The sequence below is a fragment of the Lysinibacillus sp. NPDC093190 genome (assembly GCF_050280425.1).
Classification (GTDB): Bacteria; Bacillota; Bacilli; order Bacillales_A; family Planococcaceae; genus Lysinibacillus.
Genome location: NZ_JBNNVG010000002.1, coordinates 1 through 230,686 on the forward strand (window position 1 = coordinate 1; position 230,686 = coordinate 230,686).

At 34.8% G+C, this 230,686-nt stretch carries 222 protein-coding genes, 10 pseudogenes, 1 riboswitch and 1 other annotated feature; of the genes and pseudogenes, 74 read left to right on the forward strand and 158 right to left on the reverse strand.

Annotated features, from left to right (window positions below):
* Window positions 1-321: 321 nt before the first annotated feature.
* On the reverse strand, window positions 322-750 hold the full coding sequence (locus ACQKOF_RS01945) for a helix-turn-helix domain-containing protein (RefSeq protein WP_427553165.1): 429 nt from the start codon (window positions 748-750) through the stop codon (window positions 322-324).
* A gap of 459 nt (window positions 751-1,209) precedes the next feature.
* Between ACQKOF_RS01945 and ACQKOF_RS01950 the strand changes: the two genes are divergently transcribed.
* From ACQKOF_RS01950 to ACQKOF_RS01960, 3 genes are read left to right on the forward strand one after another with little or no spacing between them, the layout of a single operon-like run.
* The gene (locus tag ACQKOF_RS01950; protein ID WP_427553167.1) at window positions 1,210-1,353 is read left to right on the forward strand and encodes a hypothetical protein; all 144 of its coding nucleotides are present in this window, start codon (window positions 1,210-1,212) and stop codon (window positions 1,351-1,353) included.
* A complete protein-coding gene (locus tag ACQKOF_RS01955; RefSeq protein WP_427553742.1) occupies window positions 1,323-1,754 on the forward strand; it encodes a sigma-70 family RNA polymerase sigma factor in 432 nt (143 codons plus the stop codon). The genes ACQKOF_RS01950 and ACQKOF_RS01955 overlap by 31 nt, the downstream gene beginning before the upstream one ends.
* Entirely contained in the window at window positions 1,751-2,320 is a 570-nt protein-coding gene (locus ACQKOF_RS01960; protein WP_427553169.1) for a hypothetical protein, read from the forward strand. Before ACQKOF_RS01955 ends, ACQKOF_RS01960 begins: the two co-directional genes overlap by 4 nt.
* Before the next feature lie 212 nt (window positions 2,321-2,532).
* On the opposite strand, the gene ACQKOF_RS01965 is transcribed toward ACQKOF_RS01960, so the two are convergent.
* The 4 genes from ACQKOF_RS01965 to ACQKOF_RS01980 form a co-directional block, all read right to left on the reverse strand.
* Complete coding sequence (locus ACQKOF_RS01965; RefSeq protein WP_427553171.1) at window positions 2,533-3,351, reverse strand: alpha/beta fold hydrolase; 819 nt, start codon at window positions 3,349-3,351, stop codon at window positions 2,533-2,535.
* Window positions 3,352-3,543: 192 nt separating this feature from the next.
* Entirely contained in the window at window positions 3,544-6,732 is a 3,189-nt protein-coding gene (locus ACQKOF_RS01970; protein WP_427553173.1) for a BTAD domain-containing putative transcriptional regulator, read from the reverse strand.
* Between the two features lie 207 nt (window positions 6,733-6,939).
* Window positions 6,940-7,443 (reverse strand): GrpB family protein, encoded by a 504-nt coding sequence (locus ACQKOF_RS01975; protein ID WP_427553175.1) that lies wholly within the window; start codon window positions 7,441-7,443, stop codon window positions 6,940-6,942.
* 432 nt (window positions 7,444-7,875) lie between these two features.
* Window positions 7,876-8,856, reverse strand: coding sequence for a diaminopimelate dehydrogenase (locus tag ACQKOF_RS01980; RefSeq protein ID WP_427553177.1), 981 nt, complete (start codon window positions 8,854-8,856; stop codon window positions 7,876-7,878).
* A 282-nt stretch (window positions 8,857-9,138) separates the two neighbouring features.
* On the opposite strand from ACQKOF_RS01980, the gene ACQKOF_RS01985 reads away from it, so the two are divergent.
* A complete protein-coding gene (locus tag ACQKOF_RS01985) occupies window positions 9,139-9,477 on the forward strand; it encodes a hypothetical protein (protein ID WP_427553179.1) in 339 nt (112 codons plus the stop codon).
* Here ACQKOF_RS01985 and yeiL read toward each other — a convergent pair.
* Entirely contained in the window at window positions 9,431-10,093 is a 663-nt protein-coding gene (yeiL, locus tag ACQKOF_RS01990; RefSeq protein WP_427553181.1) for a transcriptional regulator YeiL, read from the reverse strand. The genes ACQKOF_RS01985 and yeiL overlap by 47 nt on opposite strands.
* Window positions 10,094-10,194: 101 nt before the next feature.
* Here yeiL and ACQKOF_RS01995 point away from each other — a divergent pair, with 101 nt between their 5' ends.
* A complete protein-coding gene (locus tag ACQKOF_RS01995) occupies window positions 10,195-11,346 on the forward strand; it encodes an MFS transporter (RefSeq protein WP_427553183.1) in 1,152 nt (383 codons plus the stop codon).
* Window positions 11,347-11,387: 41 nt separating this feature from the next.
* On the opposite strand, the gene ACQKOF_RS02000 is transcribed toward ACQKOF_RS01995, so the two are convergent.
* Window positions 11,388-12,563, reverse strand: a complete 1,176-nt coding sequence (locus ACQKOF_RS02000) for an oxalate decarboxylase family bicupin (RefSeq protein WP_427553744.1) — start codon at window positions 12,561-12,563, stop codon at window positions 11,388-11,390.
* Between the two features lie 461 nt (window positions 12,564-13,024).
* Here ACQKOF_RS02000 and ACQKOF_RS02005 point away from each other — a divergent pair, with 461 nt between their 5' ends.
* From ACQKOF_RS02005 to ACQKOF_RS02020, 4 genes are all read left to right on the forward strand, one after another.
* On the forward strand, window positions 13,025-13,159 hold the full coding sequence (locus tag ACQKOF_RS02005; RefSeq protein ID WP_427553184.1) for a hypothetical protein: 135 nt from the start codon (window positions 13,025-13,027) through the stop codon (window positions 13,157-13,159).
* A 474-nt stretch (window positions 13,160-13,633) separates the two neighbouring features.
* Entirely contained in the window at window positions 13,634-13,804 is a 171-nt protein-coding gene (locus ACQKOF_RS02010) for a hypothetical protein (RefSeq protein ID WP_427553186.1), read from the forward strand.
* A gap of 560 nt (window positions 13,805-14,364) precedes the next feature.
* The gene (locus tag ACQKOF_RS02015) at window positions 14,365-14,538 is read left to right on the forward strand and encodes a CPBP family glutamic-type intramembrane protease (protein WP_427553746.1); all 174 of its coding nucleotides are present in this window, start codon (window positions 14,365-14,367) and stop codon (window positions 14,536-14,538) included.
* Window positions 14,516-14,635: a hypothetical protein gene (locus tag ACQKOF_RS02020; RefSeq protein ID WP_427553748.1), complete on the forward strand. Its 120-nt coding sequence runs from the start codon at window positions 14,516-14,518 to the stop codon at window positions 14,633-14,635. The genes ACQKOF_RS02015 and ACQKOF_RS02020 overlap by 23 nt, the downstream gene beginning before the upstream one ends.
* A gap of 37 nt (window positions 14,636-14,672) precedes the next feature.
* On the opposite strand, the gene ACQKOF_RS02025 is transcribed toward ACQKOF_RS02020, so the two are convergent.
* Complete coding sequence (locus tag ACQKOF_RS02025) at window positions 14,673-16,118, reverse strand: PLP-dependent aminotransferase family protein (protein ID WP_427553750.1); 1,446 nt, start codon at window positions 16,116-16,118, stop codon at window positions 14,673-14,675.
* 108 nt (window positions 16,119-16,226) lie between these two features.
* Here ACQKOF_RS02025 and ACQKOF_RS02030 point away from each other — a divergent pair, with 108 nt between their 5' ends.
* Window positions 16,227-16,829 carry a LysE/ArgO family amino acid transporter gene (locus tag ACQKOF_RS02030; RefSeq protein ID WP_427553188.1) on the forward strand — a complete coding sequence of 201 codons (603 nt, stop codon included), beginning with the start codon at window positions 16,227-16,229 and terminating at the stop codon, window positions 16,827-16,829.
* Between the two features lie 262 nt (window positions 16,830-17,091).
* Here the strand turns inward: ACQKOF_RS02030 and ACQKOF_RS02035 are convergent, their stop codons facing one another.
* Window positions 17,092-18,120: an alpha/beta hydrolase gene (locus ACQKOF_RS02035; RefSeq protein WP_427553190.1), complete on the reverse strand. Its 1,029-nt coding sequence runs from the start codon at window positions 18,118-18,120 to the stop codon at window positions 17,092-17,094.
* A gap of 173 nt (window positions 18,121-18,293) precedes the next feature.
* Here ACQKOF_RS02035 and ACQKOF_RS02040 point away from each other — a divergent pair.
* A pseudogene (locus ACQKOF_RS02040) lies at window positions 18,294-18,787 on the forward strand (IS110 family transposase); the annotation flags it as partial.
* A 24-nt stretch (window positions 18,788-18,811) separates the two neighbouring features.
* On the opposite strand, the gene ACQKOF_RS02045 reads toward ACQKOF_RS02040, so the two are convergent.
* From ACQKOF_RS02045 to ACQKOF_RS02075, 7 genes are all read right to left on the reverse strand, one after another.
* Window positions 18,812-19,156, reverse strand: coding sequence for a hypothetical protein (locus ACQKOF_RS02045; protein WP_427553192.1), 345 nt, complete (start codon window positions 19,154-19,156; stop codon window positions 18,812-18,814).
* A 163-nt stretch (window positions 19,157-19,319) separates the two neighbouring features.
* Window positions 19,320-19,829, reverse strand: a complete 510-nt coding sequence (locus ACQKOF_RS02050; protein ID WP_427553194.1) for a MepB family protein — start codon at window positions 19,827-19,829, stop codon at window positions 19,320-19,322.
* A gap of 451 nt (window positions 19,830-20,280) precedes the next feature.
* The gene (gene ileS / locus ACQKOF_RS02055; protein ID WP_427553196.1) at window positions 20,281-23,370 is read right to left on the reverse strand and encodes an isoleucine--tRNA ligase; all 3,090 of its coding nucleotides are present in this window, start codon (window positions 23,368-23,370) and stop codon (window positions 20,281-20,283) included.
* 59 nt (window positions 23,371-23,429) lie between these two features.
* Window positions 23,430-23,669 (reverse strand) — a binding site (T-box leader).
* A gap of 81 nt (window positions 23,670-23,750) precedes the next feature.
* Window positions 23,751-24,596: a DUF2785 domain-containing protein gene (locus ACQKOF_RS02060; RefSeq protein ID WP_427553198.1), complete on the reverse strand. Its 846-nt coding sequence runs from the start codon at window positions 24,594-24,596 to the stop codon at window positions 23,751-23,753.
* Window positions 24,597-24,756: 160 nt separating this feature from the next.
* Entirely contained in the window at window positions 24,757-25,701 is a 945-nt protein-coding gene (locus ACQKOF_RS02065) for a DUF3221 domain-containing protein (protein ID WP_427553200.1), read from the reverse strand.
* Window positions 25,694-26,212 (reverse strand): sigma-70 family RNA polymerase sigma factor, encoded by a 519-nt coding sequence (locus ACQKOF_RS02070; RefSeq protein WP_427553202.1) that lies wholly within the window; start codon window positions 26,210-26,212, stop codon window positions 25,694-25,696. Before ACQKOF_RS02070 ends, ACQKOF_RS02065 begins: the two co-directional genes overlap by 8 nt.
* A 150-nt stretch (window positions 26,213-26,362) precedes the next feature.
* On the reverse strand, window positions 26,363-26,800 hold the full coding sequence (locus ACQKOF_RS02075) for an Lrp/AsnC family transcriptional regulator (RefSeq protein ID WP_427553204.1): 438 nt from the start codon (window positions 26,798-26,800) through the stop codon (window positions 26,363-26,365).
* Between the two features lie 141 nt (window positions 26,801-26,941).
* Between ACQKOF_RS02075 and ACQKOF_RS02080 the strand changes: the two genes are divergently transcribed.
* The gene (locus ACQKOF_RS02080; RefSeq protein WP_427553207.1) at window positions 26,942-27,526 is read left to right on the forward strand and encodes a DJ-1/PfpI family protein; all 585 of its coding nucleotides are present in this window, start codon (window positions 26,942-26,944) and stop codon (window positions 27,524-27,526) included.
* 42 nt (window positions 27,527-27,568) lie between these two features.
* On the opposite strand, the gene ACQKOF_RS02085 is transcribed toward ACQKOF_RS02080, so the two are convergent.
* Window positions 27,569-28,420, reverse strand: coding sequence for a LysR family transcriptional regulator (locus ACQKOF_RS02085; RefSeq protein WP_427553209.1), 852 nt, complete (start codon window positions 28,418-28,420; stop codon window positions 27,569-27,571).
* Between the two features lie 168 nt (window positions 28,421-28,588).
* On the opposite strand from ACQKOF_RS02085, the gene ACQKOF_RS02090 reads away from it, so the two are divergent.
* Both ACQKOF_RS02090 and ACQKOF_RS02095 read left to right on the forward strand, forming a co-directional pair.
* Window positions 28,589-29,734 carry an MFS transporter gene (locus tag ACQKOF_RS02090; protein ID WP_427553211.1) on the forward strand — a complete coding sequence of 382 codons (1,146 nt, stop codon included), beginning with the start codon at window positions 28,589-28,591 and terminating at the stop codon, window positions 29,732-29,734.
* Between the two features lie 514 nt (window positions 29,735-30,248).
* Window positions 30,249-30,554 carry a hypothetical protein gene (locus ACQKOF_RS02095; RefSeq protein ID WP_427553213.1) on the forward strand — a complete coding sequence of 102 codons (306 nt, stop codon included), beginning with the start codon at window positions 30,249-30,251 and terminating at the stop codon, window positions 30,552-30,554.
* A 239-nt stretch (window positions 30,555-30,793) separates the two neighbouring features.
* On the opposite strand, the gene acnA is transcribed toward ACQKOF_RS02095, so the two are convergent.
* The 6 genes and pseudogenes from acnA to ACQKOF_RS02125 form a co-directional block, all read right to left on the reverse strand.
* A complete protein-coding gene (gene acnA / locus ACQKOF_RS02100) occupies window positions 30,794-33,499 on the reverse strand; it encodes an aconitate hydratase AcnA (protein WP_427553215.1) in 2,706 nt (901 codons plus the stop codon).
* 631 nt (window positions 33,500-34,130) lie between these two features.
* Window positions 34,131-36,212 (reverse strand): serine hydrolase domain-containing protein, encoded by a 2,082-nt coding sequence (locus tag ACQKOF_RS02105; RefSeq protein WP_427553217.1) that lies wholly within the window; start codon window positions 36,210-36,212, stop codon window positions 34,131-34,133.
* 1,402 nt (window positions 36,213-37,614) lie between these two features.
* Window positions 37,615-38,436, reverse strand: a complete 822-nt coding sequence (locus ACQKOF_RS02110; RefSeq protein WP_427553219.1) for a hypothetical protein — start codon at window positions 38,434-38,436, stop codon at window positions 37,615-37,617.
* 234 nt (window positions 38,437-38,670) lie between these two features.
* Window positions 38,671-39,051, reverse strand: a complete 381-nt coding sequence (locus ACQKOF_RS02115) for a VOC family protein (RefSeq protein WP_427553221.1) — start codon at window positions 39,049-39,051, stop codon at window positions 38,671-38,673.
* A gap of 60 nt (window positions 39,052-39,111) precedes the next feature.
* A complete protein-coding gene (locus ACQKOF_RS02120) occupies window positions 39,112-39,627 on the reverse strand; it encodes an SRPBCC family protein (protein ID WP_427553223.1) in 516 nt (171 codons plus the stop codon).
* 37 nt (window positions 39,628-39,664) lie between these two features.
* A pseudogene (locus ACQKOF_RS02125) lies at window positions 39,665-39,781 on the reverse strand (transcriptional regulator); the annotation flags it as partial.
* A gap of 494 nt (window positions 39,782-40,275) precedes the next feature.
* On the opposite strand from ACQKOF_RS02125, the gene ACQKOF_RS02130 reads away from it, so the two are divergent.
* On the forward strand, window positions 40,276-41,532 hold the full coding sequence (locus tag ACQKOF_RS02130; protein WP_427553225.1) for a nucleoside permease: 1,257 nt from the start codon (window positions 40,276-40,278) through the stop codon (window positions 41,530-41,532).
* A gap of 121 nt (window positions 41,533-41,653) precedes the next feature.
* Here ACQKOF_RS02130 and ACQKOF_RS02135 read toward each other — a convergent pair whose 3' ends face one another.
* A complete protein-coding gene (locus ACQKOF_RS02135; protein WP_427553227.1) occupies window positions 41,654-42,115 on the reverse strand; it encodes a VOC family protein in 462 nt (153 codons plus the stop codon).
* 173 nt (window positions 42,116-42,288) lie between these two features.
* Window positions 42,289-42,471, reverse strand: a complete 183-nt coding sequence (locus ACQKOF_RS02140) for a hypothetical protein (RefSeq protein WP_427553229.1) — start codon at window positions 42,469-42,471, stop codon at window positions 42,289-42,291.
* 140 nt (window positions 42,472-42,611) lie between these two features.
* Here ACQKOF_RS02140 and ACQKOF_RS02145 point away from each other — a divergent pair, with 140 nt between their 5' ends.
* Window positions 42,612-43,568, forward strand: coding sequence for an MBL fold metallo-hydrolase (locus ACQKOF_RS02145; protein ID WP_427553231.1), 957 nt, complete (start codon window positions 42,612-42,614; stop codon window positions 43,566-43,568).
* 63 nt (window positions 43,569-43,631) lie between these two features.
* Here the strand turns inward: ACQKOF_RS02145 and ACQKOF_RS02150 are convergent, their stop codons facing one another.
* A complete protein-coding gene (locus ACQKOF_RS02150) occupies window positions 43,632-44,129 on the reverse strand; it encodes an NUDIX hydrolase (protein ID WP_427553233.1) in 498 nt (165 codons plus the stop codon).
* Between the two features lie 349 nt (window positions 44,130-44,478).
* Here ACQKOF_RS02150 and ACQKOF_RS02155 point away from each other — a divergent pair, with 349 nt between their 5' ends.
* Window positions 44,479-45,399: an MBL fold metallo-hydrolase gene (locus tag ACQKOF_RS02155; RefSeq protein WP_427553235.1), complete on the forward strand. Its 921-nt coding sequence runs from the start codon at window positions 44,479-44,481 to the stop codon at window positions 45,397-45,399.
* A gap of 138 nt (window positions 45,400-45,537) precedes the next feature.
* On the opposite strand, the gene ACQKOF_RS02160 is transcribed toward ACQKOF_RS02155, so the two are convergent.
* Both ACQKOF_RS02160 and ACQKOF_RS02165 read right to left on the reverse strand, forming a co-directional pair.
* The gene (locus ACQKOF_RS02160) at window positions 45,538-45,981 is read right to left on the reverse strand and encodes a PH domain-containing protein (protein WP_427553237.1); all 444 of its coding nucleotides are present in this window, start codon (window positions 45,979-45,981) and stop codon (window positions 45,538-45,540) included.
* A 221-nt stretch (window positions 45,982-46,202) separates the two neighbouring features.
* Window positions 46,203-48,026 (reverse strand): DNA ligase D, encoded by a 1,824-nt coding sequence (locus tag ACQKOF_RS02165; RefSeq protein ID WP_427553239.1) that lies wholly within the window; start codon window positions 48,024-48,026, stop codon window positions 46,203-46,205.
* Window positions 48,027-48,130: 104 nt separating this feature from the next.
* On the opposite strand from ACQKOF_RS02165, the gene ACQKOF_RS02170 reads away from it, so the two are divergent.
* A complete protein-coding gene (locus tag ACQKOF_RS02170) occupies window positions 48,131-48,952 on the forward strand; it encodes a Ku protein (RefSeq protein WP_427553241.1) in 822 nt (273 codons plus the stop codon).
* A 50-nt stretch (window positions 48,953-49,002) separates the two neighbouring features.
* Here the strand turns inward: ACQKOF_RS02170 and ACQKOF_RS02175 are convergent, their stop codons facing one another.
* Both ACQKOF_RS02175 and ACQKOF_RS02180 read right to left on the reverse strand, forming a co-directional pair.
* Window positions 49,003-49,326, reverse strand: a complete 324-nt coding sequence (locus ACQKOF_RS02175; RefSeq protein ID WP_427553243.1) for a hypothetical protein — start codon at window positions 49,324-49,326, stop codon at window positions 49,003-49,005.
* Between the two features lie 205 nt (window positions 49,327-49,531).
* Window positions 49,532-49,639, reverse strand: coding sequence for a EutP/PduV family microcompartment system protein (locus ACQKOF_RS02180; protein WP_427553245.1), 108 nt, complete (start codon window positions 49,637-49,639; stop codon window positions 49,532-49,534).
* A gap of 301 nt (window positions 49,640-49,940) precedes the next feature.
* Between ACQKOF_RS02180 and ACQKOF_RS02185 the strand changes: the two genes are divergently transcribed.
* Window positions 49,941-50,567: a class I SAM-dependent methyltransferase gene (locus ACQKOF_RS02185; RefSeq protein ID WP_427553752.1), complete on the forward strand. Its 627-nt coding sequence runs from the start codon at window positions 49,941-49,943 to the stop codon at window positions 50,565-50,567.
* Window positions 50,568-50,781: 214 nt separating this feature from the next.
* On the opposite strand, the gene ACQKOF_RS02190 is transcribed toward ACQKOF_RS02185, so the two are convergent.
* Window positions 50,782-51,348, reverse strand: a complete 567-nt coding sequence (locus ACQKOF_RS02190; RefSeq protein ID WP_427553247.1) for a hypothetical protein — start codon at window positions 51,346-51,348, stop codon at window positions 50,782-50,784.
* Between the two features lie 203 nt (window positions 51,349-51,551).
* On the opposite strand from ACQKOF_RS02190, the gene ACQKOF_RS02195 reads away from it, so the two are divergent.
* Window positions 51,552-52,574: a serine hydrolase domain-containing protein gene (locus ACQKOF_RS02195; RefSeq protein WP_427553249.1), complete on the forward strand. Its 1,023-nt coding sequence runs from the start codon at window positions 51,552-51,554 to the stop codon at window positions 52,572-52,574.
* 23 nt (window positions 52,575-52,597) lie between these two features.
* Here the strand turns inward: ACQKOF_RS02195 and ACQKOF_RS02200 are convergent, their stop codons facing one another.
* Window positions 52,598-53,128: a dihydrofolate reductase family protein gene (locus ACQKOF_RS02200; RefSeq protein WP_427553251.1), complete on the reverse strand. Its 531-nt coding sequence runs from the start codon at window positions 53,126-53,128 to the stop codon at window positions 52,598-52,600.
* Between the two features lie 102 nt (window positions 53,129-53,230).
* Between ACQKOF_RS02200 and ACQKOF_RS02205 the strand changes: the two genes are divergently transcribed.
* Together ACQKOF_RS02205 and ACQKOF_RS02210 are read left to right on the forward strand one after the other, a co-directional pair.
* Window positions 53,231-54,175: a helix-turn-helix transcriptional regulator gene (locus ACQKOF_RS02205; RefSeq protein ID WP_427553253.1), complete on the forward strand. Its 945-nt coding sequence runs from the start codon at window positions 53,231-53,233 to the stop codon at window positions 54,173-54,175.
* Between the two features lie 93 nt (window positions 54,176-54,268).
* Window positions 54,269-55,321, forward strand: coding sequence for a DUF418 domain-containing protein (locus ACQKOF_RS02210; RefSeq protein ID WP_427553255.1), 1,053 nt, complete (start codon window positions 54,269-54,271; stop codon window positions 55,319-55,321).
* Between the two features lie 248 nt (window positions 55,322-55,569).
* Here the strand turns inward: ACQKOF_RS02210 and ACQKOF_RS02215 are convergent, their stop codons facing one another.
* From ACQKOF_RS02215 to ACQKOF_RS02235, 5 genes are all read right to left on the reverse strand, one after another.
* Window positions 55,570-55,962: a RidA family protein gene (locus ACQKOF_RS02215; protein ID WP_427553257.1), complete on the reverse strand. Its 393-nt coding sequence runs from the start codon at window positions 55,960-55,962 to the stop codon at window positions 55,570-55,572.
* 197 nt (window positions 55,963-56,159) lie between these two features.
* The gene (locus ACQKOF_RS02220) at window positions 56,160-57,668 is read right to left on the reverse strand and encodes a serine hydrolase domain-containing protein (protein WP_427553259.1); all 1,509 of its coding nucleotides are present in this window, start codon (window positions 57,666-57,668) and stop codon (window positions 56,160-56,162) included.
* Window positions 57,669-57,870: 202 nt separating this feature from the next.
* Window positions 57,871-58,482, reverse strand: a complete 612-nt coding sequence (locus ACQKOF_RS02225; protein ID WP_427553262.1) for a flavin reductase family protein — start codon at window positions 58,480-58,482, stop codon at window positions 57,871-57,873.
* A 182-nt stretch (window positions 58,483-58,664) separates the two neighbouring features.
* Window positions 58,665-59,357: an SDR family oxidoreductase gene (locus tag ACQKOF_RS02230; RefSeq protein ID WP_427553264.1), complete on the reverse strand. Its 693-nt coding sequence runs from the start codon at window positions 59,355-59,357 to the stop codon at window positions 58,665-58,667.
* A gap of 195 nt (window positions 59,358-59,552) precedes the next feature.
* Window positions 59,553-59,891: a hypothetical protein gene (locus ACQKOF_RS02235; RefSeq protein WP_427553266.1), complete on the reverse strand. Its 339-nt coding sequence runs from the start codon at window positions 59,889-59,891 to the stop codon at window positions 59,553-59,555.
* Window positions 59,892-60,126: 235 nt separating this feature from the next.
* Here ACQKOF_RS02235 and ACQKOF_RS02240 point away from each other — a divergent pair, with 235 nt between their 5' ends.
* The 5 genes and pseudogenes from ACQKOF_RS02240 to ACQKOF_RS02260 form a co-directional block, all read left to right on the forward strand.
* Window positions 60,127-60,468, forward strand: a complete 342-nt coding sequence (locus tag ACQKOF_RS02240; RefSeq protein ID WP_427553268.1) for an ATPase — start codon at window positions 60,127-60,129, stop codon at window positions 60,466-60,468.
* A gap of 478 nt (window positions 60,469-60,946) precedes the next feature.
* Window positions 60,947-62,035, forward strand: a complete 1,089-nt coding sequence (locus ACQKOF_RS02245) for a hypothetical protein (protein WP_427553270.1) — start codon at window positions 60,947-60,949, stop codon at window positions 62,033-62,035.
* Window positions 62,036-62,040: 5 nt separating this feature from the next.
* A complete protein-coding gene (locus ACQKOF_RS02250; RefSeq protein WP_427553272.1) occupies window positions 62,041-62,430 on the forward strand; it encodes a hypothetical protein in 390 nt (129 codons plus the stop codon).
* A gap of 125 nt (window positions 62,431-62,555) precedes the next feature.
* A complete protein-coding gene (locus tag ACQKOF_RS02255; protein ID WP_142510633.1) occupies window positions 62,556-62,888 on the forward strand; it encodes a hypothetical protein in 333 nt (110 codons plus the stop codon).
* 52 nt (window positions 62,889-62,940) lie between these two features.
* Window positions 62,941-63,117 (forward strand): annotated as a pseudogene (locus tag ACQKOF_RS02260) (IS5/IS1182 family transposase); the annotation flags it as partial.
* Between the two features lie 296 nt (window positions 63,118-63,413).
* Here the strand turns inward: ACQKOF_RS02260 and ACQKOF_RS02265 are convergent.
* From ACQKOF_RS02265 to ACQKOF_RS02285, 5 genes are all read right to left on the reverse strand, one after another.
* Window positions 63,414-64,610 carry an EAL-associated domain-containing protein gene (locus tag ACQKOF_RS02265; RefSeq protein ID WP_427553275.1) on the reverse strand — a complete coding sequence of 399 codons (1,197 nt, stop codon included), beginning with the start codon at window positions 64,608-64,610 and terminating at the stop codon, window positions 63,414-63,416.
* A 497-nt stretch (window positions 64,611-65,107) separates the two neighbouring features.
* A complete protein-coding gene (locus ACQKOF_RS02270; protein WP_427553754.1) occupies window positions 65,108-66,211 on the reverse strand; it encodes a hypothetical protein in 1,104 nt (367 codons plus the stop codon).
* 14 nt (window positions 66,212-66,225) lie between these two features.
* The gene (locus ACQKOF_RS02275; protein WP_427553277.1) at window positions 66,226-67,542 is read right to left on the reverse strand and encodes an SPFH domain-containing protein; all 1,317 of its coding nucleotides are present in this window, start codon (window positions 67,540-67,542) and stop codon (window positions 66,226-66,228) included.
* 297 nt (window positions 67,543-67,839) lie between these two features.
* Entirely contained in the window at window positions 67,840-68,214 is a 375-nt protein-coding gene (locus tag ACQKOF_RS02280; RefSeq protein WP_427553279.1) for a DUF423 domain-containing protein, read from the reverse strand.
* Window positions 68,215-68,225: 11 nt separating this feature from the next.
* Window positions 68,226-68,651 carry an acyl-CoA thioesterase gene (locus tag ACQKOF_RS02285; protein ID WP_370047061.1) on the reverse strand — a complete coding sequence of 142 codons (426 nt, stop codon included), beginning with the start codon at window positions 68,649-68,651 and terminating at the stop codon, window positions 68,226-68,228.
* Between the two features lie 987 nt (window positions 68,652-69,638).
* On the opposite strand from ACQKOF_RS02285, the gene ACQKOF_RS02290 reads away from it, so the two are divergent.
* Window positions 69,639-70,274, forward strand: coding sequence for a GDSL-type esterase/lipase family protein (locus tag ACQKOF_RS02290; protein ID WP_427553281.1), 636 nt, complete (start codon window positions 69,639-69,641; stop codon window positions 70,272-70,274).
* Window positions 70,275-71,060: 786 nt separating this feature from the next.
* Here the strand turns inward: ACQKOF_RS02290 and ACQKOF_RS02295 are convergent.
* On the reverse strand, window positions 71,061-71,312 hold the full coding sequence (locus ACQKOF_RS02295; RefSeq protein WP_427553283.1) for a hypothetical protein: 252 nt from the start codon (window positions 71,310-71,312) through the stop codon (window positions 71,061-71,063).
* A gap of 301 nt (window positions 71,313-71,613) precedes the next feature.
* Here ACQKOF_RS02295 and ACQKOF_RS02300 point away from each other — a divergent pair, with 301 nt between their 5' ends.
* The 3 genes from ACQKOF_RS02300 to ACQKOF_RS02310 all read left to right on the forward strand — a co-directional run bounded on the left by ACQKOF_RS02300 (window position 71,614) and on the right by ACQKOF_RS02310 (window position 73,578).
* Window positions 71,614-72,243, forward strand: coding sequence for a LysE family translocator (locus ACQKOF_RS02300; RefSeq protein ID WP_427553285.1), 630 nt, complete (start codon window positions 71,614-71,616; stop codon window positions 72,241-72,243).
* A 430-nt stretch (window positions 72,244-72,673) separates the two neighbouring features.
* A complete protein-coding gene (locus ACQKOF_RS02305) occupies window positions 72,674-72,820 on the forward strand; it encodes a YjcZ family sporulation protein (RefSeq protein WP_082172704.1) in 147 nt (48 codons plus the stop codon).
* Between the two features lie 236 nt (window positions 72,821-73,056).
* A complete protein-coding gene (locus ACQKOF_RS02310; RefSeq protein WP_427553288.1) occupies window positions 73,057-73,578 on the forward strand; it encodes a GNAT family N-acetyltransferase in 522 nt (173 codons plus the stop codon).
* Window positions 73,579-73,808: 230 nt separating this feature from the next.
* Here ACQKOF_RS02310 and ACQKOF_RS02315 read toward each other — a convergent pair whose 3' ends face one another.
* The 5 genes from ACQKOF_RS02315 to ACQKOF_RS02335 all read right to left on the reverse strand — a co-directional run bounded on the left by ACQKOF_RS02315 (window position 73,809) and on the right by ACQKOF_RS02335 (window position 78,873).
* Entirely contained in the window at window positions 73,809-74,639 is an 831-nt protein-coding gene (locus ACQKOF_RS02315) for a phosphoenolpyruvate hydrolase family protein (protein WP_427553290.1), read from the reverse strand.
* Entirely contained in the window at window positions 74,605-75,864 is a 1,260-nt protein-coding gene (locus tag ACQKOF_RS02320) for a Tm-1-like ATP-binding domain-containing protein (RefSeq protein WP_427553292.1), read from the reverse strand. The genes ACQKOF_RS02315 and ACQKOF_RS02320 overlap by 35 nt, the downstream gene beginning before the upstream one ends.
* Before the next feature lie 359 nt (window positions 75,865-76,223).
* Window positions 76,224-77,444 (reverse strand): phosphoenolpyruvate hydrolase family protein, encoded by a 1,221-nt coding sequence (locus ACQKOF_RS02325; RefSeq protein WP_427553294.1) that lies wholly within the window; start codon window positions 77,442-77,444, stop codon window positions 76,224-76,226.
* Window positions 77,445-77,736: 292 nt separating this feature from the next.
* The gene (locus ACQKOF_RS02330) at window positions 77,737-78,306 is read right to left on the reverse strand and encodes a histidine phosphatase family protein (RefSeq protein WP_427553296.1); all 570 of its coding nucleotides are present in this window, start codon (window positions 78,304-78,306) and stop codon (window positions 77,737-77,739) included.
* 81 nt (window positions 78,307-78,387) lie between these two features.
* Window positions 78,388-78,873: an Lrp/AsnC family transcriptional regulator gene (locus ACQKOF_RS02335; protein WP_427553298.1), complete on the reverse strand. Its 486-nt coding sequence runs from the start codon at window positions 78,871-78,873 to the stop codon at window positions 78,388-78,390.
* A 211-nt stretch (window positions 78,874-79,084) separates the two neighbouring features.
* On the opposite strand from ACQKOF_RS02335, the gene ACQKOF_RS02340 reads away from it, so the two are divergent.
* Window positions 79,085-79,966, forward strand: coding sequence for a DMT family transporter (locus ACQKOF_RS02340; protein WP_427553300.1), 882 nt, complete (start codon window positions 79,085-79,087; stop codon window positions 79,964-79,966).
* A 94-nt stretch (window positions 79,967-80,060) separates the two neighbouring features.
* Here ACQKOF_RS02340 and ACQKOF_RS02345 read toward each other — a convergent pair whose 3' ends face one another.
* Complete coding sequence (locus ACQKOF_RS02345; protein WP_427553302.1) at window positions 80,061-80,225, reverse strand: hypothetical protein; 165 nt, start codon at window positions 80,223-80,225, stop codon at window positions 80,061-80,063.
* Between the two features lie 391 nt (window positions 80,226-80,616).
* On the opposite strand from ACQKOF_RS02345, the gene ACQKOF_RS02350 reads away from it, so the two are divergent.
* Window positions 80,617-81,075 (forward strand): putative iron-sulfur cluster-binding metallochaperone, encoded by a 459-nt coding sequence (locus ACQKOF_RS02350; protein ID WP_427553756.1) that lies wholly within the window; start codon window positions 80,617-80,619, stop codon window positions 81,073-81,075.
* A gap of 105 nt (window positions 81,076-81,180) precedes the next feature.
* On the opposite strand, the gene ACQKOF_RS02355 is transcribed toward ACQKOF_RS02350, so the two are convergent.
* The 3 genes from ACQKOF_RS02355 to ACQKOF_RS02365 all read right to left on the reverse strand — a co-directional run bounded on the left by ACQKOF_RS02355 (window position 81,181) and on the right by ACQKOF_RS02365 (window position 83,657).
* A complete protein-coding gene (locus ACQKOF_RS02355) occupies window positions 81,181-81,552 on the reverse strand; it encodes a hypothetical protein (RefSeq protein WP_427553304.1) in 372 nt (123 codons plus the stop codon).
* Window positions 81,553-81,671: 119 nt separating this feature from the next.
* Complete coding sequence (locus ACQKOF_RS02360) at window positions 81,672-82,226, reverse strand: DUF3267 domain-containing protein (protein WP_427553306.1); 555 nt, start codon at window positions 82,224-82,226, stop codon at window positions 81,672-81,674.
* Between the two features lie 21 nt (window positions 82,227-82,247).
* Window positions 82,248-83,657: a PLP-dependent aminotransferase family protein gene (locus tag ACQKOF_RS02365; RefSeq protein ID WP_427553308.1), complete on the reverse strand. Its 1,410-nt coding sequence runs from the start codon at window positions 83,655-83,657 to the stop codon at window positions 82,248-82,250.
* A gap of 133 nt (window positions 83,658-83,790) precedes the next feature.
* Between ACQKOF_RS02365 and ACQKOF_RS02370 the strand changes: the two genes are divergently transcribed.
* Window positions 83,791-84,702, forward strand: a complete 912-nt coding sequence (locus tag ACQKOF_RS02370; protein ID WP_427553310.1) for a DMT family transporter — start codon at window positions 83,791-83,793, stop codon at window positions 84,700-84,702.
* A gap of 294 nt (window positions 84,703-84,996) precedes the next feature.
* Here the strand turns inward: ACQKOF_RS02370 and ACQKOF_RS02375 are convergent, their stop codons facing one another.
* The 7 genes and pseudogenes from ACQKOF_RS02375 to ACQKOF_RS02405 all read right to left on the reverse strand — a co-directional run bounded on the left by ACQKOF_RS02375 (window position 84,997) and on the right by ACQKOF_RS02405 (window position 90,615).
* The gene (locus ACQKOF_RS02375; protein WP_427553312.1) at window positions 84,997-85,404 is read right to left on the reverse strand and encodes a hypothetical protein; all 408 of its coding nucleotides are present in this window, start codon (window positions 85,402-85,404) and stop codon (window positions 84,997-84,999) included.
* A gap of 1,309 nt (window positions 85,405-86,713) precedes the next feature.
* Window positions 86,714-87,157 (reverse strand): hypothetical protein, encoded by a 444-nt coding sequence (locus ACQKOF_RS02380; protein WP_427553314.1) that lies wholly within the window; start codon window positions 87,155-87,157, stop codon window positions 86,714-86,716.
* Window positions 87,158-87,279: 122 nt separating this feature from the next.
* Window positions 87,280-87,723, reverse strand: coding sequence for a hypothetical protein (locus tag ACQKOF_RS02385; RefSeq protein WP_427553316.1), 444 nt, complete (start codon window positions 87,721-87,723; stop codon window positions 87,280-87,282).
* Window positions 87,724-88,048: 325 nt separating this feature from the next.
* Window positions 88,049-88,179: pseudogene (locus tag ACQKOF_RS02390) on the reverse strand (CPCC family cysteine-rich protein); the annotation flags it as partial.
* A gap of 428 nt (window positions 88,180-88,607) precedes the next feature.
* Window positions 88,608-88,883 (reverse strand): hypothetical protein, encoded by a 276-nt coding sequence (locus ACQKOF_RS02395; protein ID WP_427553318.1) that lies wholly within the window; start codon window positions 88,881-88,883, stop codon window positions 88,608-88,610.
* Window positions 88,884-89,160: 277 nt separating this feature from the next.
* Window positions 89,161-89,442 carry a hypothetical protein gene (locus ACQKOF_RS02400; protein ID WP_427553320.1) on the reverse strand — a complete coding sequence of 94 codons (282 nt, stop codon included), beginning with the start codon at window positions 89,440-89,442 and terminating at the stop codon, window positions 89,161-89,163.
* A gap of 258 nt (window positions 89,443-89,700) precedes the next feature.
* On the reverse strand, window positions 89,701-90,615 hold the full coding sequence (locus ACQKOF_RS02405; RefSeq protein WP_427553322.1) for a LysR family transcriptional regulator: 915 nt from the start codon (window positions 90,613-90,615) through the stop codon (window positions 89,701-89,703).
* Between the two features lie 308 nt (window positions 90,616-90,923).
* Between ACQKOF_RS02405 and ACQKOF_RS02410 the strand changes: the two genes are divergently transcribed.
* Both ACQKOF_RS02410 and ACQKOF_RS02415 read left to right on the forward strand, forming a co-directional pair.
* A complete protein-coding gene (locus ACQKOF_RS02410) occupies window positions 90,924-91,472 on the forward strand; it encodes a cupin domain-containing protein (RefSeq protein WP_427553324.1) in 549 nt (182 codons plus the stop codon).
* A 205-nt stretch (window positions 91,473-91,677) separates the two neighbouring features.
* Complete coding sequence (locus ACQKOF_RS02415) at window positions 91,678-92,475, forward strand: dihydrodipicolinate synthase family protein (protein ID WP_427553326.1); 798 nt, start codon at window positions 91,678-91,680, stop codon at window positions 92,473-92,475.
* A gap of 877 nt (window positions 92,476-93,352) precedes the next feature.
* On the opposite strand, the gene ACQKOF_RS02420 is transcribed toward ACQKOF_RS02415, so the two are convergent.
* Window positions 93,353-93,994: a TetR/AcrR family transcriptional regulator gene (locus tag ACQKOF_RS02420; protein WP_427553329.1), complete on the reverse strand. Its 642-nt coding sequence runs from the start codon at window positions 93,992-93,994 to the stop codon at window positions 93,353-93,355.
* 128 nt (window positions 93,995-94,122) lie between these two features.
* Here ACQKOF_RS02420 and ACQKOF_RS02425 point away from each other — a divergent pair, with 128 nt between their 5' ends.
* The 4 genes from ACQKOF_RS02425 (at window position 94,123) to ACQKOF_RS02440 (ending at window position 98,470) form a co-directional block, all read left to right on the forward strand.
* On the forward strand, window positions 94,123-95,136 hold the full coding sequence (locus ACQKOF_RS02425; RefSeq protein ID WP_427553331.1) for an ABC transporter substrate-binding protein: 1,014 nt from the start codon (window positions 94,123-94,125) through the stop codon (window positions 95,134-95,136).
* Window positions 95,126-96,187, forward strand: coding sequence for a FecCD family ABC transporter permease (locus tag ACQKOF_RS02430; protein WP_427553333.1), 1,062 nt, complete (start codon window positions 95,126-95,128; stop codon window positions 96,185-96,187). The genes ACQKOF_RS02425 and ACQKOF_RS02430 overlap by 11 nt, the downstream gene beginning before the upstream one ends.
* Window position 96,188: 1 nt before the next feature.
* On the forward strand, window positions 96,189-96,962 hold the full coding sequence (locus ACQKOF_RS02435; protein ID WP_427553335.1) for an ABC transporter ATP-binding protein: 774 nt from the start codon (window positions 96,189-96,191) through the stop codon (window positions 96,960-96,962).
* A gap of 71 nt (window positions 96,963-97,033) precedes the next feature.
* Window positions 97,034-98,470, forward strand: coding sequence for an MFS transporter (locus ACQKOF_RS02440; protein WP_427553337.1), 1,437 nt, complete (start codon window positions 97,034-97,036; stop codon window positions 98,468-98,470).
* Between the two features lie 802 nt (window positions 98,471-99,272).
* Here the strand turns inward: ACQKOF_RS02440 and ACQKOF_RS02445 are convergent.
* The 7 genes from ACQKOF_RS02445 to ACQKOF_RS02475 all read right to left on the reverse strand — a co-directional run bounded on the left by ACQKOF_RS02445 (window position 99,273) and on the right by ACQKOF_RS02475 (window position 104,163).
* Window positions 99,273-100,016, reverse strand: coding sequence for an amidohydrolase family protein (locus ACQKOF_RS02445; RefSeq protein WP_427553339.1), 744 nt, complete (start codon window positions 100,014-100,016; stop codon window positions 99,273-99,275).
* 152 nt (window positions 100,017-100,168) lie between these two features.
* Complete coding sequence (locus ACQKOF_RS02450; protein ID WP_427553341.1) at window positions 100,169-100,354, reverse strand: hypothetical protein; 186 nt, start codon at window positions 100,352-100,354, stop codon at window positions 100,169-100,171.
* An 86-nt stretch (window positions 100,355-100,440) separates the two neighbouring features.
* The gene (locus ACQKOF_RS02455; protein ID WP_427553343.1) at window positions 100,441-101,133 is read right to left on the reverse strand and encodes an ABC transporter permease; all 693 of its coding nucleotides are present in this window, start codon (window positions 101,131-101,133) and stop codon (window positions 100,441-100,443) included.
* A 25-nt stretch (window positions 101,134-101,158) separates the two neighbouring features.
* Window positions 101,159-101,464 (reverse strand): hypothetical protein, encoded by a 306-nt coding sequence (locus ACQKOF_RS02460; protein WP_427553345.1) that lies wholly within the window; start codon window positions 101,462-101,464, stop codon window positions 101,159-101,161.
* 486 nt (window positions 101,465-101,950) lie between these two features.
* A complete protein-coding gene (locus ACQKOF_RS02465) occupies window positions 101,951-102,511 on the reverse strand; it encodes a DUF1697 domain-containing protein (RefSeq protein WP_427553347.1) in 561 nt (186 codons plus the stop codon).
* A 97-nt stretch (window positions 102,512-102,608) separates the two neighbouring features.
* Window positions 102,609-103,166, reverse strand: coding sequence for a cysteine hydrolase family protein (locus ACQKOF_RS02470; RefSeq protein WP_427553348.1), 558 nt, complete (start codon window positions 103,164-103,166; stop codon window positions 102,609-102,611).
* A 190-nt stretch (window positions 103,167-103,356) separates the two neighbouring features.
* Window positions 103,357-104,163 carry a nucleotidyltransferase domain-containing protein gene (locus ACQKOF_RS02475; protein ID WP_427553350.1) on the reverse strand — a complete coding sequence of 269 codons (807 nt, stop codon included), beginning with the start codon at window positions 104,161-104,163 and terminating at the stop codon, window positions 103,357-103,359.
* 470 nt (window positions 104,164-104,633) lie between these two features.
* On the opposite strand from ACQKOF_RS02475, the gene ACQKOF_RS02480 reads away from it, so the two are divergent.
* From ACQKOF_RS02480 to ACQKOF_RS02490, 3 genes are all read left to right on the forward strand, one after another.
* Window positions 104,634-105,320 (forward strand): DUF421 domain-containing protein, encoded by a 687-nt coding sequence (locus tag ACQKOF_RS02480; protein WP_053594898.1) that lies wholly within the window; start codon window positions 104,634-104,636, stop codon window positions 105,318-105,320.
* Between the two features lie 147 nt (window positions 105,321-105,467).
* Window positions 105,468-106,382, forward strand: coding sequence for a class I SAM-dependent methyltransferase (locus ACQKOF_RS02485; protein ID WP_427553353.1), 915 nt, complete (start codon window positions 105,468-105,470; stop codon window positions 106,380-106,382).
* Between the two features lie 20 nt (window positions 106,383-106,402).
* Complete coding sequence (locus ACQKOF_RS02490; protein WP_427553355.1) at window positions 106,403-106,756, forward strand: cupin domain-containing protein; 354 nt, start codon at window positions 106,403-106,405, stop codon at window positions 106,754-106,756.
* A 289-nt stretch (window positions 106,757-107,045) separates the two neighbouring features.
* On the opposite strand, the gene ACQKOF_RS02495 is transcribed toward ACQKOF_RS02490, so the two are convergent.
* The 5 genes from ACQKOF_RS02495 to ACQKOF_RS02515 all read right to left on the reverse strand — a co-directional run bounded on the left by ACQKOF_RS02495 (window position 107,046) and on the right by ACQKOF_RS02515 (window position 110,810).
* Window positions 107,046-107,462, reverse strand: coding sequence for a VOC family protein (locus ACQKOF_RS02495; RefSeq protein ID WP_427553357.1), 417 nt, complete (start codon window positions 107,460-107,462; stop codon window positions 107,046-107,048).
* Between the two features lie 105 nt (window positions 107,463-107,567).
* Entirely contained in the window at window positions 107,568-108,278 is a 711-nt protein-coding gene (locus ACQKOF_RS02500; RefSeq protein ID WP_427553359.1) for an ABC transporter permease, read from the reverse strand.
* A gap of 11 nt (window positions 108,279-108,289) precedes the next feature.
* Complete coding sequence (locus ACQKOF_RS02505; protein ID WP_427553361.1) at window positions 108,290-108,985, reverse strand: ABC transporter ATP-binding protein; 696 nt, start codon at window positions 108,983-108,985, stop codon at window positions 108,290-108,292.
* Window positions 108,986-109,048: 63 nt separating this feature from the next.
* Complete coding sequence (locus ACQKOF_RS02510) at window positions 109,049-109,597, reverse strand: PadR family transcriptional regulator (protein ID WP_427553363.1); 549 nt, start codon at window positions 109,595-109,597, stop codon at window positions 109,049-109,051.
* Window positions 109,598-109,910: 313 nt separating this feature from the next.
* On the reverse strand, window positions 109,911-110,810 hold the full coding sequence (locus tag ACQKOF_RS02515) for a LysR family transcriptional regulator (protein ID WP_427553365.1): 900 nt from the start codon (window positions 110,808-110,810) through the stop codon (window positions 109,911-109,913).
* A gap of 248 nt (window positions 110,811-111,058) precedes the next feature.
* On the opposite strand from ACQKOF_RS02515, the gene ACQKOF_RS02520 reads away from it, so the two are divergent.
* The gene (locus tag ACQKOF_RS02520; protein WP_427553367.1) at window positions 111,059-112,375 is read left to right on the forward strand and encodes an aspartate aminotransferase family protein; all 1,317 of its coding nucleotides are present in this window, start codon (window positions 111,059-111,061) and stop codon (window positions 112,373-112,375) included.
* Window positions 112,376-113,779: a sodium:solute symporter gene (locus ACQKOF_RS02525; protein ID WP_427553369.1), complete on the forward strand. Its 1,404-nt coding sequence runs from the start codon at window positions 112,376-112,378 to the stop codon at window positions 113,777-113,779.
* A gap of 126 nt (window positions 113,780-113,905) precedes the next feature.
* On the opposite strand, the gene ACQKOF_RS02530 is transcribed toward ACQKOF_RS02525, so the two are convergent.
* Both ACQKOF_RS02530 and ACQKOF_RS02535 read right to left on the reverse strand, forming a co-directional pair.
* On the reverse strand, window positions 113,906-114,757 hold the full coding sequence (locus ACQKOF_RS02530) for an MBL fold metallo-hydrolase (RefSeq protein ID WP_427553371.1): 852 nt from the start codon (window positions 114,755-114,757) through the stop codon (window positions 113,906-113,908).
* A 114-nt stretch (window positions 114,758-114,871) separates the two neighbouring features.
* Complete coding sequence (locus ACQKOF_RS02535; protein ID WP_427553373.1) at window positions 114,872-115,630, reverse strand: class I SAM-dependent methyltransferase; 759 nt, start codon at window positions 115,628-115,630, stop codon at window positions 114,872-114,874.
* A gap of 253 nt (window positions 115,631-115,883) precedes the next feature.
* Between ACQKOF_RS02535 and ACQKOF_RS02540 the strand changes: the two genes are divergently transcribed.
* Window positions 115,884-116,318 (forward strand): DUF2809 domain-containing protein, encoded by a 435-nt coding sequence (locus ACQKOF_RS02540; protein WP_427553375.1) that lies wholly within the window; start codon window positions 115,884-115,886, stop codon window positions 116,316-116,318.
* Between the two features lie 129 nt (window positions 116,319-116,447).
* Here ACQKOF_RS02540 and ACQKOF_RS02545 read toward each other — a convergent pair whose 3' ends face one another.
* Window positions 116,448-117,293: an alpha/beta fold hydrolase gene (locus ACQKOF_RS02545; protein ID WP_427553378.1), complete on the reverse strand. Its 846-nt coding sequence runs from the start codon at window positions 117,291-117,293 to the stop codon at window positions 116,448-116,450.
* A 336-nt stretch (window positions 117,294-117,629) separates the two neighbouring features.
* On the opposite strand from ACQKOF_RS02545, the gene ACQKOF_RS02550 reads away from it, so the two are divergent.
* Window positions 117,630-118,115 carry a tetratricopeptide repeat protein gene (locus ACQKOF_RS02550; RefSeq protein ID WP_427553380.1) on the forward strand — a complete coding sequence of 162 codons (486 nt, stop codon included), beginning with the start codon at window positions 117,630-117,632 and terminating at the stop codon, window positions 118,113-118,115.
* A gap of 46 nt (window positions 118,116-118,161) precedes the next feature.
* Here ACQKOF_RS02550 and ACQKOF_RS02555 read toward each other — a convergent pair whose 3' ends face one another.
* From ACQKOF_RS02555 to ACQKOF_RS02575, 5 genes and pseudogenes are all read right to left on the reverse strand, one after another.
* Entirely contained in the window at window positions 118,162-118,383 is a 222-nt protein-coding gene (locus tag ACQKOF_RS02555; RefSeq protein WP_427553383.1) for a DUF3955 domain-containing protein, read from the reverse strand.
* Window positions 118,384-118,393: 10 nt separating this feature from the next.
* Window positions 118,394-118,612 carry a helix-turn-helix domain-containing protein gene (locus ACQKOF_RS02560; protein WP_427553385.1) on the reverse strand — a complete coding sequence of 73 codons (219 nt, stop codon included), beginning with the start codon at window positions 118,610-118,612 and terminating at the stop codon, window positions 118,394-118,396.
* A 12-nt stretch (window positions 118,613-118,624) separates the two neighbouring features.
* On the reverse strand, window positions 118,625-119,104 hold the full coding sequence (locus ACQKOF_RS02565; RefSeq protein WP_427553387.1) for a DUF2975 domain-containing protein: 480 nt from the start codon (window positions 119,102-119,104) through the stop codon (window positions 118,625-118,627).
* Between the two features lie 120 nt (window positions 119,105-119,224).
* Entirely contained in the window at window positions 119,225-119,416 is a 192-nt protein-coding gene (locus ACQKOF_RS02570) for a hypothetical protein (RefSeq protein ID WP_427553390.1), read from the reverse strand.
* A gap of 223 nt (window positions 119,417-119,639) precedes the next feature.
* Window positions 119,640-120,025: pseudogene (locus ACQKOF_RS02575) on the reverse strand (winged helix-turn-helix transcriptional regulator).
* Here ACQKOF_RS02575 and ACQKOF_RS02580 point away from each other — a divergent pair.
* Window positions 119,927-120,528, forward strand: a pseudogene (locus tag ACQKOF_RS02580) (SDR family NAD(P)-dependent oxidoreductase); the annotation flags it as partial. The pseudogenes ACQKOF_RS02575 and ACQKOF_RS02580 overlap by 99 nt on opposite strands.
* 530 nt (window positions 120,529-121,058) lie before the next feature.
* Here the strand turns inward: ACQKOF_RS02580 and ACQKOF_RS02585 are convergent.
* The 9 genes from ACQKOF_RS02585 to ACQKOF_RS02625 form a co-directional block, all read right to left on the reverse strand.
* Window positions 121,059-122,240 carry a hypothetical protein gene (locus ACQKOF_RS02585; protein ID WP_427553392.1) on the reverse strand — a complete coding sequence of 394 codons (1,182 nt, stop codon included), beginning with the start codon at window positions 122,238-122,240 and terminating at the stop codon, window positions 121,059-121,061.
* A 13-nt stretch (window positions 122,241-122,253) separates the two neighbouring features.
* Window positions 122,254-122,973 (reverse strand): hypothetical protein, encoded by a 720-nt coding sequence (locus ACQKOF_RS02590; RefSeq protein ID WP_427553395.1) that lies wholly within the window; start codon window positions 122,971-122,973, stop codon window positions 122,254-122,256.
* A gap of 104 nt (window positions 122,974-123,077) precedes the next feature.
* Window positions 123,078-123,767, reverse strand: a complete 690-nt coding sequence (locus ACQKOF_RS02595) for an ABC transporter ATP-binding protein (RefSeq protein ID WP_427553398.1) — start codon at window positions 123,765-123,767, stop codon at window positions 123,078-123,080.
* Window positions 123,764-124,153 carry a GntR family transcriptional regulator gene (locus ACQKOF_RS02600; protein WP_374966927.1) on the reverse strand — a complete coding sequence of 130 codons (390 nt, stop codon included), beginning with the start codon at window positions 124,151-124,153 and terminating at the stop codon, window positions 123,764-123,766. Before ACQKOF_RS02600 ends, ACQKOF_RS02595 begins: the two co-directional genes overlap by 4 nt.
* A 513-nt stretch (window positions 124,154-124,666) precedes the next feature.
* Window positions 124,667-125,710 carry a phosphotransferase family protein gene (locus ACQKOF_RS02605; protein ID WP_427553401.1) on the reverse strand — a complete coding sequence of 348 codons (1,044 nt, stop codon included), beginning with the start codon at window positions 125,708-125,710 and terminating at the stop codon, window positions 124,667-124,669.
* A 12-nt stretch (window positions 125,711-125,722) separates the two neighbouring features.
* Window positions 125,723-126,499 carry an SDR family oxidoreductase gene (locus tag ACQKOF_RS02610; RefSeq protein ID WP_427553403.1) on the reverse strand — a complete coding sequence of 259 codons (777 nt, stop codon included), beginning with the start codon at window positions 126,497-126,499 and terminating at the stop codon, window positions 125,723-125,725.
* Complete coding sequence (locus ACQKOF_RS02615; RefSeq protein ID WP_427553405.1) at window positions 126,496-127,731, reverse strand: acyl-CoA dehydrogenase family protein; 1,236 nt, start codon at window positions 127,729-127,731, stop codon at window positions 126,496-126,498. The genes ACQKOF_RS02610 and ACQKOF_RS02615 overlap by 4 nt, the downstream gene beginning before the upstream one ends.
* Before the next feature lie 458 nt (window positions 127,732-128,189).
* Window positions 128,190-128,567, reverse strand: coding sequence for a hypothetical protein (locus ACQKOF_RS02620; RefSeq protein ID WP_427553407.1), 378 nt, complete (start codon window positions 128,565-128,567; stop codon window positions 128,190-128,192).
* A 151-nt stretch (window positions 128,568-128,718) separates the two neighbouring features.
* Window positions 128,719-129,636, reverse strand: coding sequence for a LysR family transcriptional regulator (locus tag ACQKOF_RS02625; protein WP_427553409.1), 918 nt, complete (start codon window positions 129,634-129,636; stop codon window positions 128,719-128,721).
* Window positions 129,637-129,776: 140 nt separating this feature from the next.
* Here ACQKOF_RS02625 and hutG point away from each other — a divergent pair, with 140 nt between their 5' ends.
* A complete protein-coding gene (gene hutG / locus ACQKOF_RS02630) occupies window positions 129,777-130,742 on the forward strand; it encodes a formimidoylglutamase (RefSeq protein WP_427553410.1) in 966 nt (321 codons plus the stop codon).
* Window positions 130,739-131,923 (forward strand): sodium/glutamate symporter, encoded by a 1,185-nt coding sequence (gene gltS / locus ACQKOF_RS02635; RefSeq protein ID WP_427553411.1) that lies wholly within the window; start codon window positions 130,739-130,741, stop codon window positions 131,921-131,923. Before hutG ends, gltS begins: the two co-directional genes overlap by 4 nt.
* Before the next feature lie 186 nt (window positions 131,924-132,109).
* Here the strand turns inward: gltS and ACQKOF_RS02640 are convergent, their stop codons facing one another.
* The 6 genes from ACQKOF_RS02640 to ACQKOF_RS02665 all read right to left on the reverse strand — a co-directional run bounded on the left by ACQKOF_RS02640 (window position 132,110) and on the right by ACQKOF_RS02665 (window position 138,845).
* The gene (locus ACQKOF_RS02640) at window positions 132,110-133,375 is read right to left on the reverse strand and encodes a polysaccharide deacetylase family protein (protein ID WP_427553413.1); all 1,266 of its coding nucleotides are present in this window, start codon (window positions 133,373-133,375) and stop codon (window positions 132,110-132,112) included.
* A 460-nt stretch (window positions 133,376-133,835) separates the two neighbouring features.
* Complete coding sequence (locus ACQKOF_RS02645; RefSeq protein ID WP_427553415.1) at window positions 133,836-134,675, reverse strand: D-alanyl-D-alanine carboxypeptidase family protein; 840 nt, start codon at window positions 134,673-134,675, stop codon at window positions 133,836-133,838.
* 90 nt (window positions 134,676-134,765) lie between these two features.
* On the reverse strand, window positions 134,766-135,377 hold the full coding sequence (locus ACQKOF_RS02650) for a histidine phosphatase family protein (RefSeq protein ID WP_427553417.1): 612 nt from the start codon (window positions 135,375-135,377) through the stop codon (window positions 134,766-134,768).
* A gap of 42 nt (window positions 135,378-135,419) precedes the next feature.
* Entirely contained in the window at window positions 135,420-135,842 is a 423-nt protein-coding gene (locus ACQKOF_RS02655; RefSeq protein ID WP_427553419.1) for a DUF3995 domain-containing protein, read from the reverse strand.
* A 251-nt stretch (window positions 135,843-136,093) separates the two neighbouring features.
* On the reverse strand, window positions 136,094-136,612 hold the full coding sequence (locus ACQKOF_RS02660; RefSeq protein ID WP_427553421.1) for a TetR/AcrR family transcriptional regulator: 519 nt from the start codon (window positions 136,610-136,612) through the stop codon (window positions 136,094-136,096).
* A 544-nt stretch (window positions 136,613-137,156) separates the two neighbouring features.
* Complete coding sequence (locus tag ACQKOF_RS02665; RefSeq protein WP_427553424.1) at window positions 137,157-138,845, reverse strand: AAA family ATPase; 1,689 nt, start codon at window positions 138,843-138,845, stop codon at window positions 137,157-137,159.
* Window positions 138,846-138,938: 93 nt separating this feature from the next.
* Between ACQKOF_RS02665 and ACQKOF_RS02670 the strand changes: the two genes are divergently transcribed.
* Window positions 138,939-139,367 (forward strand): hypothetical protein, encoded by a 429-nt coding sequence (locus ACQKOF_RS02670; RefSeq protein ID WP_427553426.1) that lies wholly within the window; start codon window positions 138,939-138,941, stop codon window positions 139,365-139,367.
* Window positions 139,368-139,442: 75 nt separating this feature from the next.
* On the opposite strand, the gene ACQKOF_RS02675 is transcribed toward ACQKOF_RS02670, so the two are convergent.
* The 4 genes from ACQKOF_RS02675 to ACQKOF_RS02690 all read right to left on the reverse strand — a co-directional run bounded on the left by ACQKOF_RS02675 (window position 139,443) and on the right by ACQKOF_RS02690 (window position 142,365).
* Window positions 139,443-140,420, reverse strand: coding sequence for a helix-turn-helix transcriptional regulator (locus ACQKOF_RS02675; protein ID WP_427553429.1), 978 nt, complete (start codon window positions 140,418-140,420; stop codon window positions 139,443-139,445).
* Window positions 140,421-141,110: 690 nt separating this feature from the next.
* A complete protein-coding gene (locus ACQKOF_RS02680) occupies window positions 141,111-141,428 on the reverse strand; it encodes a YbjQ family protein (RefSeq protein ID WP_427553431.1) in 318 nt (105 codons plus the stop codon).
* Window positions 141,429-141,440: 12 nt separating this feature from the next.
* Window positions 141,441-141,920, reverse strand: a complete 480-nt coding sequence (locus tag ACQKOF_RS02685; RefSeq protein WP_427553433.1) for a nucleoside 2-deoxyribosyltransferase — start codon at window positions 141,918-141,920, stop codon at window positions 141,441-141,443.
* Window positions 141,921-141,930: 10 nt separating this feature from the next.
* Window positions 141,931-142,365 carry a GNAT family N-acetyltransferase gene (locus tag ACQKOF_RS02690; RefSeq protein ID WP_427553435.1) on the reverse strand — a complete coding sequence of 145 codons (435 nt, stop codon included), beginning with the start codon at window positions 142,363-142,365 and terminating at the stop codon, window positions 141,931-141,933.
* A 300-nt stretch (window positions 142,366-142,665) separates the two neighbouring features.
* Between ACQKOF_RS02690 and ACQKOF_RS02695 the strand changes: the two genes are divergently transcribed.
* Complete coding sequence (locus ACQKOF_RS02695) at window positions 142,666-143,817, forward strand: immunity 26/phosphotriesterase HocA family protein (protein WP_427553438.1); 1,152 nt, start codon at window positions 142,666-142,668, stop codon at window positions 143,815-143,817.
* 50 nt (window positions 143,818-143,867) lie between these two features.
* Here the strand turns inward: ACQKOF_RS02695 and ACQKOF_RS02700 are convergent, their stop codons facing one another.
* The 4 genes from ACQKOF_RS02700 to ACQKOF_RS02715 form a co-directional block, all read right to left on the reverse strand.
* A complete protein-coding gene (locus ACQKOF_RS02700) occupies window positions 143,868-144,344 on the reverse strand; it encodes a hypothetical protein (RefSeq protein WP_427553440.1) in 477 nt (158 codons plus the stop codon).
* Window positions 144,345-144,607: 263 nt separating this feature from the next.
* On the reverse strand, window positions 144,608-145,456 hold the full coding sequence (locus ACQKOF_RS02705) for a metallophosphoesterase family protein (RefSeq protein WP_427553442.1): 849 nt from the start codon (window positions 145,454-145,456) through the stop codon (window positions 144,608-144,610).
* Between the two features lie 69 nt (window positions 145,457-145,525).
* Entirely contained in the window at window positions 145,526-146,587 is a 1,062-nt protein-coding gene (locus ACQKOF_RS02710; RefSeq protein ID WP_427553444.1) for a suppressor of fused domain protein, read from the reverse strand.
* A 447-nt stretch (window positions 146,588-147,034) separates the two neighbouring features.
* Complete coding sequence (locus tag ACQKOF_RS02715) at window positions 147,035-147,583, reverse strand: hypothetical protein (protein WP_370046729.1); 549 nt, start codon at window positions 147,581-147,583, stop codon at window positions 147,035-147,037.
* 307 nt (window positions 147,584-147,890) lie between these two features.
* On the opposite strand from ACQKOF_RS02715, the pseudogene ACQKOF_RS02720 reads away from it, so the two are divergent.
* A pseudogene (locus tag ACQKOF_RS02720) lies at window positions 147,891-148,158 on the forward strand (transposase); the annotation flags it as partial.
* 303 nt (window positions 148,159-148,461) lie between these two features.
* Here ACQKOF_RS02720 and ACQKOF_RS02725 read toward each other — a convergent pair.
* The 4 genes and pseudogenes from ACQKOF_RS02725 to ACQKOF_RS02740 form a co-directional block, all read right to left on the reverse strand.
* Window positions 148,462-148,806, reverse strand: coding sequence for a hypothetical protein (locus tag ACQKOF_RS02725; protein WP_427553446.1), 345 nt, complete (start codon window positions 148,804-148,806; stop codon window positions 148,462-148,464).
* Between the two features lie 255 nt (window positions 148,807-149,061).
* A pseudogene (locus ACQKOF_RS02730) lies at window positions 149,062-149,489 on the reverse strand (GNAT family N-acetyltransferase).
* A 120-nt stretch (window positions 149,490-149,609) separates the two neighbouring features.
* Window positions 149,610-149,927, reverse strand: a complete 318-nt coding sequence (locus ACQKOF_RS02735; protein WP_427553448.1) for a hypothetical protein — start codon at window positions 149,925-149,927, stop codon at window positions 149,610-149,612.
* 39 nt (window positions 149,928-149,966) lie between these two features.
* Window positions 149,967-150,116, reverse strand: a complete 150-nt coding sequence (locus ACQKOF_RS02740; RefSeq protein WP_427553449.1) for a hypothetical protein — start codon at window positions 150,114-150,116, stop codon at window positions 149,967-149,969.
* 293 nt (window positions 150,117-150,409) lie between these two features.
* Between ACQKOF_RS02740 and ACQKOF_RS02745 the strand changes: the two genes are divergently transcribed.
* Window positions 150,410-150,886: a GNAT family N-acetyltransferase gene (locus tag ACQKOF_RS02745; protein ID WP_427553451.1), complete on the forward strand. Its 477-nt coding sequence runs from the start codon at window positions 150,410-150,412 to the stop codon at window positions 150,884-150,886.
* 1,015 nt (window positions 150,887-151,901) lie between these two features.
* Complete coding sequence (locus ACQKOF_RS02750) at window positions 151,902-153,716, forward strand: terpene cyclase/mutase family protein (protein WP_427553453.1); 1,815 nt, start codon at window positions 151,902-151,904, stop codon at window positions 153,714-153,716.
* Between the two features lie 938 nt (window positions 153,717-154,654).
* On the opposite strand, the gene ACQKOF_RS02755 is transcribed toward ACQKOF_RS02750, so the two are convergent.
* The 4 genes from ACQKOF_RS02755 to ACQKOF_RS02770 all read right to left on the reverse strand — a co-directional run bounded on the left by ACQKOF_RS02755 (window position 154,655) and on the right by ACQKOF_RS02770 (window position 158,789).
* Window positions 154,655-155,509, reverse strand: a complete 855-nt coding sequence (locus ACQKOF_RS02755; protein WP_427553455.1) for a malate synthase — start codon at window positions 155,507-155,509, stop codon at window positions 154,655-154,657.
* A gap of 659 nt (window positions 155,510-156,168) precedes the next feature.
* Complete coding sequence (locus ACQKOF_RS02760) at window positions 156,169-156,465, reverse strand: hypothetical protein (RefSeq protein ID WP_427553457.1); 297 nt, start codon at window positions 156,463-156,465, stop codon at window positions 156,169-156,171.
* A gap of 281 nt (window positions 156,466-156,746) precedes the next feature.
* Window positions 156,747-157,835: a hypothetical protein gene (locus ACQKOF_RS02765; protein WP_427553459.1), complete on the reverse strand. Its 1,089-nt coding sequence runs from the start codon at window positions 157,833-157,835 to the stop codon at window positions 156,747-156,749.
* Complete coding sequence (locus tag ACQKOF_RS02770; protein ID WP_427553461.1) at window positions 157,836-158,789, reverse strand: hypothetical protein; 954 nt, start codon at window positions 158,787-158,789, stop codon at window positions 157,836-157,838. It lies immediately after the preceding gene.
* Between the two features lie 247 nt (window positions 158,790-159,036).
* Here ACQKOF_RS02770 and ACQKOF_RS02775 point away from each other — a divergent pair, with 247 nt between their 5' ends.
* Window positions 159,037-159,174, forward strand: coding sequence for a hypothetical protein (locus ACQKOF_RS02775; protein ID WP_427553463.1), 138 nt, complete (start codon window positions 159,037-159,039; stop codon window positions 159,172-159,174).
* A gap of 4 nt (window positions 159,175-159,178) precedes the next feature.
* Window positions 159,179-159,772 (forward strand): recombinase family protein, encoded by a 594-nt coding sequence (locus ACQKOF_RS02780; protein ID WP_427553466.1) that lies wholly within the window; start codon window positions 159,179-159,181, stop codon window positions 159,770-159,772.
* A 1,632-nt stretch (window positions 159,773-161,404) separates the two neighbouring features.
* On the opposite strand, the gene ACQKOF_RS02785 is transcribed toward ACQKOF_RS02780, so the two are convergent.
* Window positions 161,405-161,566, reverse strand: a complete 162-nt coding sequence (locus ACQKOF_RS02785; protein WP_427553468.1) for a hypothetical protein — start codon at window positions 161,564-161,566, stop codon at window positions 161,405-161,407.
* A 516-nt stretch (window positions 161,567-162,082) separates the two neighbouring features.
* A complete protein-coding gene (gene speD / locus ACQKOF_RS02790; protein ID WP_427553470.1) occupies window positions 162,083-163,591 on the reverse strand; it encodes an adenosylmethionine decarboxylase in 1,509 nt (502 codons plus the stop codon).
* Window positions 163,592-164,027: 436 nt separating this feature from the next.
* Here speD and ACQKOF_RS02795 point away from each other — a divergent pair, with 436 nt between their 5' ends.
* Window positions 164,028-164,924: a PhzF family phenazine biosynthesis protein gene (locus ACQKOF_RS02795; protein ID WP_427553472.1), complete on the forward strand. Its 897-nt coding sequence runs from the start codon at window positions 164,028-164,030 to the stop codon at window positions 164,922-164,924.
* 115 nt (window positions 164,925-165,039) lie between these two features.
* On the opposite strand, the gene ACQKOF_RS02800 is transcribed toward ACQKOF_RS02795, so the two are convergent.
* From ACQKOF_RS02800 to ACQKOF_RS02860, 13 genes are all read right to left on the reverse strand, one after another.
* A complete protein-coding gene (locus tag ACQKOF_RS02800; RefSeq protein ID WP_427553474.1) occupies window positions 165,040-165,210 on the reverse strand; it encodes a hypothetical protein in 171 nt (56 codons plus the stop codon).
* Window positions 165,211-165,318: 108 nt separating this feature from the next.
* Entirely contained in the window at window positions 165,319-166,317 is a 999-nt protein-coding gene (locus ACQKOF_RS02805) for a LacI family DNA-binding transcriptional regulator (RefSeq protein WP_427553476.1), read from the reverse strand.
* 75 nt (window positions 166,318-166,392) lie between these two features.
* Entirely contained in the window at window positions 166,393-167,391 is a 999-nt protein-coding gene (gene allD / locus ACQKOF_RS02810; protein WP_427553479.1) for an ureidoglycolate dehydrogenase, read from the reverse strand.
* A gap of 14 nt (window positions 167,392-167,405) precedes the next feature.
* Window positions 167,406-168,413: a zinc-binding alcohol dehydrogenase family protein gene (locus ACQKOF_RS02815; protein ID WP_427553481.1), complete on the reverse strand. Its 1,008-nt coding sequence runs from the start codon at window positions 168,411-168,413 to the stop codon at window positions 167,406-167,408.
* The gene (locus ACQKOF_RS02820; protein WP_427553483.1) at window positions 168,401-169,666 is read right to left on the reverse strand and encodes a hypothetical protein; all 1,266 of its coding nucleotides are present in this window, start codon (window positions 169,664-169,666) and stop codon (window positions 168,401-168,403) included. Before ACQKOF_RS02820 ends, ACQKOF_RS02815 begins: the two co-directional genes overlap by 13 nt.
* A gap of 12 nt (window positions 169,667-169,678) precedes the next feature.
* Window positions 169,679-171,178: a UxaA family hydrolase gene (locus tag ACQKOF_RS02825; RefSeq protein WP_427553485.1), complete on the reverse strand. Its 1,500-nt coding sequence runs from the start codon at window positions 171,176-171,178 to the stop codon at window positions 169,679-169,681.
* 21 nt (window positions 171,179-171,199) lie between these two features.
* On the reverse strand, window positions 171,200-172,465 hold the full coding sequence (locus ACQKOF_RS02830; protein WP_427553487.1) for an MFS transporter: 1,266 nt from the start codon (window positions 172,463-172,465) through the stop codon (window positions 171,200-171,202).
* Window positions 172,466-172,502: 37 nt separating this feature from the next.
* On the reverse strand, window positions 172,503-173,336 hold the full coding sequence (locus ACQKOF_RS02835; protein WP_427553489.1) for an SDR family oxidoreductase: 834 nt from the start codon (window positions 173,334-173,336) through the stop codon (window positions 172,503-172,505).
* A complete protein-coding gene (locus tag ACQKOF_RS02840) occupies window positions 173,329-174,351 on the reverse strand; it encodes a zinc-binding alcohol dehydrogenase family protein (RefSeq protein WP_427553492.1) in 1,023 nt (340 codons plus the stop codon). Before ACQKOF_RS02840 ends, ACQKOF_RS02835 begins: the two co-directional genes overlap by 8 nt.
* Before the next feature lie 9 nt (window positions 174,352-174,360).
* Entirely contained in the window at window positions 174,361-175,425 is a 1,065-nt protein-coding gene (gene uxuA, locus ACQKOF_RS02845) for a mannonate dehydratase (protein ID WP_427553495.1), read from the reverse strand.
* 12 nt (window positions 175,426-175,437) lie between these two features.
* The gene (locus ACQKOF_RS02850; protein WP_427553497.1) at window positions 175,438-176,058 is read right to left on the reverse strand and encodes a bifunctional 2-keto-4-hydroxyglutarate aldolase/2-keto-3-deoxy-6-phosphogluconate aldolase; all 621 of its coding nucleotides are present in this window, start codon (window positions 176,056-176,058) and stop codon (window positions 175,438-175,440) included.
* A gap of 12 nt (window positions 176,059-176,070) precedes the next feature.
* Complete coding sequence (locus ACQKOF_RS02855) at window positions 176,071-177,015, reverse strand: sugar kinase (RefSeq protein WP_427553500.1); 945 nt, start codon at window positions 177,013-177,015, stop codon at window positions 176,071-176,073.
* 969 nt (window positions 177,016-177,984) lie between these two features.
* Window positions 177,985-178,869, reverse strand: coding sequence for a GNAT family N-acetyltransferase (locus ACQKOF_RS02860; RefSeq protein WP_427553503.1), 885 nt, complete (start codon window positions 178,867-178,869; stop codon window positions 177,985-177,987).
* Between the two features lie 1,156 nt (window positions 178,870-180,025).
* Here ACQKOF_RS02860 and ACQKOF_RS02865 point away from each other — a divergent pair.
* Window positions 180,026-180,217: a hypothetical protein gene (locus ACQKOF_RS02865; protein ID WP_427553506.1), complete on the forward strand. Its 192-nt coding sequence runs from the start codon at window positions 180,026-180,028 to the stop codon at window positions 180,215-180,217.
* 232 nt (window positions 180,218-180,449) lie between these two features.
* Here ACQKOF_RS02865 and ACQKOF_RS02870 read toward each other — a convergent pair whose 3' ends face one another.
* The 4 genes from ACQKOF_RS02870 to ACQKOF_RS02885 are packed head-to-tail and all read right to left on the reverse strand — an operon-like array spanning window position 180,450 to window position 182,616.
* Window positions 180,450-180,800 (reverse strand): hypothetical protein, encoded by a 351-nt coding sequence (locus tag ACQKOF_RS02870; RefSeq protein WP_053597260.1) that lies wholly within the window; start codon window positions 180,798-180,800, stop codon window positions 180,450-180,452.
* Entirely contained in the window at window positions 180,793-181,125 is a 333-nt protein-coding gene (locus ACQKOF_RS02875) for a YolD-like family protein (protein ID WP_427553509.1), read from the reverse strand. The genes ACQKOF_RS02870 and ACQKOF_RS02875 overlap by 8 nt, the downstream gene beginning before the upstream one ends.
* A 13-nt stretch (window positions 181,126-181,138) precedes the next feature.
* Window positions 181,139-182,398 (reverse strand): DNA polymerase thumb domain-containing protein, encoded by a 1,260-nt coding sequence (locus ACQKOF_RS02880; protein ID WP_427553512.1) that lies wholly within the window; start codon window positions 182,396-182,398, stop codon window positions 181,139-181,141.
* On the reverse strand, window positions 182,395-182,616 hold the full coding sequence (locus ACQKOF_RS02885; protein WP_427553515.1) for a transcriptional regulator: 222 nt from the start codon (window positions 182,614-182,616) through the stop codon (window positions 182,395-182,397). Before ACQKOF_RS02885 ends, ACQKOF_RS02880 begins: the two co-directional genes overlap by 4 nt.
* Before the next feature lie 460 nt (window positions 182,617-183,076).
* Between ACQKOF_RS02885 and ACQKOF_RS02890 the strand changes: the two genes are divergently transcribed.
* Complete coding sequence (locus ACQKOF_RS02890) at window positions 183,077-183,364, forward strand: transposase (RefSeq protein ID WP_427553517.1); 288 nt, start codon at window positions 183,077-183,079, stop codon at window positions 183,362-183,364.
* On the opposite strand, the gene ACQKOF_RS02895 is transcribed toward ACQKOF_RS02890, so the two are convergent.
* The gene (locus tag ACQKOF_RS02895; RefSeq protein WP_427553519.1) at window positions 183,290-183,940 is read right to left on the reverse strand and encodes a helix-turn-helix domain-containing protein; all 651 of its coding nucleotides are present in this window, start codon (window positions 183,938-183,940) and stop codon (window positions 183,290-183,292) included. The genes ACQKOF_RS02890 and ACQKOF_RS02895 overlap by 75 nt on opposite strands.
* Window positions 183,941-184,091: 151 nt before the next feature.
* Here ACQKOF_RS02895 and ACQKOF_RS02900 point away from each other — a divergent pair.
* Window positions 184,092-185,066 (forward strand): annotated as a pseudogene (locus ACQKOF_RS02900) (helix-turn-helix domain-containing protein).
* Between the two features lie 295 nt (window positions 185,067-185,361).
* Here the strand turns inward: ACQKOF_RS02900 and ACQKOF_RS02905 are convergent.
* From ACQKOF_RS02905 to ACQKOF_RS02945, 9 genes are all read right to left on the reverse strand, one after another.
* Window positions 185,362-186,582 carry an ATP-grasp domain-containing protein gene (locus tag ACQKOF_RS02905; protein ID WP_427553522.1) on the reverse strand — a complete coding sequence of 407 codons (1,221 nt, stop codon included), beginning with the start codon at window positions 186,580-186,582 and terminating at the stop codon, window positions 185,362-185,364.
* An 18-nt stretch (window positions 186,583-186,600) separates the two neighbouring features.
* Window positions 186,601-187,845: a M20 family metallopeptidase gene (locus tag ACQKOF_RS02910; RefSeq protein WP_427553524.1), complete on the reverse strand. Its 1,245-nt coding sequence runs from the start codon at window positions 187,843-187,845 to the stop codon at window positions 186,601-186,603.
* Window positions 187,838-189,094: an ATP-grasp domain-containing protein gene (locus tag ACQKOF_RS02915; RefSeq protein WP_427553526.1), complete on the reverse strand. Its 1,257-nt coding sequence runs from the start codon at window positions 189,092-189,094 to the stop codon at window positions 187,838-187,840. Before ACQKOF_RS02915 ends, ACQKOF_RS02910 begins: the two co-directional genes overlap by 8 nt.
* Before the next feature lie 100 nt (window positions 189,095-189,194).
* A complete protein-coding gene (locus ACQKOF_RS02920; protein WP_427553529.1) occupies window positions 189,195-190,733 on the reverse strand; it encodes a phenylalanine aminomutase (D-beta-phenylalanine forming) in 1,539 nt (512 codons plus the stop codon).
* Window positions 190,733-191,611 (reverse strand): NAD(P)-dependent oxidoreductase, encoded by an 879-nt coding sequence (locus ACQKOF_RS02925; protein ID WP_427553532.1) that lies wholly within the window; start codon window positions 191,609-191,611, stop codon window positions 190,733-190,735. The genes ACQKOF_RS02920 and ACQKOF_RS02925 overlap by 1 nt, the downstream gene beginning before the upstream one ends.
* Window positions 191,611-192,666: a Gfo/Idh/MocA family oxidoreductase gene (locus ACQKOF_RS02930; protein WP_427553535.1), complete on the reverse strand. Its 1,056-nt coding sequence runs from the start codon at window positions 192,664-192,666 to the stop codon at window positions 191,611-191,613. Before ACQKOF_RS02930 ends, ACQKOF_RS02925 begins: the two co-directional genes overlap by 1 nt.
* 20 nt (window positions 192,667-192,686) lie before the next feature.
* Complete coding sequence (locus tag ACQKOF_RS02935) at window positions 192,687-194,867, reverse strand: hypothetical protein (RefSeq protein ID WP_427553537.1); 2,181 nt, start codon at window positions 194,865-194,867, stop codon at window positions 192,687-192,689.
* Entirely contained in the window at window positions 194,848-195,858 is a 1,011-nt protein-coding gene (locus tag ACQKOF_RS02940; RefSeq protein WP_427553540.1) for an SDR family oxidoreductase, read from the reverse strand. Before ACQKOF_RS02940 ends, ACQKOF_RS02935 begins: the two co-directional genes overlap by 20 nt.
* Before the next feature lies 1 nt (window position 195,859).
* Window positions 195,860-197,167 carry a nucleotide sugar dehydrogenase gene (locus ACQKOF_RS02945; RefSeq protein WP_427553543.1) on the reverse strand — a complete coding sequence of 436 codons (1,308 nt, stop codon included), beginning with the start codon at window positions 197,165-197,167 and terminating at the stop codon, window positions 195,860-195,862.
* A 420-nt stretch (window positions 197,168-197,587) separates the two neighbouring features.
* Here ACQKOF_RS02945 and ACQKOF_RS02950 point away from each other — a divergent pair, with 420 nt between their 5' ends.
* The 4 genes from ACQKOF_RS02950 (at window position 197,588) to ACQKOF_RS02965 (ending at window position 202,133) form a co-directional block, all read left to right on the forward strand.
* Entirely contained in the window at window positions 197,588-197,974 is a 387-nt protein-coding gene (locus tag ACQKOF_RS02950; protein ID WP_427553545.1) for a hypothetical protein, read from the forward strand.
* A gap of 420 nt (window positions 197,975-198,394) precedes the next feature.
* Complete coding sequence (locus tag ACQKOF_RS02955) at window positions 198,395-199,618, forward strand: MFS transporter (protein ID WP_427553548.1); 1,224 nt, start codon at window positions 198,395-198,397, stop codon at window positions 199,616-199,618.
* A 270-nt stretch (window positions 199,619-199,888) separates the two neighbouring features.
* Window positions 199,889-201,271: an amino acid permease gene (locus ACQKOF_RS02960; RefSeq protein WP_427553551.1), complete on the forward strand. Its 1,383-nt coding sequence runs from the start codon at window positions 199,889-199,891 to the stop codon at window positions 201,269-201,271.
* A 388-nt stretch (window positions 201,272-201,659) separates the two neighbouring features.
* Complete coding sequence (locus ACQKOF_RS02965) at window positions 201,660-202,133, forward strand: GNAT family N-acetyltransferase (RefSeq protein WP_427553554.1); 474 nt, start codon at window positions 201,660-201,662, stop codon at window positions 202,131-202,133.
* 871 nt (window positions 202,134-203,004) lie between these two features.
* Here ACQKOF_RS02965 and ACQKOF_RS02970 read toward each other — a convergent pair.
* From ACQKOF_RS02970 to ACQKOF_RS03000, 7 genes are all read right to left on the reverse strand, one after another.
* Window positions 203,005-203,997, reverse strand: a complete 993-nt coding sequence (locus ACQKOF_RS02970; protein WP_427553556.1) for an ABC transporter substrate-binding protein — start codon at window positions 203,995-203,997, stop codon at window positions 203,005-203,007.
* On the reverse strand, window positions 203,990-205,351 hold the full coding sequence (locus tag ACQKOF_RS02975) for an NtaA/DmoA family FMN-dependent monooxygenase (RefSeq protein WP_427553559.1): 1,362 nt from the start codon (window positions 205,349-205,351) through the stop codon (window positions 203,990-203,992). Before ACQKOF_RS02975 ends, ACQKOF_RS02970 begins: the two co-directional genes overlap by 8 nt.
* Before the next feature lie 306 nt (window positions 205,352-205,657).
* The gene (locus tag ACQKOF_RS02980) at window positions 205,658-206,488 is read right to left on the reverse strand and encodes a helix-turn-helix domain-containing protein (protein WP_427553561.1); all 831 of its coding nucleotides are present in this window, start codon (window positions 206,486-206,488) and stop codon (window positions 205,658-205,660) included.
* A 431-nt stretch (window positions 206,489-206,919) separates the two neighbouring features.
* Window positions 206,920-208,230, reverse strand: coding sequence for an opine metallophore biosynthesis dehydrogenase (locus ACQKOF_RS02985; protein ID WP_427553563.1), 1,311 nt, complete (start codon window positions 208,228-208,230; stop codon window positions 206,920-206,922).
* A 23-nt stretch (window positions 208,231-208,253) separates the two neighbouring features.
* Complete coding sequence (locus ACQKOF_RS02990) at window positions 208,254-209,045, reverse strand: nicotianamine synthase family protein (RefSeq protein WP_427553565.1); 792 nt, start codon at window positions 209,043-209,045, stop codon at window positions 208,254-208,256.
* Between the two features lie 232 nt (window positions 209,046-209,277).
* Window positions 209,278-209,466 (reverse strand): hypothetical protein, encoded by a 189-nt coding sequence (locus ACQKOF_RS02995; protein WP_427553568.1) that lies wholly within the window; start codon window positions 209,464-209,466, stop codon window positions 209,278-209,280.
* A 35-nt stretch (window positions 209,467-209,501) separates the two neighbouring features.
* Window positions 209,502-209,723 carry a transcriptional regulator gene (locus ACQKOF_RS03000; RefSeq protein ID WP_427553571.1) on the reverse strand — a complete coding sequence of 74 codons (222 nt, stop codon included), beginning with the start codon at window positions 209,721-209,723 and terminating at the stop codon, window positions 209,502-209,504.
* A gap of 275 nt (window positions 209,724-209,998) precedes the next feature.
* Between ACQKOF_RS03000 and ACQKOF_RS03005 the strand changes: the two genes are divergently transcribed.
* The 3 genes from ACQKOF_RS03005 to ACQKOF_RS03015 all read left to right on the forward strand — a co-directional run bounded on the left by ACQKOF_RS03005 (window position 209,999) and on the right by ACQKOF_RS03015 (window position 212,158).
* A complete protein-coding gene (locus ACQKOF_RS03005; RefSeq protein WP_427553758.1) occupies window positions 209,999-210,694 on the forward strand; it encodes a cupin domain-containing protein in 696 nt (231 codons plus the stop codon).
* Between the two features lie 146 nt (window positions 210,695-210,840).
* Entirely contained in the window at window positions 210,841-211,128 is a 288-nt protein-coding gene (locus ACQKOF_RS03010) for a hypothetical protein (protein WP_427553573.1), read from the forward strand.
* A gap of 544 nt (window positions 211,129-211,672) precedes the next feature.
* Window positions 211,673-212,158, forward strand: a complete 486-nt coding sequence (locus tag ACQKOF_RS03015) for a DUF3231 family protein (protein WP_427553576.1) — start codon at window positions 211,673-211,675, stop codon at window positions 212,156-212,158.
* 52 nt (window positions 212,159-212,210) lie between these two features.
* Here ACQKOF_RS03015 and ACQKOF_RS03020 read toward each other — a convergent pair whose 3' ends face one another.
* The 3 genes from ACQKOF_RS03020 to ACQKOF_RS03030 all read right to left on the reverse strand — a co-directional run bounded on the left by ACQKOF_RS03020 (window position 212,211) and on the right by ACQKOF_RS03030 (window position 216,898).
* A complete protein-coding gene (locus ACQKOF_RS03020) occupies window positions 212,211-214,817 on the reverse strand; it encodes a cation-translocating P-type ATPase (protein WP_427553578.1) in 2,607 nt (868 codons plus the stop codon).
* Between the two features lie 502 nt (window positions 214,818-215,319).
* A complete protein-coding gene (locus tag ACQKOF_RS03025; protein WP_427553580.1) occupies window positions 215,320-215,604 on the reverse strand; it encodes a hypothetical protein in 285 nt (94 codons plus the stop codon).
* Between the two features lie 103 nt (window positions 215,605-215,707).
* Window positions 215,708-216,898 (reverse strand): MFS transporter, encoded by a 1,191-nt coding sequence (locus ACQKOF_RS03030; RefSeq protein ID WP_427553582.1) that lies wholly within the window; start codon window positions 216,896-216,898, stop codon window positions 215,708-215,710.
* 258 nt (window positions 216,899-217,156) lie between these two features.
* Window positions 217,157-217,256, reverse strand: a riboswitch (purine riboswitch).
* A gap of 92 nt (window positions 217,257-217,348) precedes the next feature.
* Here ACQKOF_RS03030 and ACQKOF_RS03035 point away from each other — a divergent pair.
* The gene (locus tag ACQKOF_RS03035) at window positions 217,349-217,678 is read left to right on the forward strand and encodes a hypothetical protein (protein WP_427553584.1); all 330 of its coding nucleotides are present in this window, start codon (window positions 217,349-217,351) and stop codon (window positions 217,676-217,678) included.
* Between the two features lie 66 nt (window positions 217,679-217,744).
* Here ACQKOF_RS03035 and lepB read toward each other — a convergent pair whose 3' ends face one another.
* The 5 genes from lepB to dacB form a co-directional block, all read right to left on the reverse strand.
* Entirely contained in the window at window positions 217,745-218,302 is a 558-nt protein-coding gene (gene lepB, locus ACQKOF_RS03040; protein ID WP_427553586.1) for a signal peptidase I, read from the reverse strand.
* 464 nt (window positions 218,303-218,766) lie between these two features.
* Window positions 218,767-218,877, reverse strand: coding sequence for a transcriptional regulator (locus ACQKOF_RS03045; RefSeq protein ID WP_427553588.1), 111 nt, complete (start codon window positions 218,875-218,877; stop codon window positions 218,767-218,769).
* Window positions 218,878-219,210: 333 nt separating this feature from the next.
* Entirely contained in the window at window positions 219,211-220,143 is a 933-nt protein-coding gene (locus ACQKOF_RS03050) for an LCP family protein (protein ID WP_427553590.1), read from the reverse strand.
* Between the two features lie 540 nt (window positions 220,144-220,683).
* On the reverse strand, window positions 220,684-221,457 hold the full coding sequence (locus ACQKOF_RS03055; protein ID WP_427553592.1) for an IclR family transcriptional regulator: 774 nt from the start codon (window positions 221,455-221,457) through the stop codon (window positions 220,684-220,686).
* 320 nt (window positions 221,458-221,777) lie between these two features.
* Entirely contained in the window at window positions 221,778-223,211 is a 1,434-nt protein-coding gene (gene dacB / locus ACQKOF_RS03060; protein ID WP_427553594.1) for a D-alanyl-D-alanine carboxypeptidase/D-alanyl-D-alanine endopeptidase, read from the reverse strand.
* A 173-nt stretch (window positions 223,212-223,384) separates the two neighbouring features.
* Here dacB and ACQKOF_RS03065 point away from each other — a divergent pair, with 173 nt between their 5' ends.
* Window positions 223,385-223,756: a hypothetical protein gene (locus tag ACQKOF_RS03065; RefSeq protein WP_370045733.1), complete on the forward strand. Its 372-nt coding sequence runs from the start codon at window positions 223,385-223,387 to the stop codon at window positions 223,754-223,756.
* A gap of 191 nt (window positions 223,757-223,947) precedes the next feature.
* On the opposite strand, the gene ACQKOF_RS03070 is transcribed toward ACQKOF_RS03065, so the two are convergent.
* Window positions 223,948-225,684: an ABC transporter ATP-binding protein gene (locus tag ACQKOF_RS03070; RefSeq protein WP_427553597.1), complete on the reverse strand. Its 1,737-nt coding sequence runs from the start codon at window positions 225,682-225,684 to the stop codon at window positions 223,948-223,950.
* Window positions 225,681-227,423 carry an ABC transporter ATP-binding protein gene (locus ACQKOF_RS03075; protein ID WP_427553599.1) on the reverse strand — a complete coding sequence of 581 codons (1,743 nt, stop codon included), beginning with the start codon at window positions 227,421-227,423 and terminating at the stop codon, window positions 225,681-225,683. The genes ACQKOF_RS03070 and ACQKOF_RS03075 overlap by 4 nt, the downstream gene beginning before the upstream one ends.
* A 711-nt stretch (window positions 227,424-228,134) precedes the next feature.
* Here ACQKOF_RS03075 and ACQKOF_RS03080 point away from each other — a divergent pair.
* Window positions 228,135-228,425, forward strand: a complete 291-nt coding sequence (locus ACQKOF_RS03080) for a hypothetical protein (protein ID WP_427553601.1) — start codon at window positions 228,135-228,137, stop codon at window positions 228,423-228,425.
* A gap of 252 nt (window positions 228,426-228,677) precedes the next feature.
* Here the strand turns inward: ACQKOF_RS03080 and ACQKOF_RS03085 are convergent.
* Window positions 228,678-228,880 (reverse strand): annotated as a pseudogene (locus tag ACQKOF_RS03085) (hypothetical protein); the annotation flags it as partial.
* Between the two features lie 573 nt (window positions 228,881-229,453).
* Here ACQKOF_RS03085 and crcB (ACQKOF_RS03090) point away from each other — a divergent pair.
* From crcB (ACQKOF_RS03090) to ACQKOF_RS03100, 3 genes are read left to right on the forward strand one after another with little or no spacing between them, the layout of a single operon-like run.
* The gene (gene crcB / locus ACQKOF_RS03090) at window positions 229,454-229,819 is read left to right on the forward strand and encodes a fluoride efflux transporter CrcB (protein ID WP_427553603.1); all 366 of its coding nucleotides are present in this window, start codon (window positions 229,454-229,456) and stop codon (window positions 229,817-229,819) included.
* Complete coding sequence (crcB, locus tag ACQKOF_RS03095; protein WP_427553605.1) at window positions 229,813-230,142, forward strand: fluoride efflux transporter CrcB; 330 nt, start codon at window positions 229,813-229,815, stop codon at window positions 230,140-230,142. The genes crcB (ACQKOF_RS03090) and crcB (ACQKOF_RS03095) overlap by 7 nt, the downstream gene beginning before the upstream one ends.
* 29 nt (window positions 230,143-230,171) lie before the next feature.
* Complete coding sequence (locus tag ACQKOF_RS03100) at window positions 230,172-230,519, forward strand: hypothetical protein (RefSeq protein ID WP_427553607.1); 348 nt, start codon at window positions 230,172-230,174, stop codon at window positions 230,517-230,519.
* Window positions 230,520-230,686: the final 167 nt, after the last annotated feature.

Below are 230,686 nucleotides of genomic sequence, written 5' to 3' on the forward strand. Positions count from 1 at the left end.
AAGCGAAGCGTAGGAGGAGGCTCGGCGCTCGCCCGCGGAAAGCGAGCGGAATGCTTCGGAAAACAACAGTAGAGTCACAGTGCCAAATGAAAAAAGCGAGGTATTCAACGATTTACTCGTTAAATACCTCGCGATGTGAGAAGGTATAGACTTTTTCAGTGCCCTCCCTTTAGGGGAGCTCATTTTTCTGCGATGAAAGTGGAGCAAAGCGTAACGGCAGTCGCAAGAATCCATCTCTGCACGACGCAACATCATAGAATGACTTCTAAATACAAAAAAACAGCAATCAGATAGTGTTGAGCTACCCGAATGCTGTCGCCTTTAATTAAAAAATTTTTTCTTGTTATTTTTGATGTAATTACCGACAATTACAAAGTAAATAACAGCTATGAGATTAATTATGCTTAATGTTAGACCTGATAGATTGGACCATGGGAGTACAAAAAGCCAAAATACTACTAAAATTGAACTCAATACATATAGCCCTTTGAATCGATCTGTCATTTGTAATTCCCCCATTTTTCCTTCTTTGATAATTTTATCTTTCAAGAAATTATCTCCTTTAATTAATTCATCAATGCTAATGTTGAAAAGATCACTTAATGTAATAAGTGTTTCAATATTCGGATAGCCTTTTTCAAGCTCCCATTTAGAAACCGATTGTCTACTTATGTTTAATTTAATGGCTAATTCTTCTTGTGATAAATTATGTTTTAAGCGTTCTTCTTTTAGCTTTTTATAGAACTCCATGATTTCAACTCCTTAATTTTTTTTACTATAGCTTACTATAAATTACTATAACTTATAAAAATTTGTAAGAATCGCAAGGTAGAATGATGTAACCTCAGAGTAGAAAATGCTTGCTACAGGTGGTTGCTCTCCCGCAATGGGGCGTGGTTGCGGAAGAACATAGGATGAAAATGATCAAACTTTTTTTATAACAATGTATACTAATTCATAAGAAAAGAATCCATTTTGATCAATCTTTTTTCAAAATGGATTCTTTTTATTTGCCCCAAATTGGGGTTTTGCGGAATATTTTTAAATCCTGCCATAATTGCATCCGAAAAGCATAACCAGCTACATTACCACGTTAGATGCTTTTTATAAAAATCTTTTCAACCAAAATCAGAAAAAATTTCCATTTATATGCGAGTGTTCCACGAGAATTTCGTTATAGAATGTATAACGATCATAAGGAGTGACAAAATGAATGATTTTATTGAACGTCTTCAACGACATGATGAAAAGGCACTTAAATATGTAGTTGATCATTATTTAGGATTTGTGAAGGCGATTGCTTTAAAAATTTTAAACAAGCCATCAGATTACATGCTAGTAGGGAATGTGTAAATGATGTATTCCTACTAATATGGCAAAAAAGTAATTATTTCACCGGGGAAGAAGCGGATTTAAAAAAAGGGATGATTACTAAATATAAAACAATCGACATTTACCGAAAACAACAAAAACAACTTGCCACACTGCCTATGGATATTATTCCGCCTCTTATCGCTTCAGATAACATTGAACAGCAACTGGATAAATTATATGCGAGAGAGCAATTACTTCTTGAAATAATGCATCTACCTGATTTAGATAGAGAATTATTTTTAATGAGGTACTATCTAGAATATTCAAATAGTGAAATAGCAGAAATTTTACATATTTCAAAATCTGCAGTGGAGAATCGTTTATATCGAGGAAAGAAAAGGCTTGCTAATAACCATAAATTAAAGGAGTGCTGGACATGAATGAGGAAAAAAATTTCTTACAGTTGGAATTAGAAGATATAACACCAGTAATGGTTTCAAAAAATGAAAAGCAAAAGGTAATGAACACTGTTTTACAAAAGCAACAAAAGACAAAGCAAATCCGTAAATGGGCCATTGCTTCAATTTTTGTAATCGGCGTTAGCTCAGCTTGCCTAGTTACTTTCCCCTCTATGGCTTCTATATTACCAATAAAAGATTTAATTTTATCTGAAAAGCTTTTATCAAAACAGCATGAATTTATTTTTAATCGTTTTTCGGTTTCAGGAAATACAGCGTACATTTACTTTAGCTGTGATATGGACTTTGCTACTGAATTCATAACTTTAGAGATTGTTGATAATTTAGAAAACCATTATGAATACACAACGGGAACGACGACAACAAAAGTAACCGATGATTACTCAAATGGTCAAGCAATTATAAGTGACTTTAATGCTAATGCATCATCAATATTCATCACGCCAATAGTTCGTACAATGGATAATGAAGGGAAAATCACTAAAGAAAGACTTGAGACTATAAAAATTGATATAGATTCCAATTAGAAAATAAGTAGCCCATCGCCATAACGTATGGTTACTTTACATTCCTACTTATATAAATGGCATACGTTTTAACAAATGTCATCTACAACTTTTGATGATAGGAAAAATAAGCGACGATATATTAGACAGAAAGAATCCTTTGAATTTATTGAGTAAGTGAACTCTAAATAGATTCAAAGGATTTCATTCTGCCTTTTACTCAAAAAAGCATTTCATTTGTTAAACTCCTCTACCCGCTCCAACCATTCATGCATAAGGCTATTAAACAAATTCGCTTGTTCAATTTGCAAGTTATGCCCGGCCTTATCTAAAATTGTGAAGGCTGCTCTTGGGAATTTATCTAAAATATCAAAAGCGTCCTTATAGCCAACCATAGAATCCTGTTTGCCTAGCAAAAACAAGCAAGGTTTATCAAATGAAATCTCATCTACCTGAAAAGAAAAACTATAGCTTTTTTGGATTTTTTCTAAAAATTCCACATCCGCATTTTCTTGACCCGCTAACACTTCATTTGTGTAACGCTGACTATTATATTCATCTAAAACAACTAGATGTGAGCTAAAATCTTCTAGTTCGTATTTCGTTAATGTCGATAAAAATTCTTTATCCACCGAGACAATACTTTGTACTGGTACTGTTCGACTTTGTTTATCAGGAATAATCAATGGACAAATAAACGCTGCACCTAAAATTTGTTCATGATACTCTCTCATGATTCCACGCACCAAATATCCACCATAAGATTCTCCTGCCAATAAATAACGTTCATTTGGTATTAATGAGTGAATTAGTTCTACTACGGCCTCTAGCATTTCATCTGAATTATTGATCTTTTCGTAGTCTGTCGTTTTGCCCATTCCTGGAAGGTCAATATAGATTCGTTTCCAGCCCTCCCTTTCTGCAAAAACGGGCTCCATACATCCCTTCATTAGTCTATGGTCTGGGGAATATCCATGGAGCATAACGATTGGTGTTCCAGTTCCAATTATTTCATAGTAAATATTCGCCTTACTTACATTACAAAATGACATAGTAGTTCCTCCAATATTGTTATAAAGTGGATTTCCGTTCCGACTGGGCGCTTTGTCGCTGACGCTTCGCTTTCGCGCAGAGCAAAGCTTCCTGGGGGCGTCCGATGAGCCGCTAATCCCCAAGGATCGCCCAGTCTCTACTACAATCCATGAGTCATTATTACAAAAAATGGTTGTTATACAAAATATACACTAACCCATTATTAAATCATAGACAACCATCGTCGATTCCATCGGTGTTGTATTTAGTTCTTTTTTTAATTGCTGCACACATTTTTCATACCATTTTAACGCAAGAGAACGGTTTTGTAATTGATAGTAACTATACATCAACAATCGATAGCCTTCTTCCCATAATGCATCCTCACGAATCATTTTTTCTGCATAAAAAATAGCTTGCTTATAATTTTGTTGCCGCGTCATATTTTGTGCTAATCTTTCCAGTACTTCAATATATAATGATTGCAGCTTTTCTCGATCCTGTATGAGCCAATCTAACTGCTTTTTTTCAGCATAAAGAACATCCGTATAGCTTGTTTCAGCAAGATACAACCATTCATTTGACAATTGTGGATCGAACTCTTCCATCCCTAATTCATAAAAATAGAGAAAGCGTTCGACATCGATTTGCAAAAATTGGATATGTTGCAATTGATACATATTATTTTTACGCTGAATGAAAAAGCTTTCCTGACGCGCATTTCTATTTGGCTCAAGAACTTTTAATAACGTATTCAATACAACTTTAAAATCCCGATCTAGCGAATCAACATTCCGCTCTGGCCATAACGCTTGTGCAATCTCTTCCTTTGGCGTAAAACGGTTGCGATGACCATACAAAAAGATGAAAAGCTCCTTTGATTTATCGCGCTGCCATTCTTTATCCTCAATCTTTCGATGCTTTCTTACTAAATCTAGACTTCCTAAAAAATTCACCTGTACTTCCTCATGCGGATAAACGATATTGTCTTCAACTTGAAAATAGCTACGCATCATCAAAATAGCGTTATTTTCCCCATCACACTTTCTACTAAATTGTAAAAGCTCATAAAAAATCATCCTATTCGGTGGACCGAGAATGGTTTTCCTTTGTAAAAAGTAATCATAGCCATTTGTGATGCATAACTGTGCAAACTGCTGAAAATAATGATTGAATTGTTGAGGACTATTTTCTTTGAAGGCAATGACAGATTGAAAGAAAAGTACATGCATCTCACCATTTTGATCGCCACAGTCTTGGAATAATCGCTGTGCCTTCATTAATAATTGTCGCGCTCGTTCATATTCATGTTGAGAAAGAATGATTTTCACTTCTGCGATTAATATAAGAGCGGTCATCCAAGCGTCTTGTACTTGCTCCGTTTCCCGTAATCCAAGGGCTACATATTTTTTAGCAGAGACAATATCTCCTTGCGCATGTTTGACAATTGCTAGTCCCATGTACGGCTCGGCCTTTACGCGAGAAATATTAATGGTATTCAATAATGTAAGGGCTTTTTCATAAGCATTACAGGCTCCTTGATAATCAGGAAAATCTATTAATAATAAAGCATGTGCTTTGCGAATATAGCCAACAGCCTCAATAAATACCGATTTTTCACGTAACCCCCTACGAATCCCATGCTGAGCGGCATACCAAGCATCCTTCTCTAGCCCTAATAACGCATAGACAAATGATGCCAACAGCTCGCTCTCTCTATGTGTCGCGACAAGCTGTGGTGGTAATTCCAATCTCTTCGTCAGCAATTCCTTTGCTTCTAGTAGCTGCCCTGTTCTTAACAATATTCGAACATCGACATTTGATCTTTGTAGAACTTCCTCCGTCAAAGCAACCTCATCCGTAAAAATTTGTGCTCCTTTCGCCTTCCCTAAATTCACTAAATTTTCCGCATACTGACGTTGCAATTCGAGAAGTTCCTCTTCGTTTAACGGTGTATGATTCGCTAACTCTAATGCCCTTTTTAAATGCGGCTCTGCCAATGCTGGCTGGATTGTATCGAGATAAATATGTGCTAAACCTGCTTGCGCTTTCGTCATAAAGAGATAATCATTCTTACTTTTTGCGATGTTTGCACAATTTTCATAGCACTGCTTCGCTCTTTCATAATAAGCACGATAGCGGTGGCACTCACCTTCAAAATAATAAAGTTTGTAATATTCCGACTTTTCATTAGCTGTAAATCGATTTATTTTTTCTAATAACCACTCAAATTGCCCAGCACGGACTAGACTCTCAGCATGATTTTGTAATAGTTCACCACAAAAATCCTGATCATTCGTTTTAAATGTATGATGAAGAACCGCTTGTATATTGTTTTGTTTTACATAATACAAAGCTGCTTGTTTATGCAATACAATATACTGTGAAGCATTTTGTTGCCATTTTAGCTCTAAAAAACGACTGAACAAGGCATGAAAACGATATAAACCATCCGTTGTGATCGGTTGAATAAATAAATGTCGCTGTACAAACAGTTTTAACGCCTCTGCTATTTCAGTACCATAAAATTGTGTGATAAACTCCTCGGAGAAAGTAGGGAAAATCGCCAGCTTTAATAATGCGTCTTGCTCGAATGCAGACATCTTAAAATAAACTTCCTCCGATAAATAGGTGAAAAGGTCATTTGTTGAGATATTTAGCCAATGCGCTAATGATTCATTGTTCCATTGTTCAGCTAATAAAGAAATACTAATTGCCCAGCCCTCTGTAATTTCCAAAACCTTGGATATTTCATCTTCTGTTAAATGCACTGCTATGTAATCCTCAAAAAAAACAGCAATCTCCTCTGAAGAAAATGCTAATTCTCCTTCTGCAATAACGAGTAATTTTTTTTGTATCTTTAATTTTCTCGTAATATCCCAATTCGGCAACGTTCTAGAGGCGATGATAAAATGAACATTAGGTGGTGAAAACTCAATTATTTTTTCCATCACATAATTAATATGAAATTCATGATCAACGAGATGGTAGTCGTCAATGACAATTAAAATCGCCCCTTCGATTTCACATAAACTATTGACAAATAGCTTAAACCAACGATTAAGTTCCTCTATTTTCGGAAAACGAGATAATTGATTCCATGCATCAAATTCTTGACCGAAGCTCGGAACAATTCGTGTGATACTAAAAAATAAATGCCTTAAAAATGGCAATATATTATCATCTTCCTCCGACACACTATACCAAGAAAATTTATTTGATTGAGCATGTAGAAATTGTGTAAGGATTGTTGTTTTGCCATACCCCGCCCCACTATGAATAAGTGTGCAAATATGGTCTAGGCTTTTTTTTAATGTTCTCATTAGAATAGCTCTACTAATACAATGATTGGACGGATTCGGTGGAATACATTTTGATTGGATAATAATGTCTGTAGTCATTTGTAGATAACCCCCATTCAACTGGTTATGTAAGGTTACAAGTCTTCAAAGCTTAAAATCTTTTGAGTAGTTAAATTACGGGCCCATCACCATAACGTTGAGCTAATCTTTTCAACCAAAACAATCGTTAGTACTTTAGCAAGTGATTGTTAAATTACGTTTCTATTAAATAACAAGAACTTTATATGGTGAAATTTAGAATAAAAATTACTTATCATATTTCTTAAACTCAGGAGTTTCCATTAGTCTTTGGAAAAAGACGTCTTTGGCTTCCCTATAGGCATCCATTGATTTGGCTTCGTATTCTTCCTTCAATTTATCATATGCATCTCGATATTTATTATTTGCCAATAAAACTTCTCTAAATTTCCAAAAGAAATCAAACTCAGAATCAATTACAGTTAATTGAACTCCTAAAGGTGGATTACTTGTATCATCTTTAAATGCCCTAAATGTAGCTGTTTTGACACTTTCTTCATTTCTTTCATATAAATTTGATAGTAGTTCTACTGCTATCAAAAATTGTTCAGCACTAACACGTACTTGGATGTCTAAATCACCTTTAGTAATACTATTAGGAATTGCTGAACTACCAACATGCTGGATATCAGCCTCCGGTATTAATTCTGTTATTTTATTTTTGTGTATCAAAAAAGTTTTCTCAGCATTTTTATGAAATAGTTCACTATTAAAAAAAATTACTTTTTCCATATAAAACTCTCCCCAATCTTTTACAAAGCAGCAACGTTACATTGTACAACTACTTTAGTTGATATTACTAAACTAATTCTATAGTAAGCGTAGTAATTCGAATTGGTACTTTATCCTTCATTTTACCATCATAGCCCAATTTTACCCTATCGCCAATATGAAATATTTCATCTGGATTCTTCGCAAAATTTACAATAATTATTCTTGAAACTGCACTACCTTCAGTTTTAGTTACATAAACTACTGCACTTCGGCCATTTATCTTTTTAGCATTGTGGTGGTCGTTAACTTCACCCTAGCTTTTGGTGATGAGCCAAATTATTGACAGTTTACCATATGCTGTATGTTGTTTTACAGAATTGACTTGCTAAAAATAAAAAATCCCGATTATCAAATAATATGATAATCGGGTAGTAATTAAATAGTTTAATATTATAAAAGTTCTTTACGTAATTCAGCAGCTGATTTTGGTGATAACAGACCGAATGGGATATCGAATACTGTTTTTGCACCTTTGTCTCCTGCTTGGTTTAAGCGATGAGCTGCACGTGCAAAAGCTACTAGAACGCTAGACGTGAAGTTTGGATTACTTTCAAGCTTTAATGAGAATTCAAGAATTTGTTTTTCGTTTGCACCGCTTTCTCCACTACGAATAACGAATCCACCGTGTGGCATGCCTGCGTGGTTTGCTTTAAATTCCTCTTCAGAAATAAAGTTTACTGTTGTGTCATACTCGTCAAAATAGTTTGGCATCGTCACAATTTCTTGCTCAACTTTTGCAGCATCCGCACCTTCCTCAAGAACAACCCAACATTCACGTGCATGTTTTTCACGCGTTGTCAGCTCAGGATTTTCACCGTTGCGAACACGGTCTACAGCTTCTTTAATTGGTAATGTGTATTGTACAGCATTATTAACACCTTCGATGCGACGTATAGCATCTGAGTGACCTTGACTTAAACCGTCTCCCCAGAAAGTATACGTTGTGCCTACTGGAAGAACTGACTCCCCAAGTATACGATTTAAAGAAAATAAACCTGGATCCCAGCCAACTGAAATGACTGATACTTTACCTGATTTTTGAGCTGCTACATCTACAGCCTCGAAAAACTCAGGGATTTTCGCATGTGTATCAAAGCTGTCAATTGTATTAAACCATTGTGCAAAGTGTGGGCCTTGCTCAGGTAAATCTGTTGCTGAGCCACCACATAAAATCATTACATCAATGTCATTTTGGAATTTTTCAGCATCATCCACTAAATATACGCTTGCATTACTTGCAATGTTTACAGTTGAAGGATCGCGACGTGTGAATACCGCTACTAATTCCATATCTAGATTTTGGGAAATAGCATACTCTACCCCGCGCCCTAAATTTCCATAACCTACAATACCTACTCGAATTGCACTCATTAAAAATTCCTCCTCACGATTACGTGACTATGTGAAGCCTTTCACGTTAAATCTAATTACAATAATACGTTTTGTCAGGAAAATTCACAATAGTTTGAGTACGTGTTTTTCTCTTGAAATTATACAAGTTTTCTATGATTTCTATTCATAAATGGTATGAATACGGTTACATTTTATTAAATTAATGACTAACCTTTAAGTTTTCGTTAAAGCGTTGTAAATGAAGACTATTCTGACCGTATGTCTTGTACAATAAAACTAACGACAAAGGGGGCATGTTGAATGAAATGTAATTGTTATTCACCAAGCACAACATTGGAACAAGGAGAATTACTTGCTTGTCCATTCCGAAATGCACAAAAATCTGCTAAAACTCACATTGAAACTGAGGTAAAGCACAAAAAGATTCCACCCAACACACACCAATGTTTAGGGATTATACCTTTTGGCGTTATAGAAGAAACCCTAACTATCTCCGTACAAAACCAAAGAGTTAATGAGGTTAATTTCTATCATAGCGGCAAGGAAATAGCGCGCTGGTTAGTTAAAAAAAGTGAATACAATAAGCGAGAGTTCACTGTATTTCCTGTGCCAATTCGGAAAGACGCTTTTCATTCATAATGTGGTAGCCATTCTTTTTCTTCTCTAAAATTTTTTCTTCGCAAAATTGTGCAAATACATATAATAAATGTCGGTAAGAAACCCCTAAATATTCACAGATTTCGGTATGCTTTTCTTTATAAATACCTTGATCTGACGATAATTGGATAAATGCTGCAAGTCGATTTTCAAGTGGATACGCTTGATTTTGTGTATATTTTGACGTCATTTTGGTCGCCTTTTCCCCTAAAAACACACAAAGTTTACGTAAAAATAGTACATCCGTGAGTAACTTTTCTTTGCAGGACTGTGTAATCGAAAAACAAATCGTCTCGGTTACTGTCTGAATCCCCTTCGTATATCTTGCCTCATTAAGCAACTCAATTTCCCCCATAAAACGCGGTGGCTCTGGGTATTCGATAAGCGAGACCTTGCCGTTTTTATGCGTCATATATATTTTCGCTTTCCCTTCAATCATGTAGTATAGCGTATCCGGAAATGATCCTTCTTTAAAAATCCATTCGCCTTTGTCAAACTTACATACCTCCAGAAATGGATTTATATCAAATGAGAAAAAATCATCAATTGGATATTTATCGAGATAGTATGAACGTTCCTCAGCTGTCAGTATATGCATTATTTTACTCTCTCCTCTTAAATAATGTGAGATATCTCACATTATTGTATCGATGAACGTGCTATTATTCAACATAGTTAAATTGGAGGTACGTAAAATTTATGAACAATCAACGATGGCTTTCTCAAAATTTCTTTGCATTTTTCATTACATGGGGTATTTTCTTACCTTATTGGACAGGTTGGCTTGTAGATGCCAAACATCTTACTGTCTCACAGGCTAGCGTCGTAATGGGCTGCGGTCTTTTAGCACGAGCAACTTCAAATCTATTTTTCTTCCCGACTCTTGCAAAATATGTGCACAAAAAACGACTCGTTAGTATTCTAGCAATAGGTGCCCTAATCACAACTTTATTTTACTTACTAAGCACGAGCTTTATCTCGCTTCTTATTGTTACCCTTTTATTTAGCGTTTTCTATCCAGCACTGCTACCAGCCGTTGAAAGTAGTGCGGCAACGCTCGTACAGCATGGAAATGTACACTATGGTAAAAGCCGCTCCTATGGTTCCCTTGGCTTTGTCATTGCAGTATTAATCATTAGTATGTTGACAGGTGCATTTGGCAATAACATTATCTTTTGGAGTATGGTGGTCGGCCTGATCGGTATGCTGTTGATGCAGCAAATGGCTACACCAAAAGAGTTACTCGTTGTACCGACAAAAGAACAACGTGCAAAATCATTGTCGATGAAAACATTATGGACTATTAAAGGCTTCCCTATTGTTTTATTAGTCGTTATTCTGTTGCAAGGCGCACATGCTTCTTATTACAGCTATGGCTATATATATTTAGTTGATTTACATGTCGATCCATTCTATATGGGGATGATTATTAACATCGCCGTTATTTGCGAAATCTTATACTTTATGAAGGCTGATACACTATTTAAAAAATGGCGCTCATCTTCCTTATTACTTATAGCAGCAAGTGGTTCATCATTACGTTGGCTTCTCATTTACCTATTCCCGAATGTCTGGGTTTTTATCGCTTCTCAAACATTACACGCATTATCTTTTGCTCTCGCGCATTACGCTTTTATCAGCTATTTAACAAAAACATTGCCGAAGGAGCAAATTCCAAATGCACAAGGCCTTTACTCTGCATTAGCAATGGGATTAAGTACAGCGATCCTTACATTTTTAGGCGGCTATTTATACGAGATTTCACCTGGACTATCATTTGCAGCAATGCTTGTTTGTACTGTTCCAGCAATCGGTATTCTGCTTGCTACAAGAAATAAATATCAATATTAAAATAAGCAGGTGAGATTTTTCTCACCTGCTTTTCTATGTGCTCACCTTGGATAATACGAAAATCCAGGATATTTTACAACCGGCCACTTTTCCTTTCTTAAAACATTGAGGAGTTCAGGACCAATATTTAAATTGCTTTGTACTAGCTCAGATGGAGTAAGGGCCATCCATTGATTTAACGAAACATCCTGAAATCTATCACTTTTAAACATTTCAAGGAACCATAATGTCTCAGTACCGGTATTTTCAATGTAATGACCATTTGCAAACGGCACGTATCCCACATCTCCTGCACGATAATCGAATGTTCTAGCCACACCATTTGCTGTAAACACTGTCATACGCCCTTGACCTTGAAGGTAATATTGCCATTCGTCATTATTCGGGTGCCAATGTAGCTCTCTCATTGCACCAGGCTTAATCTCGACAAGCGCTGCTGCGATATTTTTAGAAATAGGAAAGTTTGTCGAATCCACAATTCTGACACTGCCACCGGGAGTTTTAATAGGAGTTTGGGCAAGCAGGCTATGTTTGAAGGTTTGAGGGACTGTACCGTATGGTGATTGTACTTTTTGTGTGTCTAGAGGTCCTGGAACCTTATCTTGAAAAATATAGACCTGTTCTTTCGGGATATGTTGAAAAGCGCTCATAGGAACGCCAAAATTGGAGGACAGCACATCTTTAGGAGTATGAGCAAACCAATCAGATATTGAAAATGTACTTAGATCTGAGAAATGCCCATCGTCAAACACCAGCAAAAATTCACAACCATCTTCAAGACCTTGTATGGAATGCGGAATTCCTGGAGGGAAATACCATAAATCCCCCGGTCCTACATCGGCAATAAAATTACGCCCATTTTGATCGACTGCTGTAATCCGTGCATGACCAAGAAGCATATACGACCATTCTGCTTGTTGATGCCAATGCAGCTCACGTACTCCCCCTGGTGTCAAACTCATATTGACACCTGCCAATGTAGTGGCAATTGGCAAATCACGAGCAGTAACTTCTCGAGACCAACCGCCATTTTTTAATACCATATGCGTATCAGAAAAAGAGAACTTTAAATTTGGTACAAGTCCAGCATCTGTTTTTGGAGGGACAAGCATATCAGGGTTTTCCAGATCTCTCATAATATCTCTCGGCCCTTTATCCACCCACCCCGCCCCATCTTTCCGAATAGGTTGCGGTACAAATGAATAGCCATCTGGCATGTTTTCCAATGATTCACCTCTTCTTAAAGAAATCGTTATTTAAATATGTATGGATTCTTTACTTGGATTATTCTTTTCTCGAAAGATTGCGCCTGAAAAGAACCGTTAAGTTGGAAAAATTTATTTTCTCTTTCATACCTATAGTAATCGCTAACGCTTTAACTTGGTGTCATTTTAAAAATCTCTTTTTCAACATATTTACAGTTGGAATGTTATTAAACTACTTTACATATATTTATTTCGGGATAGCTTACATTATGCATCGCCCCAAACGTCATTGCAGTTTGCTATCCCACCATTTTTTTAATTTTCCTCATATTAATCTAAAGCCGCAAAACCGTTCACATTCGTTTATGAAATCAACTAATGTAAGTTGATTCTCTTTTAAATCTGAGCTGTAGCGTATACAAACGCTGCGGCTTTTCATATTATAATAAAGATAAAAATGAGGAGTTGTGCCGATGAATGGAGTATCTATTCCTGCTTTACTAAAGTCTATCTTTATTTTTGTCATTGCATATTCAACAAATTTTAATTTTAAAAAAGTTAGTAGAAAAAAATTAAATAATAAATTATATTTTTTGAGCGATGTATAAATCGCTCTATTTTCGTTTAATACCCATATTGTTATTAATTTGCTGTAGCGTGTGACGACGCTGCGACTTTTTTTATGTTAAAATTTACATAAATCGGCATAACAAGGTGATAATATGAAAAACAATAAATTAGTTTGTAAGGCTTGTGGTAATGATTCCTTCGCACAAGGTGAATTAGGCGGATCTATGGCAAAAGTAAAACCCATTAAGCTCGATATGCTCCATTTTTCGAGTTCACCACTAATTTTGACTATTTGTACGAATTGCGGAGAAGTAGCCTCAATGAAAGTTAAGAAAGTTGATAAGTTTATATAGTCTCTTATAGTTAAACTTTTGGTCACTTCCAGCCTAGTGACCCTTTATTAGTTTCTTTCATCAGATTGTTCAATAAACGAATCCATTCATAGTTCTAAAAACTTTCTGACTATGTTAACCTTCCATAATCCACCAACCCAAATATCAGGAGGTATCACAATGACTCTAAAAATTGTTAAAACGCTTTTATCTATCTTTCTTGTGTTCATGTATTATTTGCGCTTTTGGTCAGCTAACTCTACTATAAAAATTACGCTTTTCTTTATTATGATCCTCTTTATTTATGAAGTTGGTGTTGAAACTGGTAAGAAGCAAAAGAACAGAATCTAACCGGTAAATTCTGTACATCATCTGAACAAGAATTTAAAAACCATTTTCTTTCGGTCAACATTTTGCTTCTCTTAACCAATTTTGGAATACATGAATTTGAATAATATTTAGTTAACATAAAAGTAACCACGATTAAACAAAATCAGCTCCATATCGAAAAAACCTCTTAAACAAAGGCTATACTTTCTACCACAAAATTATGGTAAAATATTGTTATTCTAAATCCTCCAGAAAGAAGGAATGATATGGAGCATATAAAAGACAAACCCCAAAAGACGCTATTTTTGTATTCTCTTCTTTTACATTTGTTTGTTTTGCTATCATTTTCGCTTTAATAGTTTATGATGTATTCACAATACAAAATTTCCTATCATTTGATCAGCCATTCACAATGATATTGAGTGTAGTCCTCGCTTCATTCGGTCTACTTTTGTTTGACGTAATTTTAACATTGTATATGCCCTCGAAATACATGGACGAAACTAACAAAAGCTATCAAGACTATTCGTTGTTAAGTATTGTTGCCTTTATGTTTTATAGGGGCGTTATTTGAAGAAATTTTGTTTAGGGGAATTATTCAAAATTTACTTCTGGTATTTCTAGAACACCAGTGGACTGCAATTATAATAACAACTTTACTGTTCTTAGGGATGCATACTCAATACTTCAAAAAACCTATAATGTTAAATAAATATAACTGTTTCAAGTTTAATTTTCGGATGGCTCTATTTTGAAACAAACAATATTTTAGTACCATTTCTTGTGCATTTTTTGATGAATATCGGAATGACCCTATTATTCAAATACAATTTAATAAGGGTTAAAAGGTAATTTACCAAAAACATCACACCCCAAGAGGTGCGATGTTTTATTCTTTATGTCGTTTTACTACCGTTTCAACAACGCACTCATATAATATTTGTAGTCCAATCTTCAACTCTTCATATGTTGCATAGGCATATGATAATCGAATATGCTGCGTATCTTGAGGATCGTAAATATAGCCAGGATTAATGAGAACTTGTCGATGCAAAAGCTTAGTAAATAACTCTTTATCAACGATTGGCTCATGAAACTTTAGCCAAATATAATAGCCACCTTTCGGCTTATCCCAACTAGCAATCTCCCTAAAACTTTCTTGTAATATCCCTTCTACAAAATTGGCTCTCCGCAATAATTCTTTCCGTAAACTCTTAATATGCATTTCATACTTCCCTGATTGCAGCCAATGCAGCACAATTTCCTGTGAGATGGCGCTTGAACCGTAATCTGTTTGCATTTTTATATCTGCTAACCGCTCAATCACGGTAGTTGGACCGATTAACCAGCCAATACGAAGTCCGGGGCTTAATGTTTTCGAGACACTCCCAATATAAAGGACTTGCCCGCTATCATCCATTGATTTAATTGGAGCCGTTGCCGCTTCAAAGAGCAATTCATGATAGACGTCATCCTCAATGATGGGGATGCGAGATGCTTTACACGCTTGATAAAGTTGCCTTTTTTCAAACGACTTCCATACCCCACCAGTCGGATTGTTTAACGTTGGAACAGCATAAAATACAGCCTGCCTTTTTCTTTTCTTTTGGGCTAAGGTTTGTGCAAGCTGTTCATCACGATCGATAGCTATCATTTGCATACCAACAGACTGAAAAGGATGGACTGAATTTAAATAAGACGTCTGTTCCTGGAATACGATAGAACCCTGTTCAAGTAGTCCAACAGCAATTAGCTGCAATGCTTGAAGTGCACCAGATACAATACAAACATTTTGCGGCTTTGCTTGGATCCCTCGTTTATTCACGTATTCGCAAATCGCTTCTCGAAGTTTATCGCTACCTTGTGGTGATGAATAGCCTAAATCTTTCGGCTGCAAAGAGAGCTCTTTCAATGACGCTTCAATTTCAGCAGTCGGCAATAAACTTGGTGCAAGCTCTCCAGTTCCCAATCGGACGACATCATCGCGCTGCTCGTATTCATTGATTAATTGAATGGTATGATAATTGGGCTTATGAAGACTTGTGTCTATGTACTTTTGCCAATTTGGCTGTGCTAGTGTAATTAATGAATCCCAGGAATTATCAGCTACATAAATACCGGATCCTACCTTCGATTCCAATATTCCAGTTGCCTTTAATTCTTCTAACGCTTGCTGAACAGTACTACGATTGACCCCAAGCTGCATTGCTAGCTGTCTTTGTGTCGGTAGCTTTGTTCCTGCCACCCAATCTCCTCGTTCTATATGCTCAGAAACCCATGTCACAATTTGCTGCTGTAATGTCATTTCACTTTGTCTATTTGGCTGCCAGTTCATTCGTTTCACCTCTACCACCTAAAATTGGGTGGCTAAAAAACCAGCCAATTGGTCGTTTTCTTTTAGTTATAACATATCTAAAATATTTAATGAAAGGAGAGAATTTCATTGGAAGCATTTCTTCATGGTATGATTTTAGCATTTGGACTTATTTTGCCCTTAGGCGTACAAAATGTCTTTGTCTTTTCTCAAGGTGCAACACAGCCACATCTAGTTCGTGCCTTACCCGCCAGCATCACTGCCTCAATTTGTGATACGCTCCTGATACTTCTTGCAGTATTTGGTTTATCAATAATTGTATTGCAATTTGAGTGGTTACGTATCGCCTTGATGAGTGTTGGTTTACTTTTCTTACTTTATATGGGCTATACAATTTGGCGCTCAAATCCAGCATCTGCCGATAATAACGAGCCACTTCCTGTAAAAAAACAAATTTTATTTGCGGTTTCTGTCTCTCTCTTAAACCCACATGCTATTTTAGATACGATAGGTGTTATCGGAACGAGTGCTTTAAAATATAGTGGGAGGGAACAAATGTTGTTCACTGCAGCATGTGTTTTAATTTCTTGGTTGTGGTTTTTCGGTCTTATAATTGCTGGAGCATCCTTGAAAAGACTTGATAGTTCCGGGAAGCTTATGAATATTTTTAATAAATGCTCAGCGATTTTTATTTGGGGAACCGCTCTCTACCTTCTTAGTGGTTTAGTGTAATCTATTTACATAAAAAACGCTCAGGATGCTGGTTTTTATTAAAAGACAAGAGTTAAAGTAATGCACTTAATATTTCAGGATCCTATATACAATGTGCAACGTAATAATATGCTATTTTTAAGCTGACCTAATTTTGATATTAGATCAGCTTTTAGTCAGTCTTTATTAACTAATCTGTCTCGTTAGTTCAATAAAAAAGAGCTGCACATGCAACTTAATGTTCTGCAAGTAAAGCACCTGGTTAGTTGAAGATTCATTAAAACTACCAAGTTAAATCATTTAAAAATGTAAGAATATCTTTGTTCACGTCGTCAATGTCCGTACCTAATGTCATTAAATGTTTAGAATTTGGATACCCTTTCATTGTTTTTTGATTCGTCGCAACGCTTTGAAAAATTACCTCTGCACTCTCTTTATACAATTGCTCATCTAATTCACCATATAATATACGAATTGGTGACGTTAATAGTGCTAATTTATCCATCGTTATATCAATTAGCTGTTGGAACTCAACTAGTGAATCGATAGACATATTTTGAAGACGTTTCATTTCTAAATTTATTTGTTCTTCATTTTTCCCTTGTTTGTATCCTTTTGCATAATGCAAGACACGCTTTTGTAGAAAAGTAGCTTCCCTGTGTATTGGCACTGACATTGTCACAACGCCATTTATCTCCAACTCTTGACCAACTTTTAATGCAAACACACCACCAAGAGAAAGACCAACCACAGCTATTTTTTCAAAACCTTCATCCTTCAACAATTGGTAACCGTTTAGTACATCTTGCCACCAATCTGACGGTCTATATGAGAAAAGTTTTTCTGCCGTTAAGCCATGTCCACTGTATAATGGTGCATAGCAAGAATAATTGTTCTTTTGTTTGCGGCACTTTAAGGAAAATTGAGAAGTATAATAATCATCGTCAGCTTCTTCAGCATCAAATACATACGGCAAAGTTTCTTGTCTTAAATGGAATTTTATATCTTTATTTTTTATATAGCGATCATAAACCTTTATTCGCTTTTTCTTAATTTCATCAGACCTGTGCTGATAAACATTTGTAACAAGAAAAATTTCATCTAAATCAGAAAAAAGGTCGTTGAAAATAGACAATGCTTGACTGTATACGCAGTCAAACATTTCGAGATTCAGACTACCATCATCTTTAAATTGATAAAATCCAGCCCCCAATTCAAAGTGAATACCTATATCCCATTGATGATAGAGACTAGGTGCCAAAGTAAGTCCTGGAAAAGCATTATGTAAATATTGACCTAAATCTATCGTCATTCACTCCATTCTTGCTATTGTTTTTTTATAGCAACCTGCGCCGTTAGTGAAACGTATTAATCAAGAACCACCTGTTACCAAGCAATGGTTATTAAGTCAGGTTCAACGAATTCTACTACAAATTTAGGTGATGGGCAAAATACATACTGTTGATAGGAATCTTCTGCTGCTAAATGAATGCCCAACATATCAAAGCGGTTCCTGGTCGTAAGACTGATGTTAAAGATGCGGAATGGATCGCCAAGTTACTTCGTCATGGATTACTCAAAGCTAGCTTCATTCCAGACCGCACCCAACGTGAATTGCGAGAATTAGTTCGGTATCGTCGGAGTATGATTGAAGAACGCGCAAGACAACATAAACGCATTCAAAAGGTACTCGAAGGTGCGAATATTAAACTTGGTTCTGTTGTATCAGATGTAAAACCTATCTAGGCGCATTATATAGACGGACTGCAGCTCGAAAGGGTAAAAAACGAGCTGGAATATCCGTTGCTCATGCCATCTTACGCATTGCTTATTACCTTTTAACACGGAAAGAAATGTATGTAGACTTGGGCGAAGACTACTTTGATAAACAAAAAGAACAATCCATTATTCGAAATTCTGTTCGGAGACTTGAAAGTTTGGGTTACAATGTGACCATTACTGAACTTGGTGCTTCCTAATATAATCTAAACCAGATCTCTATTTTAGGCGCTACCATTTTTTTGAATATAAAGGTCGCGTTTGTTTGTGCCAGAGATTTTATTTTCATGGGAGTGGAATAAGAAACTTAGGATAGGAGGTAATAACAATAATAATAGTGCGATTGAAATCAGCCGTTTTGACAATGTTTTTGAGAGTTTATCATTAACATCTCCTTTATACCATCCACTAAATTGCAAGTTATTCCGATATAAAACAGTAAATATAATTAAAATTGAGATTACCATCATAATTCCATAAGTAATTGAATCTTTAGTTCCTAACTTTTGGTAGATATAAGCAACAATATTGCCTGAAATCAAATAAAAAATTATGAGTAAAAAAACCATTCTTATGAACTCCAATAGTACCCTTGCAAAATCCCGTAGTACCCTCATTACATTCACTCTTCAGGCTTTTTTTAATATTCATAAAAAGTAGTCGATCCTTATTTATTAATTTCCTCAAAGTGTGCAGTAAATATTTGAATGACAAAATTTAAAGATATCAATTTTAGTTAGTGTACAATTTTAATAGTTCATGTATTGGTAAACTATTAATATCGTCCAAATTTATAAAATATGGTAATTGCCACTTTTGTGTTGCTATCGCTTGTTTGCTAGTGGGAGTATCCCAACTAGGATAAACTCTAATTGCCATTTTTCCCTTTGTATTAGCGGTTTTAAGAATGTTTTGTTTTAAAAGAATCTCTTTTGGAAAAACGAATTGGCCAAATTCACCATTATCATTAAAAGTATTTATTACCAATAAATCGGTGGCATTATCATATGAGAATGCTTGGTTTTTATTAGCTTCATTCTTTTCCCAAAAGGAAACAAACTGTCCTATCTTAGTAGGTGTTATTTTTGCAACTCTAAATCTAACCGATTTAGAATTCAACTGAAATATCCCAGCCCCATAATCTGAATTTTGAGTTTCTTCTTGGATATTTTTTATAGTTAATTGATTTGGTTCATAAAGTAATTCATTTACATATGCTAACGTCTTCTTAAATTTATTCATAGTTTTACTCCTTATCTGTTACTACAATATACCAGTATATCATCTGCGAATTGGTCACCGTAATTGATCTAAAAAAACTTTATTTCTCCATTTCGATTTTACTGCACATTTTCTTTCAGATATTCACTCAATATAGTGATGTAATTTAATATTACACTGTTAGTTGAATAACGGATAAAAAAATTTACAGATACTATACTTTTATTAAATATACTCAAACTATATCTTTAAACACAATAAAAGCTGAACTAATATCAAAATTAGTTCAGCTTAAAAATAGCATATTATAATGTTGCACATTGTTTTAAGTGCATTACTTTAACTCTTGACTTTTAAAAATACTGGTACCTGAGCGTTTCTTTTGGTTACCCCTAAGCAGTTACCGGGATTTACTTGATCACTTCTTCTGTTGACCAGAGTAGTTCCTGGGTTTACCTGAGCAATAAAGATTTTACATCTTAAAATAAACAGAAACTTTTTCATCAAACACTTCTGTCTCTATATATCGTTCACCATGATTGTCACTCACATAATGAATATCATTTAACAACACATTTGCCTTTAATAACGATTCATGCTGCTGGATGATAGTTATTGCTTTGGTACTTCCTTCAATTGAAATTGACACATATTGCTCAACAGGGAGTTTCCATTGTTTGCGTGTATCTTGAATTGTGCGAATTAGTTCTCTAATTTGCCCTTCCTCAAGTAAGCTAGCTGTCAGATGAACATTGATAAGGACCCGGCACGAAGCATCTTCTGCTAAGATGTACTGGTCCTTTACGATGGATTCTGTTAACACGTGCGCTTTTAACAATGATAACTGTTCCCCATCAATCGTTAACGCAACTGAACCTGTTCGCTGTAATATAATTTTCTCCTCGTCATTTAAATTTACTACGTAATCTTTTACTTTGTTGACTTTTGCTCCAAATACTGCACCAGCCGTTTTAAAATTAAGCTTATAATGAACGGTTTCATATGCTGAAAAATCATTTGTCCAAATGCATTCTTTCATATTTAGTTCATCTTTCACGAGCTCGCTATATGGTTGATAATCTGTTATCTCACCGTCAACAGAGACAATCATTTCACTTAACGGCTGCTTTACCTTGATTCCTTGACTATTACGGATGCTGCGGCCAAGCTCTACGACTGTTAAAATATTCGCCATTTCTTTTTCAAGCTTTGGATTCAATAGTTGTTCATTGTATGTTGGGTAGTTTTGTAAATGAACACTTTTTCCTGATAATTGTCGATATAAATCCTCCGCAATAAATGGTGTGAATGGTGCTAGTAATTGACAAATTGTCGTTAGCAGCTCATACAGTGTACTATAGGCACCCCGTTTATCCTCTGTCAGCCCATTTGCCCAAAATCTTGCTCGTGAGCGACGGATATACCAGTTACTTAGCTCTTCTACAAGCTTACCAATTTCACGTGTTGCTTGTGTAAATTGATAGTCGTCCATAGATTTTGTCACAAGCTGGATCGTATGATGTAATCGAGATAATATCCAATGATCTAGTTTTGTACGCGTGCCAGTCTTTTCTGCATCGTATTGGAAACCATCTATTTCTGCATATAGCTGATAAAATTTAAATGTATTATCGAGTGTATCGACTAGCTTTGATTTCGCATCCATCACAATCTTCTCAGAAAAGCGTTTAGGATTCCAAGGAGAACTGTCCACTAAGAACGCCCATCGTAAAGCATCCGCTCCATACTGTTCTATCAGTTCAACTGGTTCTAATGCATTTCCTTTGCTTTTCGACATTTTCTGCCCATGCTCATCTAAAACATGCCCTAAAGAAAGGACATTTTTATAAGGTGCCTTTCCTGTAAATAAAGCCGAAACCGCTAATAAACTATAGAAAAAGCCTCGTGTTTGGTCGATGCCTTCGATGACAACATCAGCAGGGAATTGATTGTTAAAAGTCGTAAGGTCTCCAAAAGGATAATGATGCTGCGCAAATGGCATAGATCCACTATCAAACCATACATCAATCACTTCAGGTGTACGTTCCATGTCACCACTACACTTTGGACAAGTACACACAACCTCGTCAATATACGGCTTATGAAGTTCGATGTCATGTAAAGTGCCCTTCGCTAATTCTTTTAAAGATGCAATACAATTTGGCGCCTCTTCATGACCACAATCCTGACAAACCCACACATTTAGCGGTGTACCCCAATAGCGATTACGGCTAATATTCCAGTCCACTAGATTTTCCAAAAAATTACCAAATCTACCGTGTTTAATGTGATCAGGATACCATGTAACTTGTTCATTTTTTTGTAAAAGTTTATCTTTCAATGTAGACATGTTGATAAACCAGCTGTCAGTTGCGTAATAAAGCAACGGTGAATCACAGCGCCAGCAATGAGGATAACTATGTTCATACTTTTCCTTATCAAACAATAGCTCATCTTTTGAGAGCATTTTAATAATGTCGACATCGCAATCTTTCACAAATTTACCGACAAGCTCTGGAACTTCTTCTGTATAACAGCCTTTCAAATCAACAACATTGACAAACGATAGCCCATTTTGCTGAACCGTTTTATAATCGTCCTCCCCATATGCAGGAGCGATATGGACGATACCAGTTCCACTATGCTCTGTGACATAATCGGCCAGCACAACGACATGACCTTTATTAACGGTTACGTATGAAAAAGGTGGAATGTACGATACACCTTCAAATTCATGACCATTATGCTCACTCAATATTTCAACGGGTTCAGTAAAAACCTTTTCCACTAATGATTTTGCCAAGATATATACTTTATCGTGCTGCTTCACTCGAACATACACGAGCTTAGGATTCATTGCCAAGGCAACATTGGCAGGTAATGTCCATGGAGTCGTTGTCCAGCCAAGAAAATATTCATCTTTATCCTTTAGCTTAAACATAGCCGTGACAGATAAATCCTTTACATCCTTATAGCCCTGTGCAACTTCATGAGAGCTTAATGATGTTTGACAGCTAGGGCAATATGGTGAAACACGGTGCCCCTTATATAAAAGCTTTTCCTTGTGCACATGACTTAAAATATTCCAAACGGACTCAATATAATCATTACTTAGCGTTAAATACGGGTCATCCATGTCAATCCAATAGCCTAGCTGCTCTGTAAAGGAGCGCCACTTCTTCTCATAGGTAAATACACTTCCCTTACACTCTTGAATAAATTGTTCAACACCATATTTCTCAATTTCTTGCTTGCCAGAGATGCCTAGCTTTTTTTCTACGCCCAACTCTACAGGCAAACCATGTGTATCCCAACCAGCTTTACGTTCAACCAAATAACCTTGCATCGTTTTATAACGAGCCACGACATCTTTAATCGTTCTGCCAAATGCGTGACCTACGTGTGGTAAACCATTCGCTGTTGGCGGTCCTTCGTAAAATACAAAAGGCTGCTGCCCAACACGATTTGTCACAGATGTTGCAAACGTGCCTTCTTGCTCCCACAATGCTCGAATCCGTATTTCTCGTTCAACCGTTGTTTCCTTCTTCTGTTCTGCTTGCATATTAGTTCCTCCTATACAATTAATTTTGTATAAAAGGCATACAAAAAACCCCGTCCCAAGTAAGGGACGGGGTTAACCGCGAATACCACCCTAATTCTATTGAATCAACGTTCAATAGCACTTAGCAACGTACAATCATACGTGTTCTTTTTAACGGTAGACACCCGGATTAGCTTACTATGTTCAGCCAATCTTCTCAGAGAGGATCTTCATGTAACACCTGCACACCGACTTCCACCAATATGTCGGCTCTCTGTAGAACAAAATGAAACACTACTTTTTCTCATCAACGAATTTGTATGCTTTTATTGTCACTCATCTTAACAAACTAATTTTTGTCTGTCAATAATTTCAAAGCACTAATATTGGTAGTGATTTCCTTATAATTCATTGAGACATGCTTCGATGCTTTTATGAAGAGCTGCGAACTTAGGCTTTCTATTTGTTTTAATATAAAAGCTTTTTACAAAGGTTTTACAGTTAAAAAGTAAAATTCTATGATGCTGAACATCGAGCTGTTCTTTTCTTACGTTTAAAGTAGCAGGTAATTCTTGCAGCAATTTAGTGATCTCTTGCTCCTCTAAACCATGCTCAAGCATTGTGAAAATAGGTACTAAAATCCGTTCATCTTCATTATGTATGAAAGCATAATTTTCTTGCAAAACGGTGTTCCATAATGCGCTTACAATTTCAATATAAGAAGTTTTATTTAATTTTGGATTTTTCACTAATTCATTCATTGCATCAGCCATATGTGCAACACTATGAGCCCAACCTTTCACCGGCACGTAGCCTCTTACATCCGTTTCAGCTGATAAATAAGCTAGTAATTGATCTTTACAATCATTTATTTTGTGCTCAGATAAAAAATCATCTTCATTTTCCCTAAATAAAATAAGTGCGATTAAAAGCGACGTAAATGTACGGGTAAAAACTAAATCTGATTCGCTTTCTGTAATACCCTTACATAATAAATTATTTAAACATTCCTCAAAAAGCTCCGTTAAAAGTGAATGCTCTAGAAAGTTTTTTTCACGGATCAATTCATAAAACGATCCATAAATTAAGTCATCTCTCAGTTCGCTATCTAATGAACCGATATGTAGCATCATTGATTGTATGAGATGAGTTTGGTCCTCTTGCTGCCACATTTTATTTCCACTATTTATGTCTGTTAGTATTTTTTTTAATTCATTTTCCTTAAGTAGGTTTTTATTTAGTATCATATCCAATCTTTCTCCCTTACCTTTTTGTGAATTTGCATAATCATCTTTTACCACGCCCTTGACTATACAAATACTTACAATAATTGTACACTAATCCAAATATAAAAACAGCTAAAAAAAAGCTAGACATTCTTGAAATTTTTGAATGTCTAGCCTTGATTTATTTATACTCTTCTAGTATTTTTACGCTGTCTATATCAGCAAATCTTACTATATTTACATCATGTTGGTTTCTATCCTCGTTATATTTAACTTCTACATAATCACCAAGTGATAATGTTTTGGGAGTATCAATTAATGGGAACCACATACCATTACCATATTTTTTTACGATTTCATCTACAGATAATTCACCAATATTCGATTCATCGACATGAGAAACTACTAAAAATTCATGTTCCTTAATGGCTACGACTACCCCATCTTTTGAACGACTTCCCTTCTCCTTAACTGGAATATCATATTTTTCACGTAGGTATGTTATTTCTTGACTATAATGTTCCTCAAAATAGTTCAAAGCGTCTCTTTCCACTAGGAAAAGTAGCATCATTCTTTCTACGTCTTTGTATCGATTTTTTTCCTGCTCTAGTAATGTACTGATAGTAACAAATTTATAAATCATTGGTTTAGTAAATTGTTCAATATATTCTTCTTTTGTAAGATTCATCTTTTTCAATTGTTCAGCTTTTATACTTGATTCTAGCATGACTTCAAGCTCTTTATCGATGTTTTCTTGAGTAGGCACTACCCCCTTTGATTGTGCGTAAGCATATAAAGATTCCCACTGTAAATAGGATTCAAATCGCTCCTTTCCATCAGCTGTCAATTTCTGACCCTTTGCATTAGGATCTATTTCCAAATAGAAGTATAAATACTTTTCATCAAATAGAGTCGGTATACTTGCTGATTGCTCCTGATTTCCGCTGTATTGAGTATATAGAAAGATGCCAATACAAACTGTGAATATAATAGATAATACACTATATTGCCAACGCCAAGATTTTTTCTTCATCTCACGCTGTTCTAAATGCTGTACAACATTAGTCATAACACGCTTTTTACTTTCGCTTAAATCCTTTAATACCTTTACATCGACTTTACTCATGCAGCAGTACCTCCCATTCAATATGCTGTAGCTTTGGCTTTAATAGCTCTCGTCCACGACGTAGCCTTGTTTTCACCGTACTCTCCGGAATACTTAAAAGCTCGGCAATTTCAATGACAGGCATTTCCTCAAAATAATAATAAATAAGGACCTCACGCTGTTTTAATGGTAGTGCTAAGATGGCGTTTTCAATTAAGGTTTGTTCATCCTGCTGCACTAGCATGTCCCTTTTCGTGACAGCCTGCTTGGCAAAGATCTTCTGTTGAACTTGTATTTTACGGTATGTCCAGCTGCGTAAATAGTCTTTACTTTTGTTAATGACGAGCCTCGATAAATATGCCCGTAACTCTCCTCTTTCTTCATAGTTTTGCTGATTATCGTAAAATTTAATAAATACATCTTGAACGATATCTTCAGCACTTTGTAAATCTTTGACGTAATAAAAGGCAAGTCGGATGAGCCTTTCTGTATGCTGCTGCATTATTTCTTCGAGTTCTTTAATTTCAAGCAACATCTCTCCCCCTCTCTGCCCTATAAACGGTGCTCACGGTATAGAGGTTTGCTTTTTTTGTATTTTTTTAAATAAAGATCTTGATTTTGGTTTAATTGGAATATATTTTATGTTCCTCTCATTATTCGAGCAACTCCGAATTCACTTATTCTAATTTTTATCAGAAAAAGGCGCAATGACCGCTTTTTCATTTGAAGAAAGTACAATATTTGTTGATGGGGTTCCATAAGGCATTGCCTCATCAATAAACTGCTCCAATGTTTGCACTGAATTGGTTGCAATTTTTACAATATAACTTATTTCACCCGCTACACGATAGCATTCAAGGACATCGGGATGTGCGTTACAAAAATCCGATAGACTTTTACAATCAATTGATTTAAATAAAATAATGGCTTGAATGTCGCGATTCAACTTTTTTAAATTTACCTTTGCACTATAAGCTTCAATAATCCCTTGCTCTTCTAATTTTTTAACACGCTCAATTACTGCTGGAGATGATAAATGAACCATCGCCGCTAATTCCTTCATCGACATTTTTGCGTTTCGCTGCAATTGCTGTAAAATTTCAGTATCTATTTGATCCATATGTATCCACCTTTTTTAATAAATTAGATTTAATAAAATTCCTTTTATTATAAAGCAAATCATCTAAATTACATTATACAGATTCTGTCATTGAATAGCCTTATTCATTACAATTAAACATATAAAGGAGGCATTAATAACGTGAAAAAAATATTATTACTATTAGCAAATGGTTTTGAGGCTGTAGAGGCGAGTGTTTTTACAGATGTACTTGGTTGGAATAAATGGGAGGGCGACGGTACAACAGAGGTCGTGACCGTTGGATTGCATCCGCAATTGCAATGTACATGGAATTTTAACGTAGCTCCCGAAAAATTGCTGCATGAAATTTCATTAGAAGATTTTGATGCACTTGCGATTCCTGGAGGCTTTGAGGAAGCTGGATTTTATGATGATGCCTTTAGCGAGGAATTCCAGGCGGTCGTTCGTCATTTCGATGAACACAAAAAACCGATTGCAACGATTTGTGTAGCTTCCCTAATTTTAGGTCAAAGCGGAGTACTACATAATCGCAAAGCTACTACTTATAATCATCCAACTAGTAAACGATTATCACAGTTACAATCCTATGGTGCAAACATCGTCAACGAACGAATTGTTCGAACTGAACATATTATTACATCCTCAAATCCTGGCACTGCATTCGACGTTTCCTTTAGCTTACTAGAAATGCTGACATCTGAGGAAAATACAAAAAAGGTAAAGGATTTAATGGGGTTTAAGTAATTTAATGAAGCTGCCTCAATGCGTTAAGGCAGCTTCATTCCATTAATTTGATAATAAATGATATAACTTCGATCCAAATTCTTTGCTTTTTGCAACCAATGAAATTGTTCTTGTTCTTCCAAAATTATTAATTGGTAAGGCAAAAAGCTGAAGATGACCGATATTTTTAGCCATTAACTCTGGTACAATCGTTATTCCCATACCAGAAGTTACAGCTCCAAAGATAAAATCCCCAAAGCTCACTTCGCTTATGATATTAGGCTTATAGCCAAGCGCTTGTATTTGTTCTATTATCTCCTTCCTTGAATCACAAGGAGCTTGATGAACAATAAGTGGCTCCTCACACAATTCTGCAAGGTCAACTGCTGTTCTTGAATTAAAACGATGATACAACGGAAACACAGCATAGTAAGGCTCCGTAAACAATTCCCAACTCCACAAAGATTCCCCCGCATATTTTGCATCCACAAATACTGCATCAAGTCTACCTTTTTGTAAAGATTGCAACAGTTCATTTGAAGTATTTTGAATCATTAACGTTATAGGTCGATCTAGTAGCTTAAGTTCATTCATTTTGTTTGGCAAATAATAGGTGGCTAAGCTGGGCAGACCACCGATGGCAATTGGATTGCTCTGGTTAAATTGCTGCAATTCTTCACGAATAGCTGTTAATTCAGTCAAAACTGGTGTAATTCGAGTGTAAAAACGTTCGCCAGCTTCTGTTAATTCAATACCAATGGATGCCCTATGAAATAGCTCGATGCCAAGATTATTCTCTAAATTTTTTATATGTTTACTTAGTGCAGGTTGGGAAAGATTCGTGATTTGAGCAGCTTTAGAAAAACTTTTTTGATTGGCAGCAGCAATAAAACTATGTAACCATTCTACATTCATTATATCCCTCCATACCCTATAACGATTTGTTATATCCTTATAAAATAGTGATTGTTCCATATTCTTGGTTTTTTTAGTAACCTATTAAATATACAAGGTGCTTCGATTATAACATAACGTTATAGGTCATCTATACATTGCATCTTTAATTTTATGGAGGTTCAATAAATGAAAAATGTTTTATTATTATCCTTTGGCATGTTTGCCTTGGGCTTTGATGCCTATGTAATCGCAGGGCTTCTCCCAGGAATTAGCGATACGTATCAAAAAAGTACATCACAAGTCGGCCAAGCTGTGAGTATTTTCACTTTATTTTACGCTATCTCAGCGCCATTATTTTCTTCTTTACTTGCAGGAAAACCAATTAAAAAAATCTTAATAGGATCAATGCTTATCTTCACAATAGCGAATAGCATTACAGCTTTAGCGCCGACCTTTTCTATTCTTCTACTATCGAGAGCAATTGCAGGGACCGGAGCTGGTTTATTTTCACCATTAGCAGTATCGGCCTCTTCAAAGTTCGTTTCTAGTGGGAGGAGAGGGCGAGCTCTAGGATTGACTATTGGAGGAATGAGTATGGGAACAGTGCTTGGGGTACCTTTGGGTATTTATATATCCAGCTTATTTGATTGGAAATTAACACTTTGGCTATTAGTTATGATTGGTGTAATTTCTGTATTATGTATGTATATATTTCTTCCCAATTTTCCTACAACACCTCCCCCTGCACTAAACGAACGATTAAAAATGTTCCTAGATAAAAGAGTAACAATAACTGTATGTATAACATTTTTTTCCAGTGTTGCTAGCCTAGGATTATACACATATCTATCTCCCCTATTAGAAGAAATGGCAAGCTCCAGCAATTTAACGATGTATCTTTGGGCATGGGGACTCGGTGGCTTGTTTGGAAGTTTAATGATCGGTTACTTGATCGACTATTTCGGGAAACCAAAAGCTTTAGTTACAATCATTTTAATCACTTTAACTTTATCCATTATCTGTATACCATTAATGCTTAACTTACCGATATTAAAGTACTTACCGTTCTTTGTCTGGGGAGCAATGGGTTGGGCATGTCAAGCACCTCAACAACATATTTTACTATCATATCAGCCGAATAATGGGAGTTCGGTAGTTGCAATAAACAGTTCTGTTAATTATTTAGGCAGTGCAATAGGTGCAAGCTTAGGTGGGATTGTACTGTCCTTGCAGATGGGATCAGTAATATTGATTTATTTTGCGATAATCTCTATGTTATTCGCAATTTGTTTACAGTTCTATAGTTTGAAGAACAAATTTAGCGTTATTTAATAATTGCGATTCTAACTGTTGATTCGATGATCCTATTCGTCATTTTGATGGTTAGAATCGCAATTTTGTGTTTCTATCCTATCATTTAAGGGTGGGGCTTTCAGTCGCTTTAGCGTTTCTTTCCGTCGCTCTGGCGATTCTTTCCGTCACTTCGGCGGGACCTTCCGTCGTTGGAGATTCTTTCCGTCGTTTAGGCAGTTCTTTCCGTCACTTCGATGGTTCCATCCGTCGCTCTGGCGATTCTATCCGTCACTTCAGCCGGGTTATCCATCACTAAGAGTTATATGATGTATTTGTATTACAACCATTGGCAATGGCATTGGAAAAGCTACCACCTGCAAAGTACATACAGCAGCTTTAACAAGTTTCCTAAATATCCTTTGCAAAGGTACATTTTAAAGTTGCCGTTGATTGAAAAACACAATATATTAAATAGAAACTCCTACAATCTGTAACAATTTGTAATTTAGTTCGTCTAATTGGCAATAGAATGAAATTTTTTGGAAGCAGTCTAATGAAAAAAATTTTGTTTCTAATTTTGTTGGTAAGTCTGTTTTTGGTTTCTGCTTGTACAAATGGAAAAACGCAATCATTAGAAGCCTTTTATAAGGATGCAAAAATTGAAAGTATATCTAAAGTGATCATCCAAGATGGTTCAACTGGTGCTTCAAAAACGATAACTAAGCAAAAACAAATCAATGAATTCGTTTCTCTGATTAAAGATATAAAGTTTACTCCGCAAGACAATCAAGAAAACGTGTTGGATGGAGATATGATATTACTCTTTTTGATAGTAAAAGAGAATTTAAATTCACACTAAGTGAAATTGACAACATCTACTGTGATTCAAACCCAGATATTTATCCTATTGTAGAGAACTATTACAAACAGTTGGAAATTGTAGAAGAGTAAAGATTTTAAAACTAAAGACCTCTTTATATTGAAGTCTTTTTTATGCATTTGGTGGGGCTATCCATCACATTGACGGTTCGGAGCTTCTATCCATCATTTTACAGAAAAAAACCGATCTCCTAAGAGATCGGTTTTTTATTTAAATGATTACTGAGCAGCTTTCGCGCGAAGAACCATTTGTAGGATACCACCGTGACGGTAGTAGTCTACTTCTACTTCTGAGTCGAAACGAGCTAAAGCTTGGAAAGTTTTAACTGAACCGTCTTCAGATTTAGCAGTAACTGTTAAGATTTCACGTGGTTTTACGTTATCAGTAATGTTAACAGAGATTTCTTCTTTACCAGTTAAGCCTAAAGTATCAGCAGATTCACCTGGCATGAATTGAAGTGGAAGAACACCCATCATTACTAAGTTAGAACGGTGGATACGCTCGTAAGATTGTGCGATAACTGTTTTGATACCAAGTAAGTTTGTACCTTTAGCAGCCCAGTCGCGAGAAGAACCCATACCGTAGTCGTTACCAGCAAGTACTACTAAGCCAGTACCTTGCTCTTGGTATTTCATACATGCGTCATAGATGTACTCTACTTCACCAGTTGGCCAGTAAGTAGTGAAACCACCTTCTGTACCAGGAGCAACTTGGTTACGGATACGGATGTTTGCAAATGTACCACGCATCATAACTTCGTGGTTACCACGACGAGAACCGTATGAGTTGAAGTCACGGATTGCAACACCGTTTTCGATTAAATATTTACCTGCAGGTGTATCTTTACCGATTGCACCAGCTGGAGAAATATGGTCAGTTGTAATTGAGTCACCGAACTTCGCCATAACGCGTAAGCCTTCTAAGCCTTTAATAGCTTCTGGCTCTTTCGCAAGACCTTGGAAGAATGGTGGGTTTTGGATGTAAGTTGATTTGTCATCAAATGTGTATAGAGACTCAGTTGATGTTTCAATTGCATTCCATTTTTCGTTCGCTGTGAATACAGTTTCGTATTCTTTTTGGAATAATTCACGGTTAACTACAGTGCCTAATACAGCGTTAACTTCTTCAGTTGAAGGCCAGATATCAGCGAAGAATACTTCGTTGCCATCTTTATCTTTACCGAATGAATCTTTTTGTAGGTCGATATCCACAGTACCAGCAAGTGCATAAGCAACAACAAGTGGTGGAGAAGCTAAGTAGTTAGCTTTTACAAGTGGGTGTACGCGACCTTCGAAGTTACGGTTACCAGAAAGAACTGATGTTACGAATAAGTCGTTATCTTTGATAGCGTCTTCGATTTCAGGAAGTAATGGACCTGAGTTACCGATACATGTTGTACAGCCGTAACCTACAGTGTTGAAACCAATTTCGTCAAGGTAAGTTTGTAAACCTGAATCTTCAAGGTAACCAGTTACTACTTTAGAACCTGGTGCTAAAGAAGTTTTTACCCATTTAGGCACAGTTAGACCTTTTTCTACAGCTTTTTTCGCCACTAAGCCCGCAGCAATTAATACGTATGGGTTAGATGTATTTGTACAAGAAGTGATCGCAGCGATTGCTACAGCACCTGTTGGGATTTCAACATCACCTTCAGCAAATTTAGCTACAGAAGTTTTTGCGAATTCATCTTCAGTTAAACCGAAACCTTGTGTACCTTGTGGTGCCACTACTGCTTCTTTGTAACGAGTACGCATTTGAGATAGTGGAATTAAGTCTTGTGGACGTTTTGGACCAGAAAGGTTTGGTTCGATTTCATCTAAGTTTACTTCTAATACGTCAGTGTAAACTGGCTCTAATGTTGGATCGAAGAACATGTGGTTAGCTTTTAAGTAAGATTCTACAACCGCGATGTGCTCTTCGTCACGACCAGTTAAACGCATGTAGTTTAATGATTCTTCGTCAATTGCGAAGTAACCACATGTAGCACCATATTCAGGAGCCATGTTAGAGATTGTCGCACGGTCAGCTAGTGGTAATTTAGTTACGCCAGGTCCGAAGAACTCAACGAATTTACCAACTACGCCACGTTGACGTAATACTTGTGTTACTTTTAATGCTAAGTCAGTAGCAGTAGTTCCGTTTGGAAGATCGCCAACTAATTTAACACCGATAACTTCTGGAATTGGGAAGTATGAAGGTTGACCAAGCATACCTGCTTCAGCTTCGATACCACCAACGCCCCATCCAAGAACGCCGATACCGTTGATCATTGTTGTATGTGAGTCAGTACCTACTACTGAATCTGGGAAAGTTTCGAATGTACCGTCAGCATTTTCGTTTACGTGTACAACTGGAGCTAAATACTCTAAGTTTACTTGGTGAACGATACCAGTTGCTGGTGGTACAGCACGGAAGTTATTGTAAGCAGTTTGAGCCCATTTTAAGAAGTTATAACGCTCAGCGTTACGTTCGAATTCAAGGTCCATGTTTGCTTGTAATGCAGATGCATTACCGTATTTGTCTACTTGTACTGAGTGGTCAATTACAAGGTCAACTGGAATAGCAGGGTTGATTTTGCTTGGGTCGCCGCCCATTTCTTTCATAGCAGAACGTAGAGAAGCAAGGTCAACTACTACTGGTACACCAGTAAAGTCTTGTAATACTACGCGAGAAGGTTTGAATGGTACTTCAGCTTCTGGATCTGCACCGTTACCCCATTTTGCTAATTCGTTTACGTGCTCTTCTTTGATAACATATGCATCATATTGACGTAAAACTGATTCTAATAATACTTTGATTGAGTAAGGAAGGTTTGAAACTTTTGCAACGCCAGCTTTTTCAATCGCAGCTAAGTCATAGTAATTATAAGTTTTACCATTAACTTCGAATGATGCGCGGCTGTTGTGTAAATTACCTTGTGCCATTTGCGGATCCCCCTAAATATCTTTTTGAAAAGGCCTATATAAATTTTTAAAGCATCTTTTCTCCAATACCCATGATAGCGCATTTATATTCATAAGTAAATTACATTAATATTATCTTTTTCGATAAGTAATCCTTATGACCTTGGTTTGTAGCCTAATGTATTTAATTTTTTGATGTGCATAATATGAAGGTTTCGCTAAAAAGAAGTTTTTATACCTTTTTATGAAGTGTATATAAATGTTTTTAACTGGGGCACTTTTTGGGGCACTCGTTGTTTTTTTAAATGGTGCAATGGTGCCCCAACAAAAAAATTATATATTTATAAAAATCATTTTGGACAGGTACTTTATATAGTAGAAATTTTATCAAAGAAAATAATTTACAACAACTAGGTTTTGTAACCTTTATTTCCATTTTATTTTTATATAAGCTCTAAAATAAAAAAGCCACTATGGTAGTGATCCCTTAAAGTTAGATTTTTGGTCTAACTTTTGGGGTATAGTTCATTTTTAGTGGCTTTTGTTTATTATTTATTATCTTCTACATATTTCCGAGTTAAGAATGCAGTCAAATGAGCTCGAGTCATTTCTGTGTCGTACTGTTTTTGTTGAAGCCGTTCTTGAATGATAGTTAATTCAACGTGATTGCAAATTCCGAGTTCGGCGCGCCAGCAAATACAACCGTTCCGCTATACGGCAGTTTAACTTTGTTATTGCCGCTCACAACGGTAAAATTGACGCATACTCCCTGCTCATCATACACCGCGAATGAACTCTTCGATGGCAACGTCACGGTCATCGTTTTCCCCGCTGCCGCTTGCGGGATCGTAAACCATCTCGCATGCCCATTTGCTTGTAGCGTAACTTTGGATGATTGGTTTGCATCAAGTGGTTTCACGTTGGTTCCACTTACGTATAACAATCCGGACATCTCCATATATTCATTACCGCCTTCTGTATAGAAACGAGATTCCGTCGCATCACGGCCTGTCATCACGGGGATCTGAAGCTGATGCGCAGCCGTGTTTGGGCCTGTAATTTTTCTGCCGTCCCAATAGCCCTCTAGACCTTCACTGCGATTAATTTGTGTTGTAAGCATCATTGGTAAGAGATATTGAGCAGAACTATATTTCTCGTTTACGAGATAGAACTTAACGCCTTCCCGCTTCGCCCATGCGGCAGTGGTTTCCTTCGATAGCACATTGTCTTCTAGTTTCTCGGCTAAATATTGAGTAGCCGCTGCTTGCCCTAAACCTGGCAACGATATAAATGTGCTCTCTCTCAAATATGTTCGTCTATTCTTCTCTGTGACGAAGTTGAGCTTGGAGGTACCTGTCTCATTAATAAAGCTTCCATCCGCAGTATATACATATTTTTCTGCTGGATTAGATGGTAAGATCAGTTCTCCATTCTTCGTAATTTCTATTTTGAAATGACTGAAACTATTGCCGTAAAAACCCGCTTTCTTTGCTACGTCTTGAGGCATCTTGGCCTTGACCGGCTTGCCAAAGGATTTGTTCGGCTTGATATCCTTAATTGTGCCCTTCTCTTTAAGCGCAGCTAGCAATAATTCAGTCGCCATCAGTTGATTTGTAGTGCTGCTACCGCCGGATGACAACACAGCCACTGCCATCTTCTGTTCAGGAAGTACGACCAGTGAAGCATGTTGCAGTCCCGTGTCGCCGCCTTTAGCCAAGCCCTTTATCCCATATTCATTGAATGGATATAGTTTCACACTATCCCAGCCAAGACCATAGTTGATAATATTATCTCCATCCCCTGGCCACATTCCTTTTTTATATTCCTCTTGCTCCATCGCCTTGACTGCCTTATCAGAGAGGATTCCTTTTCCCTGTCCCATAAATAGTTGTGAGAATCGCACCATATCTTCTGCTGTGGAAGAGATCCCTCCCGTACCAATCACATTCACCGATTCAGTAGGAAGCTGCCCTTGGTACGTTGGAAAATAAAGTCCAGCCCGCTTATCGTCTTCCCATTTATCCTGCGGCGTTTTTGTATGATTTAGCTTTAAGGGTTCTGTAAACCATTGATGTATAAATTCGGTAAAGTTTATACCACTGACTCTTTCCACCATAATCTCGGCCAGCGTAAAGCCATCGTTGCAGTATACCGAGAACGCGCCAGGGTCCGCCTTCAAGCTCTGGTCGGACAATTGCTGCAACAAGTTATCATGGGCATAGGTATCATTATCTTTAAATAAAAATGTATTACTATACATAGTACCTTGCAAGCCGGAGGAGTGGTTCAACAGCATACGTGGCGTAATGCGTTTGTAACGCTCATCTTTCATCTTGAAATCAGGAACATAGTGGACGACAGGAGCATCCAAATCGACTTTTCCTTCGTCAACCAATTTCATCACAGCCGCCGCCGCATACATTTTACTGACTGAACCAATCCCGTATAGTGTATCTTTGGTCAGCGGCTGTTTCCCTTTCATATCATTCTTGCCTGTCTGACCCGACAAAATAAGTTTGCCATTATCAATTAGCGCATACTGCACGCTAGTCGTCTCATAGGACTTCGTGAGTAGGGTAGCCTTCTCTGCCGCAATCTTTTTCAGTTCTTGACTAGCTACTTCTTGGCTAGCTACAACCGTAGTCTGACTGCTAGAAAACGCCACCGCCCCTGTTGGTAGGCTCATCGTTAACGCTAATGTAGCAGCTAGCACCGCAAATAGTTTATTTTTCATAAAAGAAATGCCTCCTTGATTTCTAGATATACACTTCCTAAAACAATAATTAATGTCCTCACAAATAAAATTTTTTTGTTCACTTTAACACCTTGATCACTCCCTTCCGAAAGAAATATTTTCCATAAATAGAATATCAAAGTTTTATTTACTCGTAAATACAGTGATAGACTGATACCATATCAGGCTAAAGACTTATGGTTGATTAGGACAAAGTAAATTAAAAAGACCAGCTCGGCTAAATTAGCTTTGCTGGTCATCTTCTATTATGCAGCTACAACATTTGCAACTTGCGCAAGTTTAGCTGTTTTTATTTTATTAGACCCTTCTTTGGCTGCTTCAGCTCCAGTAAATGTACCGGTTTTAACTCACCATAGTTTACCGTCTGGCTCGAATGATCGAGCGGATTTAGAACGTCTATTCCGCAGATGATTTGAACTTGGTTGATTGGAGTTATGACATGGTAACAAAATAAATAGTAGAGGCGGCGAATTTGGCGAATTTGAATTCGGCCGTCTTTTTCGTTTAACAAAAGGTTTAGATATGAGTGGTCTAGTTGCGAAGTGATAGGAATAGCCCTGTATCAGGGTTATAGTAACGTACCATTAAATAATACAGTTATGTGTCCTCGTCATAGCGATAACCTGCCATTGTTATGATGTTAAGAAAAAGCACGCTTAGACAATTAAATAGAGCCAAATCTTCCTTGTTCTCTATTAAAATCATCTACTTAAGAGCAAAGTTTTCTATACATAATTGGGATTTATGCTTACTGCTATTAGACTTTCAATAACTTAAATCACCATCCGTTTACTGCAATTAAAACAATAACAATGGCACCGATTATACAAAAATATTCCATGCTTTCATTAGGGTAACTAAACAGCCTTTGCTATTTCTGTAAATATATAATCCTCCGATATTCATTGTTAATAAAAGTATTACACTCATTATTAATTTTATATTCAATTTCTATCTTCTTTTAATTACCACTATGCCCATGACATACCATATATTTTATATACCTTACTTGCAAAATTATAATAATTCAAATTCTTGTACTTATCGTAATGGTTCCATCCTTTAGTAACACCAGTAGCATATATTGCACTCTGAGTAGCGTAGCTAACTGGCAGAAGAGTCTTAATTCCAAACCTGTAAGCAGTCTTCATTGCTTGTTTTTTAATATCCTTTAAATACGTTGGATTTCGAACGGCAATTTTCATTGCTTCACTCAATTTCTGGACAGGAATATTTAATAGTAGGAACGTAAGCAAATAAATCAAATTACATTATACAATGATAATAACAATTATATGTAAAAAAGCCACGTTATTGCGGCTTTTTCAAAACTCTTTTCTAAATTTGTTTCCTCTAAAGGTTTCATCGGGTAAAAATTCCCTTAAGGTGAATGATATCGAATAGTTGCTAATACACCGTTTGCAAAAGATCCACCAGAAGTTGTTATTTCTACAGACAGAAGAGTACAACTATTTACTGAGAAATTTGACGTTGTAGTTGTACAACAATTTGGTGAAGTAGATGAACTAGGTCCTGTAATAGTTGCTATGATACCAGTTGCTATCGGGGCAGTAAAACCACAATTTGTACTTAAATATATTTGTGCAGATGCAGTATCTCCAGCAGTTAAATTATGATCTCGTATATTAAGAGTTAAACTTGTTATAACTGCATTTTGAGGAACTACAAATGTATTTTTAATGAAAGAAGCTGAGGCACTCCCAATCCCAAGAAAATCATTGTTTGCAACTGATTGATTTGTACTTAAGTAAACTTCCATTAGTCCTGGACCATTCGAACCTGTTGGACCAGTAGAGCCAGTTACTCCTGATACACCAGTAATTCCTTGAAGTCCAGTTGCTCCTGTCGTCCCTGTTATTCCTTGAACCCCAGTTGCTCCTGTCGTCCCTGTTATTCCTTGAACCCCAATTGCTCCTATCGCCCCTGTTATTCCTTGAACCCCAGTTGCTCCTGTCGTCCCTGTTATTCCTTGAACCCCAGTTGCTCCTATCGCCCCTGTTATTCCTTGAACCCCAGTTGCTCCTGTTGACCCTGTTATTCCTTGAACCCCAGTTGCTCCTGTTGACCCTGTTATTCCTTGAACCCCAGTTGCTCCTGTTGCTCCAATTCTCCCCTCTATTATTTGCAGTCTAGTTGCACCTGTTTCTCCGTTTAACCCACTTTGAAAGTTATTAAATTTCATTGGATCACCTCCTCCCCTATTTCATAATATTTTTTTTAGAAATAATGAAATAGACGTAACACTAGGTTATACGACCTGAAAAATAGATAAATGTGATCCTATAAATAATTAATTTTGTTATACGTTTTCTAACTTCTTTGGAGGAGAGGGTTTCATGCATCACCAACAACATAATCAAGCATGTAAAATGCGATGCTTTTATTCAAGCATCGCACTCATAAATTGATTAATAATTTATTTTGTTTCCATTACTGCATAGTAATTATTTTCATTATCTGCAAAATTAAATACCCTACCTGAAGGCATATTTACAATTTCTCCGACGATAACGTTTTTGTTTAATAAGTCATTATATAATTTGTCGATATCTTCCGAGAAAAACATCAAAGAAGGTGTACCAAGATTCATTTCAGGTTGCATTTTAGCAATTAATTCCTTATTATGGAGAATAATTTTTGTTTCCGCTTCTTTAGTTGGAGCAATTTCAATCCATTTCATTCCTTGACCATTATCTTCCTCTGAAATTACACTAAATCCTACTTTTTCTGTCCAAAACTCTTTTGCTTCATCCTGGTTATTAACATACAACATGATTTGGCCGACTTTATTAATCATTGATTTTTACACTCCCTTAAAGATGTTCTTAAACTTTACTTATCTAAAAAAGCTTTACTATTACTTTAGCGACTGCACATGCTCATTCAAACGGTCCCAAGTTTCTGTGATGCCTTGTAGCATGCCCATATCCATTACGGTCTTAAGTGCCTCTGCAGACACATATTCTGCACGGTTTATCAACTTAGTCGTTCCACCCAAATCGATGAATTCCAATGTAATCTCGGTCGACGGCATGGAGTCATTCGAAATACCTTCAGCATCCGAAAAGTAATCGGTATAGCTGATCTTCTCAGGCTCGATAATCTCCTTATAAATCCCTTTTCCCCACGATTCCATACCATAAAATTCACCTAGGTTTTCATCGACGCACTTCATACAGTAGTGCCATACGCCTCCCGGACGGAAATCAACGATGCAGACTGGAATTTCCCATCCTCTCGGCCCCCACCAACGTTTCAGATGCTCTGGTTCTTTAAACATCTTGAATAATAAATCTCGTGGTGCATCGAAAACGCGCTCCAGTATAAGTACGCGATCGTTGTCTACTCTCGATACCATTGAATTGTTTGACATTGTAATTCCTCCTTGATGATGAAATGGTTTTATGGTTTTATGATTTTTCTTTTTTCTGCAATTCCTTCAAATACTCATCTAAATTATCGAATCTTTCTTGCATTACACTCTGGAAGGATTGTATCCAAGAATCCAGCGCTTGGAATGGCTCGGGTAAATGAAGCAGCCTTTCGACTACTTCAACATTTGAACCAAAATATTGTTCTTCACTTTAATATAGTTGTATTATAAAGCTTCATGTGCTTACCAATAGCTCACATACTATTGCGATTTAGCACCTAAAAGTATCTCAATTTCTCTGTTTCCATGTACTCATACAGAATAGTTAACTTCAAAAGATGTTACTCCACCATTTTTTCACTCAATATTTCCTCCTATGTTGCCAAAACCCAAATTTCACCATGACGACAATCCGATTAAAATTCGTATGAATCTGACATTAGGAGCAAATGCTTTAGTTATGTCAACAGTTTTAGAGTCCAATGTAGCGATTATGGTTCTTATTTTCTCAAATAAGACAAAAAATTTTAATTGAACAATTAATGCATAATGTATTCATTAAAACAGACATTATAGGATAACATCCTTGTTAATTTATTTTTACTGAAAAAATAAAAATAATTCCATCACCTTCTCTAGGAGGAAAAAATGAATATAAAATTACGTCTTAAAATAATGATTTTTCTACAGTTTTTTATTTGGGGATCTTGGCTTGTTACATTTGGTTCTTATATGATCAATACGTTGAACTTTACTGGCGCGCAAGTTGGAATCGTATATAGTTCTAACGGTCTTGCAGCCATTATTATGCCAAGTCTTATAGGCATTATTGCAGATCGGTGGGTAAAAGCAAATGTGTTATACGGAATTTTACATTTCCTCGGTGCAATTACCCTATTTACTGCTGCTCAAATTTCAGATCCTACAATGATGTTCTGGGTAATGCTCTTTAACTCAATCGTTTATATGCCAACACTTGCTTTATCGAATACAATTTCTTATTTTTACCTGGAACACAAAGGCTTTGATGTTGTAAAGGACTTCCCACCTATTCGTGTCTATGGGACAATTGGTTTTATTCTTGCGATGTGGATTATTAGTCTTGCCAAAATTGAATTAAGCAATATTCAGCTATTTATAGCTAGCGGCTCTTCGTTGCTACTTGCACTATACACAATTTCTCTTCCTGCCTGCCCAACTTCTAATGTAATTAAGGACAAGTCGTTGATCAGCCTTTTGGGACTAGACGCTTTTGTTCTTTTTAAAGATAAAAAAATGGCGTTGTTTTTAATTTTTGCAATGCTATTAGGTGTTGCGCTTCAAATTACCAATACATTTGGTGATCCATTTTTACACGACTTCGCGTTGAACCCCGATTATAAAAATAGCTTTACTGTTAAATATCCAGCTATTTTATTATCAGTGTCACAAATTTCAGAGGTATTCTTTATTCTGACCATTCCATTTTTCTTACGTAAGTATGGCATTAAAAAAGTAATACTGATCAGTATGGTAGGTTGGACATTACGTTTTGTTTTCTTTGGGTATGGAAGCCCAATCGGCGGAGGATTTTTACTATTGTTGTTATCAATGATTGTTTATGGTTGTGCCTTCGATTTCTTTAATATTTCGGGAGCCATTTTTGTGGAAAAAGAAGTCGATCATCGAATTCGCGGTAGTGCTCAAGGATTATTTAGTACAATGGTCAATGGCATTGGCGCCTATTTAGGAGCTGTCATTAGTGGCAAAGTAGTTGATTATTTCACAGTTGACGGAGTGAGAAATTGGCAATATATTTGGTTGGTTTTCGGGGCGTATACGCTCATTTTGGCAATCATTTTTGCAATAACTTTTAAATATAAGCATGATAGTAATGAAATAAAAAATGCAACTATGAAACAGTGATTTACTTGAAATTATACTTGTAAAAGGAAGAGCCTTACCTTTCAAGGTATAAGGCTCTTTTGCTGTAATAAAAATATTTACTAATGAATGTCCAAAGAATTACCCAAAATCCGTTATAAGGTTAAACGGAATAACGTTTTCTCCACGCTTCAAGAGACATCTCATTAAAACTCTCAACATCATCTAGTCTCAATGGTGTAATTAATTCTAATGAATTACCATCAGGGTCTGAAAAGTAAATTGCAGCATGTGCATGAGGATAATTTGATAGTACTAAAGGTTGATGTTCAGAAGTAAGGCCAAATTCTGTTCGAACTTCAATGCCAATGGAAGACAACCACTCTTTTACATACTCAAGATCTTCTTCTTCAATTTTAAACGCCAAATGTCGGATAGATGGATGGTAGTTTACATGAACACTATCACTTTCCCATAAACCTAACCAGCTTTCTCCTTTAACGATCCAAAAGAAAGCAACTTTTCCTTTTTTATAGGCGAGTTCTAACTCTAATTTTTTATAAAATACAATCGAGTTTTCTAAATTACTAACTGGTAAATGTGCTTCATATAAACCTTTTATCATGTCAATATTCTCCTATTCCATCATTATTTATGAAATAGTATATTAAAACCACAACCCTCTTACATCATTCTTTCGTCTGAAATATTAATAATTTCTAAATCAATTTATTTTCATCATAGCTCCTTCTCAAATTCGATATTACAATTCACTAGAATGATTTCTTAGTAACCAAATTAACTATCAGGTGTAAGTACATCAATTACGACAACAACAATCATAGCTACTATATTACCGATTAAAGAACATATTGCCCTTGAAAATATCAACGGTCCACAAATTAGCACTGCCAAAATTGAAATGATAGCTAAATTAACACGATGTACTTTTCCTGTGTCGTAGCGAATCTTTTTCTCCATTAATATTCCCCTCTAAAAAAACGAATGGACATTCAGTATATTTTTCTATTATCATTAAGTACAAACATTACATTTTGTAGATAAAATATGAATATTAGAGAATGTTTCGCGCACATCAGAAACCGAGGGGGATTAATTTAATGGGGAGAGTCCAACAACTTGCACCAAACTTTTATTGTATTGATACACACGATTTAAATCGGGAACAGCGTACAAGCTCTTATTTACTTATCGATGAAAAAATTACATTAATCGAGACTTCTGCTAGTCCTTCTATGCCATATATAGTAGAAGGTTTAGATGAGTTACATATTGATCTAGAGGATATTCAATATGTAATTGTTACTCATATCCATTTAGACCACGCTGGAGGTGCAGGCTTGTTTTTACAAAGCTGTCCAAATGCAACATTCGTTGTACATCCACGAGGTGTATCTCATATGGTGGATCCTAGTCGTCTAATTGCAAGTGCCAAGAGTGTTTATGGGGCGGAGTTCGATCGTCTATTTGATCCGATATTACCTATCAATGCTGAACGCATTATAGAAATTGGACATGAGGAGGTACTATCTTTAGGTCAACATCAGCTAACGTTTTATCATACAGAAGGTCATGCAAAGCATCATGTATCCATGCTTTATTCGGCTACGAATGGATTGTTTGTAGGAGATACAACTGGTGTACGTTATCCAGAAATGGAGAACGAATCAATTGATTTAATTATTCCCTCCACTTCACCGAATCAGTATGATCCAGATACAATGGAGCAATCTATCCAGCTTTACGAAAAATTAAATGCTACAGAATTGTATTTTGGTCATTTCGGTGCTTATAAAAATCCTGTTGAAGCTTATAGACAAGTGCGCTACTGGACTCCGCTATTTCTAGCTGAAGGGAAAAAGGCGTTAACTTTATCTAATGATTTTAAAGAACAAGTACAATTTTTAGATAGTCGCTTAAAGGAGCTTTTGTATAACTACTTACAGGAAAATGGCATCGCAGAAAATCATCCGATTTATCAAACAATCCCATTCGATACAATTGTTTCGGCAATGGGGATTCTGGATTACTTAGAGAAAAAGAATGCCAATAATTAAAGTATCAGTACTGATGTGATGTGCTTAGACTTTACGGAGAGGAGAAATCCTCTCTGTTTTCTTTTATGTTCTTTTTTCTTCAACTGTTACGATATGTTTGATTTCAGCAGGCAAGCAAGTGAGTTCTGATTTAAAGAACTCTGGGAATAGAAAGGTTTCCTGAAGATTCGAAATAGATAACCGTTCTAACCTTTCTTCAATACCATCACTGGTGTAGCTTTCACACATAACTTCGACTTCATTTGATTTCATTAAATAAAAGAATGATATTTCATGAAATTGCGTTTCTCCATATGTACCACTTTGAACAGGAAAAAAGTTTTCATGAATAAATACTAAACGATCAACTTCAAAATGCACTTTGGTTTCTTCAAAGCCTTCGCGGATGATGGCTTCTTCTAAAGTTTCCTGTAATTTCACTCTTCCCCCAACGGAGTAGTAGTAAGAGTCACGATTATTTTTAACCATCAGCACTTTATCATCTCGGAGAATGATTGCGCCTACCCTCATATTGAACACACCATATTTAGTTGGGAATGTGATGTCATGCTTTTCTTCCATCTGAATCTCCTGCCTTTCAAATATAAACTCTATCACTCTATGTAGCCATCTTCTCGAAATTGCACTGTACTATTTTGCGTTTATTCTTGGTTTGCTTACCACAATCTTTAAAGATTCAATCTAGAGCAAGCTTTCTGCCCTCCTCTGATAAATAAGCATAGACTATACTCAATTTAAAAGGTTCATATATTTGCAATACGAAGTAGGTTATAAATCTTTTTATTAAGATACAGACTGCTTTGTTAATATCTAGAGGTATTGTTTTAATCAATATCGAATATAGAAAATATAGGAAGTAATTAAATAAGAGGTGAGGTGAGGTGAGGTGAGGTGAGATGAGGTGAGATGAATGAACGATGTGTTTAATAGTAAACATTTTAAGCTAGAACAAATTAGTAATAGTAGCTTTGCAGCAATAGCCAAAGAAGGTGGCGGAGCTGTGGCAAATGCAGGTTTTGTCGATTTAGGTGATAAAGTTATTGTTTTTGATACATTTAACACACAACAAGCATCTGAGGACTTAAGGCTCATTGCTGAAAAAATAACAAACCGTACTGTTGCATGGGTTGTTAACAGTCATTTTCATGGCGACCATATTCGAGGCAACCAAACATTTAAAGACACAATTATTATTTCCAGCCAAATTACATACTCAAAAATAAGAGACGTTCATCCCTCAAGATTCAGTAAACAGAAAAATGATATTCAAGGTTTAAAAGACTATATTCAATTCTTAAAAGACCAGATAAATCTAACCCACGACCCCACTATACAATACCAAATAAATTCTCTAAATGAATTAAAAGAATCATTACCAACTTTGGAATTAGTATTACCGAACCAAACGTTTAACAATGAAATAACCTTACAAGGAACGAAACGCATTGCAAAGCTTTTCACGCTAGGAGGAGGCCATTCCTTTTGTGATGCCATGCTTTATATTCCTGATGAGAAAGTAATATTTATGGGTGATTTATTATTTGTGAATTGTCACCCAACGTTTTTTGAAGAGTCTGATCCTGTGAAATGGAGCAATATTTTAAAAAATGTTGCACGACTAGAAATTGCCGTTGCAGTACCCGGACACGGTCCAACAGGTACAAAAGAAGATATCTCCAAAATAATCAATTATATATCTGAACTAATTACTATTGCAGAAGAGAGCAAGCAAAATGAGGAGATAGCAATTCCTGAAATCTTTAAAGATTGGAGTTCACCGGAGATTTACCAACAAAATATAAAACGACTAAGAGAATTGACAAATCCTTAATTTAAGCAGTTGCTTATATAAATTAAAGAGAGGGCGTAGTAATTTGGTCCTCTCTTTCAATCATTTAAATAATCCAAGACAAATTGAAAATCCTGCTCCTTCCCTATCAATAAGGGATTACTGATAAAACAAATTTAACTAATTACTCAAATTTTTGATTTTGCGGAATTGTGCATTAGGACATCGTTTTTTTAACTCTAAAATAAACTTCATTTTATCTTCTGGTAAAATTTTTATACTACCGTGAGCTGCTGTTTTATAAAATATTTCAAGACCCTTATCAGATGATGAAATTAGATAACCAGTATACTTATCTGTCGTTGGAGAAACCCTAGTTATGCTTTGATACGTAATCTTACTTTTGAATGGACCACCTTTAACTAAAAGATAATTTTCACAGAAAACAAACTTAATAGAATTTACATACCACCAAATAAAAACTACTGAAACAATAAAGGCCGTTGACATAATAATAACAGTTGATAAAGATGTGAACGAAAGCAGTGATATAGCCCCAAATAGCCAAAACAATAAGAATATAATTATTGTTAAAATAATATCTGTTTTTGCATGATAAACCATAAGAGTTATCCCACCTTTCTTATTAATTTTCGCTAAAAAATCACCAATTTAACGAACAGAAATAATAAGTGAATCAAGTCAACCTTATAAGTAATTTAACATTAACATAAATTACAAAAAGAAATAATAAATTTGTTAAAAAGCATCGACACTAAAGCCGATGCTTTTTGCTTTTATTCGAAGTTTTGCTCCTATCAGCCTGTTCATACTTAGTAAGCACATCATTGCTCTTTTATACGCTCTAAAGCTGATTGAAAATCCTGACTCTCCCCTACTTGACGGAAATCTTTAAATGGGTTGCTCACTTTTTTCATTCTCTCCAGTACAGCAGGAATAGTAAAGAGGTCTGGTGTTAAATGCTCATTTACCTCTTCCCAATGTAATGGCGTTGCCACTAAGCCCTTTTCGTTGCCACGAGTTGAATATGGAGCAATAATCGTCTTGCCTTCTGCATGCTGCACATAATCTAAATATAATTTTTGATGTCTATTCTTCTTTAAACGCTCGATCGTATACAATTCTGGTTTTTGCTCACTTAAAAAACGACAGACAAATTCAGTAAATACTCGCACTTCTTCATAAGTAAAGGCATTTTCAGGTAGCGGTATATATAGCTGTATTCCCTTACCTCCCGACGTTTTAGCAAAAGATTGTAGCTTAAAATAATCGATAATTTCCTTTAAATCCAGGGCTCCAGTAACAGCAAGTGAAAATTGCTCAACGGAAGGAGGATCTAGATCGAAAACAATCTCTGTCGGATACTCTGTTTGCAATGTTTGGAATGGAATATGCAGTTCTAGTGCAAGTTGATTGCCTAGCCACAATAATGCTTCAAGATTGTTACATACAAGATAATGAATATCGTCCATCCATCCAGTTGAAATAAACTCAGGTATTTTCTCTGGGCTACTTTTTTGATAAAAGCTATCACCAGGTACCCCATGCGGAAAACGAATTAATGTAAGTGGGCGATTACGTAGAAAAGGTAATAAATACGGAGAAATCATTTGCAAATAGTGCAAATAACCATCCTTCGTAATACCAATTTCTGGCCAAACAGACTTATCGGGATGCGTAACCTGAACTGTATCTGGAATAGGGAAAAGTTGACGCTGCATGTGCTGCCAATGACAGTCCTCTGGCAACATTTCCAGTCGAAATGCATGGAATCGTGGTTCACGACATTTGCTTCCATCGAAATCAATACAGGCTATATCAAGACAAATAGATGGCTCTAGCTCCCATGTTTCATTATTCATCTGTCCATTTGCTTGGAAAAAAGCAATGAGTGTTTTCCGCTCTTCCTCTGACATTCCATGTTTAAAAATAACTACTTCAGCTAGCTCCCCCTGTTGATAAATACTGCCATGAAAATAACCATTTCCATGATCATATTTCGTGACTATGACCGTTACATATCTCCAATTCTTTATTTTTAACCAATGTGTCGAGCGTGTATCTCCTATCCATTTGCTTGTTTTCTTCTTTGCAACCATTCCCTCTCCATTGTAAACCTTAATAGCCTGCCAAAGAGGCTCACTATGTCCCACACAACTAATCACTTGCAAAGGACATTGATCCTCATAGTCTACAGTCACAGGGAGCTTTAAAGTCGTAAAAAGCTTAGAAAGTTGCTCCTTGCGTGTTTTTAAATATTTATTTGTCAACGACTCCCCTTTATAGCTCAGTAAATCAAACGCAATATAATGACAAGGAAAAGCTTTTGCGTGAGTAGCAATAACTTCTTTATTTTGCATGCGCCCTCTTTTTTGGACAAGCGAAAAATCACAATTGAAGTTATTCGTTAAATAAACTAATTCACCATCAAACGTTAATGGTAAAAACTTTTTAATTTTAGTAAATAAGCTCTTACAAAAATCAAGTATCTCTGGAAACAAGTGATTTAAGTTATTGCCATTTCTGCTTATTAACATCGGCTGTTCGTCCCAGACTAACATACACCTAAATCCATCATATTTTGTTTCGTACATCCAATCCTCACCAATAGGCGTTTCAAGCACTTCAGTTAATAGCATTGGTTTCATTTGAATACCTACTTTGCTTTTTACATTCAGTTTTTGACGATTTCACTTTAAGATACATAAAAATAAGCAAAATATATCATAGTAAGAAAAACGAGGTGATACAGATGCATACAGTTTGGAAAGGCAGTATCTCATTTGGTCTTGTCAATATACCGGTAAAACTTCATGCCGCAACAGAAAATAAAGACATTAAATTGCGACAGCTTCATAAAGAATGTCATACACCCATTAGCTATAAAAAAGTTTGTGAAGGCTGTAACCAAGAAGTAAAAGATGAAGATATTGTGAAGGCTTATGAATATGCAAAAAATAAGTTTGTCGTATTAGATCAAGAAGAATTAGAGAACTTGCGTAAGGAAAATGAAGATAAGGCCGTTGAAATCATTGATTTTGTAAAATTAACTGAAATTGATCCTATTTATTTTGAACGCACTTATTTTTTATCTCCTGATACGACTGGCGGAAAGGCTTATTCCCTCTTACGTCAAACATTAGAGCAATCCGGAAAAATAGGTGTGGCCAAAATTATTATCCGTTCAAAAGAGCAATTGGCGATTGTCCGTGTTTATCAAAATGCTTTAGTGATGGAAACGATTCATTACCCTGATGAAGTAAGAAGTGTTGGTGATGTTCCAAATGTTCCAAGCGAACAAAACATTGTTCCAAAAGAGCTAGAAACCGCACTGATGCTAGTCGATCAATTAACAACAGAATTTAATCCAGAAAAATATACAGACGATTATCGCAATGCTTTAATGGAGCTTATCGAGGAGAAAAAAGCTACGAATACAATCTCGACTAGCGATAAACGGCCAGTACCTGATAATGTTACGGACTTAATGACAGCACTTCAAGCTTCCTTAGAAAAAACGAAAAAGCCAACAACGAGAAAAAAACGAGCAACGAAAACGAAGAAAAATGCTTAAAATGCCTACCTACCTAAGAAGCGTATCCATTGTTTGTGGATATGCTTTTTTTAAAGAAGTTCCCTTTTACTTGTTACGACCAATAACTTGTCACTATATATGCCATATTTCTGATAAAAGTTAGGTTTTCCAATCTCCTCAAAATAACGATTCCATCTAAACATTTTTATAAATATTGAAAAGGTCGGTTTGTAATTGGATTTTTCCATACCTAGTTTTTGTAACGTAAATCTCTTTATTATTCGAAAGATTCGTATGAAATAATTTGTATCTAAAAAAATAATTAAGTCGGCATTCGAAAAGCTTTGCGCTACCCAGTCCTCATTATGAACACCCTCAATAATCCACGCTTTCGTCAGAATAATATCATTCAAATAATCCACTTTTTGTTGATCGGTTCTTCTAATATCACCAGAATTTTGTCTGATCCAAACAACATTATCTAATTCATAATAAGGAATATTTAACTTCTTACAGCGGGTGTCCTAACACCCACTGTAAGAAGTTAAAGCCTCCGGCGGATGTCACGGAATCGGAAAGGAGTTCTTTGTGCAAGCACAAAGCCGATTCCGGACACAATTATGCCAGGGCATAATTGATTTGTGCGGATAATTCTTTCGCTAAAGTAGTTTTACCACTCCCAACAGAGCCAATGATATGTATTTTGCGTGGGAATTTTTTGTTCAAACGACCCCTCCTATTCTTTATAGTTTATTAATTTTACGACTCATCGGACGCCTCCAGGAAAGCGTTCAGCCGGAACGGAAATCAACCACATAATTATGGTGCGATCCTAATTTGTGCAAATATTGGATTTATTATACAATATCTCTAAGATAAAGTTAAAGGAGCAAATTGTATGTATCAAAATGAGTTTAGTGGAAATTTAGAGAAATATAAAAACCCTATTGAATATGATGTACTTCATGAAAATTATAACGTGGATTTATATTTTATTGAAAATCATCTCTAGAAGAATAGCGGTACGATAATTGAATTAGCCTGTGGCACAGGTCGATTAGCTATTCCGCTAGCCAAGCAAGGATTCAATGTTTATGCAGTAGATATCCATGAAGGGATGCTTCAATTGGCAGTTGAAAAAGCGAAAAAACAGAATGTACACGTACATTTTACTGCGCAAGATTGCACGCGGCTTCAACTACCTATTTCATCAAATTTCATCTATATGACAGGAAATGCATTTCAACATTTTCTAAGTAATGATAGTCAAAATGCTTTATTCCAATCCGTCAAAAAGCACTTACATCCAGGTGGAGAATTTTTATTCGATACGAGAAATGCTCTTCTAAGCGAACTGGCTATCGTGGATGAATACGAAGAAAGTTCAGTCAATAGCAAAAGTGAAAAACTAACTATTCAGCATCGTGAAGAATATGACCCTATCACACAAATCTTAACTTGCCGTTCTATAAATAAACTAGAACACGCTATTTTCGAAGATTCAATTCGACTTCGCTATACATATCCAATGGAAATGAAGAGGCTATTAGAACAAAATGGGTTCGAAATGTTACACATATACGGTTCTTGGAAAAAAAGTGAATTCACAAAAGATAGTCCGGCTATGATTGTACACGCACGGTTATTAAAATAGGCTGTTTTCGTATAGATTGTTGCTGTTAAAACATAAAGAGCAAGTTGATTCTACACATTTTGTAGGTTAACTTGCTCTTTGTCTTTTGAGTTTCAGTAAATCCTCCCTCAATTAAAACCCCTTTATAAATACTAAACTGAATTTATGTTAAATCGTTTATATAGAGACATAGACCTTGAATATAACACACCCTTTGAAGTGACCTCAAAACTCGTTAATTTACATAGAGGTACGATTCCAATTCTTTAACCTTGTTCCCGTCTAATTGGTGTGTGAGCCCGAATGTTTCGCTCTTTCCATCGTAATTTATTACAATGTCGAGATCATGTAGTAATTCAGTGAAATACTTAAAAGACTTTTTTAAGTCGTCATTGAACTTTGCCCTATCAGGCTCTAGCGTGTCCTGTCTCGATAAAACATAAACAAGATGTCCCATCCAAATTTGAAGCACATTCAGATTTTCAAAGTCCTTTTGAAGGTCGTCGCCTTGAACCCGAAAATATTTCATTTCCGAAGTGAGTCGATCTGCATTCGGATAATATTCGTTCACGTCGGTTGTTTTGGTAATATCTTCGGCGTGATAGGCAATCCAAGCTTCTAACGTTGGTTCGATTCCATAATCGTTGAAGCCTTCAGGAGTTGAAACGTCCTTCCACACCTTCGCGTTGTTGACTTTAGTTTCTTCCGGTTTTACTTCTTCAATTTTAGTTTCTTCCTTTGCACATCCCGTTAATAAAGCACTTACAAATAATCCTGTAAATGCTATTTTCATTAACTTCATAATTCGGCTCCTCCTACAGTTGAAAAATCCTATACAAAATTTATCTATATTTTACCTAAAAAACCATTTAATTTCCTGCACTAAACTACCTAGTTAGTTCGATAACAACAATCTTTGAGAAAACAGCCTTAAAATAAAATCAAAAACACAAACATACGTTTCACCAATCTGTTATAATTAAGAAAAAATTAGGAGATAAGTAGATGATAAACATTCGTGAACGCATGGAGCATTACCGTATAGCTGGCCTAAGTCTAGTAGCTATAGAAAAGGGAAAAATCAGTAAGACGGATCATTTTGGTGTACTAGAAGCAGCTACTAATAAAAAAATTAACGAGAATTCCATTTTCAACGCTTGCTCAATAAGTAAATTTCTAACAAGCGTTTTAGTGATGAAATTGGTGGACCAAGGGATCGTAGACTTAGATGAAGATGTCAATGAAAAACTAGTTTCATGGAAGGTTCCTGACAGTCCATTTACAAAGCATAAAAAGGTTACATTACGCAACTTACTATGTCATCAATCTGGGATTGTGGACCCTGAAGGCAGCTTTATGCCCGTAGAATCATTCAAGGAAATGCCATCCATAGTAGAAATATTGGATGGTAAAACTCCTTATTGCGATACTTCAATTAAAGTGACTGTTGAGCCTGAAAGTGAATTTCACTATTCTGATGCAGGCTTTTGTCTTATTCAATTATTAATAGAAGATACAACTCAAAAACCTTTTACTCATCTCATGGACACATTTATTTTTAAGCCACTGAGTATGACAAACAGTACATTTTCAACCTCTCTTTCAACATCAAATTTGGATAATTTCGCATGTGGCCATGATCAAAATGGAGCGTTAATTCCAGGGAACTATTCTATTTATCCTTATCTTGCAGCTTGTGGTTTATGGACTACCCCAAGCGATTTAACAAAATTATTACTGGATATTATGAATGCTGTCAATGGGCAAAGTAAAATCGGCATTACTTCAATACAAGTAAATGAACTGTTTTGCCCACAGGGATGTAAAGAATGGACAGGTCTAGGAGTATTTCTAGATGGAACGGACGACAAGCTCGAATTTTCCTCTCTTGGCTGGGGTGTTGGGTTTCAATGTATGCTAGTAGCCTCTCCATACCTCGAAAAAGGGATAGTTATGATGACTAATACTGATACAGGTATGCATCAAATGAAGGGAATCATGGGTGAAATCTATCATGCACTTTACTAATAACAGAAAAAGAGGCTGGAACATTAAGCCTCTTTCTTCACCTTATAATGCATTTGCACCATTTGCCCATAGCATTGGGTATTTACTAACTTCAAATCCTGATATGGATTACTATCCTTAAACAATGGAATTCCTGAGCCTAAAAGATGCGGCGTAACCGTAATAATTAATTCATCTATTAACTGCTCTTTCATAAAGGCATCGAGAATTCTCGCTCCGCCAACCATCCAAATTTTAGTTCCTTCCTGTTCCCTTATTTTTTTCGTAAACGCTACTACATCTTCATTCACAAACTCAACATGTTCGTTTTTACCACTTCGTGACGTTGAGAATACATAACATTTCTTATCGGGATATGGAAAAGATTCAATATGATCTACAACGTAATCATACGTTTTCTTACCCATAATAATAGTATCGATTGATTGATACATGTCAGAATAGCCAGCATCCCCTTCCCCCTCTGCTTCTTCTAGCCATTGTAAATCATCATTCTCTTTCGCAATAAATCCATCCAAACTAGTCGCAATATATAAAATGATTTCCCTTGACATAACGTCATCTCCTTTTCTTTTTTGTAAAACTCATGAACAATATTTATACTAATCATAAAACATGACAACTACTGGCATGATTAAATGAAAAAAGGTGAGAAAATGTCAAAAGCAAAACGTTTATTAGATATCCTTTTGTTTGTTAGTGCTAAAAAGAAGTTTACTGCACAGGAAGTTGCTGATGAATTCAATATATCGATTCGCACGGTTCATCGATATATTTTAGATTTAAGTGATATGGGCTTGCCTATTTACGCTGAACAAGGACGAAACGGTGGCTATTCTGTCCTAACGAACCGACTTCTTCCCCCTATTTTATTTACAGAAGATGAGGCCGTTTCGATTTTCTTTGCGTTTCAATCACTGCATTATTATCGTGATTTACCTTTTAATACGGAAATTAAATCCGCTTCTCATAAGCTTTATAGCTCGCTTCAGGAGGAGGCAAAGCGGAAAGTGGAGAAACTTCAATCATACATTGCGTTTTGGAATCCTAAACGAGCGATTGAAACACCTTTATTGAAAGCAGTTTTAGAGGCAGCCATTGAAAACAAAAGTCTACATATTCAATATGAATCCAAATCAGGCACAACAACGAAACATATTCATCCTATTGGTGTTTATGCACATGATGGGTTGTGGTATATGCCTGCCTTTGATTTCACTAAACAAAAAATATTACTGTTTCGTGTAGATCGTATTATTTCCATCATAGAAAGTGAAGAAAACAAAGAGAAATTTTTAAATTTAGCGGAGTGGTTTGGTAGCACATATGAAAATAAACAACCCATTCGTTTACATGTTCTATTATCCAGAGAAGGTGTGCGCCAATGCAAAAGCGATCCAAACCTTGAAGATTTTGTTGTTATAAAAGAAGATGGCACAGGTTATATTGATTCTATTATAGACAAAGGTGAGCTTAATTTTATTAGCCCCCTCTTCTATCGACTTGGCATGCATGCTCAAATTGAAGAACCAAAAGAATTAATCAATATTTTACGACAGCAGGCAAAAAACATCTTATCTATGTATCCAGAAAACGATTAATGCTATATGACGATTTTGTAAGATTGGCGTAACATTCATCGTTACTACTTTATGGACAATTTCCTTATACTTTGTGAGTAAGGAGGAGAAAACATGCAACCAATTGAATTAAACAAACGAATTGATACATTAGATTATTTAAGAGGATTTGCTTTATTAGGAATTATTTTAGTAAATATTCCGGCGTTATTATGGATTAATACACCGGACACATCTATAGATATTGCATATAATAGATTTTTAATATTATTTGTGGAAGGTAAGTTTTTCTCGATTTTTTCATTTTTATTTGGTGTAGGCTTTTATATTTTTATTTCCCGTGCAATGGCTAAAAATGAAAATGCCTATATATTATTTATTAGAAGAATTATTATATTATTGTTAATCGGTCTTGTACATTTTTATTTCCAACCTGGAGAAGCATTAACCGTCTATGCAATATTTGGACTATTTGCGTTACCATTTTACAAAGTTCGTAAAGAAATAAACGTAACTATAGGACTTATACTATTAGCGGTAACAGCTTATTATGGCATCAAAATTGTTATGCCGTTTCCACTTATTTTACTAGGATTAGCTGCTGGGCAGCATCGAATCTTTGAAAAGATCAATGACAAGCGTAAAAGCATATTTATCTTTACAGTTATAATGTTCTTTATTAGCATAGGGGGCTTGTTGTATCAATGGCATTATGTCCCAGAGGCAATGGTAAACGTTGACAATATGAGCAAGGATGAATTTACAGAACATGTGACAAACATTGAAAAGTTTTCATTAATCGGGCTTCAATTTAGCCCATTTGTATCTGCATTTTATGTAGGATTATTAATACTTTTACTGCAACATCCTTTAAGCCAGAAATTGTTTTCACCGTTAAATGCCTATGGCCGAATGGCATTAACAAATTATTTAGGACAAACAGCGCTAATCTTACTAATTGGCAATGCCTTTCACCTTATTGGCAACATTCGTTTTATCCAATCTCTTTGGATTTGCATAGGCATTTACATTTTCCAATTATTATTTAGTAAGGTTTGGATGAAATTCTTTAAATTAGGTCCATTAGAATGGTTGTGGCGCATGGGTACTTATTGGACAGTACCTTCATTGTTAAAAACTTCTACAAATTCTAAGGAACATCACTAAGTAGAAACTGTATAATTTTAGTAAATGGCGAACGCCTAACAGAAAGCTTTTATTCTTCATAATATAGTAATGTACCTAATTCGCTTCCAACTTGCTCATACAATGGGCAAGAAACACACCCCCATCATTATTTTTATTTTTTGGTCACTTTTCTTAGGAAAGTGACCTTTTTTCTTTTCAAATACTCTCAAAAATTTACTTTATCTAAAAAGCCGACAAAATCATTAAGATTTTGTCGGTTACTCTGCTTATTTAGCAGCCCAAATATCAATTTCTAATTTAATGTCAGGGAGTCCTAAAGCAGTAATATAAGCTATCGTCATAGAAGGATAAGGATTTCCAAACATCGTTTCCCATTGTTGATCGAAGTCATCCCAATCTATTTCTTCAGTTGCCCAAATATTGGCTTTCACCACATTGTCTGCGTTAAGTCTCTCTGCCTCCAATATTAATTGAATATTTTTTAATGTATTCTTAACCTGTTCTGTTAGTGATGATGGCAATTCACCGTTTACCCCAACTCCAATTTGTCCAGATAATGCGTATATTGTTGCATCTTTAGGAATTATTGTAAGATGGCTGTAATTGCCAACAGGGCTAGGTACTTGGATTGGATTTTTACGTGTTATTTTATTATTCATAGTTAATCTCCTCTAGGTTTTTATTTTTCTAAAAAAGGGCAGACTCGTCCCTATAAACTTAATTTTAGAAAAAAACAGCAGTTGAGAACCCAATACCCATACTTAAAAAACGTAATGATCTTTTTTTCATTTGGATTCTCCCCTTTCACCTAAAGTTATTTTCATATTACCATGTTTTTCATAAAACAATCAAATCTCTACATTTTTATTTCTTTTTCCTTTTTGGTGAAAATCTTCACTAATCCCAATAAACAATAAATCACACCCGATACTATAACACTATAAAATAACACAGTGATTGAAGTCGGACCCCATACTTTAATAAACTCCCAATTTGATCCCTCGGGTAATAGTTTCGGGAACATAATGATAAGTGCAAAAATTATTGCAACACTTAAAGAATGAAAGATTAATAAATAAGTTCTTTTTATATTTAAAGATACTCTAATTCGTTGTTTTTTAACAATTTCCCTTAAGGTTGTAAGCAATAGAATACTTAAAAACATTCCCAAGCCTACAACAATAACACATATAAGTGAAATAATTTTATCCAAATTCTGAAAGATGTCAGAATGAATAGTATTTACCGTTTTCCCTTCCCACAAATCTATCACACCTTGCCCTATCGCAGTTGTATAGCTCGAGTTCATATTGGATAATACGGCTACTCCTAATTGTTCATCGGGCTGCATGATGAAATAAGATGAGAATGTTGGATTTTCACCAGCATGGGATATATATTGTTCTTCTTTTCCCATAACTCCCCATCCACTTGCATAGTATGTGTCCTTATCGAAAGGCTCTACAGATTGATCTGGGATATGCGATTCTTGAATAATTTTATAATCAATCGAATCAATTTGGCTATTTCCTAACTGTAGCTTTAACCATTTTGCTATATCGCTTGCGTTACTTATTACATAACCTGCAGGTACATTTCCACGGTAGATCGGTGGTGTATATTCCTGCTCTCTCATCAGTCCTATTTTATAACCCGTGGCCATCTCATTAGATTTAACTTGATGAATGCCAACAAAAGTATCATTCATAGAGATCGGCTTTAATATTTGCTGTTTAATATACGTATCAAAGGGTTGTTTTGAAACCTTTTCAATAACGAGTCCCAAAACATCATAATTGACTGTTGCGTATTCAAATGAGCTACTTGGTTGTCTATCTAATGGCTGATCAAGCAATTTTTTCACCGTCAACTCAAGTGCATTCGGTTCGTTACTTTTTGGGATATTAGATATAGTGTTAGTAGCTATTCCACTTGTATGATACAGTAATTGATTAATAGTAATTGACTGAGGTTTTCCATTATATTTTAACTTTAACCATGGGATATACTTTTGGACATCATCAGAACGTTTTAGTAAGCCTTCCCTTTCCAATTGTAGAATTGCTAATCCTGTAAATGCTTTCGATGTAGATCCTAGTTCAAATAATGTATTAGAGGTAACGGGTGTTTTTGACTGAACATCGACATATCCAAAGCCTTTTTCATAAACCGTTTTCCCCTTTTCTACAATTACTAACGATATTCCTGGAATTTTACTAATTTCTTTTTGCTCTTTAACAAATTGATCAATCTTTTGAATTTTTTCATTTGAATCTGCATTTACGATTATTGGCGTTAAATTATATAAGGTTACAATCATAGCTAATATAAACGTATAGATTTTTAATGATGGCTTCATTTTCATTTCTCCTTTAAGCTAGGTACAAGGTTATTAAATTCCTTAATTTAACTATAACAAGGAATTAATACTACAACCATCGTTTTACATGACTAATAACATCACAATATGACAGTTTTGTAACTTAGAATCTTAAATAAACACAAAAAGACCAGATTCCCATTCTAAAAAATGAGAACTGATCTTTGTTAATGATAGCAATTAGGATTTAAATTTCAGCTCTAAAAGCTTTACCCAGCTGGTGTCCAAGTCCAAAATAATGACGGAAATTATAAATAAGTGGGCTCCATTTATTTGGATCAATATAATTTTCATCAACTATAATTTCCTTATGAGCATGTACATGTATTACTTGTGTCTCAACAATGGCAAAAAAAGGAGCATATTCAGGGATTTGAATATGTTTTACTCTTGCCTCAAGTTGAATTGGACACTCTGCAATTCTTGTAGGTTTTACTGATTTAGACTCGGTTGGCGTTAAATTACTAATTTCATATTTTTCTTTTTCAAATGTAAATCCATTCGCTCTCTTATATTCAGGAACGGGGGTTTTTCCTGTAAAAGGAGCTAATTTTTCTACATTCTCCCATAATGAAGGATCTGGGATATTAATGACACATTCAGGATGTCGTTCTAAATTTTCAATAGCCTTTCCCCCAAGCCCAATTCCTAATATAATATAATCTCCTAACGCCCATGATGATGAAAGTGGGCTAATATTTACTGTGCCATCTTCATTTTGCGTAGTTAATAAAATCACAGGTGTCCCGTAGTATAAAATTTTTGGATTAATCATTTCTGTGCAAGCAATTTGAGTCATTTTATCTCCTCCTATCCGTACTTTCAATTTTCATAGTACAAGATAAATATTTCAATTTTCATCGAAATATGGATTGCGTTTTAAGACATTTACTGTATCTTAGTAATTTTATAGAACTATTAAATGAAATAGAAAATGACCAGGCTCAACATTAATTGCAGTGCCTGGTCATACCCTTTTCGTTATCGTTTATTTTTAATAACAACCTCAGTTACAGCTAACGCTTTTCTTGGTTTAATATTTTCCATAATAATATCCGCGATGTCATTAGGATCCATTAATGTCTTAGTTTTTTCCTCAGAAAACACTCCGTCCCAAAATTCTGTTCTCATACCACCCATATATACAGCACATACATGAATAGAAGTTTCGTTTAATTCTAGTGCTAGACTCTCTGTAAATCCTCGTACACCAAATTTACTAGCACAATAAACAGACTCCGTTACTTTTCCTTCTAGACCAGCTGTAGAAACGATATTGACGATTGTTCCTTCATTTCGTTCTTTCATACCGTTTAGCACTTCTTGTGTGCAAAAAATGGTTCCTTTTAGGTTAATATCAATCATTTGATGGACTGATTCCTCATTCAAGTTTTCAGCAATATCAAAATAGCCAACACCAGCATTATTAATTAATAACTGAATTGATCCAAAATCCTCTTGTATAGAATGAATTATTTGAGCGACCATTTGTTTCGAAGTAACATCAACCTCATAAATAGAATAGCTATCGGTTAAAGTTTTAGCCGTATTCTCAAGCTTTGATTTCGTTCGACCGAGTAAACAAATGTGATTGTCTAAAGACGAATATTTTTTAGCAAGTGCTGCACCTAAACCACTGCCAGCCCCTGTTATAACAACGATATTTTTGCTCATACTGATCATCCTCTCTCTCAGTTAATTATACCAGAATAGGAACTCCTATCAATATGAGGATCGTTGAATTGTATCATTATCCCTGCCCTATTTAATAAAGCATCGGGAAGTGTTGCACGTATTGTTATCGATTTCAGTCACTCTTATAACTCGCAATAACTTAGAACTAAACTAAGAGGTCTATTGCAAGTGAAATTAACATATTGAGGTTTCACCATTTATTATTTTGCCGTTTTCGTCATTAATATAGTCCGTTCCGTTCTCACAGTTTTCTTTATTTTCCCATTTAACAATATACTCGTTTCCTTTATGACTAACTGACTTAATTTCAACTTTACCAATGTTTTTTGCGTGGCTTTTTAACACAATTGATTTTGCCTGTTCTTCTGAAATTTTTGGTATCGAATTATGATTACATCCGCTCAATATCAAAATCAAGGATATACACAATATTGTAACTATCTTCCTCAAAATATTTTCACCTCCATATTTCCTTAGACGTGAAGTTGTTCTTGAAGATTCAAATATATCCATAATACACCATCATTAAAATAGTAGAGAGAATATAAGAGATACTTCTGAAAGGTTGAAAGTAGCTCAATCACTTGCTAAAGCAGAAAGATTTAAATAGTTCTATTAATCAATTTCAATATTTTTATAGAAACTTGATTAATACGTTTAGAGCATTTCAATAGATGCTGAATACTATGAGTATGTAATCTGCAGATTATAAATATTATAAATCTTTTATTTTGAAGGAGGTGAATAATTGCCTTTAACTACTGGTCCAATTGAAAATACAGGGAATCAACCAGCTAATGCAGCTAGCGTTCGTATCAAAATTCTCAATCTAACTGGAGGTTTACTAACTGGAGTAGTAAGAGTTTTTAGACTTAACGGCTCAAGACAATTACTATCAACAACTGCATTTAGCGCAAATGCCAATGCTTCTACTTTTGTAACTCCAAGTGTAGGAAATTCGGCTCAATATGAAGTTGAAATCGTTCCTAATCAAACTGGCGGATTATATAGTGTATACGGAAGAACAGCTTCAGGCGTTCTAATTACTGCCCAAAGGTTTGTGAATTCAGAATTAACGGAGATTCTTTAATAGTAGGAACAAATCTTTACTACCATTCTTCGTTTAAAGTATATAAAGGAAAATCAAGTGGGTACATTTGAGATTAAACTTCTCCTTTGTACCCCCATTTACACAATGCTGAATACTTAAGTAACAAGTTGAGAATCTTAATCCAATTACTTTGTTCTCCCCTGATCAAGACACTTCTCAATTTAATAATTCCCCCGCTCTATTCACTTTTCACAAAAAGAATTGAAGATGACACCCAAAAGCTCACTCCCCCAATAAGTAGTAGTTATTTCTTTCAAAAACCTTAGACACAAAATAAGAATAAAGAACTACACTGATTTTATTCGTTTTGACGCATATAAGTTCCAATTCATTCATACTTCCATGTCAATCAACACTTTTATGTCATTTTTTGGGTATTCCAAACATATACTATTATATTTATTAATAAAACGACATATTTTCATCGAATACAGAATATAATTCTGGAGGGTGTTAAATGAATACAATTAAATCTTTAATTTTCCCCCAAGACTTGAATAGATTAAACAAAACTCAACTCAAAGAGATTTGTAATAAAATGACTTTAGAATCAACTGGCAATGTAGATGAATTATCAAGTAGAGTGTGGGACGCTTTTGAGCATTTAGATGGAGACGTACTTAAAATGATCAGCAATAATATTTTCTCTGGAGCAGTTTCTTTAGCTTGGTACCAGGCGACAAATAATACTGGTTTAATAGGATTTAAACAAAGTATTATTGATAAAATGCCATTTAACCCTTTCAAAACAGTAGTTACACCAAACAGCGAAAATATTCCTATTGATCCTACAATTATTGCCGCTGCTGAAATTGAAGGTTCTCAAGCATATTATTTAAGATTTATTCATAGAACTGGTGTTAATGTTGATTACTTTTTAGCTAACCGAAGAGAATACATTAAGCACGAAATTACAACAGTTTATATTGATGAAGACATGGGAATAATTGAAGTACGAGCAAGTTCAGCTGTTGCCAAAAAAATTATGGCTTGGTTAAATAAAATTGTCGATGAAGAATATGAATTCAAACAGTATGATTTGTTAGAGAAATATGGTGGTACACTTGAGTCTTTAGCTGATACCCTTCAAGGAAAGCTTATTGATGCTACAGGTAGACCAGCAGGATCAGTCAATACATTTGAAGAAACACAGGGTCAATCAATTGTGAGTATACTTTCTGCAATTGACGAATACTATACTAATGGTGAATTATCAATTCTAGAGCAAAATTTAAATAGTGAAGATATTACCGGCATTTTAGAAACAACACCTTTTACTTTGTTACTTTTAAGTGGTCTTGAAACAATAGGATTGGGTAGTATTAGAGAACTACGAGGTTTACCGTTATACAATTATTTAGAACCTTATCTATCCAAACAAAAAGGGTCCATACTGTTTGAACATAGTGTTGATGGCGTGAAACAAGAATATTCTATTCGAATCGGCGTAAATACAAAGACATTTAAGTTCAATGTATTTGCGTCTGAACCTGTATTGGATTATATTAGAGAAAAATTGATTTACCAAATTTATTCTGCGAGGTAAAAGTATTGAGCAATTTAAAGCCATGGGAAATTTCTCAAAAAATAGATAATGCACTTGAGGCAATTGCTATTAGTAAAATAGAAAAATTTTACCATAGTTATATTGCAAAAATAACTAACTTACCTCTTGGAGTAGTTATCGATACATTATCTGAATTAGAAAAAAAAGAAGCGCTCGTTATACAATTAGAATTTCACTGCGAGGAATGTAATAAAAGTATTTTAACTGCTAATAAATCTGAACTTGAAAATATTGATTCCATTCCATGCAAGTATTGTGGTACAGAAAATTGTTTTGATCCTTTAAACGCTATTCCAATCATCGAATTAAGTGATGATTTCAGACAAAGTTTTTCAAAAAAAAAATTAATAACAAAAAGGAAAATGTCGGGTTAAGGTATCAAAATAAACCTGAGAGTTTAAGAGAAATTATCGATATTTTAGCCAAAGAAAATTCTGATCAATTATTAGATAAAGTATCAAAGCTTGGGAAAGTTACTATTATCTTAGGAGATGGTTATATGGGTGATTCTAGTAAATATGGTGGTTTAACTTTTGGAGAAAACAAAGGTAATATAACTATTGAAAACAATGGTACACTCAATCAAGGGATAGCTAGTTTGCCTAATGACATTATCAATGCTTTACAACAGCTTCACGAAGAAATTCAACACCTAGCAGAGGAACAACGAGAGATTGCAGAAGCTAATTTTGAACTCCTTCAAACTCATATAGAAAATGGAGATAAAGAGAAAGCTAAAAAACCATTAGAGAAATTAACTAGTATACTAGGTGTTATTAGCTCTATTGTATCCATAGCTTCTGCCTTAGGACTTGGAATTCCTTTAAAATAATAGATAGAGAACAAATCGGGGTACAAATTATTTTTGTACCCCTGAAATATTATATGTAAGAACAAAGCTTTCAGAAGAAAAACGGGTGCCATCTATCGACAACGAAAAATGGATGTAGAACCAGTTTTTCGATTCCTGAAGGCTAATTTGCATTTCACTCGATTTTCTGTCCGAAGAAAATTGATCGAAGGTAGAAAACGAATTGGGCTTTGCGTTTACAATGGCTGTCACACCGGTGCAAAATCTGCTAATTCAAACATCTTTCCGTCTCTTGAATGACAGATACTTTTTGTTCTACTGTCTAAAGTAGCGATAATCACGTACTTTTCAACATCTAATTCACACTAAATACTTCCTGTTGTGCAAACGCACTAAAAAACGCTGATTCGGTTATTACTAGCCGACCAGCGTTGGAACGGGATGTATTCATTTTTTAGCTATAGAACTAATCATTTCTACACAATTTTTGGGTACAAGTTATTTCTCTTGTACCCATTAAACCTTGATGTATAAGCATTTGTAGGACTATCTAAATATATTGTGCTCATATAGGTAATCATACGAAAGATCAACGAACAAATACTCATGCTTGTTAATAGCAATTGAAAATGTTCTTGTAATTTCCCCTGTCTCGATATCTCGATAAAGCTCTGAGATTTCTCCGCTTTGATCGTTGCGCATTTTTATAATTGTTTGTAGGAAGTACGGACGCCAACTCCAGTTTTTATTGATGGCTCTTGGCTGCAACTCCCACTGTCCATCTATACGCATTACGTTTGGAGATAGTTGGAAACCATCTTCATTACAAATATATACTCGGAACGAATAACAATCCAATAGCTGCGCTAAATGTGTGATGTTGTCACTAGAAGGTTTAACACGATGGACAATCGCTTCTAGCTCCTCCCTCAACTTCTTTAACTCAAAATATTGCGCCTCTAATATCTTCTTTTCAGAGGTAATAAACTGCTGGCACTCCTCTTTAAAACGCTCCTTTAAAATATCCTTCTCTACGAATATCAATGCAGGGTTTGCCAAGTATCGGCCCTGATAAAATCGGCCTCCATTCTTCCAAGCAAACTGTAGTTGATAAACTGTTTCGATTCCTTCAAATAAGAGATTTGCGCCGATTTTATAAGCGAGGCTACCTATTGCCGAAATCATATCTGACTGTGCAGACCAAGAATCATAATTTAAGTCTCGAATATTGACCTTTAATATTTGTGGTGATAATAGAGCAATGTGCTCTAAATGACTCTCCGCTCCTACTTCCTGAACGGCAATTTTGACACCAAAAGTCGTAAAGTATCGTACTGCATGGTGCAACTTTTGAATGTCACCTAAAAAACGATGCTCAGAAACAACTAATACAATACGATGTAAATCCTCTTCACTTATATATTGTTGAATAATATTAAAATGACTTTCACCGAAATCCTGCATCAGTAAGTTCGGGTTACTTGGAATATAAATATCAATATCCTGTCCGATTTCTTCTACTTTGGCTAATGCAGCGTGTAAAATTTTATGTTCCATGTCAATACGATATTCTTCTGGAATATCTTCGTTATTCACAAAATCTTTTAAATTAATTTGTTGACCCTCGATTTGTAACTGTCCGGAAATTTCGTAGGCAATAACAGTATGCGCATCTGCGCTAAATATAGGTTGAAAATACCCATGTATTTGATCTAAATTTGTTAAAACTTCAATTGCATCCATTGTCGAAACCTCCATACATGATGTTATCCAAGAATAACATTACATTCACAGCTCATTACATGAAAAAAACTCTCTGACTGTATAATAATTTGTTTAAAGTAAATTGGCAACTTCACATGGCGTTATTTTATGGAATAAATCTGTCCTGAAATTTAACAAACTTCCACCTAACTGATTTATTAATAAAACTTATGCTTGTGCTAAAGCGCATTTTTCTGACAATTCATCACTAATAACGACTTTCCCATAAAATAGGTTGCTTAAGTACGCATATTTATTTTTGAGTCACCCTATATGCATTCACTGAATTTTTCATGTATTGCTATAAAAAACTTTATCATTATAACTTATGCAACAATTCAAAGTGAATGCCATGATAACTAAAGGTTTTCATCCTATATCCTAAAATTATTCAGCCATTCACCCACCCCAAATTATTTAGTAAAAAAGCAGTATTCCAAAGTATGGATTATACCCTACAGGAATACTGCTCATGACTATTCTGACATAAAGAAATACCAAATAATTGAAATTGCAATTAATGATAAGATGACAGCAATTGTTACACGAAGTGGTGAAATTGGGGCATCCCCACCTACTCGACCTGTTTGTCCATTTACCATAAATCGATAAATTTTCTCTTTATAGCGGAATGAAGAAAGCCAAATCGGCAACATTAGATATTTGTATGTAATATCATCATGAGTTGTTGAGAAATGTACATTGGATACTACATCCGCATTATGTTCCCAACGTATTTTTGAGGTAATTTGTGCATTCAGATGATCTGAAATTTCCCTCTTCGCCTGACTCCACCCGTCCTGTAAACCAATACTGTAGCGTTCTGATAAAAAGCCTGTTACATATTCTGGTTTATAGGCTTTATTATTGAGTAAATTAAAGGGTTCTACTTTTCGCATCATATTTCTATCATAACGGGTTGTCGCACTTATTAAATGATCATCAATAAATTCCTGATAAAAACCACTTGTGGAATACCAATCCGTTTCAGTTCGGGTATTTCCCTCTTTATCTGTAACTGTACGATGTCTACCGTATCTTGCAGAATATCTTGAACTTGTTTTCGTGTCAAAAGTCCAATAAGGAAGATAAACCCCTTTAAATGAATCAGGCTTTGCACTATCTTTTGCTGCTCTCGGTGTAAACCATTTTCCCTTAATCCAACTTTGGAAGTTCTCTCCCGCCTGCTTATCTGTTATTTCAAATGCGCATACCCCATTCGGTGCTAGTGTATTTTCAGCACTAGCCTCCATAACCTGATTAGAACCACAGTATGGGCAACTATCAGCTACCTGTAATGCATCATAAATCGTTTCTGCCGCACAGGATTTACAAATGACTGTTTTTTTCTCAACACCCCAGTTAAAATTTCCACGTTCTTCAGCCATTGCAAAATCCATTTCCTGGGCAACTTTTTCCTCTTGCTTTTCTGGGGCTGCAATTTCAGTCTCATAACCACAATAAGGACATGTTAGCTTTCCAGTTGCTGGGTTAAATTCAATGGATGCACTACATGATGGACACTCAGCGTCAAAATCAAGCTTTACTTGTTTAGCATTTTCAGCATCTTGAGTTGGCATCATTAGTCATCTCCTTACTTAACATCATTCTCATCAAACACATCGCCACATTCTGGACAGAATTTTGGTGGGTTTGCAGGATCTTCTGGCAGCCAACCACATTTATCGCAAACGTATTGTAATGCTTCTGAAGGTTTTTTAGCACCACATTCGCTACAGAATTTGCCTTTGTTGACAGCACCACATGTACAAGTCCATCCTTCTTCTGCAGGTTTTGGTGTCCCACAATTTGAGCAGAATTTACCAGTGTTTTCGTTGCCACATGCACATTTCCATGCACCCGAGTTCGTCGCTGGTTGACCTTGCTGGGCTGCCTGTTTATTTTGCTCATTCATCTGGTAAAGCTGTCCTGCATTAACACCGCCTGCTTGTGTCGCCATGTTCATGCCCATAAATCCTGCCATTGCTCCACCATCATTATTAGCTGCTGCAATCATTGCTTCCGCCTGAGCACCTGTTAATTGAGCCGCAGCCATACCTGGATCACGCATCACTGCATTTCGTTGTAGTTGTTTAATCATTGCTTCATCTTCTTCAGATGCTTTTAAAGAACTAATGCCAAAGGACACAACTGCTAAACCACGAGTTGCTAGCCATTTCTCTGATAACACTTTGTTAAGGGCATCTGCAAGAGCAACCGTATGTGCAGGAATTTCGCTATAGCGTACTCCACTTGCTGAAATATGTGCGAAAGCCGGCTGTAACGCAGTCATCAGCTCCGTTTTTAATTGGCTATCGATTGCATCTCTTGTAAATTCACGCTCTACGTTTCCACATACATTTGTATAGAATAATAATGGATCGACAATTTTATATGAATATTCGCCATGACAACGAATAGCAATATCAATATCTAGGCCGATATTACGGTCGATAACACGGAAAGGAACCGGTGCTGGTGTCCCATATTTATTGCCTACGATTTCTTTTTTATTAAAATAGTACACACGCTGATCTTTTGCAGGTTCTCCTCCAAATGTGAAGCGTTTCCCAATCTGCTTGAATGTTTCCATAATGCCTTCAGACAAATCATTGCCATACATAATCGAAGGCTCTGTTGATGTATCATAAACATACTCTCCAGACTCCGCGGAGAACTCCACTACTTTCCCTTGCTCGACAATCATCATACATTGCCCTTCATTGATAGCAATAATAGAGCCGTTACTAATAATGTTGTCATTGCCTTTATTGGACCCTCGTTTTGAAGTACGTTTATGACCCTTCTCCACAAGAACATCCGCTGAGAGTGACTCACAATAGAAATATTCACGCCATTGATCTTCTAGAACACCTGCTAATGCCCCAACTCCTGCTTTTAATAAACCCATATTTATTCCCACCTTCAACTTTTATACTAAGACTTATTTTATCATATCAATTATGCCTCAGCATAATTACCGCCGTCGCTACGCTGTCGTGCAGATAAACATTGCGTCCGGATTTCAGTGGGTGTTTGGACACCCGGTGAAAGAAGTTAAAAATAATTTATTCAATATGTAGTACGCATAAAAAGAACAATTTGTTTCATTTTTTTTAACTTCTTTATAAAAAAGAGATAGCTCCATAGGAACTACCTCTCTCGTATTGTAAATGCTATATCGTTTTTTAGTGGATCTTAGCGTTTCTTAAGAACATGCGGAAATAGCCACAAGAACCCAGGCAACGATAAATAACATACCGCCGATTGGGGTAATCGCTCCAAGCTTTTTCACACCTGTAACGGCCAATACATATAAACTACCGGAGAAAAACACGATACCCGCCAACATTAAATATCCTGCCCAAGAAAGCATACTAGAGGCTCCTAAAAGGGCATCACTCGATAAAATGCCAAGCCCTAGTAAACCTAATGCATGATACATATGGTATTGCACTGCAGTTTCCCAAATGGTTGCATAGTGTGGTGACGCAAATTTTTCTTTTAGTGCATGTGCCCCAAAAGCGCCAAGCACGACACCTAGACAAGCCATAATTGCTCCTATCGCCAATAAAAGTTCCATGTATGATTCTCCTATTTCGTCTCGCGTGCGATTTCTTTGTATTTCGCATCCCATGCCGGATTGATTTTACTTAAAGATATCGGACGTAACGTATCTTTGTGCGCTAGAATATGTACGGACTGAGCAGTCGCTGCAATCGTGCCATCTTCATGTAAAATTTCATAGCCATATGTTGTACGTAGACGATCGTGTTTTTCCACCCATGTACGTACCGTTGCCACTTGGCCATACTGCATAGCTGCCTTGTACGAAATGGATAAATCCATCACCGGCGATACATAACCATCTTTTTCTAATGCTGCATACTCATAGCCTGCATCATTTACTAACTGCGAGCGACCTATTTCCATCCAAATGATATAGTTCGCATGATACACCACACCCATTTGGTCGGTCTCAGCATATCGAATTTCAACTTGTTTCTCACTAACAAACATTTTCTTCACCTCGTCCTACATTATAGCGTAAAAATATTAATTTAGCGGGGTTTTTACTCTATTGATTAAGAAAAAGTAAAAAATCTGTATTAACAAAAATCAAAAGTTTAATTTAGAAAAACATTTGGTAATAAATTTTGGTTTCCGTTTTTACCCGTTGTACCCCACTTAATTTGGGTACAACTAGGGGTTCACTACAAAATGAGTGGCTTTTTTATCAAGTAAAAATAGTCACTTTACTAATTAGTAACTTTCATTTGTTTATATAACTTAAAAGTAGTTCTTCACTTGTGCTTTAGTCATTTATCTAAAATTCAAAAGAAAAAACGATTCGGCATTCTGCAAACGTTGCGGCTTTTTTAATGTATAGGTATCCTCAATTTGCACAAATTAATATTGAGTGTATCGCACGCACTTATTAGGTTGTGGCGTTAGTTGACCGTCACGGCCTCCCCATTTGTTACTTAGGGTAATTCATTCATTTCAGTGACCTTTTTTTCTATTCTACAGCTACAAATTAAAATTTTAATTTACTATTATTACATATAGAGGTGCTTTAATTGACTACATTCGGAAAATGCCTATATATCGCATTCTTTGTAACACTGTTTTTATTTACTACTGTTTGGGATTATTTTAAAAATGGTAATTTGCCTTTGCTTGAAAATTTTCTCTTTTCCTTTTGGGTAGCAAGTTTTTTATTCATGGCATTACTACTTAGAAGTAAAAAAGATGAAACAGAAAAAAGCTAAAAACCAGAAGCTGATTTGAATATTCTAATCAGCTTTTTTACTGCACATTTTCCCTCAAATTGTTCAATAGTTATTCTGTATAAAGCTCACTGTACCAACCACCAAGACATTTATAATTCCAACAATTAATAATGACAATCCTGTCTAGGCATCGTTTCCCCCTTCTTTTTAATGCTTCCCCATTCATATTTCGCTGAATATTATAAGAATTATAACTAATTAGTAGAGGTGAAATATGGATTTCAATCATTTACGTTATCTTGCGATAGGCGATTCCCTTACTGTTGGTATCGGTGTTCCGTTTTTGGACCCTGGATTTGTTGAATATTACAGATGTCTAAGCCAGCAAATTTTAAAAAAGCGTATTTCTTATCAAAAACATGCAAGGTCAGGAGCAACGACAGAGAATGTTTTAACTATGCTTAATGCCCCGATTGTCACGGAAGCTGTAAAGTGTGCAAATATCATCACGATCACAGCTGGAGGAAATGATTTAATAAACGCTGCTAAAGGATTTCTAATCAATAAAAACGAAGAAAGTATAGCTCGTGCTAGTAAGCAATCAAGAAATAACATCTCAAAAATATTAGAAAGAATTCACCATCTAGACAAACAAGATAAATATATTTTACGGTTACAGAATTTATACAATCCATTTAGCGATATCCCTATAGCAGATGAGGCGATTAGAGCGTTTAATTCATCGATTAACAGTTTTGGTCGGGAATTGAATGTTAAAGTAGCTGATATCTATAGTGTATTTAAGGGAAATGAAAAAGCTTTAATATCATCAGGAGGAGTTCATCCTAATAGTAGGGGATACTATCAAATGGCATTAGCTCTTAGTAAGCTCGGATATTCCCCGTTATAGGGCTAAGGCTGTAAGTATAATCTATCCTTTTTGTATTAAAAGTTATTTCTTATTATTTTTCTAGCAAGAGGCTGAGCATAATTGTCAGCCTTTTGCTATTTAATTAAAAAATATTTTGTGTTTAGATGTGCCTCGCTGAACCATATCAAATTCAACTCTATTTGGTCTGCATACCAATAGCTTTGCTCAGTCACTTTTCGAATTCTTAAAGCTACCTTTGCTACGCATTCTTTCAAATATTCACTTACCCTTGGAAAGAACCAAATGAATTAGTGATAAAATACGCGTTTGATTACACGTCTCCACACAATTATAGACAGGAAGTTACTGTAAAATATAATTAGATATAGATTGATGAATAAAGATGATGAAGGGATTAAACTAAATCCTCATTTTAAACGGAAAACTCTCCTTCTCTTCAAAATTGTTCAGTAAAAAAATCAAACCACAGTTCTAAAAATCCCCTAATTTTGTTGTACTTTGACAAGCAACAATCCACATTTTAGGAGGTTCATATATTGAAGACTCATACTACAATTGGAAAATTCATTTATTGGATAGGCTTCTTTATGTTTATGAGTGGATTTGGAACGTCACTCGGTCCACTTAATTACAATTCATTTATTCCGAACAAATCTGTAGCATTTATATACTTTTTTATAGGAATGGCTTTTTTGTTAACTTCAAACTTTTTTAAAATAAGAACTAATCGATAACCAAATATTTTTTCTTTACTGCACAATTTCTTTCAATTTCACTCTCCCTATCTGTGCAAATAAGTTTATTTTATTTTCTTTTATTTTTCCCAAATTTCTCATTGCCACGTTTAAAATTACCCGTAATTTTAGCTAACAATAACTGTACTGCAGTTATATTATCTTCAACTTCATTGATTCTTTCGATAAGACGCTCGGCGTCCCTATCCTTTACAATTTTAATTTGTTTACCTTCGTAATATATTACTACCGTTCCCTTTTTCGTTATTTGATAAGCAAATGGTTCTTCATCTAATCTGTTTCGTTTATCTATTTCGCTCACAACACCGTCTCCCTTATTCTTTTAGTTTCAAACATTATATTCAAATAAATCTGTTGGTTCACTTGTTTTCTTTATAATTTATGTAACTGGTGAAATAAATAATGGTTTCTCTTTTTACTGCAAACCGTAAAAGGTTAACCAATTCTGAGCTGTAGTGTATGTAAACTCCGCAGCTTTTTGCAGTAGAACCACTTATATTTTCCTTAGTGTTAATCCACTTGTATAAAAAAAGCTTTTGTTTTTCATTCATTTACTTTAATATCGATAAGGGCACCCCCAAAAAAGAGATAGAGGTGCTAAAATGTACGGTATTATTAATTATGAAATGTTTTTATTAACAGGGATTTTATTAAATCTAATCCCTGGTGCGGACACCATGTATATTGTTGGTAGAAGTATTTCACAAGGTAGAAGAGCTGGTATTTATTCTGTGTTTGGTATTATTACTGGTTCCTTAGTTCATACGTTATTAGTTTCTTTTGGCTTATCGCTAATTCTTACAAAATCTATTGTATTATTTAATACCATTAAAATTATTGGTGTTATTTATCTCGTTTATCTAGGGATTAAAATGATACTGGATAAGTCAAACATAGGTTTCGAAGCGTCATCTAATATATTAAACTTAAGAAAAATTTATATACAGGGACTTTTAACAAGTCTAACGAATCCAAAAGTTTCTTTATTTTTTATTGCGTTTCTCCCACAGTTTATAGATGTTAAAGCATCCGGTCCTATTCCTTTTTTAATTTTAGGACTTACTTTTACAGCGACTGGACTACTATGGTGTTTATTTGTTGCTTATTTCTCTTCGTACGTTACTAAAAAATTAAGAGGAAACCAAAAAGTAGGGACAATCCTAAATAAGATAACTGGAATGATATTTATTGGTATGGGGATTAAGTTGCTTCAAACGAAAGCCCCTCATTAAATTTGTATAACAATGCCCCCTATTAACAATGTTATATGGAATTTAAAGTAGTTTACTTTTATTGAACAGTCCTTTCAAATTAGAAGGGGCTGTTTTCTTATTGATCCATTCTTTTTACTGCACATTTTCCTCAAATTATTCATTAGTTTAATGTAGCATGTGACAACGCTACGGCTTTTTTTATAAATCTATTTCACAGGCAATTCACTATACAAACATAGCTATCACATCATAATAATAGTAAGGTAAAGCTAATTTAGCCTTACACCTCCGAAACTTTTTTCTAAGGGTCACTCCTATCCCAAGTGACCCTTTTTTATTGTCTTATCCCACAAAAATATATTTTTTAATGCCTATAGCTGAATAGTTTAACACCCCACTCCTTTTCTACAGCTTACATATTATAGATTGTAGAAAGGAGGGATATTTTATGGGATACTACGGAAACGTTGGTGGTATAAATAATGGATGCTACTATGGTGGCGGAAATGGTAATGGTTCAACATTTGCCTTAATTGTTGTTCTATTTATACTTCTAATTATTATCGGCGCTACTTTCATGCATAGAGAGTATTAACATTTCCGATTTTAGGGTCGCCCCCAGTCTGGTGACCCTTTTTAGTTACTTTCCTCAAATTGTTCAGTATCATCTACCTTGTTTCATAATTTTGAACAGTTTTATCTATCATCATCGGCTCATCTATAGTACCCGATGGTTTTAAGATTTACTAAAATTCTTCAGTAATTGTCTGTACTATACATACAATTTTCGGTATATTATGATATACCAAAATTTTGAAAGGGGTACATATTTTGGATACAAACAATATATACATCAGGAATATGACTGATAATGATTATGATTTAATGGCCAAATGGTTAAGTACAAAAGAAGTTTTAGAATTTTATGGGGATATAAATTCACCATTTACAATAGAACAAGTAAGGAAAAAATATGAACCACGAGTTCATGGTGAAATCCCAGTTTTTCCTTTCATTGTTGAATTAGACGATTCCCCAATAGGATTTATGCAATACTATAAACTTCAAGAAGAAGAACAAAAAGAATTAGGATATTTAAATAATCAAGTGATTTTTGGAATTGACCAATTTATCGGTATCCCTAAACTGTATAATAAAGGCTATGGAACGATTATGGTTAGTAAATTTATTGAACTCATTATTAACATTACTGACGCTGATATCATAATATTAGACCCTGAAATTTCTAATGAAAGAGCTATTAGATGTTACGAAAAATGCGGGTTTTCAAAAGTAAAAAAAATTAATAATGAAAGTGCTTTGTTAATGGAATATAAAAATACTAAAATATAACTCTATTTTATTATTCGATGCACAATTTCTTCCAAATATCCACCCTACTTCAAGGCCCATAGCAATCAATGTCATGCTTTCCTTAATTAAAAAGCGCGAGAAATCAATTTTAGAAACGTTGATTTCTCGCGCTTTTATGATGTAAAATTGTTTAATTTTGCTTTAAAAATATACTTATGTTCCAGCCTCTCTCAGACTTTCGAGAAAGGAAATTGTCTTCGATATGAAAATTAATTACTATTGTTTATACCCTTAAAAGCTTCGGTTTGCTCCTTAATTCCTTTTTCTGCGGCAAATCTCTCAATACTAGATGCACCAAAGAATCCAACAATTCCATCTACTCTTTCAATAATATAGGCAGCATCTTCCGGTTCTGCAATTGGACCTCCATGGCAAATTGCTAATATATCAGGATTTACAGACTTACCAGCATGAATAATTTTTTGGATTCGCTCGACACAGTCATCTAAAGTTAATGCTGTTTGTGCACCAATCGTTCCACTTGTTGTTAATCCCATGTGGGCCACTAAAATATCTGCACCCGCTTCAGCCATTTTCTTTGCTTGCTCTTCATCGAAAACATATGGAGTCGTTAGCAAATCTAATTGATGTGCTTCTCTAATCATATCTACTTCTAAATCATAGCCCATCCCTGTTTCCTCTAAATTCTGACGAAAAACTCCGTCAATTAAACCAACTGTAGGAAAGTTTTGAACGCCACTAAACCCCTGATCCTTCAGCTGCTTTAGGAAAACACCCATCACTTTAAAAGGGTCTGTTCCATTAACACCAGCTAGTACTGGGGTGTCCTTTACAACGGGTAATACTTCATTACCCATTTCAACAACAATTTGGTTCGCATCACCATATGATAATAAACCTGCTAGAGAACCACGACCAGCCATTCTATAACGACCTGAATTATAGACAATCAACATATCGGCTCCACCAGCTTCACTACTTTTAGCTGTAATTCCTGTACCCGCGCCAACACCTAGAAGAATATTTCCTTTATTAATTTCTTCTTTAAAACGATTCAATATTTCTTGTCTCTGTAACATGATCGTTGTCCCTCGCTTTATTTTCTATTAATGCAATTAATTTTTCCGCTGCAGTTAGTGCAAACTCTTCACTATTTATATCCGCATTGATTTCAACCATTTCCACTTTACGTTGGTCAACCTTTTCTCTTAATGTATCAAATAACATTTTGTCTTCCTCTAAACCGTAGAAAGGCTGTCCTTCAACATCAAGACCTGATAGCCCTTTTAGCGGCAAAAATAATGCCGTGTACCCTTTAGCTAAAGATAATTTTTCTGCAATTACTTCACCTATTTGCTTGTTCTCTTCAACAGATGTGCGCATTAAAGTAACTGTTGGATTATGCTTATAAAATTTTCTTCCTTCAAATTTATGAGGGACAGAATCAAATGGACCAAAGTTAACCATATCTATTGCACCCACTGATACTACTTGAGGAATTTGTTTTTTGGAAGCTGCTTCTAAACGATGCGGTCCAGCTTTCAATACGCCACCAATTAACTCATCAGCCCATTCAGTAGTCGTGATGTCAAGGACTCCATCAATAAATCCATTGGCTATTAAATTCTCCATCGTACGACCACCAACACCTGTTGCATGGAAAATTAATACCTCATATCCTTTAGCCTCTAAGAAATCTTTAGCCTGATTTATACAAGGTGTTGTCAGTCCAAACATAGTTGCAGCAATAAGAGGCTTCTTTTTCACGATCTTTTTATTTTCAAAGTTAAGCATACCTGCTATCGCAAATACTGCATTTGTAAATATTTTTGTTGAAATTACATTTAAACCAGCAACGTCTACTACCGATGGAATCATAATGATGTCGCTAGTACCTACATATGGCTCCGTATTACCGGAAGCGACTGTTGAAACCATTACTTTAGGAACACCAATTGGTAATGCTCTCATGCCAGTTGTTACAATAGAAGACCCTCCAGTACCTCCAAAGGATAATACACCATCGAATTTACCTTCATCATACAATTTCGGCAAAAGCACTTCCATCCCTTTTGCAAGAACTGCGGTCGCATTTGCTCGATCTCTTATTGCTGCAATTTCCTGTATATCTTCTCCAGCTGCAACGGCTACATCAGCATTTGATACGTCAGGCTCAAAAACTGGGGTAAAAACACCTGTGTGAATCGTGAAAGTATTGAAACCTAACGATTCTATCAACTCTTTTACATATAAATATTCTTTTCCTTTTGAATCAAATGTTCCAGCCAAAGCAATTGTTTTCATATCAAATCTCTCCCTTCTTGATCTTTAAAATCATTTAAGAAAGCGGTTTCATTTATTACTCCATTCCATAATAACGTTTTCTTTTGGGAGAGTTAATGTGTTTTTGTTCTATAAAATTGTCTCTTTGTTATATTATCAATGATGCCTTGGCATAATTGCGTCTGGAATCGGCTTGTGCTTAGGCCTGCGTGATGCAGGTCAGTTAGCCGTTATCGCATGGATGCGATGATATTAGGCTAACATCATTTATTAACTCCTTTCCGATTCCATGACATCCGCCGGAGGCTTTAGGCCAACACGAAGTTGGTCACTCAGTCGTTGCCACAGGACGTGGCGTTCTTAGACTGAGTTCCTCTATTTCAGAGGGTGTCCAAACACCTGCTGAAAGAAGTTAAATAGTTTCTAGGTGACACACCTTTATATTTTTTAAATATTTTACTAAACTGAGTATAATCGGGATAACCTACCATTTCGGCAATATTATTTAGTGGTAGTTTTTCAAATTTTAAAATTTCAATTGCCCTATTAAGTCGAAAATTAATAAGATATTCTGTAAATGAAATCCCCACCTCTTTTTTGAATAATGTGCTTAAATAAGAACGAGACAAATTCAATATTTCTGCCACTTCATTTAATGATATTTCATCCATATAATGCAGACTAATGTATTTCTTGATAAAATTAATATAATCAGCTTGACTTCCTAGACCATCAGTAATTTTACTGATTAAATCATCCAATTGGAAATTGTTCGTTTGCTTAAATGATTTGGTTATATGTATGAGAGCTTGTTCATTTGGAATCCTTTCAAAAACAGAACCTCCGATGTAACCCATAATAGTAGTATCATCATACATATATTGAACATCTATTGGTTTATTAACCGGACCTCCGTAAATCATTTTAATAATGTTTGGATTCAGTTCATTACATTTATTAAATATATTTACCGCCATCTTTTTGGCGGCATGTAAAGATAAAATCTTTTTTGCCCCTAACGATCCACCATTCGTTAAACCTAAGTGAACACAAATAATATCTGCACCAGCTTCTACCATACATATAGCTTGCTCTTCATTAAATACAAAGGCTACAGTAAACAATCCCTTTTCACTAGCGAGACGAATAGCTTCTATCTCTTTTTCATAAGTAATCCCTTGTTCCTCTAAAGCTTCTCTAAAGAGCCCATCTACTAGACCTATACTTGGATAATTATTAATACCCGCAAATCCTTTTTTCTTAATTAAATCAATATAGCTATTTAATTCAATTGTTGGGTCTGTTGCACATAAACCAAAACAAACTGGAATTTTTTTGATCATAGGAATGATCTCTTTACATGCAAAATCCATGACAACATCATTACTATTTGCATACGGTAAGAAACCAGCTAATGAACTTACCCCCATTAATCTGAATCGTCCTGAATTTAGAGCTAAAATAAAATCTGCGCCACCTTGTTCTGCGTATTTAGCTGTCATTCCAGAACCAGCAGCGACACCTAAAATATAACTATTTTTATTAATTTGTTTTTTAATATAATTGTTTATTTCATTTTTCTTATTTAGCTTTTCCTCCATATAATTTTCACCTCTACTAAAGTTATGAATTATTTTGTTCTTTTAGTGTAATGTACATTATCTCTTATCCAAAAGCTATAAATGTTACTAGTCTTTACAGATTACCTAACTTTAAACTTGTTCGTTTTATTCAAAATTCTAGATAAGACATTTATAAAAAAAACACAGACCCTTTATTCGAATCCACTGAAAAAAGTCGATTTACACCAAAATTTTCAGTGCAAATCGACTTTTTATACTTAATAAGTTACTATATTTTTTTAGCAATTCATAAGTTTTTCAATGCCCTTCCTTAAATCTCCCATAATCTTTTTACATCAACCAACTCTTGCCCATCGAATTCCATTCTGTATATGTCTGGCTTTGTTGTATGTAATAAAAAGTTCAAATCGTATTTACTATCATAAAACCCCATCATTAAAGTCATAACTGCGCCATGTGTGCCGATTACTACTTTCTGTCCTTGATATGTCTTTATTATTTCTTTTAATACATTTATAGCACGTTTCTGGCAGGCAGCATTTGACTCACCTCCCTCTATAGCATAGGTTGGGTCAGAAAATGACTTATGTAATAAAGGGAATAATTCCTTGTCAGAGATTCGCTTATCTCCAGCAATAAATATTTGCTCTTTAAGGTCTTCAAATACAATTACTTCTTTTTCTATTTGTTCAGCTACTTTCTGAACAGTTAGGATTGAACGACTATACGGGCTTGAAATAACAGTATCAATGCCCTCTTTTTGTAGAATATCAGTTATTCGTTGAGCGTCTAATCGACCTTTTTCTGTTAATTCTCTCGTTCTCTCATTTCCGTCTTTTGGTGAATCACCGTGGCGTACCATATATATGAATGTTTTCATAATGCCTCCTATTGTGCTTGAGTTTTAGACCTAAAGTATTTATGTGACGAAGCTAAAAATCCATATTGCTCGGAAGAACTTCTACTGTTCATCTTCTGATATTGGTAAAACTGTTGAATATTTAACTTCTCGTAAAGATAAGTTCGTTTGAATGCGAGATATGCCCAGTCTATTTAATTTTCTTATAAAGCGATCTAATTCTTTTCGATCCCTAATAACAACCTTTAAAAGATAATCATACTCTCCTGTTAAACAATGACATTCTAATATTTCTGTCATTGTTTTTAAGGCATTTTCCAAAGCTTCTAACTCCTTAGCTTGATGAATATTTGTACTCATGAAAACGTAGCACAGTAAATCGAATCCCAGTTTCTCATGATTTAAAATGGCCACTTGTTTGTCAATATATCCTTCACTTTCTAAACGTTTTATTCTCGTATGGGTTGCCGGTGGGGACAAATTCACCCGTCTCGCTATCTCTGCATTACTTATTTGAACTTCTCTCTGCAAAATATCTAGTATTTGAGTATCAACGCTATCTAATAATTTTCTATCAACATCTCTCATGCTATTTTCTCTCCTTTTTTTATTCGAAAATTCAGCTACATTCGATGATTATAATTAATTTTATTCTGCAAAACTCTATTATTCTTACTGTTATTCCGATTTTTATTCATTGTACAAAATATTATACTGCGTAAAAAGCGAAAATGTTATGATTCTTTTATCAAATATAATGCTCGATTGCACTTACTAGAATCAAAGGAGAGATCGTGATTTGCCGAATGTTTATGTTTTATTAATGCTTTTAACCAGTTTACTTTGGGGAGGCAATTTTGTAGTTGCCAAATCTCTTGTTGATCATGCCTCTCCGTTAACATTGACGAGCTTAAGATGGATCATTGCTGTCTCTGTACTTCTTCCAATGGTCTGGTGGAAAGAAAAAAGATTGCTTCCCACTCGAAATGCCCTTCTTCCATTATTGTTAATGGGCATTACAGGTGTGGTATTATTCAATATCTTTCAATTTTTAGCATTAGAAAGAACTACGTCAACGAATGTTGGCCTCATTTCAACATTAAATACAATTTCAATTGCCATTTTTTCATTTATTTTTCTAAAAGAAAAGATTAATATACTCCAAGCACTTTCAATGCTACTTTCGTTGTTCGGTGTTCTTCTTGTACTTTCAAAGGGGAACATCAACCTATTATTGTCTTTTCATTTTAATTTGGGAGATTTATGGATGCTTGCAGCTGTATGTATATGGGGTATTTATTCCGTCTGTAATAAATGGGCAATGAAAACTACCTCGCCACTAATGGCTAATTTGTATTCAGGAATATTTGGACTTCTTGTACTATTACCGTTTAACCTTAAGGATTTTACCATTTCTAACGTTAATCATTCTTTTATATTATCACTTCTATATACAGGGTTTATCTCCACTGTCGTTTGTATGGTACTTTGGAGCATTGGTATTCAAAAATTAAGAGCTACCACATCCGGTGTTTTCCTTAATTTCAATCCGATTTTCACGGCACTTCTAGCGTTTTTATTTATAGGAGAGAGCATCTCTTGGACGCAAGGGATTGGGGGATTGATTGTTATTATTGGATGTTATTTGTTTTCGCATTTAAGACAAAAACAACATATTTGAATACGTCCCTTTCAAGTTAATAAATTGTATTTTTCTCTAAATCATTGAAAGTAGCTACAAAAAAATGTCAACAAAATTTGTTGACACTCGCAAATTACAGTGAATTGTATTTTTTCACTTTTAAAGGAATAGATAGTACATATAAATCTATAGCATATGTAGTAATCGTAATCCCTTTACCATCTTCAGTAAATTTTGCTTGATTAAAACGTTCAGAAACTTTTCTTTTCCCCCATTTTTTAGGGAACCATTCAAACATAATATGTATCACCTTTAAGTATTTTCTTTTATAAGACTAAGACAATAATTTGAACTGCATCCCAGTTGTTAGACCTGCTAACGATTGGGATGTAGTTCATTTTATAAACGCCTAGTTTATTTGTATGATAACTTTCTTCTTTTGTAAATAAAGTTTGATAATTTACAAAAATGAATTCCAATTTTCACTCGTGGCCTTTCTTTTTTTGCGTGTTCACTTTCTTGTTGATATTATGACTCTACTAATAAAGTAAATAAGTGTCCTTTTCCCCTTCACCTTCTTACATGGGTTATACTTTATGTATGGCGTACTATGAGTCCTAACCAAAGTACAAATGTCCTACTATTGATACTTCATCGACTGAAAATAAAATGTACGAGGTGAAATGAAGATGGAAAATTGTTGTGGCAACCTAAAAAAAAATACTAATGAAAACACTATTGTTTGTCCCTCTTGCAAAAATAAAGCTAAAAATGTACAACTAATAACAATTAAATCAATGATAAAACCATCTGTATTAGGATCAATAAATGCTATGGAAAATCACTATTTTTGTTCGACTAAAGATTGTCATGTCGTTTATTTTGATACGAGTAATAAGGAGTACTCACTATCTGATATAAAGGTAGGCGTGCATCAAAAGGATGACTCATTAAGTACACCGGTTTGTTATTGTTTTGATTGGACTAAAGAAAAAATTAAATACTATGTTGAAAATGAACTCACGCCTAATCCGTTAGAACACATTCGTGCAAATATTAAAGAAAACCGTTGTGGCTGCGAGGTAAACAATCCTCAAGGTAGTTGTTGTTTGGGGAATGTTACGAAATATATTAAAGGTCTAGCCTAAATAGGAATAAAAAGGGGTCCTAAAATCCTGGTAAACAGGGGTTTTAGGACCATTTTTTTGATCGTAAAATTGGTTAGCGCTAATTTATCCTCCCTTTGCATCAGTTTAATCTATTAATTGATTAAACTTTTCTGTAGGAAAATCAACTCCTAGTTCCTCTATTTGTATTTTTGCATTCTCAATTAATTTTGTAGCCTCTTTTTTAGTTTCATCATCTAAATTTGCGAATCTTCCGCCTTTTCCATTACGGGTTGGAAGTGATACTCCAAGTTCTTTTAGTCGTGTATTCGCTTCCTCTTGAGTTAGAGAACCATCTTTAAGTTGTTTCATTATTTCTTCTACCTGTGTTTTTGTTTCATCATCTAAATTCGCAAATTTATCGTCTTTTTCATTATGGGTTGGAAGTGATACTCCAAGGTCTTTTAGTTGTTTTTTCGCTTCCTCTTGAGTTAAAGAACCCTCTTTAACTTGTTTCATTATTTCTTGTACCTGTGTTTTTGTTTCATCATCTAAATTCGCGAATTTTTCGTCTTTTTCATTATGGATTGGAAGTGATACTCCAAGGTCTTTCAGTTGTTTATCTGCTTCCTCTTGAGTTAGGGAACCATCTTTATAAGAAGAAGATTTAGTAAATCAACTGACGATCCCATTGCGTTTAGTAGGACCAAGAACTTTAATGTCGTTGTTAAGAGTCCAAATACACTTAAAATTAGTGGGAAAATTATTGAAAGTATCATAAAAGGAGCAACCGTAATGACGATATATCTTGATTTTGAAATCTCTTCTTCCGTAATTACAAAAGCTCCGAACAGAGTAAACCCTACCGAAGTTTTTTCTGATTGAATAAAATTAGGAATGAACATCAAATGAAGTAATTCGTGAATTATTAATAGTAAGACTATCCCCAAAATAACGCTTAAGTTAATGGTTATTGATATTCCACCAGATGTAAATCCAAAATCTCTCAAAGAAATACTAGAAAAAATATTTATTACCCCAATAGAGATCATTGAAGCGACAATCATTAGTGGGATAGATAAAAATATAGCACTTGTTAAATTCTTAGGTTCTTTCATCGGAATCCAGCCATTTTTAATTAAGTCTACATGTAAATGTGGGTTACTTTTTGGCAATTTGTTTAGTATTTTCATTTAACCACTCCATTTTACGATCTATTGATTTTTAATAATTTCACTTAATTGGAATATGCCTTCTTTCATTTCATCAAGTGAAGCATACCCATAGGAGATTCGTATAAACAGTCCTGATTTTTCAGCATAAATACTACCAGGATTTAGAAGAATATTGTTAGATAATGCTTTTTCAAATAGTCTTTTTACTTTAAATTCTGGCTTAATATTAACCCATATGAACAATCCACCTTTTGGGATGTCCCACGTAGCGTAAGGACTCAAATATTTGTCCAGTGCATCTAAAGCAACTTTTCTACGAATGCTAAGTTGTTCTCTTACTTTATCAAGGTGATCATCATAGAAATTACTAGATAGCCACTCTGCAGCAACGAGTTGTGAAAGAGTACTTGATCCATAATCGGATTGCATTTTTAAATCTGCTAATCGATTTATGACTGATTCCGAGCCAACTATCCAACCAATTCGTAATCCTGGACTAAGGGTTTTCGATAAACTCCCAACATATAATACATTTCCGTAATGATCCATTGCTTTCAGTGGTTTAGGTGATGGATTGTCAATCCATAAATCACGGTACACATCATCTTCTATAACTGGCAGTTGCTCTCTTTCGCAGTATGTAATTAATTTCTTTCGTCTCTCTTCTTGCATTAAGGCGCCTGTTGGATTGTGGAAGGTTGGAATCGTATATAAAATATTCTTTCCTTTTTCATTTATCGGATAAATGGAATCTATTATAATCCCCTCATTGTCCATCGCTAATCCTTGCAACTCCATCCCCGCAGACTCAAAAACAGTCAACGAGTAAAGATAGGACGGCATTTCTAGCAATACCGTTGAACCTCTTTTTAGGAGTCCTATTGAAATAAGATGTAAGGCTTGGAGCGCACCAGAAACTACAAGGATGGACGACGGAGATGCTTCGATTCCTCTGACCTTTAAATAATCACTAATTGCTTGGCGTAATTTTATATTTCCTTTTGGCTCTTCATAGCCAAAAGTGGTCAATTGATTCGAAACCTTTTGAACAACGGATTTCATCTCTTCTAAAGGGAACATCTCTGGTGATAATTCCCCTTTACTCAATTGAATAAGATTCGCATTCGATTCCGCTTCGTTAATCTCCTGCACCATAGTAACGCTAGGTTTATGAATGCCTAAAGTGACATTTTCATTCCAGTTCGTCGAGGATTTTGCCCCCATCAAAGTCCAAGTATTATTGGTGACGACAGTTTCCTTCCCTGCTTTGCCTTCAATTAGGCCTTCCGCCATTAGTTCCTCTAATGCTGTTATGACTGTACTACGATTAACCTCAAACTGTTTTGCCAGATTACGTTGACTGGGTATGGGACTTCCGATCGCCCACTCTCCTTTAGCAATTTTTTCTTTTATAAAATCAATAATCAATTGATATTTTGGTTTTTTCATAAGTACCCCCTTTTCTGAACTGGTTGGTTTTTTTCATTATAACCTGTTGCAGAAATTTTACCAAAATCCTATTAATATTAAAAACATAAATTTAATTGGTTGGATTAGAAAGTAAAACGAACGAGGTGTATTCATGTTAAAAACATTAGATTTTAAGATTATTTCTGCTCATTTCATAACAATCATTTTATGGGCATCAGCTTTTCCAGGAATACGAGTGGCATTGACGGCATATTCACCTGAACATATATCACTTTTACGATTATTAGTCGGCTCATTCGTATTAATAATCATAGCAGTTATTATAAAAACTCCTTTACCTGCGTTAAAAGATATCCCCATTATTTTATTACTTGGCTTTTTAGGTTTCACCGTGTATCAAGTAGCACTAAATTACGGAGAGCAAACGATTAGTGCGGGGGTTGCAAGTTTACTTGTTTCCACAACCCCTATATTCACCGCTTTGTTAGCTGTATTCTTTTATCGTGAGAAGCTTGGATTATGGGGATGGGTAGGTTCACTTGTTGGTTTTTGTGGTGTAGCATTTATTTCTGTAGGAGGTTCAACTGAAGACTTTGCTTTTAATACTGGGATTATCCTAGTTTTAGTAGCATCCCTTTCAGAAAGTATTTACTTTGTTTTTCAACATCATTATCTAAAAAAATATGGGGCTATTCCCTTTACGATGTACGCCATTTGGTCAGGTACTATTTTTATGTTACTATTCTCGCCTGGCCTAGGTGAAGCAATTATAGATGCGCCGTTAAATGCAACATTAGTCACTTTGTATCTTGGAATTTTCCCAACAATCATTCCTTATTTTACGCTAGCTTATATTACCTCTCGTACTGGAGCAGCTGAAGCAACTAGTACACTTTATTTAACCTCTGTTTTTGCATTTCTTATCGCATGGATTTGGCTTGATGAGGTTCCGCATTTTTCTGCCATTACAGGTGGCTTGATTACTTTAATAGGTGTATTTATTGCAAACGTAAAGAAAGAAGATATTAGTAAAGAAAATAACAATGCTCAAAGTTTAAACTAACTGTCTCAATTGAATAATCAATTATGCCTCGGTATAATTGCGTCCGGAATCGTCTGAAAGAAGTTAAAGTCTATTTGCTTCGCTGATTATTACTGTTGCTTTGAAATAAAGTTTGAGCAAAAATACCTCGCAACCCCTTATTTTACGATAAATAAGAAGAATCCCTTTTGAAAAAAGTTGATCAAAAGGGATTCTTCTTTAGCAGTTTTAAGTTAGGTTATTATAAAAAAGTTTGATTATTTTCTACCTGTGTTGCTCAACAATCGCGCCCTTTTGCGGATATATGAAAATTGATTACCCCTCAACAAGCCCATAGTATTTATAAAGTTTACCTTCTGATTCTACGAGTAAAATTGGTCCTCCAATTTCTTCTTTTTCTTTAACCGAAAAGACTTTTGCACCAACAGGCAATTTGTTCGACATTTCGTCTTCAAAGTTTGTATCTGTATCGTTTTTTGTTTTTATTTCTCCTACCTGCTCGTCTTTTGTTAAGGTTAGTTCTTCAACCCAATCAATTCCAGTCTGATAAATCACTCCATTGAACTGAAATATATCGGCTTCAGGATCTAATTTTAAAATCTCTTCCGCATTAGGATTTTCAGTTGTATAAACTTCTACTTTACCTTTATCTGAATTAGAACATCCAACAGCAGTTAATAAAACGAAAATAACCAAACCCAAAAATAATCTTGACACTTTCACGTTATCCCTCCTTGGATTGTTAGACGGATAAAGGTTAATTAAGTTACCTATTTGTTCCGTTAAATGGCCCGTGTAGTTTTAGAATAAAGATTGATTAAAAAATCCCTTTCAACCTTTTTTTATCAGCTGAATGGAAAAACTTCATTTCGAAAAAAGATTGATCAAAATGGAGTTGATATTTCTAACTAAGTATGTGGTTTTTATAAAAGGTTTAATTTGTTGTTTCACTAATAGTTGATTATGCCCAGCTGAGCACGTGGCGTGATTGATATGATCACTTAAATTAATTTTAGCTGCAGTAACTGGTGTAACCGGTGGCCCGGAGAAAAGCACGTACCTGGTATTGTCCGATGGCCCATTGAGCCAATACCTAGGTTTATTTCATCGCAACTTTTTTACAATCGTCTCGACTTTATTTTAAACATCATATCTTTTTTATAAACATCGCAACTTTATTTCAAAGCTACATTTCACACCTGGTCCTTATGTGCGTTGACCTTGCTAGTATTATAGATAGAATACTGATAAAAAAGGTGTATAAACACCATATAATTAATGTTCATAAGAAAAGTCACAAACATTTAAAAACATTCGTGACTTTTTGGTGTATGTCCAAACTTTCATTTGGGAACGTTATTAGGTTTATTTATGTATACGTTATAAATCCTTGTTGCATTAAAACCTCCATAGGGTAAAGAGGAAAAATGAAGCGTATTAAACAATCGCCCCTTTAGTTTAATACCGTTTTCTAAATAAACGATTTCCGATAAGGGTCTTTAATATCCTCTTCATTTGGTTTTCTTGCATTTTCAACAAAGCATACTTCTGATGTTCCAAATTCAATAAAGTTTTTTGCGCTTGTCTTAAAGATACTTCGTTTGCTCCGTGTAGATTTAAAATAAAGTTGTACCGTTTATAAAAAAGATGTATCGTTTAAAATAAAGTTCTACTGTTTTTAAAAAAGTTGCACCATTTTGTCCCTTTTTGATGTAAGAATTCTAAGTGAGTTTTAATCAAACTTTTTTATAAAAAATAACTCCTTCACAAAATTAAATCCATCCATTTTGATTAATCTTTTTTCAAAATGGATGGGTTTCTTCTATTGTAAAATCAGCATTTGTAGCACGGTTTTAATTAAACTTTATTTTAAACCAACAACAACCTATAAAGTTGGTAAATCAGCCTTCTCGGATTACTTCTTATCAACTTTTTTTATAAAGCTACAATTACGAGGTATTTTAAACAAATTTCATTAAAAATCAATAAATAAGGCCCTTCTTTAACATACCGAAGGGCCTTACATTCGTATTTATTTGTTCTTTGTAAGATAAATTGTATCAGACACTACAAGCCCCGCATCATTTGTCCATGCAGAGTCTGTAAATAAATATAATCTAATATAAGTTTTCTCATTCTCGTAAACATCACCTATTTTTAATGATTTTGTTGGTGTATTCGATGAAAAAGATCCTGATGTAATATCATGCGACATAGAGTCTGATCCCATCCATGTTAATCGCATATCATAGTATAAAGTACCACATTTCCCATTTGATTCAGCCTTTGCATCAACAGTCGTTGCTTTGGCTGAATAGTTAGTAGCATCAGTGTATACTCTAACTTTACAACCACTTCCTGCTTTAGACACACTTTGCCAATCTGACCAAGCAGCTTGTGCTGGTACTGCTGGAAGAAGTAAAGCCCCCGATAAAGCCATTGTTCCTAACAGTGTTGCAATCTTTGATTTAAACATAATTTTTCTCCTTTTTGATTGTATTATTAAATTAGTAAATATAGTAATGCGTTGGAACCTTAATATACAAAATAACAAGTAAACGCAGTTCTCCGTTTTTCATACAAAAGGATTACATATACTTATTTATTTTTTGTTAATGTAATGTCAGAAGAGTAAGCTGTACCTACATACGTTTTGTACGAAGAATCTGAATATAAATCTAATATAATAAGAGTTGTCTCATTCTCGTAAACATCACCTATTTTTAATGATTTTGTTGGTGTATTCGATGAAAAAGATCCTGCTGTATAATCGTGTGATGAAAATTCTGCTTTTCCCACTGCTAATTTCATATCATAGTATAAAGTACCACACTTCCCATTTGATTCAGCCTTTGCACCAACGGTTGTTGTTTTTGCGGAATAGTTAGTAGCATCAGTGTAAACTCTAACTTTACAACCACTTCCTGCTTTAGACACACTTTGCCAATCTGACCAAGCAGCTTGTGCTGGTACTGCTGGAAGAAGTAAAGCCCCTGATAAAGCCATTGTTCCAAATAGTTTTGCAATCTTAGACTTAAACATAACCTCTCTCCTTTCTCTACTATTAAACTAGTAAATAATGTGTTTCAATCTAAATATATAAAATATTGGAGAATATGTCAAAAATTGTGTATCTATAGATTTAAAATAAAGTTCTACTGTTTGTAAAAAAGTTGCACCATTTTGTCCCTTTTTGATGTAAGAATTCTAAGTGAGTTTTAATCAAACTTTTTTATAAAAAATAACTCCTTCACAAAATTAAACCCATCCATTTTGATTAATCTTTTTTCAAAATGGATGGGTTTCTTCTATTGCAAAATCAGCATTTGTAGCACGGTTTTAATTAAACTTTATTTTAAACCAACACTCCGCCTTCGAAATCGGGGTTATTAAACTGAACCCATCATCTTCCCAAAAACAAATTTTACATATATAGAAAGTATCTGATGGCTCTTCTGGTAATGTTTTATAGCCACAACAAGGACAAGTATATTTCATGCAATCACCCACTTTGAATACTGCCGATGATTCCTTTCGTTACGGGGTATTGAATAACCTTTATGCTCCAGAGTGCTTGAATACTTCTTAAGAACTTCTCCACCTCTCGATAGATGTTTAGCTACCATACTTGGAGTCATTGCCTCAATCACTATCTTCATACCTAACACTCCCATCGTTATAGAATCGTTAAGACCATCATACCGCCAAATAGAAAAATTTGATTATACCAAAAATCTCTCAGTGAAATGAAAATTCACGCCACAGAAAACCAGAGCGTGAATTAAGATGAACTATTCTGTTGGACCTTCAGATGGATTTTGTTCTGTAGATATTTCTTCTTGTTCAAGTGCTGCTACACTTTTAAATCGATAGACGCGTTTTACAACTCTTCGACCATTTCCATTAATACCTAAATTTATGCCACTTTAAATTTTTTGAAACCCGACACCACCAGACCCCGTAGTATCGTAAAACTCTTCAATTTCAACCTCAGCAGCTGTTTCAATTCTTTTAGCGATTGCTAATTCTTGAGCAACTCTAGCTTGGTACTCTGAAATTCTATTTTCAATTTCTTGCAGACGAGCTTCATTCTCCAGTAAAGCAATATCTTCTTGTTCTGCAACTGTTTTTGATTTATTAACGGATCTAATTAACTCGGTAGCAATTGCTACTGTAGCGTCAATCGCTAGATTTCCTATCATCATTAAAAAACTCTTCCTGGTAAATAAAGTTACTTAAATCATATCATAGTAGATTGGTTTCCACTTTCAAATGTTCTGGATATACTCTCTAGCACCAAGCAAACTGGTGATGTACCGATGTTGTAACGAAGTATGCACCAGTATAACGGTATAGAAGGAGAGATCGCGCTTATTTAACTAAACTGCGTCGTTTGGTAATATTTCATAAAAGTTTGTTATTCAACAAGCTGGCCCTATTGCTTAAAAAGCACAAATTATCTTTAAGAATTGCGCCCGTTTATGGACACTCATGCTTTGGTTCATGAATTTTTATGGCTTGTCTAAGCCAATTTTGCTGCTTAGAATCAAGAATATCCTTAACAGATAAAAAATCCTTAAGGTCTTTTTCTCTTGTATTTCTCACCTTATATAATAAAACTATTTCTGGTGCTAAATAAGGTATTCCTGTGTCAGAATAACTCAACACCGATCTTAAAGGGTAAGAAATTTGTAAATCCCTTCTAAACCTCCAATTTTCAGCGTCAGATTCATTTAAGCTTATATTGAATAAGGGTTGCATAACCCCCCCTTTTTTATGCAGCTACCATGCTTCTGAAGAAGCTGACAATGTTGATAATCAACATTGTATAAAATCATATATAAACGATAAAAATGAACAATTCGGAACCCCTTAAGCACCAAGGGGTTTTTGATTTCGGAACTTCCGAAAAAAATTGGCCTTATGTTAACTAGGTTTGTATAGAGTATTCATTGTTGTTTTATCCATTGCATCACCGCCTCGTTAGGATCAGCTACTAATATAATGAACTGGTAACCTTTAATCAGTATCTTTATTGGTTCTATAATTCAAATTAATCGTGGTGGCCTTTAGCTGATCAATAAACATACGTGTAGCAGCACCCATATATTTATCTTTCCTATAGACGATTCCTACTTCTCGGGAAAGATTAGAATTTAGAATTGGAATGACTCTTATTTTATTATTGTTAAGGCACTCTAAATAAGGTTTAGGCAATATAGTCACTCCTACTCCTTTTTCAACCATGTCAATTAAAGATTCCATCGTTGTTATTTCAAAAGTCGGCTGAGGGAGAAATCCCAAGTCATTACAAGATTTATTGATAAGTTGTCTTAAAAAGTAGTTTTCAGGAAATAAAACGGAAGATGTTGTCCGCAATACATCCAAATGTACCATATCTTGTTCCTCTAATGGATGCCCGTTGGGTACCGCAAGGGCCAGTTCCTCCTTGTACAAAGAAATCGATTCTAATTCTCTATCTTTCATAGGTAAAAAAACAATACCTATATCCAATTTATTTTCTAACAAGCTTTTCCTAATGTCTTCCGTGCGTAGTCCAAACACAGAAATTTTAATAGCAGGGTATAAACGATGAAAATTAAGTAATGTCGGTGGAATTAGGTAGTTTTCAACTGTTAACAATGTTCCGATAGAAATATTTCCTCTTTGGAGTCCGTTTAATTCCTTTATAGCAGTTTGTGCTTGTTCTAATTCATGGAAAATATTCTGAGTATACTTCAAAAGTAGTCTTCCTGATTCTGTAAGTGCCGTCTTTTTACCAATTCGATCAAATAAAGGTGCTCCAATCTCATGCTCTAATAAACGAATTTGTTGGCTTAAAGAAGGTTGGGAAATTCCAATCTTTTCTGCGGCTCTTGTGAAGTGAAGTTCCTGGCATACTGAACGAAAATATTCAAGTTGTCTTAATTCCATTCTAGGGTCCCCCTCAAAAATCAATTTATGGCAATATGTATTATATCATAGCTTGAACCTATTATTACTATATAAATAATTGAATTGCACTATGGTTTAAGATACCCTAAACTGTTAATTAACAAGCCCAGTTTATAACAGTATTTAATAAAGTGGGTTTACCTTTCCATCGCTGTATTGCTAGGTATCAAATTGGAAATTTTAAAATCACTTAGTCCTGAAAGGGGGGTGCCTTTAAGATTTGATAGGGGCGATGTAAGCACAGGAAGGTTAACAAAGGTTCTCAAAAAATTTAGGAGGTTATTAGAATGAGCGATCAAAGAACAGATATTATTAGTTACAAAGATTTTTTACAAAAAAGTACCAAGCCGACTGTTCGTCCTTGTATTTGGAAAGGAACAGATATAAAGGCACAATTAGATGATTCATTGTCTAGTGATTTTATGGGTGATGGCAGAGGTGCAGTATCGCTGGTAAATAAAGATACTGGTGATAAATACGGTGTGACCCCTACTATAAACGCAGTGGTACAAGTATTGGCGCCAGGTGAACATAATAACCCACATAAGCACAGTAATTTGGCTATCTTCATTGTATTTGAAGGAGAAGGCTATAGTATAATTAATGACGAGAAAATTGAGTGGGAAAAAGGCGATGTATTTGTATCTCCTGCTTGGCTTTCACACGAACATTGCAATACGTCTGATCATGAAAATGCTGTTCTTTATACTATCCAGGATGTACCTACTGTCTCCGGTATGGGGACATGGTTTTTGGAAGAACCTGTTGGGTCAGGAGCAAAACATGTTGTTAAAGAAAATATAACTAATAAGAACGACATTTTACCAGAAAAGTAAAATAAAAGCTCCTGCCAGCAATGAATATTTACCCATACTTCGGACAATAAGTTTGTACGGATTCGTGTGCACGCGTGGAGAGATAGTTCCCCCTCTCATCCGTACAAAGTAAATACACCCGACAAGTATAAAATTGTATTCAAATTGCGGTATTACGTTGGTTCAATATTAATATTATTGGGTAAATAATTGGAGGATATAATTGATGAAAAATCTAAATGTTGCTATTCCAACTCCCTTTCATGATGATGAAAGCTTATATTTAGAAGGTTTCAACCCCATTGTTGAACATTTGAAGAATAACGGAATTGAGTCACTACTTGTATCTGGTTCTACCGGTGAGCAAAATTCAATGAGTATTGATGAACGATTGCAAATCATTGATTACTTTAATAAGCAAAACTTTCAAAATATTGAACTTATGTTTGGTGTTTCAGGTGCGAGAACGAGAGATGCGATAAAACTTATTCAAGCACTTGAGAAATCTGTTTTTGACGCAATTCTTGTCCAGTTTCCACTTTATATTCAACCATCACAAAAACAAGCCATTGCTTATGTTAATGAATTGCTAAACCATACAACCAAAAAAGTTGTGCTTTATAATAATCCTGCCCGAACTGGTTTTAACCTAAGTGCTGAATCCCTTAATGAACTTGTCTCTCAACAACACTCGAACCTTATCGGACTTAAAGAAGAGTACAATGTGAAGCGTCATAAAAATACACAGTTACCAGATGATTTCATTATGTTTGCTGGAGGAGATGTTGACCTCATAGAAAAAATACTCGGTGGCTGCAATGGACTTTCCAGTATGGTAGGAAATGTTTACCCTAAAGAAATCAAGCAAATTTTAAATGACCTATTAATGAAAAAACCAGTTGACGTTCATAAAATAAATCAACTAATTGACGAAGTGACACATTATCAAGCCGTTATAAACATAAAAGAACATTACAATTCCCTTGGTATAAAAGTAGGTCCTTGTCGATCGCCCATTAATTAGTAACTAGTGTCCAGCTACTATACACAGTTGATTCAAACAAACGACTTTTTTGAAACAGCCGCATTTTTCAACAGGAGAATGCGGCTTCATGCTGTTCAAAACAGAAATGGACTTCGAACGCTTAGTCACTCAAGAATCCCACTGACGTTAGTCAGCTTGCCCATTTATGGGTGGGAGTCTCAATTATTCATTAGGATCGATTACGCGGTTACGAATATCTAATTTTCCCTCGCCCTGTGCTCGTTTGTTTAACGTATTACGCCAGTTCGGAGCAAGGAGTTCACAAGCAGCAAGTCTAGCTGCTTGTTGTTGCTTTGAAATAAAGTTTGAGCAAAAATACCTCGCAACCCCTTATTTTACGATAAATAAGAAGAATCCCTTTTGAAAAAAGTTTGAGCAAAAGGGATTCTTCTTTAGCAGTTTTAAGTTAGATTATAAAAAAAGTTTGATTATTTTCTACCTGTGTTGCTCAACAATCGCGCCCGATTGTTGAATATAAACACAGATATTATTCAGATTGAGGTAACATTTTAACGAAATATTTTGGGGCTTCCGTAAACCCTTGTCTTATATAAAATCTATGAGCATCTGTTTTTCTTGAATGACAATGTACCAGATCAGCTTGACCTGATGCTGCTTTTGCACAAGTACGCACCATCCGAAACATCCGAAGTAAAGGTGGCCCTTCCAAAGCTAAAGAATGGAAACATTAGTTAATTTTAAACTATATGTTATATCTATGTTTATCTAATATGCTCATTTGTATTTTTTCTAGATGTAACCCTTCTATTTTTGTGTTGACAGGTTGTCAGTCAAAACATATAATTGAACCATCTAATTGATAATTAATATCACTTAGATGGTTGTTACTCAATTATTAAATTTTGCTCTTTACTGTTTTCCTTAAAAGTGATAAATCAAATTTGCCGCTAGGAACGCCAAATAAATGTTCAAATGTAGATTGAATTGCTTCAATTCTTGCAATGCGTTCTGCTTTATTCCATTTGAATAGTGATGAATCAACCCAATGATGGATTGTCGAAAGGAAAAATTCTGCTACAAGTGTCGGATTGTCAACGTGGAAGCTGCTTTCCTTATTACCTTGAATAATTAAATCCGTTACTATTGGTGTGAATTGACAAATCGTTTGTACATGTAATATTTGCCGAAGAATTGCATTACTATCGTGTTGTAAATACTTAAAGATTTCAACATGCCCTGTTGGATCATCAAGCTCATACACAAAAATCCAAGCAATTTTTTCAAATGCAGAAAATGTTTCGTCATAAATTACATCTATAAAATGCTTTTTGATCCCTTTTAGCTGTCGATCAATTAATGCATTTGCTAATTCTTCTTTCGATTTAAAGTAGTAGTATAGTGTTCCTTGTGCTACTCCCAGCGTTTTAGTAATGTCAGTCGTTGAGGTTTTTTCATAGCCTTTTTGGCTAAAAAGTGATTCTGCAGTATCTAATATTTCATTTCGGCGTTCCGTTGCACTTTTCGTTATTCTATTCATTGATTGCACTACCTCCTTTTTTTATTTAAGCATTCGACTGACTATTAGTCAAATGCTTAATTGGAGTGGAAAAAGTTCATTAAATTTATTTGAGTGACTATCAGTCAAAAGATACTAGGGGGATTCAAATGTTTAGAAAAACTATTTATCTATTATGTTTTATTCTTATTTTCGTTGCTTTAGGATGCTCACAAAAGGAGCATTCCTCTGAGGAAATAGCAAGCGTAAATACTAATAAAAAATATCCAATGTCAGTTGGTGTTCATACAAACAAAGGTGAGGAAATCACCCAAACAATTGACAAGGCTCCTGAGAAAGTTATGGTCATTGGTTCAGCTGTTGCAGAATTAATTGTGAAATTTGGACAACAAGAAAAAGTTGTTGGGTTCGCATATAGTGATCAGTCTAATTCAAATTTTGCTTGGGAAATTGAAAAATTACCTTTAGTAAGTAAAATGTGGCCAGCAAAAGAATCCATTATAGCATTACAACCTGACTTAATTTATTCTATTTCTTCAGCATTTAGAGAAGACTTACTTGGGAGTATCCCGTCTTGGAATGATCGCGGTATTCCTGTCGTTTCCTCAACAAATTTTACAATTGGACGTAGTATTGATATTTACTTTAATGAAATAAAAACATTCGGAAAGGTGTTTGATATCGAAAATCAAACAAATAAATTTTTAAATGAACAACAAGCTCATATTAAAGAAATCACATCAGAAGTAAAAAAAATTAAAGACCGTCCTAAAATTTTATTGGTAGGTGGAGCACGTGGAAAGTATTATTACTACTCACCAAAATGGGCAATTATTAGTGAGATGATTAAAGGTGTTGGTGCGGAATATATGGAGCTGTCGAAAGAAGACTATATTGAACTTTCGACGGAGACAATTATTTCAGCCAACCCAGATAAAATTATCATCACTGAATTTCAACAGCCTGATCTAGAGAAAACAAAAAATAATTTATTAAATGATGAGAAACTACAAAATGTGAAAGCAATTCAAAATAAAGATGTGATGGTTACTGAATATACAGGAGCTATTAGTGGTGGCATTGAACTTGCTGACCTATATGAACAGGTGGCTGAGTTCATTCATCCAGATGTTTTTGCAGCAGGAGAAAGAAATGGTAAATAATAAACGCACATTCTCTGCTATTCTTCTACTTTTAATAGGACTGCTTTTTATTTCGATGATTGTCTCAGTTTCTATCGGACAAGTAAATATTTCTTTTTTCGATTCTTGTAAAATCCTTTTGTATAAGTTCACAGGACTCAATATCGGCAATGTGGATACTGTCGTACCCAAGATGATTTCAGATGTTATTTGGCAAATTCGTATTCCAAGAATTTTATTGGCTGTAATTGTAGGCGCAGGCTTAGCACTTTGTGGTAGTGTAATGCAAGCATCGATTCAAAATCCGCTTGCAGACCCTTATATTCTAGGTATCTCATCAGGTGCATCACTGGGTGCAACATTTTCAATTATTTTAGGACATAAGATTAGCAGTTTCTTGGGTGAGTTTGATTTAATCATTTGTGCATTTTTAGGTGCTATATTGGCAACATTTCTAGTATTGGTACTTTCAAGTGTTGGAGAAAAAATGTCCGTCATTAAACTCATTTTAGCTGGAACTGTTGTTAACGCTCTATTTACAGCTCTTTCAAATTTATTCGTATATTTCGCAAAAGATGCTGAAGGCGTCCGTTCGGTTTCATTTTGGACGATGGGAAGTTTATCTTCTGCAGAGTGGAAAGACATTCCGCTAATTGCTGCAATAGTCATAATTATAGGCGTATTCTTCTTATCACAATGGCGCATTATGAACGCAATGCTTATGGGTGATGATGCTGCGATGACATTAGGAATTAACTTAAATGTATACCGAAAAATATATTTAGTCATTTCAGCAATTTTAACAGCTGTTATTGTATCAACATGTGGAATTATAGGTTTTGTCGGTCTTGTTATTCCACATATTGTTCGAATATTTACTGGCTCTAATCATCGTTATTTAGTACCCATCGTCATATTAGTTGGTGCTATCTTCTTAATTTGGACAGACTTACTGGCAAGAACGGTTATTTCAAATAGTGAATTACCGATTGGGATTGTGACATCCTTATTTGGAGCACCTGTATTTATGCACATGTTAATAAAAAAGAAATACGGCTTTGGAGGCAATTAATATGAAATTAACAGTTAATAATCTTTCCTTCTCTGTGTCTGATCTTGAAATCATTAAGAGTATTTCTCTAAAGGTGAATGAAGGACAATTTGTTGGTATTATTGGACCAAATGGTTGTGGAAAATCAACATTATTAAAAAACATCTATAAAGTGACAAAACCAACTAGTGGTATGATTTTTTTAGATGATTTAGATATCGTCAAATCTTCTCCTAAAGCAATCGCTAAAAAGATGGGCGTTGTTGGACAATTTAACAATACAAACTTTGATTTTACTATACGTGACATGGTTATGATGGGAAGAACCCCACATAAAAAAATGTTGGAATCTGACTCAAAAGAAGATGAAGACCTTGTAAATAGTGCCTTACGGAAGGTGAACCTAAAACAGCATGAATTGAAGCATTTTTCGTATCTTTCTGGTGGTGAAAAACAACGTGTTATTTTGGCACGTGCTTTAGCACAAGAACCTCAGTTTTTAATATTAGATGAACCGACGAATCATTTGGACATTAAATATCAAATTCAAATCTTATCGCTCGTACAATCATTAAAAATAGGCACACTTGCTGCATTACATGACTTATCTCTAGCTGCTATGTATTGCGAGTATTTATACGTAATAAAGGATGGTCAAGTCTTAACGCATGGTAAACCGGAGGAAATACTTACACCAGCTTTAGTAAAAGAAGTTTATGAAGTAGACTGTCAAATTTATCAAAATGAACATACAAAAAATTTGGTTATTGCGTATCATCCAAACATTGCTATTTAATCATGTTTTACTTTATTGACTGACACTCAATCAGTTATTTGATATTAAAGAGAGGAGCAATTGTCATCAACATGACTCAATCAACAAACGACAATTCATCTTATTCATATAAGTGGTTCGCGTTAGCAGTTATCCTACTTCCAACATTACTAATCTCTTTAAATAACTATATGGTTCAAATTGCAGTTCCAGTTATTCAAAATGAATTAGCAATTAGCTTTTCACAAGCCCAATTAATATTTATAGGATATTCCATTGGCCTCTCTATAGCCCTTATCTTAGGAGGTAAACTTGGTGATCTCTATGGAAGAAAGAAAATATTATGGTTTGGACTGCTTATATTCACAATCACAGCTGTCATTGGAGGAATTACTTCTAATCCAATGTTATTAATTAGTACTAGAATTGCACAAGGTTTAGGAGCTGCTCTCATTCAACCACAAATTTTAGCGACTATTCAGGTGATTTTTCCTCCAAAAGAGAGAAATTTAGCCTTTGGGTTATATGGTGCTGTTATGGGTATTGCCTTTACATTCGGATTGATATTAGGAGGCTTACTAATAAGTTGGAATTTGTTTGGCGGAGGTTGGAGAACCGTTTTCTTTTTTAATTTACCCTTTGGTATACTAGCTCTTTTATTACTGCCAATTATTCCTGAGTCAACAGGAGAAAAATCACAAAAAATTGATTGGCTTGGTGCCGCGCTTTTAATGTTGAGTATACTATTACTTGTCTATCCATTGTCAGAAGGACAAACATATGGGTGGCAGCCTTGGATTATTGGGTCCTTCATTTTATCACTCATCATACTTACTTTATTTATTTTCGTAGAACGTAGAAAACAGAAAAAACAGCAAGCAACACTTATTGATTTAACAGTTTTTAAGGACCGCTTATTTATTATAGGAATTTGCTCTGTACTATCGATCTATTTAAGTATGTTTGCGTTTTTCTTTATATTAAGCTATTTCCTACAATTTGGTTTGAAATACAATACAACAGAAACTAGTTTAGTATTTTTGCCGTTGGGTATTGGCTACTTCTTAACGTCCATTTTATCGTCTAAATTTGTACATCGCTTCGGTCTAGTTGTGTTAAGGTCCGGTGCACTAACAATGAGTATTTGTACATGTATTCTTATGATGCTACTTTTAGTTAGAGAAACTAATTTATTTGATATTTATGGGTTACTACTATTATTTATATACGGTCTTGGCTTGGGTTTGGCCACAACACCTTTAGTAAACGCGGTCTTAAGTAAAATTCCAAAGAACCATATTGGTGTCGCATCTGGTTTGTATAACACTTTTATGTATTTGGCAAATTCGTTAGCGGTTGCAGGTATTAGTCTTACATTCTCGAAGTTTTTAGGTAATACTTTAGAAAATGCCGTATATAGAGATTATGTAAGGGCATTTTCTGCCTGTTTACTTGTAATTGGATTACTTTCTATTCTTTCGTTTATTATCTTTTCTATTTATCAAAAAAATGAAAAGAAGGAAAGTTAATTCCATAACGTACTTTTAGCTTGTAGAGAAAATTGCTATTTTTTCTTTACAGGCTTTTTTGTTTGAAAGATCATTATGCTAATTAATAAGAAAAAGACTCCCTTACATTTCTCCAAACTTGGCAAAATCAATTTACTTTAATATATAGTATTTAGAGCTTACCTTCGTACTCCTTTCAGAAAAAAGGAATTAGAAATAAGTTCTACAAATAATAAATAATCCATTCCCTTGTTGAACTAACCTGCTTCGCTAGTTTAGGCGTAATCCTTTACAATCTCGATTGTATTATGTATAAATATGTGTTTACTTTCCTCAACAATCTGGCCCGATTGCTGAATAAGGAAAAATCCTGCTATAACAGGATTTTTAATCAAACTTTTATAAATTTTCATTCTAAGATAAAAAACAGTTCATCTTTTTTATAAACGGTATAACTTTTTTCAAAACGGTACAACTTTCTTACAAACGGTTAAACTTTGTTAAAGATACAATTACAGACTGTTGACAACCTTTTTAGAAGTATTTACTAAGTGCTCACATAACAAATAGTGCAGTTCAATCCACACAAATAGAAAACCGAGTACTCAAATTTTTATGAGTTAACTCGGTTTCGCTTTAGTTTAATTCACTTTTCACGTGCAAAGCAAACTGTTCAATAGCTTCTCTATCCTGATAGATTGTAATACCAATACCAGAACGAGTACATATATGTGAATAAAATTCGCCTGCATAGTAGTATCTTTTTCCATTTCATTCTTGCCATAGCATTTTTTCCTATAGTGATTACTACTTCTCAAAAAACTCACTTAAAATAAAAATTCATCGCGTTTTGATAAAGAATTTTCTCAGCTGACGTTGCATCAAATAATTCTTGAATCAGTTCAATATCTGCATAAGCAAATGGTCTTTTCGCTCGCGTGGACGGCAGGTCTGTACCGAACATTAACGCTTCAGGATTGATAGCATAAATAGATTTCAAAGCATGTTCTACATCGAGCTCCACACGACCGAAACCTGTCGCCTTTATTCGTACACCTTTTTCTACAAGGCGCAATAAATGAGGTAAACCTTCCTCGGATAACCCCAAATGATCAATTGAAATCGCTGGTAATTTTTCAATCGTTGGTGCGATTTCAGGCAAATCTTTTGCGTCGATATATAATTCACTATGCCAACCAGCTAAATCATAAACACGTCTTGCAAAGTAATCGAGCTTCGTTAAATCCTCGGAACCGCCACGCTTCACATTGAATCGTAGTGCTCGCACACCTTTTTTATGTAAATCCATAATCTTATCATCTGTCACCGCAAATGGTAGTTGTGTAACACCACAGTATGCAGATCCCATTTTCTCTAAAGCATTCACTAAATAAGCTTGGTCAAATCCTTGAAAAGAACCTGAAACAATTGCACCACCCACAATATTATAAGTCGCTGTTTCTTTTTGGTAATCTTCTACAATATAACTAGGTGGTACATATCCTTGATTTTCAATAATCGGAAAATCAAAATCAATAATGTGAAAGTGTGCATCAAAAATTCTCATCTTTCCCGCCTCCTTTCTTTTACATTATCAAAAACCGAACATAAAGGAAATTTATGATTTTTTATGCAAACCCATAATTTTTTCTGATCAAATAAAACGTCCGAGTCGTTAAAGTCTTGCAAAAATCCTGTCTTGAGCCAAAATATTATTCCTTACAAGAAATACCTTAAAGCATTGCTTCCTGATGTTATTAGCGCTATAAAACCTGCAACCAAAATCCATATTGCATAGCGACTCTCTTCTTGTTTTCTCTTGCTAATCCAAATTAATATTATGCTGATTAATAATAACATGACACCCAAAACTGCTCCTGTAATAATGCCTATAATCATTCCCATTTCTTGTTCCTTCTCTCTTTACATATTTATTGCTAAAACTCTTCCGTTTCACTTAGTCTTTTGATTTTGTTTTACCAAACTCCAAATTACATCACATCCACATTTTCAATATTACGAATACCTAGGTACGCAATTATTACACCAACTGCTGCAAGTCCTAATTGCAGTGGAATGAAGGTCACCAATGATATTTCTGGGTTATAAGAACATGCAATTACTACCACGAGTAGAGATGAACCAATAGTGGCAGGAACAGAATAATTACGCATCCCAAAATACAATGGAATTAAGCTTGTTCCTGTTGCGGCAATAGTAAAAGGTACTATGTTTATGGCTTCATCTATGAACTGGCTTGCAGTCAATGTAAATGGAACGATATGAAAATAATTATTAATGATCGAAAATAGACCAGCAACAACGATATTCGACAACATCGTAGTTATGAATGTTAATAAAGCGATCAAGGTCAATTTACTAGCAATCAGTTTCTTTCGACTAACAGGATAAGAGAACATAATCAAAATTGTTCTGTTTTTATATTCTTCAATAACTAGTTTCGCCATCAATACAGAGGCGAACACAATAAAGGTTCCCCTCACACTTGAACCAATCAGTACATAAACATCTTCATATGTTGAAATGGGTATATCCCCTTCTCTATGTGCTATATAAATTACGAAACACACTACTGCAGTTATAATGATGTTTGCAATAATCGCACCTTTTATATACCAACCTAAGTTAAATTTCTTCAATTCCAGCTTTATTAGATGTAGCATAGCACCATCTCTCCTCTTCAGTTTATTATTGCATGATAATATAAACAATACTCATTATGTTGAATAATGGTAGACCAAAACTATTCTTATATTCATCAATTATTAAACGTAATAAAATAATAGCTAAAATAATCGTCAATATTGTTTTAAAAAGAATATTCAATAATGGCATTTGTGCTATATACTCTGAAAACATCAGTCCACTTACAACTTTAAATCCAAACGGTACAAGATTAACCGGAAGATAGGTTGCCACAATAAACATGATTATTCCTGTAAAATATTTAGATAAATGATATTTTTTCCATCCTAGTTCCATCAGTTTAAACATGGATTCTCTCTCCGTTCGTATATTTAAGAAATACGCCTCTAAAGAGCTATGTTTTTTATTGATATTCTCAATTGAGAGTAGCTAGCATGAATTGATATCCGTTCAGCACTCTCAATCAAAAAAAGCAATAGCACTCCACCCTTCTTCACAAACATGTTTCCACCCGAAAAGGACCCCTTTCATGTACTTAATTGTACGAATCAATCATCTCTTTTTTCTTACTCACTCCTTACAAATTTATTAATTAAAAACTGCACCCCAATTATTAAGAATTAACTAATAATTGAGGTGCAGTTCAATTAGCTTTATTGATTTTTATTGTTACAAGTCATCAACAAAAAAAGCTAGGCTCACAAAAAAATTGTGAATACCTAGCTGTTTTTATGCGTGTTCATTTGTTAACTATGACACTACTAGTTTAGCATATCATTCTAACAAATTCCACACAAACCACAAAATGTATTTTCTATATTGTGATTAATGGTATCAATGTTTGAATTCTTCAACCAAACTTGAAAGCTTCATGAGCGTTTTCCAATTACGGACAGTTGCTGGAATCTCAAGCTTTTTTAGATTATTACCAAGTTTGGAATTTCGAATGCTGTCATAAAATAAAAGATACACATCTCTTCCATTTATGATACTAAGTTCTCTTTCATTAGTAAAAGATAAAAATTGGTTACTATTGACCTCAGAAGGAGCTGACGGTAACAAAGCAACATGTAAACATTCCCCTTTACATGAGTTGTCCGCTTCTGAAACCTCCTGATCTGAAAAAGGAGATTGACTAACAATTTGCTGTAATTCTTCGGCTGTCCTAATAACAACAACACTTGATATCCCATACTCTTCTTTAATTTTATCGTGAATTTTCGTTTGCAAATGCTCCTCAGTTTCCTCTGATTCAAAAAGAATGTTTCCACTTTGGATATATGTCTTCACATTTTGTAATCCAAGTTGCTCAAGAGAACTTCTTAATTCTGCCATGATGATTTTATTGTGCCCGCCTACATTAATTCCTCTAAGTAATGCAATATATATGGTCATACTATCCCGCCTTTCTATTTACATTTTATTTACTAAAAATAGCTACATTTACATTGCTGCAAAAGCCTCTAGAAATATGAGTGCCCTTATACATTTTTTATCTATACGTATCATGTGTAGGTTGGAACAAGTCTTCTTCAGAATTTCTAACAACAGAAAAGTGATCGACATTATAGTGACCATGAAGTGTATGATTATGATGCTTTATAATTTGTTCTGCACTTAAAATATCACTGTCTGCTGTTGAATGCCCATCACTAACTAATGTGACATCCAAACCACTAATAGTCGCAGTTCTTACGGCACTATCGATACAGTGCTCCGTCGAACAGCCCATCACAACAACATGTTTAATGTCTTGACTTTGTAAATGACTTAGAAGTTCAGTCCCATGGAAACAATTCGATGCTTTTTTATCGAAAATCTTAGCTTCATTAGGTACATTAATGCCATTATGAATATCGAACCCTTCCCCTTTACCTTCAGCAATATCGAGATCCCTTACAAACACGACTGGAATATTGGATTTCCTTGCTTTGCCAATGACTAAATTGATATTTTTAATAAGCTTTTCCTTATTAAAAACAGCACTTTCTTTCTCGCTGCCATCCATTAAGTCTTGCTGAGCATCAATAATAAGTAATGCTTGATTCAAATTATTTCCCCCTTCAATTTGAAGAAACGCTATATAATATTTTAGTTAGACGGTTTCCCCTTTTTGTTTATCACGCTAACATAATTTTTAATCATAATATCTACCCCCTAAATGAAATTGTCATTTAAGACTAATTAATTCTATCATATTTTCCCATAAACGGTAATAGCAGATGAAATGAAACATTTCACTAATTTTTAATACTATTACAATCTTTAAGTATATAATCCATACATTGAATAGTAGCATCTAAGCGTTGTTTTTTCGAATTACAATAACGTATATTGGAACCTTCTCGAATACTGATGGCTTCGTTAATAATATTGTGAAATTCTTCTGGTAAATGAAGTATTGCATATTTACAAGCATCTACTTTTGAAACAATATCGTGTTCTTGCAGTGTGTAAAATTGCCGTAAAACACCTGTTATTGACCACTCTACTTCTAAATCAACTAATTTATTTGGTATTAAAAATGCTTTATATTTTTTTATTTTTTGCAATCTATTCGACCAATAACTGTTCATATTTTCTAAAACATAATCACCAAGCACTCTATTATATACACTGAAGTTATATGTAGCTACATCAGGCCCTAAAACGGTAATCCCTTTATTTTTTAAAATCCACCAAGTAATTGGGTTAATATTATCATTACTCCAATTAGTTTTACCTTCGTTTACGTTTAAACAACCTTTTACCTCACTCTGTTTTTTGCCAATATCCTCAACAAGTAAATAACATCCGTCCATCCCAGTATCCATATATTTCTGATTTAATTCTTTGTGAAGATCGGATATTACTTTCACATCTTCTTCGGTTAAAGATCTGTTGACAACTGTAATAAAATCGATGTCACTAGACCCTTTTATGTAAGCGTTCAGAGCAATTGAACCATGTAAATAGAACCCCTCAAGTGTATTCGGTAGTTTACTTTGAAATAGGGTTATATAGTCATTTAAAATTTTTTGAACCGGAATAGGAACTCTAGAATTCATAAAAACTCTCCTTTTAATCAAATAATACTTATCTTACCAAAACTCCTACTATATTTTCCATTATTGATAATAATGTGTTCATTACCGAAAATAGTGGATACAATTTGTTAAAACGTATGCCATGTAAATAAGTTGATTGGAGTGGAGATTGGGCGACTCCTCGGGGATTAGCGATAGAGGAACGAAGGCTAAAACCATCACGTCCTGTGATAACGCCTTGATTAACATCTTGTCGCTGTCGCTACGTTAACACTACGCTTTCGCACAAAAAACACCTGTTAGCCCGACGCCCCAGGATAAGCGCCCAGTCAAACGGAAATCAACCCTTCGTTATAATGAAGAGGCAATAATGCACTGATTCTGTTAGATTTTTAAAGAATTGCAAATATGAATTCAGCTCTGTTGTTATATTGGAGTATCTTTTAAAAATTCATTGGGTATTCTAGGGATTAGATAAGGAGTGGGAGAATTTGTACACAAGTTATTTACAAGTAGTTGTTCAAACGATTATTAGTTTTTTTGTTCTTCTGACACTTACGAGGTTTTTAGGTAAAAAACAACTAAGTCACTTAACCTTCTTTAACTACGTAACTGGTATTACAATTGGTTCAATGGCAGCCAATATGGTAGTTTTAAAAACAATTGTATACACAAAATTTTTAGTAAGCTTAATTGTTTGGTGTGTGCTTACTACTTTAATTAGTTATATCGCTCTAAAATCTGGAAAGGCAAGAACATTACTTGATGGACAACCGACAATCGTTATTAAAAAAGGAAAAATAGATAGAAAAGCTTTAGCAAACACTAAAATTAATATTGATGATCTAACAATGATGATTAGACAATATCAAGTTTTTTCAATTACAGAAATTGACTATGCTATTTTAGAACCGAATGGCATGCTTAGTATTCTGAAAAAGCCTGAATTTCAAAGCACCCAAAAGATTGATTTAAATATCTATCCTTCATCTCCGGCTTTTATTCCTATTGAAATCATCACTGATGGGAAGCTAATGAAACGAAATTTATTGGAAGTTGGAAAAAGTAAAGAATGGTTAGATAACGAATTAAAAAAGGCAAATATACAATCAATCGAAGAAGTTTTCTATGCAGAAATTCAACCGAACGGTAAAATATTTATCCAAAAATTTGATTAAAGAGATTTCTTTATCTAGTTGCTTCTCGGTACTTATAACTTGACAAAAAAAGTTATTTATGCAATAATTTACTTTTACAGAATTTATTTGTACAATAGGATTCTCCTGGCCAGGGGAATCCTATTTTTTTTGAAGGAGTGTATTTGCATGAACAAAGGTGAATCCAGTTTAACTTCATTAATCACAGCTTTTAGTAGAGCATATCATAGTCAATTCGATACCCCTAAAATTTTTGATGACTATCTAGCAAAAGCGTTAATCACACAAAATGAGTTCCATGACATTCAAACAAATATGGTTCAAGGCATCCAGTTTTTTAACAAAGAAATCGCGGAAAAATTAAATGGACAAACTGAAGAGCTATTGAAATGGATTGTGCAAACTCAACTCTCTCCTACTCCCTTGGCACGTGCAGCCTATTGTGAAAAAGTTTTGTTAAATGAAGTCATGCTAGGGTTACAGCAATATGTCATACTCGGAGCAGGGTTAGATACGTTTAGCTTAAGACACCCGGAATTTGAAAACACTTTGGAAATCTTTGAAATTGATCACCCTGCAACACAAGAATTTAAAAAGAAAAGATTGGCTGAAGTTAATTTAAAGCTCCCGAGTAATGTACATTTCATTTCGATGGATTTCACAAAAAAGTTTTCATCTCAAAATTTATTGGATAGCGGCTTTGACAATAAAAAAACTTTCTTTAATCTATTAGGCGTTTCATATTATTTAACGAAAGAGGAAACTTCAAGCTTACTTGATCATTTGTTTGCCAATGTACCATCAGGAAGTTCCATCGTATTAGATTATGCAGATGAAAAACTATTTAAAGAAAAAGGAATTTCAAATCGAGTAGATAACATGGTGAAAATGGCTGCAGCAAGTGGTGAACCGATGAAATCATGTTTTACTTATGAAGAAATGGAAAAAATGTTAGAAAACTCAGGCCTACTTATTTATGAACATCTATCGCCAGATACAATAAATGAGCTTTATTTTGACAATCGAAAAGATTATTTAACAGCCTTTGAAACGATTCACTACGTTCATGCTGTGAAAAAATAAGTTAAGTTCGGAGGAATCTAATGAAATTTTATCAATTGTCTAAAGAGAATGGGAAAAACATAACACAGTTTAAATCAAATTTCATTATGTCTCTGATTATTAACACGGAAGTACCAGCTAGTATCGGGTGCATGTATTTAGAAGAAAACGGTGTTATTGGCTATCATCAAGCTGTGGTTCCCCAGCTACTCTTAATTTTAGAAGGCAAAGGATATGTAAGAAATGAACAGGAGCACTATTATCAAGTCCAGCCTGGAGATGCAGTTTTTTGGGAAAAGGATAAACGGCATGAAACAAAAACGGATAAAGGATTAACTGGCATCGTGATAGAATCTGAACAATTAAATCCCGCAGCTTTTATGCCTATAAAATGACGTATTAATATTTTAAAACTATTTCTCAGGCAATTAACTATGTAAGAATAACATCGTATCATATTTTAGTAATGTAAGATGTTTTAGTCTTACACCTCCGAGGCTTGTTACTAAGGGTCACTTATAATACTAAGTGACCCTCTATATATTTACTATTCAGAAAATATCGTTTCTATATAGTTTATTGGACAAACCCCTAATGTATTTCCATCTGGATCACACAAAATAAAAGAATTTCCCGACACCAAAATAATTGTCTGGGAAATTTAATGGAATCGAACTACTCCTTTCAAACCTTATTTTCTTTTTCTTTAAATTTAGGACTTAGCTCACTCCACACATCAAATTTATTTCCGTCTAAATCATAAAAAACAAAATTTCTTCCCGCATGTCCACGAATTTCAACTTCTCCAACTCTAATTCCTTTATCTTTAAAAATTTTATGAATAGTCTCTAATGCACTTAATCCATCAACCTCAAAGGTAATCGAAAAATGTTCTTTGCCGTAGCAATCAATGAAATTTGAGCTTTGATTGTTCATTGATCTAACAAGAAAAATACTTTGATTGGCAAAATTAAGAATAGCCTTATCGGTATCTACGTAACTGCACTCTGCTCCCAACTTACTTACATACCACTCACATGACAGTTCTACTTTGCTGACTGGAATATAAGTAGTTCCTATTCTAATTAACGTTTCACTCATCTCATCGCCCTCTCTAGTGTCTTTACTGAAATATTCCATTCTCAGCCTTTATATCCCTTCAAGGCAGCTCCATAATTTCAAGCCAAGATTAAATAACTTCAGTTTTTATTGGTCACTATACTTAAATGTTTTTAAGGAAATGATAAGCGTCAAAGCTAAGCAACCCAATAAAAGAAGTAAAGATTCTCCCCATGTACTAAAATTATTTAGAAATGCGGCTTTAATTCCATTTAAAAACCATTCAAATGGATTTACTAGACTAATGTATTGAATAAGGTTTGGTGCTTTTTCCATTGTGAAAAATGCATTACTACAAAGTAGCAGTGGTATCATCAGTACATTTGCAGTCATACTTAAATGTCCCTCGTTTTTCACGAGACTAGAAATAAAGAAGCTGAAAAAAACAAAACTTAATGAAGCTATTAGGATAATCGGTGTCATATATAAGAGGATATTAAAAGAAAAATTTAGTTGATTGATGACAATTGAGAATAAAAGCACGATATAAGATAAAATAATCGCTACTATCGACCATGCACTAGAAATACTGACGATATATTTCCATAATGGCAGTGGTGTAGCGTGGAGTAAATTATAAACCCCTCTTTTTCTTTGCGATAACGCTATAAAAGCAGTGGTCATAAATGAATAAAAAAACACACTAACGGCAATGATTCCTTCTACATAATTTTCTGCATAGCTCGGTAAAAATATCTTTAACGCAATGATTGCAGCAAATGGCATTAATATTGACCAAAAGAGTAAATACATATCCTTTATGCTAGATTTCAAATTCAATACGAATATAGCCTTCATTTTCTCACTCCTCACTTCGTTAATTCAAAAAATAATTCTTCTAAATTTTGCGTTTGATAGTGCTCCATTAAACCATCAGGTGAGCCATTTGCCATTATTTTTCCACGATGCATAATCAACACTCTGTCAGCTACATTCATTACCTCCAACATATCGTGGGAAGAAAATAAAACTGTAACGCCGGTATCTTTTAAACGTTTAATGATCTGTTGAATTTCTCTTTGGCCTCTAGGATCCAATCCAGCAGAAGGTTCATCCAAAATTACTAATTTAGGATGATGCAAAGTTGTCACGATAATGGCTAGCCGTTTTTGCTGTCCTAATGACAGTTTGATAGCAGGCGTTTTTTTGACCTGCAATAAATCAAAAGCAGCGAGTTTTTCATCAATACCATTTTTTGTTAGCGAAATTCCATAGAATGCCCCGAATAATTTCATATTATCCTCTACAGAATAACCTTCGAAAAAAGGGGTTGATTGAAGCTGCGTACCTATTTCCTTTTTGTAATCAGATGTCCAGTACTCAATCGTTCCACTGTCCTGCGGAATAATGCCAAGAAGCATACCGATAGTTGTTGTTTTTCCAGCACCGTTTGAGCCCACTAAAGCTACTATCTCACCTTCTTTAATGGCAACATTTATATGATCAACGACACACCTAGCTTTATAACTTTTCGTTAATTGACTAGCACTAATTAGCTTTTTCATATTTTTCCCCCTTACTTAATATTGTATATTCAACGTTGAATATTTAGCTATTTTTTAACTCCCTCATTCGAGAGAGTTACTTTTTTTCATAATTTCAATAGCTTGATGTACAAATTTCGATTGTACTTTTACAATTTCTAGCATATTATCAAATGCTAGCTTTGTTAATGCTGGCAGTTCTCCTTGCATAGCAATCAATTTCGCCTCATAGCCAGCATTGATAGCCTTTTCTTCTTGTTCCAAAATTATTTTCTGCTTTTCTAGTGCTTCCACAGCTTTAGCTTTTGGCAGTTTAAATGCAAAGGATACACCAGAATATAAAGTTGTAGGATACACTACAGAGGATTTTTCAAGCGCCTCGATAATTAATTCTTGCTCATGCACCCTGCCCTTTTCAGTAATTTGGTAAATTGCTTTTTGTCTATGACCCGTGGATTCAATACTAGCCACCTCTATATAGCCATCTTTTTCAAGCTTCTTTAAAGCATTGTAGATAGAGCCGATTAGCACCCCACCCCATCGTTCTGCGTCACTTAATTCAAGCATTACTTTAATATCATAGCCAGTCATTGGTTTTAGCCCTAACATAGCAAGAACTAATAGTCTTGTCATCGTAATCACCTTTTTATATTCAACGTTGAATAAGTTGAATATAACGATTCTGTATTTTTTTGTCAATAGGCTTTTTGATTATTATTGAAATGTTGTAAAAAAACAAAATATACTACAATAAAGTATTTTATGTTAAAATATATCATATTGCGCCATCAAAGGGGCATGAACCAATTTAGGCTGTAGCAAATTTTTTGCTACAGTTTTTTTCTTTTATATAATTATATATCCAACATTAGAAATAAAAAATGAGAATGCACTCTTGTACTCCCCATTTTCTAATTATCTTTTTTGCAATTTAATTTAATTTAATTTAATTTAATGATTCACTAAGATTATTACTAACTGGCCAGGCGTTTTGTATAAATTCATTAAACGTTAGTATATTTGGTTCATCTGCGCGAACTTTTAAATTAATGGCTGATGTAATGATAGCTTCTGAAACATGTTGGAGGATGGTGATCGAACCGTCCTGTATTTCATTCGCAATAGCATTTTGACCTAAAATCGCATAGCCTGTTCCGTTCAACACGGCACGCTTTATCATCTCATCGCTTCCCCCAACCATAATAGTGGACTGAGGTTGAAATTCAGCCTTTTTGAAGTATTGTTCTATGATATTACTGAAACTACAATGATAGTCATAGGAGATAAAGGTATCTTCTCTTAGAATTTCATGAAAACTTCTTTCTTTACTAATTCCAGAAGAAGCAACTAAAAATGCCTTTTCCTCTTCTAAAAAAGTTTTACTAATATCGATAGCATTACACTCATTCGCAATAATAGCAATATCCGCTACGTGGTCTCTCACACTTTTAATAGCATGTACACTATTTAGTGGTAGAAGACTTATTTTCACAGTCGGGTATATTTCCAAATAAGCTTTTACAATCGGTGAAAGATGTTGAGTACAATAATATTCTGAGGCAGCAATAGTTAGAATGCCAGACGGTCCATGTAGTTCTTCCATGTCTTTTTCTACCTTATCTATAAAGATAAATAAGCTATCGACATGGTTTTTTAGCTTTTTTCCAGCAGCTGTTAGAAGAGTCTTTTTACCAACTCTTGTTAATAGAGTGTGATTCAGTTCTTTTTCTAAAGACTGTATTTGCAGCGTAATAGTTGGCTGTGTATACCCTAATCTTTTGGCAGCCTTTGTGATATTTAATTCTTCTGCGACCACTTGAAAGGTTTTCAAATTCCTTAATTCCATTTAATCACCGTCTACTTTCCCCTAATTCCCACATAATAACCAAAGATATATTTCCATTATAAAGTAATAGTTATCCTACTTCCATGTAAGAAATTATGAGATTATGCAAGGTCGAATTAGATGTTTTTTATTTCTATCCTGCTTTATCAACTATTTTTTAACTATTAAAATTTCTTATGGTAGGCATTTGACGTTTTTTCTGAATTGAGAGAAAATTCTTTCAACATCAATGAAATGGGGATGATTTTATGATTGATTGGAAAAACATTAATGAAGAGGGCTTATTAGCACCCACAATGGCGAAGGATTTTCCGAATCTACAGGTAGTAAAATCGGAGGGCTTATTTTATATAGGAGTCGACGGTAGAAAGTATCTAGATTTTACTTCTGGTATTGCTACAGAAAATACAGGGCATAGACATCCAAAGGTCATTACAGCTATTAAAGATCAAGTTGATCATTTAGTGCATGGTCCAATCGGTATTATAAATTACGATTCAATTATTCTATTAGCTAAGAAATTGAGAAAGATTTTACCAGAGTCATTAAATTGTTTTTTCTTTGGAAATAGCGGAGCAGAAGCAATTGAAGGTGCAGTAAAATTAGCAAGACATGTAACTAGGAGACCTTACATTGTTTCTTTCCTTGGAGGATTCCATGGGAGAACGATGGGTGCGTTAAGTCTTACTACATCAAAAAGTAAATATAGAAGGAATTTACCGGTTGGAGCAAACATGACATATCAATTACCATATGCTCAATTAACGGAGACACCAAAAGGTTTAAACCATGATGAATATTGGTCAGAACATGTTGAAAAAGATTTTGAACGTTTATTTAATCATCAAGTATCTCCAGATGAAGTGGCAGCTGTTATTTTAGAACCTGTTCTAGGAGAAGGCGGTTATGTTATCCCTCCAACAGCATGGTTACAAAAAATAAGAGAAATCTGTGACCGATACGGAATTTTATTAATCTTTGATGAAGTTCAGACTGGTTTTGGTCGAACTGGTGGCTGGTTTGCGGCAAATCGATTTGGTGTGACACCAGATATTATGACAATTGCTAAGGGAATTGCCAGTGGTTTGCCCCTTAGCGCAACAGTAGCTTCACGGGAGTTAATGGAACAATGGACAATTGGTAGTCATAGTACTACATTCGGTGGAAATCCTGTTGCATGTGCAGCCGCATGCGCTACAATCGACGTATTAGAAGATGAAGGTTTAGTGGAAAATGCTAGAATATTAGGGGACTATGCATTAAAAAAATTAATACATTTAAAAGAAAAACATCACACGATCGGAAATGTTCGTGGAATTGGTTTGATGCTAGGAATTGAAATTATTCATCCTGAAACCCGAGAACCAAATGGTAAGGGCTTAATGAACATCCTGGAGAAGTGTCTGGACAAAGGGGTTATTTACTATTTAAGCGGTAATAAGGGCGAGGTAATTCGAATGATGCCTCCATTAAATATAGATAAAGAACATTTAGACTTAGGAATTTCCTTGCTTGACGAAGCGATTACCGAATACGAATTAGAATTAAGTTTCGGGGGTGTTTAAATGAATATACTGGATACTTTTGTTCTTCTTCTCTATTTCGGTGTCTTAATGATTATTGGAATAATAGGAGTTAAAAAAGCGAAATCTGAAAAAGATTTTGTCCTCGCAGGAAGTCGGCTAGGGTACTACAGTCATGTCGGTTGTTTAGCAGCTGTTATTATTGGTGGTGCGGCTACTATGGGTTCCACGACATTAGGTTATAATTTCGGGGTTTCTGGTCTTTGGTTTGTTTCGATGATGGGCTTTGGTATAGCTGCCTTGGGTCTTTTCGTCGTTAATAAAATTGGCGGTTATGAGGTTTTTACTATTAGTCAGTTACTCGGAAAGCGCTTTGGAGAAGGAACTCAACTTATCAGTGCTATTGTCACAGCCATCTATACCCTTATGGTCGTGGTAACACAAGTAATTGGTATGGGAAATGTTATTCACGTATTACTGGGCTGGTCCCTTATTCCTTCTATGATTATTGGCGGAGGAATCGTACTCTTTTATACAATCTTAGGTGGAATGTGGAGTATTACCTTAACCGATATTATACAATTTATAGTAATGACTATCGGTGTATTTTTTATTATGTTCCCGTTTAGCGTAAGCAGCGTCGGAGGTTTAACAGCCCTATTTAGTAGTGTGCCAGAAACGCATCTTAGCCTTACAAATATCGGCTGGGGTCGTATCTTCCAATACTTTTTATTGTACTTCTTTGGTTTAATGGTTTCTCAAGACATCTGGCAGCGTGTATTTACAGCAAGAAATCAAAAAGTAGCGAAAAGCAGTGCCATATCGGCCGGTCTATACAGTGTTTTTTATGGCTTAGTACTAAGTATTGTGGGGATGTGCGCCCTTGTACTACTGCCAAATCTAGGAGACTCTCAATCAGCATTTACTAGTCTTGCATTAGAAATTCTCCCACCAGGCTTTTTGGGGCTTGTTCTTGCTAGTGTTTGTTCTGCACTTATGTCAAATGCTTCAGGAGCCATCTTTGCCTCTGCGACCCTAGTCACTAACGATATTATTAAGGTATACGTAAAAAAAGATATGACTGATAAAGATATCATTAATACATCGCGAATTGTTATTCTTGGTTTAGGTGTATTAGCAATCATTTTCTCAGTATGGATTCAAAACATACTAGTGGCATTAGATATGGCCTATGCAATTTTATCAGGTGCTATCTTCGTACCTCTCATTATCGGTCTTTATTGGAAGCGTGTAACAAGTAAAGCTGCTTTCTATTCTATTATTGCTAGTTCACTAGTTATCTTTATTTCATTTATCATTTTTGGAATTACTTCTACACTACCGATTATTTATGGTTTAATTACTGGACTCGTCGTTATTGTTGGTTTCACACTTATTATTCCCGAAAATAACATTGAGGTAAACAAGGAAAATACGACAATTTAATCAGTAATTTAGTATAAGCTGCACTCCAATTGTTAGGCACAACTAACAATTGGAGTGCAGTTTTTATCTTATCTAGAACGAATATCTTCATTTTGTTTCTTCGTCCTACAGAGACCTTTTAATATGTTAATTCATGAATTTGCCGTGATTAGGTAAAGCAATCTGCTCAAATTCAGTCGCTAATTTATGCAAATTTCTTGTAAGCTCTTCCCCCTTCATTGGTAATCCATGGCCTGTAATAGCAACTGAAGGTTTTAATGCCTCTAATTTTTTTACGGAATCCCAAGCAGCCTGCCAATCCGTCGTGAAATATCGTGGCGGTCCACTAATTTCCTTTTTTTGTAGCAACACTTTGTAGAGCGACTCTTGTTGAACCGTACCAAATGCATCTCCAACAATTAACGCTCGATCCTCTTCGCGAAATAAAGATATATGCCCTGGCGTATGACCCGGAGTATGAATCCAACGAAAACCTTGCATAAATGGAATACTGCCATCGGACGGGAGCGCCTCAACGTTGTTTCCTAAGTTAATAGCTTCGTTCGGGAAAATGGATGACACTTTTGCTATTAAGCCACCATTTACAACAGGATCAGGTTCAGGATAATTTTTTTTACCAGTTAAATAAGGTAATTCTAAAGGATGGGCATAAACCGGCATTCCCCAGTGTTCAATTAAATCAATTATCGCCCCAACATGATCAAAGTGACCGTTCGTCAAAATTAATGCTTTAGGTCGACTATTTGATCCAAACCTCTCCTCTGCTATTGAAATAATGTTATGTGCACTTTTTGGCATACCAGCATCCACTAATACAAATTCACTTTTATGAGGTTCACCGTAAAGCACAATATTTACAATTTGAAGCGTATGTTGGTATAAATCAGCTAATACTTCAATACCATCTCCGCTCCATATTGAAGTTGCTGGAATATATTTAAATTTAAAGTCGCTACCATAATTCATATCTTTATGCATGGCAAACCCTTCTTCCTTCATTGAAATATAGACAATCATATTTTTCCTTTATACAGTGAAAATAAAGCAAGAAAAAAATGGGTTTTAATAAAAACTAAAAAACCTGCTAGATATTTATTTACGAACAGCTTCAAATGTAATTAGTGAATGCTCTTTTAAAGGCTCCTTGTTATATACATATTCAGCCGAGCAAGTAATATCAGAAAAACCTATGTTTGTTAATATAAGCTTGAATTCTTCAATTCCATACCATTTTAACGGAAATCTTTGTAACTCTGTATCAATTAATTTACCATTTCGCCATTTTTCATATTTTAAAACGGTTAACGTATATTGATCGATCCAGTTCATTTCAACGGCTTTTCTTTCTATTGCAATTCCTTCCTCTTGCGAAATTTCATAGTAGGATGAAGTAATTTCCCCTGTTCGCCAGTCTGTAGGTAAAAGCATGTCTACAATTAGGCGGCCTTCAGGTATCAAATGATTGTACATACATGTTAATGCATCCATCGCATCTTTTGAATTCTCGATTAAACAGAACGAACCTGTCGGCATAACAATCGCTTCATATTTTGAGTCTAATGAAAAATTGCTTAAGTTACCTTCATATAGATTTGGCTTGAATCCTCTTCCTTTGCAGTGTTTTCGGCATGAATCTAACATTTCAGGTGAGTAGTCGATCCCCTCAACATCATATCCATTTTCAAGTAAAGGGATTAAGAAGCGTCCAGAGCCCACTCCTGCTTCTAGTATTCTTCCCTTAGTTCCTTTTAATCGTTCAAGATAATATTCAATATCCCCACCAATAGAATATCCTACTGGTTTTGTCAAATCATAAAGTTCTGTACATAAAGGTCCATAATTACTATACATTTCAATTCCTCCGATTTCGTGCAGAAGAATCTATTATTCTTATTTCTTCCACACCTTATATTTGTTTGTTGGAAAAATAGAGCTGACTTTCATCTTAAATCACACGCTTTCTGTATAATATAGTAAAATTATACATAATAAAGTAATGTTGCACAATATGTCTATTTTATTTCTTATCATCAAAGGTGCATACACACCTAATTCTTCCGGACATCATTTATGAGATAATGAATTAATATTTATAATCGAAAGAGTGATTCTATTGACTAATGAGCATAAATCTATCAATTTACAATACCGCAACATGCGAATAGCTTATTTGATAGCTATTGTGTTCACCATTTTATTTGGCCTAGCCTCTAGAAAATGGAGTCTTCTACTTCCTTCATTTGTAGCGCAGAACGCAGGGGACATGCTATGGGCTATGATGGTCTATTTCGGATTTCGATTGTTGCTAGTGCGTAAGACCACCCTATCAGCCATTTGGCTCAGTTTTTTGTTTAGCTTCGGCATAGAATTTAGCCAGTTGTATCAGGAAGACTGGCTTAATCAGATTCGTGGAACAACGCTTGGGGCTTTGATACTTGGCAAAGGTTTTCTTGTAGAGGATTTGGTTCGATATACAGTAGGTATCATAATCGCTACTATTTTAGATATGGTGGCACTTAAGTTCACTTTTCGAAGTTAAAGAAAAATCGCTAGGGAATTAATAAAATTCTCTAGCGATTTTGTATTTAGGATTATAAATTAATGAACCTTATTTTAAATGATCAATCTTTATTACAAAGCCATATGAGTAACTGGTCATCGTTCTTTTCTATTCATTAATCCAATTGATTAATTCTCTATCAAAAGTATCCGGTTCTTCAAACATTGGGTTATGGCCGCTTTTTTCAAAAATTACCTTCTGAACATTTTTAGATGAATAATCAATTACATCCCAGAGCGAAACAGGAGCGACTAAATAATCATACCTTCCTAACCCTACAAATATAGGTTTATCTACGTGAGCCAATGATTGGATTAAATTTCGTTCAGCAAAAGCTACACCCCAAAGGTAATCAATGACTTCCATATTTGTATATACGCCATCCCACGTATAAGCTGCATCGAACGTATAATCATAAAAGCTATGCGCTCCCATGCGAATACACATATGCACAAATCGTCTTTCTGGATCATTGTGAATATCATTCTCTAACAATGCAATATCATGCTCAAATTGCTTTGTTCGCTCAGCACTGGCTGTCTCATTAAAAAATGAAAAACTTTGCTGCTGTCTCTCTTGACTGTTTGTCGGTGCGGAATTTAATAAAATTACCTTCTGAACATACTGAGGATATTTTTCGGCATATGCCACAGCCATAAATGCATGTCCAGAATGTCCTAAAATGATGAAATCCTCAAGCTTTAGCCATTGTCTTGCTGTTTCAATATCCTCTACAATTTTATCCAAAGTATAATCTTCTTTCTTTAAAGAACGAGGAGGCTTCACAAAACCTCTATGATCTAAGAAGATAAATTGAAAATGTTTATATAAATTTTCCGAGAACAAGCGTGGATAATAAACACTGCTACCCACTACCAATATCGGCTTACCTTGTCCCTTCACACAATATTTTAAATCAAATCCTTCACTAAAGATGCTTTGATAATTGTTCATTATAATCGTCCTCTTTTCTTTTTATATAGAAGAGCTATCAACATTGTGCTCTTCTTTCTATCACTCCCTTTCTTTTTTACATTCCCGTGTTTTCTCCATAGAACGCTCAAGCATTCTGATTCACCTCTATTATTATTTTATTAATTGAAAAACGAGCGTTGAGCCCTTCGTTGTTGTCGATTTCGTACAGATAATAATTCTATATTTTTCTATTTAATATGCCTGATAATATAGAAAAGTTAAATTTTTAAAACTTGAATCAAGTATACAATATAAGTTCAAAAGTTTAAAATTATTAAATATTAGGAAAAATAGAAAGATAGAGGATACAAGACAATGGATAAGCGATTACAACACATCATTACATTAAGAGAGAATGGTCGATTGGAAGAAGCGAATCAATTAATGGTAGCTCTAGTTAATGAAGAGCCTGAAAATGGATACTACCAATTTCAATGTGCATGGACATATGATTCATTAGGAAAAGAACAAGAGGCTGTCCCCCACTATGAAAAAGCGATTCAATTGGGGCTTAAACCCGAATTTTTAGTAGATGCTTATTTAGGATTAGGTAGCACCTATCGTACACTAGGGCAATATGAACAGTCGAAACGTATTCTAGAACAAGCTCTAAGTGAGTTTCCAGAAGCCGAACATATAAAGTTTTTTTATGCGATGACACTTTATAATCTTAGAGAACATTCTAAGGCTATGGAAACTTTATTAAATACAGTAATTCACACTACTCATCATGAAGGAATAAAAGATTATAGCAAAGCCATTAAGTTCTACAGTGATAAGCTAGATCAAACTTGGGAATAACATAATAAAAGATCAGGCTCCTATTTGTGAACCTGATCTTTTCATATTACTTAACTATGTTTACCTTTTTAACGGTAGAAAAAATTGTAGCAAATAATAATGAAATTATACCGCTAAAGAAAAATAAATAACTTAAAGGAATTAAAAAGAAGTTTCTTTCTACGAGTGTTCCATCAGGCAATAATTCATCACCAATAATTCCCTTCATAAATAAACATAAAACTCCTATTACAATCGGTGAAGTTGCAAATATATATTTTTTCATCATTCTATCCCCATTATTCATTATTTTCATTTTTTCTGTATTCCAAAATGTCACCTGGTTGGCAGTCTAAAACTTCGCATATTTTTTCTAACGTAGAAAATTTAACGGCCTTTGCCTTTCCGTTTTTCAAGATAGAAACATTCTCCATTGTAATGCCTAGTTTTTCCGATAATTCTGTAACACTCATTTTTCTCTTTGCCATCATGACATCTAGATTTACAATGATAACCATCGTTTACACACCTCAAATCGTTAAATCATTATCCTGCTTTATCTCACTTGCTTTTCTTACTAAATAAGAAAGCATTGAAGTAAAGACCGAGATCACTATTGCAAAGAATAAAATAAGTAACATAATTACTAGGACATCTGTGTGGTAGCTACCAATCGCAAAAATATAAAGTAACGCAGCTACATATAAAACACCTTCGATCATGGCTAACACACTTATTATTTTCAATCTATCTGCATTCTCGACCGTAAAATCTTGATTGGAGCCAATATCCGTACATATTTTCCAGCCTAAAGCTAATGCTATAAAAAACGGAATCCCTGTTATCCAAATAAATGCAATAAATGGTTTATATAACGCTAGTAGTTCTTCTGAATCCAGTAAGACTTCCTTCCCTGTTTGGGTTCCAACATAAACACAGAACAATAAACCAAATAAAGTACAAAATATAATTATCAATTTTAACCATTTTGATAATTCTTTTTGTTTCATAAAGCACCTCTTTCATAACTTGCTATTGACATATTTCTTGTCATTCATTCCAAGTCAATAATTATTTATCGTAAAACAATAAATAATTATTGTTATTAAAGATATCACTCAAAATACTTGTCAAATATGAGCAATATGATAAAATAAGAACATATATTCGCTATCTCTTGATTTTCCTAACGGGAATATTTTGTTATGATAATAAATTAGGTGCGAGAACATATCTTCAAATATAACATTTAATGTCGGATAATCTGTAGTTTTAATCAGTTCGACTTTGTTTTTAACCGATAAATTGTAATTGTATTTCATTGAATCACCTATCTCCTTAAAACCTTTTTACACTATCTATCGTTAAAATTGCTCTTACCATTGTAAATATCCAACAAGAAAAAAGATGTTGCCGATGCAATACCTTTTTTAACTCTTGCCCCTGTTAGTTCAATAAGAAAATAATTCTATATGAGAGTGTTCATTTTTTAAATTTAAACTCGATGCATTTTAGCTGTTTGTTATAAGAAGTGAATACTGATTATTAATCTTCAAGTTTTTCATACATCTTTATTTTTTATTTAGTATATCTTTACCCCAAACTTGCATTGCTTCTAATACAGGTAAAAACTTTTGCCCCTGCTCTGTTAATGAATATTCTACTTTTGGTGGAACAACTTTATAAACTTCTCTGAGTACTAGCCCGTCCTCTTCAAGCTCTCTTAATTGTCTAGTTAAAATTCCTTTCGAGATACCAGATAGTAGCCTTAATAATTCATTAAACCTAACAATTTCATTTTGGCTTAAATGCCACAAAATTACGATTTTCCATCTGCCTGCAATTCTGCCAAAGCAACAGGGGTAAAACAAATTATTTATCCAAGTGTTACGAGGGCACAAGGAAATGACTTCTTCCTTGCAGGTCTGCATAGAGCACGTGAAATAGCAATTATTGAATCAGGTATTCCTTATGTGATTCTACGCAACAATTGGTATGTAGAAAATGAACTTGGCACAATTCGAGGTTGTATGGCTGGTGCCCCTTGGGTAACTTCTGCTGGTGAAGGAAAATCGGTTGGGTATATCGCCCAGATTTAGCTGAGGCAGCAGCGAATGTTTTGGTAGCTGATGGTCACGAAAATAAAATTTATGAACTTTCTGGTAAAAATTTAACACAACAGCAATTTGTTGATACTTTAAATGAAGTATTAGGCAAAGAAGTTCCTTTATTAGCAGTAGACGAAGCTTCATATGAAGAAATGTTAAAAGGTGCCGGAGTACCTGAAACTTATCTTCCGATGTTAGTAATGACTCAAAAAGGTATTCGTGAAGGAGGATTAGAATCAACACATACTGATTTAGCTTTCTTATTAGATCGTCAGGCTACTTCACTAAAACAAGCACTGACATATTTATTATTAAATACAAATTAGATAAAGCAGATTTCTCAGCTAGAATCACATAATGAATATTGTATCTTACAAAGTGTCAGCCAACATTAGGATTGGTACTTCGCTATTTCTTCCGATAAACCGTTTTTACATTTGATACGGTTTGCATGGTAATTGTTTACCATATAAATGTGTGTCATCTTTATTCTCCTTATTCAGAAAACTCTACCTCTTTACGAGGGTTAATGCCAAGTGAATTAAGAGGTCTTTAATCTCTTATGGGAACCTGTCACAAGCTAAAACATAATTTGCGCAAAAATCACAGTTACACCCTTCTGTGATTAAATGATATTTATCATAAAATTTCTTTGTTCGATTAACAACTATTTCAATAACCCAGGATCCAACTTTTATTTGGTCCATAATATCACCTTCACATACATATTTACCTTATTTTATAATCTTTTCCTATTGATATAAATTGCAAAGTTAGTCCAATAAAAAAAGAGCTGCCTAAGCAACTCAATGTTCTTCAGTACAGCATCCCAAAAGTATTCTAAATTTTATGTTCTTTAATTAATGTTATATAATTGCTCGATAAATAGTGAGTAATCTGCATCTAGATTTTCTTTGTTTTCGATGATGATTTTACCTTCATATAATGACTCACCTGTACGTAAATCACCGATAAAGAACACATGACCGTCAGAAACACGATCGACTAAATATAGTTTACCATCTGTAATCTGTAAAAAAGGTTCTTCTTCATCATTTTCAATGCTTGGATATTTAAAGCTTAAAGGCTTTTCCCACTGTTTTTTTTCTATATTATAACGGTTCAGCTCTAATCCATTGGCTGAATGAACAGGAATGAATATATCTGTTCCATTTAGAAAAATTGACTTCATATATGGTTTTAATTCGGCTGGAATTGTCCATTCCTTCACTTCATTATTAAGATAGTTATAAAGATACATTTTGCCAGAAATCGTTTCACGCTTATCATCATCTAGGTATTTGTATTTTTCAACCATATATAAGAGATAATTTTCATTTTGTACTTTATTATTGTCATTAAATATATTGATGCTGGCCTGGACTCTCTCTTCTGACGCTAATTTTGCAAGTATTGAGTCCTTTTCTAAATCCTTTTTGTTTTTATCAACCGTATATATATGTAACTCTTCCTCACCATTGAGATAGCTAATTGCTAATATCTTTATTTTTCCATTTTCTACATAGACATCTCTCTCATTGATCCAGTCATATCTCACTTGGTCTGGCATATTGATTTCAAATGAAGAACTGTCATTTGTATGTTTATCAAGTGTATCGATTTGAAGAGTGAACAAATTTCCTCGGCCCTCTTTTCGACCATTACTTTGAAAAGTGGTGTAAATCAAACGGTCTTCGTCTTCAAAATACTGACCAGGATTTAATTCTTTTCCACGCATAAAACTACGGTGTTCTTCAATATATTTTTGAAACATCAAAGGGTTATTTCGTCCTATCAACTCTCCAATGAAAGACCTGCTCTGATTAGTCGAACCATCCTTTGATATATGCAACCCGCGAATAATATCACCGCTCTTATAACTCGCTTGAAGAATAAGATTTTCGATTTCTCCCTTATTTCCGCTCGTTGTTTCTATTTTAAAGGATACACCCTTTGCCATTGCCTGTTGAATATAGTAAGTACCGATTGTCGTCACGATGATTAAACTAATCAATATCGTTTTCCAATATTTTTTCATTGTCATTCCCCCCTTAGACCCTAATTTTATATTTTAGCAAATGATTCGCGATCCAAATAGCACTGCCTAATACGATGATGCTCATTACCAGTTCCATTAGAAAGACTTCAAGTGCGTAAAAATAGCCATTATCAAATTCATTCACTAGTATTGATACAAAAAGGACTCCGAACGAAAGCATTCCATAAACGATTGCGAAAAAAATGCCTTTTAAACCGTAACTTCGTTCAATTAAAATGGCAGTGAATAGAACTGCTACAAAGATTAGCCCGACTCCATAAATCAGGATAAATTCTGTAAAGGTTTTCGGATACAGCCAGCGCCACATTTTTAAACTATAAATATCATAAAATGAAAAATGCGATTGTAAATCTGTTGGTATAATACTATTAAAAATTTGTATTTCGATTGGGAATAACAATATTTGCAAAGTAACCAAACCAAGTACCAACAGCATAATAGTCGTCAATTTTGCGAGATAAATAGTAATTCTTTCAGTTGGCAACATTAATAATCTGTAAATAAACGTATTTTTTCCAAACCAATCTCGATACCAAATAAAGAAAACATAAATCATCAACATGGCGATGCTAAAAAAGATTGGCATCAGAAACCAACCAGACTCAATGAAACGATAAAAAGGAGAAACCTCGTATTCCTTAATATATTGGCTCATTGATAGTTGATTTTTATACATCACTTGATCTGCGTCATTCATATATTCTTTTGACACAACAATCGCCCCAATGAACTGAATGACGATTATCAATCCTATTAAGGTTAGGTACAATTTAAAAAATCGATTTACTTCGAAATTAAGAAGTTTGAAAAAGTTTTTCATCCACGATACACCTCTCTCATGACATCAACGACTGATTTCCCTTCCTTTTCACGTACTTCCTCTACGCTAAACTCCTTTAATACTTCACCGTTATCAATAAGCACTGCTCTATCAATCAAGTGTTCAATATCACTAATTTCATGGGTTGTGATAATTACACCACGATCTTCAATTAAGTGGCTTGTAAACACTTCGGAAATCTGTTCACGGGAGAAAATATCAATCCCAGAAAATGGTTCATCCATCAGTAAGTAATCCACATTCAGTGCCAAACCTAATATCATATTGGCTTTAGCCATATTCCCCTTTGATAAATTGGCAATACGTTCAGTAGGGTCTAGTTTAAAAAATTGAAGTAACTCTTCTGCCCTTTGTGGATCCCAGTTTTTATAAAAATCAGCCATGAACGCAAAGGCATCACAAATTTTCATTTGCGGCAACATCGTAATCGTATCTGGAATAAAGGTAACTTTTTCATAGCTTTCTTTCCGGATTTTTTCTCCATCAATCAAAATTTCACCGCTATTTATAGGAGTGAGTGCCATAATAGCTTTCATGATTGTCGTCTTACCTACTCCGTTTATACCGATTAAACAAGTAATTTCACCTTTTTCAGCAGTAAAAGAAAGTCCCTTTAATACCTGTTTCCTTCCGTATTTTTTCATGACATTTTTTACTTCGATCATTTCGATTCCTCCGCTTCTCCGCTTTCGGCATCATGCTTTTTCTTCACTAGTTCCAACACTTCAGATAACGGCACATCGATGGATTTAATAGAACCTAAAAATAAGTCAACCGCTTCGATAATCAATTCCTCGCGGACACTTTTAAGGACCGCTTCATCTTTAGTAATGCAGCTCGGCATATTCCCTTCCGTAAAAATCAATCCTTGTTCCCCCATTTCCTTATAAGCTCGTTGTGCGGTATTTGGGTTAATCTTCAGCTGGTTGGCTAGTTCTCTTCTTGATGGAATCTCCTGACCAGGTTCAAAATACCCCTTGGCGATTTGCTCTTTAAAATGCCGGATAACCTGGACATAAACTGGATCCCGATTATTAAACTTTACAGTCAATTAAGTCAACTCCCAGAAAATCATATTTTCGTGTATTAAGCACTTAATACAGATTGAACATAATGGTGGATTAAGTACTTTTAAAGAACCACCCGATTTATTATTTAACCATTCCCCCGCTAATCGGCCTTGGCGTATTAACAACTTAATACACCATTCTCAAAAAATACAAAAGTGTATTAAGCATATAATACACTCTTCGTAATGTATTATATGCTTAATACACTTTTCATGTCAATCAAAATCCATGGAAATAAATCTCAATATTTAAAAAGGCAACCAGTTGTTAAAGTAACTTTCCACGAAAGTTTAAGTAGAAAAAGACTCTATTCCTTATTGAAGTAAAGCACCCTATTCATTTAAGTACAATCTTTCACAAACTCTTTCATATGGTTTTTTGTTGAGGAAAAGGCCTACCTTATATAATATGACACCTTAATTTCATTGACAGAAAAGTTTTCACCAACATGAAATAACGGCTGCTTTAAAAGCAACCGTCATTTATACCATAATCTATAGTGCCTTGGAAGCCTGATGGATTAGTGCAGCTACCATTTTATCCATTTGTGCAAAACGATCATCTTTTGTTTGACCATTCACGTATCGATAATAGATTTGCTGACATATTACTGCTAATTTAAAGTAGGCAAATGTAATATAATAATCGATGGCTGAAACATCACGCCCGCTTTTCTCAGCATATCGATGAATGAATTCCTGACGTGTATAAAACCCTGGTAAAGTCGTTATTGGCGGTTCTCCAAATGCGTATAACAGCATTTTTGGGTCATCTGCATGCATCCAGTAGCTCATAGCCACGCCTAAATCTGCTAATGGGTCCCCTACAGTTGTCATCTCCAAATCAAAAAGACCAATCATCTCAGAATAATCGCTTGAAAACATAGCGTTATTAAGCTTGTAGTCATAATGAATAATGGTTGCTTCTTGATTAGAAGGGACTTGATCCTTTAACCACTTTGTCAATGCCACTACTTCAACATGCTCTGCCGTTTTCGCTTTGTCATAGCGTTCAATCCAACCATGTACTTGTCGTTCCATAAACCCTTCTGGCTTCACCATATCCTTTAGCTTCGTTTCTTTATATGGTATTGCATGAAGCGCAACAAGTGAATCAACCATCTTTTCTGATATGAGCCGTCCTAAATCCTCTGTATTTTCAGTACCAGCTGGAAAATGAGTATCAAGGACGATACCCTTTTTGCGTTCCATTAGAAAGAAATCACTGCCGATAATATCTCGATCTTCAACGTACACATAAGGTTTTGGCACAGCAGCTAAAAATGGATGTAATGCAGATAAAATCGTATACTCACGCTGCATGTCATGCGCTTTTTTGGCGACTGGTCCATGTGGAGGTCGACGAAGAACAACTTCAAATTCGCCTACTTTTAGGCAATAGGTCAAGTTTGAATGTCCGGCACTAAACTGTGAAATTTCTAGCTTCCCCTCTGGTAACTCCGGAAATTGACTCTTTAAAAATGAATGTAATTTCACTTCATCAATACGTTCACTTGCCCTTACTTGTATCGTATCCATTGTACCCCTCCCTTAAATGATTGAGCTCATACCGCCATCTACAACTATGACATCTCCCGTAATATAATCAGAGGCAGCCGCGGCTAAAAATAATGCAACGCCTTTTAGGTCATTTTCTGTTCCTAAACGCTTTAACGGCGTCACTCCCATTAAATAATCTTGTCCACGCTCAATTAAGACTTTTGACATTTTTGTTGGGAAAAATCCTGGGGCAATCGCATTCACATTGACGCCATATGGCCCCCATTTTACGGCTAAATCTTTTGTTAGAGTGATGACTGCACCTTTACTTGCGTTATAGCCAATTGTATCCATGAAATCAGGTAATGTACCACCAAGCCCTGCAACCGAAGCGATATTGATAATTTTTCCACTCTTTTGTTCTAGCATGATTTTACCAACAGCTTGGCTCATTAAAAATGTACCATTGACGTTAACATCGAAGACTTTTTGCCAAGCCTCATATGGCATTTCAACAGCAGGAGTACCCCAAGACGCCCCACTGTTGTTTACTAAAATATCAATTTGGCCGAATGATTCAAGCGTTTTTGACACTACGTTCGCTATATCCTCTTGCTTTGTAACGTCACAGGCAAGAGCTAATGTTTGTACACCTAGTTTAGCTAATTCTGCAGCTACCTCTTCGCATGCCTCGACCTTTCTTGAGCACAGTACAATGTTAGCACCTGCTTCAGCAAAGCCTTGTGCAATTTGAGCTCCAAGACCGCGTCCTCCACCTGTTACGATGGCGATTTTCCCTTTTAAGCTAAATAAATCTAGTACCGTCATTTCACCAGCTCCTCTTGTTTTTTAGCATGCTTTTTCAGCTCTAGCTTGGCAACCGTGTTACGATGCACTTCATCCGGTCCATCAGCTAATCGTAATGTTCGAGAATTTGCCCATTGTGCCGCAAGCGTTGTATCAGGTCCTACCCCAGTAGCACCGAATGCTTGAATTGCTCGGTCAATAACTCTTAATGCCATATTCGGCGCAACTACTTTAATCATCGCAATTTCTGCCTTCGCTTCTTTATTCCCTACTGTGTCCATCATATACGCTGCCTTTAGCGTTAATAGTCTTGCCTGCTCAATATCTATACGGGACTCCGCAATACGCTCACGCATTACACCTTGGTCTGCGAGTGGTCGATGGAATGCGTGTCGCTCCTGAACACGCACACACATTTCCTCTAATGCACGTTCAGCGGCTCCAATAAGACGCATACAATGATGGATACGACCTGGTCCTAAACGACCTTGCGCAATCGCGAAGCCTTTTCCTTCTCCCCACAAAATATTTTCAACTGGTACTCGAACATTAGTAAACGTCACTTCACCGTGTCCTTCCGGTGCGTGATCATAGCCAAATGCAGTAAGCATACGCTCTATTTTCACTCCAGGTGTATCCATCGGCACTAAAATCATCGACTGTTGCTCATGGATAGGTACTGTAGAATCTTTATGTTTCCCCATAAAAATAGCGATTTTACAGCGAGGATCACCAGCTCCTGTCGTCCACCACTTATGTCCATTTAAAATATAATAATCGCCATCACGTTCAATACTTGCCTCGATATTTGTTGCATCACTAGACGCGACTGCAGGCTCAGTCATTGCAAAGCAGGAACGTATCTCTCCACGTAATAACGGCTCTAGCCACTGTTTCTTCTGCTGTTCTGAGCCGTAACGCACAAGCACCTCCATATTTCCCGTATCTGGCGCATTGCAATTAAACACTTCAGGAGCAAGTAAAGAGCGTCCCATAATTTCACATAAAGGTGCATATTCTAAATTCGTCAAACCTGCGCCATATTCGCTCCCTGGCAAAAATAAATTCCATAAGCCCGCTTCTTTTGCCTTGTGCTTTAATTCCTCCATAATTGGCGGGATCGCTCCCCAACGATCTTCCATTGCCTCTACCTGTGCAGCAAACACTGCCTCATTTGGATAAATGTATTGCTCCATAAAATTTGTCAGCTTCTCTTGTAGTTCGACTACTTTTTCACTATAAGAAAAATTCATAAAAAAGCCCCCTTTGTTTGAACATCAAAATGCTAAATGAATGAATATTCATTTTTATTCTTACATTAAATGTTACCGCTATATTTCTTGTAAATCAATGTCTATTAAACAAAAATTTGAATTATAGAGAAAATTCATACTTAAGACAGTGTTTTGAGCGGATAGAAAATGTAATTACGATAAAAAAATACAAGTCAAAACACTATTTTGCCATAATATGTATCTTCAAATCAGAATAGCGTCTTTTACATAACGTGTAGTTGATTTCCGTTCCGACTGGGCGCTTTCCTAGGGACGCCCAGTCGCAACGGAAATCGACTTATATTGAATCGGATATGTTTTAACAAACGTCATCCATAATTTTTGGTGATGAACCACTTCTTTTTAAAATGAGTAAATTGATTAACAGGATAAAAAAAATAACTTCTCATTCAAAGAAGTTACTTTTTTCAATTAAATTATTCTTTAACGTTGTTTTTGTATCTATTAGCTAACTTCATAGCGAAAAACTGAGGAATTAAATTTAAGACACTCACAATTACTAATAGTTGAGAAGGTGAAAAGGGTTTAAAATATCCACCATCCCACCCTATCTCTAGTGTATCTTCCATCTTACCGATAAAGTAAAAGGAAATAACTGCTGATACAATATTACCGATAATAAAAGGAATTGAGTTACATAGAAATTTCCCAAGAAAAGCAAAAAGTGAAGTCATTACAATCATCATTAAGTAACCGAGCATTGATCGGTTAGCAAAATCTTGGTACATCGAAAAATAAACAAAAGGAAAACAGTATAAACAGACTATTAAAATACCAATTACTATTTTTCTCATATTGTCACCTCTCGTGTATATTGATAATTTAGTTAGAAAACTTGGATAATCGAAGACTATGTTATTTTGAGTTTATTGGTAACAAGCAACTTTCTTCAATCATTTTTCTTATTGTTCGATTTTTAACATAATCCCAGAATACGTGCTTTTTTCAAGCGTTGTCGTTTAAGTTTTCCCTATTCTTAAGCATTTTGCCTATCTTCATAATATCAGTAAGCAATTCACGAATAGCCAAAGGTAAATGACGATTTTTCAAGTACACCAAATAAACATTTCGCCGTAAATTGGGGCAGTCTACTTCTTTTTGTACAATAGTTTTAGCTGTAGGGCCTTTTAAATAATTTTCAGGTAGAATGGTAACCCCTAAATTTTCACGAACGAGAGAAACAGCCGTCTCAAAGCGTTCAATTTCAAATTGGATATTAATGTTTTTTCCAGCCTTTTCAAATGCATCTAAAATGTCATGTCTCGTTTGAAAGCCCTCTGTACTAATAATAAATGGCTCTTCACTTAAATCGGCGATCGTCAACTTCTCCTTCTCCGCTAACGGATGATTTAATGGTAAAACGGCTACAAGTCGCTCTTCATATAAGCAGTGAACTTCGAGATCTTCATCATCCATTATCTGATTTGTAATAATTAAATGTGTTTTATAGCCTTTGAGCGATTTTTCGACACGCTTACTTCCTAAAATATCTACTAGATGAATCATCATTTGTGGATATTCTTTTTTATACTCTGTAATCACTTTTGGGAGCCAATGCTTAATCGATTCCATAACGCCTATCGTTATTTCGCTTGTGCCACGTACAATTACCTCATCCATTTCTATTTTTAAAACTTCCATGTTTTTCAATATAACTTTTGCTCGTTCATATAAAAGCTCGCCTGCTTCTGTTAATTGAAGATTTCTTGTATTCCTTTCAAGTAAAGGTGAGCCAATTTCTTGCTCTAATTTTTTAATAGCATTGCTTAGAGAAGGCTGAGAAATATGCATTTTTTCAGCTGCCTTCGAGAAATTCATTTGCTCCACAACTGCTAAAAAATATTGTAATTGTTTAAAATCCACAGCAACATCCCTCCACATTTATAGTTTTAAGCTATAGATTAATATTAATTATATATTAGCAATAATAATTATGTGAATATATAATTTATTCATAACAATATTTTCACTAGAATAATATTGGAAATGGGGTTGATGAAGATATGTATACAATGACAGATCAAAAACAATGGAAAGGTCGTATAGATTCAACTACTAATACGAGTAGTTTCCGTTTACATCAAAAAGTGCAAAGAATTCCTATTAATGATGTAAGCGCTTCAGATAATCAGCATGCCGGAATTGTGGGCTTTATATGTGATGAAGGTGTACGTCGTAATCAGGGGCGTGTAGGGGCAGCAAGTGCACCTAATGCTCTGCGTGAATCATTATCTAGCTTACCTTGGACATTTAATGATGAACAGCAAATTATAGATGTTGGTAACGTTCTTTGTCTTAACCACGCTTTAGAAGAAGCACAGCGTGAGCTCGGTGAAATTGTCAAAACATTGCTAAATAAAAAAATACAATGTGTCGTTCTTGGCGGTGGACATGAAACACTATACGGACATTATTTAGGCGTTCGTGCAGCGTTACCTAAAGATGCAAAAATCGGGATCGTCAATATCGACGCTCATTTCGATTTACGACCATACGATGAGCAACCATCGTCTGGCACAATGTTCCGTCAAATTTTAGAACAGGATCCACATGCCGATTACTTTGTTCTAGGCATACAACGTTATGGCAATACAAAAGAACTTTTTGATAAAGCCGATGAGTTACATGTGAATTATGTGTTAGAAGAAAATATGACGTCAGAAAATAAAGCACAAATTATGCATGATCTTCAGCAATTTATGGATAATCATGATTATATTCTCTTAACGCTCTGTATGGATGTACTAAATGCTGCATGTGCACCGGGTGTTAGTGCTCCATCACCGTTTGGACTAGATCCAAAAACTGTACGCATGATACTTCAACAAGTCACTTCACATCCAAATACACATTCTTTTGATATTTGTGAGGTAAATCCTTCACTGGATGAGAATGGGCGCACAGTTAAACTAGGTGCTTATTTTGTTTATGAAGCACTAAATCACTTACTTAGGAGACAAGGTACATGATCGAAATTAATCAGATTACAACAGTATTTCTAGCAGTTGCACTATTCGCATTGGGCGGCTGGCTCATCAATAAAATCGGTTTTTTAAAGCGTTTTTGTATACCAGCACCTGTTGTTGGTGGCTTACTATTCGCCGCATTGGCAACTATTTTAAAAACAACTGGCGTATTAGAAATTTCGCTTGATACGTCATTACAAAGCTTATTTATGATTACTTTCTTCACAACAATTGGTTTAGGGGCAAGCTTTAAACTTGTGAAGCTTGGTGGAAAATTATTAATCATTTATTGGTTGGCTTGTGGCTTCCTAGCATTAATGCAAAATGCTATAGGTGTATCTCTTGCATCGCTAATGGGGATTCATCCATTAATCGGTATGATGGCTGGCGCTGTTTCTATGGAAGGTGGCCATGGTGCCGCTGCAGCATTTGGACAAACTTTAGAAGACTTAGGTATTTCATCAGCCATGACAATCGGTGCTGCTGCGGCTACATGCGGTTTAGTGGCTGGTGGCTTAATCGGTGGTCCGATTGTAAAATACTTAGTTGGTAAATATAATTTAACGCCAGATAAACAAGAAACGGAAGAAGTAGATTTTGAAAATAAACATGAACAAATTACATCCGATTCCTTCTTTACACAAGTATTATTAATTACGTTCTGTATGGCTGTAGGTACATATGTTGGAACATTATTCTCAGAAGCTACTGGTTTCGTACTACCTGGTTATGTTGGTTCAATGTTTGTAGCTGTACTAGTGCGTAATATTATGGATAAAGTAAAACCTGAAGCGATTAACATGAAAAGCATTTCTTTAATCGGCGATGTGACATTAGGTGTCTTCCTTTCAATGGCGCTCATGAGTATTAAATTATGGGAAATTGCTGATTTAGCACTTCCACTATTCATCATCGTTTTCGTACAAGTATTCTTTATTGTTGTGTTTTGTATTTTTGTATTGTTTAAGTTACTTGGGAAAAATTACGATGCTGCGGTTATGGTTGCCGGTTTTGCCGGACATGGTTTAGGGGCAACGCCAAATGCGATGGCTAATATGTCAGCAGTTGTGCAACGCTTCGGTCCATCTCAAAAAGCATTTCTTGTCGTACCCATTGTAGGAGCGTTTTTAATCGACGTCTTCGGTATTCCAATTATTATTACGACGATCAATTTATTTAAATAATCAATTTCGCCTTGGCGTAATTGCGTCCGGAGGCTTTATCTTCATTTAGTAGATGTTCGGAAAAGGATCTATATCCGCATTCATCTCCTCATCTCCAGAGGTGGGAGTCTTCTCTGAATGAAGATAAAGAAGCCGAGCAATTGTCTTAATGAAACAGTTGCTCGGCTTATTTTTTTGGATTATAGATTATTGTAATATTTCACTAACAGTTACAAATTCGTAGCCTTGCTTTTGCAAGTAAAGAATTACGTTTTCCAAACCATTTGCTGTCGTTTGATGAATATCATGCATTAAAATAATGCTGCCATCTTTCACTGAAGCTTTCACATATGTTAATATTTTATCAGCATTGCGGTGCTTCCAATCTAGCGTATCGATTGACCATAGAATTGAAGGCATCGTCATGACAGAACGAACTTTATCATTCGTTGCACCATATGGTGGACGGAAAACCGTTGGATATTGACCGATTGCTGCATAAATAGCATTGCTAGTTCGATCAACCTCTTGTTTAACATTTGCTGTCGATAAGGCTGTTAACTTTGCATGGTCCCATGTATGATTGCCTATTTCATGGCCAGCATCATAAATTTGCTTTACGACTGCTGAATTTTTAGAGACATTTTGCCCAACCATAAAAAATGTAGCCTTTGCATCATATTTCTTTAAAATCGCTAAAACTTGTGGGGTAACTTTTGCATCTGGCCCATCATCAAATGTTAAAGCCACACGTTTCTTTTTCCCTTTCGCTACTGGTACACCTTGATTGTATACTTTGTTATCTGTTATTTGGATATTTGCCAGCTCTGAAGCTTTCACATAGCCCTTTTGCTCACCTGCTTCTACATAGGCCCAGCCTGCTAGCGTTGTATATTGTTGAACCTCTGTTTTATTGGCAAGCGTACCAAGAACCTCGCCACTTGGGCTAGCAGTTAAACGAAGCACAGCGCCATTAGCAGCATTTACTCTTTTCTTTGTCGCAACAGGTTTCTTTAAAGAATTCGTTGCAACGTAACCTGTTTGGTGACCATATTGGACAAATGACCAACCTCCAGGTGCTGATCCATATACAAAGATCATACTATTTTCGTAAATCTGTCCCGCTTTTTGTGCACTTGGACTTGGATATGTAAATAAAGTTGTTCCATCTTTTTTCGTCACTACATATTTTTCGGATGTAAGGCTTACTAATGCTGCCGTTTCTACATATCCCTCTAGCTGTTGCACTTTAATTCGAGTCCATTCCTCACTTACTGATGTAGCTGTTACATAACTACCCTTCGCTATTTGACCGATTACGGAACTTTCTACGGAAGGTTCTACATAAACTGTTGTGTCATTAGCAACTGATTGAATAACTGGTGTTCCCTCAGCATTTGCAGAAGTATTACCTACAAACACAAAACTGATTAAAAAAGTCAAAATAATAGCATAGGGTAAAAGTTTTTTCATTGTTCTACACCGCCCTTTTCATCACAGATGTCTTTTCTCATATGTTTTTTCCATAAAAGTATAGGATTCGACTCTAATTATAGAATAATAAATTATTCCAGGAAATAGTAGGAATCAACTAGTTTTTGTGAATAAAAATTTCTCAATTTACGTTTTTTAGTAGCTAAGATGAACGGCATATTGTTAAATTGCTCTAAAAAGACTTTCACCTTTTTCTTCATTTAAATTTGCCTATGACAGCGTTAGCAAAAGATGATGAAAACCATTTATTTAATGGACAGTAACACCTCCCCTATTAAATTTGAATATTCCCATTATGAATACCGTGTTAGCTATTTTGCCAACTTTCATTTGTCCAAAGGCCCCAAGAAGCCTTTCTTCGGATGATTGTGCCGTGCACCCTATTTATAAGACGATTAAAACGATTGAAAAGTTATTATTTTTTTCATATTTTTTCCTCCTATAGCGCATCGTACGCTGTAAGAGCATCGTCAATATGGAATGGTGGTGTCCAAGCCTGCCCATTCGCATTCGTCGTCACGAAAATATATTGTTTACCATCTTTTTCGATTATAGAGGCTAAGCAAAGACCAGCTTCAGGTGTGTAGCCCGTTTTACCTCCCAATATTGCGCCTTCCTCACCTGGTATTTTCGCTAAAAGTGAGCTTGTTATCGTTAATTCATTTGGGACATGAGTCATATAACTTTTCGAAGTTAAAATTTGATAAAAGGTAGGATTTTTAATGGCATAACGAAATAGCTTACTTATATCACGGACACTGGATACATGAGCGGGATCATGTAATCCGCTGGCATTGACAAAATGGGTATCGTTTAACCCTAATTCATGCGCTTTATTATTCATTAATGTCACAAATGCTTCTTCACTACCTTCTATTGTATCGGCAAGTGTTCCTGTAGCATCCGCCCCAGAAGCAAGCAGTGTGCCATATAATAAATCCTCTATCGTTACAAAATCTCCTGCCTTAAAGCCCGCCATGGAAGCATTTTGAGCAGTAAATTTAGAAATCGTTTGTGGTGTAACGATTGTTTGCTTCTGCAGATTCGTAGTCATTTCAATGGCAACAATCGCTGTCATAATTTTCGTTAATGATGCAGGATAAATAATGTCATCTGCATTTTTTTCGAATAATACATCTCCTTTTTCATTCAGCAACAAAGCATTTTTACTATGCAACGAAGGTAGCTCTACTGGCGTTTGTTCCGTTGTTGTGTTGTTCATATAATAAAAAAAGAATGCAGCCGCACATATAAAACAAAATAAGACAAATTTTTTCATAAAAAAACGCCCCCCACACATTATAATAGGAGGCATTTCTGAATATTCCTATAGGAAATTTATGACTAAATTCTTAAGGCTGATTTTTTATTAATAAAAATCATCGAAATCCGAACAAATTCTCGTTATGTCTTTATTCGCTAATTTAAAAAATACATCCTGAGATACTTCTAACTTCAGTGCCTCTTCCTTTTTTAATTCCGCATATATTCCTCGTAAAATACGACCTGTTAGACCATGTGACATAGCAATCACTTTCGGCATATGTTGAATGTCTTCTAGCCAAGCACTCAGTCTGTTCACTACCGAGTCATACGCTTCTCCATTAGGCGCATTAAAATACCAGTTATACACGTCTGTATTATGAAAAAGATTTGGCCAAGAACTTTCAATTTCTTTCGTTGTTAACCCAGCCCATTGTCCCACAGCAACCTCAGTTAATCGTTCATCTTTTTCAACATCCTTCAAATTATATCCAATTGTTTCACAAATTATTTCAGTGCTTTGCATGGCTCTTCCTAATGGACTCGACACAATTTTCCATTCATTAGGATTTCCAATTAAACTTTTTAGCATTTGGGCGTTTTGTTGTACTTGACGTACACCCACTTCTGTTAATGGCGAATCGAGCTCTCCTTGGTATCGTCCTTGTGTATTGTATTCCGTTTCCCCATGACGAAGTAAGTAAATTGTTTGATCCATTTATTGTTTCCCCCTATAAATTCTCCCTAGCTGTCTCCCATTTTAAAATAATAGTAAGATATAGACAAATCCAAAGAACAAACATAATGGACTGTAGATCCAAGTATCATATTTAGCAAACTGTGAATGTTTTATTTTTTTAAAGAACCCAACATAATTAAAATCACCAATCGCCCGAATAGAAAAAACAATAGCACAAACAATACTTCCGATTTTAGAAAAGCTATTTGCTTGGAAGCTCTGCAAATAATCACCTTGCACAATGATCATAATACTAGCAAATAGAATAAGAATCGCTACGAATAATGTGCCCCATTTCTTCGGAGTAAATGCAGGTTTATGCTCTCCCTCTCTTACTGGGATTACAGCAGCAGAACCCCATCGCCCCCCAAAAGCCCAATACATATGTAAAAAACTGATAATCCACAAAAAAACCACAGCTACTAGTGGTAAAATTGATTTCATTTAGTTACCCCCCAATATCGTTATCCTATAACATACGACACCGTATGTTATAGGATTAAATTTGTCCCTTCAGGTTCTATAACCATATTAGGGACATTCATAATCGTGTAATCAATTATGTTTCGGCAGCATAATTGCGTCCGTATTTGGCTTTAGGCGTTTCACGAGATGTGAAGTTCCTAGCCTGATTTCCTCTATTTCAGCGGTTGTTTTGGTGCGAAAGCGCAGCGACAGCAACAACAGATGTTTGGTCAACCGCCGAAAGAAGTTAAAAGCTCAACCATTTTATCAATATCGAAATTTGGATTTTCCTCAAACCTTGTCATCCATCCTACATAAGTTAAATAGGCAAGTCTCGCTCTATCAAACGATTCAGCATTGTCTATGCCCTTTTTTTGATACAATTTCGCAACACAAGAAATTCTTTGTTCTTCGATATCCACTATGCGTGCTGCAACAACAGGATCATACTTAGCCCAAGTATAAATACCAATTTCCATTTTTTTATCTCGATTAAAACTAATTTGTAATAGCTGTTCTAACGAGGCATCCTGTTGCTCCATACTTTGAACAATGAGCTTTGTTGCATGTACTTCCCAATAGTCGAGCATAGAATCTAACAGCTCTTGATGGTCACGAAAATAGTGATAAAAGCTCCCTTTACTTATTTTTAGTAATCGTGCAAGTGCTTCGATGCGAACTTTATGTATTCCTTCATCAGCTAATTGTTGTAAGCCTGCTTTTATCCAATCTTCCCTCGTTAATTGCATGTCATCTCTCCACTTAGATACGGTAGCGTATGTTTTTGTGTTAGATTACTACTACTTTCATTTTTTGTCAATTATTCAATCTGTTATTTTTAGGAACTTTAATGTTATTGCTGATCGTTACATTTATAGTCATTACCCTTGGTAAAATACATGCGCATACTACTATAATAGCTAAAAGTTTTTTCATCTTTCTCCCCTTTTTTCATTTTATATTGAAAAGATCACTTATAGGCAGTAGCGAGGAATGGTTGATATTAGCGGACAATGGTGACGAAGAGTGAAAATCACCTTTGTCTATTGTACATATTTATTCTACAACTGAGGCCAAGTTTTATTAATCTCTTGACCTCAATGACAACTTATCAATTATGCCTCGGCATAATTGTTGCTGTCGCTTCGCTTTCGCACAGATAAACAATGCGTTCGGAATCGGCTTTTGTTTGCACACACAGGACGTAGCGTTCTTAGACTGAGTTCCTCTGTCTCAGCGGACATTTGTAGCTGACGCTTTGCTTTCGCTACTAAAGACATTTGCTGAAAGAAGTTAAAATGTATTATCAAATAGACTTTCTGCTATGCCTAGTAAAATATCTTTCTCTGTAAACTCCATTAATTCTTCTCTCGTAATGTCTTGCTGTTGAATTAGACGATTTGATTGAATGGTCACGAGCTTTTCAAATAAGTTTCGGATATAACGACCGTTCGAAAAGTTTGGAATTGATTCGACTGGAATTTGATGCAATTGCTCCTTCATATGGTGTGCAAATATGTCACCATACTGGTAATCATTATTTTTACATAGCATGGCAAAAATATCATAAAGCTCATCCGTGCTAAAATTATCAAACTGCACAAAATGATTGAAGCGGGATTTAAAACCTGGATTGGCAAGCAAAAATTCCTCCATTAGCTCTGTATAGCCTGCAACGATAACAACTAAATCATCGCGTAAATCTTCCATCGCTTTTAAGAGGCTATCAATCGCTTCTTTACCAAATGCGTCCTGTTTATCATTGATTAATGAATAGGCTTCATCTATAAAAAGTACGCCACCGTTTGCTTTATTCACAACTTCCTGAACCTTCAAAGCAGTCTGGCCAACATATCCTGCTACTAAGCCTGCACGATCTGTTTCCACAAAATGCCCGCTTGAAAGTACACCAAGATGCTTATATATTTGGCCGATGATACGCGCTACTGTTGTTTTTCCTGTACCTGGATTTCCAGAGAATACTAGATGATATGTTATTGGGAAGCTTGTTAAACCATGATCGACACGCAAACTTTGAATTTTTATGAAGTTAATTAGATTATGTAATTCCTTTTTGGCATTTGGAAGTCCTACAAGTCCATCCAGCTGCTTCTGTAATTTGCCAATCTCTCGCTCTATTTCTGGTGTTATTCGTAAACGTTCACCGTTAATAAATTCACCGCTATAAATAATTTTTCCTTCTTCATTAAAATAATCTCCTCGACCATGCTTTTCTCCATTTACAAGTTCCCCGATATAGGAAGCCTGTCCATTAGTATAATAAAGAGTACCATGTCCTGTCATAGCATCCTCTTTAAATTGACCTTCCGATACTAGCACACCTTGACTAGAATAGTTCTTACCTTTTCCATGCTTCATATCCTCAAAGAAATAGCCCTCATACTGAAGGGATGTTACACCGTTTGCGAGCTCCTCAGTACTTGGCGATTCTGGTGCATAGTAAAGCTTTCCAGCACCTTGCATATGATTCCATATAAAATCGCCTTCATATTGTAAAAAACCACTTGGATAGTATTGTTTTCCCTTGCCTTTCTTCATACCATGGACAAAATCACCCTCATATTGTGGCTGATTTAAATGCGGATACTGTGTACGAATCTCTTTAAATGGAGCCATAACATCTTCCTCATAATACAAAATCCCGTATCCTTCCATTAAATCGTTACGAAAATGTCCCTCGTAATATACCTGACCATCCTTATATAAAATACCATTACCTTGTTTTTTATTTTGAATAAATTCGCCCTGATAAATCATTTGTCCTTTTAAATACATAATGCCGTTACCTTGCTTCATATGATTGACGAATTCTCCTTCGAATAACAGCTCACCTTCTTGGTCAAATAGCGTACCCTTTCCATCATAAACGTCATGACCAAAGTCATTTTTTTTCACACCGCCACGATACATTAATGTACCATCTGGATACAATATATCTTTTTCTTCATAATTATGTGTCATTTTATTGCCATCCTTTATCCATTCAGTATATGCTCAATTATAGCGTGGAAAAGAATACCTATGTGAGAATTTTTAGAATTTAAGGAGTATAACATGAAAAAAAGATATAAAATATTAATCGGCATCCTATTACCTCTTGTCATTTTATATGCATCAACAATTTTTTTAACCCGCGATTCTACTTTTGATAAGGAGGTAATTGAACGACTTGATATTGAACAAATTAATGAAATTGAATTGCTTCGTTCCTCTGATAACAAAACAATCACAATTACAGATGCAGCTAAAATCAATCAAATAATGCAGCAATTTGAAGATCAGACGCTTCGAAAAGTCTATTTTTCCAATTCAGATTATGACGAGGCTTATTGGTTAACGTTACGTACTAATGATAAACGTGAAATTGGCATACGATTAGATGACTCAAAACATTTCTTTGTTTATTTATACAAAGAAAGCTATATGAAAGATTACAAGCTTTTAGATAATTTTAATATGGCCTTTTTTGAGGATCTTTTTTGAAAAATAATTCATTCTTAAACGGTAAAAATCCGCTTCGATTTGATTTTACGCGGATTTTTACCTTCTATTTTGTTTTTATATGTAGCGATAATTTTGCTGCATCGATTGAATCGTTTCAATCATCTCTTCTCTAAGCTCAATGGGCTCTAGCACTTCAATGTTTGCTCCTTGGCTCAGCAGCCACATTTTAATACCATGTCCAAAAACTTCTGCTTCAAATAAATATTGCCCATCTTTTTTGGATACTATTTTTGCCGTTGGTAAACGATCTAATACAGCTTGCGGAGATGTTCCTTTAAAGGTAAATTTCATTCGCATCAGCTCGCCAGCGTGCATAAACTGAATACGTTTGCGAAATTCCCCTTCTTGAAAACGTTCGGCATATGATATTTGAAATTTTTTATCAAGCTCAAGAAAATGTTGTATTCGGTCGACTCTATAGACAATGGGCAAATCCTTTTCGTGCTTATTTTCATAAGCAATTAAATAAAAGTAGTATTCTGCGAAAATGACGGCGAGTGGTTTTAAAATCTTTTCTGTAGGAATTGTTTCGCCTTCACGTAAATAATCAATTTTAATGATTTTCTTTTTTTGAACCGTCTCTGAAAGAACCCAAATTAAATGCAATAGAGACTTTTTATGATTTAAATCTACGTACAAATGCTTTTCGTTTAAAATAATATTATGAATAAACTCCTGCTTATCGGCCGCAACAATTGAAATAAGCTTATCTATTATATCGCTCATTTCTGATTTTAGTAGTGCTCTTGATTCGATTAGAATTTTAACGATTGCTAAAACTTGCTCCTTCGATAAAATACTTTCCCCATTATTTGTTAGCCTGTACACATTTTCTGTCCGCACATATTCTAAATGGCAATCCAATTTAGCTTTTTCTAGATACGCTCGAATTTCATTCAAATCCCGTTGTATGGTTTTTTCACCAACATTATGTTTAAATGCTTCTTGTTTTTTGTTAATTCCTTGACCATCCATCAGTCTGTCAAACATCGAAATGACGCGATAGCCTTTGTTTTGTTGTGAATCTACCATATATCCCACTCTCTCTTCAAAATTACTTCTCTATTATACAAAAAGAGTTGGACACTATTAGTCCTTTTAACTACGAAATTTCTATTTTATTGGTATAATTGGCACGACATACTATACTTTTGTTATAATTCACTTTATTTTTACAGTTAATTCCGTATTAGCAGATAAAAAGGACTTCAATCTAGGTGATTGAAGTCCTTCATTATGTTAATAAAGTTGCCCTTAAAATGAGATTAATTTCCGTTCCAGGCTACTCACTTTCGCACAGATATAATGTTGAAATTTCGTTTTATCACAATTAATTCTATGTGAAGTGGTTGATTGGAGTGGAGGCTGGGCGACTCCTTGGGGATCAGCGTCACAGATGAGACCCTGGAGCGAGACAATAGAGAAACGAAGGCTAAGAGCATCACGTCCTGTGATAACGCCTTCGTGACCAACTTCGTTTGGCCCAAGCGGCTCATCGGACGCCCCCAGGAAGCTCTGCTCTGCGCGAAAGCGAAGCGGCAGCGGCAAATGTTTTCTGTGCGAAAGCGAAGCGGCAGCAACAAAGCGCCCAGCCGGAACGGAAATCAACCTCTAGCTTTGCCTAAGGGTCATACTTTATTTAAGTGACACCTTAATGAATTTCATTGACTACTTTATTTTTCAATACAAGTTAAAATCTTGTTGATCGAAGTCTTTAGCGGATTATTCCTTTACTCTTACTGCAGTTCCATATGCTAATACTTCTGATGTACCGTCCATGACCGATGATGTTGAAAATCTAATCGCAACAATTGCATTTGCTCCTAGTTGTCTTGCTTCTTCTTCCATAGCTTGTGTGGCAATTTCTCGAGAGCGAGTGAGCATTTCTGCATACTCCTTCATCTCTCCTCCGACAATATTGCGTAGTCCAGCCATCATATCGCGACCAATATTTCTTGATTGTACCGAATTGCCTTTTACTAAACTTATAGTTTCTACAATTTCTTTCCCCGCTACAATATCTGTTGTTGATAGTAACATACAAAACTCCTCCTATTTTTTATATTTTTCAACGGCTTTAACAGCTTCAGCAATGGAAGTTGTAATCACTCCCGTACGCTTAATCAAGCCAATAACAAATAAATTACGATACACAAACTGATTTTCAATTCCGTCGCGTACAAGTGCCTCTATTTTCATCATATTGTCCCGGCCTTGTTGACGAACATCTGTAAATACGCCTACGATTGGTCGATTCAGCATCGCAAATGCACCAATCTCTGCTGCTACACCTGAATCAATTTCAACACCATCTAAAACGGCTACTAATACATCACTATTTTGCAGCATCTCTAAATCTGCTTGTGCAATCGCCAAACTATCTGCATAAGATGTTTTATCATTTATCGCATCATTCTCCTGTGGCACATATAATTCAATGCCTGGTACTGCCTCTCTAATTGCTGCAGCGAGTTGCTCGTTAACTAAACGATCTCCTAAAGAAAATAATCCATTTGCTAAGTATGCCTTCATAATATAACTCCTATTCCAATGTTTTTTCAAATACTATTTTATGTCGATCTTTTTTATCTACAAAAGTTGAAACAATATCAAATCCGTGTTTAAGATTTGTAATGAGCATTGCTTTTCGCTCATTTCTACCATATGTACGAACTTTTTTAAAGCCAAGTGCCTGTAAATATTCATGCTGTCGCCTCATTAATTGACTGGCAATTCCTTGACCACGTTGCTTTTTATGGACACCTCCTAACCAGCTATAAAAAACGCCATCAGGATGTGTATAGCCTAGTTTAAAGCCTATGATTTCTTCGTTCTCTACCGCTAATAAACAAATGAGTCCTTCTTTACGTTCTAATTTTTCTAGTGGGAGATTTGCTCCATCAAATACATGTGCATGAATTTCCTGTAATTGTTTCAGCCAATCATATGGCACGCCTTCAATTGTAACGAACTCCATCTTTATCACCCCTATCTCAACTGTTATTAATTATAGCAGAAAAAGGTTTTGCGATAAGATTGAACATTGCAGTATAGTTAGTTTTCTGGAAAAGTTTCAAAGTTGAAGAAAACTCATGGTGGCCCTCATACAAGTCCTAAGAGTTTATGCTTACCTTCTTCTTAAGTGCGATCATTTTAAATAATCAAAATTAACTATTTCATGGATATTTTTATATAAAATATTTTCGTAGCTAGAAGCATTCTGTATACTTGACATAATCCATTGATCAATTTTATCACATGAATAGGAGGTAATTTCATGGCACATATCAACAGTTGGCTAACAAATACGCTCCGTCCTTATTTTGGACTACATCTAATAGAAGAGCATTGGGATACGATTGAAATACGAAATGGTTATTTCATCTGCATGGATGGTGATGTCATTCGAAAACGTATATCAGTTAACGAGCAAGCATATCAAGAATCCGATGTAGAGATTCAGACACGAAATCGTGAAGTAATTCTTCCTCAAACTGCCCGTGGTAAAGAGAAAAAAATGAATTATACCCATATTTCCAGCGTTAAAGCGAACGGGGTTGTTTTCTCTGCTGGCGTACGTACCGGGGATCAGCCATCCGGCTACATTATCGCTCGCAATGCGAAGACCTTTTTCGAACTGCCACTGACAAACACGAAGAATTTAACAAGTAAGGAGGAAATCCTTGAGTGGCTACATCAGTTTCCATCATATTTACCTCCAGACTATGATGAGAAGTTGGAAAAACTCTCAAGGAAAAAAAGCTTGCGTTATAAAGCTGTTCCAGGAGATATTTTCCGAGTTGAAATTGATTTATTCACAGATGGCTATGTGCTTGTCATTGGAAATTTACGCCAAATGCAAAAAGATGGTTTGTTCTCAGAAGATTGTCTATGGAATGATGTAATGACGATGCCGCTTTTTATTCGACCTTATCTGTTCAAAACAACAAATCGCTTACCAAGGATAGAGCATATTACATCAGCTCCTTTATCTGAACAAACCTTGATTGTTATGGACGATCATTTTATGCGTGGTGGCTACGAAAAAGTTGGACACAAAACGCTAACCGAAACAGATATTCTATTACCACTTGGTTATGGTATAAACATCGATTATGAAAAAGAAAAATGCTACCGCCTTTCCTGGGGAACAGGAACAATTAGTAAGTCAGAAAAAGAAACTTCTTTTAAGACAGCAAGTCGTTTTTCTAATTATGGCGTACGTGCAGGAATCAACGTCGAATGGTTTGATACTACCAGAGAACAAGCAATGTTACATTCACTGGAGCATCCGTTATATGCTAAGGAGCGCAAGCAGGCACTTGCCGAATTTGGCTTACCAGAGGATATTACATATGATGAATTCAATCGTCAAACAGGTGGGCTCACTAGGTTAGAGTATTTGGATTACTTATCTTCCCGTAAATAAAGAAATGGGTATACACATGTAGTGTGGTTTGAGATAACAGAACAGTTATCTCAAACTATGTACCTTTTGATTTGCTGTTTAAATACCTTTTTATCATAAATTTTACGTGGATAGTTTTCTTCTTTCAGTACCTCATAGAGAACAGACTGGCCTTCCTTGTAAAATACGGTGACATCTTCGCATTCATCATAAAGTTGCCGTGATAATTGTTGTTGTACTGATTCAATAGTTTCTTTTCCACTGATTCTCCATCCGAATCTAATCATATCGCTTTTATCCGTTATGTCTCGATAAGTGTCAAAAACAATACACGTACCTGGCTTCTGTTGATTAGAAAACACTAGTACATGACCGGTATGTACAGGCTGTTTATAGTAGCATTCGTAAATAGCCTCGATTGGTACACTGATACCACTTGCATCCATAATCGCTTGGAAGTTTGGGTGAGGAATATATTCATCTTTCCATTCATCTGGATAATAAACTAATTCTCCAATAGATGCCATTATCCAAAATTCATACTCCAAATGCAATCTCACCATTTATAATTAATATTAATAAGCTATTGCACAATTCTGTTCCCATTTCCTAAAAGTAAAGAGCTTTCCTCCCTTCATCACTACAAGATTTCAAGAGGAAATAGACTCCTTACATGAAGGCGAAATGCCAATTCCAATATCACTTTAAAGAATTGATTAGAAACGCTAAGTTGGATTTCCACCTTTTAGGATTTATCGTATCTATTTTTTTTAGAATATCTCAACCTTTTAAGTGAAATACTCCGTTATTTCTAATCTAGTGTTGCTGCTGTAAAGATAAAAGCACGACCATCCGCATTTAAAATCTGTAGCCCATCATTCGTTTCAACTAGTGGTGTATCCCAATGAACATGACCGCAGCAGACCAAAAGCTCAGCAGCATCCTGTAGTTCATTCCAAATATTTGGATTACCAGGTAGACCTTGTGAGCTAATCTTCGGACTTTCATGAAGTAGCAGGATGTCGGGAACATGTCTTATAATGTCTCTGAGTTTTGTCAAATAATCGGCTTCTCCCATCCGATTCGGTTTATCTGCCCTACCGATGATTCCTCCGAGTCCTGCAACTGCAAGTTTTGCATACATTATCGTACCCCCATCCGAGAAGTAATGGATACCTGAGGTAGAATCCAATTCAACGTGTTCCTTATTCGTCAAAAGGTCGTGATTTCCTGCAATGCCTGTGACAAATCCAAATTGACTCTGAAAAGCTCTCCATACAGGCAAAGGATTACCGCTAGCACCTCTTTTGATTAGATCAGTGTATAAATCTCCACATAAGCAAACCATCACCTTGGCAGGGTCCAAATCTGGTAAATGGATTTGAAACAAAAGGGAAAGCACTTCCGCAAGTTCCTCACCCAGTAACTTTTGGGCTTCTTCTACCTGCTCTTGCTTATGACCTACAATTCCTTGTAAATCAGAAGCAATAATTAGTGCATCCAACTCCTCCGGCATTCCAAGTATCTCTCCCCAATAAATAGGAAGATATTCACAAGAAATATCCGCTCCCTTTGATGCAGCGATCATGTATGGTAATTTCTCTAAAGGCTCTTTGGCAATATCAACGATTTTCAATGCTCTTTTTGTCTGTTTCTTCATTTAAGACATTCCCCTTACAGATAGGAGTCAAAGTAGTACTTCATCGTTTTAGCGGGAAACTATATTTTATCATCCGATTGTTTCCACAACGTTTCCTTGCTGATCTTTAATATACGTTTTTGCAATTTGAATGGAAAGCCCCGGTATAGAGGATACTTCAAACTCTTGTTCTTGCGGCATCAAGCTTTGATTGAGTTCCTTAACAGCATTTTCATTTAAAATTATGGTAACATCCGCTTCATACACGTTATACCCACATTTTTCACCTGGCTCAAATACAACTCGGATTTCTCGACCAACTAAGGTTAGCCTTTTCCCTTTTAAAATCCGCCCGCGTAATAGTTTACCAATTATTCTTGCTTGCTTTGCCCCCAGCGTTAACTTATTAGGCTGTTTGCTGAACAATCCCTTTTTCCCCTGCTCCCAAGCTAGTTGGTCCACAAATAAATAGCCGGTATTAGAGCCTTCTTCCTCCATTCCTTTTTCTACCGCTTCGGCAATGGATGAAATCTGTAAAAGAGATGCACGAGATAAGTCAGTAACATAGCTCGGGATATATTCTAAACCTGCATTTAGTACACCAATAGTATTCCAAGTTTGCATCGCCTCAAGCTCATCACCTGTAATCCCTACCATTTGAATAAACTCCACTTGTCCATTTGGTGTCTCAATAGCAGGCAACTCGGGATCTAACGTATATGCAAGCGCCGTTAAAAGCGTGTCAGCTCCTTTGCATATTGGACCATTAGCATCCAAATAGTCGCCTGATCTGAAAACATTGCCACTGTCAAAAACATATCTTCCCATGTTTTGTAGCAAATTTAACGCCCACGCTGGTGGCTCCTCCTCATCTTCATCTCGGGCAAGACGAAATGTTAACTCAAACCCATATCCGCTGTATTCAGCATCTTCTGATTCTTTTTCATATAATTCGGAAAATCCATAAGTTACAAAATGCCAGTGTAGAACTGGTGTCTCACTTTTATAGGCACTGATTCCTTCAAGCGGATCTTCGCCCCCTAATAAATATGGAATAACAGTGCCATAATGCTTCGGCTCCTGTTCTCCATATACTTTTAATAATTCCTGATCAATCGCATCCCAACCAAATGCATTTAATTCTTCGCTCATCAATAACCCCTCCTATGTATTTTTCGATTTTCGAACGTTTAAGGTAATCTACGGACTCGTTTCTTGGTCCTTCAGACCGCCAGGCTACCAAGATGCTCGTCCTTCACCTCCGTACCCAGCATTTCTACAAAACTATTTATTTTTCATTATGATTGTTTTTACTTTATAATCCTTTAGAATTCTACTTTAAAGTATATAATATACTCCAAAGAGAATAATACCCAACTTGACTACCTTTAATTTCATAACAGCATAGATATATTTTCATTAATCGGTGTTGGACTTCGAGTAAATTTGTGGGACTTAAGCTACTACCTCCTTTGACAATCTGTAGCGACAGCGTCCTTAGAGCGACCATAAAGTATGGAGCCTCGGTGGATATCTAGATACGCCGAGGCGTTATGATAGCGTGGGTAAAAAATAATTAGAATGATTCGAGGTTTCGCCTTAACCGTATAACATTGCTGGTGAACGTACACTTTGTAAATAGTCTGCAAGCTTCCCAGCATATACTTTTTCTAAATAAGGTAATTGTGCGACACAGTGGGGTGTCATTAATGCTGGATTTTGATAAACTTTCAGCCCACCAACCTTTAAAAGAGTTGCTACAAATTGTGAGCAAAAATAAGCACGCTCTCTTCGTACCTCCTTTTGCATCATAACGCCAAAGAGCCCAATAAAATTATATTTATAGCGATCACGATTCCAATACATATAACGTACGATTTTCATCATTTCTAAGTATTGATAGTGTGATATTCTACAACGATAAATTACACAATCAGCTGTTTCAAATAGCCCTCTTTCTGCATCTTCTTGCAAAAACCCCCCACTTAAAGGATTGTTTAATTGTCTACGTCCAAAGCTATACATTTCAAAGAGCTCCTCATCAAAAGCAATGGACGCATGATTCATCTCTTTTCCAGTATACATGCCTATAGCTTTAGATAATAATGTACCTGTTTTTGTTAATACTATGTAAATGGTGTATGCCATTCCCTCACCTACTTCAATATTCTTTCCTACTACCAATACGTTTTAAATATTCAAATAGTTTCATTAATTCCCTTTTTTATAAGTATATATAAAAAAGTTAATCTTTTTCTTAGAAAAAACTGAAGATTTTCTTGAAATTTATAAATCCATTAATTGTAGGAATCTATTTTTTCGCTACCTTTATTTATATGAAGCTATTTCTATTCTTATGTGGAGGAATTTGCAGTCCAGACGATTTTATCGCCTGGTATTTTTAGAAATAAGCTGTCGTATACCGACAAAATGGTGCTCACAAATGCAGTTAAACAATGAGCTGCATTTATTGACCAATCGGTTCGAATTGGATGCAAGCACAAATCACGATGGGCGATTGAACTATTGTTCAAATGGATGACGCAGCATTTGAACATCAAAAAATTATAAGCAATGTAAGCAGGCTGTGCACAACCAAGTATACATAGCCATGATTGTGTACTGCTTGAACGTGTTGGCGCAGCTCACTCAACAGGTCACAAACGTACTTACAAATTTGTCGTTTCCTAAAAGCGTCCTTGTGGAAATCCGCACATATTTAGCTATGTTCTACTGCACTAGTTAAAAGTTTATGGGGAAAATATGGATATATTCATGCGCGGTAGTGATGGGAGAAAGATAAAAAAATTATTAAAAGTTACAGTGAGGATTTTTTAGAATATATTAGTGAATTACTTTTTGATGAAAATTTAAAAGGTTTGTTTTCGTATTCTATCTTCTAAGCCTAATAAGATGTATTGCTCAACAAAGAAAAGAGTAACTTCTTCCACTCTCCCTTTTGTATATAAACACATACAAATAACACATCAACTTTAACGTAAATAGTACGTAATGAAGATGATATGTTATTCTAATCCATATTTCCCTTCGCGTTTCGCAATGCGGTAGCTATCCCCTTCTTGAATAGCAATCGCTTCCGAAGTACTTACTTCCTTAATTTCGTAATATTTTGTTCCTTCTCTATAATGATTTGAAAAGTTTTCATCATATATTGCTTCTTGATCAGAATATTTAGTTACTTCACCTAACATATCTCCAACATTTTCAGTATATTCGTCACTGACTACATACATATAGTCGTCCCAAACAACAAAATTGTATACCCAATCTGGCGACGAATAAGTCGAACAGCCAATCAGAATTAATACAGAAGTCGAAAGAATCCCCATTAAGCTATTTACTTTAGGCATGGATAATTCCCTCCTTTTAGGTATATGGAGATATATTAACAACTATAGTTCTAAGTTATCAAATCCATTAATTATTTCTAACTCTCCGGCACTGTTTGGAGGTGTGATTTTTTTGTTTAAATACTTCATCAAATCTGCTGTTGTTATTTTTAGTTTTCCCTATTGTATGATATAATCGCTTTACTGACTAACCTAAGCAAGACAAATTGAGCTGTAGCGATGCCGTACGCTACAGCTTTTTTTGTATTCTCCTCCTCAAGAATTGTTACTTTCCAAATACTCCTTGGCTAGTTGCGGATTTTTATATACGGCCATACCAGTTTTCAATTTTTTAAAGCCAATATTTTCATAAAAAGGTTCATTTCCTGTCGTTGCAATTAATTGAATACAAGAAACATCTTCTAATTGGTGAATGATGTCCTCTAAAAGAGTTCTAGCAATCCCTCCTCCTTGGTAATCTTTATGTACTACAACATCATAAATAGCAGCATTAAAGATACCGTCTGAAAGAGCTCTCGCAAAACCTATAATTTTATGATCTTTTACTGCGAAAACTTGGTGTGTACTTGCATTGAAAACTTTTTTATTATGCGTTCGTCATGTTTCATCCAACCTACTGATTGATAAACTTCTTTTAACATTGTTAGCTCGTTTTTCTCTACCTCATATTTAAGTAAAACCATTTTTCATTCCCCCTATTTGGCTTTTCTTTAAGGCTTTGTTAAATAGTATTATTGTTTTTCAGGTATAAAATATGGGAACGTCCGATTTGGACGTTCCCATTCTTATTCCATTAAAGCCCCCTATAATGGAATCACTGTAAAGCTGCGTTTCCCTGGCCAAGCTCCTTGCATTTTACTTAGTAATACAATTTGCCCAATATGATATGCGTCGTGCATTGCTATACTCTTCAGTTCAAGCACTAATGATCTTTCTCCACGGATCTGTCTATTCAAATCTTCTTGTTCCGATTTTGTTAGTATTTTTTCAAGTTCACGATGAACATAAAAGTACTCTTGTTTTATTTCCTTCCAATTTTGAAACGTCACAGTTGGTAATCGAAATGTAGATTCATTATCTTCTGCCTGTGGTGCATTCGCTTTTTCACCAAGAAATAGCATCAGCAGTCTCTTTTTATAGAAAAGCAAATGACAAACTAATTACCAAATGGAATTCATTGCCCCCTCAACTGGTTTCCAAATTGCCTGTTCAAAAGTAATATCCACAAGCAATTTTTCAAGTGGTGGAAACCAGTCTTCTTCATCTAAGCAGCTTGCCCATTGTTGTAACAAAAGTGTCTTTACATCCATTTTCTATTCCCTCCAATTTAATCCCTTTAATAGATATTCCCTTTGGTCAAAATTCATTTTCGGCGTGTTGTAGATAGCTATTAAACTGACCCTTTAACGGGACACTGAGCGTTCTTTATTCAGAAAATTCCGGTAGTCTCAGTTTATCATAAGTTGTGTTAACCGAGAAAGAACAACTGTCTAAAACCATTTTGGTTATCGTAAAGTTCAGTGAATACATATCATTTATAAACCAAACCTCTTGACGAACATTTGTTCTGGTATTAAAATATAAAAAAAGGAGGCTATTTTTTATGCAAAAAACAAACACCATTGAATTAGTACATTTCTCAGAAGAGTATGTGGATATATTGAATGACTTTGAGCTTCCGGAAGAACAAAGTCAATTTACTGCGCTTCCAAAAGAGATTTCTATAGAAATGGTTGGACAATATCCGATTGTTATTTTGAGTGACAGTGTGCCTGTAGGATTTTTTGTCCTGCACGCAACAGAAAGAGTAAAAGAGTACTCTAATAATCCAAATGCTATGCTGCTTACTGCACTATCTATTGACCATAAACAACAAGGAAATGGGTATGCCAAAAAAGGGATGCTGGCACTGCCTGAATTTATTAAAAGAGAATTTAAAGATTGTAATGAAGTTGTTTTAGTCGTTAATCATAAAAATATTCCGGCTCAAAATTTGTATTCAAAAGTTGGCTTTGTCGATAACGGGGAAAGAAGAATGGGACGTATTGGCGAGCAAATTGTTATGAACCTAACCATCTAATAGATTTTCAAAAATCACTCGTCATGACATGGGTGATTTTTTTCTGTTCATAGGGATCATCTTGCGGTAAATAATCGGTGTCTTGTGATGACAATGCCAGTGGTTAAAGCTAAGTTCAACCCCTGTTACTGCACATTTTCCATATTGCGCAATAAATCGACTAATTCGATTATTCACTATTCACTCGAATGATCCTAACCCATCTAAATAGTAACGCTACTACCAATATAGGTATAAACGGAAACAACAATCCGACCATAGCTACCGTATCTCCAGAAAAATCCACTCAATCTCTACTTCTCCCAATCTTACCACCAAAGCAACATGTTTCCTGTTTAACAATTCAACAATATGACCTGAAAATAAAGGAGAGCGCAATTTCATCTCTGGAAATGCCACCGATTGAGGAATATTGTAAACAAGAAAGCTGCAAAATTAAGTAGTTGTAGCATTAAAAGGCCGCCCCGTTATTCCAAGAATGAGTGTTTAGGGAGTTAACTTTTATTCCATTTCAATTAATTTTATTTGATAATCTTCGCTTAACTTAACATTTATCCATTCGTTAGCATTAGAAATATCTATTTTATTGGTTGTATTTGATTCTGTAGTATTTATATATTCGCTATATGATAACGCTAATTCAGCAGTTGAATTCGTTTCAAAAGGTGAAACAACAAACCAGATGACATCTCCTTTGCCAAAAGTACTATTAACTCATAATAACATTTTCGCTAAATACTTCTTTACCATCTACATACGTAATTAAGGTTATATGTTTAATATTTAAAAAGTCACTCATTTCAACTGAAATGCCACCCCCGTTTTGGATAAGATAGATTATTAGTTTATATGAGCTAATTTCATTAAATATATAATTTTGGGTAATTTATATAATTTCAACTCTCCCTCTCCGCAATTCTCCGCACTTGTCTATTTATCTTTATAACTCTCATCATAAGATATCTTAATTGCAATTCATTTTTCAAATACAAAAGGAAAGGTTGTAAAAACTTAAATGAATCTAATAAATGAGATTAACCAAAAAATACAACAAATTATTAAAAATCTGAAACAAGACCAATATAATGATGGTTCGTGGAGATACTGTTTTGAAAGTGGACCAATGACCGATGCAAATATGATTATCCTATTAAGAGTATTAGATTATGATGATGAGAATCTTATAAAGAAACTTGTTGCACGTCTACTTCAGCAACAACAAAATAACGGTACTTGGAAGCTTTATGATGATGAAAAAGGAAATTTATCTGCAACAATTGAAGCATATACAGCTCTTTTATTTTCCGGACATTTGAATAAAGATGATCCTTTGATGAAATTAAGTGAACAATTTATTGTGGAGAATGGAGGACTTGAAAAAAGTCATATTTCTACGAAGTGTTTACTAGCTATTACCAACTTATACCCTTGGCCAAGACTATTTCCTATCCCACTTAGTATCATGAATATACCAAAGTTTCTAACATTTAATTTTTTTCATTTTAGCTCATACGTACAAGCACACTTTCTTCCTATTTTAATATTAGGACACGATAAATTTGTAGTTACTAATAAATGGACGCCTGATTTACAGCATTTATTTTTATCTCAAAAGAAATATAAAGCACTTAAAAAGAAAAAAAGATGGTTTAATTTATTTAAAAAGATATTGCCTACTTATAAAGAATCTACGAGGCTAAAGGCTGAACAACATATATATAATTGCATTGAAAAGGATGGGACATTATATAGTTACTCAAGTTCTACATTTTTTATGATTTATGCACTACTTTCTCTAGGTTATAAAAAATCTTCTCCTATTATTCAAAATGCTATTGGAGGTATTAGATCTTTTTTATACGAAAAAGGAGATGTTCTTCATATTCAAAACTCTCCTTCTACCGTTTGGGACACTGCGCTAATTTCTTATTCCTTACAAGAATCGGGTCTTACCAATAAGGATCCAGCTATCCAATTAGCTTCGAACTTCTTAATGAAATTACAACACAAACACTCTAAAAAAGGATGGGGTTTTTCAGAAAGCAACTCCATTAATCCTGATGTTGATGATACACAAGCGGCTTTAAGGGCACTATCTAATTTTACAGATAGTCATTCTGGATTTCGTATGGCCTGGAATTCGGGAGTTGATTGGTTATTAACTATGCAAAACAATGACGGAGGCTGGGGAGCATTTAAAAAAAATAGTCCTTCATACATTAAATGGTTTTTCCCCATACAGAGTTTTGAAGACACTGCTATAGATCCTTCTGCTGCGGACATCACCGGCAGGACATTGGAATTTCTAGGGAATCATTTAAATTTGACTATGCAGCACCCTCGTGTAATGAACAGTGTAAAATGGCTAATAAAGAATCAAACTAATGATGGTTCATGGTACGGACGTTGGGGGATATCTTACATTTATGGTACATGGGCCGCTGTCACAGGCTTAAAGGCAGTTGGGGTTTCATCTGATCATCCAACTATTCAGAAAGCAACAGATTGGTTGTTAAATATAAGACAATCTGACGGAGGCTGGGGTGAATCATGCCAGAGTGATTTTCATAGAGAATATATTCCTTTACCCTATTCAACACTAGTACAAACTTGTTGGGCGGTTGATGCATTAATTTCTATCTCTGAGTTTCCTACAAAAGAAATCACAGAAGGAATTATTAGAATTTTAGAATGGCAAAATACAGAAACTAGTCGGACCACTTATCCTACAGGTGCAGGTTTACCAGGACACTTTTATATACACTATCACAGCTATCAATACGTATGGCCTTTAGTTACATTGAGCCATTACTTAAAAAAATACAATTAGTTCATTATTGGAGTTTTTTAAAAAAATAGTTAATCTATCTACCCCCCTCCTTTTTCATCTCATATACTATATTGTTCCTATCTTTATTCTGTAATTTACTTTTATTTGAAAGGAGGTTTTTGTCAATGGGCAATATTGATCCTAATTTAATGGGTGTTTTCCGACAAAGAATTAAAAACCCCCATTGTTTCCGTCGTGTATGTGGAGCTCTTAGATCATGCAACTATCATCAGTTGAGAAGTCCCGCAGGTGCATACGGTCTTGTTGATCGTCTATCTGAATGCTGTGAAGTACCTATAACAAGAGCTCAGAGAGATAATGCAGCACACTGGCTTATGAATTGTGGAGTTGATCCTCTAAACACAGCTCACCGAAGAAGGATGTGGGGTATTGTTAGGGGAGGTTTGTGGTAAACCGAAACACTTTATAGCAGGGTAACTAACCATGGTTAGTTGCCTTCTTTTATAATGAGTTGCGAGACACACTCTACATGTGGTGAGTGTATGTGGCAACACAGAGATGTTGGCTGGATTAGTTATATTTGCTCGACTCCAAATCAGTGGAATCGAGCCTAATTTTCTTCATCATATTTGGTTGTTGCTTATTCTAAAGTACTCTAATTTCCAGTATGTTATTTCAAATGAGTTTTCATTTTACTATGCATAATACCAGTTACCTTTCCCATAATTCGTTCATATCACTTTACTCCCTTCTTTTACAGTCTCACTTCGTTAGCTCAATAAATTCAACATAAAATATCTTTATTCATTTTTATAATACAAAAAGAACGAATCCCTTTAATAAGAATTCGTTTTTGATAAATGATTATATTAACTCCATACGTTTATTAGCAAACAGTGCCATGCACTGTTCGGCATTAGTAATAGATATAAAAATATGTCAGTCCCCTGTCATTCTTATTAACTTTGGGCTAACGTCTAAATACGCATTAATGCGCCATTAGGCTTTGGTAAATCTTGATCTGTTATCTGATTCATTTTACAAAAATGTTTAAAAAATTGTTGTGCTAGCTCTCGTTCTGTTGGGTCACTTTTCAACGAAACTATATCAAGTAAAATTTGAGCCATCCATAAATTATCAAAATAACGGTATTTACCTGTATTCCATGTCATTTTGTCAGGGGATTTTTTATCTACATAATATTCCCATAAAAGTAGCTGATCCGATTCCTGTTCTGTAAGTTGGAGTCTGTATTTTGAATGGGCAGGAATATTTCCATCTTCACACAGCTTACCGATAAAATCTTCATTCACCATATAGACACCTAAGATACGTCTGTCTTTTTCAGGCATGCCGGAATCTATTGCTGTTAACAGGACAGCGCTATTTTGGTGCATGCGGATAGGTTTGTTTGGCTTCCCCTTGTTATTACCACTTTTTATTGCTCCTGAAAAAACCTTCCACTCTGAAAAAGAACTATTTTGTTCTTCTGTATCACACCTAAAAACCATTTGTGATTCTGGATGAAGTTTATGATGTTTCATAAGTTTTTCGTGTTCTATGCGAAGTTTCTGGTTTTTTCTTTGTAGTTTTTTTTCTTCTTCCTTCTTCCTTTCTACCTCCTTTCGTTCCATTTCCTTTTTTTGTATTATTTTTTCAAGTGAATTAGCATCACTTTTATCATGTAGTTTTAGATGCTTTCCAAATACATCGGGGAAAACAAACATTTTATTTTCCGATGCGAAATGTATTTCAATAATAGACTCATTATGTTTAACTATACTGCCCATGCCAAAACGCTTATGTGTAACTTTCTTATTGATTAGATTCATTATTCTAGTCCTCCTTATGGAATAAAAACTCGGTTACTATTAGATAGTAAATTAATAATTAAATGCAACTAACTACCTTAAAAGCTCACATAACTGTTTTAATTTTTTCTTCGGCTTAAAAAAGGATATTAAAAAAACGTATCCAAATTCTATCTGCAAAAAAGGACAGCGGAATTCGAAATACGATTTTAAAAAACAATTATAAGACTATTATAACATTTTTTAATAAATTTACAAATTTATTATTGACAGCATATTTTATCATGAGGTAAAATAAAAATTTATTCTATAAATCCCCTTGAAATAAAGGCCTCATAAAAAGTCACGAAACTTCTGGAAAGCCCCTATAAATAGCCACTTAATTTCCATCATATATGCTGAGCATTAGATGTTTTCCAATTAAGTTCCATATAAAAAGACCCAATTCCGCAAAAGTTATTTGTAAGAAAATCAGGGTCTGTATTGAAAATTTTTACTTTTTCAAGTTATATAGTATAGCTTTTGAATTTTCGGAATCGTTTACGAATTACATGTGTACCCCGTATATTATGATAACTCCAACCATGCAACTGCCTCACAATGCGGCGAGTGCTGAGGGTGAACGGAAAATTAATATGATGTAGTAGAATCACTTTACATTTTAAAAAATTATATTTAAATTAATACTCTCTTTCTTCCCTAGCCCTTCTAATTTGTTCATCTTTCTTTATCCCCTCTGATTGTTTAATTTCATATTCTGCCCATTGTCTAATTCTGCTTAATCTATGGTGTAAATATGGTTCCATTTCTGTTTTAAGATTTTCATGATTTTCTATTGCTTCAGAAATATTTATTACTTCAAAAGAATGTCTTCCAGCAATAAACTCGCGGAATAGTCTATCATCCCATTCATCGGTAGAAAGGATCCACTCTGTAAGAGGAGGAACGTAAGATTTATCTACTAGCTGGTGATTCAATATGTCGAGCTAAAGCTCTAGCTGCATCAATCCCATTTTCTTTGACCCACTTTTTAACAATTTCTATTTCAATAGATTCAAATAGACCTCTATAAACATGTAAATAGAAAATATAATTTCTATCATAATAATCGTAATTAAAACTAGTTAATTTAAATATAATAGACTATGCTAAACTATGCTCTAGCATAGTCTCACTTTACTTTTTTAGAAAAAACAAATTATTTATAATAAACCTACTATAAACTTAAATTAGTTGGTCTATTTCAAAAACAATTTTATTAATTTGATAATCCACACCTAGCGTATTTCTCTAAACCTAATCTATTTTCTTTCCAATAATAGTTAAGTTTATTAAAATGCTCACTATTAATACTTGAATTAATAATAAATGATTTCCAATCTAATTTTTTATCAAAAATTTCATTATAATGATTTTGGGCATCAAGCATATATTTTTTTAATACATCTTCAAAATCAATCTCTTTGTATAATTCATTCGCTTGAATTTTTAAATTCGTTTCTAAACATGAAATATTATTAAAAAATCTCATTGAAGAAGGTAGATATATATTTTCTGAAATTTTTTCATAATCATTATTATCTGTTCTAATTATCATACTGAATAAACAAGTTAAAGAATAAATTAACAATCCAATGATTTCATATTTACTTTTACATATTTCTTTTAGCCTAGCATCTGTATTAATAATTTCTACTACTTCTCTAGTTAATTGGCTAATTGCAAAAGCATCAGCATCCATTTCTAGCGTTTGAATTAGAATAGGTTCAGTATTCAAATTATTATTATAAATATTTAATTTATCTATTTTTAATTCTTTATTTAAATACAAGATATGCCCGTTAAAATGATGAGCTATTTCATGTAATATTATAAATTTCGTCGAGAACATACTTAAATATTCCGCGATTATTTTTCTTTTTTCATCCATAGAAGTTCTATACGTATAATTAAATTCGTTAATACCTTCTTCATTTTTGTATCTCAAACTTATCTGTGCTACCTCATTTTGAGTAGTAAAATATTTAGGAAATACATTATGAGTCAACAACTCAGAAAACATATTATATGTTTTAATAATTACCCCCTCTTCTATCCATATATAATCCGTTTCATTTCTCACAAAAGATACTCCATTTATTTCGAAACCAGGGATATATTTAAATTCCAAATTTCTTATTAAATTTTCTTTTTTTAATCTAATCAAATCTTCTTTAACTTGATTAGATATTTCTTTACAATAATTTTCATAAAATTTATATGAGGTTAAATCCGGTAACGCATCTCTGCTATATAAGGAAAACTCAGTAACTCCTAATATTTTATTTAATTTTTCATTTTCATCCATTTAGATGTAACCCCTTTCCTGAAAAGTTTCTATTTCATTAATAAGGCATTCTTCTTTTTTATTTATCCAATTTTCAATATTCTTTTCATTTACTGAATCAAACTGAAAGGCTATATCCTTATTTCCAATAATTTCATAATTAATATAAAACTCTATTACACTTGTACTTTTAACATTTAAATCAGTTAAACGTTTATCTTTGTCTGCTAAAGTATAATATTTCCTTTCAATGGTTGATAGTTGGTTAGGTTCAAAAATTGAAACACCATAACTCATTTTAATTGCTTGTGTATCTATTATAGGTTCTTGCGGTAATCCTATTATACTTCTCAAGAAGTCAATTAAATCGCCTATTTTCATATTAAGTGTAATTGGAATTTTGAATATATTATCTCTCTTATGTATATAAAACCAAGTACTAATACAATTAGTACTCTCACTTAATATTTCTTTAATATTTTCTGAAATAACTAATGAATCTTTAATTTTCTCACAAATATAATTTGATGGGGTATCTATTAATAGTTTAAAATTTTCCTGCACTATATATGGATATTTTTTACACAAACCTATCCAGTATTCTTTATCTTTTACTTCAATGTTCGCATATAAACTTTTCAATGTTGCTTCTTGATTACCTGTTAATTCAGTATTTGCGCAAATAACATACTTTTCCCAACCAAGGCTTTCTTTAATCTGCAAAGCACTCTTTAGTGATTTAACAGAATTTGTAATATTATATATTGAATTTTCTTCTAAACTTTTACATTGATACGCAATTTTCTTTGATTGGTAAAATAAATCCACGCCACTTTCCGGTGGCTTTCTCTTTTTAATATCTTCCGTATTATTTTCTATTTTTATTAATTTTAAACAAAATCTCTCCCATGCATCAGCAAAAGATGAATCTAACTCATCTTTAAAAAAAGGTGGATACAATCTATATTCATTCATAAAAATCCTACTTTCCGTCATTTAATAATATCGTATCTTTTTTATATTGTTTTTCAGAATATAAAATCCAATATATGTTTTTTATATATTATAATAGGTTTATTTTATTAAAATATCAATTAAATTATTGAATTTTAATCCACTTAAAAAAATTTTTTCCTTCCCCTCTTAAAATATTGATTTTCATTGGGTAGAATGTTTTCACTTTTAGCTAAAAGAATTTTTATATTTATTTTAGGAGACTAACATGAAAACAACACACTACTTTGGCAATAAAAATCCATTAACGCTGATCAAACGAACTCTCGAACTGTTGTTTGACTCATATTTTGAAAAGCCTTATGCTGAAAACAAGGTGAATTCTACTACATCTTCTGAGATGTAAAACAATGAAATGTGCAGTTTATGCTCGTATTTCAACGGGCTTTGATAGTCAAAAGACTTCAATTCCAACACAAATTAAGCTCTTTGACAACTTCATGAAAGAAATAGGCTGGGAGCTTTATAAAGTCTATACAGACGTGAAATCTGGCTCTAAATCAGGCCGTACAGGCATCCAAGATTTAATTCAGGATGCAAAAGATAAAAAGTACGATATAGTTCTAGCGAAAGAGTTATCTCGTATTTCAAGGAATGGTGAATTCTCATATGAATTTAAAAATGTTCTATTCAAAAATCAAATTGAGTTAATTGCACTAGATGGAGCAATTAATACCTTTGAAAACAACTCCATGAATTTAGGCCTATTTGCTTACCTTTCAGAAACCGAGGCTGCATATACAAGTCGACGTGTTAAAGCTTCATATGAAGTACGTGCAAAAGCTGGACGGTTCGACGAAGCACCCTACGAATATACACTTAACGATGGGAAATTATTTGTTTCTACTAATGGTACTGCTGAGATTGTACAACGTATTTTTGAGAGTACTCATGAAGCGATTATTGGAAGATTTCGAGTTAGTTCAGCTAATACAGTCACGTAAACGCATTCGCTTACAGCAAAGTACACATCTTTTCACTGGTATACTTATTTGTGGTAATTGCGGTGCTGCTATGCATTTCAAACGAGATTGTTATGTATGTGGTTATCAAAATAAATTTTGAAAAAAGGCATGTCCTGATAACTTTCGTCCTATCGAGACCAAATTAACACAAACAATACTCAACAACTTAAATACGTTTTACTTTTCAAATATCTCAAAAAAATCTTCAGAAATGCTTTTAGATAAACAACTTGAAAAGTTACAGGCTAAGCCTAGTAATGAGATTGAAAAATATCAAAATCAGCTGACTAGCCTTCGTACAAAGAAACAAAAGGCTCTTGATAAGCTGTTTTGAAGATAAAATTGATCAAGACGCTTATGACGACTTATTAGCCCTTAAACCCTCAAATTGAACAACTTGTAGGGCAACTTAACTAACTATGAAGAAACTAATACTACTGTAAATGTTGCAGAACTAAAAGCTCATATTCTACAGCAACTTAACCCAAATCAACTTATAAATGAACTAACGCCATCTTTATTAGCTCGGTTCATTCATAAAATAATAGTAAAGGCAGACGGTTTAGAAGTGCATTATCGCACTTCTAAACCGTCTGCTTTTTTTGTTTCAACGAATAGTAAATTAGAAATTCCAAAGACACATCCTAATAAATCATACGTTGAAAAGCACGCTTAATGTAGAATTAGTCAACTAATTCAAGCCACGCAACAGCCTCACAATGTACGGAGTATATGAACAGCACATGAGATGTTTATGGGTATATCTACTTCTCAAATGCCTATGTATGCATGATTATAACATTAGGTAACCCGAAGATTCTCGCAGAATTTTCGGGTTATCTATCCACTTGTTACAATTATATAATCTAACCACAGAACACCTTCATTGTTACGATGGATGGTGGTTTTAACTTTTTATTATGATATGAAGTTAGCTACTACCAAAGCCGCGGCACAATAAATATCTACTGGTATCCATAAGAGCCAACCTATCATCCAGTTTAATTTTATATATACATTAGATGGTATGATTTTCACAATCCTACTTGGTGAAGATCGTAGGGCTCCTAAAGTTGTGATGGATTATTATATTTTGAGCAGGAAGAAAAACAAAAAAGATATTATGAAGAATTTAAAGATGACTCAACCGACACATAAAAAATGAAGTTATCCATCATTCAACAAGAAATCGGTAATAGAGAAGCGTTTGAAAAAATGATTGAGGAATATGATGAAATTGAAGTCGTTCTCCAGAAAGTCCATATTATTATGAAGGTTAAAAAAGCACAGAGAGTTCTGTGCTTTTAATGTTATAAGCTGTTTTCTTTATTCCTCAATCTGAACGTTAGCTGAATAAATTGGTTATATAATTTCCGTTGAAAAATAAGATTAAGTCTCCTATTGCCCCAATACAAAAAAATATAAAATAATAACTTGCAATTGTCACCTTTTTGTTAAATAGTTCCTGGAGTGCTTGAATAAACAACTCATCAAACTTAAACCAACTTAATATCCAACCAGTTAAAAGAAAACTTATAATTATCATTTCCTTTTTCTGCCCCCTGTTATATGAACCTTTTAGTAAATACATCTTTTCTGTTTATTGATTTCTTAAATCTTTTGCACAACAACAGCTTTTGAAAACGGAAATGTATAAAAAAATTTCTTTATTTCAACGCGATTGGAAACTGAATTCAATATTTGATTGTATTCAGCAATTTTACTGAAATCAGAAATGACTAATCGACCATTTGTGCTTAAAACTCGCCACATTTCAAGAATCGCCTTCCTTCTTCCTTCTACCCAAAAAAGGGATGCTCGCACTGCCTGAATTTATTAAAAGAAAATTTAAAGATTGTAATGTAATTGTTTTAGTCGTTAATCATAAAAATATTCCGGCTCAAAATTTGTATTTAAAAGTTGGCTTTGTCGATAACAGGGAAAGAAGAATGGCACGTATTGGCGAGCAAATTGTTATGAACCTAAACCTTTAATAGATTTTCAAAAATCACTCTTCATGACATGGGTGATTTTTTTGTTCTCCCCTTTTCTAAAATCTAATGACAACTTGTAATCCCCTTTTTGGTGTCCTGATTAATAGATTGATTTATTCCGTTCCATTGCCAATAGTTGAGTCTCTTTATTTAGTTAACATAATATTTTTATATAATGCAAAGATTGTTCCTAGCTCTTATTTTGCAAGACACATATGGTAACTCTCATCAAATGAAAACATAAAAATAGGAAAAGAAAACAATTTGTCTTTCTTTTCCTGTTTCATTTTAAGTTTTATGGTCTACCCCGATGCATGTAATGTTGTGTGGCATTTCCTGCATTAAATTGCTCAGTAATATATTGAACAGCGTCTTGTAGAGCTAATTTACTGTTACACGTGAAAACATCTATTGTCGCATAGCCGTACTCTGGCCACGTATGAATCGTTAAATGTGATTCTTGAATAATGACTACACCGCTAACCCCGTAAGGTGAAAAATGATGGAAATGTTCGGTTACAATCGTTGCCTTTGCTTTATGAGCGGCTTGACACATAATCTTTTTAATTTGTTGTACGTCATTGAGCAATGCATCATTGCAATCGTGCAATTCTAATAAAATATGATGCCCTAATGCATGCTGGGATTGTGATTTTTCTACTGTTCTCTTAATTTGTGAAAACTTGTTATTTTTGCAATTCGGGCAACCACTGTCTTGAAGCTGAGCAATCGTGCTGTATGGATAGCCAGCTCCGACTGTAAGTGCGTGCTGACAATGGATACACTGATATACGACGGATTTCCGCTCAATTTCTCCTGTGTAAATTGGTCGCGTAAATCTACGCTGGTTAGGAACGTAGGAAGTCATTTGTTCTGTTGTTTGTAATACGAATAATTGGCTTGTAGCGCCTAAAATCTGCGCACCTTCATAAGTGTTTATCTCGTATTGAATACTGTCAATCACGAAGCCCATAGCATGTAAGCTTTGCTGTAATTGCCACTGCTTTTGATAGCTACGTTTAGCGTAGGAAAAAAACACATGTCGCATTGCTTCTGGCTTTAATGCGTTAATCGCACGTGATAAAAAAAGCTGTGCGCCAATCAAGGTATACGGTGTATCTGTATATACGCAATCAAACTGGTGAGCGTATGTTTTAGGCAAAGGCTCCTGAACGTTATAATAATCTGTTTTAATCGGAAGCTCATAGTCTTTAGCTATTTTGCTAATCGTACATAAAATTCGTCTATCAATATCTAACACAACAATTTTAGTTGTAGAATTTGGAGCGATTTTCTTTAGTAAAAACGCTAATGCAATACTGATGAAATCATCATCGCCTAAACACAAAATGCGCTTATTAAGTAGCATCGTATAGTCTAGTGCGAGCAATGCACGTTTTAAGGCTGTCTCAACTGTACATTTTGCTTGATCAATTGCCACGTCAGCTGTAGGTCTAGCATCATAAATAGTACTTAATTCGCTTATATTTTGTGTAATCCATTCCGTACGAAATACATCATCTGTCGTTAATTGAAGGTAAAGTTTAGCATCAGCACCTGAGAGTTGAAAATATTGCGAAATAGCGAGCTGGCCTTTTTTCGTTAAGCTATGTTTACCCCAACCTTGTTTGGCAAATTCTTTCTTCATTGCTGAAACGATAGGTATTGGTAAGTCTGTCGTATGAGCTAAAGATTTAGTTGTGCAATTTTTATGGAAATATAAAGCAAGTAGAGCTTTTTCTAGTGTGTGATAATGTTCTTCAAGCTGCATATCAGCTGTAATTTGTTGTAATTGTTTTTGCATTGTAGATTCGTCCTCTCAATTTTAATAAGTAAAAAATTAAAATTGTCTAAATCAACGAATAGAAAAAGCGCGACTAAAACTAGTCGCGCTAAATGTTTATGCGAAGCCAACTAATTCTAATCTTGCTTTTTTTGCACAACAAATAACACCCCTAAATAGGTGGTTTGTTCGACAAAATAAGCTATAACGTTGATTCAGATTAGAATTCTACAATTAACAAAAAGTTCACCCTTTAATAAAATAGTATTTTTACTATATAATAGATATAAAAATTTCGCAAGTTTTAGTAAATCATCGCTTTTATAGTGTAATATTTCCTGGAAAATGCATAGAATTTGTAATATGGTTTGATTTTACAGTAACCAATCTAAATGAGGGTTTCATTAAAGTGTATTAGTATGGAGGGAACAATAAAAGTTAGAAAGGAGTTAATAAGATGAGAGATATTAGAGTTTATCATGTAGATGCATTTACAACAGAAAAATTTGGAGGTAATATAGCTGGCGTCGTGCTAGATGCTGAAAAATTATCCGAAAATGAGATGCAAAGTATCGCAAAAGAACTAAATTTATCAGAGTCTGTATTTTTACTACCTTCAAATAATGAAGATATAGATTATAAAGTAAAATATTTCACTCCCACTGAAGAAATCAACTTTTGCGGTCATGCAACTGTTGGGTTAACATGGCTTTTGGCGACTGAGTTTGGTCTTGCTGAGAAAAAGGAAGGTATAGCGCTAGAAACGAATATTGGTAGAGTACCTGTTGTATGGCATAAGGAGAATGGAAAAGTTATTAATGTGGAAATGACGCAGGTAACGCCAAAAACACAAGATATCGATATTGACCTTACGGAGCTTAGTCGACTAATCGGCGTCAATTCCAAAAGCATTGATTTAACTTATCCAATCAAACTAGCGAATACTGGTGTCTGGCATTTACTCGTTCCAATAAAAGATCAAATCGATATCGACAATGCAGTGCCAGACTTAGCAGCGTTAGCGAAACATAATAAAGAACATAATATCAGTACGACACATCTTTATACTTTTACTAATTTGAAAGAATATGAACTCTATACAAGAGATTTTGCACCAGGGATTGGCATACCTGAAGATCCTGTAACTGGTGCAGCAAATGGTGCATTAGCGGGCTTCTTCTATTTAGAAGGCGTTATTCCTCAAGGTGACATAACACATCTTAAAATCGCTCAAGGAGATGCGATAGGAAGACCTGGAACGCTTTATGTGACTGTTATTCCGAATGAATTAAAACCAGTCATCAAAGTTGCAGGAGCAGCTACCATCACAATTCGAGGTATTTTAACTATCTAAACACATCAGTTTGAATTTGAGAATACAAAGCTAATCCTCACTTTAATAGAACTATGTTCAAACTATCGCTAAACTAATTAAAAGTGTGATCAGAGTACCCTATTTCTTTGAGTTCTTATAAAATCGAATTACCAATATTTTGAGCATTATTTTTTAATTTTTGTAAATAATAATCTAATTGATTCTCTTTAAAATTCATTTCTGCCATAAATACACTTAATACCGCTACTGTCGCATCATTTGACGCATTAATAATCGGAACCGAGATACCAATAGCTCCTTGCATTGTTCCTATGTGTACTAATTTTTACTAAGAAGAATGTATGTGCCTTTTATCGGTACAACTAAAAAAAGCTACCCCTGGCTATTTTCTATAGCTTTAGGATTGCCTTTTTTAGTTAGTCGAATCTCGTTGAATTAATATCGGCTTAAAGCGATATAATTTTTGATCATTGGCTATATGTTCTTTTTTGATTTTTGCTAAGAGAAGTGAAGCCGATTTTTGAGCCATTGGTAGAATAGGTTGTTCCAATGTTGTGATAGAAGGATTTATAAATTTTGCATATGGCACATCATCAACCGCTATCACTTGTATATCGTTAGGTACGTGCAAATTTCGCTTTTTTATATAGATCATTAATTCTTGAAAAATACGATCATTCGCCGCAATTATTCCTTTAGGTGGTTGTTCCAATGCAAATAATTGATTGAAAATCTCTTCCATTTCAGCAGGCTCGCCATTTTTTATATAGCGTTCATCAATAAAGAGGTTTCTATTTCTTAAAGCTTGTCGAAATCCTTCTAAACGTTCGACACGAGGAGTAATCGGTAATGTTAAAGATGTTGTTACAATGGCCAATGGTTGTTTTCGAAACATCTCAACTGCCATATCCATTGCAGAAAAATTATCAAGCAGAACAGCAGGAATGTCTACTCCTTCTAGAAAACGGTCGATAAAAACGATTGGCATTGCTTGTTGATGAAGTCTTACATACAGATTCTTATTCTCTCCTGTTGGGAAAACAATCAAGCCATCTACTTGTTTTTCAAGTAAAGTTTCGATATGTTTTTTCTCTTTTTTTGGATTATCCGCAGAGTTACAGACAATCATATGGAAGCCTTCTTTATCAAACTTTGCTTCAAGTGCATTAATAATTTTTGTAGAAAAATCATGGATAATATTCGCTACAATAATACCAATAGTAAAGGTGGTTTTCTGTTTTAAACTACGAGCCATCAAGTTAGGACGATATTGCAATGCTTCAATAGCTTCTTCAATTTTTTTACGCGTTTCTACACTCATATATTCATATCGCTTATTCATATATTGCGATACGGTGCTATTGGAAACATTTGCATATTGCGCAACATCGGCAATTGTTGTTTTTTTCACTAAAATCAATCTCCTACCTATAAATATGAAAACTCTCCTTGGTATTATGTAGCATAACATATTTTATTAGTTTAATTAACTATTCAAATATTTATACACTTGTTCGGGTAAATCAATACCCTTTTCTATTGTATCTGCACTACGTTTTTGTTCAATCTCACCAGGAACAAGTACTTGGTCAAAATTTGGTGCCGTTGGAGCATCATGTAATTCATGAATCATTTGTGAGACACTTGCCTTGAATTGGTTAACATCACCAAAAATATTTGGATCTAATACATATAAATATTGTCCTAGATTACGTTTTTGTTCGTAATCACCATACATTTTTGAAATGTGCGGACCAAAAGCTGCACTTGCTAAAATTCCAGAGAGTACGTCTACTACTAGTGCCATACCATATCCTTTTGGTCCTGCAAACGGTGTTAAAGATTTTACTTGATGAGGGTCTGTGGTTGGTGTCCCTTGTGCGTCAACTCCCCATGTATTCGGAATCGTCTCACCTTTTTCACGTGCATATAAAATTTTTCCAAGTGCTACATTGCTTGTTGCCATGTCCAGAATGATTGCCTTTTCGTCAGTTGGAAAACCGAAAGCTATTGGATTTGTTCCAAAATACGGCTCCTTTCCACCAAAAGGTACAACAGCTGAGTCTGTTTGAGAGCACATAATAGCAATTAAATTTTCACTTGTTGCTTGTTCAAGGAAATAGCCGAGCGCCCCACAATGGCTACTTTCTTGAATAATGGTTGTACATGAGCCATGTTCTCTAGCTATTTTAATCGTTTCATCCATTGCTTCTTTACAAATGACATGCCCGAAACCATTATCCCCTTTATAAATAAGATGATTTGTGCCCCGTTTTTCGACTGAAAAATTAGGATTTTTCGTAATTCCGCCTGCTTTCAAACGTGTTATATAATGCTCCACACGCATTACACCATGAGAACTTACACCACGTAAATCTGCATAAATCAAAACATCTGCTACTTGTGCAGCTGTTTCTGTGTCAACACCTTGAACTGTAAACTTTTGGACAACTAATTTTTTTAATGCCGGTACGGAAATATTCATTAAAATCCTCCTCATTACTTAAAATAGATTTGTGCTTTATTCGTGTTGTATTGTTTTGTCTCAAAGTAAGAAATCGCTTCATCAAATGCGATTTTTTTCGTTACATAGCCTTTCTTTATGTCTCCTGATTGCATATAGTCCATGACTGTCTTAAAATCTTCTAATGTTGCATTACGACTACTTTTTAATGTTAACTCTTTTGAATGAAATTCAGGATCGTTAAATGTAATCGTCTTCTTCATTAAGCCAATAAACACTAATGTTCCGCTATTTTCTACGTACTGGAACGAAGATTCCATTGATTGTTGATTGCCTGTTGCATCAAATACAACTGTTGGCAATTCACCATTAAATTTTTCATGAAGCTGAGCCATTACTTCATTATTTACAACAATCACGTCATCCGCTTTCGACCATCCCTGACCTTCTTTTAAACGTTCCTCATTCAAGTCCATTAAAATCGTTTTTGCTCCACGTAATTTAGCAAAGCGTGCCGCTCCTAACCCGATTGGACCTGCACCAATAACAAGTACCGTATCATTCTCTGTTAGCTCTGAACGACGTACTGCGTGAGCACCGATAGCTATAGGTTCAACAATGGCTAATTGATCGCCTGACACTGCGTTATTAGTAATCACAATACTTTCATCGACTACGATATACTCACCCATACCACCATCCATATGTACGCCTAATACTTTCAGTGATTTACAGCAGTTCGTTTGACCTCGACGACATGCAACACACTCGCCACAATAGATGTACGGAATAACTGTTGCTCGATCCCCTACTTGAATATCTTTAACTGCTTCTCCGACTTCTTCCACAATAGCTGCCAGTTCATGGCCTAAAACACGTGGGTAGCTAAAGAATGGCTGTTCACCTGCAAAAGCATGTGTATCTGTTCCACATATGCCAATATGTGTGATCTTTAATAGAACATCATGTCCTTTTTCAATACTTGGCTTGTCTACCTCATGTTGTATCATTTGAAACGGTTCATTAATTATCAATTGTCGCATGCTATTTCCTCCAATAATCTATTGATTGTTGATAATTGTTTAATAACCTCTATTGCATCACATTGGAAATATTGCTCGATAAATTGTTGCATTTTCTCTGCTTGTCCTTGCTCAAATTGTTCATGAATATCTGTCAATTTTTCAATAACATCATCTGATTCACGCATGGAAAAACGTGTTGGATTCATTGCAAATATACCTATTGCTAAAGCTTGATAATATATTTCCGTTTCAGCATATGGTGCAATACGTGCTTGCCACTTTGATAACTCATTTAATTGAATGTCATATAAGTGATGCTCGATAAATGGATTTAAAAAACGTTCAAAAACATCTTGCTGATAGTCTTCATCTACTTGGAATCGTTGTGTAAAATCATTTGTTACTTTTTCAATAAAGGCTCGAATACCCGCATTAGAAAATGCTTCTCTCACAGTTTTATAGTTATAAATCTTGCCAAATGCAGAAAGTAAAATGTGACTACCATTTAAAATGGCGACCTTGCGTTTGCGATACATGTCTAAATCACCAAAGATAAAAGGTAATTCAAGACTTGTTGGCCAATGTTTAAAAGGTTCTATCTGATCAATCACAAATAAAAAATAGGGTTCACAAACTGTATATAAGGCATCTTTACCCTTATAATCTAGCGGATAACCCGTTACGATACGGTCTACTAGTGTATTACAAAAGGCTAAAGTAGCAAGCCATTCAAGAAATGCTGTAGGGAAAGCCCAGTCCTTGGCATGTTGCAGACATATATTTTTTAATGCTTTACCATTTTGTTCAATCAATTCAAGTGGTACGATGGCCAATTGTTTTTCACCTTGAAAATGATCGTAATAATGTTTTAGGAATACCGTTAATTTTGCTGCATAGCTTGTTGGACAGGCAGTAGGATAAGGGATATTCTCGTAATAAATTCCTGCCTCAGTCGTATTAGAAACAATCATTTCTAGTGTTTCCGATTGTGCATATTGTAAGAATCCATGCCAGTTTTTATATGGATTAATGGTATCTTGAATAGCTTTAACGATAGTTTCTTCTTCTACAACCTCACCATCTTTTAACCCACGTTCCTTCACTGTAAATTGCAACTGTTGTTCTTCTAACTGCTTTACCGTTTTTCCTCTTTCTGTTGCAGCGACTGAAACGATGCTAAAAGGGACTTGTAGTTTTTCAACTGCCAAGTCAAAAAAGCCTCTCATAAAATTTCCGTCACCTATTTGCATAATTTTAATAGGATGCTTCATCTTATTTCTCTCCTACATCGTAACGCCATCTTTAAAAATAGCGATTTCTTTAAATCCATATTTTTCATTATTCGTTTGTACTTCTCCTGAAGCTAGCGCTAAAATATAATCCATAAATTCATCGACTAATACATCTATCGGTTTACCTTCCACTAATTGCCCTGCGTTAAAGTCAATCCAATTTTTTTTGCGTTCATAAAGTGGTGTATTTGTTGAAATTTTGACTGTTGGTGTTGGCCCTCCAAATGGCGTTCCCCTCCCTGTTGAGAAAAGAACAATTTGGCAACCTGTTGAGGCAAGAGCCGTTGTTGATACTAGATCATTACCTGGGCCATTTAGTAAATGTAGCCCCTTTGTTGACATACGGTCGCCATAATCAAGCACTTCTTTTACTTCTTGGAATCCCCCTTTTTGAATACAGCCAAGTGATTTTTCTTCCAATGTTGTAATACCACCTTCTTTGTTTCCTGGAGATGGGTTTTCATAGACAGGTTGGTTATATTTAATAAAATACTGTTTAAAGTCATTTACTAAATGCACGATATCCTCAAAAACAGATGCATCTTTTGCACGTTCCATTAAAATCTGTTCAGCACCAAACATTTCTGGAACTTCCGTCAACACTGTTGCTCCACCCGCCGAAATCAACTGGTCAGAAAATACTCCAATCATTGGATTAGCTGTAATGCCAGAGAAACCATCACTACCGCCACATTTCAATCCGATTTTCAACTCCGAAATGGATAACTCTTGTCGTTCAAATGTCGTCGCATATTCAAATGCTTTTTCAAGCAATCGTTGACCCTCTTCCATTTCATCTGCCGACTCTTGAATATTTAAAAACGCTACGCGATGTTCATCATAATGACCGATTGTTTTCTTAAACAAATCAATATAATTATTCTCACACCCTAGCCCTAATACAATGACTGCCCCTGCATTTGGGTGGTGAATTAAATTAGCTAAGATTTTTTGTGTATACTTTAAATCATCGCCGAGTTGAGAACAACCATATGGATGAGCAAAATGTTGTACTCCGTCAAAATTGTCAGCGTTCAATAATTGATTGCCTAGCTTTGCCAAGTTTTCAGCTACTTTGTTAATGCACCCGACCGTATTAATAAGCCAGATTTCATTTCGTACACCGACCTGTCCATCTTTTCTACGATAGCCCTTAAACGTGCGTTGTGCGTGACGAGGTTTAGCTACGGAATGTGTTTTCGGTTTAAATTCATAGCTTAATTCACCCGATAAATTGGTTTTCATATTATGTGAGTGAACCCAACTACCTGCTGGAATTTCTTCTGTTGCATGACCGATTGGGAACCCGTATTTCATGATATGTTCATCATTAGAAAGAGTAGTGATGGCAATCTTATGCCCACGTCGTACTTGTTGCTGTAAAGTTATTTCTGTCCCATCCAATGGAAATAAAAAGCCTTGAGGAAGATCACTCAAGGCTATGGCAACATTGTCCATCGGATGAATTTTAATAACTGATTGATTGTTCATTTTAATCCACCCTTTCTATTTCTAAGCTATTTCTTTATGAACGATTGGCTTAACGAATTTAATAACTGCTAATGAAGCGATGACTGCTAAACCACCTGCAAGTAAGAATGCTGCAGAGAACGTTCCTGTTTTATCTACTAGGAAACCTGTTAAAGTTGGCCCAATAATACCAGCTGTGTTTGCCAGGAAATGCATAAAGCCACCAACAGATCCAACATATTTTGATTCCACAACGTCATTAATAATTGCCCAGTAAATAGCACCTGTTAAATATAAGAAGAAAACAGAGGTAGCAACAAGCGCAACAGCACTAACTGTTGTTGTTACAATACCTGCACAGCCAATGGATACAGCTGCTAAGAATAAACATGTAACTAGCACGACTTTACGAGAGAATAAAACACCCTTACTCATAAAGCGTTTATAAATGAAATCCGATACAATTCCACTCAATGCTAAGCCTAAGAATCCTAAAATCCACGGAATAACAGTGACGATACTCATATCTTTAACGTCCATACCACGAGCGTCTACTAAATAGCTTGGGAACCAAGTTAAGAAAAAGAATAGGATATAGTTATAGGCAAAAAACGCAAAGGCCGTAAATAATACTGTTGATTGTTTTAAATAGTAAGATAGTCCACGACTATGATTAATATCATCTGCTGCCATTTCTAAGTTGGCTATTGGTTCTTTAATGTCCACGTTTTTCGGTTTTTCTTTTACTACTTTAAACCATACAACTGCCCAAATAAATCCGAGGATCATAATCGCAATAAATGAATATTTCCAGCCATATGCTAATGCAATATAACCAACAATTGGACCTGCAATGGCTCCACCAAGTGGCGTACCACTATTGGCTAGCCCTACTACAGATGCACGTTTATCTGCCGGAAACCAGTTATTCACCATTTTATTAATGGTTGATGATAATGGCCCTTCCGCCATACCAAAGACGATACGAACAATAATCAATGAAGCGAATCCAACGACTAATACCATTGCTCCACTGAATAAAGACCATACAATCATCGCTACAAATAGGGTTAACTTTGCACCAAATCTATCGGATGCCATCCCACCTAAAAAATTAAATATCGCATATCCAACAGAGAAACTACTAAAGATAATTCCTAATTGTGTCGAAGTTAGATGAATATCTGCTTGAATAAATGGTGCCGCAATCGATAATGCCGAACGGTCTAAATAGTTAATGACACCAGCTAAAAACAACATAATAATAACAACAGTTTTGCCATCCCCAAAAATACCTTGTTGTTTCATATATTTCACCCCTAATATTTGAAATAATTTCTCTTCGTTAAACCCCTGAGTAGGCCATAAATCCACCATCTACAGGAATCGTTACACCAGTGACGAATGCTGAGTATGTATCATCAGCTAAAAATAATAATGTTCCTAATAAATCTTTTGGTTTTCCAAAACGTTTTTGTGGTGTAGCTGTAATGATTTTTTCTGAACGTGCTGTTAATGAGCCATCTTCTGTAAGCAACAGATTCCGGTTTTGTTCGGTAATAAAAAATCCAGGTGCAATAGCATTAACACGTAAACCCGCTTCTGCAAAATGAACAGCCATCCATTGTGTAAAGTTATTAATCGCTGCCTTTGCCGCACTATATGCAGGCACTTTTGTCATAGGTGCATAGGAACTCATGGATGAAATATTAATAATCGTCCCCTTCGTTTTCAGCAATGCTTCACCAAAAACTTGGACGGCTAAAAATGTTCCTGTAAAATTATTCGAGAATACGCTTTCAAAACCGCTTGGCGTTAATTCAAAGAAATTTGGTGTAATAGATTCTTCTTTATATACTTCATCAGCAGTAATGGCATCTGGATGATTGCCCCCCGCTCCATTAATAAGCACATCAATTTGACCATATTGCTGTAAAATTGCTTGTCTTGCTGCTATTAATGACTCCTTATTCAAAACATCAACGGGAAAATTAATCGCTTCTCCACCATTTTCTTTAATCGATTGGACGACTGCTTCTCCTTTTTGGGCTGTACGATTTAAAATAGCAACTCGCATTCCTTGCTTTGCTAACTCCTTTGCCATCTCAGAACAAAGAACACCACTACCACCTGTCACAACAGCTACTTTATTTTGTAATGCTTCATGCACCTTACTCACCTACTTTTAAAATGACTTTGCGTACTTCGTTTGGATTTTTCTCGATAAATTGAAAAGCTTCTTTTGCTTCATATAATGAGAAAGTATGTGAAATTAAACCTTGTTGCTGTAGCTTTCCAGCATCGACAAGCTTTACTACGTTTTCAAATTGGAACGTTTGCAAACGTGATCCTTTTATCGACAATTCCTTTTTCGTAATGGGCAGTGGGGCGAGTTCAATTGCTTCTTCCGCAAAACTAAGTACAACCACTCTTCCAGCAACTGAAGCTGCATCAATAGATTGTTTAAATGTTAGCGGAATACATACCGCATCAATTGATACATTGACACCTTCTCCATCTGTCCATCTACCAACAGCTTCTAATAAATCTTGTTCTTTCACATTTATAACTTCATCTGCACCAAGTTCTTTTGCATAAGAAAGTTTAGAGGCATCTAAATCAGAGATCATAACACGAGCATCCATTAATTTAGCCATCTTTAAAATACAGATGCCAATCGGTCCTGCTCCTTGAATTAATAGCGTCTCACCAGCTTGCAATTCACCGCGGTATACTGCTTGTGCACCAATTGTATACGGCTCGATTAAAACTGCCTCTTCAAGAGATGTGTGGTCTGCTACTTTATGTAGTTGCTTTTCAGAAACAACAAAACGCTCACGCATACCGCCATCTTCATGCACACCAAAAACAGATAATTTTTCGCAGACATTTGGTTGTCCTTTGCGGCAAGCATAACATTCACCACAATAACGGATTGGTTCGACAACGACTTTGTCGCCAATTTTTAATCCTTGAACCCCTTGGCCAATGTCTAACACACGTCCAACAACTTCATGCCCTGGTACACGAGGTAAAGTCGCTAATGGATTCGAGCCGTGATAAATATGCATATCAGAGCCGCAAATGCCAACATATTCTGTTTGGACAAGGACATCTGATTGCTTTGTTATCACTGGTTCTGCTACATCAATTAAAGCCATTTCAAAAGGTTTGTTTACTTGTAATGCTTTCATACACTTCACCTATTTCTTTAGATTTTCATAAGCATCCCAAAGACCGTTTAAATACATAATGCCAAGTGCTCGGTCATATAAGCCGTAACCTGGACGACACTGTTCTCCCCAAATATGACGACCATGATCTGGACGTACATAGCCTTCAAAGTTTTGCTCATTTAATGTACGCACAATATTTTTAATATCTATTGAACCATCCGATGTAAAATGTGAAGTTTCAAAGAAACTACCATTCTCCGAAATTTTTACATTTCTAATATGGGCGAACGGAGCACGGTATGCATATTTTCCAGCAATAGCTACCATATCATTTTGTGGGTCCGCACCCATTGAACCTGAGCAGAACGTAAAACCATTAGCCATTGAATCTGAAATTCTGATTAATTTTTCATAGCTTTCTGCTCCCGTAATAATTCTTGGCAAACCAAAGATTGAATACGGTGGATCATCCGGGTGAATCGCCATTTGAATACCTGATTCTTCTGCTACTGGTAAAATTGCTTGTAAGAAGTAAGCTAAGTTCTCCCAAAGTTTGATTTCATCTACTTCTTTGTACTGCTCGAATAATTCTGAAAGTCGAGCTAATCGTTCTGGTTCCCATCCTGGAAGCGTTAAATCCGAAGAAGCACTTACTTCATTCACAAGTTCTTGAGGATCTAAATTCATTACTTTTTCCTTATCGAAATAAAGGGCCGTTGAGCCATCTTCTAATGGATGGAATAAGTCTGTACGCGTCCAATCGAATACTGGCATGAAATTATAACAAATTACTTTCACACCAACCTCACCAAGATTACGAATCGATTGCTTATAGTTCTCTATATATTTATCACGAGTCTGCAGTCCTAATTTAATATCTTCATGTACGTTAACACTTTCCACAACATCTGTATGGAATCCGAAAGATTGAATATAATTAATTTCATTTTGAATGGCTTCTTTTGTCCATACTTCTCCGGCTGGTAGGTGATGTAAAGCCCATACAATTCCTTTCACATTCGGAATTTGCTTCACATCTTCCAATGTCACTGTATCATTGCCACGACCATACCATCTAAACGTCATATTCATATTAATTACCTCCTAGTTTGATAAATTTTCTATATATGCCTTTGCACGTTCAACAACGCCTGCATAACCATCTTTTGCATATGCTTTATTTAAATCACTACCAATACCAACCGCGATCGCCCCCGCTTCTAACCATTCGTTCATATTAGCTAAACCAACACCGCCTGTAGGCATAATCGTTACATGTGGTAATGGCCCTTTAACGGTCTTAATAAAGTTTGGTTCAAATTGATTTCCCGGGAATAATTTAATAATGTCACTTCCACCTTCAAGAGCTGTCACCATCTCTGTAATCGTCATACAACCTGGTAAATACGGTATGCTATAGCGATTACAAATCGTTGCAATGGCAGCATTGTAGCTTGGACTAACAACAAACTTTGCACCGTTTAAAATCGCGTGGCGCGCAGTCTCAACATCCAATACCGTCCCAGCACCAATTAATGCATCACAATTACGTAATGCTTTAAATGTTTCTTCTACAAAAGGCGTAGTATACGTTATTTCAATTGCTCGAATGCCACCTGTAATTGCACCTTTTGAAATTTCTGTCGCTTCTTCAGGTGAATTTCCTCGAACAACAGCTACAACTTTTGCATTTGATAACGCTTTCAAAATTTCGATTTTTTGCATTCCTGACAACTCCTAACGCTCAATTAGTTTTTCATCGCCAATAAATTGCTTTAATTCTCGTAATGACGGAAGCCCCTCATTATCTCCTTTAATCGTTGCCACAAGTGCACCCGCACCATTTGCCAAACGCAGCCGTTCCGGAATATCATAACCATTTAAATAGCTATATACATAAGCTGAGTCAAACGCATCTCCCGCTCCAACGGTATCGATCGCATGAATGGAGAATGCTTCTTGATCATACTGTTCAGTAGTTGTATAAACTGAGGCTCCATGTTCGCCTTTTTTAATAATAATTTCACCTATTTTGTAACTCTCTTGAACGTCTTTGACTGTACGCCCTTCAAATAAAAGTTCAAATTCGTCCTGTCCTGCTAGAAGGAGATTGATTGATGGGTATACTTTTTCGTATACTGCACGGGCATCTTCTATAGTCCATAACTTTAATCGTAAATTCGGATCAAAGGATATAGGAATATTTTTTGCTTGTGCTAAACCAATCAATTTCAATGCAACATTAATGTTATGTTCACACACTGCTAAATACACACCGCTAATATGTAATAAATCCACATCATCCAGTACTGACTCATCTAAACGATCTTCTGTTAACTCAAGTAAAGGTGATGGATTGCGGTAATAAAACGATTTACCTGCACCGCCTTCTCTAATTTCCTTGAAGTAAATAGAAGTTGGTATATATGGTGTTTGTATTACATGTGATACATCAATCCCTTCACCACGGGCAAAGTTGTAAATCAACTTGCCAAATTCATCGTCTCCAATACAACTAATCCATTTTGCTTCCATATCTAAACGTGTAATACCTATCGCAAAATTTAATTCTGCACCACCCACCGCTCGCTCAAAAGAAGGAACGAATCGTAGAGGACCTGTTTTAGACGGATTAAAAACGACCATTGCATCACCAATCGTTGCAATTCGTTTATTTCTCAATTTTTTCATTCCCTTCTTTAATAAAACGTTTTAGTAAAACGTTTTATTAATACTATCACGAAATTTTTCGTGTTGCAACAATAATCTGATTTTTAAGATTATTAGAATGAACTATCGTTTCTTCAAAAGTGGATGTAATCTTCTAGAACTTAATAGAAAAGCTGTTAGGTACGATTTTATTTCTCTTTTTTGAATCATGAATAAACACTACAAACAAATAGTAACTATATGTATTCATGTTTAAATACAAATAAGCTATAAAGAAAAATCTCTTCACAGCTTATTTGTATATTAATTATTTAATGCTACCTTTTTTATTTCCACTTATAGTAAGCATTCGAGATGACAAATATATAAAATAACTTTCAACTCAAATGGCATACGATTCCTTGCATGCAAATTTGATATTCTACACACATTTGTATCAATTATGTCTCGGCATAATTGCGTCCAGAATCGGCTTTGTGCTTAGGCCTGCAAATGTTTTTTGTGCGAAAGCGTAGTGCTAACGCAGCGGCAGCAACAGATATTTTTTGCGCGAAAGCGTAGCGGCAGCGGCACCGATGCAGGTCAGTTAGCCGTTATCGCATGGAAATGAAAGTGTTGGTTTGGTTTTTAGAAAGTTTGATTAAAAGCACCTACCAAGTCCATTTTTTATGATAAATAAAAAGAATATGTTTTAAAAAAAAGATTGATCAAAATGGATTCTTTCTTTGCGAAGTATTGTTCAATTTTTATAAAAAAGTTTGATTATTTTCTTCTGTTGATCTTCAAATTAAAGACAAGATTCTATAGAGAGGCTTATAAAGATAAGGCACTAACTCTTTTAAGTTAGTACCACATCCTTTTCTACCTCTCCAAGAGCTTTTAAGTTTTTCGAGATTTCCTGTGATAAGTACTATGTTCGGTACAAAAGCCTGAAACGCAAGCTGTATCAATACTAACTCCAGTATGGATATTTTACTTCAATTAACAATGTGATGTTAACGGGAACATAAAGTTATCCTTCAACAATGACTCTTTCGTTAAGACGAATAAAGCATCATCATCATTTGGCATAATGGTTGCTGTCATGCCCTCGATTGTTAAATCAGGTGTGAAATAAAATACCACTTTTTTCGTTGTTTCCTTCACAATGCTTGCTAATACAGCTTCAACATCTGGTGCATTTAACGAAATGATATCGAAAATATGCAGAGTATCTTCTTCTTCCTCCATTAGCACAATCGTTTCTAAATCTTCCACATAGAAGATGGCTTCATGAAATACTAATGTGAAATAAAACATTAATAAACTTTCATTATGCTCAACATCTAAAATCCTTGAGTTAACATGGCGATTTTTCGCAAACTTTTCAAGTAATGCAAGATCATTTTCAAGAGTAAGCTGTTTTACTTTCGCATCCATCTTCATTTGAATTGTGCTATTTGCTAGGTCTAAGCTAAACTCACTTTCATTTAGACGTGTAAAGCCAAACTTCGGGTAAAAATCCAATACAGTATCATTCGCAAAAAGATACATGAAATCATAAGTATTTTCGTATTCTTTCATAATGTACTGCATTAATTGCTTAGCTAAACCTTTATTGCGATATTTTTCATCAGTCATTACTGTACCAATTTGAATCCCTTTATACATTTTACCATCAATAATTATTGACATTTTATTAACTGAAGCATTTGAGATAACCTTACCTTCATCAACAAATGAATACGGTATATATTTGTCATTCCAATACCCTCTGTTGTACCAGCCTCGGAAATCTAATTCAAATGTCTTCATTGCTAAGGCATTAAAACTCTCCTTCAAACTTTCAATATTACGATAATTACTTACTAATTCATATTTTTCCATCTAAATTCCCTCCAATTTTTGCTTCAATCACTTTGGTGCATTACTTGTACTTATGGGAATTATCACCTCCTAAAAACAGAAAAAGACTTTATGAGAATAAACTCATAAAGTCTTTTTATACGCAAAAAAATAAAATTAACCAGACTAAAGCTAGTGCTTGCCTTTAGTTGGATTACATAAATTTATTAATCTACTTATATAGATTAGACCATTATATCGCTTCTCTTAGTTATCGCAAAAGGGCATCGCAAATAAACCTATAATTTTCAAAAAAATTATAGAATAACCCTCCTATTAAATTCATTGGAATTTAATTTGCGATAATAAGTTTTAGCATAAAAGTCTAATCTCCCTTCTGTTTTTAAGAATAAAGAAATACTATCACCTGTTTAAATTTTTGTCTACCTTTTTATTTCATGAATTTTTTTGTTAGTATCAATACTCTATGAAAACGCCTTATACAAAAGTACTTTTATTATTACCTTTCTCACCTTCTTCTTTTCGACATAAAACACCGGTTTGGCTAAAAATAACTAAAGGGGTAAAGCTTTGCAACTTATTTATAAACGTCGTGACTTTATTTCAAATCTACAGAAAGTGCAGGAAAAAGGAAATCCTCCGCTATGAAGAAAGGCAATAAATATTTGAAATCGGCTCTAAAAAGATTATGAGGTAGTTATAAATATCAGCACTAACTACCATAAATCCATTATCATTCATACATCAATAAAAAGTTCTGATAAAGATGAGTATAAGCTATCATTGAAAATCGAAGAGACTAAAATCTTACACTCTAAAGAACTAAATTCAGTATCTTACAATGACTCTTATGAAATTAAAATATTAGATGCCAACGGTCAAATAATAGATTAGTCAACTCGGCATCTTTTTTTAAAACTAACGGGGTTGAATAGATTAAGTGTTTAAACCCTTTACGCAGTCATATATTAAATGTAAAAAAGGAAGTGTCCATAATGAGAACGGGTAAAATCACTTTAATCAGAACCATTGTAATTTTATTCGTTGTAACCTTTCTATTTATCAATAATTCCTCAACAAAAGGAAAGGTATCTGAACACCCCCTTCAAAAAGTAGTACTGAAATAAAATTTGAAAACGAAAAGAAATTAAAAGATGTAGAGGAAATTCAATCCCAATTGTATCAAGAAGGTGGCTTTTTTGAATATGTAAGCAAAAAATTAACAGAGAAAGGCTATGTTTTTCGTATGATGCTTGTAGTTAATTCTAAAAATGATATTAGGGTGAACTATATCTTAGCAAATAAAGATACTACAGAATCAGTACGAGAAGAGGTAAAATCAATTTTCTATGGGGCAGTTGTAATCTAAATCCCAATCATTTTATCTTAAAGTGGCTGATAATAATGACGGACCTGATTGGTAATGAAGTTCTTTTACTAACGGCGTGCTTGAATAAGACTCATTTAATTGATCAAATTCTTTATAAAAATCTCATACTTAGTTAGAACGATTAACTCCATTTTGATCAATTTTTTTTCAAAATGGAGTGTCTTTGCATTTGCTAATAAATAAAGGTTAAAGGAAATTTTTTAATCAATCTTTATTCTAAAGCTACACTTATATGATTAATCAACAACTTTTCCACCTGTGATTTAAGAGCTTGATTTGCATAGCGCAGTACTACATCATTACCTGCAGTGGCAACTTGCACGTCACTAAAGTATTCATCTACTGGTTGCCAACCTACTACTCGTATACGTTTTTGTGCAAGTTCTCGTTTGAGGTTAAAATATTCTTGTCTTAGATCCTTTAGCAATGAATCCATCATTGGCAGAAATACCGTTTTCATTTTAAATTGCTCTAATTTACAATAGTCAACCTGCAATGATTTAACTGCTAGCTCTAACAAAAGATACTTATGAAGTAACTGTCTTTCATCGGGTTTAATCATAGTAATCAGCATCCAGTTGGGCCGATTGAATACTTTGGATTGGAATACTTTTCGTGCTAAGTAGTGTTTCAAGTATGAGTTCATTAGTATTAATCGATTTAATTATTCCAGCCCATTGTGTGATTTTGTAGTCCTTCCACACTTCTAATTTTATGTCCAATTGCTGATTAAAAGCTTGATCAATTGTTTTTTGTAGTTCTTCCAGTTCCCACTCAGTCAATTCTCTTGGCTGTTCTATACGCTCTTGTTTATACTCTCTAAGAAGCTCTAAATGCTCCGGCAACATCAACGATGCCCATTTAATATTACCTCTGTCTTGTATCATAAATAAATCACTCCTATGCCAAATGACCGCCAACTAAGCGATCTCGATTAATAGCTGTACCAGCTTTTGTGAAAGAAACGGCTCTTAATATTGAGGTAGCTCCAAACCTGTTGCGTATTGCATCCATTGTAGGACCGATTATTCGACGCTGTGGCTTACGATCATCGAATAAGTCTAATTGGATACTATGCTCTCTTTCCAGGTTGGATATTCTAACTGATAACTGACGTGCAGGCTCTCCTGCAAAGTGTTCGTCTAGTAATTCAATACAAGTTTTATACATCACAAGTGTTTCGCTTGTTGGTACTGCAATCGTTTTAGACCGATGGAATCCTTTGGTCATAGCATTTCGACTATAAGAAAGACTCATACTAATTGTACGACCAACATAACCTGCATCCCGCGTTCGCTTCATTACATCCTCACACATTTCAAGGAGCACTACAGAGATTTCTTTACGTGTATGGTAATCCTTCATCAGCATTTGGCCCTTCCCAAAACTTAAAGCTCCGTTTGTTATTAACGGCTCCCCTAATTTGGATAAATCGATTCCCCATGCATGGTAATAGAGTTGATTGCCCATCACACCAAAGCGCTTTTCTAGTTCTTTTAAATCTGTATTAGCCAAACCACCGACTGTTTGTATCCCCATAGCATTTAAATTTGCTTCCATCTGTTTACCGATTCCCCACATTTCAGAAAGGGGTCGAACTGGCCATAATTTTTTTGGAATATCTTCATACGTCCATTTAGCAAAGCCCGTTTTCTTTGCTTCAAGGTCTAAAGCTAATTTGGCTATTAACATATTTGGTCCCATACCTACTGCACTAGGTATATTAAATTGGTCAAGAATAGCCTTTTGTATTTCCTTAGCCGCTTCTTCAGATGAACCCCAAAGCTTTTCAGTGCCAGTTAAATCAACAAAACTTTCGTCTACACTATACACATGTATAGCATCAACTGGGACATAATTAGAGATCAATTTTGTAATCGTCATCGACATTTGAATAAAGAAACTCATTTTAGGCTCAAACAATCTAATGTCAGGATGTTTAGGTATTTCATAACGTCGACTACCAGTTTTGATACTAAATTTTTCTTTCATTAAGGGAGATGCAGCAAGCACTACGCTACCTGGTTGGTCAAAATTTGCTACTACTGCAACGGGAGTTTTTAAAACATCTAGCCCATGTAACATCGCTACGATACTGGCGTAAAAGCATTTCATATCGATACACATAATAGGTCTATTGGGCATACTCTTATAATTCATACAACTTCACGCCCCTTACTAACAAAAGGCATAACGGCTAGAACGTTACTGATCAAAAAAGTACGTTTTGCATGTCTTGTAAAACAAAATGCTTGAAATGAATCACCAACAATTTTAATGACTTTTACACGCCTTTTTGTTATGGAACCATCTTTTGCTGCATACATCATGTTCACTAATTGTTTGTGCTGCATAGCTTTAATCAGTTGTCCTCTCATCGTAGTTTCCTCCCATTACCTCTCGCAATTTTTAAAATTGGCTAATCACTATATCTAGACTTCCAATTTCTATCTATGTCCCTACCGGTAAAGGATCAACTTCCATAAATTGAATCGCATCCGGACTTTTAAACCTTTTATATCCAATTTGAACCGAAATATCTCCTACTACAGTTATTTATTATTGGCACAAATGATTTCCCCCTTTACCTATCATACGCAAGAACACTTGTTTGTATACATATTAGAACAAACGTTTGCTTTTTAGCAAGATTAAATTTTTGGAAATAAAAAAAGACCAGGTACTCTGATACTATCCCCTTTAGGTAGACAATGTAATTGACTATAATTATAGTCAATTACATGTCCGCACTGACCTAAAAAAATGAGACAAATAAAAACACCTTTCGTTGAAAAACGGGTATTGTACTTTATCAAATCAACGGGGAGGTGTTTTTCTATGAGCAGAACAAATAAAGTATATTCAACTGAATTTAAAGTAAAAGTAGTACGTGCTTATTTAAATGGAGAAGGAAGCTATCGAACACTTGCGAATCAATATGGTATTCGAAGTAGTACTCAATTGAAACAATGGGTGAAGATATTTCAAGAAGCAGGTAGTACAGAAACTTTTGAGCGCATATCTGCTGGAGCAAAAGGAGTGAAGAATCACTTAAAAGGGAAACGAATTCATTTTAAATCGGTTGAAGAAGAGAGCGATTACTTTTCCTCGTTGAGTCTCAATTAGCCAATTCCCTGGAAGGAAAGAAGTAAGCTCTATTAAATCTTTTCGAACTGTATTGACTGAGCAATTCAACAACACAGCTAATTCTTGAGCTGCAATCCAATCTTCGTGTTCTACTAAGTGCTGATATAGCTTGATTAGTCTGTTTGAAGTTGCAGTTTCAATTGGGGAATTATCAGCGTGCGTGCCTTTACAAGACATACTCACAATAATGAACTTCAAATTCCCATACAGTCCATTAGCTGTTTCTATCTGTGGTTGATAATTAACGTTAAATTCATTTCTCTCTAGTGTTAGCTGCATCATCCGCTCTATTTGGTCCTTTTTGATAACAAGTTCATTCATCTTGTCATCAAAAAATCGATGATTATTTCCCCCTAATTCTTTCGCTTTATACATAGCGATATCAGCATGTTTGAGAAGCTCTTCTTGAGTCACTCCATCAATGGAATACCTCGCGATTCCCATACTCATTTGAACAAAAGTGATTTGGCCATGAATAGTAAAAGGTGAAACAAAGAAGCTATCATTCGACAAGGAATAACAAAATACATTTTTGGTTTGCGCATTAAAAATCACTTAATGAACAGTTCTAACAAAAATACCTATTTAAATGCTATTGATTGATACTCAATAAAATTATATGTCATTAGGAAAAATAAAAAATCCTTGATATGAACTGCGCCCCCATTGTTAGACACCATCTAACAATTGGAGGTGCAGTTTTTCTATGGTCAAATATACTGCCGAAAATAAATTACAAGCTGTTGAGCGTTACTTAAGCGGAAATGGAAGTTCCTATGATATAGCTAAACTCTTTGGAAACTGATAATAAAGCAATCCTTAAATGGGTGAAACAATTTGAACATAATGGGGTAGATGCTTTTATTAAACGATGTACAACTTACACACAAGAGTTTAAAATAGATGTACTAAATTTCATGACTGAATACGGTACATCTTTAAACGAAACGGCAGCTATTTTTAATATACCTGCCCCTTCTACTATTTACTGTTTGGAAAAAACAACTTGAAACACATGGTATAGATGCTCTTCAGTCAAAGAAAAAGGGGCATCCAACGATGAAAAAAGAAGTAGGGAAACAAACAAAACAAGCACCAGGGTCTGTCGAAGAACTTGAAGAACGAATCAAACAACTTGAAATGGAAAACGAGTATTTAAAAAAGTTGAATGCCTTAGTTCAACACAAGGAAAAATCACCAAACAGGACAAAGCTCAGTAGTCTATGAGTTAAGGCATAAATATCCGGTGAAAGCACTTGTAAAACTCGCTGGCATTCCACGAAGTACGTACTATGATTTAGTAAAACGTATGAATCGACCAGATCCAGATGACGATTTAAAAGCGGAAATAAAAGCGATTTATGAAGAACATGAAGGATACCGTACAACGATTCACTCGGACCAGGGCTGGCACTATCAACATCGTTTATGGGTGATAACATTAAAGCGAAACAAGATTTTCCAAAGCATGTCTCGTAAAACAACCTGTGCAGACAATGCGGCCATGGAGAACTTTTTTGGCTTACTCAAACAAGAAATGTATTACGGAGAAGAATTAATCTCCTATGAAGCGTTAAAGAAGAAAATAGAGAAGTATATCGATTACTATAATAACGATCGAATTAAACAAAAATTGGCCGGCATGAGCCCGGAAAATACCGAACTCAAGCCAGCCAATTAACTGCATAATAAAAACTCTAACTTTTAGGGGTCACTTCAATATACAAGGGTTTTGACGCTCATTGGAATCCATGAAATCGTATTATGGAGACGGCACTCGTTTATATGAGAAATGCTATAACGTCAACACTTATACTTATGAAATTATTTTGTAATAAAATTTTCCGACTACGAATAATTAAATATATTTTGTATGGTTAATGTTTTGTGTTTTTTACCAATTATTTACGTCAGCTACGCTGGTACTTGGCCGCCTCCCAAATAAACTGGAAGGTAAGGTCTTTAAAGAGCCTTAATTAGCTCTTTCCTGTTATTTGTTTTGTTTCCCAAATCATGTTTTCACATTGCCATTTGTAAAGAGAATTCATTCGCTCTATCAACTCACCTTCTGTTTTACCACTAATTAAATAAGAAATCACAAAATCTACACTTGTAGATGCTCCATTAAAATTCTTACCGATAAATTCCTCTTTGAAAAGTACATCCTCTATCCAAGATTCCGTTGAAATAGATATGTCCTTTAAAATACCCTCTTTTGGAGGGATTAATATCCAAGCGGACAAATTTGATGATTCCATTGCGCTTAAATCTATGCTAATATCAGAAAGTTCCGCACGAACACTTTTTTCTAAAATATTTATACCCGTAATATATTTTATTGATTCTACAACCATTGCTCCACCTACTCTAGATCCAATCTCACAGAAGGTAATATTTTGATCTGAATCTACGAAAAACTCTGCATGAAATGCAATGGTATGCTTAGGAGTTGGCAAATGGTCTATTACTTTTTTCACTTCATTATTTAAACGTTCTCTAAGTGGATTATCTTTTTGAATTACTAGTGAACCAAGAAACTCATCATCTTCAAAGGCTAAACAGCCATTAACATACATTGAAGGAATTGATAACATGAGTTGACCATCCTTATAGAGCCCATCTACATGGTACATATCACCTTTAATGTACTTTTCTATCATGAGGCCTGGAGTTAGACCTTTTCTGAAGAAGTTTCTAAGATCTTTATCAGAAAAAATCAAGTTTAATCCCTTTGATCCTGCATCTGCTTGAGGCTTAATTACAACGGGAAGACCATTTTCATCAATAAATTTAATAACGTCGACTATACTATTAACTTCAGAAAATTCAGGTAAATTAACGATTCCTTTTAAAGAGTTTTTCATATTCAGTTTATTCCGAAATATCATTCCACTTTTATATGTCTGTCCAGGGATTTGGAGAAAATCTCTTATCTCTGCTACTTTCTCTATATCAAATTCACTAGTAGCAATAATGGCATCAAATTTATCTTCTCTGTGCATTCTGATTAAATCATAATAGATATTTTCATCTTCTTTATAATCTTCGTAGCTATGAATTACTGAGAAATCATTCTCAAACTGTTCTACATAGCCCTTATTAGTAAAAAATTCATATTTGGCATCTATACCTTTTAAAGCTTTTATATAGTCAACTTTTTTCTTTCCGAAATGATTAATTATAGCAACATTTTTCACGTGATTACCCCCGTTTTATTAATAAGCTAAATATTTAGCTAAGATTTTGACGCCCTGTTTAAATTCTTCTAAATCAACTTTTTCATGTGAAGAGTGAGCATCACTAAGGTCCCCACTACCAAAAATCAGGGTAGGTTTCTTAGCTAGTGTATGGTAATAATGAGCATCACAACTTACTCTCCAACCATACGTTTTATGCTGTGGTTTTGATTTATTAGAATTAATAATTTCAAGAAATTCGTTTAAATACGAATCATTTTCATTCGTTAAATATGCAGCGTTTTTCAGTTCGTTGAATGTAATTGAGATATTATTATTTACCCAATTGTTTTTTGTATTTGTACAAATTTTTCTAATTTTTTCTTGAATTTCATGTAAAGTATATTTATCAGTAAATCCAACATTAGCAAGTATCTTACAGTTTTCAGGAACTGATCCAGCCCATTGGCCTCCCTCTATTTTACCAACATTAATTTGAAGAGGTTTATCCCAACAGTTAAAACCATCGTGAAGTCTAGCTTCTTCAAGCATTTCTTGCTCAAAGACCTTCAGGCCCTTAATAACATCGTATATTCCTTCAATGGCATTTACCCCAGTTACATCACTTCCCATATGAACAGGCTTACCAGTTACTTCTATTTCAGCGGTAATTACACCTCTGTGCCCTCTAAATAGCTGTAAATTAGTAGGTTCCATTACTATTATCACATCAGCATCTATTCCATGTAAATTTGAAGAAAGTGTCCCATTACCTGTTATTTCTTCTTCTATAACTAAATCCATTTCGATTTGTTTATTAATTGGAATATTATTCTCCTTTAAGAAACGAATAGCTTCTACTAACATAATTAAATTATTTTTAGTATCACAAGCTCCCCTACCATATAAATAATTATTTTTAATAATTGGGGAAAATCCCTCTGGAAAAGAGTTTGAATTAGGTACTACATCGATATGAATGTTGAATAAAACTTTTGATTGAGATTTTTGTTGATCAATTTTATCGTTATTTATAGCTTTTAAATTATAACTTGAGCTATCTGTATTAGAGTGTTTATGTGGTGTGAATAATTCATGAGTATAAGTATTAGGATGAAAACACTGTTTTTCAATTTCAAAATTAATTGAAGACAAGTACTCTTTTAAAAAGTCAAAAGCTCTATATTCATTAGGACTACTTGTGTCTATACTTAAATATCGCATGAAATTATCCGAAATTTTTAGTCTATTTGATTCGTACCAGCCTTCAAATAGTTTATCCAATGGTTACAGCCCCTTTTTTTGTTTTAATTACCAATTTTCCCTCAATTAAATCTGCATTTTTTATCGCCGTCTCCCGATCTTCTCCAGTGATAATTAAATATCCCACACCACCACATCCATTTTCAGGATTTTTAATTTCACTTCCAATTTCGAGAGGTTCAATTCCCCACCATTTATAATCATAATAACCTGGTAAGGTTTTTATTTTATCTAATCCTTCTATTGAATTAATAATACCTGGTTCAGGGAATATGGACCTGTTAACAACTCCTTTATTAAATTTTGGTTTTAAATCGTTTAAATCTACTTCTTCTCCTAATGCTTGTTTTATCGCTGCCTTTAAAATATTTGTTCCGTTGTGCAAAGGAATCATTTCTGTTCCAAATCTAGGTCCACCTAAACGAGGAGTTAATTCAAATATGAATATACGGTTATCATCAGTTATTATTAAATCTGCTTTAACAACACTATTTTCTATACCAAGTGCAGCTGCGGCACTTTCGGTAATTCTAGAACATTCAATAGATAATTTTTCTGATATACCAGCAGGGAGTATATCTCCACTTTCAACAAAATTTGGTTTATACTTTTCATAATGGAATACTCTTTGTGAAATACCGGTAGTATGCAATTTATTGTTAATCATTAAACCTTCAAGGCTATACTCAGTCCCTTTGATAAATTCATTAACAATTAATGATGATTCTTTATCTTTTATGTATTTCATACAATATTGATATGCCGTGTATAATTCATTTGGTTCATTTACTCTGATTACACCCTTTGAAGAAGAAAGTTCTAAAGGTTTTAATACAATAGGATAAACAATTTCTTTTACTGCTATTTTTAATTCTTGCAATGAATTTACTTGCCTATATTTTGGAGCTGCAATATTGTTTTTTTCGAAAATTCCCGACCTAATGGCTTTATTACTAGCATCAATAGCCACATTTTCTGATATACCAATTAGGTTAAAATAATGTGCTATTCTAGCAACTGATACTGAAGAATCCCAACATAGACTAAGTACTGCATCAAAATCATAACCATTAGCTTTAAATTGTTTAGCAGCTTCAAGAGCAGCCTCCGGGTTTTTAGAATCTGCATATATAAAGTCATCTAAATAATTCAAGCCAACATCATTTTTGAATTCAGAAATCATTAGAAGTCTATATTCGTCTTTTAAGTCTTTCAATATCTCAGAACTCATACCGTTCCCACAGAACAAAATACATTTTTTTCTATGCATATTAAGCCTCCTTAGGTATATAAAACAAACTAACACACTCTTCTTTTCCGGAATATGTTAGTTCGCTTTTTACATTTTCAAATATGTTTAAACTAACGAATTACTTTAAAAGTTGTGTCAATTCTTCAATATACGGTGTAATACTAACATCCTTAGACAGATAAGGGATGATATTTCTAACAGAATCATACATAGGTTTTGTTTTAGATGAGATTCCTGCATTCCCTCTAATGTCAATCGCTTGACATGCACAAAGTAATTCAAACGCAATAATATATCTAGCATTCTGTAGAATTTCTTTACTTCTTCTTCCAGCAATTAAGCCAAACGAAACTATATCTTGGAAATCGCCTGTGGATGTTATTGTCTGAATCGATAAAGGTGTGCAGAGAGATCTATTTTCGGCAGTAATTGATGTACTCATAAACTGTCCACCCATTAAGCCTAGTCTTAAACCTGGATTTTCTTTACATAAGAACGCAGGAAGACCATTGCTACTACTTTTATCCATAAATCTATCAATTCTTCTATCTGATAAATTAGAAATTGTAGTTAAACAAATAGAAAGATAATCCATTGCCATAGAAATATATTGTCCGTGGAAATGTCCATTATGGAATACTTCTTCCTCTTCTGGAATTATCAATGGATTGTCACTACTAGAATTTAATTCATTAGTCAAAATTTCCTTGATGAAATCTAGAGTGTCGTAAATCGGACCAAGAATTTGAGGAGTACAACGTAATGAATAGGCATCTTCAATTTGCTTATCTAATTCCATGACAGTATTGTCATTACTTTTCTGAATCTCTGATTCAACGTTCTCTTCATGAACAATTAACTTACTCTCATTTAAGATTTCATATATGTTCTCAGCGCATTTTCTTTGACCTTGATGAAGTTTTCTGTAGTGAACTTTTGGATCAAAAGGCTTTAATTTTGTTCCTAAGGCTTCAAAAGATAAAGCAGAGACATATTCATATCTGTTTAACAGTTTAGTTGCATCGTGCCAAATAGTTATTCCTAAACCAGTCATAGCTGAAGTACCATTAATTAATGCCAAACCTTCTTTGAAACTAAGAGTCATAGGCGAAATTCCTGCAGCTCTCATAGCGTCGTTTCCACTCATAACTTCTCCATTATATTTTGCTTTCCATTTTCCAGTAGCTACAAGGGCAATAAATGCTAATGGTCCAAGATCTCCACTTGCTCCTAATGATCCCTTTTGTGGAATACGAGGGAGAACATTTTTATTTATCATTTCTAAAAGAATGTTAAAATTCTCGATTGAAATGGCTGAAGCTCCTTTTGATAAAGATATTAATCTTGTTATCATAGTAGCTCGAACAGTTGTATCATCAAAATATTCCCCAACATTAGATGCAACAGATGCTAGTAAATTATTTTGTAACTCTTCTGCCTTTTCTATAGGGACTAAGAAATTAACGAAACCGCCCATACTTGTGTTTACACCGTAAATAATTCTTTGTTCTTCAACAAATTTTTCGAGTAACTTTCTTGATGCCATGACATTATTTTTAACATCATCTGAAACTGAAATTTGTACCTTTTCATTTTTCACGATTTTCATAAAATCTTCTAACTCAATTTTGTTTGAACTAAGCTCATAAGTAATCATTATAAATTCTCCTTTGTAAAAAAATTAAATAGCATAGGTAGATTTTCTTCATTAGGAAAATATTGACTCGCTTCATAAAATGTATTTACGATTGACTCAACAATTTCACTTGTATCATTCGCATCTTCTTTAATCCATTTTTGGAAATAGTTCATATCTTTGTAAGCATTTTTTATAGAGAACTGTAAAACTTCATTCTCATTATTATTTATCCAATCAATCATAAGAGGAAGGCTACTAACATAGTTAGAACCTAGCCGCATTACCTGATCTAGTTTTTCTAAGTCTTGCCCCTTTTTTACCATTTCAGTTATTGTAAGAATTACTATTGCTGTAAACCCCATGCTAATAAAATTATTAGCCAATTTAATCTCATGAGCCCTGCCAGAATCACCTATAAAAATTACATTTTCGCTAAATGTAGATAATAAGTCTTTATACCTGACAAATACCTCTTTCTCGCCACCAACTAATGTGTTAAGTCGTCCCTCCATTGCTTCTTTTGGTCCTCTAGTTACAGGGGCATCAAGAAGGTGAATATTCTTCTCCTTTAAGTGCTCATACAATTTCCTGGTTGAACTTGGATCAGATGTAGAGCAATCGACAATTACAGAATGTTGAGATAAATTGCTATAAAGTCCCCCCTCCCCCATAATAATTCCTTCAACAATGCTTGAGTTTGGGAGACAAAGTATAATAACCGAACAATCTGAAGCTATTGTGGATAATGTTTTATGGATTTTAGCTCCAAAATCTTCTAACTCTTGAGTGTTTTTTTTGCTAATATTTTGATATACATGTAGTTTAAATCCGTTTTTTATTAAATTTAAACCAATGCCTTTACCAATCATCCCTGAGCCAATAAGACCAACGTTCATTAGAACACAACATCCTTTTCATGATTTTCTGTATTTACCAAGGGTTTTAAATCTTCTAATATCTTCTGGATGAATATAGCTTGGTCACAATAAGCTAGATTCTCACTAATATTTTTTTGACTTAAGCTATTGATATTCTCATTGATAAACTTATAGATTTTATTTAATCCATAGATTTCCTCGTCTAAATCTTCTCTTTTTACAGAGTATTCATACTCCATTTTTTTCCCCTCTTTATCTATTTTATAAATAGATAAGATATCAGAGTCCCAATTGGGGTTATCAAATACTAATTTACATAAGAAAATATTATTTTTTTTATCCTTAAGATAAATTAATATTTTTCTATTTCTTTCGTCCCATATAAAGGAACTGTGACCTGTTACATGAATATCACCCATTAAATAATTAACACTAATAGAGTCCATTGTATTTCCTTGATATGGGTTAAATTCACTTTGTGAAGTAATAGATTCGGTTATGGTGTAGCTGCGATTAGTTGGATTTCTTCCATCACATAGATAACTAACTAAGTCTATTGGATGAGATATCTCTGAAAAGGTACCTATAGTAGGTCGTGAATCGTAAATTCTATTTTTACCCCAGAAAAATATTACTCTATATGCTTCTAATTGATTTTTAACTACCCAATCTTTATATATTGAACAAATAGGACTGTATCTTTCTACGAAGTTTAAAGTTATATCATGTATATTAAAGTTTTGATAGATCCATTCAGCTTCTGACAAGTTTTTAGTAAGAGGTTTTTCAGTAATAATTCTCTTGTAAGCGAGTTTATTATTTTTTATTTCTTTAAAATTAGAGTAATGGTCCTTTTCATTACTACAAATGAATACTAAATCAATGCTTTTATATTTTTCAAACGCTTTTTCACAACTTGAAAAACATTCAACATCTAAGTCTTGGATCTTATTTTCATCTTGTTCAACTACACATAATATATTTACTAATACTCTATCTTTATTCATATGTTTGAGAACATTATAGAAACGTCTTCCTGCTTTTCCGAACCCTATTATAATAGCTGAATACAATTTTCTTCTCCTTTACTACTTTAATGTGTTATGAAAACATCTTTTTTAATTGATGTTAATTTACCATCAACCAATATCACAGATTTTAGCCAATAAACGTGAGGTACAGTTAATTCCGATGCTCTAATAGATAGTGGATAATGAATACTTCCATTAGCAGGGATCAGTATTGTCTTAGATTGACTATCAAATTCAATGTTATTGTCTTTAGAGCGTGTTATTGCAAAACAAAAATCAACTTTAATATTTTTAGAAGAATTGTTTTTAATAACCAAGTTATTAATTATTTGCGCTTCTTTCTTTACACTACTAGCTCCTTCAAAATAACAGTTGAGAGTATTGTCTCTCTTTTGGGATAATTCAACTACACCACACTTAGGACAACAATAGTAAAACCAAGTAGTATCTAATAGGAATTCATGAGAATATTCGTTTATACAGATATCTTTGTTGCAGTTTGGACACTTCTCATTAGTACGATGGTTATTATTATTAAACCTTACACCATTTTCCAGAAGTGTTTCCTCAAGCGAAAAACTTTTTTCACTAATTAGTTCCTGAAGCCTACTTAATATCATGTTATTTAATTTACTAATTCTCTCTTCAATATTACTCAATTTTCTATATAATTTCTTGTTATTGGAAAGTACAGGCAATTCATACTTATAATTTTTGCTAAACTTGTGAATTATATCAGAAGTTTCTTTTAATAATGATTCGAATTGCTTGCCAAAAAAGACACCAAAGGTATTTACTTGTTTTAAATATTCAATTATCTTCGGATAAAAAGGAACAGCCTCTTTAATTTTGATTTTAATTTCAGAAGGATTGATTGCACCATCTGTAAATATATCAAGGATATAAAGATCTCCACTTCTCCTAAAAATACCGTAAATCTCTTGCTTTATATTGGAGGTAACTTCAATTCTTGTGGAAAAATCAATATATTCTTCTAATATCTTAGAATTATCAAACTTCAAAGATATTACTCCAAAAGGATTTTCTACATCAATAGTATAATGTGTGATATCATCAATTTTTTCACTATTAAGCTCATGTAAATTGATTTGCTTGGTCTCATAGAGAGTATCCAAAGCATAAGCACACTCTCCAACTAAATAGTATGACCAAGTATGTCCTAACTTGAAATTATTCAAAGCATCATTAACATTTGAAGCTGCAATACCCAATGGGATTCCAGATTTAATCTGAGATAAATAATAGTAATTTAAAAAGCTCTTACCATCAACTGCACACGTACTTCCTAAATAAGACATTGTATTTTTTTCTAAAAGTGAATACATAATATTGTATTCAAGCCCATAAGAACTGTCGTCTAGCAAACCGCTAAAACAGCTGTTCATAAAAATGTGCTTTGCATCTATTTCATAACCTGGTAAAATGTTTAAATCGGTTTTGTAACATTTCCCTGTATAATAACATGAGGGCATTGATTGATTTGTAAACTCATAATTAGTTCTAATATTTGCGCTTTTCCCACAAATAATACCATCTTGAAGCCAAACAAATTCATCTCGACCATGACCAATAAAAGAAAATATTTCTAGAGTTTCTTCTATAAAAGAATCTTTTATGTCATTTACTCTCGAGTTATAAAAATTATATTGGCCTTCGATTGTATTATTTGCGTCTGAATTGTTAATATTTACACGATCAATATGCACTGTTTTGCCAGTCTTATATTGTGTATATATTTTAAGTCTTACAACAAACTCTGAAAGTTGAGCTACTGTTTTGTGAACTAAAAAGGAGAAAAAAATTTCTTTTCCTTTTTTCAGGACACTATTTTTACATTCTGAAAAATATGCAATTTCTTCAGTTTTAATGTAATTAGCTGTAGTAACGAAAGTGAAATACTTCTTGTCTTTCGATTCTTTTTCCATTAACTCTACCGCTTCATAAATGTTTTCAGAAAAATAAAGATTTTGTTTAGTGAGTTTAGCATGTAGTAACGAAATCCATTTACATTCGTCGTTACCTATCGATATTATGCAAGAATTTGTAATAATATCCGAATTATGGTTGTCTTTCTCAATAGTAATATCTGCGCTTACAACCTCACTGGCAAAGTTGAAATTTGAATTAAATTTATCATCTTGGAGAATTGGTAAATTAACTTCATCAAATTTTATAATATTATTAACATAATCGCTGAAGGAACTATATTTGACTATATTCATTGCTAGTATTAATACCACCTCTATTGGTATCTAATAGATTCTCTATATACCAATTAATAGTTTTTTCGAGCCCACTATCTATGTCAATTTTTGGTTGGTAACTTAATGATTTTTTAGATAAGGTAATATCTGCATGTGATGCATCGACATCTCCTTTTCTTTTTTCGCTATAATTTGGTTGAATATCTGCCTTTAGGATTTTTGCTATTTTGTTATATAGCTCAATAATTTTTATGTTATCACCACAGCCAATATTGTAAACTTTACCTAAAGATGTTTCATCACTGATACAGGCTAATAGGTTTGCTTGAATAACATTTTCAATATGCGTGAAATCACGAGATTGATTTCCGTTTCCATAAATTGTTGGAGCTTCATTTTTCAAAAGACTATTAATGAAGATTGGAATAACTGCCGAGTATTTTGAATTTGGATTCTGTCTTTCACCAAAAACATTAAAATATCTTAATCCAATGATCGGTAAACGGAAAATATCATAGAAATTTTTTGCATATAGTTCATTTGTTCTTTTAGTTGTTGCATAAGGAGATAAAGTATTTCCTAAATCTTCTTCTTTCCTAGGCAGAAACGGCGAATCCCCATATACTGATGAAGATGATGCGTATACAAATCGTTTAACATTATTATTCTTTGCAGCAATCATCATATTCAGCATACCACTGACATTTACTTCATTACTTATTGCAGGGTTCTCAATCGATCTACTTATGGAACCTAACGCAGCTTGATGTAATACATAGTCTACATTTTTACAGGAAGTCTCACAATCTTCTAATATTCTAATATCTCCTTTAACAAGCTTAAAATTTTTTTTATGTTGTAATAATCCATTTATATTTTCTATACTTCCAGTCTCGAAATTATCTAGAACTGTCACTTTATAGCCTTGTTTAATCAAAAATTCAGCGAGATTCGAACCAATGAATCCGGCACCACCAGTAATTAAGAAAGAACTATTTTTAGGAATCATATTACAAACTCCATTCTAATATTTTTTCATTTTCTAATTTTTTGTCATATATTCCTTTAATATCAAAAAACATAAACTTATTATTAGATTTGTCTAAAGTTAATTTATTTAGGTCAAAACCTAAGAACTCTTTGTGTGGTACAGCTAATAATATTCCATCAACATCTTTTAACTCGTGAATCCCATCTAAGGGAATGTTGTATGAGTTGAGAACCTCAAACGGATTAGCAACTGGATCAATTACAACTAAATCCATTTGGTAAAATTTCAATTTCGAGATAATTTCGAAAACTTTACTGTTTCTTAGATCTGGGCAATCTTCTTTAAAAGTAACGCCTAAAATAGCCATTCTAAAGCCTTTAGTATCTAAATTATTTCTTCGCAAATTTTCCAGAATATTATCTACAACATACGATGACATATTATCATTTAATATTCTGGAATATTTAGTTAGATAAGGGGTATAGTTATATTCTTCAGAAATATGAATTAGGTAATCCGGATCAACACTGATACAATGCCCTCCGACAAGTCCAGGAGTATAGTGAGCAAAATTCCATTTGGTAGATGCAGCTTTAATCACTTCTTGAGTGTTAATCGACATTTTGTTGCAAATAATTGACATTTCATTCATGAAGGCTATATTAATATTCCTCTGCGTATTCTCCATTAACTTTGACATTTCTGCAACTTTTATATTTGGTGCTAGATAAACATTATCTTCTAGTACTAGCTTATAGATACTGCTCACTTCTTTTAATGTTTCATCAGTATCCCCTGAAACAATTTTCACAATGTTCTTTAGTGTGTTTACTTTATCTGTAGGGTTAATTCGTTCTGGAGAATAGGCTACAAAAAAATCTTTTTTGTAAATTAATCCCGATTCTTTTTCCAATATTGGAACACAAATCTCCTCTGTTGTTCCTGGGTAAACCGTAGACTCAATGACAACTATAGAACCTTTGGATAGGTTTCTTCCTACAGTCGCAACTGCTGCCTCTAAAGGTTGTAAATTAGGTTTATTATTAGAGTGTGTGGGAGTTGGTACTGCTATGAGATGAACACTACATTTCCTCAAATAGCTTTCATCATATGTAAATAAAACAGAACAATTATTTAATTCTTCTGTAGATACTTCACCTGTCATATCCATATTATTCAGTAAATTATTAATTTTATCTTTATTAATATCATAACCAACGACAGGAATTTTTCGAGAAAATTCAACTGCAAGATTAAGACCTACATATCCTAATCCAATTACACTCAATGCCGTTTTACCACTAAGTAATTTTTTGTAAATATTCAATTTTCTCTCTCCTAATTTAAAATGTTTTATTATTTAGTAATTTTGATCTGCTAGCGCAAAATTATAATTATTTTTGTCTCACACCTCCATCCGCATTCGTTTTACTAATTAAGTAAGCAAAAAAGACTAAAATTGTTAAAATTTTCTTCTCAATTTGAAATAAAGGGAATTTTTGTATGTTTCGGATATGATATTACACCAAAAAATGTCACAACTCAATACATTTTTTAAAAATAAAAACATTTTTTTACAAAAAAAGATTACTTTTCCTGTATTATAATAATGGAATTAAAATTAATAATAATATAATTTTCAAAATAATCCCTAAATAACTACTAATAATGTTTTGTATCTCGAATCGATCTTAACCATTGAGTGAACCATTAAAGATCAACATATAAACAAGGGGGTGAAAGTACTATGCATGTAAATATATTACAAAACCAGAATCAAATAAAAGCTGTTGCTACAGTAATTTATAATGAATTTGTCATAAAGCAATGTAGTCAGGTTACTTTTAATCGATTTCTAAAATTTTTATTAAAAACCAATAAAAATAGTCGCCAATACATTTTAGTTACCTTATCAAATAGGAAAGATTACATTGGTACGGTCTCAATTTTTGAACATAACTTAAAAAATAATAAAATATTGTTAGCCTCTCTATACGTAGACTCCTATTATAGGAATAACGTGGGAGGAAATAAAAGGATTAGTAAACTCTTAATGGTCACAAAAAAATTTGGTTATAAAGAAATTTATTTAACGCCGAAACAAACACTGTTTCTTTGGAGCGGTTTTGGCTAGTAGATAAGTAGGGAGTTTATATAGTAATTTCAGTCGCCAAAGCATGTGTAGGATCCTAATTGCTATCATTTACAAATCATAAGTACAATACTAGATACTCTTGAATAATTAGTGTAGTGTAGCCTAACATACGGCGGCTCATGGGCTGTGATTTGTTGATGAACTGGTAAGAAAATTTCTGTTAAAACATCCCCATGTTCATCGCTCCAATAATAAATCCAATCAGCCCACATTTACTTACCTATTTTCTATTAACTAGTATGAATAGCATTGCTTAGGATAATGAAAAAGCTAGTCAATTATGTACATACTAGAAACTAATCGAAAAAATTTTTGATTGATAATGACAAAAAAGTAATTATTCTTAAATATGATCTAGAGAAGGATTATATTAATACATGTATCTAAGGAGATATCGAAATGTTTAACTATAATTTTAAAATTTTGGCTTCAGCTATATTTTTTAAATATATGGGGATTAGTCTATACACTGTTGCTGCAATGATGCTAGTTCTTGATCTAACACATAACCCTTTTTATTCTGGAGTTGCTTTATTCGCAGTAAGTTTACCAGCATGTTTTGGTTTTCTAATTGCTCCTTTAGTTAGTAGATTAAATTACAAAAAAACTTTAATTATATGTGAATGTATTAAGTTTATATTCTTAACAGTAATAATCTGTCTTTCATTAATTAATTATAATTCCGTGGTACTTGTAATTATAATGATGTTCACTATAGCCTTACTTTCTCAATTTACATATCCTATTGAATCAACTCTAATTCCTATTATTCTAGAAAAGGATAATATTATTAAAGGGAATTCAATTATAAATACCATAAGAGAAAGTTTGCGCATAGTATTTTTAGGTGTAGCGGGTTTAACTGTTTCAGAAATTGGACCTACATTCACATTTATAATAACGGCTTTCGGATTTATGATAACATCCCTTTTATACTGTCTTTTCAGAAATATAAATATAAATCTAGCAGAAGCAGAAGAAAGGTTTAAACTCAAGCAGATAACTGTTAACTATACTAAAGATATAAAAGAAGCTTTGGGATATGTTAGGAATTCCATAATCCCTTATATTGTAATTGGAGCAACCTTGGCGAACTTTTTTGCGGGAGGGATGCTAGCAGCACTACCTGACTTTTCTCTTACTAAGGGTGGAGAACAATTTTATGGATACTATATGATGTCAGAGGCGGTAGGAATGTTAATTGGTTCTTTAATAAGCCCTCAATTTAAAAAAATACCATTTGGGATCATATGTATTTCCGCTTCACTATTAGCAGGGGTATTTTGGATATCAACTTCCTTCTTACCATCCTTTGTATCTGTTTTTATGTACGGTACTGGATTTATGTTTTTAGCATTTATTAATATAATGATCTTTTCTTCTATTCAGCAGCAAGTTAGCGTTGAAATGGTCGGAAGAATCATGGCTTTAATATCGAGTTTCGCTTCAATTAGTCTTCCGATAGGTTCATTGTTGGGTGGATATATTGCTACTAGCATTGGGAGTCAATACTCTATTATATTTGGTGGAGTTGGGATGATAATATTTAGTATGATGTGGACGTTTAATTTAAAATTAAGAAAACTCCCTAACATAGAAAAAATTAAATTTATTAGTAACTAGTTAGTATTCATGATTCAATTTGGATATTTTATATATTATTACCAATTATCAAGTAACTGAATTTTACTTGATAATTATTACCCGTGTAAAAGTACATACTTTCTTGAGATAACATAATGAATTCTCTACTCCTATCTCATTTATATGTACGGGTTGATTACAATAGTTGTGTCTAATTAAATAAGATAGTTTTTAAATATCCTTAACGAATTTCACATCTTGTAACAGATTAACAGATTTTAATTAATTAGGATGTAGGTGGAATCAATAATGAATTCAAATAATGTACGACTGCAAAAGAAGTTGTTGCCGCGTCATATAAGTTTAATGGCAATGGGAGGAGCAATAGGTACCGGGATTTTTAAAGGAAGTGCTGAAACGGTATCGATAGCAGGACCAGGAGTTATTTTTACATATATATTAGCAGGATTATTTCTGATTGTTGTTATGGGAGCAATAGTAGAAATGGCAATTGTCTATCCAGATACTAATATAAAAGGTTTTGTTCAAAAAGCATTTGGCAAGCGTGCTTCATTCGTTATGGGATGGATGTATTGTTTCATGTGGTTGTCGGTATGTGTAATTGAGGTTGTTGCAGCAGGAAGCTTCTTGCAGTACTGGCTTCCCTCGATACCGCTTTGGGTGTTAAGTTTATGCTGCACCGTTTTTGTCATTTGGATTAACATGATGAATGTCAAGAATTATGGTGAATTTGAATTTTGGTTTGCTGGAATTAAAATCGCGATGATTATTGTATTTATCATTTTGGGAGCTTGTATTATTTTTGGCATTATTCCCTCAGGAAAATCTAATTATCTACAAAATTATATAAATCATGGAGGTTTTTTCCCAAATGGATGGATGCCAATTTTCTCTGCGCTGTTAATTGTAATGTTTTCATATGGAGGTTCTGAACTTATCGGAGTAACCATTACCGAAACCAATAATGCAGAAAATATTTTGCCGAAGTTAATCAAAAATTTTATTTTAAGAATTGTTTTGTTTTACACATTACCAATTCTTATAATTTGTGGTTTAGTTCCATGGAATGAACTCAGCGACCAGGCAAGTCCATTTGTCCAGGTACTATCGATGACTGGCTTACAGGGAGCTGCGCATATTATGAATTTCATCTTGATTACAGCCGTCTTATCAGCAGCGAATTCTGGTATATATGGCTGTACAAGGATGCTTTATTCTTTAGCTATAGAAGGAGAAGCCCCGAAATCCTTCGCTCATGTATCAAAAAAAGGGGTTCCATTAGCTAGTTTACTATTGACGGGGACTACACTTACTATTGGTTCTATAGTTGCCTTTATTGCACAGGATCAAGTATTTAATATATTAATGGCCGTGCCGGGATTTGTTGTAATGTTGGTATGGATCGGGATTTGTTCAGCTCAACTAAAACTTCGTTATTCATATATTAAAAATCCAAGCTTTAAGGTATGGGGGTTTCCATATACTACAGGCTTTACATTAGTTTTTTTAATCACCAGTTTAACTACCTTTGTTTTTAATGAACAACATCGGATAAGTATCATGGTTTGTCTTGCTGTTTTAGTTGCGTTATTAACGATTTCTACCTTGAAATTTAAAAATAAAAATGAACATGATACAAATAGTGAAGAAAAAAGGTTATATAAAAACTAGTTCTGAAAATGATCGGCAGAAATTAGACATCTTTTTGGTGGTAACACAATTTAAGAAGAAAATTGACGTACTGCAATTCTGAAGGTAAAAAACGCGAAGTATTATATCTATATTCAGTTAGAGTTAAGTGGTTTGAACAACTCTACTAATATCCAGTTGACATGTTGGTCTTGTAATAAGAGCAATGGATTGCTTAAATACGTTGTTCAACATTTACTTTTGCCATAAAAAACCTCCGTAAAAGTTAGATTGATGTCTAACTTTTACGGGGAAGTTCAAATTTAGTGTCGTTTATTTCTGATATCGTCTAAAATGAATATATAGAATGTTCGGTAATCGGATGTTTTACACAATGGCAGTAATAAAAGTTTAAAAAGGAGAGGATTTTATGAACATTGATTTATTAGTCAATCGGCCAGAACATATAGAAGATGTTGCAAAAATGGTTTACAAAGAATTTGTTGTACCAACTAACAATAAAAAAACATATGAAGAAGTTGTTGAATTTTTTAAGGGAACATCTGCAGAGAAATTCCCAATCACATTCATAGCGAATGTGAATGGAAAATGTGTAGGGACAGTATCTGTATTTGAAAACGATTTGAAAGAAAGACCTCAATATAAACCTTGGTTAGCATCTTTATATGTTGACCCTTCATATCGAAGTCAAAAGATAGGGTTTTATTTAATCAAAAATTTGCTAAAACATATGAAAACAATAGGTCATACAAAAGTATTTTTAAAAACAGAAAATGCTTCAGCTTACTATGAAAAAAGAGGTTGGAAATACATTGAAAGAGTTCTAAATGAACAAGGTAAAAATGTCGACATTTTTAAATATACATTATCCTTACTGGACTGATTTTCACTGAAACTTTACCCTTACCTCCAACTGGGACACCTTTTGTACGGTACTCTATTCGAACAATTGAAAACCTAGAATACAATGTGACAATAACTGAACCAAATGCCTCCTAATTCAACCAATAAATTAAATCTCGTTTAGGATCTCTGTAATGCTCTTAGGTATCAAGATAAATTTTATGGTGCATAACTTAATAATTTTATTATTCCCTATAATCCATCCTTCATAATTTTCTCACCAATTTTGTTAATAAAAGCATTCAATTCTGTATCATCCCTCGCTCTTTATAGACATGGAACAATAACAAGAAACATTATCGAGAATTAAAGTACGCTATTGACTATCGTAATTATTTTGATATACCTTTCCGTAATGACTCCAGACTTTGTAATGTACATCATATTTACTAACTGATTGTGTTGCACCCCTTTTATTAACTGGTTTTTCATTGTTTTTAATCTCCTCACACAAAAAAGGAACGTTCGTTCATATAAGTTATACGTACAAATGTTCTATTTTAGAAGTGGTAATTTTTAGATCAGTCTTTTTATTAATCTAAAACCAATTTATAGTCCTGTAATTCCCCAATATCTCAGGAGTTTCCCAATGGATTCCTACAGCTCTAATTGTTAATACAAACAGTATTGTAAATTTTTCGGGACTTAAGAAGGCGCGAAGTTTGAATGATTAAATGATCCATATTCTCTGAATCAAAATGAAAAAACGCCTGTCACATCATTTCATAACTCATTGATTTTGAATCATAGAAAAGAGATACGATTATTGTCACACTGAACAGAATGCATAATACGACAATTAGAACAAACTTATGGCTTAATAACGATTTATTCCTCCCTGCTCCATTCCATTATTTGTTCAGATACTTTTGCACACTTTCTAAAAACTTGATTCGACTATAAACAGGGCCTCCTTCCATAAGCGGATCAACCACGTTGACATATACGTGATCGTGTTTAAAGGCATTAATATTTTGGATGATTGGATTCTTCTTTAAGTCTTCGAATGCATTTTCCGCATCTTTGTTATCACTCATAGAGAATTGCACAAACAAATAGTCTGGATTCATTTCCGCCAGTTGCTCGACAGAGATCGCATCTTGCAATTTCGCCATGTCTATCTGTTCTGGCATTTCTAAACCAATGTCATTGTATAAAAAAGGGTTAAAGTCTACATGTTTTGCAAAAATGTAAGCTTGCCCTCCGCGAATACGAACAGCGGCTACTTTTTTACCTTGAAGCTTTTCTTTTAACGATGCTTTTACTGCTTGTGTATCTGTTTTATATTGAGATAGAATTTTTTCTGCCTCTGCTTGCTTTCCAGTTAATTCACCCATTAATTTCAAGTTGTCTTCCCAGTTTGTAGAAACGTGCGACACCAAAATAGTGGGAGCAATTTTTTGCAATTTCTCCTCCACCTCTTTTGGGAACTTCGTTGAACCTAAAATAATGTCTGGATTCAATTGCAATATCTTCTCCAAGTTAGGTTGTCTTTTTTCACCAATTGATTCTGCCTTGCCCGTTACTGAAGCAAACATTTCTGGAAACTTTCCACCTACCGATATTGCCCCTACTGGATGAACGTCAAGCATTACCGCATCTTCCATTGCTTCCATAGCCCCAATCACAATTTTTTCTGCTTTTTGTGGAACGGTATACTTTTCACCGAGATACTCAATCGTTCTTGTTTCGCCTGTTCCTGCATTATCCAATTGAGATTGCACTGATTGTCCGTTGCTGTCGGAGGTTGAGTTTGATTTGCTCTGTTTGTCTTCTCCTCCACATGCAGCCAAAACGATCATGAATGATGCTATCAAACCAGCTAGTATAAACTTTTTATTCATTCTTCTCTTGAACCCCTTCCAAAACAGTATCCCTATCATAATGATCAGTAGTATTAATCCCTAAATGCTCACGTAAGGTGACACCCGTATATTCATTTCTGAACAAACCTCTTTCAACCAACTGCGGCATCAGCTTTTCAAAAAATAGTTTCAAAGATTTTTCTGAACCACCCGGAATAGCTATAAATCCGTCAATAGCTCCAGCCTCAAATCGCTCAATTATATCGTTCAATACGTCTTCAACCGTTCCAACGGAAACCCAGTGAGCAGACCCGACAACCTCCGGCCTTGCTAATACCTCTTCCACTGTAGGTTGATGATTTGTAATATACCGGCGCAACAACTCAGCATGTGTTCGGCTGCGGACTGGCTGATTCGGATCAGGAAGCATATCGGAAGTTACGCGACGATCCAAAGCAAAACTACTCAAATCAAGACCCAGTACTGATTTAAGCGATGCATGTCTGCGCTCAATAGTCAAATGTGCGTGTGCAGCCTTATGTAATTCATGGGCTTCCTCACGAGTTTCGGCCAAGAAAAAATATAAACCTGGCAAAACTTTTATGGCGTCCGGATTGCGCCCATGCTCCATAGTTCTTTTTCTCAAATCATTTCGCAATTCCACTCCCGATTCAAGGTCTGGCATCGCTGCAAAAATAGCATCTGCTATTGAAGAGGCAAAATTTCGTCCTGTATCCGACGCGCCTGCTTGAAATAAAGGAATTGGTCCCGATTTATGGGCAGGCAAAGTAAGTGGTCCCTTAACACTAAAAAACTCACCTGAATGATTAATTGGGGAAACCTTATCCTTATCAGAAAACATGCCTGACTCACGATCAATAACAATGGCTTCATTCGGAAAACTTTCCCAGAGTTTGCGTACGACCTCAGTAAATTCAATTGCTTTCGCATATCTTTCTTGGGGTGAAGGCATAGGTGATTCACTGAAATTTTCGGCACCTTCAATAGAAGTGACAATATTCCAACCAGCACGTCCATTGCTTAGCCAATGCAAAGACTGAAGCTGTCTAGCAACAACATACGGTGGATTAAAAGTCGTAGAAATAGTCGTTACTAGCCCGATCCGCTCGGTTTCACGCGCAATCGCTGCAAATATCATAGTAGGGTCAGGGCTACCAAAATTAGCGGAATCGCCAAGCATCTGTGGACTAACAAAAAGATAATCCGCCCTGAAAAGAAAATCGAGCTTTGACTTCTCCGCCATTTTTGCCAAATCAATGTAAGGGTCAATTGAACCCATTTTTTCCACACCGCTGTCTGGGCGCCGCCAGTCATCTCCTTTCAACCAAGTAGATAAGACTAATCCAATACATAATTGTCTATTTACAGTCAATATTACCAATCCTTCCCATGTAGTAAAAATAGTTTTGCGCCCATGAAATACTCTGATCAGATGTTACCTCTAAAAGGCTATCAATTAATAATGATTCTCATTATCGATTATAGTGTAGCAAGATCTGCAACAAATGCAAATACACAAATCACAAATACTATATGCATTATTATCTAATCCAGGTTTGCTGAATGATGATTTAGCCGACATGTAGGATAGGGCTGGAAGGAAAGAATGAGACAAAAGGGAAAAAGCCTGCACTCTAGGTTCATCACCAGTTGCAGGCGTAATATATAAATCAGTAACTCAATTTATATGATTATCTAATTTATGTATGTATGCGGAGGGAGACACACCAAATTTCTTTTTAAACACTCTACTGAAATATAGCGGATTGGCGTAACCGACACTAATAGCAATATCGTGGATGGGAAAATTGCTTACTTTAAGTAAGTCACTCGCTCTTTCCATACGATAATTGATAAGATAGTCGATTGGACGAAGTCCAGTATGTTTGTGAAAGAAGTAGGAGAAGCGTTTGGGACTCATTGCATGCAGCTCCGCCAATTCGTCGAGTGTCAACGGATTCATATAATGCCGGTGTATGTATGCAATAGCCTCCTCTATCACCCTTTCACTTGGAGAACTGCCACTCTCTCGATGCTTACACCCCACCAAAACTTGATGCATGACACTTAAAAATAACTCCTTGACACGAAGCTTTCCAATCCCTCTAAGTGTATTGGCATTCTGATGAAGCATGATAAGTAATTCGAGCACTCTCGGATTTGCTCCCGCTTCCAGTTTGAAATGAGAGTCGCATTCATGACCGCTATATACTTCGTCTAACTTGTCAAATCTATAAAACAGTAAATAGTACTCATACTCTGATTGACTTGTAACTTGCGCGTCCAGTTGCATGCCTGGAGCCACATGAATTACTGAGCCTGGATGTAATTCATAGACAGTTCCATTCACACTCATTCTAGCCTCTCCACGAATTACAAAAAGAAATCCATGCCGGACAGCCCTAAATTCACTTAGTATACTTTTCGGCTGGATGACTAAACGGTGAACACCTTCTATATCATAGAAACCTCTAGCAAATATCTCGGCTAATTTATCCAAATCTATCATGATAATACACCTGCCCCCTATCCAAACATTGTACATCTGGGTTACTTTCATTAATGCCAAACAACAAATCTATTTCTCGAGATATCAGCATAACCGCTATTTATTGGGGATCAGTCAGGCTATACACTCAATATTGCCACCCCTTCCTATATAGTAAAAATAGTTTTGCTCCCATGAAATAATACTCTGATCAGATGTTGCCACTAGAAGACCATTAATTAATAATGATTCTCATTATTAATTAATAGTCTAGCAAGGTCTGCAACAAATGCAAATACACAAATCACAAATACTATATGCATTATTATCTAATCCAGGTTTGCTGAATGATGATTTAGCCAATGTTGTAAGAGCCTTGTTAACTTCCACATACAATTTCCAGTGTTTAATTATCTATTTAGTCAAAACCGTTAGTCCTTGTATAACACCTATTAATTTTGTTTTTTACTTAAAATTAATTCCTTACATATCATCTCTATTTCTTGTGAAAAGGATTTTACTTGGAAGGCTTCTGAATATACCTTGTTCTCAGGTAAAGCTTCTACTTGTTGCAATTTTTCTTCATAGGTTTGTACAAAATGATCAAGCGTTGGACTTTTCAAATTCAGGGCATTCGCAATCCCTTGAATGATTTTCACACGATAGTAATCCTCTTTTGGCATTCTAGGAATATCCCATTCTCCGTCATGATTTTTAAAAATCCTTCTAAGAGGAACTGCTGAAAAATCAAAGTATCGTCCTTCTTGATTTGGTATAGAAAATGGATCAATTAATAAGGATGCATAACGAATATAGAGCAGATACTCTTGATGTATGGACTCAAGTTTGTTAAAATCCTCTATTTCTTGTCTAGCTATACTTTCTGGCTGTAATGGATAATTATCATCTACCATAAATTTCAATAGATTTAGAGGTTGAATATTGAAGTGTTTTACAATCGCCATCATTTCTTTCCAATAATTTAATAAATGACGAATCATTGTATAGGTAATGGGACCCTCAGGATAAAGCTTATACACATACTTTGTTATTTTTTTCTCGTCAAATATTGCTTTTAATGAAAAATCATTCATAAATAAGGGAGGGTGCACGTATAAAGAAATATTTCTTGTTTCTGCCTCAAGGGGAGATGCTACTTTTTTCAAATGAATCCCTAAATAACGAAACAACTCAGATAATTCATCCAATCTATCCGATTTTGAGTAAGTTGAACCAATATAAACTGTTCTCTTTACTCCTGTCGTCAATACTTCATTTGATGGAATCTCCCCTAACAACCATCTAGTATCTCCATAATATGTTGAAAAACTAATTACCTCAGCCTGGGGAGATAAATTCTTTAGGAAATTAGTTATTAAATGACTAGAGCCAAATGTAGGCGAAATTAATATAAAGCAGCTAGCCTCCTTCAACACTTTGGTATCGATTTGTGCTAATACTGATATATAAGAATCTGTAGTAACACTAAGTACAATGGTATCCCATTTACCAGATATTGTATGGTAACCATTAAAAAATGCATCAATAGTACATTTTCCTGCAACAGACTGATGTTGTGTATTTTGTATATATACCTTCAGTGCAAGTTGATGCTGAACGATCGTTTCAAAGAAAATTTTGGAACGTAAAGATTCTCGACCAGCAATAGCTACTTTACTATTATAATAATTCTTGAAATTCACAGCTAATTGAATTACCGTGGGCCCTGTTCCTAACAGTAAAACCTTATTAAAATAGGTCATAATCTTCTCCTCATCTATTTAAGTCATTGTACTTTTTGATATAAAATAACCTCAAATACACTTTGAGGGTGAATAATTTTCTCAATTATATGCCATTTGGTTTCGTCTACTTTCTGCATTGGATAATTAAAAAGAGACTTTAAACCATTTCCATAACGCATAGCAATAAGCACATCTTTATTTGTTAAATCATATAATTGGTCTAGTATGTCATATTTATAGCTAACAGTTGAACTAAATATAATATGACTAATCTGTTTAATAACTGCGAGTTCCCGTACTGACTTATTGTCAATTTGAATTGATAAATGACTTCCTAATTTATTTACTACATGTTTTCCCAACTGAATCGCTTCATCATCAATATCAATTCCAAAAACTTCTGCACCTGTTCGTTCCGCAATCATTAATAATGTTATAGGAAAAGGTCCAGATCCTACTAAGAGTACCTTTGACTGGCTGGTGATTTGAAAACCTCTAAATTCTCTTTCAATGCAGTTTTCTATGTTAAGAAAATAATTAGTAATCTCCTCTTTTTCATGGCTTAATACTAAAGCTCTATATTTTTCCATGATTTGGACACAAACAGAAGAGTTATTTCTTAGATTCTCGACTATTGATAATATTTCGATTGATTGATCTAAATTATTCCATTGTTTTTGATTGTCATGATTAATAATAAAGGACGAATAATCATCAATTATTCCACACAACTCTGAATACTCAACTATTAGATGATCGTTGTTTTGATTGATAAATAACTTAAATTTTTTATCAAAGTAATGTAATTTCTTTAAAAACGCACCTATATCCATGACTTGCCTCACTCCTATGTTTGAGGATTAAAGTTCAATATATGCGGTACCCTTTAATACTATTTCAACGCTATATTTCGCCATACAAAAACACCCCAGAAGTTAGATTTTTAACTCTAACTTCTGGGGTGCAGCACCCAATTTGGAGGCTATTTTTGTTTAAACGTATATAGTATTAGATTTTTATTTTTTATAAATTAATGGTAGTTGAGTGAACCGGAAAATCCATTTTCTAGAGAAAAATTAAGATAAGTATTGTATTTACCGTTTTGATTTTAAATTTTTCCTTCATCATCGGCGAGGCTGCCAGTACGATACTACCAGGCTGCTCAAAGTTGCCAATAACTGCAATAGGATTTTGCAAAACATCTAAACCTGCTAACATTGCCATACAGCTTGCGTAAAAGCATTTCATGTCCATACAAAAAATATCCTTGCGCGGCAGATTGTCGTAATTCAAATCACCTCACGCTTCAGATGCGTAACAGGCATTATTGCTAGAACATTGTTAATAATAAACGTACGCTTTGCCTGCCTCGTAAAGCAAAATGCTGTAAACGAATCCCCAACAATATTTATGATTTTCACACGCCTTTTCGTAATGACACCAGACCTGGCTACATACATCATGCTAACTACTTGTTGACGCTGCATTGCTTTTATTAACTGTTCTTTCATCCTAGTTGCTCCTTTTCGCTAGCTCTGTTATATCCCTGAGCTTTACTTTCCTCCCATAAAAAATCAGATGAGTATAGCAGAGCTGTTTTCATTAAGAACAAACGTTTGTATTTTTATTATACGCACGTACGTTCCTAATTAGAAGAGGTAATTTCAGCTAATTTTCAAGGAGGTTAGAGGACAAATAAACTGGGCATTCGTGTAAGCCTAAAATAGCTTTGTACATATTCTGTGCTTAAGATATGTATCGAAAGTTAATTAGAAAGGATGTAATTATTAGCTCAAATATTGATTATACTTCACCATCAACTCAGTTCACTTTTGATGTAAATGACAGTACTCTTTTTAAAAAAGATGATCAGAATTTTATAAATATTCTAGGTGTAGAACAATTAAATACGTTAGAAAATATATCTTTGCTTGATATTTTTCTAAGTAGGAATAAGGTGATAGAGCCTCACTATCATCAAAATGCAGCAGAACTTGTTTATTGTATTTCTGGTGCTGCCATTGTCTCAATATTTAATCCCTTTACAAAAGAGATTAAAAATTATCCTATCGAGCCTGGCCAAGTCGCCAATGTACCGCAAGGATGGTGGCATTATGAAATTGCTACTGAGAATGACACGCATTTACTGGCTATTTTTGATGCGCCAACTCCCGAAGTTATTTTAGGGTCAGATATATTGAAATTTACACCTTCCAATGTTATGGCTCACACGTATTGTTTAGATGAAAATCAGTGGAAGAAAACAATCGCGCCTATTGTACCATCAACATATATCGGTCCACCTAAAGACTGCAACCGTGTAAAATCAACTTCTGAAAAGCAAAAAGATCAAAAGGAGCAAAAAGATCCTCATCATAAACATAAAAATAAGTATAGACCTTCACAATTTATGAACCCATATCCGCCATATCACTATCCAAATATGAACCCTTATATGAATCCTTATGGCTCGTATTATTAAACAATAGTAAAAAATGGAAAATCGTTTTATACGAGTGTATGACTCGACATCAAAAGCTCTACATCTTTCATCGCATAAAAAATAAATAAAAAGGAAAATCTATATGTTAAAGTCATAACTTCGTTTTACTAAAAGAGGTGTAGAAAATGGAATTATTTCCAGTGATCCATACAAATTTTTGGGATGCTGTAATAGCCGTTCCAGCTGTGTTAATTATTACGCAGCTAATTAAGGTGTTTATGCATATTCAGCCTAAATATGTTCCCGCGATCGCCCTTGCTATTGGCTTGATTATTTCTATTTTTATTAGCCATAGACATAATCTTATTGCTGGAATATTTATGGGCTTTTTTTATGGTTACGCAGCTATTGGAAACTTTGCTGCATTAAAAACAACCATTAATAGCTTTAAAAGCAAGAAATTAAAGGAATAAACCTTTCAGCTTATCTACAAAATAAATAAAGTGTAACAATAAGCAAAGGTTGATTTTCACTCCGAGTTGGCGCTTTCCGCGGGCTTGGTTCGTCACTACATTCCGGGGCTTTCAGCGCAAGCTAATCCCGCAGGAGTCGTCACTCTCCGTGAAAATCAACAACTCCTCATCTTTAGTATGAGGAGACAAGCTGAACCGAAATAATATTATAATTTTGATTAAACCGTCAAAAATTCAGAATTATTAAACCTTCATGCAGATTTATACAATCAGGAGTAACGTTTGTCTACAATCTGACAGGAATATGTATTGGGATGAATTCATTTTTAAATGAATACTTTGAAGATTTATCGGAACAAAATCTCATTTTATCGGAACAATTTCAGTTTTTATCAACTATGAGCGACTCATAGGACACCCCCAGGAAAATGCAATCACCCCTCATTACGATTATCAGACCCTTTTATTGTAAAAATGATTAGAATTTCATTTGTCAGCACATCCTAATCTCATAATTAATGAACGAGAGTTAGGATGTGTAACTATGGAATTGGTAAATGAAAATCTAGCAACATTACGATTCAAGGAAATTTTTAAGCTTTGGACACAGATCGGCGTTAATAATGGCTATATAGCTTCAAATCATGCATTTTTCAAGCACGCTGTTGATAAAAATTTGAAGGCTATTATCGTGGATTTTGTGAAATGTTTAAAAGAAGAAAATAAACACCTAACAGCATTATTAAAGGAAAATGGGGTACTTGCTCCTTCTACCTCAATCGACTACTCAAAGTTAAGAATGGGAAATATTCAAGGAAAAGCAGCCATTAATGATACAGACATTAGTACCATTTTATCAATGAATATTGCTTCTTCACTTATTTCAGTCAGTCAGGCCTTTGAAATATCTGTTAAGAAGAAGCATACTGCAAAATATGGAAAACTTCATATGAGGTATGCCATACTTGGCGCAAAGCTAATACGGCTCAGCAATGACAAAGGCTGGCTACTAGCATCTACTACAATGTAATGTTAAGAAGCTCTCGTTTCAACAAAACGAGAGCTTCAATGTTTTTTCCTTCTTATCGACTTCTCACGAACAACAGCTTGTACCACTGATTCACGATGAACGGTAGCACGGACAAGCTATAAATAAAGCCTAATTGTGCGGTACTTAATGTAGCAACTTCAAACACACCTGTAAGTAATGGAATAAACAATACTGCGTGTAAACTTAAAAAACCGATTAAGAATGCAAGCCAAGTATATTTATTAGAAAATAATCCAATGACGAAGATAGATTCTTTAGCTCTTGAGTTAAAGCCATGCACTAATCGTGACAAGCATAATGTTGTAAATGCCATAGTGCTCGCCGTTAAAGTATCTCCTGTTGACAATCCGATTTCAAAAGCCACCGTCGTAGAAATGGCAATTAGTAATCCTTCGAGCACCACTTGAGTAGTAAATGCTTTATTTAATAATGGTGTATGAATATTTCGGGGCTTGTCCTTCATTGTTTTTTTATTGTTCGGCTCTAGACCGATGGCAATTGCCGGTAAACTATCCGTTAGTAAGTTAATAAATAATAGATGCACAGGTGCAAAAGGAACTGGCAAACCTAATATTGTCGCATATAAAACAACAAAAATGGCACCTGCATTCCCAGATAATAAGAACAAAATAGCATTTTTAATATTCGTATAGATGCTCCTACCGTTTGCGATAGCCTTAACAATCGTTGAAAAATTATCATCGGTTAAAATCATAGAGGAGGCATCTTTTGCTACCTCTGTGCCGGTGATGCCCATCGCCACACCAATATCAGACTGTTTTAGGGCAGGGCCATCATTAACACCATCTCCTGTCATAGCGACGAAATGCCCTTTTTCCTGCCACGCTTTAACGATACGAATTTTTTGAACCGGTGTTACTCGGGCATAAACAGAAAAATCTTTAACCTTTTCTTGAAGCTGCTGATCTGTTAGACCTTCTATTTCATGCCCTTCAATCGCTTCAGAGGGATCATTTAAAATCCCGATTTGATTGGCAATAGCCGTTGCCGTAATTTTATGATCCCCTGTAATCATCACCGGTTTGATACCAGCTTTTATACATTTTTCAACCGCACCTTTAGATTCTTGTCTTGGAGGATCCATCATCGCGACTAAACCAACAAAGATTAAATCTTTTTCAGCCCTTACATCGATTGCTTGATTTCCCCTTACTTCTTTGTAGGCAACTGCTAGCACCCTTAACCCATTCATAGAAAAATCACAATTTACCGCTTCGATTTTTTGGCGTTGTTGTTTTGTAATATTAAATATACCTTTTGAAGTTTCAATCTTTACAACTTTAGGAAGGAGGACATCTAGTGCTCCTTTTGTAATCATAATAGATTGATGATTGATATTATTTACAGTACTCATGAGCTTTCTATCTGAATCAAAAGGGATTTCGGCCACTCTTGGATAATGATCTCTTACCAGTAATTCGTCAAAATCATATTGCTTCCCTAATTTTACGAGTGCAATCTCAGTAGGATCACCGATTTCCTTACCGTCCCTTTCCACAGCATCACTACATAATATTGCCTTTAACATAAGATCTTTCTCAACTGCATTTTCAGTGTGTAGCTGATCATGTGGAATAATTTTTTCATCCACATATACCCCTTGAACAACCATTTTATTTTCAGTTAATGTTCCTGTTTTATCTGAACAAATGACAGATACACTTCCAAGACTTTCAACAGCATAAAGCTTTCGAATAATGGCATTTTCCTTTGCCATTTTTTGTGTTCCAAAGGCTAGTACAATGGTAACAATCGAGCTTAATGCTTCTGGAATTGCTGCAACGGCAAGTGAAACAGCAAACATAAACGATTCTACAAGCGCACGTCCTCTAATAAGGTCAATCACTAAAATAGCTAAACAGATTAACGTAATCCCTAAAGCTAATTTTTCCCCGAAATGATCTAAACTTACTTGTAAAGGTGTTTTCTTCTCTTTCGCAGTATCTAGTAAATTTGCAATTTTGCCGATCTCGGTCTGCATTCCGATAGCTGTAACCATGACAATACCACGACCAGTTGTCACAAAGCTTCCAGAGTATACCATGTTCTTTTTATCAGCAACAGTTACATTATTTTCTTTAATAGCATCGATACTTTTCGCTACAGCGATTGATTCACCTGTCAGCGAGCTCTCATTGATATGCAAATTATGACTTTCTAATAATCTCCCATCTGCATTAATATAATCCCCAGCCTCTAAATAAATAAGATCTCCAACGACGATATCTTCCGAAGGAATCTCTATTAGCTGATTATTTCGCATTACTTTGGCAATTGGAGAGGTTAAGGCTTTTAAATTATCCAAAGACTGTTCTGCCTTGACATGCTGTACAGTGCCTAGGATAGCGTTTAATATAACGACAATCATAATTACAATCGTGCTTCCTACTTCACCTAATAGAAATGAAACGAAAGCAGCGATGATTAAAATAATGACTAATAAATCTTTAAACTGTCCAAAGAAAACGGCGAATGCACTTGTTTTTTTTCCTTCCTCTAATACATTATAGCCGTATACTTCTTGCCTCTTTTGAACGTCATAATCACTCAATCCTTGATCTGTCACGTTCAAAGTTTGCATAACTTCAGCTGATGATTGTTGATGATATTCTGACATTCGATTCCCCCTCCATTTGAAATTATTAGACAATCATGCTAATTAAGTAACTGTTGTTATTAGTTAATAAGTTAGATTCCCATCAGTAGACCCCTTTGAATTATCTATCTTAGGCAGAGAGAAAATTATATGTCCTAAAAATAGTATTGAATCATCAGACTCTCTATCTACTCGAGCCCCTAAAATACTTTAACTACAACAATCTATTCCTTGCCCTATTCCAGTATGATAATATTCGGTATAGAAATTAAATATTTGTTTATAGGTGAAAATAGTATATAAAGTGAAAATAGAATCAGTGGGGTTTCCTTTATCTCCACTGACCATCACCAATCGGACATTTATGAGCAGTTCATGTGGGATAAATCGCGATGACCTTTAAGCCAATTGGGCATAATCATCTCCTCTTGCTAGCGATGTGCGCACAAAAAAGACATTTGGAATATGGCTACTCCAAATGCCCTTCGTCATATGCATAGACTCCCTATAGGCCAGTCTGCAATTATTTTATTGTTTTATTCGCGACTAATAAATAATCAAGTGCACTCATTCTAGTAAGCTTATGAGTAAATTTTATAGCATCTGCCTGCGAGTCAAACATAAAGTTTTCGAGTTCGTCTGTTGGTATATATTGATCAGCGATTTTTCGTTTTAGTTTTCGTACAGATAAAGTGTGTGAATCCTCTTCATATAAAATAATAGCACCCACATTTCGGTAAAGCGTCTGGTCAATCGTTGCGACAACTTTCACATTTGATCCTTGAAATTCTGTTAAATCTATCTGCATGTATTTACCAACCTCCTCTAAACTTACATTCTATCTCTCTCTATCATTGTCCTTCTTTTTCAGCAGTATTTTCTGGATATTTCATCCAAAACTCCACTCTAAACTAGGAGTTGTTGTGAGCCGATTTCATCTCTAGTTCAGCCCCATGTGAACCTGGCGCTCTTTTTAGAGAGAAAATAGCACAACCTAGCGCACATAAAACTAAAATGGCACCGAAGCTCGCTAAATGCGTAACCGATCCTGTAACAGCAAACATAGCTCCACCGACAGCTGAACCTATGGATATACCGATTTGTAATGCAGCCGTATTTAAGCTTTGTTGAATATCAGATGTTTTTGGATCAGTTTGAATTAAATAATTTTGTAATGGCGGTGTAAGAGCCCAGCTAAGTGCACCCCATAAAACTGTTACGACTAAAAAGAGTGGTAAAGCAACAATCGTGTAAGGAATACTAAATAATACAACGGCGAATGTAGATACAATAAATAGAATGGCTTTACTAGTACCAATTTTGTCACTTAGCCAACCACCTAGAGCATTCCCACTGACAGACGCGATTCCGAAGATTAGATAACAGATACTAATCCAAGAGGCACCCATATCAAATGCTTCTACTAAAAATGGTGTTAAATATGCGTAAAGCATATAATGACCAGCCAGCATAAATAGTGTTATTAATTGTGCACTTAAGATTTTTAAATTGGCTAATGATTTCATTTGAGCCTTTAATGGGACAACTTCTACAACTGGCATTTTTTCAAGCAGTAACGCAATAAGAATCATAGATACAGTTGAAAGAAGCGCTATTCCTAAGAACACAGCTCGCCATCCAAATGCTTCTGCCACAAATATCCCCATTGGCACACCGATGACAAGTGCAGAACTGACACCCATGAACACAAGCCCTAAAGCTTTTGCACGATGTCTTGGTTCAACAATTTTTGTTGTAATCGTTAAGGATAAAACGATGACCAAGGCAGTACTCATCGCTGTGAAAATTCTAGCAATCATGACGATCAAGAACGTCGTACTAAAATACGTCATAAGATTACCTAAAGTAAAAATAAATAAAGAAATAAGATAAAGACGCTTCCTTTCCACTTTTGCGGTTAATGATAAAAGGACAGGCGCAGATATTGCATAGACAAGAGCAAATAGTGTAATTAATTGTCCCGCTGTTGCTAAGGACACATTTAAATCCTCTGCAATTGTTGGCAATATACCACCTACAATTAATTCCACCAATCCTACCGCAAAGGTAGTAACGGCAAGAATATACACTCTCCAATTCATAGTAATCACCCTTCTATTACACTTTCATTTTTGTAGAGAGATTTAAATTATGCCTCGGCATAATTGCGTCCGGAATCGGCTTTGTGCTTGCACAAAGAACTCCTTTCCGATTCCGTGACATCCGCCGGAGGCTTTAACTTCTTTCAGCAGGTGTTTGGACACCCGCTGAAAAGTGACTTCAAACCCCATTCATCTCACCACATATAAAGGTGGGAGACTTACGCTGAAAGAAGTTAAAAGAAAAAAATCCTGACTACAAAAATAAAGCAAAATTTTTGTAGTCAGGATTTTATGGTTCCTGGTAGAGACCCTCAATCCATATCATTGAGGTTATACAGATCAAATATTTACGTTAGATATATTAGCACATTGAATTTTGCATGACAACAAGTTTTTATTATTCTCTCTTCCTTATCATCCATAATCGGTTCACTATAGCACTTTCAATCATTGAAATGCAAACGCTTACCTAATAAAAAATCATTTCAAGAGAGAGAAATTTTAGATTTTGCTTATATTTTTTTAAGTTTGACCATACATACTAATATAACAGGAACATTGCGAGGTGATTGTTTGCGTATAGTAGGTTTAGTATGCTATTTTTTATTGTTGTTTTATGGTGTAGAACCAGTAGTAGAAGAGCTCTCAATCGATAAACCAGCAATCATTTCTCCTAGTCTGAGCAAACAGCAAGTCCCCATAAAAGAAACTATTGAAAATTCAACAGTTTGTGTCTATTACCCCACTTATAAAGTTTGCAAAGCATTATCAGCAAACTAAAAAAGTAAAAAAAGAGGCCACTACCTACCAAGTTGCCTCTTTTTTTACTGAAAGTCCCCATTTATTTTATTTTGGACCGATATGGAAATGACTAAACGGATATATTGTTAATTTAGCTTCACCATAGATGGCATCTTTAGAAATTAAGCCATAGTGACGGCTATCAGAACTTTTTAAACGGTTGTCCCCCAGTACAAAATACATACCCTCAGGAACCTTTTTTTCATTTATTAATTGCTCTAACGTGAAATTTTCTGTAATACGTAATTGATTAGGATCATCTGTTTGGCGATTCACATAATCTTCTTTATAAGCTTTGCCATTTACATACAAAACATCGTCTTTCATTTCAACTGTATCACCTGGCAGGCCAATTACTCGTTTAATATATAGTTCATCTTCTGTTGGTGATTGAAAGACAATTTGATCAAAGCGGTCAATTTCACTCATTTTACTTACAATAATAAGATCCTTATCATGATAAGTTGGATACATAGAAGCCCCTTGCACTTTAATCGGTGCAAATAAAAATTGCTTACAGCCTAAAACGATAATAGCTGTAATTACAATAATTTTAAGATAGGATATTAATTCTTTTTTGAAACTTGATCTCTCTTGTTGCATGCTCATTCCCCGATACTGTTTTTTTATAGTATAACATTTTCTACAGTATATTGACGAATTAATCACATAAATTGTTTCAAGTTTACCAAAATAGCTCATCACCATAATGTGAGGTTGATTTCGTTCCGACCGGGCGCTTTCCTGGGGACGTCAATAAGCCGCTTGAGTCAAAAGGATGTTGATCACGAAGGCGGTCCCCCTACTTGTTTCGCTCCATGGTCCCATCTATGACGCTGTAGCCCATGTGAAAACCATTAACCAAAGAAACGCTCAGGTCCTAGGGAAAACTGATCAGGTCAATCGAAGAACAGCTCAGGTCCGAAAGAAAACTAATCCACTCAGCCCAAAATCCGCGGATACGTTTTAATAAATGTCATCCTTAATTTTTTTGGTGACGAGCCACAAAAAATAGACAAAGCTACTTAATAGCTTTGCCTATATGCATTCTATTTTTTATTTTTCGATTATGAATGGTTACTTTGCGTAGTAGAGTGGTGCTGCTCATTCATTAAGTCTACTGCTAAAACAATACCGGTATGTAATGCAACTGCTAATAAAATTATGCCTATGATCATCACAATCACTCCCTCAACCATTTCTAATGCAATTATACACTAAATTTTCTGATATTTCAAACACTTGAGTGAAATAAAAAAACCATTCAACTAGGCATGCACCCTACCTGAATGATTTTTTATGTTTTACATGAAAATTTTTAAGCACAATAGTTGTAAATGACGTATAGCTGAACTGACTGGTTTTTTTTGAACTTTACGCTTAGGCACATAGCTTTGCATGCAATTATTTAGAGCTGTATACCTAAGCACCTGGGTCCTCCCATTCATTTTTCTCCCTCCCTTCATTGTCAAATTATTTACGGCTATCACTCAAATTGTTATTTTTAGTATTTATTGCAAATGGGTTTTTAATTCCGATTTGATTTCTTCTAGCTCTGTCTCTTTAGGGATGTAATACCATATGTGGTCGATTGTTTTGCCATTTCCCTCTTTAAATGACAACTGCTCAATATTACCATCCATTTTTTTATAAATACTTTGTAGTTGGATTAAGTCCTTCATTGTAAAATTCATACGGACATTATCTCCTACTACATCAAGCATATCTGTAGCCTTTAATAATATAGATGGTGTCGAGGCTTTTTTCAGAACCGCCTCAATAATTTGTCGTTGGCGAATTTGACGACCAAAATCACCACGGGGATCTTCATAACGAATACGTGAAAAAACTAGTGCCTTATCACCGTCTAAAGTTACCTCCCCCTTCGGATAATGGTAGGAGTCATAGGTTAAATCCATGTCATTATCAATTGTTACGCCACCAATCGTGTCGATAATTTGCAGGAAGCCCTCCATATTAATAAACACATAATAATCAATTGGTATATCTAAAAAATGCTCAACCGTATTCACCGCCATTGGGACGCCTCCAAATGCATAGGCATGGTTGATTTTATCGACAGAATTGTGGCCAATAATTTCTGTACGAGTATCTCGAGGTATACTGAGCATCTTCATCGTGTGTTTTTCAGGGTTCACCGTAATAACAATCATCGTGTCTGAACGGCCACTATCATTTTTACGTTCATCCACTCCAAGCATTAGCACCGAAAACGGGTCCTTTTTCGTAACTATTTTTTGTTCTTTATTGTCATCACCTGTCGCTTCAATTAATGGTGTATTTATTTTATTCATCGTTTTTTGGATTGTATAATAAGCAGTACCTATAAAAATTAAAATAATTGTTAATAAGCTACCTACTATCCATAGCCAAATTTTCTTCTTGCTCTTTTTTTCCTTAGAGCGTTTCATATTTTTTTCCATACATAAGTCCTCTCTTGCAAAAAAATTTACCCCTCTTTTTGACGTTTTAAGTTGGAAAAAAGTTAATATGTCTAATTATATGCATATTGGACGAAAAAAAGACGTACACTAGTATTTACTAAATGTACGATAAAGTATTCCTTGATTTGTAAATGATCCCTCATTTATTAGTGTCAGCTAAATTTATGAAAAAGCGACTTACATAATTCCACTATGTTTATATGAAATTTTACTAGAAAACAAATTAATAAATGACATTAGCAAAAGGCTCAACAGCTTTACAGTACCCTGAGCCTTTTTAACAGACATCAATCAATTATGCCTGGCATAATTGCGTCCAGAGGCTTTAGGCCAACAGATGTTTTTTGTGCGAAAGCGTAGTGCTAACGCAGCGACAGCAACATGTTTTGTCTGTGCGAAAGCGAAGCGACAGCAACAACACGATGGTGGTCACTCAGGCGTTTTCACAGGATGTGAAGTTCTTAGCCTGAGTTCCTCTTTTCAGCGGATGTTTGAACACCCGCTGCAAGAAGTTATAGATTAATCATTATAAAGTTTAAAGCTATATTGATCGAAATATCGTTGAATACTCATCGCTGCATATTGGATAATTTTCACTATTTCAGGAAGTTTCTCCCCCGTTGGTTTCCGATAAACTGGGCCAGCTAAGGTTAAAGAAGCAATAATCTCACCTTTGCTATTAAAAAGTGGTACACCAATCCCAAATACAGAATGAGAATATTCACCTGTCGTAAAACACCAGCCTTGATTTCGAATCTTCTCTAAATCTAATAACATCTCATCTGGGTCTGTAATAGTTTCTGGAGTAAATTTCTCCATCCCTTTACTCATAATGTCCACCTGTCTATTTTCTGGAAGAAAGGCCATGATTGTCTTACAAGAAGCACCTATGTAAAGTGGTGTTCTCGTCCCAATTGAAACCGAGAATTTAATAGTTTGCGAACTCTCTGCAATCTCTACTGTTACTCCATCTGTTCCGTCCAGCCACGTTAAAAATACGGACTCTTTTATTTCCTCTGAAAGTTTTTTCATTATAGGTAAAACAAAATCTGAAAGATTCAATTTTTCTTTTACCATTTGACCGAATTCTAAAAAACGAAGCCCCAACTCATATTTTTTCGTCTCAGGATTTTGGATTAAAAAGCCATGATTTTCAAACGTTGACAAGATCCTATAAATAATGGAGTGACTAATATTCATTTCTTTCGCTAATTCACGCACGCCCCATGTAGGAGTTTGTTTACTAAAATATTTAAGAACTTCTAATGAGTTATCTAAAGTTTTTAATGTCATCTCACACCTCTTTGTCTCTATATTAGAACCGCAATATTATTATAAAATGAATCTAGATAATTTTCAATAATTCCAACTTTTTCTATTATTCGTTATTTCTAGCTCATCACTATAACGAGGGGATGCTTTTTATTTTGACTGACTCGGGCGCTTTCCTAGAGGACATCCGATGATCAGCTTGGGTTAGCATTTGTGATGGCCATATTTTCTCTCCATAAAAAAAGCCGTTCCACACTGAAACGACCTTTTTTGTTTATACACTTTTGTCTTGTATGCCTTGCATTAATTTTTCTTGAATCTGCAATATTGTGCAATCATCCTTACATCTCATTGGCAATCTGTTTGACAATTTCATCAATAGTTGGAATAGCTGAAGTTTTATTGGCCTGTGTCAAAATACTAAAGATATACCACTTGCCACTCTTTCCTTTTACATAGCCACTTAAAGTATATGTTCCAGAAATATAGCCTGTTTTAGCAGATACATTATAGCCATTCATACGATTTTCTAAAGTCGCACCAACAAGGCTGCCCTTTCTACCAGCTTGCGGTAATGCATCTAAATATGAGTAGTACCAGGATTTACTTCGAACTTTATATAATAATAGACTTTCTTGCATACTACTTACTCGATTTTGATGATTTAAACCTGAACCATCCTCAAAATACCACTGCTCCATAGTAAGCCCAATATCACTACCGTATGTACGAATTGCTTGGATACCAGCTGACCAGCTTCCTTCACCAAGTAGCTCTCGCCCAAGCTGTTTCGTCAACATATCACCCATGCCATTAATGCTTAACTTTAAATATTTAAAGTTAATATCAGTTAATGGCTTTGAATACGAAATACCTACTCGCTGTGCATTCTCAGGCACCTTCCCAGTGTTAAGAGGCATTGTTTGGATACCTTTTGCTACTAATTTTTCACGAAATACATCGAGTGCATACAGGGTTGGATCATAGATAGTGACATATGTACTTTTCTGTGAACCTGCTGGTAAGTTACCAGTTACAATGATTCGATCTGTACCATATTCTCTTGTTATTTTTACAGTACTTTTCTCGCCCTTTTTAACAATTTTCGTTTTGTTAACAACGGGAATTGTACTTGCAAACGGAACAAGCTGAACATTAGCCGTAGTGCCAACCTTTGAGCCTGTCACTTTCACTTGCACATTTGCAATATCATATTGATCATTTGGCGAAATCGTTAACGCTGAAATACGTGAAGCATAAGGTTGATCCTCTTCTTGAGGTACAATACCCTTCGGTAAGCGATCTGCATCAAACCACGTATCATCCCCGATTAAAGAACCCGTAATTTTAGAGATACCCATTTTTTTCAGGCCATTGGCGAATGACTCTAAATGACTAGGTAAAAGCGTTGGATCTCCCTCGCCCTGTAAATAAATATTACCGTAAAGTACACCATCTTCAATTGATCCATCGACATATGTCTTCGTAGCAAAGCGGTAATCAGGTCCTAATAAATCCAATGCAGCGGCACTAACTAAAAGCTTGTGCGTAGAAGCTGGGCGGATCATTTTTTCACCATTATTATTGTAGAGCACATTCCCTGTTTCTAAATCTCGTACGGTTATGCTGTACTCGTTGTTCTTCCAATTCTTCGCAATAATGTTATTCACTTTTGTTGTCATCATTTGCTCACTAGCACCTGCCTTCTCAACAAAGATGATGGTCGAGTAACAGACCATTAAAATCATTATTAAAAAAATAATTTTCTTTTTCATAGACCCTCCAATTGGCAAATTTCTACTTTTCACGCTTTTATTCTACGGAAAAAATTAGCATTTTACAATAAAACACTTTTTTATTTTACAAAGAATAATGTGTCATCTTTTTTATTCGACAAGAATAAACTGTAATAGCAGCTAAATCATTTCGGGAAAGGAGTTGTTTATAAATGGGTGCTAAATGGATAAAGATTTCAGTTTTATATTTAGTGATTGTTTTGGCCTTTGGACTGTTTATGCATTATACAATTCAACTCGAATGGAAGACGACACATGCACATATTGGTGTGGTGGGTTGGCTTACAACTGGTTTTATCGGCTTAATTTATTCCGTATATAAAGATGCCGCCGAGACAGGATTAGCCAAAGCACAATTTTGGTTTTACAATATCGGATTGCCGTTCCTCTTTGTTGGTATGATGATGGTTTATATAGATGTACCGCGCTGGTTATTTGAGCTCTTTGTATCTGGTGGCGGTATAGCAGTGGCAATTTCAGTGCTGTTCTTTGTTGTCAATGTCTTTAAAAATGTAAAATCTTAAATAGAAAGAGGCTGGGACAGAACTCGATTATTTTGAAAAATAGCGAAAATAGATAATAACTTTTTCGCTTCGATGAGTAGAGTGTTCCTTCCTAAATCAAAAAAATGTTAGACCGAAATACAATCGGTCTAACATTTTTTCTTTTTGTCCCAGCCTCTTCATTTATACCATTCTCCATGTAATCATTCAAATTATTGTTGCAATGAATTCGCCTGCATTTGATACATTTTTTCGTAAATGCCACCCTGTGCTAATAGCTCATCATGTGTGCCACGCTCAACAATTTTACCTCGATCTAAGACAAGAATACGATCTGCATTTTTAATAGTAGAAAGTCGGTGAGCGATAATGAATGTTGTACGTCCTTTTTTCAGCACATCCATCGCATGCTGAATAATCTCCTCTGTTTCCGTATCGATATTAGAAGTAGCCTCATCTAAAATTAATATAGCCGGGTCAAAGGCAAGCGCACGCGCAAAGGAAATTAGCTGACGCTGTCCAGATGACAGTGTGCTCCCCTTCTCAATAACAGGCTCATCATAGCCATTTGGCAAGTTCGCCAAAACACGTTCCCCTCCAACTGCCTTTAATGAGGTTTCTATTTTTTCTCGCGAAATTTTAGGATTATTCAGGCTGACGTTCGAAGCAATAGTACCTGTAAATAAGTATGGGTCCTGAAGAACAATACCCATATGTTCACGCATTGTTTGACGAGGAACCGAAGTAATATCAATTCCATCAATCGTAATTTTCCCTTTAGATGGGTCATAGAAACGGAACAATAAATTCATAATAGAACTTTTCCCAGATCCTGTATGGCCTACTAAGGCAATGGTTTCACCTTGGTGTGCTTCAAATGAAAGGTTTTTCAATACGTATTCATCATTTTTATAAGCAAAGGAAACATCTTCGAACATCACATTTCCTTTATATCTAGGTAAACTTTTTTCAGATACTGGCTCCCCGTTAATATCTAACACCTCAAAAACACGCTTTCCTGCAACAAGTGAGCGCTCAAGCTGAGAAAATTGATTGACGATATTCGTTATCGGATTAAATAATCTCGTTAAGTAATCGACAAAGGCATATAATGTCCCTGCAGAAATAACTTCCGTTGCCGTAAATGACTGTGTACCAAAGTAAAAAATAAAGATCGTAAACATAAGAAGTCTTAATGTATTAACAAGGTTGAAGGAAGTTGCAGAATCAAGGAAAAGCAGCTTACGTTCATATGCATAATGCTCATTATTCATGTCATCAAATTCCTTCGTCATTTGCTGCTCACGACGGAATGCTTGAATAATCGTCATCCCTTGAATCGATTCATTAATCATTGCGTTAATATCGGCAATTTTCGTTCTGATCACATCATTATATTTCGAAGCAACTTTACGGTATAAAATCATCCATAAATAAACGACTGGTACCATAGCCAATGCTAGGAATGCCATTTTCCAATTTAAAATGAACAGTGCGATATAAACACCCACAATAGAAATTAAACTCGTAACGAAGTTTGAAAGTACTTGAACATATAAATTACGAACAGCCTCAGTATCATTCGTTACACGGGCTACAATTTTCCCCGCTGGTAAATTATCGAAGTATTGAATTGGCAATGTTTGAATATGCTCAAATACATCCTTACGTAATTTTTGTACAACACGGTTGGCACCCATTTGTAAATAGATATACATAAAATAGCGCAAAACAGCTGTAGCTATTGCTAAAATTAAATAGACAAGTAATAGCCAAGTAATTGGTTTTAATTCAATGCTGCCAACTGTCATGTAATTATCAATGATATGCTTCGCAATAAACGGCCCAACAAGCTCCGTAAAGACGGCGATTGTTAAGAAAAACAGTCCAAGTAGTATCGGTTTTTTAAAATACATTGCATAGCGTGTTAAACGTTGACTCGTACTCATGAGGCACCCCCTTCTAGCTGCTGACGGTCAAATTGCTCTTTATACCATCCTTGTTGTGAAAGAAGCTGCTCATGTGTTCCCTGCTCTACAATTTGGCCTTCATCTAGCACGATAATTAAATCGGCGTGTTGAATTCCTGATAAACGATGCGTAGTAATAATCGTCGTTTTATCTTGTCGTTCTCGCTGTATATTCTCAATAATTTTTGCCTCTGTTTTTGCGTCTACAGCAGAAAGCGAGTCATCAAGCATTAAAATTTCAGGGTCTTTAATAAGAGCACGCGCAATTGAAACGCGTTGCTTTTGACCACCTGAAAGAGATACACCCTTTTCACCAACAAGTGTCTCTAAGCCCATTGGTAAATTTCTCAAATCCTTTTCGAAGTATGCTGCACGAATCGCCTGGTGTAATTCAGTCTGTGTAGCATCTTCTTTCCCAAATAAAATATTTTCACGAATAGTACGTGAGAATAGAACATGATCCTGTGGAACATAACCAATCCAGTCGAGTAACTGCTCCTTCGTTTGTGCAGTAATATCGACTCCATCAATCGATAGCTGACCCTCGCCAATTGGATACTCGCGTAATAATTGTCGCAGGAAGGTCGTTTTACCCGCTCCTGTTTTACCAACAATCCCAAGTGTTTGCCCCTTTTTCAACGACAACGAAATTTCCTGGAGGTTTTTCACCTGACTCATCGGATATTGAAATGTTAAATCATCAAAGCCAATCGCATTTGGTGTCGCAATCGTTTGTGGATTCGTAATATTCCGAACATCCGCCTCGTAGTTTAGCGTTTCTTGTACACGATCAAGAGAAGCGTTACCTTGCTGCATCACATTGATAAGTTCCCCAATTGCAAATATTGGCCAAACTGCTAGCCCCAAGTAAACATTGAACGTTACAAGCTGCCCAACTGTCATAGCCTCAGTCGCTACTAAATGAGCACCGTAGCCAAGCGCTACAACATAACTAATCCCAGTACCGACCTTTGTAATCGGTCCAAATAAGGCGTTAATTTTTGCGGTATGCATATTTTTTTCATATACAATCTCGCTCATCTCTGCAAAATTTGCTTCGTCCTTTTTTTCTTGTACGTATGCCCGTACAACTCGCACACCTGCAACCGACTCTAGAACACTATCATTCAGCTCTCCAAAAACATCTTGCGCCTTCATATAGCGTTCATGCACAATCTTCCCTAAATATTGAATAAGGATGGCCATGATCGGCACTGGCAGCATTGCAAAAAAAGTAAGCTTCCACGAAATCATAAAACCCATGGCAAAAATAATAAAGCCCATGTAAATAGTGGAATCAATCAGTGTCATAATCCCGAAGCCAGCAGTCAACGACACTGCGTTTAAATCATTCGTCGCACGGGCCATTAAATCTCCGGTACGATTTTTCTCATAAAACGTCGGTGTCATGCGCAAAAAATGCTGCATAAGGTTTCGACGCAAAATTTTCTCTAGGTTAATAGCCCCTTCAAATAATCTGAATTGCCACACAAAATTAAGGACATACCCCCCAATCATGATACCCACAAAAATCAAAATATACTTCGTTAAAAGAGCTGTTGTCATTTCTCCAGCAGTCAATATATCAATAATTGACCCTAGTAAATACGGTGGAACAACTTCTAAGCCACTTGCTATCATTAATAGCAAAACGGCTATTGTATATTGCTTCCAGTATTTCTTAAAAAACCAACTTAATTTACTTAAAACATCAAACATACGTTATAACCTTCTTTCTCTAGTGCTGGTTAAAGCTTTGCTACCCACTATCCATAAATTTCTTGATGAAAATCATTTTTTGTACTTTGTTTCGCATACACACGCACTCCCTTTTTTGTTATCACTACAACCCTTTTTTGCAACAAAAAAAAGACACATACCCCCAAAAAAAGAGCATGCGTCTCTTAATAAAAGGCAAGGAGTTACCCATGCCTTTTATTGTAATGTAAAATAAAATGTTAGAAGACATGGACAATGTATGCAGTTGTTCTTTGATATGATACTGGTAAAATTAACATCGTCATGCCCTCCTTTACTTAAGAATGTTATAGTGTTCTTGAAGATTATCACACCTTAGAAATATTTGTCAACTAACTCACTATTATTTTTTACGTTTTTCAGGAAATAATTAACGCTTTAAAGCAGCGAATTGCTAAAAGTAAAAATCTAGGACAAAAAGTAAAAACTAAAATTTAGAATTTAAAACTACAACTTTTTGTATTGACTTTCACGCCACGTAAACCTTTATGGTTAGTTTGTATGAACCTAAAGGAGGAAGTAAACATGAATGAATTTTATCAAATGCCCTTATTTGTAAAGCTAAAAGTAAGAAATATTGAAAAGTCAAAGGAATGGTATGCAAACACCCACTGAAGGAAGTTAAATTTCAATTCAGTATTTGATTTTCCAGATGCTAACGGAACAACTTCAATGACACACTTAAGAGGTGCAAAGTACCAAGACATAATGTTATTGAAGGACGAAGAAGTCAACACTTCTGACTCAGTCATTATTAATTTATTCTCTAGTGATATTCATAGTATTTATCAAGCCGCACTGGAAAATAAAACGAATATTATTCAACAACCGACAGTTCAACCATGGAATGCAAAAGAATTATCTTTAGAAGATCCAGATGGATATGTTTTTACAATAACGGAAAGTCTTGATGCCAATAAAGGTTTTGCTACTGTCATTGACAATGTTAAAGGTCAATTATAGTAATAATAAATTATGACATGATTCCAACAGAAACACGTTCGCCTGTTACACTACTTGTGTTAAGTAGGGTCTAAATCAATTTAACGGAACAAATTAAAGGTTTATCGGAGCAATTTCAAGATTTATCGCCCTAATTTTTAAATTTATCGCCCAACTTTAATTTAACACCTAACTATTTTAATTTATCGCTCAACTTTTTTTATTTATCACCCAACTTTTTTAATTTATTGCCCAACTTTTTTAATTTATTGCCTAAATTTTTAAATTTATCGCCCAACTTCCCAATAAAATCAAAGAATAGCTAACCCTGCGAGCCATTAGACTTTCACCCTCTTGAATAGCAAATACGGAGACTGTTCCCTGATTTCCATTAAGGGTGTAAAAATGCTGTCCATCTTTGATCACTCTAACATCCATCGGCAGTCCTGGAGCTGTACTATAGGTGTACTGGTAATATCCCAATGCCACCATCTACGTCCTTAGCAAGTTGAATATAAGAGACACGCACGCCAAACTGAAACGTCTTTCGCTGTTTTGAATTTTACTGTGTGCTTTCCAAGGCACCAGCTCTATAACAATAATAATATTATTTAGTAATTTATTATTTAGTAATTAATTATTAATTAGTAGTGACGGGTTTTCCCTAAATGGATTTTCAGTCAACGGTGTAATAGTGTTTGAATACTAAAGAGTTTCCCGTTCCGAACTACTGAGATAATAATTACGCCTCCTTGCTAGTTATATACATATTAAGAGATGATATAGGGACATTAACTACGAAGTATATTGGCAGGAAATATATTAGTCGACAATATATATAATATTCAAGAAGTCAAAATAAACTATAGAACAAAAACATTTGAACCAAAGCTGGCAAAACGGTATAAGATATAATGAAAAGGGTTATGGCATTCTCCATATGAGCTCTCTTTGATATATTTGAATCCATATAACTACAGAAATATATCGAAAATGGGTATCTCATGATACACTTTTTAATATAGACATTTTAGTAAGGAGTCTTTACTTTGAAATCATTTATAGCTATTGGAATTGGCGGATTTTTGGGTGCCATCTGTCGATACAGCCTTGGTCTAGCACTTTCAAATAACGGTGGTTTTCCATTTGCGACACTTTGCATAAACTTAATTGGCTGCTTTTGTTTAGCATGGCTATTTACAATGTTTACAAAGCGTACGCCTATTATTTTAGGAATTGGTACTGGCTTTTTTGGTGCCTTTACAACCTTTTCGACATTTTCTTTAGAAACGCTATTACTTTTACAGGATAGTAAATGGCTACAAGCCGGTTTTTATATTTTAGTGAGTGTATTTGGCGGTTTAGCTTGTGCATGGCTAGGATTTAAGCTAGCAAAGGGGCGCATCGTATGGTAATTATTGGTATCGGTGGATTTTTGGGTGCACTAACGAGATTTTATCTAGGAAAATTGATTGTCCATACATACCCATGGACAACATTTTTAATCAATATAACGGGTTCTTTTGCACTTGGCTTTCTATTTGCATTACATCCTAGTGATTGGATTTGGCATTTTATAGGGATTGGTTTTTTAGGGGCCTATACGACTTTTTCAACATTTGGTTTTGAATGTTTACAGCTCTTGGAGCAGAAAAAATGGGGACAAGCGATTGTTTATATATGCACTACAATTTTATTCGGTTTACTTTTCGCTGCACTTGGCTTTTTCCTTGTGTAGTAGCATTTTTGAGAAATAGAGGTGATTTTGTGACACAGCCATCAATCGAACAATTACAAGCGCTTGAAGTTGAAGTTGAACAAACACTATATACTTTAATCGACCTAGAACTAGAAGAAAACTTTCCAGAAATGAATACCCGCTTTGCTCAATTACTTGCAAAGGTACAGGCTGCACAGTTAATCGATTATAAACTAGACGTCCTCGTTGATCCTCAAGCATTTGCAACAGAAACATGTATTCTACTTCAAAGTTTAATAGAGGCAAAGTCTAGACCACATAAAAGACAACGACTTCTAACACATCGTATGATTTTAAAAATATGGCTGCGTAAAAATCAACGCTTTATGACGGAGTTTTTACCACAAATGTTTTAGGCGCCTCTCGATGTCTCAAGGGACGCCTCCTTTTAAAGTTGCAATTGTTTCAACACTTCTTTTATTTTCCCTTCAATTGTTTCATCAAATTTCTATAGCATACAAAAAATCGCAGTTTCCTATCCTCTGATCCCTGTTATTTGTTCAAATTTCCTCCATAAATATTT

Coding starts and splice junctions, on each gene's coding strand:
- ACQKOF_RS01945 (WP_427553165.1), bottom strand. CDS start 750: ATGGAGTTCTATAAAAAGCTAAAAGAAGAACGCTTAAAACATAATTTA.
- ACQKOF_RS01950 (WP_427553167.1), top strand. CDS start 1,210: ATGAATGATTTTATTGAACGTCTTCAACGACATGATGAAAAGGCACTT.
- ACQKOF_RS01960 (WP_427553169.1), top strand. CDS start 1,751: ATGAATGAGGAAAAAAATTTCTTACAGTTGGAATTAGAAGATATAACA.
- ACQKOF_RS01965 (WP_427553171.1), bottom strand. CDS start 3,351: ATGTCATTTTGTAATGTAAGTAAGGCGAATATTTACTATGAAATAATT.
- ACQKOF_RS01970 (WP_427553173.1), bottom strand. CDS start 6,732: ATGACTACAGACATTATTATCCAATCAAAATGTATTCCACCGAATCCG.
- ACQKOF_RS01975 (WP_427553175.1), bottom strand. CDS start 7,443: ATGGAAAAAGTAATTTTTTTTAATAGTGAACTATTTCATAAAAATGCT.
- ACQKOF_RS01980 (WP_427553177.1), bottom strand. CDS start 8,856: ATGAGTGCAATTCGAGTAGGTATTGTAGGTTATGGAAATTTAGGGCGC.
- ACQKOF_RS01985 (WP_427553179.1), top strand. CDS start 9,139: ATGAAATGTAATTGTTATTCACCAAGCACAACATTGGAACAAGGAGAA.
- yeiL (WP_427553181.1), bottom strand. CDS start 10,093: ATGCATATACTGACAGCTGAGGAACGTTCATACTATCTCGATAAATAT.
- ACQKOF_RS01995 (WP_427553183.1), top strand. CDS start 10,195: ATGAACAATCAACGATGGCTTTCTCAAAATTTCTTTGCATTTTTCATT.
- ACQKOF_RS02000 (WP_427553744.1), bottom strand. CDS start 12,563: ATGCCAGATGGCTATTCATTTGTACCGCAACCTATTCGGAAAGATGGG.
- ACQKOF_RS02005 (WP_427553184.1), top strand. CDS start 13,025: ATGAATGGAGTATCTATTCCTGCTTTACTAAAGTCTATCTTTATTTTT.
- ACQKOF_RS02010 (WP_427553186.1), top strand. CDS start 13,634: ATGACTCTAAAAATTGTTAAAACGCTTTTATCTATCTTTCTTGTGTTC.
- ACQKOF_RS02025 (WP_427553750.1), bottom strand. CDS start 16,118: ATGAACTGGCAGCCAAATAGACAAAGTGAAATGACATTACAGCAGCAA.
- ACQKOF_RS02035 (WP_427553190.1), bottom strand. CDS start 18,120: ATGACGATAGATTTAGGTCAATATTTACATAATGCTTTTCCAGGACTT.
- ACQKOF_RS02045 (WP_427553192.1), bottom strand. CDS start 19,156: ATGGTTTTTTTACTCATAATTTTTTATTTGATTTCAGGCAATATTGTT.
- ACQKOF_RS02050 (WP_427553194.1), bottom strand. CDS start 19,829: ATGAATAAATTTAAGAAGACGTTAGCATATGTAAATGAATTACTTTAT.
- ileS (WP_427553196.1), bottom strand. CDS start 23,370: ATGCAAGCAGAACAGAAGAAGGAAACAACGGTTGAACGAGAAATACGG.
- ACQKOF_RS02060 (WP_427553198.1), bottom strand. CDS start 24,596: ATGATACTAAATAAAAACCTACTTAAGGAAAATGAATTAAAAAAAATA.
- ACQKOF_RS02065 (WP_427553200.1), bottom strand. CDS start 25,701: ATGAGTAAAGTCGATGTAAAGGTATTAAAGGATTTAAGCGAAAGTAAA.
- ACQKOF_RS02075 (WP_427553204.1), bottom strand. CDS start 26,800: ATGGATCAAATAGATACTGAAATTTTACAGCAATTGCAGCGAAACGCA.
- ACQKOF_RS02085 (WP_427553209.1), bottom strand. CDS start 28,420: ATGAATGTAGAATGGTTACATAGTTTTATTGCTGCTGCCAATCAAAAA.
- ACQKOF_RS02090 (WP_427553211.1), top strand. CDS start 28,589: ATGAAAAATGTTTTATTATTATCCTTTGGCATGTTTGCCTTGGGCTTT.
- ACQKOF_RS02095 (WP_427553213.1), top strand. CDS start 30,249: ATGAAAAAAATTTTGTTTCTAATTTTGTTGGTAAGTCTGTTTTTGGTT.
- acnA (WP_427553215.1), bottom strand. CDS start 33,499: ATGGCACAAGGTAATTTACACAACAGCCGCGCATCATTCGAAGTTAAT.
- ACQKOF_RS02105 (WP_427553217.1), bottom strand. CDS start 36,212: ATGAAAAATAAACTATTTGCGGTGCTAGCTGCTACATTAGCGTTAACG.
- ACQKOF_RS02110 (WP_427553219.1), bottom strand. CDS start 38,436: ATGAAATTTAATAACTTTCAAAGTGGGTTAAACGGAGAAACAGGTGCA.
- ACQKOF_RS02115 (WP_427553221.1), bottom strand. CDS start 39,051: ATGATTAATAAAGTCGGCCAAATCATGTTGTATGTTAATAACCAGGAT.
- ACQKOF_RS02120 (WP_427553223.1), bottom strand. CDS start 39,627: ATGTCAAACAATTCAATGGTATCGAGAGTAGACAACGATCGCGTACTT.
- ACQKOF_RS02130 (WP_427553225.1), top strand. CDS start 40,276: ATGAATATAAAATTACGTCTTAAAATAATGATTTTTCTACAGTTTTTT.
- ACQKOF_RS02135 (WP_427553227.1), bottom strand. CDS start 42,115: ATGATAAAAGGTTTATATGAAGCACATTTACCAGTTAGTAATTTAGAA.
- ACQKOF_RS02140 (WP_427553229.1), bottom strand. CDS start 42,471: ATGGAGAAAAAGATTCGCTACGACACAGGAAAAGTACATCGTGTTAAT.
- ACQKOF_RS02145 (WP_427553231.1), top strand. CDS start 42,612: ATGGGGAGAGTCCAACAACTTGCACCAAACTTTTATTGTATTGATACA.
- ACQKOF_RS02150 (WP_427553233.1), bottom strand. CDS start 44,129: ATGGAAGAAAAGCATGACATCACATTCCCAACTAAATATGGTGTGTTC.
- ACQKOF_RS02155 (WP_427553235.1), top strand. CDS start 44,479: ATGAACGATGTGTTTAATAGTAAACATTTTAAGCTAGAACAAATTAGT.
- ACQKOF_RS02160 (WP_427553237.1), bottom strand. CDS start 45,981: ATGGTTTATCATGCAAAAACAGATATTATTTTAACAATAATTATATTC.
- ACQKOF_RS02165 (WP_427553239.1), bottom strand. CDS start 48,026: ATGAAACCAATGCTATTAACTGAAGTGCTTGAAACGCCTATTGGTGAG.
- ACQKOF_RS02170 (WP_427553241.1), top strand. CDS start 48,131: ATGCATACAGTTTGGAAAGGCAGTATCTCATTTGGTCTTGTCAATATA.
- ACQKOF_RS02190 (WP_427553247.1), bottom strand. CDS start 51,348: ATGAAGTTAATGAAAATAGCATTTACAGGATTATTTGTAAGTGCTTTA.
- ACQKOF_RS02195 (WP_427553249.1), top strand. CDS start 51,552: ATGATAAACATTCGTGAACGCATGGAGCATTACCGTATAGCTGGCCTA.
- ACQKOF_RS02200 (WP_427553251.1), bottom strand. CDS start 53,128: ATGTCAAGGGAAATCATTTTATATATTGCGACTAGTTTGGATGGATTT.
- ACQKOF_RS02205 (WP_427553253.1), top strand. CDS start 53,231: ATGTCAAAAGCAAAACGTTTATTAGATATCCTTTTGTTTGTTAGTGCT.
- ACQKOF_RS02210 (WP_427553255.1), top strand. CDS start 54,269: ATGCAACCAATTGAATTAAACAAACGAATTGATACATTAGATTATTTA.
- ACQKOF_RS02215 (WP_427553257.1), bottom strand. CDS start 55,962: ATGAATAATAAAATAACACGTAAAAATCCAATCCAAGTACCTAGCCCT.
- ACQKOF_RS02220 (WP_427553259.1), bottom strand. CDS start 57,668: ATGAAAATGAAGCCATCATTAAAAATCTATACGTTTATATTAGCTATG.
- ACQKOF_RS02225 (WP_427553262.1), bottom strand. CDS start 58,482: ATGACTCAAATTGCTTGCACAGAAATGATTAATCCAAAAATTTTATAC.
- ACQKOF_RS02230 (WP_427553264.1), bottom strand. CDS start 59,357: ATGAGCAAAAATATCGTTGTTATAACAGGGGCTGGCAGTGGTTTAGGT.
- ACQKOF_RS02235 (WP_427553266.1), bottom strand. CDS start 59,891: ATGGATATATTTGAATCTTCAAGAACAACTTCACGTCTAAGGAAATAT.
- ACQKOF_RS02245 (WP_427553270.1), top strand. CDS start 60,947: ATGAATACAATTAAATCTTTAATTTTCCCCCAAGACTTGAATAGATTA.
- ACQKOF_RS02255 (WP_142510633.1), top strand. CDS start 62,556: ATGGGTGATTCTAGTAAATATGGTGGTTTAACTTTTGGAGAAAACAAA.
- ACQKOF_RS02265 (WP_427553275.1), bottom strand. CDS start 64,610: ATGGATGCAATTGAAGTTTTAACAAATTTAGATCAAATACATGGGTAT.
- ACQKOF_RS02270 (WP_427553754.1), bottom strand. CDS start 66,211: ATGCCAACTCAAGATGCTGAAAATGCTAAACAAGTAAAGCTTGATTTT.
- ACQKOF_RS02275 (WP_427553277.1), bottom strand. CDS start 67,542: ATGGGTTTATTAAAAGCAGGAGTTGGGGCATTAGCAGGTGTTCTAGAA.
- ACQKOF_RS02280 (WP_427553279.1), bottom strand. CDS start 68,214: ATGGAACTTTTATTGGCGATAGGAGCAATTATGGCTTGTCTAGGTGTC.
- ACQKOF_RS02285 (WP_370047061.1), bottom strand. CDS start 68,651: ATGTTTGTTAGTGAGAAACAAGTTGAAATTCGATATGCTGAGACCGAC.
- ACQKOF_RS02290 (WP_427553281.1), top strand. CDS start 69,639: ATGGATTTCAATCATTTACGTTATCTTGCGATAGGCGATTCCCTTACT.
- ACQKOF_RS02300 (WP_427553285.1), top strand. CDS start 71,614: ATGTACGGTATTATTAATTATGAAATGTTTTTATTAACAGGGATTTTA.
- ACQKOF_RS02305 (WP_082172704.1), top strand. CDS start 72,674: ATGGGATACTACGGAAACGTTGGTGGTATAAATAATGGATGCTACTAT.
- ACQKOF_RS02315 (WP_427553290.1), bottom strand. CDS start 74,639: ATGTTACAGAGACAAGAAATATTGAATCGTTTTAAAGAAGAAATTAAT.
- ACQKOF_RS02320 (WP_427553292.1), bottom strand. CDS start 75,864: ATGAAAACAATTGCTTTGGCTGGAACATTTGATTCAAAAGGAAAAGAA.
- ACQKOF_RS02325 (WP_427553294.1), bottom strand. CDS start 77,444: ATGGAGGAAAAGCTAAATAAGAAAAATGAAATAAACAATTATATTAAA.
- ACQKOF_RS02330 (WP_427553296.1), bottom strand. CDS start 78,306: ATGAAAACATTCATATATATGGTACGCCACGGTGATTCACCAAAAGAC.
- ACQKOF_RS02335 (WP_427553298.1), bottom strand. CDS start 78,873: ATGAGAGATGTTGATAGAAAATTATTAGATAGCGTTGATACTCAAATA.
- ACQKOF_RS02345 (WP_427553302.1), bottom strand. CDS start 80,225: ATGTTTGAATGGTTCCCTAAAAAATGGGGGAAAAGAAAAGTTTCTGAA.
- ACQKOF_RS02350 (WP_427553756.1), top strand. CDS start 80,617: ATGGAAAATTGTTGTGGCAACCTAAAAAAAAATACTAATGAAAACACT.
- ACQKOF_RS02355 (WP_427553304.1), bottom strand. CDS start 81,552: ATGAAACAAGTTAAAGAGGGTTCTTTAACTCAAGAGGAAGCGAAAAAA.
- ACQKOF_RS02360 (WP_427553306.1), bottom strand. CDS start 82,226: ATGAAAATACTAAACAAATTGCCAAAAAGTAACCCACATTTACATGTA.
- ACQKOF_RS02365 (WP_427553308.1), bottom strand. CDS start 83,657: ATGAAAAAACCAAAATATCAATTGATTATTGATTTTATAAAAGAAAAA.
- ACQKOF_RS02370 (WP_427553310.1), top strand. CDS start 83,791: ATGTTAAAAACATTAGATTTTAAGATTATTTCTGCTCATTTCATAACA.
- ACQKOF_RS02380 (WP_427553314.1), bottom strand. CDS start 87,157: ATGTTTAAATCAAAGATTGCAACACTGTTAGGAACAATGGCTTTATCG.
- ACQKOF_RS02385 (WP_427553316.1), bottom strand. CDS start 87,723: ATGTTTAAGTCTAAGATTGCAAAACTATTTGGAACAATGGCTTTATCA.
- ACQKOF_RS02395 (WP_427553318.1), bottom strand. CDS start 88,883: ATGATAGGAAATCTAGCGATTGACGCTACAGTAGCAATTGCTACCGAG.
- ACQKOF_RS02400 (WP_427553320.1), bottom strand. CDS start 89,442: ATGCAACCCTTATTCAATATAAGCTTAAATGAATCTGACGCTGAAAAT.
- ACQKOF_RS02405 (WP_427553322.1), bottom strand. CDS start 90,615: ATGGAATTAAGACAACTTGAATATTTTCGTTCAGTATGCCAGGAACTT.
- ACQKOF_RS02410 (WP_427553324.1), top strand. CDS start 90,924: ATGAGCGATCAAAGAACAGATATTATTAGTTACAAAGATTTTTTACAA.
- ACQKOF_RS02415 (WP_427553326.1), top strand. CDS start 91,678: ATGAAAAATCTAAATGTTGCTATTCCAACTCCCTTTCATGATGATGAA.
- ACQKOF_RS02420 (WP_427553329.1), bottom strand. CDS start 93,994: ATGAATAGAATAACGAAAAGTGCAACGGAACGCCGAAATGAAATATTA.
- ACQKOF_RS02425 (WP_427553331.1), top strand. CDS start 94,123: ATGTTTAGAAAAACTATTTATCTATTATGTTTTATTCTTATTTTCGTT.
- ACQKOF_RS02430 (WP_427553333.1), top strand. CDS start 95,126: ATGGTAAATAATAAACGCACATTCTCTGCTATTCTTCTACTTTTAATA.
- ACQKOF_RS02435 (WP_427553335.1), top strand. CDS start 96,189: ATGAAATTAACAGTTAATAATCTTTCCTTCTCTGTGTCTGATCTTGAA.
- ACQKOF_RS02440 (WP_427553337.1), top strand. CDS start 97,034: ATGACTCAATCAACAAACGACAATTCATCTTATTCATATAAGTGGTTC.
- ACQKOF_RS02445 (WP_427553339.1), bottom strand. CDS start 100,016: ATGAGAATTTTTGATGCACACTTTCACATTATTGATTTTGATTTTCCG.
- ACQKOF_RS02450 (WP_427553341.1), bottom strand. CDS start 100,354: ATGGGAATGATTATAGGCATTATTACAGGAGCAGTTTTGGGTGTCATG.
- ACQKOF_RS02455 (WP_427553343.1), bottom strand. CDS start 101,133: ATGCTACATCTAATAAAGCTGGAATTGAAGAAATTTAACTTAGGTTGG.
- ACQKOF_RS02460 (WP_427553345.1), bottom strand. CDS start 101,464: ATGTTTAAACTGATGGAACTAGGATGGAAAAAATATCATTTATCTAAA.
- ACQKOF_RS02465 (WP_427553347.1), bottom strand. CDS start 102,511: ATGACCATATATATTGCATTACTTAGAGGAATTAATGTAGGCGGGCAC.
- ACQKOF_RS02475 (WP_427553350.1), bottom strand. CDS start 104,163: ATGAATTCTAGAGTTCCTATTCCGGTTCAAAAAATTTTAAATGACTAT.
- ACQKOF_RS02485 (WP_427553353.1), top strand. CDS start 105,468: ATGAACAAAGGTGAATCCAGTTTAACTTCATTAATCACAGCTTTTAGT.
- ACQKOF_RS02490 (WP_427553355.1), top strand. CDS start 106,403: ATGAAATTTTATCAATTGTCTAAAGAGAATGGGAAAAACATAACACAG.
- ACQKOF_RS02495 (WP_427553357.1), bottom strand. CDS start 107,462: ATGAGTGAAACGTTAATTAGAATAGGAACTACTTATATTCCAGTCAGC.
- ACQKOF_RS02500 (WP_427553359.1), bottom strand. CDS start 108,278: ATGAAGGCTATATTCGTATTGAATTTGAAATCTAGCATAAAGGATATG.
- ACQKOF_RS02505 (WP_427553361.1), bottom strand. CDS start 108,985: ATGAAAAAGCTAATTAGTGCTAGTCAATTAACGAAAAGTTATAAAGCT.
- ACQKOF_RS02510 (WP_427553363.1), bottom strand. CDS start 109,597: ATGACAAGACTATTAGTTCTTGCTATGTTAGGGCTAAAACCAATGACT.
- ACQKOF_RS02515 (WP_427553365.1), bottom strand. CDS start 110,810: ATGGAATTAAGGAATTTGAAAACCTTTCAAGTGGTCGCAGAAGAATTA.
- ACQKOF_RS02520 (WP_427553367.1), top strand. CDS start 111,059: ATGATTGATTGGAAAAACATTAATGAAGAGGGCTTATTAGCACCCACA.
- ACQKOF_RS02525 (WP_427553369.1), top strand. CDS start 112,376: ATGAATATACTGGATACTTTTGTTCTTCTTCTCTATTTCGGTGTCTTA.
- ACQKOF_RS02530 (WP_427553371.1), bottom strand. CDS start 114,757: ATGCATAAAGATATGAATTATGGTAGCGACTTTAAATTTAAATATATT.
- ACQKOF_RS02535 (WP_427553373.1), bottom strand. CDS start 115,630: ATGTATAGTAATTATGGACCTTTATGTACAGAACTTTATGATTTGACA.
- ACQKOF_RS02545 (WP_427553378.1), bottom strand. CDS start 117,293: ATGAACAATTATCAAAGCATCTTTAGTGAAGGATTTGATTTAAAATAT.
- ACQKOF_RS02550 (WP_427553380.1), top strand. CDS start 117,630: ATGGATAAGCGATTACAACACATCATTACATTAAGAGAGAATGGTCGA.
- ACQKOF_RS02555 (WP_427553383.1), bottom strand. CDS start 118,383: ATGATGAAAAAATATATATTTGCAACTTCACCGATTGTAATAGGAGTT.
- ACQKOF_RS02560 (WP_427553385.1), bottom strand. CDS start 118,612: ATGGTTATCATTGTAAATCTAGATGTCATGATGGCAAAGAGAAAAATG.
- ACQKOF_RS02565 (WP_427553387.1), bottom strand. CDS start 119,104: ATGAAACAAAAAGAATTATCAAAATGGTTAAAATTGATAATTATATTT.
- ACQKOF_RS02570 (WP_427553390.1), bottom strand. CDS start 119,416: ATGAAATACAATTACAATTTATCGGTTAAAAACAAAGTCGAACTGATT.
- ACQKOF_RS02585 (WP_427553392.1), bottom strand. CDS start 122,240: ATGAAAAAATATTGGAAAACGATATTGATTAGTTTAATCATCGTGACG.
- ACQKOF_RS02595 (WP_427553398.1), bottom strand. CDS start 123,767: ATGATCGAAGTAAAAAATGTCATGAAAAAATACGGAAGGAAACAGGTA.
- ACQKOF_RS02605 (WP_427553401.1), bottom strand. CDS start 125,710: ATGGATACGATACAAGTAAGGGCAAGTGAACGTATTGATGAAGTGAAA.
- ACQKOF_RS02610 (WP_427553403.1), bottom strand. CDS start 126,499: ATGACGGTACTAGATTTATTTAGCTTAAAAGGGAAAATCGCCATCGTA.
- ACQKOF_RS02615 (WP_427553405.1), bottom strand. CDS start 127,731: ATGAATTTTTCTTATAGTGAAAAAGTAGTCGAACTACAAGAGAAGCTG.
- ACQKOF_RS02620 (WP_427553407.1), bottom strand. CDS start 128,567: ATGAGAAAAATAGTAATTGGTATTTTAATAGTCTGTTTATACTGTTTT.
- hutG (WP_427553410.1), top strand. CDS start 129,777: ATGTATACAATGACAGATCAAAAACAATGGAAAGGTCGTATAGATTCA.
- gltS (WP_427553411.1), top strand. CDS start 130,739: ATGATCGAAATTAATCAGATTACAACAGTATTTCTAGCAGTTGCACTA.
- ACQKOF_RS02640 (WP_427553413.1), bottom strand. CDS start 133,375: ATGAAAAAACTTTTACCCTATGCTATTATTTTGACTTTTTTAATCAGT.
- ACQKOF_RS02645 (WP_427553415.1), bottom strand. CDS start 134,675: ATGAAAAAATTTGTCTTATTTTGTTTTATATGTGCGGCTGCATTCTTT.
- ACQKOF_RS02650 (WP_427553417.1), bottom strand. CDS start 135,377: ATGGATCAAACAATTTACTTACTTCGTCATGGGGAAACGGAATACAAT.
- ACQKOF_RS02655 (WP_427553419.1), bottom strand. CDS start 135,842: ATGAAATCAATTTTACCACTAGTAGCTGTGGTTTTTTTGTGGATTATC.
- ACQKOF_RS02660 (WP_427553421.1), bottom strand. CDS start 136,612: ATGCAATTAACGAGGGAAGATTGGATAAAAGCAGGCTTACAACAATTA.
- ACQKOF_RS02665 (WP_427553424.1), bottom strand. CDS start 138,845: ATGACACATAATTATGAAGAAAAAGATATATTGTATCCAGATGGTACA.
- ACQKOF_RS02670 (WP_427553426.1), top strand. CDS start 138,939: ATGAAAAAAAGATATAAAATATTAATCGGCATCCTATTACCTCTTGTC.
- ACQKOF_RS02675 (WP_427553429.1), bottom strand. CDS start 140,420: ATGGTAGATTCACAACAAAACAAAGGCTATCGCGTCATTTCGATGTTT.
- ACQKOF_RS02680 (WP_427553431.1), bottom strand. CDS start 141,428: ATGTTACTATCAACAACAGATATTGTAGCGGGGAAAGAAATTGTAGAA.
- ACQKOF_RS02685 (WP_427553433.1), bottom strand. CDS start 141,920: ATGAAGGCATACTTAGCAAATGGATTATTTTCTTTAGGAGATCGTTTA.
- ACQKOF_RS02690 (WP_427553435.1), bottom strand. CDS start 142,365: ATGGAGTTCGTTACAATTGAAGGCGTGCCATATGATTGGCTGAAACAA.
- ACQKOF_RS02695 (WP_427553438.1), top strand. CDS start 142,666: ATGGCACATATCAACAGTTGGCTAACAAATACGCTCCGTCCTTATTTT.
- ACQKOF_RS02705 (WP_427553442.1), bottom strand. CDS start 145,456: ATGAAGAAACAGACAAAAAGAGCATTGAAAATCGTTGATATTGCCAAA.
- ACQKOF_RS02710 (WP_427553444.1), bottom strand. CDS start 146,587: ATGAGCGAAGAATTAAATGCATTTGGTTGGGATGCGATTGATCAGGAA.
- ACQKOF_RS02715 (WP_370046729.1), bottom strand. CDS start 147,583: ATGGCATACACCATTTACATAGTATTAACAAAAACAGGTACATTATTA.
- ACQKOF_RS02725 (WP_427553446.1), bottom strand. CDS start 148,806: ATGCCTAAAGTAAATAGCTTAATGGGGATTCTTTCGACTTCTGTATTA.
- ACQKOF_RS02735 (WP_427553448.1), bottom strand. CDS start 149,927: ATGCTATTTCTTGGTGAAAAAGCGAATGCACCACAGGCAGAAGATAAT.
- ACQKOF_RS02740 (WP_427553449.1), bottom strand. CDS start 150,116: ATGGATGTAAAGACACTTTTGTTACAACAATGGGCAAGCTGCTTAGAT.
- ACQKOF_RS02745 (WP_427553451.1), top strand. CDS start 150,410: ATGCAAAAAACAAACACCATTGAATTAGTACATTTCTCAGAAGAGTAT.
- ACQKOF_RS02750 (WP_427553453.1), top strand. CDS start 151,902: ATGAATCTAATAAATGAGATTAACCAAAAAATACAACAAATTATTAAA.
- ACQKOF_RS02755 (WP_427553455.1), bottom strand. CDS start 155,509: ATGAATCTAATCAATAAGAAAGTTACACATAAGCGTTTTGGCATGGGC.
- ACQKOF_RS02765 (WP_427553459.1), bottom strand. CDS start 157,835: ATGGATGAAAATGAAAAATTAAATAAAATATTAGGAGTTACTGAGTTT.
- ACQKOF_RS02770 (WP_427553461.1), bottom strand. CDS start 158,789: ATGAATGAATATAGATTGTATCCACCTTTTTTTAAAGATGAGTTAGAT.
- ACQKOF_RS02775 (WP_427553463.1), top strand. CDS start 159,037: ATGAAAACAACACACTACTTTGGCAATAAAAATCCATTAACGCTGATC.
- ACQKOF_RS02780 (WP_427553466.1), top strand. CDS start 159,179: ATGAAATGTGCAGTTTATGCTCGTATTTCAACGGGCTTTGATAGTCAA.
- ACQKOF_RS02785 (WP_427553468.1), bottom strand. CDS start 161,566: ATGTGGCGAGTTTTAAGCACAAATGGTCGATTAGTCATTTCTGATTTC.
- speD (WP_427553470.1), bottom strand. CDS start 163,591: ATGCAAAAACAATTACAACAAATTACAGCTGATATGCAGCTTGAAGAA.
- ACQKOF_RS02795 (WP_427553472.1), top strand. CDS start 164,028: ATGAGAGATATTAGAGTTTATCATGTAGATGCATTTACAACAGAAAAA.
- ACQKOF_RS02800 (WP_427553474.1), bottom strand. CDS start 165,210: ATGCAAGGAGCTATTGGTATCTCGGTTCCGATTATTAATGCGTCAAAT.
- allD (WP_427553479.1), bottom strand. CDS start 167,391: ATGAATATTTCCGTACCGGCATTAAAAAAATTAGTTGTCCAAAAGTTT.
- ACQKOF_RS02815 (WP_427553481.1), bottom strand. CDS start 168,413: ATGCGACAATTGATAATTAATGAACCGTTTCAAATGATACAACATGAG.
- ACQKOF_RS02820 (WP_427553483.1), bottom strand. CDS start 169,666: ATGAAGCATCCTATTAAAATTATGCAAATAGGTGACGGAAATTTTATG.
- ACQKOF_RS02825 (WP_427553485.1), bottom strand. CDS start 171,178: ATGAACAATCAATCAGTTATTAAAATTCATCCGATGGACAATGTTGCC.
- ACQKOF_RS02830 (WP_427553487.1), bottom strand. CDS start 172,465: ATGAAACAACAAGGTATTTTTGGGGATGGCAAAACTGTTGTTATTATT.
- ACQKOF_RS02840 (WP_427553492.1), bottom strand. CDS start 174,351: ATGAAAGCATTACAAGTAAACAAACCTTTTGAAATGGCTTTAATTGAT.
- uxuA (WP_427553495.1), bottom strand. CDS start 175,425: ATGAATATGACGTTTAGATGGTATGGTCGTGGCAATGATACAGTGACA.
- ACQKOF_RS02850 (WP_427553497.1), bottom strand. CDS start 176,058: ATGCAAAAAATCGAAATTTTGAAAGCGTTATCAAATGCAAAAGTTGTA.
- ACQKOF_RS02860 (WP_427553503.1), bottom strand. CDS start 178,869: ATGGAAAAATATGAATTAGTAAGTAATTATCGTAATATTGAAAGTTTG.
- ACQKOF_RS02870 (WP_053597260.1), bottom strand. CDS start 180,800: ATGATTAAACCCGATGAAAGACAGTTACTTCATAAGTATCTTTTGTTA.
- ACQKOF_RS02875 (WP_427553509.1), bottom strand. CDS start 181,125: ATGATACAAGACAGAGGTAATATTAAATGGGCATCGTTGATGTTGCCG.
- ACQKOF_RS02880 (WP_427553512.1), bottom strand. CDS start 182,398: ATGAATTATAAGAGTATGCCCAATAGACCTATTATGTGTATCGATATG.
- ACQKOF_RS02885 (WP_427553515.1), bottom strand. CDS start 182,616: ATGAGAGGACAACTGATTAAAGCTATGCAGCACAAACAATTAGTGAAC.
- ACQKOF_RS02890 (WP_427553517.1), top strand. CDS start 183,077: ATGAGCAGAACAAATAAAGTATATTCAACTGAATTTAAAGTAAAAGTA.
- ACQKOF_RS02915 (WP_427553526.1), bottom strand. CDS start 189,094: ATGCATAGAAAAAAATGTATTTTGTTCTGTGGGAACGGTATGAGTTCT.
- ACQKOF_RS02920 (WP_427553529.1), bottom strand. CDS start 190,733: ATGATTACTTATGAGCTTAGTTCAAACAAAATTGAGTTAGAAGATTTT.
- ACQKOF_RS02925 (WP_427553532.1), bottom strand. CDS start 191,611: ATGAACGTTGGTCTTATTGGCTCAGGGATGATTGGTAAAGGCATTGGT.
- ACQKOF_RS02935 (WP_427553537.1), bottom strand. CDS start 194,867: ATGAATATAGTCAAATATAGTTCCTTCAGCGATTATGTTAATAATATT.
- ACQKOF_RS02940 (WP_427553540.1), bottom strand. CDS start 195,858: ATGATTCCTAAAAATAGTTCTTTCTTAATTACTGGTGGTGCCGGATTC.
- ACQKOF_RS02950 (WP_427553545.1), top strand. CDS start 197,588: ATGCATGTAAATATATTACAAAACCAGAATCAAATAAAAGCTGTTGCT.
- ACQKOF_RS02955 (WP_427553548.1), top strand. CDS start 198,395: ATGTTTAACTATAATTTTAAAATTTTGGCTTCAGCTATATTTTTTAAA.
- ACQKOF_RS02960 (WP_427553551.1), top strand. CDS start 199,889: ATGAATTCAAATAATGTACGACTGCAAAAGAAGTTGTTGCCGCGTCAT.
- ACQKOF_RS02965 (WP_427553554.1), top strand. CDS start 201,660: ATGAACATTGATTTATTAGTCAATCGGCCAGAACATATAGAAGATGTT.
- ACQKOF_RS02970 (WP_427553556.1), bottom strand. CDS start 203,997: ATGAATAAAAAGTTTATACTAGCTGGTTTGATAGCATCATTCATGATC.
- ACQKOF_RS02980 (WP_427553561.1), bottom strand. CDS start 206,488: ATGATAGATTTGGATAAATTAGCCGAGATATTTGCTAGAGGTTTCTAT.
- ACQKOF_RS02985 (WP_427553563.1), bottom strand. CDS start 208,230: ATGACCTATTTTAATAAGGTTTTACTGTTAGGAACAGGGCCCACGGTA.
- ACQKOF_RS02990 (WP_427553565.1), bottom strand. CDS start 209,045: ATGGATATAGGTGCGTTTTTAAAGAAATTACATTACTTTGATAAAAAA.
- ACQKOF_RS02995 (WP_427553568.1), bottom strand. CDS start 209,466: ATGGACATGAAATGCTTTTACGCAAGCTGTATGGCAATGTTAGCAGGT.
- ACQKOF_RS03000 (WP_427553571.1), bottom strand. CDS start 209,723: ATGAAAGAACAGTTAATAAAAGCAATGCAGCGTCAACAAGTAGTTAGC.
- ACQKOF_RS03010 (WP_427553573.1), top strand. CDS start 210,841: ATGGAATTATTTCCAGTGATCCATACAAATTTTTGGGATGCTGTAATA.
- ACQKOF_RS03015 (WP_427553576.1), top strand. CDS start 211,673: ATGGAATTGGTAAATGAAAATCTAGCAACATTACGATTCAAGGAAATT.
- ACQKOF_RS03020 (WP_427553578.1), bottom strand. CDS start 214,817: ATGTCAGAATATCATCAACAATCATCAGCTGAAGTTATGCAAACTTTG.
- ACQKOF_RS03025 (WP_427553580.1), bottom strand. CDS start 215,604: ATGCAGATAGATTTAACAGAATTTCAAGGATCAAATGTGAAAGTTGTC.
- ACQKOF_RS03030 (WP_427553582.1), bottom strand. CDS start 216,898: ATGAATTGGAGAGTGTATATTCTTGCCGTTACTACCTTTGCGGTAGGA.
- lepB (WP_427553586.1), bottom strand. CDS start 218,302: ATGCAACAAGAGAGATCAAGTTTCAAAAAAGAATTAATATCCTATCTT.
- ACQKOF_RS03045 (WP_427553588.1), bottom strand. CDS start 218,877: ATGATCATAGGCATAATTTTATTAGCAGTTGCATTACATACCGGTATT.
- ACQKOF_RS03050 (WP_427553590.1), bottom strand. CDS start 220,143: ATGGAAAAAAATATGAAACGCTCTAAGGAAAAAAAGAGCAAGAAGAAA.
- ACQKOF_RS03055 (WP_427553592.1), bottom strand. CDS start 221,457: ATGACATTAAAAACTTTAGATAACTCATTAGAAGTTCTTAAATATTTT.
- dacB (WP_427553594.1), bottom strand. CDS start 223,211: ATGAAAAAGAAAATTATTTTTTTAATAATGATTTTAATGGTCTGTTAC.
- ACQKOF_RS03065 (WP_370045733.1), top strand. CDS start 223,385: ATGGGTGCTAAATGGATAAAGATTTCAGTTTTATATTTAGTGATTGTT.
- ACQKOF_RS03070 (WP_427553597.1), bottom strand. CDS start 225,684: ATGAGTACGAGTCAACGTTTAACACGCTATGCAATGTATTTTAAAAAA.
- ACQKOF_RS03075 (WP_427553599.1), bottom strand. CDS start 227,423: ATGTTTGATGTTTTAAGTAAATTAAGTTGGTTTTTTAAGAAATACTGG.
- ACQKOF_RS03080 (WP_427553601.1), top strand. CDS start 228,135: ATGACACACTTAAGAGGTGCAAAGTACCAAGACATAATGTTATTGAAG.
- crcB (WP_427553605.1), top strand. CDS start 229,813: ATGGTAATTATTGGTATCGGTGGATTTTTGGGTGCACTAACGAGATTT.